The 230,686-nt window shown below is 68.4% G+C and carries 198 protein-coding genes, 2 tRNA genes and 1 riboswitch (2 of these 201 running past the window's edge); of the genes, 74 read left to right on the top strand and 126 right to left on the bottom strand.

Annotated elements, in window-relative coordinates:
- The 7 genes from LTV02_RS29295 to ftsH all read right to left on the bottom strand — a co-directional run.
- Positions 1-1,074, bottom strand: the 5' portion of a protein-coding gene (locus LTV02_RS29295) for a DUF6779 domain-containing protein (protein ID WP_233035046.1). The gene continues 126 nt to the left of window position 1, outside the view; the window shows 1,074 of its 1,200 coding nt (coding positions 1-1,074); it begins with the start codon at positions 1,072-1,074; its stop codon lies off the left edge, out of view.
- A gap of 69 nt (positions 1,075-1,143) precedes the next feature.
- Positions 1,144-1,614 carry a DUF3180 domain-containing protein gene (locus LTV02_RS29300; RefSeq protein WP_233035047.1) on the bottom strand — a complete coding sequence of 157 codons (471 nt, stop codon included), beginning with the start codon at positions 1,612-1,614 and terminating at the stop codon, positions 1,144-1,146.
- A gap of 7 nt (positions 1,615-1,621) precedes the next feature.
- Positions 1,622-2,152, bottom strand: coding sequence for a 2-amino-4-hydroxy-6-hydroxymethyldihydropteridine diphosphokinase (gene folK, locus LTV02_RS29305; RefSeq protein WP_233035048.1), 531 nt, complete (start codon positions 2,150-2,152; stop codon positions 1,622-1,624).
- Positions 2,149-2,532, bottom strand: a complete 384-nt coding sequence (gene folB / locus LTV02_RS29310) for a dihydroneopterin aldolase (protein ID WP_233035049.1) — start codon at positions 2,530-2,532, stop codon at positions 2,149-2,151. Before folB ends, folK begins: the two co-directional genes overlap by 4 nt.
- A complete protein-coding gene (folP, locus tag LTV02_RS29315) occupies positions 2,529-3,386 on the bottom strand; it encodes a dihydropteroate synthase (protein ID WP_233041741.1) in 858 nt (285 codons plus the stop codon). Before folP ends, folB begins: the two co-directional genes overlap by 4 nt.
- A gap of 209 nt (positions 3,387-3,595) precedes the next feature.
- Positions 3,596-4,219: a GTP cyclohydrolase I FolE gene (gene folE / locus LTV02_RS29320; protein WP_233035050.1), complete on the bottom strand. Its 624-nt coding sequence runs from the start codon at positions 4,217-4,219 to the stop codon at positions 3,596-3,598.
- A 150-nt stretch (positions 4,220-4,369) separates the two neighbouring features.
- Positions 4,370-6,721, bottom strand: coding sequence for an ATP-dependent zinc metalloprotease FtsH (ftsH, locus tag LTV02_RS29325; protein ID WP_067718714.1), 2,352 nt, complete (start codon positions 6,719-6,721; stop codon positions 4,370-4,372).
- 340 nt (positions 6,722-7,061) lie between these two features.
- On the opposite strand from ftsH, the gene LTV02_RS29330 reads away from it, so the two are divergent.
- Complete coding sequence (locus LTV02_RS29330) at positions 7,062-7,955, top strand: hypothetical protein (protein ID WP_233035051.1); 894 nt, start codon at positions 7,062-7,064, stop codon at positions 7,953-7,955.
- Between the two features lie 58 nt (positions 7,956-8,013).
- Here LTV02_RS29330 and LTV02_RS29335 read toward each other — a convergent pair whose 3' ends face one another.
- Positions 8,014-8,850 (bottom strand): DUF1266 domain-containing protein, encoded by an 837-nt coding sequence (locus tag LTV02_RS29335; RefSeq protein ID WP_233035052.1) that lies wholly within the window; start codon positions 8,848-8,850, stop codon positions 8,014-8,016.
- A gap of 128 nt (positions 8,851-8,978) precedes the next feature.
- Here LTV02_RS29335 and LTV02_RS29340 point away from each other — a divergent pair, with 128 nt between their 5' ends.
- The gene (locus tag LTV02_RS29340; RefSeq protein ID WP_067718706.1) at positions 8,979-9,251 is read left to right on the top strand and encodes a DUF2277 family protein; all 273 of its coding nucleotides are present in this window, start codon (positions 8,979-8,981) and stop codon (positions 9,249-9,251) included.
- A gap of 41 nt (positions 9,252-9,292) precedes the next feature.
- On the opposite strand, the gene LTV02_RS29345 is transcribed toward LTV02_RS29340, so the two are convergent.
- Positions 9,293-10,732, bottom strand: a complete 1,440-nt coding sequence (locus LTV02_RS29345; protein WP_233035053.1) for a helix-turn-helix domain-containing protein — start codon at positions 10,730-10,732, stop codon at positions 9,293-9,295.
- Between the two features lie 959 nt (positions 10,733-11,691).
- Between LTV02_RS29345 and LTV02_RS29350 the strand changes: the two genes are divergently transcribed.
- The 3 genes from LTV02_RS29350 to LTV02_RS29360 are packed head-to-tail and all read left to right on the top strand — an operon-like array spanning position 11,692 to position 15,036.
- Entirely contained in the window at positions 11,692-13,269 is a 1,578-nt protein-coding gene (locus tag LTV02_RS29350) for an aldehyde dehydrogenase family protein (protein ID WP_332909603.1), read from the top strand.
- Position 13,270: 1 nt separating this feature from the next.
- A complete protein-coding gene (locus LTV02_RS29355) occupies positions 13,271-14,104 on the top strand; it encodes an SDR family oxidoreductase (RefSeq protein WP_067718700.1) in 834 nt (277 codons plus the stop codon).
- Between the two features lie 41 nt (positions 14,105-14,145).
- Entirely contained in the window at positions 14,146-15,036 is an 891-nt protein-coding gene (locus LTV02_RS29360) for a PfkB family carbohydrate kinase (protein ID WP_233035054.1), read from the top strand.
- Here LTV02_RS29360 and LTV02_RS29365 read toward each other — a convergent pair.
- From LTV02_RS29365 to LTV02_RS29375, 3 genes are read right to left on the bottom strand one after another with little or no spacing between them, the layout of a single operon-like run.
- Positions 15,021-15,704 carry a nucleoside/nucleotide kinase family protein gene (locus LTV02_RS29365; protein ID WP_233035055.1) on the bottom strand — a complete coding sequence of 228 codons (684 nt, stop codon included), beginning with the start codon at positions 15,702-15,704 and terminating at the stop codon, positions 15,021-15,023. The genes LTV02_RS29360 and LTV02_RS29365 overlap by 16 nt on opposite strands.
- A gap of 55 nt (positions 15,705-15,759) precedes the next feature.
- Positions 15,760-18,321: a protein kinase domain-containing protein gene (locus LTV02_RS29370; protein ID WP_233035056.1), complete on the bottom strand. Its 2,562-nt coding sequence runs from the start codon at positions 18,319-18,321 to the stop codon at positions 15,760-15,762.
- Complete coding sequence (locus LTV02_RS29375) at positions 18,318-20,846, bottom strand: serine/threonine-protein kinase (protein WP_233035057.1); 2,529 nt, start codon at positions 20,844-20,846, stop codon at positions 18,318-18,320. Before LTV02_RS29375 ends, LTV02_RS29370 begins: the two co-directional genes overlap by 4 nt.
- Positions 20,847-21,027: 181 nt before the next feature.
- On the opposite strand from LTV02_RS29375, the gene LTV02_RS29380 reads away from it, so the two are divergent.
- Positions 21,028-22,683: an amidase gene (locus LTV02_RS29380; protein WP_233035058.1), complete on the top strand. Its 1,656-nt coding sequence runs from the start codon at positions 21,028-21,030 to the stop codon at positions 22,681-22,683.
- A gap of 185 nt (positions 22,684-22,868) precedes the next feature.
- Here LTV02_RS29380 and LTV02_RS29385 read toward each other — a convergent pair whose 3' ends face one another.
- From LTV02_RS29385 to dacB, 5 genes are all read right to left on the bottom strand, one after another.
- Positions 22,869-23,759, bottom strand: a complete 891-nt coding sequence (locus LTV02_RS29385; protein WP_233035059.1) for a LysR family transcriptional regulator — start codon at positions 23,757-23,759, stop codon at positions 22,869-22,871.
- A 447-nt stretch (positions 23,760-24,206) separates the two neighbouring features.
- Positions 24,207-24,764, bottom strand: a complete 558-nt coding sequence (gene hpt / locus LTV02_RS29390) for a hypoxanthine phosphoribosyltransferase (protein WP_067718685.1) — start codon at positions 24,762-24,764, stop codon at positions 24,207-24,209.
- Positions 24,765-24,780: 16 nt separating this feature from the next.
- Positions 24,781-25,944 carry a tRNA lysidine(34) synthetase gene (locus LTV02_RS29395; protein ID WP_408639271.1) on the bottom strand — a complete coding sequence of 388 codons (1,164 nt, stop codon included), beginning with the start codon at positions 25,942-25,944 and terminating at the stop codon, positions 24,781-24,783.
- Between the two features lie 219 nt (positions 25,945-26,163).
- Positions 26,164-27,234, bottom strand: coding sequence for a zinc-dependent metalloprotease (locus LTV02_RS29400; RefSeq protein WP_233035060.1), 1,071 nt, complete (start codon positions 27,232-27,234; stop codon positions 26,164-26,166).
- Positions 27,235-27,466: 232 nt separating this feature from the next.
- Entirely contained in the window at positions 27,467-28,927 is a 1,461-nt protein-coding gene (dacB, locus tag LTV02_RS29405; protein WP_233035061.1) for a D-alanyl-D-alanine carboxypeptidase/D-alanyl-D-alanine endopeptidase, read from the bottom strand.
- Positions 28,928-29,082: 155 nt separating this feature from the next.
- Here dacB and ppa point away from each other — a divergent pair, with 155 nt between their 5' ends.
- Positions 29,083-29,574: an inorganic diphosphatase gene (gene ppa, locus LTV02_RS29410; RefSeq protein WP_067718678.1), complete on the top strand. Its 492-nt coding sequence runs from the start codon at positions 29,083-29,085 to the stop codon at positions 29,572-29,574.
- A gap of 67 nt (positions 29,575-29,641) precedes the next feature.
- On the opposite strand, the gene LTV02_RS29415 is transcribed toward ppa, so the two are convergent.
- The 3 genes from LTV02_RS29415 to LTV02_RS29425 form a co-directional block, all read right to left on the bottom strand.
- Positions 29,642-29,860 carry a hypothetical protein gene (locus LTV02_RS29415; protein WP_067718674.1) on the bottom strand — a complete coding sequence of 73 codons (219 nt, stop codon included), beginning with the start codon at positions 29,858-29,860 and terminating at the stop codon, positions 29,642-29,644.
- Between the two features lie 144 nt (positions 29,861-30,004).
- On the bottom strand, positions 30,005-31,573 hold the full coding sequence (locus LTV02_RS29420) for an MDR family MFS transporter (RefSeq protein WP_233035062.1): 1,569 nt from the start codon (positions 31,571-31,573) through the stop codon (positions 30,005-30,007).
- A 102-nt stretch (positions 31,574-31,675) separates the two neighbouring features.
- Positions 31,676-32,497 carry a crotonase/enoyl-CoA hydratase family protein gene (locus LTV02_RS29425; RefSeq protein ID WP_233035063.1) on the bottom strand — a complete coding sequence of 274 codons (822 nt, stop codon included), beginning with the start codon at positions 32,495-32,497 and terminating at the stop codon, positions 31,676-31,678.
- Between the two features lie 201 nt (positions 32,498-32,698).
- On the opposite strand from LTV02_RS29425, the gene LTV02_RS29430 reads away from it, so the two are divergent.
- The 3 genes from LTV02_RS29430 to LTV02_RS29440 are packed head-to-tail and all read left to right on the top strand — an operon-like array spanning position 32,699 to position 34,138.
- Positions 32,699-33,019, top strand: a complete 321-nt coding sequence (locus LTV02_RS29430) for a 2-oxo-4-hydroxy-4-carboxy-5-ureidoimidazoline decarboxylase (protein ID WP_233035064.1) — start codon at positions 32,699-32,701, stop codon at positions 33,017-33,019.
- Between the two features lie 40 nt (positions 33,020-33,059).
- Positions 33,060-33,533 carry a YbaK/EbsC family protein gene (locus tag LTV02_RS29435; protein ID WP_233035065.1) on the top strand — a complete coding sequence of 158 codons (474 nt, stop codon included), beginning with the start codon at positions 33,060-33,062 and terminating at the stop codon, positions 33,531-33,533.
- A gap of 56 nt (positions 33,534-33,589) precedes the next feature.
- The gene (locus LTV02_RS29440) at positions 33,590-34,138 is read left to right on the top strand and encodes a flavin reductase family protein (RefSeq protein WP_233035066.1); all 549 of its coding nucleotides are present in this window, start codon (positions 33,590-33,592) and stop codon (positions 34,136-34,138) included.
- 1 nt (position 34,139) lies between these two features.
- Here LTV02_RS29440 and LTV02_RS29445 read toward each other — a convergent pair whose 3' ends face one another.
- Both LTV02_RS29445 and LTV02_RS29450 read right to left on the bottom strand, forming a co-directional pair.
- A complete protein-coding gene (locus tag LTV02_RS29445; protein WP_233035067.1) occupies positions 34,140-34,763 on the bottom strand; it encodes a LysE family translocator in 624 nt (207 codons plus the stop codon).
- A gap of 146 nt (positions 34,764-34,909) precedes the next feature.
- A complete protein-coding gene (locus LTV02_RS29450) occupies positions 34,910-35,578 on the bottom strand; it encodes a biliverdin-producing heme oxygenase (RefSeq protein ID WP_233035068.1) in 669 nt (222 codons plus the stop codon).
- 184 nt (positions 35,579-35,762) lie between these two features.
- A riboswitch (SAM riboswitch) is annotated at positions 35,763-35,876 on the top strand.
- Positions 35,877-35,928: 52 nt separating this feature from the next.
- On the opposite strand from LTV02_RS29450, the gene LTV02_RS29455 reads away from it, so the two are divergent.
- Positions 35,929-37,242 (top strand): aminotransferase class V-fold PLP-dependent enzyme, encoded by a 1,314-nt coding sequence (locus LTV02_RS29455; RefSeq protein ID WP_067718652.1) that lies wholly within the window; start codon positions 35,929-35,931, stop codon positions 37,240-37,242.
- A 46-nt stretch (positions 37,243-37,288) separates the two neighbouring features.
- Here LTV02_RS29455 and LTV02_RS29460 read toward each other — a convergent pair whose 3' ends face one another.
- The 3 genes from LTV02_RS29460 to LTV02_RS29470 are packed head-to-tail and all read right to left on the bottom strand — an operon-like array spanning position 37,289 to position 38,594.
- On the bottom strand, positions 37,289-37,477 hold the full coding sequence (locus LTV02_RS29460) for a hypothetical protein (protein WP_067718649.1): 189 nt from the start codon (positions 37,475-37,477) through the stop codon (positions 37,289-37,291).
- Positions 37,478-37,494: 17 nt separating this feature from the next.
- Complete coding sequence (locus tag LTV02_RS29465; RefSeq protein ID WP_233035069.1) at positions 37,495-37,941, bottom strand: DUF2752 domain-containing protein; 447 nt, start codon at positions 37,939-37,941, stop codon at positions 37,495-37,497.
- Between the two features lie 5 nt (positions 37,942-37,946).
- A complete protein-coding gene (locus LTV02_RS29470) occupies positions 37,947-38,594 on the bottom strand; it encodes a TetR/AcrR family transcriptional regulator (RefSeq protein ID WP_233035070.1) in 648 nt (215 codons plus the stop codon).
- A 121-nt stretch (positions 38,595-38,715) separates the two neighbouring features.
- On the opposite strand from LTV02_RS29470, the gene LTV02_RS29475 reads away from it, so the two are divergent.
- Both LTV02_RS29475 and LTV02_RS29480 read left to right on the top strand, forming a co-directional pair.
- Positions 38,716-39,504: an SDR family oxidoreductase gene (locus LTV02_RS29475; RefSeq protein ID WP_233035071.1), complete on the top strand. Its 789-nt coding sequence runs from the start codon at positions 38,716-38,718 to the stop codon at positions 39,502-39,504.
- 25 nt (positions 39,505-39,529) lie between these two features.
- The gene (locus LTV02_RS29480) at positions 39,530-40,609 is read left to right on the top strand and encodes an NAD(P)H-dependent amine dehydrogenase family protein (RefSeq protein WP_233035072.1); all 1,080 of its coding nucleotides are present in this window, start codon (positions 39,530-39,532) and stop codon (positions 40,607-40,609) included.
- Positions 40,610-40,695: 86 nt separating this feature from the next.
- Here the strand turns inward: LTV02_RS29480 and LTV02_RS29485 are convergent, their stop codons facing one another.
- The 6 genes from LTV02_RS29485 to LTV02_RS29510 form a co-directional block, all read right to left on the bottom strand.
- Positions 40,696-42,138: a PLP-dependent cysteine synthase family protein gene (locus LTV02_RS29485; RefSeq protein WP_233035073.1), complete on the bottom strand. Its 1,443-nt coding sequence runs from the start codon at positions 42,136-42,138 to the stop codon at positions 40,696-40,698.
- A 184-nt stretch (positions 42,139-42,322) separates the two neighbouring features.
- Positions 42,323-42,398 (bottom strand) — tRNA-Thr (locus LTV02_RS29490).
- Between the two features lie 108 nt (positions 42,399-42,506).
- Complete coding sequence (locus tag LTV02_RS29495) at positions 42,507-43,721, bottom strand: DNA polymerase III subunit delta' (RefSeq protein WP_233035074.1); 1,215 nt, start codon at positions 43,719-43,721, stop codon at positions 42,507-42,509.
- 74 nt (positions 43,722-43,795) lie between these two features.
- Entirely contained in the window at positions 43,796-44,299 is a 504-nt protein-coding gene (locus LTV02_RS29500; RefSeq protein WP_233035075.1) for a DinB family protein, read from the bottom strand.
- Positions 44,300-44,424: 125 nt separating this feature from the next.
- On the bottom strand, positions 44,425-47,355 hold the full coding sequence (gene topA, locus LTV02_RS29505; protein WP_408639272.1) for a type I DNA topoisomerase: 2,931 nt from the start codon (positions 47,353-47,355) through the stop codon (positions 44,425-44,427).
- A 243-nt stretch (positions 47,356-47,598) separates the two neighbouring features.
- Positions 47,599-47,802, bottom strand: coding sequence for a cold-shock protein (locus LTV02_RS29510; RefSeq protein ID WP_029925108.1), 204 nt, complete (start codon positions 47,800-47,802; stop codon positions 47,599-47,601).
- A 434-nt stretch (positions 47,803-48,236) separates the two neighbouring features.
- Here LTV02_RS29510 and LTV02_RS29515 point away from each other — a divergent pair, with 434 nt between their 5' ends.
- On the top strand, positions 48,237-50,633 hold the full coding sequence (locus LTV02_RS29515) for a DEAD/DEAH box helicase (protein ID WP_233035076.1): 2,397 nt from the start codon (positions 48,237-48,239) through the stop codon (positions 50,631-50,633).
- A 347-nt stretch (positions 50,634-50,980) separates the two neighbouring features.
- Here the strand turns inward: LTV02_RS29515 and LTV02_RS29520 are convergent, their stop codons facing one another.
- From LTV02_RS29520 to ssd, 7 genes are all read right to left on the bottom strand, one after another.
- Entirely contained in the window at positions 50,981-51,325 is a 345-nt protein-coding gene (locus tag LTV02_RS29520) for an Rv3654c family TadE-like protein (protein WP_233035077.1), read from the bottom strand.
- A gap of 103 nt (positions 51,326-51,428) precedes the next feature.
- On the bottom strand, positions 51,429-51,806 hold the full coding sequence (locus LTV02_RS29525; protein WP_233035078.1) for a TadE family type IV pilus minor pilin: 378 nt from the start codon (positions 51,804-51,806) through the stop codon (positions 51,429-51,431).
- The gene (locus LTV02_RS29530; protein ID WP_233035079.1) at positions 51,803-52,012 is read right to left on the bottom strand and encodes a DUF4244 domain-containing protein; all 210 of its coding nucleotides are present in this window, start codon (positions 52,010-52,012) and stop codon (positions 51,803-51,805) included. The genes LTV02_RS29525 and LTV02_RS29530 overlap by 4 nt, the downstream gene beginning before the upstream one ends.
- A 498-nt stretch (positions 52,013-52,510) precedes the next feature.
- Positions 52,511-53,116, bottom strand: a complete 606-nt coding sequence (locus LTV02_RS29535; RefSeq protein ID WP_233035080.1) for a type II secretion system F family protein — start codon at positions 53,114-53,116, stop codon at positions 52,511-52,513.
- 864 nt (positions 53,117-53,980) lie between these two features.
- The gene (locus tag LTV02_RS29540; protein WP_233035081.1) at positions 53,981-54,649 is read right to left on the bottom strand and encodes a type II secretion system F family protein; all 669 of its coding nucleotides are present in this window, start codon (positions 54,647-54,649) and stop codon (positions 53,981-53,983) included.
- Positions 54,650-55,025: 376 nt separating this feature from the next.
- A complete protein-coding gene (locus LTV02_RS29545) occupies positions 55,026-56,210 on the bottom strand; it encodes a TadA family conjugal transfer-associated ATPase (protein WP_233035082.1) in 1,185 nt (394 codons plus the stop codon).
- A 490-nt stretch (positions 56,211-56,700) separates the two neighbouring features.
- Positions 56,701-58,083 carry a septum site-determining protein Ssd gene (gene ssd / locus LTV02_RS29550; RefSeq protein WP_233035083.1) on the bottom strand — a complete coding sequence of 461 codons (1,383 nt, stop codon included), beginning with the start codon at positions 58,081-58,083 and terminating at the stop codon, positions 56,701-56,703.
- A gap of 353 nt (positions 58,084-58,436) precedes the next feature.
- Here ssd and LTV02_RS29555 point away from each other — a divergent pair, with 353 nt between their 5' ends.
- Complete coding sequence (locus tag LTV02_RS29555; protein ID WP_408639427.1) at positions 58,437-59,246, top strand: HAD family hydrolase; 810 nt, start codon at positions 58,437-58,439, stop codon at positions 59,244-59,246.
- Between the two features lie 592 nt (positions 59,247-59,838).
- On the opposite strand, the gene LTV02_RS29560 is transcribed toward LTV02_RS29555, so the two are convergent.
- The 5 genes from LTV02_RS29560 to LTV02_RS29580 all read right to left on the bottom strand — a co-directional run bounded on the left by LTV02_RS29560 (position 59,839) and on the right by LTV02_RS29580 (position 65,851).
- Positions 59,839-60,585, bottom strand: coding sequence for a Fic family protein (locus tag LTV02_RS29560; RefSeq protein ID WP_067718603.1), 747 nt, complete (start codon positions 60,583-60,585; stop codon positions 59,839-59,841).
- A 177-nt stretch (positions 60,586-60,762) separates the two neighbouring features.
- Positions 60,763-62,436, bottom strand: coding sequence for a dipeptide ABC transporter ATP-binding protein (locus LTV02_RS29565; protein ID WP_233035085.1), 1,674 nt, complete (start codon positions 62,434-62,436; stop codon positions 60,763-60,765).
- Positions 62,433-63,392, bottom strand: a complete 960-nt coding sequence (locus LTV02_RS29570; protein WP_408639428.1) for an ABC transporter permease — start codon at positions 63,390-63,392, stop codon at positions 62,433-62,435. The genes LTV02_RS29565 and LTV02_RS29570 overlap by 4 nt, the downstream gene beginning before the upstream one ends.
- 13 nt (positions 63,393-63,405) lie before the next feature.
- Positions 63,406-64,332 carry an ABC transporter permease gene (locus tag LTV02_RS29575; protein ID WP_067718595.1) on the bottom strand — a complete coding sequence of 309 codons (927 nt, stop codon included), beginning with the start codon at positions 64,330-64,332 and terminating at the stop codon, positions 63,406-63,408.
- A gap of 7 nt (positions 64,333-64,339) precedes the next feature.
- Entirely contained in the window at positions 64,340-65,851 is a 1,512-nt protein-coding gene (locus LTV02_RS29580; protein ID WP_233041745.1) for a peptide ABC transporter substrate-binding protein, read from the bottom strand.
- A gap of 382 nt (positions 65,852-66,233) precedes the next feature.
- On the opposite strand from LTV02_RS29580, the gene acs reads away from it, so the two are divergent.
- From acs to LTV02_RS29600, 4 genes are all read left to right on the top strand, one after another.
- On the top strand, positions 66,234-68,177 hold the full coding sequence (gene acs, locus LTV02_RS29585) for an acetate--CoA ligase (protein WP_233035087.1): 1,944 nt from the start codon (positions 66,234-66,236) through the stop codon (positions 68,175-68,177).
- 257 nt (positions 68,178-68,434) lie between these two features.
- Positions 68,435-69,661 (top strand): Na+/H+ antiporter NhaA, encoded by a 1,227-nt coding sequence (gene nhaA / locus LTV02_RS29590; RefSeq protein WP_233035088.1) that lies wholly within the window; start codon positions 68,435-68,437, stop codon positions 69,659-69,661.
- A 41-nt stretch (positions 69,662-69,702) separates the two neighbouring features.
- Complete coding sequence (locus LTV02_RS29595; protein ID WP_067718590.1) at positions 69,703-70,215, top strand: phage holin family protein; 513 nt, start codon at positions 69,703-69,705, stop codon at positions 70,213-70,215.
- Between the two features lie 23 nt (positions 70,216-70,238).
- Positions 70,239-71,192: an alpha/beta fold hydrolase gene (locus tag LTV02_RS29600; protein ID WP_233035089.1), complete on the top strand. Its 954-nt coding sequence runs from the start codon at positions 70,239-70,241 to the stop codon at positions 71,190-71,192.
- Positions 71,193-71,246: 54 nt separating this feature from the next.
- Here LTV02_RS29600 and LTV02_RS29605 read toward each other — a convergent pair whose 3' ends face one another.
- The 4 genes from LTV02_RS29605 to nth all read right to left on the bottom strand — a co-directional run bounded on the left by LTV02_RS29605 (position 71,247) and on the right by nth (position 74,635).
- A complete protein-coding gene (locus tag LTV02_RS29605) occupies positions 71,247-72,440 on the bottom strand; it encodes a MarP family serine protease (RefSeq protein WP_067718585.1) in 1,194 nt (397 codons plus the stop codon).
- On the bottom strand, positions 72,437-73,162 hold the full coding sequence (locus LTV02_RS29610) for an NUDIX hydrolase (RefSeq protein ID WP_067718582.1): 726 nt from the start codon (positions 73,160-73,162) through the stop codon (positions 72,437-72,439). The genes LTV02_RS29605 and LTV02_RS29610 overlap by 4 nt, the downstream gene beginning before the upstream one ends.
- Before the next feature lie 94 nt (positions 73,163-73,256).
- Positions 73,257-73,904, bottom strand: a complete 648-nt coding sequence (locus LTV02_RS29615) for a TlpA family protein disulfide reductase (protein ID WP_233041746.1) — start codon at positions 73,902-73,904, stop codon at positions 73,257-73,259.
- Between the two features lie 50 nt (positions 73,905-73,954).
- Entirely contained in the window at positions 73,955-74,635 is a 681-nt protein-coding gene (nth, locus tag LTV02_RS29620) for an endonuclease III (RefSeq protein ID WP_233041747.1), read from the bottom strand.
- Between the two features lie 286 nt (positions 74,636-74,921).
- On the opposite strand from nth, the gene LTV02_RS29625 reads away from it, so the two are divergent.
- A complete protein-coding gene (locus LTV02_RS29625; RefSeq protein ID WP_067718579.1) occupies positions 74,922-75,164 on the top strand; it encodes a hypothetical protein in 243 nt (80 codons plus the stop codon).
- A gap of 303 nt (positions 75,165-75,467) precedes the next feature.
- Positions 75,468-76,142: a Crp/Fnr family transcriptional regulator gene (locus LTV02_RS29630; protein WP_019044571.1), complete on the top strand. Its 675-nt coding sequence runs from the start codon at positions 75,468-75,470 to the stop codon at positions 76,140-76,142.
- 147 nt (positions 76,143-76,289) lie between these two features.
- On the opposite strand, the gene LTV02_RS29635 is transcribed toward LTV02_RS29630, so the two are convergent.
- From LTV02_RS29635 to LTV02_RS29645, 3 genes are all read right to left on the bottom strand, one after another.
- On the bottom strand, positions 76,290-77,096 hold the full coding sequence (locus LTV02_RS29635; RefSeq protein ID WP_233035090.1) for an MBL fold metallo-hydrolase: 807 nt from the start codon (positions 77,094-77,096) through the stop codon (positions 76,290-76,292).
- An 81-nt stretch (positions 77,097-77,177) separates the two neighbouring features.
- A complete protein-coding gene (locus LTV02_RS29640) occupies positions 77,178-77,645 on the bottom strand; it encodes a RidA family protein (protein ID WP_067718566.1) in 468 nt (155 codons plus the stop codon).
- Complete coding sequence (locus LTV02_RS29645; protein WP_157762479.1) at positions 77,645-77,809, bottom strand: DUF4177 domain-containing protein; 165 nt, start codon at positions 77,807-77,809, stop codon at positions 77,645-77,647. The genes LTV02_RS29640 and LTV02_RS29645 overlap by 1 nt, the downstream gene beginning before the upstream one ends.
- A gap of 170 nt (positions 77,810-77,979) precedes the next feature.
- On the opposite strand from LTV02_RS29645, the gene LTV02_RS29650 reads away from it, so the two are divergent.
- Positions 77,980-78,999: an ArsA-related P-loop ATPase gene (locus tag LTV02_RS29650; protein WP_233035091.1), complete on the top strand. Its 1,020-nt coding sequence runs from the start codon at positions 77,980-77,982 to the stop codon at positions 78,997-78,999.
- A gap of 2 nt (positions 79,000-79,001) precedes the next feature.
- Positions 79,002-80,183 (top strand): ArsA family ATPase, encoded by a 1,182-nt coding sequence (locus LTV02_RS29655; RefSeq protein ID WP_233035092.1) that lies wholly within the window; start codon positions 79,002-79,004, stop codon positions 80,181-80,183.
- Between the two features lie 201 nt (positions 80,184-80,384).
- Here LTV02_RS29655 and LTV02_RS29660 read toward each other — a convergent pair whose 3' ends face one another.
- Positions 80,385-80,708, bottom strand: coding sequence for a WhiB family transcriptional regulator (locus tag LTV02_RS29660; RefSeq protein WP_067718558.1), 324 nt, complete (start codon positions 80,706-80,708; stop codon positions 80,385-80,387).
- 298 nt (positions 80,709-81,006) lie between these two features.
- Here LTV02_RS29660 and LTV02_RS29665 point away from each other — a divergent pair, with 298 nt between their 5' ends.
- Positions 81,007-83,367 carry a penicillin-binding protein gene (locus tag LTV02_RS29665; protein WP_233035094.1) on the top strand — a complete coding sequence of 787 codons (2,361 nt, stop codon included), beginning with the start codon at positions 81,007-81,009 and terminating at the stop codon, positions 83,365-83,367.
- Between the two features lie 146 nt (positions 83,368-83,513).
- Here the strand turns inward: LTV02_RS29665 and LTV02_RS29670 are convergent, their stop codons facing one another.
- Positions 83,514-83,978: a GatB/YqeY domain-containing protein gene (locus LTV02_RS29670; RefSeq protein WP_233035095.1), complete on the bottom strand. Its 465-nt coding sequence runs from the start codon at positions 83,976-83,978 to the stop codon at positions 83,514-83,516.
- Positions 83,979-84,140: 162 nt separating this feature from the next.
- On the opposite strand from LTV02_RS29670, the gene LTV02_RS29675 reads away from it, so the two are divergent.
- The 4 genes from LTV02_RS29675 to LTV02_RS29690 all read left to right on the top strand — a co-directional run bounded on the left by LTV02_RS29675 (position 84,141) and on the right by LTV02_RS29690 (position 87,549).
- The gene (locus LTV02_RS29675; protein ID WP_067718550.1) at positions 84,141-85,106 is read left to right on the top strand and encodes a metallophosphoesterase; all 966 of its coding nucleotides are present in this window, start codon (positions 84,141-84,143) and stop codon (positions 85,104-85,106) included.
- A gap of 54 nt (positions 85,107-85,160) precedes the next feature.
- Positions 85,161-86,312: a hypothetical protein gene (locus LTV02_RS29680; RefSeq protein ID WP_233035096.1), complete on the top strand. Its 1,152-nt coding sequence runs from the start codon at positions 85,161-85,163 to the stop codon at positions 86,310-86,312.
- Between the two features lie 45 nt (positions 86,313-86,357).
- Entirely contained in the window at positions 86,358-87,410 is a 1,053-nt protein-coding gene (locus LTV02_RS29685) for a hypothetical protein (protein WP_233035097.1), read from the top strand.
- A gap of 65 nt (positions 87,411-87,475) precedes the next feature.
- Positions 87,476-87,549, top strand: a tRNA-Pro gene (locus LTV02_RS29690).
- A 135-nt stretch (positions 87,550-87,684) separates the two neighbouring features.
- On the opposite strand, the gene LTV02_RS29695 is transcribed toward LTV02_RS29690, so the two are convergent.
- From LTV02_RS29695 to LTV02_RS29705, 3 genes are all read right to left on the bottom strand, one after another.
- Complete coding sequence (locus LTV02_RS29695) at positions 87,685-88,107, bottom strand: hypothetical protein (protein WP_233035098.1); 423 nt, start codon at positions 88,105-88,107, stop codon at positions 87,685-87,687.
- 188 nt (positions 88,108-88,295) lie between these two features.
- Positions 88,296-89,825: a TerD family protein gene (locus LTV02_RS29700; protein WP_233035099.1), complete on the bottom strand. Its 1,530-nt coding sequence runs from the start codon at positions 89,823-89,825 to the stop codon at positions 88,296-88,298.
- Between the two features lie 394 nt (positions 89,826-90,219).
- Positions 90,220-90,564, bottom strand: a complete 345-nt coding sequence (locus LTV02_RS29705) for a hypothetical protein (RefSeq protein WP_233035100.1) — start codon at positions 90,562-90,564, stop codon at positions 90,220-90,222.
- A 325-nt stretch (positions 90,565-90,889) separates the two neighbouring features.
- Between LTV02_RS29705 and LTV02_RS29710 the strand changes: the two genes are divergently transcribed.
- The 3 genes from LTV02_RS29710 to LTV02_RS29720 are packed head-to-tail and all read left to right on the top strand — an operon-like array spanning position 90,890 to position 92,608.
- Positions 90,890-91,219 carry a hypothetical protein gene (locus LTV02_RS29710; RefSeq protein WP_233035101.1) on the top strand — a complete coding sequence of 110 codons (330 nt, stop codon included), beginning with the start codon at positions 90,890-90,892 and terminating at the stop codon, positions 91,217-91,219.
- Positions 91,200-91,736 (top strand): DUF6879 family protein, encoded by a 537-nt coding sequence (locus tag LTV02_RS29715; RefSeq protein WP_233035102.1) that lies wholly within the window; start codon positions 91,200-91,202, stop codon positions 91,734-91,736. The genes LTV02_RS29710 and LTV02_RS29715 overlap by 20 nt, the downstream gene beginning before the upstream one ends.
- Positions 91,736-92,608, top strand: coding sequence for a helix-turn-helix domain-containing protein (locus LTV02_RS29720; RefSeq protein WP_233035103.1), 873 nt, complete (start codon positions 91,736-91,738; stop codon positions 92,606-92,608). Before LTV02_RS29715 ends, LTV02_RS29720 begins: the two co-directional genes overlap by 1 nt.
- Here LTV02_RS29720 and LTV02_RS29725 read toward each other — a convergent pair.
- Positions 92,557-93,390 carry a hypothetical protein gene (locus LTV02_RS29725; RefSeq protein WP_233035104.1) on the bottom strand — a complete coding sequence of 278 codons (834 nt, stop codon included), beginning with the start codon at positions 93,388-93,390 and terminating at the stop codon, positions 92,557-92,559. The genes LTV02_RS29720 and LTV02_RS29725 overlap by 52 nt on opposite strands.
- A 69-nt stretch (positions 93,391-93,459) precedes the next feature.
- Positions 93,460-95,064, bottom strand: a complete 1,605-nt coding sequence (locus LTV02_RS29730) for a succinic semialdehyde dehydrogenase (RefSeq protein ID WP_067718533.1) — start codon at positions 95,062-95,064, stop codon at positions 93,460-93,462.
- 141 nt (positions 95,065-95,205) lie between these two features.
- On the opposite strand from LTV02_RS29730, the gene LTV02_RS29735 reads away from it, so the two are divergent.
- Positions 95,206-96,027: a crotonase/enoyl-CoA hydratase family protein gene (locus LTV02_RS29735; RefSeq protein ID WP_233035105.1), complete on the top strand. Its 822-nt coding sequence runs from the start codon at positions 95,206-95,208 to the stop codon at positions 96,025-96,027.
- 70 nt (positions 96,028-96,097) lie between these two features.
- On the opposite strand, the gene LTV02_RS29740 is transcribed toward LTV02_RS29735, so the two are convergent.
- Positions 96,098-97,261 carry an alpha-hydroxy-acid oxidizing protein gene (locus LTV02_RS29740; protein ID WP_233035106.1) on the bottom strand — a complete coding sequence of 388 codons (1,164 nt, stop codon included), beginning with the start codon at positions 97,259-97,261 and terminating at the stop codon, positions 96,098-96,100.
- Between the two features lie 87 nt (positions 97,262-97,348).
- Here LTV02_RS29740 and LTV02_RS29745 point away from each other — a divergent pair, with 87 nt between their 5' ends.
- Entirely contained in the window at positions 97,349-98,392 is a 1,044-nt protein-coding gene (locus LTV02_RS29745) for an Lrp/AsnC family transcriptional regulator (RefSeq protein WP_233035107.1), read from the top strand.
- A 5-nt stretch (positions 98,393-98,397) separates the two neighbouring features.
- Here LTV02_RS29745 and LTV02_RS29750 read toward each other — a convergent pair whose 3' ends face one another.
- The 9 genes from LTV02_RS29750 to LTV02_RS29790 all read right to left on the bottom strand — a co-directional run bounded on the left by LTV02_RS29750 (position 98,398) and on the right by LTV02_RS29790 (position 107,562).
- Positions 98,398-100,179 (bottom strand): ABC transporter ATP-binding protein, encoded by a 1,782-nt coding sequence (locus tag LTV02_RS29750; RefSeq protein WP_233035108.1) that lies wholly within the window; start codon positions 100,177-100,179, stop codon positions 98,398-98,400.
- Positions 100,180-100,367: 188 nt separating this feature from the next.
- Complete coding sequence (locus tag LTV02_RS29755) at positions 100,368-101,138, bottom strand: SDR family NAD(P)-dependent oxidoreductase (RefSeq protein ID WP_233035109.1); 771 nt, start codon at positions 101,136-101,138, stop codon at positions 100,368-100,370.
- On the bottom strand, positions 101,135-101,839 hold the full coding sequence (locus LTV02_RS29760; RefSeq protein ID WP_067718521.1) for an acetoacetate decarboxylase family protein: 705 nt from the start codon (positions 101,837-101,839) through the stop codon (positions 101,135-101,137). Before LTV02_RS29760 ends, LTV02_RS29755 begins: the two co-directional genes overlap by 4 nt.
- Before the next feature lie 99 nt (positions 101,840-101,938).
- Positions 101,939-103,534: an acyl-CoA synthetase gene (locus tag LTV02_RS29765; protein ID WP_233035110.1), complete on the bottom strand. Its 1,596-nt coding sequence runs from the start codon at positions 103,532-103,534 to the stop codon at positions 101,939-101,941.
- Positions 103,535-103,551: 17 nt separating this feature from the next.
- A complete protein-coding gene (locus LTV02_RS29770) occupies positions 103,552-104,802 on the bottom strand; it encodes a hypothetical protein (RefSeq protein ID WP_233035111.1) in 1,251 nt (416 codons plus the stop codon).
- A complete protein-coding gene (locus LTV02_RS29775; protein WP_233035112.1) occupies positions 104,796-105,344 on the bottom strand; it encodes a nuclear transport factor 2-like protein in 549 nt (182 codons plus the stop codon). Before LTV02_RS29775 ends, LTV02_RS29770 begins: the two co-directional genes overlap by 7 nt.
- Before the next feature lie 6 nt (positions 105,345-105,350).
- Positions 105,351-105,560, bottom strand: a complete 210-nt coding sequence (locus LTV02_RS29780) for a ferredoxin (RefSeq protein WP_233035113.1) — start codon at positions 105,558-105,560, stop codon at positions 105,351-105,353.
- Positions 105,557-106,357: an SDR family oxidoreductase gene (locus LTV02_RS29785; protein ID WP_233035114.1), complete on the bottom strand. Its 801-nt coding sequence runs from the start codon at positions 106,355-106,357 to the stop codon at positions 105,557-105,559. The genes LTV02_RS29780 and LTV02_RS29785 overlap by 4 nt, the downstream gene beginning before the upstream one ends.
- A complete protein-coding gene (locus LTV02_RS29790; RefSeq protein WP_233035115.1) occupies positions 106,357-107,562 on the bottom strand; it encodes a cytochrome P450 in 1,206 nt (401 codons plus the stop codon). The genes LTV02_RS29785 and LTV02_RS29790 overlap by 1 nt, the downstream gene beginning before the upstream one ends.
- A 243-nt stretch (positions 107,563-107,805) precedes the next feature.
- Here LTV02_RS29790 and LTV02_RS29795 point away from each other — a divergent pair, with 243 nt between their 5' ends.
- The 7 genes from LTV02_RS29795 (at position 107,806) to LTV02_RS29825 (ending at position 114,407) form a co-directional block, all read left to right on the top strand.
- A complete protein-coding gene (locus LTV02_RS29795) occupies positions 107,806-109,278 on the top strand; it encodes an aldehyde dehydrogenase (protein ID WP_233035116.1) in 1,473 nt (490 codons plus the stop codon).
- A 12-nt stretch (positions 109,279-109,290) separates the two neighbouring features.
- On the top strand, positions 109,291-110,043 hold the full coding sequence (locus LTV02_RS29800; RefSeq protein WP_233035117.1) for an SDR family oxidoreductase: 753 nt from the start codon (positions 109,291-109,293) through the stop codon (positions 110,041-110,043).
- A complete protein-coding gene (locus LTV02_RS29805) occupies positions 110,040-110,924 on the top strand; it encodes an NAD(P)-dependent oxidoreductase (RefSeq protein ID WP_233035118.1) in 885 nt (294 codons plus the stop codon). Before LTV02_RS29800 ends, LTV02_RS29805 begins: the two co-directional genes overlap by 4 nt.
- A complete protein-coding gene (locus LTV02_RS29810) occupies positions 110,921-111,280 on the top strand; it encodes a carboxymuconolactone decarboxylase family protein (RefSeq protein WP_233035119.1) in 360 nt (119 codons plus the stop codon). The genes LTV02_RS29805 and LTV02_RS29810 overlap by 4 nt, the downstream gene beginning before the upstream one ends.
- Positions 111,281-111,352: 72 nt before the next feature.
- Positions 111,353-112,825 (top strand): FAD-dependent oxidoreductase, encoded by a 1,473-nt coding sequence (locus tag LTV02_RS29815; RefSeq protein ID WP_233035120.1) that lies wholly within the window; start codon positions 111,353-111,355, stop codon positions 112,823-112,825.
- A 15-nt stretch (positions 112,826-112,840) separates the two neighbouring features.
- Positions 112,841-113,698 (top strand): LLM class F420-dependent oxidoreductase, encoded by an 858-nt coding sequence (locus LTV02_RS29820; RefSeq protein WP_233035121.1) that lies wholly within the window; start codon positions 112,841-112,843, stop codon positions 113,696-113,698.
- Positions 113,699-113,756: 58 nt separating this feature from the next.
- Positions 113,757-114,407 carry a hypothetical protein gene (locus LTV02_RS29825; RefSeq protein WP_233035122.1) on the top strand — a complete coding sequence of 217 codons (651 nt, stop codon included), beginning with the start codon at positions 113,757-113,759 and terminating at the stop codon, positions 114,405-114,407.
- Positions 114,408-114,468: 61 nt separating this feature from the next.
- Here LTV02_RS29825 and LTV02_RS29830 read toward each other — a convergent pair whose 3' ends face one another.
- Positions 114,469-114,879, bottom strand: a complete 411-nt coding sequence (locus LTV02_RS29830; protein WP_233035123.1) for a class I SAM-dependent methyltransferase — start codon at positions 114,877-114,879, stop codon at positions 114,469-114,471.
- Between the two features lie 118 nt (positions 114,880-114,997).
- On the opposite strand from LTV02_RS29830, the gene LTV02_RS29835 reads away from it, so the two are divergent.
- Together LTV02_RS29835 and LTV02_RS29840 are read left to right on the top strand one after the other, a co-directional pair.
- Positions 114,998-115,561: a TetR/AcrR family transcriptional regulator gene (locus tag LTV02_RS29835; RefSeq protein WP_067718992.1), complete on the top strand. Its 564-nt coding sequence runs from the start codon at positions 114,998-115,000 to the stop codon at positions 115,559-115,561.
- A gap of 121 nt (positions 115,562-115,682) precedes the next feature.
- Positions 115,683-117,035: a cytochrome P450 gene (locus LTV02_RS29840; RefSeq protein ID WP_233035124.1), complete on the top strand. Its 1,353-nt coding sequence runs from the start codon at positions 115,683-115,685 to the stop codon at positions 117,033-117,035.
- Between the two features lie 23 nt (positions 117,036-117,058).
- Here the strand turns inward: LTV02_RS29840 and LTV02_RS29845 are convergent, their stop codons facing one another.
- Both LTV02_RS29845 and LTV02_RS29850 read right to left on the bottom strand, forming a co-directional pair.
- A complete protein-coding gene (locus LTV02_RS29845) occupies positions 117,059-117,523 on the bottom strand; it encodes a glutathione peroxidase (protein WP_084535361.1) in 465 nt (154 codons plus the stop codon).
- A gap of 63 nt (positions 117,524-117,586) precedes the next feature.
- On the bottom strand, positions 117,587-118,819 hold the full coding sequence (locus tag LTV02_RS29850) for a cytochrome P450 (RefSeq protein WP_067718479.1): 1,233 nt from the start codon (positions 118,817-118,819) through the stop codon (positions 117,587-117,589).
- 307 nt (positions 118,820-119,126) lie between these two features.
- Here LTV02_RS29850 and LTV02_RS29855 point away from each other — a divergent pair, with 307 nt between their 5' ends.
- From LTV02_RS29855 to LTV02_RS29865, 3 genes are all read left to right on the top strand, one after another.
- Positions 119,127-120,755 (top strand): GMC family oxidoreductase, encoded by a 1,629-nt coding sequence (locus LTV02_RS29855; RefSeq protein ID WP_067718476.1) that lies wholly within the window; start codon positions 119,127-119,129, stop codon positions 120,753-120,755.
- 146 nt (positions 120,756-120,901) lie between these two features.
- Positions 120,902-122,023 carry an ecdysteroid 22-kinase family protein gene (locus tag LTV02_RS29860; RefSeq protein ID WP_233035125.1) on the top strand — a complete coding sequence of 374 codons (1,122 nt, stop codon included), beginning with the start codon at positions 120,902-120,904 and terminating at the stop codon, positions 122,021-122,023.
- 26 nt (positions 122,024-122,049) lie between these two features.
- Positions 122,050-123,051, top strand: a complete 1,002-nt coding sequence (locus LTV02_RS29865) for a TIGR03617 family F420-dependent LLM class oxidoreductase (RefSeq protein ID WP_233041748.1) — start codon at positions 122,050-122,052, stop codon at positions 123,049-123,051.
- Here the strand turns inward: LTV02_RS29865 and LTV02_RS29870 are convergent.
- Both LTV02_RS29870 and LTV02_RS29875 read right to left on the bottom strand, forming a co-directional pair.
- Entirely contained in the window at positions 123,038-124,588 is a 1,551-nt protein-coding gene (locus LTV02_RS29870) for a PKD domain-containing protein (protein ID WP_233035126.1), read from the bottom strand. The two genes, LTV02_RS29865 and LTV02_RS29870, sit on opposite strands and share 14 nt — an antisense overlap.
- Positions 124,589-125,454: 866 nt before the next feature.
- Positions 125,455-126,087, bottom strand: a complete 633-nt coding sequence (locus LTV02_RS29875; protein ID WP_233035127.1) for a TetR/AcrR family transcriptional regulator — start codon at positions 126,085-126,087, stop codon at positions 125,455-125,457.
- A 116-nt stretch (positions 126,088-126,203) separates the two neighbouring features.
- On the opposite strand from LTV02_RS29875, the gene LTV02_RS29880 reads away from it, so the two are divergent.
- Together LTV02_RS29880 and LTV02_RS29885 are read left to right on the top strand one after the other, a co-directional pair.
- Entirely contained in the window at positions 126,204-127,319 is a 1,116-nt protein-coding gene (locus LTV02_RS29880) for a hypothetical protein (protein WP_233035128.1), read from the top strand.
- The gene (locus LTV02_RS29885) at positions 127,320-128,348 is read left to right on the top strand and encodes a phosphotransferase family protein (protein WP_233035129.1); all 1,029 of its coding nucleotides are present in this window, start codon (positions 127,320-127,322) and stop codon (positions 128,346-128,348) included. It abuts the gene before it with no gap.
- Positions 128,349-128,455: 107 nt separating this feature from the next.
- Here the strand turns inward: LTV02_RS29885 and LTV02_RS29890 are convergent, their stop codons facing one another.
- Positions 128,456-129,991, bottom strand: a complete 1,536-nt coding sequence (locus LTV02_RS29890; RefSeq protein ID WP_233035130.1) for an MFS transporter — start codon at positions 129,989-129,991, stop codon at positions 128,456-128,458.
- Positions 129,992-130,144: 153 nt separating this feature from the next.
- Between LTV02_RS29890 and LTV02_RS29895 the strand changes: the two genes are divergently transcribed.
- Positions 130,145-130,873, top strand: coding sequence for a TetR/AcrR family transcriptional regulator (locus tag LTV02_RS29895; RefSeq protein WP_233035131.1), 729 nt, complete (start codon positions 130,145-130,147; stop codon positions 130,871-130,873).
- 19 nt (positions 130,874-130,892) lie between these two features.
- Here the strand turns inward: LTV02_RS29895 and LTV02_RS29900 are convergent, their stop codons facing one another.
- Both LTV02_RS29900 and LTV02_RS29905 read right to left on the bottom strand, forming a co-directional pair.
- Positions 130,893-132,056, bottom strand: coding sequence for a low temperature requirement protein A (locus tag LTV02_RS29900; protein ID WP_233035132.1), 1,164 nt, complete (start codon positions 132,054-132,056; stop codon positions 130,893-130,895).
- 28 nt (positions 132,057-132,084) lie between these two features.
- Positions 132,085-132,810 carry an SDR family oxidoreductase gene (locus tag LTV02_RS29905; protein WP_233035133.1) on the bottom strand — a complete coding sequence of 242 codons (726 nt, stop codon included), beginning with the start codon at positions 132,808-132,810 and terminating at the stop codon, positions 132,085-132,087.
- Between the two features lie 124 nt (positions 132,811-132,934).
- Between LTV02_RS29905 and LTV02_RS29910 the strand changes: the two genes are divergently transcribed.
- Positions 132,935-133,507 (top strand): TetR/AcrR family transcriptional regulator, encoded by a 573-nt coding sequence (locus LTV02_RS29910; RefSeq protein WP_067718454.1) that lies wholly within the window; start codon positions 132,935-132,937, stop codon positions 133,505-133,507.
- Between the two features lie 52 nt (positions 133,508-133,559).
- Here LTV02_RS29910 and LTV02_RS29915 read toward each other — a convergent pair whose 3' ends face one another.
- From LTV02_RS29915 to LTV02_RS29930, 4 genes are all read right to left on the bottom strand, one after another.
- The gene (locus LTV02_RS29915; RefSeq protein WP_233035134.1) at positions 133,560-135,035 is read right to left on the bottom strand and encodes a catalase; all 1,476 of its coding nucleotides are present in this window, start codon (positions 135,033-135,035) and stop codon (positions 133,560-133,562) included.
- Positions 135,036-135,047: 12 nt separating this feature from the next.
- Positions 135,048-135,470 carry a Fur family transcriptional regulator gene (locus LTV02_RS29920; RefSeq protein WP_233035135.1) on the bottom strand — a complete coding sequence of 141 codons (423 nt, stop codon included), beginning with the start codon at positions 135,468-135,470 and terminating at the stop codon, positions 135,048-135,050.
- Between the two features lie 144 nt (positions 135,471-135,614).
- The gene (locus tag LTV02_RS29925; RefSeq protein WP_233035136.1) at positions 135,615-136,652 is read right to left on the bottom strand and encodes a tetratricopeptide repeat protein; all 1,038 of its coding nucleotides are present in this window, start codon (positions 136,650-136,652) and stop codon (positions 135,615-135,617) included.
- An 18-nt stretch (positions 136,653-136,670) separates the two neighbouring features.
- On the bottom strand, positions 136,671-138,020 hold the full coding sequence (locus LTV02_RS29930) for an ATP-binding protein (protein ID WP_233035137.1): 1,350 nt from the start codon (positions 138,018-138,020) through the stop codon (positions 136,671-136,673).
- A 401-nt stretch (positions 138,021-138,421) separates the two neighbouring features.
- Between LTV02_RS29930 and LTV02_RS29935 the strand changes: the two genes are divergently transcribed.
- Positions 138,422-139,774: a serine hydrolase domain-containing protein gene (locus tag LTV02_RS29935; protein WP_233035138.1), complete on the top strand. Its 1,353-nt coding sequence runs from the start codon at positions 138,422-138,424 to the stop codon at positions 139,772-139,774.
- Positions 139,775-139,818: 44 nt separating this feature from the next.
- Here LTV02_RS29935 and LTV02_RS29940 read toward each other — a convergent pair whose 3' ends face one another.
- Positions 139,819-141,054 (bottom strand): helix-turn-helix domain-containing protein, encoded by a 1,236-nt coding sequence (locus tag LTV02_RS29940; protein WP_067718438.1) that lies wholly within the window; start codon positions 141,052-141,054, stop codon positions 139,819-139,821.
- 438 nt (positions 141,055-141,492) lie between these two features.
- On the opposite strand from LTV02_RS29940, the gene LTV02_RS29945 reads away from it, so the two are divergent.
- Positions 141,493-141,693: a hypothetical protein gene (locus LTV02_RS29945; protein ID WP_067718435.1), complete on the top strand. Its 201-nt coding sequence runs from the start codon at positions 141,493-141,495 to the stop codon at positions 141,691-141,693.
- Between the two features lie 113 nt (positions 141,694-141,806).
- Here LTV02_RS29945 and LTV02_RS29950 read toward each other — a convergent pair whose 3' ends face one another.
- The 3 genes from LTV02_RS29950 to LTV02_RS29960 all read right to left on the bottom strand — a co-directional run bounded on the left by LTV02_RS29950 (position 141,807) and on the right by LTV02_RS29960 (position 144,657).
- Complete coding sequence (locus LTV02_RS29950; protein WP_067718432.1) at positions 141,807-142,841, bottom strand: aspartate-semialdehyde dehydrogenase; 1,035 nt, start codon at positions 142,839-142,841, stop codon at positions 141,807-141,809.
- Positions 142,842-142,844: 3 nt separating this feature from the next.
- Positions 142,845-144,110 carry an aspartate kinase gene (locus tag LTV02_RS29955; protein ID WP_067825541.1) on the bottom strand — a complete coding sequence of 422 codons (1,266 nt, stop codon included), beginning with the start codon at positions 144,108-144,110 and terminating at the stop codon, positions 142,845-142,847.
- An 85-nt stretch (positions 144,111-144,195) separates the two neighbouring features.
- A complete protein-coding gene (locus LTV02_RS29960; protein WP_233035139.1) occupies positions 144,196-144,657 on the bottom strand; it encodes an SgcJ/EcaC family oxidoreductase in 462 nt (153 codons plus the stop codon).
- Between the two features lie 100 nt (positions 144,658-144,757).
- Here LTV02_RS29960 and LTV02_RS29965 point away from each other — a divergent pair, with 100 nt between their 5' ends.
- A complete protein-coding gene (locus LTV02_RS29965; protein ID WP_233035140.1) occupies positions 144,758-145,222 on the top strand; it encodes a MarR family winged helix-turn-helix transcriptional regulator in 465 nt (154 codons plus the stop codon).
- A gap of 78 nt (positions 145,223-145,300) precedes the next feature.
- Here the strand turns inward: LTV02_RS29965 and LTV02_RS29970 are convergent, their stop codons facing one another.
- Positions 145,301-145,885, bottom strand: coding sequence for a dihydrofolate reductase family protein (locus tag LTV02_RS29970; RefSeq protein ID WP_233035141.1), 585 nt, complete (start codon positions 145,883-145,885; stop codon positions 145,301-145,303).
- Positions 145,886-145,967: 82 nt separating this feature from the next.
- Here LTV02_RS29970 and LTV02_RS29975 point away from each other — a divergent pair, with 82 nt between their 5' ends.
- The 4 genes from LTV02_RS29975 (at position 145,968) to LTV02_RS29990 (ending at position 148,730) form a co-directional block, all read left to right on the top strand.
- The gene (locus LTV02_RS29975; RefSeq protein WP_233035142.1) at positions 145,968-146,558 is read left to right on the top strand and encodes a TetR/AcrR family transcriptional regulator; all 591 of its coding nucleotides are present in this window, start codon (positions 145,968-145,970) and stop codon (positions 146,556-146,558) included.
- A gap of 31 nt (positions 146,559-146,589) precedes the next feature.
- Positions 146,590-146,775 (top strand): DUF1918 domain-containing protein, encoded by a 186-nt coding sequence (locus LTV02_RS29980; protein WP_233035143.1) that lies wholly within the window; start codon positions 146,590-146,592, stop codon positions 146,773-146,775.
- 98 nt (positions 146,776-146,873) lie between these two features.
- Positions 146,874-147,434 (top strand): SRPBCC family protein, encoded by a 561-nt coding sequence (locus tag LTV02_RS29985; RefSeq protein ID WP_233035144.1) that lies wholly within the window; start codon positions 146,874-146,876, stop codon positions 147,432-147,434.
- Between the two features lie 87 nt (positions 147,435-147,521).
- Positions 147,522-148,730: a low temperature requirement protein A gene (locus tag LTV02_RS29990; protein ID WP_233035145.1), complete on the top strand. Its 1,209-nt coding sequence runs from the start codon at positions 147,522-147,524 to the stop codon at positions 148,728-148,730.
- 16 nt (positions 148,731-148,746) lie between these two features.
- On the opposite strand, the gene LTV02_RS29995 is transcribed toward LTV02_RS29990, so the two are convergent.
- Positions 148,747-149,538 (bottom strand): ion transporter, encoded by a 792-nt coding sequence (locus tag LTV02_RS29995; protein WP_233035146.1) that lies wholly within the window; start codon positions 149,536-149,538, stop codon positions 148,747-148,749.
- Positions 149,539-149,699: 161 nt separating this feature from the next.
- A complete protein-coding gene (locus tag LTV02_RS30000) occupies positions 149,700-151,325 on the bottom strand; it encodes a GMC oxidoreductase (RefSeq protein WP_233035147.1) in 1,626 nt (541 codons plus the stop codon).
- Between the two features lie 131 nt (positions 151,326-151,456).
- Between LTV02_RS30000 and LTV02_RS30005 the strand changes: the two genes are divergently transcribed.
- Together LTV02_RS30005 and LTV02_RS30010 are read left to right on the top strand one after the other, a co-directional pair.
- On the top strand, positions 151,457-151,930 hold the full coding sequence (locus LTV02_RS30005; RefSeq protein WP_233035148.1) for a hypothetical protein: 474 nt from the start codon (positions 151,457-151,459) through the stop codon (positions 151,928-151,930).
- The gene (locus LTV02_RS30010; RefSeq protein WP_233035149.1) at positions 151,927-152,361 is read left to right on the top strand and encodes a hypothetical protein; all 435 of its coding nucleotides are present in this window, start codon (positions 151,927-151,929) and stop codon (positions 152,359-152,361) included. Before LTV02_RS30005 ends, LTV02_RS30010 begins: the two co-directional genes overlap by 4 nt.
- Positions 152,362-152,364: 3 nt before the next feature.
- On the opposite strand, the gene LTV02_RS30015 is transcribed toward LTV02_RS30010, so the two are convergent.
- The 5 genes from LTV02_RS30015 to LTV02_RS30035 all read right to left on the bottom strand — a co-directional run bounded on the left by LTV02_RS30015 (position 152,365) and on the right by LTV02_RS30035 (position 157,952).
- Entirely contained in the window at positions 152,365-153,075 is a 711-nt protein-coding gene (locus tag LTV02_RS30015; RefSeq protein ID WP_233035150.1) for a type 1 glutamine amidotransferase, read from the bottom strand.
- A complete protein-coding gene (locus LTV02_RS30020; protein ID WP_233041749.1) occupies positions 153,072-154,298 on the bottom strand; it encodes a Mur ligase family protein in 1,227 nt (408 codons plus the stop codon). Before LTV02_RS30020 ends, LTV02_RS30015 begins: the two co-directional genes overlap by 4 nt.
- A gap of 52 nt (positions 154,299-154,350) precedes the next feature.
- Entirely contained in the window at positions 154,351-154,971 is a 621-nt protein-coding gene (locus LTV02_RS30025) for a pyridoxamine 5'-phosphate oxidase family protein (RefSeq protein ID WP_233035151.1), read from the bottom strand.
- Positions 154,972-155,073: 102 nt separating this feature from the next.
- Positions 155,074-156,849 (bottom strand): hydroxysqualene dehydroxylase, encoded by a 1,776-nt coding sequence (locus tag LTV02_RS30030; RefSeq protein WP_233035152.1) that lies wholly within the window; start codon positions 156,847-156,849, stop codon positions 155,074-155,076.
- A gap of 113 nt (positions 156,850-156,962) precedes the next feature.
- Positions 156,963-157,952 carry an EamA family transporter gene (locus tag LTV02_RS30035; RefSeq protein WP_233035153.1) on the bottom strand — a complete coding sequence of 330 codons (990 nt, stop codon included), beginning with the start codon at positions 157,950-157,952 and terminating at the stop codon, positions 156,963-156,965.
- Positions 157,953-159,104: 1,152 nt separating this feature from the next.
- On the opposite strand from LTV02_RS30035, the gene LTV02_RS30040 reads away from it, so the two are divergent.
- Together LTV02_RS30040 and LTV02_RS30045 are read left to right on the top strand one after the other, a co-directional pair.
- Positions 159,105-160,013 (top strand): LysR family transcriptional regulator, encoded by a 909-nt coding sequence (locus LTV02_RS30040; RefSeq protein WP_233041750.1) that lies wholly within the window; start codon positions 159,105-159,107, stop codon positions 160,011-160,013.
- A gap of 217 nt (positions 160,014-160,230) precedes the next feature.
- Complete coding sequence (locus LTV02_RS30045; protein WP_233035154.1) at positions 160,231-161,217, top strand: LLM class F420-dependent oxidoreductase; 987 nt, start codon at positions 160,231-160,233, stop codon at positions 161,215-161,217.
- Positions 161,218-161,275: 58 nt separating this feature from the next.
- Here the strand turns inward: LTV02_RS30045 and LTV02_RS30050 are convergent, their stop codons facing one another.
- The 6 genes from LTV02_RS30050 to LTV02_RS30075 all read right to left on the bottom strand — a co-directional run bounded on the left by LTV02_RS30050 (position 161,276) and on the right by LTV02_RS30075 (position 173,809).
- Complete coding sequence (locus LTV02_RS30050) at positions 161,276-163,186, bottom strand: MinD/ParA family ATP-binding protein (protein WP_233035155.1); 1,911 nt, start codon at positions 163,184-163,186, stop codon at positions 161,276-161,278.
- Positions 163,187-163,299: 113 nt separating this feature from the next.
- A complete protein-coding gene (gene leuA / locus LTV02_RS30055; protein WP_233035156.1) occupies positions 163,300-165,096 on the bottom strand; it encodes a 2-isopropylmalate synthase in 1,797 nt (598 codons plus the stop codon).
- Positions 165,097-165,295: 199 nt separating this feature from the next.
- Positions 165,296-166,282 (bottom strand): zinc-binding metallopeptidase family protein, encoded by a 987-nt coding sequence (locus LTV02_RS30060; RefSeq protein WP_233035157.1) that lies wholly within the window; start codon positions 166,280-166,282, stop codon positions 165,296-165,298.
- A 7-nt stretch (positions 166,283-166,289) separates the two neighbouring features.
- Positions 166,290-167,174: a transglutaminase family protein gene (locus LTV02_RS30065; RefSeq protein ID WP_233035158.1), complete on the bottom strand. Its 885-nt coding sequence runs from the start codon at positions 167,172-167,174 to the stop codon at positions 166,290-166,292.
- The gene (locus tag LTV02_RS30070; protein ID WP_408639430.1) at positions 167,171-170,134 is read right to left on the bottom strand and encodes a circularly permuted type 2 ATP-grasp protein; all 2,964 of its coding nucleotides are present in this window, start codon (positions 170,132-170,134) and stop codon (positions 167,171-167,173) included. The genes LTV02_RS30065 and LTV02_RS30070 overlap by 4 nt, the downstream gene beginning before the upstream one ends.
- A gap of 57 nt (positions 170,135-170,191) precedes the next feature.
- Complete coding sequence (locus tag LTV02_RS30075; RefSeq protein ID WP_233035160.1) at positions 170,192-173,809, bottom strand: transglutaminase family protein; 3,618 nt, start codon at positions 173,807-173,809, stop codon at positions 170,192-170,194.
- A gap of 168 nt (positions 173,810-173,977) precedes the next feature.
- On the opposite strand from LTV02_RS30075, the gene LTV02_RS30080 reads away from it, so the two are divergent.
- From LTV02_RS30080 to LTV02_RS30090, 3 genes are all read left to right on the top strand, one after another.
- Positions 173,978-174,202 (top strand): hypothetical protein, encoded by a 225-nt coding sequence (locus LTV02_RS30080; RefSeq protein ID WP_233035161.1) that lies wholly within the window; start codon positions 173,978-173,980, stop codon positions 174,200-174,202.
- Positions 174,203-174,218: 16 nt separating this feature from the next.
- Positions 174,219-174,860 carry a hypothetical protein gene (locus LTV02_RS30085; protein ID WP_233035162.1) on the top strand — a complete coding sequence of 214 codons (642 nt, stop codon included), beginning with the start codon at positions 174,219-174,221 and terminating at the stop codon, positions 174,858-174,860.
- A 142-nt stretch (positions 174,861-175,002) separates the two neighbouring features.
- Positions 175,003-175,194: a hypothetical protein gene (locus LTV02_RS30090; protein WP_067721047.1), complete on the top strand. Its 192-nt coding sequence runs from the start codon at positions 175,003-175,005 to the stop codon at positions 175,192-175,194.
- Positions 175,195-175,458: 264 nt separating this feature from the next.
- Here the strand turns inward: LTV02_RS30090 and recR are convergent, their stop codons facing one another.
- Positions 175,459-176,067: a recombination mediator RecR gene (recR, locus tag LTV02_RS30095; RefSeq protein ID WP_233035163.1), complete on the bottom strand. Its 609-nt coding sequence runs from the start codon at positions 176,065-176,067 to the stop codon at positions 175,459-175,461.
- 15 nt (positions 176,068-176,082) lie between these two features.
- Complete coding sequence (locus tag LTV02_RS30100) at positions 176,083-176,415, bottom strand: YbaB/EbfC family nucleoid-associated protein (protein ID WP_067721049.1); 333 nt, start codon at positions 176,413-176,415, stop codon at positions 176,083-176,085.
- A 160-nt stretch (positions 176,416-176,575) separates the two neighbouring features.
- On the opposite strand from LTV02_RS30100, the gene LTV02_RS30105 reads away from it, so the two are divergent.
- Positions 176,576-177,394, top strand: a complete 819-nt coding sequence (locus LTV02_RS30105; protein ID WP_067721100.1) for a MerR family transcriptional regulator — start codon at positions 176,576-176,578, stop codon at positions 177,392-177,394.
- 15 nt (positions 177,395-177,409) lie between these two features.
- A complete protein-coding gene (locus tag LTV02_RS30110; protein ID WP_233035164.1) occupies positions 177,410-177,760 on the top strand; it encodes a VOC family protein in 351 nt (116 codons plus the stop codon).
- Between the two features lie 9 nt (positions 177,761-177,769).
- Here LTV02_RS30110 and LTV02_RS30115 read toward each other — a convergent pair whose 3' ends face one another.
- Positions 177,770-178,204, bottom strand: a complete 435-nt coding sequence (locus LTV02_RS30115) for an SRPBCC family protein (protein WP_067721101.1) — start codon at positions 178,202-178,204, stop codon at positions 177,770-177,772.
- A 195-nt stretch (positions 178,205-178,399) separates the two neighbouring features.
- Here LTV02_RS30115 and LTV02_RS30120 point away from each other — a divergent pair, with 195 nt between their 5' ends.
- Positions 178,400-179,317, top strand: coding sequence for a hypothetical protein (locus LTV02_RS30120; RefSeq protein ID WP_233035165.1), 918 nt, complete (start codon positions 178,400-178,402; stop codon positions 179,315-179,317).
- Between the two features lie 4 nt (positions 179,318-179,321).
- Here the strand turns inward: LTV02_RS30120 and LTV02_RS30125 are convergent, their stop codons facing one another.
- The gene (locus LTV02_RS30125; RefSeq protein ID WP_233035166.1) at positions 179,322-180,671 is read right to left on the bottom strand and encodes an ArsB/NhaD family transporter; all 1,350 of its coding nucleotides are present in this window, start codon (positions 180,669-180,671) and stop codon (positions 179,322-179,324) included.
- A 120-nt stretch (positions 180,672-180,791) separates the two neighbouring features.
- On the opposite strand from LTV02_RS30125, the gene LTV02_RS30130 reads away from it, so the two are divergent.
- From LTV02_RS30130 to LTV02_RS30145, 4 genes are all read left to right on the top strand, one after another.
- Positions 180,792-186,833, top strand: coding sequence for a WD40 domain-containing protein (locus LTV02_RS30130; RefSeq protein ID WP_233035167.1), 6,042 nt, complete (start codon positions 180,792-180,794; stop codon positions 186,831-186,833).
- A gap of 87 nt (positions 186,834-186,920) precedes the next feature.
- The gene (locus LTV02_RS30135) at positions 186,921-187,244 is read left to right on the top strand and encodes a hypothetical protein (protein WP_233035168.1); all 324 of its coding nucleotides are present in this window, start codon (positions 186,921-186,923) and stop codon (positions 187,242-187,244) included.
- A 160-nt stretch (positions 187,245-187,404) separates the two neighbouring features.
- Positions 187,405-188,835 (top strand): FAD-binding oxidoreductase, encoded by a 1,431-nt coding sequence (locus tag LTV02_RS30140; RefSeq protein WP_233041751.1) that lies wholly within the window; start codon positions 187,405-187,407, stop codon positions 188,833-188,835.
- Entirely contained in the window at positions 188,832-190,148 is a 1,317-nt protein-coding gene (locus tag LTV02_RS30145) for a class I SAM-dependent methyltransferase (protein WP_233035169.1), read from the top strand. Before LTV02_RS30140 ends, LTV02_RS30145 begins: the two co-directional genes overlap by 4 nt.
- A gap of 294 nt (positions 190,149-190,442) precedes the next feature.
- Here the strand turns inward: LTV02_RS30145 and LTV02_RS30150 are convergent, their stop codons facing one another.
- From LTV02_RS30150 to LTV02_RS30170, 5 genes are all read right to left on the bottom strand, one after another.
- On the bottom strand, positions 190,443-191,849 hold the full coding sequence (locus LTV02_RS30150) for an alpha/beta hydrolase (protein ID WP_233035170.1): 1,407 nt from the start codon (positions 191,847-191,849) through the stop codon (positions 190,443-190,445).
- A gap of 62 nt (positions 191,850-191,911) precedes the next feature.
- Positions 191,912-195,517, bottom strand: a complete 3,606-nt coding sequence (locus LTV02_RS30155) for a serine/threonine-protein kinase (RefSeq protein WP_233035171.1) — start codon at positions 195,515-195,517, stop codon at positions 191,912-191,914.
- A 244-nt stretch (positions 195,518-195,761) separates the two neighbouring features.
- Complete coding sequence (locus LTV02_RS30160; RefSeq protein WP_233035172.1) at positions 195,762-197,915, bottom strand: 3-hydroxyacyl-CoA dehydrogenase NAD-binding domain-containing protein; 2,154 nt, start codon at positions 197,913-197,915, stop codon at positions 195,762-195,764.
- A gap of 35 nt (positions 197,916-197,950) precedes the next feature.
- On the bottom strand, positions 197,951-199,162 hold the full coding sequence (locus LTV02_RS30165; protein WP_233035173.1) for an acetyl-CoA C-acetyltransferase: 1,212 nt from the start codon (positions 199,160-199,162) through the stop codon (positions 197,951-197,953).
- Between the two features lie 257 nt (positions 199,163-199,419).
- A complete protein-coding gene (locus LTV02_RS30170) occupies positions 199,420-202,431 on the bottom strand; it encodes a DNA polymerase III subunit gamma and tau (RefSeq protein WP_233035174.1) in 3,012 nt (1,003 codons plus the stop codon).
- A 425-nt stretch (positions 202,432-202,856) separates the two neighbouring features.
- On the opposite strand from LTV02_RS30170, the gene LTV02_RS30175 reads away from it, so the two are divergent.
- Entirely contained in the window at positions 202,857-203,690 is an 834-nt protein-coding gene (locus LTV02_RS30175) for a hypothetical protein (RefSeq protein ID WP_067721058.1), read from the top strand.
- 163 nt (positions 203,691-203,853) lie between these two features.
- Positions 203,854-205,095: an ammonium transporter gene (locus LTV02_RS30180; RefSeq protein WP_233041752.1), complete on the top strand. Its 1,242-nt coding sequence runs from the start codon at positions 203,854-203,856 to the stop codon at positions 205,093-205,095.
- Positions 205,096-205,256: 161 nt separating this feature from the next.
- On the opposite strand, the gene LTV02_RS30185 is transcribed toward LTV02_RS30180, so the two are convergent.
- On the bottom strand, positions 205,257-206,183 hold the full coding sequence (locus LTV02_RS30185) for a neutral zinc metallopeptidase (protein ID WP_233041753.1): 927 nt from the start codon (positions 206,181-206,183) through the stop codon (positions 205,257-205,259).
- A 533-nt stretch (positions 206,184-206,716) separates the two neighbouring features.
- Between LTV02_RS30185 and LTV02_RS30190 the strand changes: the two genes are divergently transcribed.
- Positions 206,717-208,309 (top strand): DUF2207 family protein, encoded by a 1,593-nt coding sequence (locus LTV02_RS30190; RefSeq protein WP_233035175.1) that lies wholly within the window; start codon positions 206,717-206,719, stop codon positions 208,307-208,309.
- 66 nt (positions 208,310-208,375) lie between these two features.
- Here the strand turns inward: LTV02_RS30190 and LTV02_RS30195 are convergent, their stop codons facing one another.
- The 6 genes from LTV02_RS30195 to LTV02_RS30220 all read right to left on the bottom strand — a co-directional run bounded on the left by LTV02_RS30195 (position 208,376) and on the right by LTV02_RS30220 (position 215,348).
- On the bottom strand, positions 208,376-211,072 hold the full coding sequence (locus tag LTV02_RS30195) for a fumarate reductase/succinate dehydrogenase flavoprotein subunit (protein WP_233035176.1): 2,697 nt from the start codon (positions 211,070-211,072) through the stop codon (positions 208,376-208,378).
- Between the two features lie 76 nt (positions 211,073-211,148).
- Entirely contained in the window at positions 211,149-211,916 is a 768-nt protein-coding gene (locus tag LTV02_RS30200; protein WP_233035177.1) for an ABC transporter ATP-binding protein, read from the bottom strand.
- On the bottom strand, positions 211,913-212,779 hold the full coding sequence (locus tag LTV02_RS30205; protein ID WP_233035178.1) for an ABC transporter permease: 867 nt from the start codon (positions 212,777-212,779) through the stop codon (positions 211,913-211,915). Before LTV02_RS30205 ends, LTV02_RS30200 begins: the two co-directional genes overlap by 4 nt.
- Before the next feature lie 106 nt (positions 212,780-212,885).
- On the bottom strand, positions 212,886-214,325 hold the full coding sequence (locus tag LTV02_RS30210) for an ABC transporter substrate-binding protein (protein ID WP_233035179.1): 1,440 nt from the start codon (positions 214,323-214,325) through the stop codon (positions 212,886-212,888).
- Positions 214,326-214,347: 22 nt separating this feature from the next.
- Positions 214,348-214,575: a 4Fe-4S dicluster domain-containing protein gene (locus tag LTV02_RS30215; RefSeq protein WP_040744775.1), complete on the bottom strand. Its 228-nt coding sequence runs from the start codon at positions 214,573-214,575 to the stop codon at positions 214,348-214,350.
- Positions 214,575-215,348: a GntR family transcriptional regulator gene (locus tag LTV02_RS30220; RefSeq protein WP_408639431.1), complete on the bottom strand. Its 774-nt coding sequence runs from the start codon at positions 215,346-215,348 to the stop codon at positions 214,575-214,577. The genes LTV02_RS30215 and LTV02_RS30220 overlap by 1 nt, the downstream gene beginning before the upstream one ends.
- Before the next feature lie 678 nt (positions 215,349-216,026).
- Here LTV02_RS30220 and LTV02_RS30225 point away from each other — a divergent pair.
- The gene (locus LTV02_RS30225) at positions 216,027-217,298 is read left to right on the top strand and encodes an ROK family protein (protein ID WP_233035181.1); all 1,272 of its coding nucleotides are present in this window, start codon (positions 216,027-216,029) and stop codon (positions 217,296-217,298) included.
- A gap of 117 nt (positions 217,299-217,415) precedes the next feature.
- Here the strand turns inward: LTV02_RS30225 and LTV02_RS30230 are convergent, their stop codons facing one another.
- From LTV02_RS30230 to LTV02_RS30290, 13 genes are all read right to left on the bottom strand, one after another.
- Positions 217,416-217,919 (bottom strand): GNAT family N-acetyltransferase, encoded by a 504-nt coding sequence (locus LTV02_RS30230; RefSeq protein WP_233035182.1) that lies wholly within the window; start codon positions 217,917-217,919, stop codon positions 217,416-217,418.
- Positions 217,920-218,089: 170 nt separating this feature from the next.
- Complete coding sequence (locus LTV02_RS30235; protein ID WP_067721065.1) at positions 218,090-219,229, bottom strand: LLM class flavin-dependent oxidoreductase; 1,140 nt, start codon at positions 219,227-219,229, stop codon at positions 218,090-218,092.
- Positions 219,226-220,050 carry a DUF1684 domain-containing protein gene (locus LTV02_RS30240; protein ID WP_233035183.1) on the bottom strand — a complete coding sequence of 275 codons (825 nt, stop codon included), beginning with the start codon at positions 220,048-220,050 and terminating at the stop codon, positions 219,226-219,228. The genes LTV02_RS30235 and LTV02_RS30240 overlap by 4 nt, the downstream gene beginning before the upstream one ends.
- Positions 220,047-221,405, bottom strand: coding sequence for an NtaA/DmoA family FMN-dependent monooxygenase (locus LTV02_RS30245; protein WP_233035184.1), 1,359 nt, complete (start codon positions 221,403-221,405; stop codon positions 220,047-220,049). Before LTV02_RS30245 ends, LTV02_RS30240 begins: the two co-directional genes overlap by 4 nt.
- A 12-nt stretch (positions 221,406-221,417) precedes the next feature.
- Positions 221,418-222,515, bottom strand: a complete 1,098-nt coding sequence (locus LTV02_RS30250; protein ID WP_233035185.1) for an LLM class flavin-dependent oxidoreductase — start codon at positions 222,513-222,515, stop codon at positions 221,418-221,420.
- Positions 222,515-224,338 (bottom strand): dipeptide ABC transporter ATP-binding protein, encoded by a 1,824-nt coding sequence (locus tag LTV02_RS30255; protein WP_233035186.1) that lies wholly within the window; start codon positions 224,336-224,338, stop codon positions 222,515-222,517. The genes LTV02_RS30250 and LTV02_RS30255 overlap by 1 nt, the downstream gene beginning before the upstream one ends.
- A complete protein-coding gene (locus LTV02_RS30260) occupies positions 224,335-225,204 on the bottom strand; it encodes an ABC transporter permease (RefSeq protein ID WP_408639273.1) in 870 nt (289 codons plus the stop codon). Before LTV02_RS30260 ends, LTV02_RS30255 begins: the two co-directional genes overlap by 4 nt.
- On the bottom strand, positions 225,197-225,541 hold the full coding sequence (locus LTV02_RS30265) for a hypothetical protein (RefSeq protein ID WP_233035187.1): 345 nt from the start codon (positions 225,539-225,541) through the stop codon (positions 225,197-225,199). The genes LTV02_RS30260 and LTV02_RS30265 overlap by 8 nt, the downstream gene beginning before the upstream one ends.
- Positions 225,534-226,496 carry an ABC transporter permease gene (locus LTV02_RS30270; RefSeq protein ID WP_233035188.1) on the bottom strand — a complete coding sequence of 321 codons (963 nt, stop codon included), beginning with the start codon at positions 226,494-226,496 and terminating at the stop codon, positions 225,534-225,536. The genes LTV02_RS30265 and LTV02_RS30270 overlap by 8 nt, the downstream gene beginning before the upstream one ends.
- A gap of 4 nt (positions 226,497-226,500) precedes the next feature.
- Complete coding sequence (locus LTV02_RS30275) at positions 226,501-228,141, bottom strand: ABC transporter substrate-binding protein (RefSeq protein ID WP_233035189.1); 1,641 nt, start codon at positions 228,139-228,141, stop codon at positions 226,501-226,503.
- Entirely contained in the window at positions 228,138-229,208 is a 1,071-nt protein-coding gene (locus LTV02_RS30280; RefSeq protein WP_233035190.1) for an LLM class flavin-dependent oxidoreductase, read from the bottom strand. Before LTV02_RS30280 ends, LTV02_RS30275 begins: the two co-directional genes overlap by 4 nt.
- Positions 229,209-229,211: 3 nt before the next feature.
- On the bottom strand, positions 229,212-230,192 hold the full coding sequence (locus LTV02_RS30285) for an ABC transporter substrate-binding protein (protein WP_233035191.1): 981 nt from the start codon (positions 230,190-230,192) through the stop codon (positions 229,212-229,214).
- 33 nt (positions 230,193-230,225) lie between these two features.
- Positions 230,226-230,686 carry the 3' portion of an amino acid ABC transporter ATP-binding protein gene (locus LTV02_RS30290; RefSeq protein WP_233035192.1) on the bottom strand. The gene runs 304 nt beyond the window's last position, so the window shows 461 of its 765 coding nt (coding positions 305-765); its start codon lies beyond the right edge, outside the window — the gene reads right to left on this strand; the stop codon is at positions 230,226-230,228.

The following is a 230,686-nucleotide window of genomic DNA, read 5'->3' on the forward strand; positions in this document are numbered from 1 at the left end:
GCGAGACGGCGACGGGTGGGTGGGGTTCGGACCCGAGGCCGGGTGGTCGTGGCCGTTCGCCGCCGAGGCGGCGGGCTCGGCGGCGGCCGGGGTGGGCACCGGGTCGGTGGGGGTGTTGCCGGCGGGGATTTCGGTTTCGAACCAGGCGACCTGGGTGAGCTGTTCGCGCTCCAGGCCGGTGAGGGGTTCGGTGCGAGTGGGTTCCGGGGCCTCGGCGGTGCGGGCGCGGAAGTCGGCGGATTTGGGTGCGCCGGGGCGGGATTGGGTGGCGTCGGTCGCGGCCAGGTCGGGGGCGAAGGCGCGGTCGGGGGTGACGGGCGGCGCGGCGGGGGTGGGGTCGGCGGGTTCGTCGTCGTCGAAACCGCTCAGGCGCACGGCGGAGAAGCTGCCGGTGTCGAAGGTGACGATGGAGGTTTCGGCGGTCACCGGGTCGTCGAAGGGGGTGGCGAAGGCCGGGGGTTCGGGATGGTCGGCGTCGAAGACGGGGGCCATGCGGGCGTGCAGGTCCTGCTCGTCCTCGTCGGGCGTGGACCACGGATCCCAGGGCTCGGTTTCCGTCCAGTTATTGTTCGCGGAATTGCCATTGGTGGCGGGGTCGCGGGCGGGCAGTTCCGCCACGCGCACCGCTTCGGCGCGCAATGCGGGCCGCTCTTCGAGCAGATCGCCGTCGAACAGGCGGTGCAGGTTCTCCCGGAGAATGGCGAGTTCGGCACGCAGCGCGGCCATTTCCTCGGCATTGGCGCCCACCTCGCGGCGCACCCGGGTCTCGACGCCGAGCTCGTATTCCCGGCGGGCAGCAACCTCGCGCTCCAGCTGCAGTTGGTAGACCTTTTGCAGGTCACCCACTTTCGCCTTGTCGACCGCCGCCTCCCTGCGATAACGGGTGGCCGCGAGGGCTCCGATGGCGGCCGCCCAGAGGGCCGCGACCAGGCCGACCCGAATCATGTGCGGGTTGTCGCTGAAGACCAGGAAAATACTGGCTACCAGTCCGAGGAGAAGCAGTACGCCGGTGAAAAACTTTCCCGCGTCTTCTCGCCGTCGACGGGAAGTGCTGCTACGGGAGGGTGAAACCATGTCCGCCAGCGTAGCTTGATCTACCGACCAAGTCCGCCACCTTGGGAATGATCACTGCCAACCTGTTAGCTAAGAAGTAGCTGCCTCATCGGGCGGATCTATCGGCGCCCGGCAGCAATATTCCAGCCACAACGCCGCCGCCACCAATGCCAGCCCGGCCACCAGCCCGACCACCGCGCCCGGCGTATCCGAGGCCGCCGCGCTCATATCCGATCGATTCGGCAGCAGCCAGATCAGGAACCCCAGCCAGATACCGCCGACCAGCGACCCCACCTGCAACGACGCCTTGGCCAGCGCCACCGCCCGGGCCGCCGTGATCGGATGCAGCTGGCGCGGCCCGTCCCCGATCCCGCGGTTCTCCACCCGCGCCCGCACCACGAACGCCAGCACCGCTTCCAGCACCGCCACCGGCAGCAGCGAGGCCCCCGAGAACACGGTGATGGGCGGGAAACTCGAATACGCGATATTGGTCGCCACCCAGGCGATCACCGCCGCCAGCGCGACATTCGCGCACAGATCCAGCACCCGTGTCGGTTTCACGGCATCACTACTTCCAGCCCAGCGCGTGCCCGGTGCGGCGGACGCCGTCGACCTCGGCGGCATCCAAGGCGGACAACCACTCCCGCAGCGAGCGCACCCTGCCGGCGGCTTCCAGCGTCGCGTCCGGCTCCACTTCCAGCCACGGCACCAGCACGAAGGCGCGATGGTGCGCCTGCGGGTGCGGCAGCGTCAGCGTCGGATCCAGGCTGCGGACCACCACCTGCGCGTCCCGGCGGCGCTGCGCGGCCCAGACCACGTCCACATCGAGAGTGCGCGCGCCCCACCGGACTTCGCGCACCCGGTCGGCGGCCTGCTCCAGCTCCTGGCCCAGCTGCAGCCAGTCCGAGGGCTCCAGCGCCGGATCCTCGGCCACCAGTACGGCATTCAGGTAGTCCTGCTGCGGCACGCCGCCCCACGGCGGGGTGGAGTACACCGACGACACGGCCAGCAGCCGCGGCCGCAGCGCGTCCACCACGCTGCGCAGATGGGCGAGCCGATCGCCGAGATTGGATCCGATCGACAGGACTACCCGGGTCACCCCTGCTCCTCCGGTTCGCGACGGCGGGACGTGACTACTCGAACGTCTTCGAAAGCGTGCGGGATCGGTGCGGAAGGCTTGTGCAGCACCACTTCCACGGCCGCGATCCGGGTATCGGACACGATGATGGCGTCGGCCACCTCGGACACCACCGTCTCGATCAGATCGCGCGGCGGCCCGGAGACGATGGCCACCACCTGATCGGCCAGCTCCCCGTAGTGGATGGTGTCGCCGATATCGTCGGATTTGGCCGCCGCCGTGAAATCCGTCCACAGCGTCACATCGACCACGAACTCCTGGCCGTCGCGCTTCTCGAAGTCGAAGACGCCGTGATGGCCGTACACCTTCAGGCCGCGCAGTTCGATCCGGTCCGTGCTCAATTCGGTTCTCCTCGTCCCCGCCGATACCGGCCGCGCAGCCGGGAGGCGGCGCGAGTGCAGGCATCGGCGACGGCAATGGCGTCCAGCGAGGCGCGCACATCGTGCACGCGTACGCCCCAGGCCCCGTGTTCGGCGGCCAGCGCGGAAATGGTGGCGGTGGCGATCTCGCGGCCGTCGGGCGGGCGCGGGCCCGCCTCGTCGGCCAGCAGCGCGCCGAGGAAACGCTTGCGCGAGGCCCCGATCAGGATCGGCAGCCCCGCGTCCATCATCTCGGTGAGCCCGAAGTACAAGGCGCCCAGCAGTTCCCAGTTGTGGTCGGCGTTCTTGGCGAACCCCAATCCCGGGTCGATGACCAGCTGGTCGAAGTCCACGCCGCCCGCGACCGCGAGATCGACCTGGGCGTGCAGTTCCTCCCACACCCGCGCGACCACGTCGTCGTACTGTTCGGCCGGCCCGGTGTGCCGGTAGTCGGCGTCGGCCCGCCAGTGCATGAGGATCCACGGAATCCGCGCCTCGGCAACGACTTTCACCATGTTGGCGTCGGCCCGGCCGCCGGAGACGTCATTGACCATGGCCACCCCGGCCTCGATGGCCGCCTCGGCCACGCTCGCCCGCATGGTGTCCACGCTGGTCGGCACCCCGGCCGCGGCCAGCCCGCGAATCACCGGCGCGACCCGCGCGGCCTCGGTCGCGGGATCGATCCGGATAGCGCCGGGCCGCGTCGACTCGCCGCCGACATCGATGATGTCCGCGCCCATCTCGTACAGCTCGATCCCGTGCGCCACCGCCAACTCCGGGTCCAGAAACCGACCACCATCGGAGAAAGAATCGCTGGTGACATTCACAACGCCCATCACCACGCAGGAGCGTCCCCCGCGCGGTTCCAACAGGCGTGATGTCACAGCCCCCTCCGGCTGAGGGACCGCCCCCGAGGTTCGCGGCCCGTCTCGTTCTGGACCGAGTAGAGCGGGGGAGCGAAGCGGAGGAGCTGAGGGAGGGAAGAACGAGACATCAAGGGCCGCGAACACGCCCGGAGCGAAGCGGAGGGCAAATTAGACACGGCTCACTTCCGGAGAATGAGGTCGAGGGCCTCGGCGCGCGAGGCGGCGTTGGTTTGCAGCAGGCCGCGCACCGCCGACGTGGTGGTCGACGCGCCGGGCTTGCGAATTCCGCGCATGGCCATGCACAGGTGCTCGGCCTCGATCACCACGATGGCGCCGCGCGGGTCCAGCTTCTCCATCACCGCGTCCACGATCTGGCTGGTGAGGCGTTCCTGCACCTGCGGGCGCTTGGCGTACAGATCCACCACGCGCGCCAGTTTGGACAGCCCGGTGACGCGGCCGTGCGGGCCGGGGATGTAGCCGACGTGCGCGACGCCGTGGAAGGCCACCAGGTGGTGTTCACAGGTGGAGTACATGGTGATGTCGCGGACCAGCACCAGTTCCTGATGCCCCTCGTCGAAGGTGGTGTTGAGCACCTCGGACGGTTCGGTGTAGAGCCCGGCGAACATTTCCCGGTAGGCCCGCGCCACGCGCGCGGGGGTGTCGGCGAGGCCCGGGCGGTCCGGATTCTCACCGACCGCGATCAGCAATTCGCGCACGGCAGCCTCCGCGCGCTCCTGATCGAACGGCCGACCGGTGTCGAGCGCCAGCGGGCCCGAAACGACACGGTTGTTGGTGGCCGACAATCGACACCTCCTGTGTTGAATTGCCGCGTAGTGAAGTGCGGCCTGTCCGCGGTCGCCGACGGCCCGGCCGATGCGCGTGGCAGGCGTTTCACCTGCCCCGCGAACCGGACCGAGCCGGGCCACGAACCTCTCGAGCGTATCGGGACCCGGTCAGCGACGACCGTTCGGTCCGTCCCAACCGTTGTCGCCGTCCTCGTCATTCCCGGCGGGGCGACCCGATTCCGGCTGCGCCGGTTGCGGATACCCGGACTGGCCGGGCTGGTACCGCTGATTGCCGGCCGGAGCCCAGCCGCCGTAGGCGGGGCGGGCGGGCGGTTGCTGCGGTTCGTCCTCCTGCGGCGGCCAGCCCGGAGCGGACCAACCGGCCGGTGCGCCGTAGTCGGGGCGCGAACCGTGCGTACCGCTCCCGTGCCGCGGATAGGCCGGAGCCGGCTGCGGCGCGGGATAACCGGCCGGAGCGGGATAGCCGTACTGCGGCGGGGCCGGAGCGTACGGATCCGGCGCGTAACCACCATTGACAGGCTGGCCGGCGGGCACCGGGGTGCGGGCCGACTCGTCCGGCCACGGCTCGCCGCGCTCGGTCGCCAGCTCGCGCGGGGTCTTCACCGGCGGCCGATCCGAGGGGGTGCGCCCGCCGAAATCGTTGAAAGCGGTGATGCGCGGCCGCTTTTCGACGGTGCCGAGCACGGTCTCGAGATCCTTGCGGTGCAGGGTCTCGCGCTCCAGCAGCGCGGTGGCCAGGGCGTCCAGCTCGTCGCGGTACTCGTTGAGCACCGCCCACGCCTCGGTGTGCGCGGCCTCGATGAGGTTGCGCACCTCCTCGTCGATCTCGCGGGCGACCTCGTGCGAGTAGTCCGAGCCGGTGCCCATGGACCGGCCCAGGAACGGGTCGCCCTGCTCCTGGCCATAGCGCACCGCGCCCAGGCGAGCGCTCATGCCGTATTCGGTGACCATCGCGCGGGCGATCTTGGTGGCCTGGTCGATATCGGAGGAAGCGCCGGTGGTGGGCTCGTGGAAGACCAGTTCCTCGGCCGCGCGACCGCCCATGGCGAACACCAGGCGGGCGATCATCTCCGAGCGGGTCATCAGGCCCTTGTCGTCCTCGGGCACCGTCATGGCATGGCCGCCGGTGCGGCCGCGGGCCAGGATGGTGACCTTGTAGACGGGCTCGATGTCCGGCATGGCCCACGCGGCCAGGGTGTGCCCGGCCTCGTGGTACGCGGTGATCTTCTTCTCTTCCTCGCTGATCACGCGGGACTTGCGGCGGGGGCCGCCGATCACGCGATCGACCGATTCCTCCAGGGCCGCACCGGTGATCACATTGCCGTGCTCGCGCGCGGTCAGCAGCGCGGCCTCGTTGATCACGTTGGCCAGGTCCGCGCCGGACATGCCGACGGTGCGCTTGGCCAGACCGTCGAGGTCGGCGTCGGGCGCGATCGGCTTGCCCTGCGAGTGCACGCGCAGAATCGCGCGGCGGCCCGCCAGGTCCGGATTGCCGACCGGGATCTGCCGGTCGAAACGACCCGGGCGCAGCAGCGCGGGATCGAGGATGTCGGGCCGGTTGGTGGCCGCGATGATGATGACGCCGGTGCGCTCACCGAAGCCGTCCATCTCGACCAGCAGCTGGTTCAGCGTCTGCTCGCGCTCGTCGTGACCACCGCCGAGGCCCGCGCCGCGCTGGCGGCCGACCGCGTCGATCTCGTCGACGAAGATGATGCAGGGGCTGTTCTGCTTGGCCTGATCGAACAGATCGCGCACCCGGGAGGCGCCCACGCCGACGAACATCTCGACGAAGTCGGAACCGGAGATGGTGAAGAACGGGACGCCCGCCTCACCCGCGACGGCCCGGGCGAGCAGCGTCTTACCGGTGCCGGGCGGGCCGTAGAGCAGCACGCCCTTGGGGATCTTCGCGCCGAGCGCCTGGTAGCGCGCCGGGGCCTGCAGGAAGTCCTTGATCTCGTACAGCTCTTCGATGGCCTCGTCCGCGCCCGCGACGTCCTGGAACGTCGTCTTGGGCATGTCCTTGGACAGCAGCTTGGCCTTCGACTTGCCGAAGCCCATCATGCCGCCGCGGCCGCCGCCCTGCATGCGGGCCATCACGAAGATGAAAAGGCCCAGCAGAATGATCATGGGCAGCATGAACAGCAGAATCTGACTCAGCCAGGAATCCTGCTTGACGCTGGTGTCGACCTTGGCGCCGGTGGCATTGGCCGCCTGGAAGATCTGCGCGGAAATCTCGCCGCCGCCAGGGTATTTGGCGAGGATCTTGGTCTTGCTGTCGGTAGCATCATTGCCGTTCTTCAGCGTGATGCGGATCTGCTGCTCTTTGTCGTCGATCTGAACGTTGTCGACATTGTCTTTGTTCTGCAGCTGAGAAAGCGCCACCGACGTGTCGACCTTCTGCCAGCCGCGCGTGTCATCACTGAAGAAACTGACCAGATAGATCACGAGCAGGAAGCCCGCGACTATCGCCAGGTTGCGGAACACATTCTTGCGGGTCATAGAGCGTCGGCCGGCGGCCAGTCCTTTCCGGGGGGTGTATCCGGTTTGCCTGCGATGCTTGGTGGCGCGCCCGTTCCGGCGAACGGATGCGGACAAGCCACGTTACCCCGTAGGGTCGAGTCGTAACATCGCGCAGTTCGGCAGCTAGTGCAGTTCAACAGGTAAACGGCTGGAGAACGCGGGTGGTTCCCCGACCATCTGCGGCAACACGTCGGGTCGATCACCCCCTGGTGTCGGACCGAGTGGTCACAATGATGGCATGGTCGTCCTATCGTGAGTGACGACACAACAGAGCGCAGGGGGTATGGACATAGTCGAGCTACGGACACCCACAGCGATAGTGCGTCACGGCAACGGGCGGTTGACGGTGCTGCGGCCGGGTACGGACGGCGAGCGTGTGCTGGATGTGCCCGTAAGCGAACTTCTCAAGGTGCGTTTGAATCGGCGCGCCGACGACGCGGTCGTCATCGAGATCTACCTGCGCTACCCCACCCCCGTGCTGACCGGCGTGCCCGCCGACCGCACTCCCCTACCCGTGCTCATCGCCGAACACGATGTGCCCGCGGCGACGGTGATCGTCGAACGCATCAACAATCAGATTCTGGCGACCCAGCGCCTGGATGTCGCCGCCCCCGATCTCACCCCGCCCACCCCGTCCTGGGGCCGCAGCGGACCTGCCCGCGCCGATGTGGACCGTGCGGTCCGGCGGATGGCGCCCAAGCGCGATGGCAAACCGGCCGTCGCCGCCCTGCACCGCTATGTGACGCCCGACGAGTACGTGCTGGAGACGGCCGTCGTCACCGCACAGCCGCCCGCCGCCAAGGGGACCGGTCTGCTCGCCGTCACCACCACGCGGTTGATCTTCGTATCCATCGGCGCCAGTAGGCGATTCGCGCACGAACTGCCGATCGCCGCTTTGCTCTGGGCGCGCACCACCGACGATTCCGAGACCGGCGGCGCCGCGCCCGGCGAGTACGGGGTCGAAGTCAATGACGGTAATCAGACTTGGCATTTCACGGGTACCGATCGTGCCGATACCGACCGGGTCACCGGGGCCTTGAATTTCGCGATTCAGCGCGAGGTGGCCGATGGCGCCGCCGGGCCCGCGGATCCGGGTGTCTCCAAGCTGTATTCGGAGTGGGAGTTGCTGGTCGAGCGGCATTCGCTCGGCATGGTGGACGACGCGCAGTTCCAGCGCTACGGACGCGGGATTCTGCGTTCGCTGCCGGACTGAACGGATCGCACCGGAATTCGCCGCGGCCCGTCTCGAAAGAGGCGGGCCGCGGGCGTTTTCAGTCCTGGGCCTGCTCTTCGGGCTGCAGGGTGATGCGCCGCCACGGGCTGGACGGCCGCATCCACAGCCGCAGCAGTTCCATCCGGCGATCCACGCCACCGGATTTCAGTTCCGCCAGGTCCTCGCAGGCCTGCCAGTAGGTCCAGCCGGCCAGGTAGGCGTCGCCGAACTGCCGCCAGTTGCGGTACTTGCGCTGGGCCAGCGGCAGCGCGCGCATGAGGTAGTCCCACGCCACGTCCGCGTCGAGGTAGCCGGCGGTGTAGGCCATCCGCGCCACGGCCACCACGCGGGCCAGATCCCAGGCCTGGATATCGGTCGGCAGCGGACGGACCAAATGGTCGGTGAGCCCGAGTTTGATGGCCTGCGACCAGATGTCGTAGTCCCGGACCAGCGCTTCCGGATTCTCCATGCCCCGGAACGAACCCACCTGCCGCAGGAAGGCGCGATGGCGGTCCGCGCGTTCGCCGAAACGGTCGCGCTCGGCGGAATTGATGGCGGCCATGACGAGCGGGTGCACCAGCGCGTACAGCGGCGCGTGCATGCCCTCCAGCAGTTGCTCCATGGATGCCATGGCCTCGGTGCCGTCGGTGATGCCCCACGCGCCGGTCAGCGTGTCGATGGCCAGCTCGCGCCGGTCACCGAGCGGATGCTGGCGTTCGGGTCCGAGCAGCAGGGCGTCGTGGAAGGCGTCCCAGCGCGCCGAATAGAAGCCGCCGAGCGCCAGGGCGCGCAGTTCGTCGTCGTTGACCTGCGCACCGGACCAGTGGTCGTCCTCGCGCTGGTCGAGCTCCGGGTACGGAAAAGTCGTCAGCGTTGGCACGTCGCGGGCGGGCATACCGTCGATTGTTCCCCATCGATCTTGGAGTGGCCCACTATTCGCCGATAGCGTGTGGCGGCACTCTCCGGACAGTGTCGAATTCTTGCCCTGTCACACAAGGTAATCGGGCGCTAACCTCTGGGGGCATGAGCGGGAACATCACCCTCCTGCGTGGGCTGTCACCGGCAGCCACGGAGCAGGAAATCTACGCCGCCGCACAGGAATACGTGCGCAAGGTCGGCGGGGTGTCTGGATTGACAACGACCACCAAACCGGCCGTGGACAAGGCGGTGGCGGCCATCGCGGCGGCGACCACCGCGCTGCTGGCCGAATTACCGAGCCGGCCGGCCCCGGCGGAAAGCGAACCCCCCTTGCGGCGACGCGCCGCGCGGGAGGCATTGAACAAGGACGCGAGCTAGCCCAGGGAACCGGGCGTGCGGGGTGACCGTCCGCCCGGTTCTCACACGCCGTACACCGCGACACAGTCCAGCGCGAGGTCCAGGCGCGTCCCGTGCTGGTCGATGGGGTGGCCGAGCAGTTCCTCTATGCGCTGAATCCGATAGCGGACGGTGTTCTTGTGCACCCCGAGCGCTTTGGCCGCCGCCTCGGGACTGCGCCAGGCGCGCAGATACGCGTGCAAGGTTTCCCGCAGCCGGGCCGATTGCGCGTCCGGCGCGGCCAGCGGACCCAGTTCCCGCACGATGAGCGCCCGCATGGCCGCCTCGTCCACCCCGGCCAGGTACGCGAGTTCGACCTCCGCGTAATGCAATACCCGCGGCAATCCGGGCCGGGCCCGCTCCGCCACCTGTCGCGCCGCCACCGCCTCCCGATGCCCCTCCCGGAACCCGGCGATATGACCGCCCGGATTTCCCACCGCCACCCGCACCGGAGCCTCCACCGGCCACGCCGCCGCGAGCCGGCGCGGCTCGGTGCGAGCAGACCGAGCGGCGATCGCCCCCGGGGTCCGGCTGTGACCGGGGCGGTTCTCGAGGCCGCGGGCTGGGCTACCGCGGCCCGGGGGGTCCTCCGCGCGGGGCAGCTGCGCGGGGAGCAGCGCTTCGATCGCGCGGGTGGGGGCGGCCATCGTTCCGAGGTGGGTTTCCGGAGCGCCGGGCACGGTGTCGTCGTCCAGGCCGATCCAGGCCCAGAGCGCGGAGGCGCCGGCGGGGAGGGTGAGGGCGCTGCCGTTGCCGAGGGCGGTGGCGCAGCGGGCGACCACGCGTTCGAGGAGGCCGGTGACGACGTCGGCGCTTTCGGGACGGACGGCGCTGGGGACCTCGTCGATCCAGAGCAGGAGGGCGAGGTGGCGTTGGGCGAGCCGGTAGCCGAGGCGGGCGGAGGCGATCTCGATATCGAGTTCGGTGCCGTCGAGCAGGGCGCGGACGGTGTCGGTGCGCTGGCTCAGGGCGGCGCGCAGGCCCTGTTCGCGTTCGCGCATGTAGGTGTCGGTGAGGGTTTCGATGGAGGCGCTGACCCAGCGCGTGGTGCGGTCGAAAAGGCGCAGCAGGACGGCTTTTTCGAGATCGCGCGGCAGTTGGCGTTCGTCGAGGACGTCGGTCATGTAGTCCAGGACGGCTTCCTGGCCGAGGTGGTAGACGCGCAGCAGCAGGCGGACGTCGTGGCCGCGGCGGGCGATGGTGCGGGCGAAGTCGTGCGCCTGTTCGGGGACCGGATAGTCGGAGCGATCCTGGGTGAGCCCGGACAGTACTTCCAGGGCGTGGGCCCGGGTGCTGGCGGCGAGATCGCGCCGCATATCGCGATCCCGCAGCTCGGGGACGCGCGCGATGATGGCGGTGTCGAGCCGGGTCACCACGTTCTCGAGGGTTTCGGTGCGCAGCGTCTCCGCGACGAAGTCGGCGATCCAGCCGCGAATCACCTCACTACTCGCATCCGCCTGCACGCGCGACCCCTCCTTTGGTTCCAGAGCACAAATCCGGTGCGAAGAGTTGAGCCGAGAGGCCAAGCAGGCACCACCGAAATTGTGTCACGATCATAGTTCAGTGAGCTGTCGCACAGCTCGAGGACGGCCGTTCGCAACGCAGCGCACGTGGGGAGCAGACAAACGTGACCAATTCCGAACCCGCCGCGGGCTCCGCCCGCAAAACTCCCGCGCGAAAACCGGCCGCGAGCAAAGCGAAGGCCGAGACCGCCGACGCTCCGCGGGCCGCCAGCGCCAACGCCCCGGCCGCCCGATCCGCCGAACCCACACCGGTCAAGGCCACCGGCGCGGCGTCCGCGAAGAACGGCACCGCGGCGTCGGCGAAGAACGGCACCGCCCCATCCGCGAAGCCCGCGGGGGCGGCGCCCGCGAAAGCCAAGGCAGCGACCACCAAGTCCGCCAAGGCAGCGCCGGCGAAGGCCGCCCCGGCCAAGGCCACGAAGACCGCGAAGGCCGCCCCGGCCAAGACCGCGAAAGCCGCGCCCGCAAAGGCCACGCCCGCGAAAGCCGCCTCGCCCACCACCGCGAACGCGCCCACGCAGGTAACACCGCCCGATTCGGCCCGGATCCCGGCGACCGCACCCGTGAAGGCCGCCGCAACCGGACACGCACGGACCCCTGCGGCCGAATCCGCAGAAGCAACCGCAGCCGAAACCGCCCCGACCGAAACAACCGAACTGGCCCAGACCGACGTGGCCGAATCCGCGAAGACCGCCACAACCGAACTCGCGCAAACCCCGGCCGCCGAAACCGCGAAAACCGCCGAAACCGGACGCGCACGGACCCCCGCAGCCGAAACCGGGGATGCCGCGGAAACCGAACTCGCACAAACCCCTACGGCCGCATCCGCGCCGACCGAACCGACCGAACTCGCGCAGACCGCTGCGACCGAATCTGTGAAGGCGAACGTGACTGAACTCGTGCAATCTCCCGAGGCCGAATCCGCTTCCGCGGCAACGCCTGCGGTTCCTGCGGAGATCGAGGTGCGTAATCCCGCGACGGGCGAGGTGGTCGGGACGGTGCCGATCGATTCGGCCGAGACCGTGGCCGCGAAGGTGCGTGAGCTGCGGGTGCATCAGCGGGAGTGGGAGGCCATCGGGCCGGACGGGCGCAAGGAGTGGCTGCTCAAGTTGCAGGACTGGTTCGTGGACAACACGGATCGGCTCGCCGATGTCTTGCAGTCGGAGACGGGGAAGGCGCGGATCGACGCGCTCATCGATCCGGCGTTCTCCATCGACCTCACCGGGTACTACGCCCGGCGCGCGGCGAAATTCCTTGCCGACGAACATCCTTCGCCGCACAGCCCGCTGGCCCGGGTGAAGACGCTGACCACGGTGTTCCGCCCGTACCCGGTGGTCGGGGTGATCACACCGTGGAACTTCCCGCTGGCGATGCCGGTCATCGATGTGATTCCGGCGCTGGCCGCCGGCGCGGCCGTCATCCTGAAACCCTCCGAGGTGACCCCGCTTTCGGCGCTGGAGCTGGCGCGCGGCTGGCGGGAGATCGGCGCGCCGCCGGTGCTGGAAGTGGTCACGGGTGCGGGCGCGACCGGTGCGGCCGTGGTCGCCAATGCCGACTACGTGCAGTTCACCGGTTCCACGCCGACCGGTCGCAAGATCGCCGCCGCCTGCGTGGAGCGGATGATCCCGTACAGCCTGGAGCTCGGCGGCAAGGATCCGGCCATCGTCCTGGCCGACGCCGACCTGGACCGCGCCGCGCACGGCATCGCCTTCGGCGGGCTGTTCAACTCCGGCCAGGTGTGCATCTCGGTGGAGCGCGTGTACGTGGAAGCGCCTGTCTACGAAGAGTTCCTGCGCAAGCTGACCGCCGCGGTCAAGGAGGTCCGCCAGGGCGTGGACGGCCGCGTCCCCGAGTACGACATGGGCGCGCTGGCCAACGAGAACCAGGCCGATATCGTCACCCGGCACGTGGACGATGCGGTGAAGGCGGGCGCGCGGGTGCTCACCGGCGGTAAGCGCACCGGTGTCGGAACGCTGTTCGAGCCGACCGTGCTGGCCGACGTGGATCACTCCATGACCTGTATGACCGAGGAGACCTTCGGCCCGACGCTGCCGGTCATGAAGGTGGCCGACGAGTCCGAAGCCGTTCGTCTGGCCAATGATTCGATCTACGGCCTGTCCGCCTCGGTGTGGAGCGGCGACAAGGATCGCGCGGAACGCCTTGCGCGGCAATTGAACGCGGGCGCGGTGAACATCAACGACGTGTTCTCCAATATGTTCAGCTTCGCGCTGCCCATGGGCGGCTGGGGCCTGTCCGGCGTCGGTGCGCGCTGGGGCGGCCCGAACGGGGTGCGCAAGTACTGCAAGCAGCAGGCCATCACCAAACCGCTGCTGCCCACGCAGACCAAGGAACTGCTCTGGTTCCCGTACAACACCACCAAGCTGGGCTTCGCCCTGGCCGCCATGCGCGCGGCGGGTACGCGGGGCATGCGGCGGCTGTCGATTCAGGATGTCTTCAACACGGTTCGGGGGAAGTGACATGACCGACTTCGGTTCGATCGCCGGCAAGGTGGTCGTCATCACGGGTGGCGCGCGCGGTATCGGCCTGGCCACCGCGACGACGCTGCAGGCGCTGGGCGCGCGCATCGCCATCGGCGACATCGACGAGACCACGGTCAAAGAGTCCGGTGTGGCAAAGGGTTTCGAGGTCTACGGCAAGCTGGACGTCACCGACCAGCAGTCCTTCACGGCCTTCCTGGACGAGGTCGAGCAGCGGCTCGGCCCGATCGACGTATTGATCAACAATGCCGGGATCATGCCCACCGGCCGCCTGGTGGACGAGCCCGATCAGGTCACCCGCCGCATTCTCGACATCAATGTGTACGGCGTCATCCTGGGTTCCAAGCTGGCGCTGGCGCGCATGCTGCCGCGTGGGCGCGGGCACGTCATCAATATCGCGTCGCTGGCGGGCGAGACCCACATTCCGGGTCTGGCCACCTACAACGCCTCCAAGCACGCGGTGCTCGGCTTCACCGACACGCTGCGCGAGGAGTACCGCGGCACCGGTCTGCGGTTCTCCTCGGTGCTGCCCACGCTCACCAACACCGAACTGGGATCGGGTGTCACGGCCCCGAAGCTGCTGCGCCCGGCCGAGCCGGAAGAGATCGCGGACGCCATCGCCAAGCTGATCGTCGAGCCCAAGTCGAAGGTGCGGGTGACCGCGGTCGCGGGCATCATCGCCCAGGTGGTCGGACTGCTACCCGAGGCCGTCGGCGATGCCATCGGCCGGGCGCTGGGCGCGCAGAACGCCTTCCTCGACGATGTGGATTCCGATGCCCGTAAGGCGTACGAGAACCGGGTGCGCCGCGACTAGTCCCCGATAGGCGACCGGTCGGACCGGTATCGTCGTCCGCCATGGATACCGGTGCGGTCTTCGTCGGCCTGTCCACGCTGGATCTGGCCTACGCGGTGGGCCGGTATCCCCTGGAGGACAGCAAGACCCAGGCCGATGAGCTGTTTCTGGGCGCGGGCGGTCCGGCCGCCAATGCCGCGGTGACCTACGCCTTCCTGTCGAACCGGCAGGCGGCGCTGGTCACCGCGCTGGGCGGGCACGCGCTGGCCGAATTGATCCGGGGCGATCTGGAGCAGCACGGGGTGCGGGTCGCGGACCTCACGCCCGGCAGCTCGGCGCAGCCGCCGGTGTCCTCGATCGTCGTCGCCACCGAGGCGGCTACCCGGACCATCGTGTCGCTGGACGGTTCCCGCATCGATCCGCCGTTCGATCCGGGGACGGCCGAACTGCTCGCCGGGGCTGCGGTCGTGCTGATCGACGGTCATTACGCGGAGCCCGCGCTGCGGTTGGCCGAGGCCGCTCAGACAGCGGGTGTACCCGTGGTGCTGGATGCCGGGCGCTGGCGGCCCGTGCACGCCGAACTGCTGCCGCTGATCGATATCGCCATCTGCTCGACCGCCTTCGTTCCGCCCGGGCTGCAACGGCATTCGGCCGATGCGGTGATCGAGTTCCTGCACTCGGCGGGACCCGGCCTGGTGGCGATCACGGACGGTCCGCAACCCATCGCGTATTCGCTGTACGGCGAACGCGGCCAGGTCCCGGTCCCGGTCGCGGCGGCCGTCGACACCCTGGGCGCGGGCGATATCCTGCACGGCGCGTTCTGCCATTTCCACGCCCAAGGCGAACCCTTCCCCACCGCTCTGGCGCACGCCGCCGAAGTGGCCACCGAGTCCTGCCGTTTCACCGGCACCCGGGAATGGATGCGGCACCGGGCATTTCACCCGAATCGATAACCCCGTCCGTACTTCCGCAACACCAGATCCGCCGTGAACCGCGTCGTCTCCACCAGTCGCGCATTGACCAGATCACTGTGCGCCACTTTGTCCTTCGCCGATTCCGGCGTCCGCCCGCCCCGAATATGCCTGCGCACCAACCGCCTTTCGATGATCGGCCGCGGCACATCCAGATACCAGGACTCGTCCAGCAGTCGCCGCACCGCCGACCATCCGGGCGTCCCCTGATCATCCAGCAGCAGATAGTTTCCCTCGGTCACCACGACCCGCTGCCAATCGAAAACCACTCCCCCGGGCACGGGTTCGTGCAATTCCCGCGAATAGGTCGGCCACGCCACCGGCTCCCCCAGCGGGCTGTTCCGCAGCGTCCGCAGCAGCGCCACATACCCCGCCACGTCGAAGGTGTCCGGCTCGCCTTTGCGCGCCAGCTTCCCCTCCGCCGTCAATCGCGCATTGGTGAAGTGGAATCCGTCCATCGGCGCGACTTCCGCGAACCCGCTGCCCGCCGCGATATTCAATTCGTCCCGGACCCCGCGCGCCAGCGTGGATTTCCCCGCCCCGGGCGGTCCCGCGATCCCCAGCACGAACCGTCCGGCCCGTCCGTCGGCACGCGCGCGAATCCGCGCCGCCAACTCCGCCAAGGAGGTCTCGACACTGCCCCGGGTCACCCGTCCACCCTACGGAACCGCCGCGAAAAACCCTGTGGGCGCGCCCCGCGTCCCGTCACGCCTGCCGGACCGGTCGCGGAATCGCCCGCACCAAGGCATTCAGATCGGCTTCCAGTCGCTGGAAGAGCAGGAAACTGATCACGAAGGCGAGAATGCCGCCGACGCTGAGCCAGCGCACCGTCACGATCACCAATTCCAGGTCGGCCCGGGATACGAAGGTCGCACTCGCCACCCCGAGCAGCGGCACCGACGCCGCCACCGCCAGATAGAAATTCGCGCGCCGCGCCAGCCCCCACAGCTGCCGCCGATCCTCGGGCCCCACCGCGCCCCGGGCCAGCAGTTGCGGATACAGCGACCGCACCGAGAACACCGCGATCAAGAAGAACGGGTACGCCAGCGCGATGGCCGCGCACACCGCCTGGGCCGCGAAGAAGTGCGCGTAGGCCTGCGCCGACAGGTGCGCTCCCATCCGCGAAAGCCCCAGCGGCCAAGCCACTCCCGCGAAGATCCACATGGCGAACGGCACCCACACCGCCCGCTCCCCCATCAGCAAGGTGTCCCGTCGCGCCCGCGCCAGTTCGGCGGGCGTGTACCGGTGCCCCCGGGCCAGCCGATAGGTGACGGCGAGCGGCCGCCGGGCCAGCCACAACAGCACCAGGGCGGCCAGCGGGAACGCGATCCCGTTGTTCACCAGCGCGACCGTCCCGAATCGCTCCTGATCGGCCGCCGGCAACCGGTCCACGATCAAACTCTGATTCAGCCGGATGTTGTACACGCTGGCCAGCAGATTCGGCAGCCCCACGCACAGCGCCGCGATCGGCACCGGCCACCGCCGCAACCGCGCCCACACGCTCCGCGGCGGCGGATCCACCAGATCCCGCGCCCGCGCATCCAGACACAGATCCAACTGCCCCGCCAGCTCGGCCCCGTTCTGCCACCGCCGATCCGGATCCGGCTCCAGACACGTGGTCAGCACCCGCCGCAAGGTCGCGGGCGTATCGGCGGGCAGCGCCGCGATCGCCGCCGCCGACACCCCGATCCGCCGCTGCCGCAACAACCTCCGAACCTCGGAGTCCCCCCGCGCCCCCAGCGATGAACCATTCTTCGGCGCGATCGCGTGCGAGCCTGCTCCGTCGGCAGTCGGATCCGACCCGGTCGTCGCCGCACCGTCGATGCCGTCCTCGTACGGATCTCCACGGCCTGGCAGCCGGGAGGAATCCGCCGTCGGCATGTGCTCGCGGTCCGGTGGACCAACCGGACCAGTTGTCGCATGCTCGGTGGGGGGCGTCGCCTCGACTTCGGCAGGAGGGTCGAAAGGCATTGCGCCGGTGAGCATTTCCCACAGCAGAAGGCCCAGGGAGTAGATGTCGCTGCGGGCGTCGGGGGCGGCTACGACCGGCGTGCCCGGGCCGACGCCGACTACGCCGTAGCCGTCGTCCAGGGCGGCGCGGGGGTCCAGCGCGGCCAGGGCTTCCGGGGAGCGGTAGCGCTGTTGTTCCAGTTCGGCGAGGTCTTCGGGGGGATACAGCGGGCCGACGGTGAAGTCGGCCAGCTTCGGGACTCCTTCGGCCGTGAAGATGACGTTTCCCGGGCGGATGTCGTGGTGCAGCACGCCGTGGCGCTGGGCGTACTCCAGGGCTTCGGCGAGCCGACGTCCCACCCACGCAACGGTTTCCGGCCAGGTCAGTTCCGCGATCTCGGCACGGATCCGGGAGGAGGCGGCGGAGCGGATCTCGCCGCGCGCTTCCATGGCCGCGTCGACCGCTGCGAGCAGCACCGATCCGGTCAGCCGGGGCCCGTTGTGATTACGCCCCATGCGGGCGGCGAGCACCGTGCGCTCGGCCCGGGCGACAACCTGACCGGTATGCCCGGCGGGGCCGGAAACCGTTTCCGCCGTGACCGATTCGGCGACGCGGGCGCCGCGGAGCTGGGCGAGAACACCGGCCACCGTGCCGCCCGGGTGGTACTGCATGTAGAGCAGGCGCAGGGGTTTGCCGGTGCTGCCGTCGGCGATCAGGCGCTGATCGTAGACGCGGACGATGTGCTGATGCTCGAGCTGCGCGACGGTGGGGGTGTCGGTGTCGGCGCCGGCCTCCACCCGGACCGCGACCAGGCGTTGCATGGAACGCTGGCGGGCCAGGAACATGCGGCTGTGGTCGGTGCCGCCGAGTTCGGTGAGCAGATCGAAATCGTCGAGGCGGCGGCCGGTTCCGATGTCCGCGGGCAGGGCCGGGCGGACCGGCGGCTCGGGCAGGCCGGCCGAGCGGGCCCGGATCTCGCCCGCCACCTCCGGGTATTCGACGACGAAGGTGTCGATGTCGAGGGGGCGGCGCCGATTGCGCGCGAGGTACTCGTCGAACACCAGGTCCGCGTATTCGGGGCTGCCGGTGACCTCCGGGAATTCGCTGCGGTAGTCGATGATCCGCTTCTCCATACCGGCACGGCGACGGCGCTGCCGCACGTCGATCCGCACCAGTTCGGTGAGCACGGCCAAGCGCGCCAGCTGCCCGTCGGGCAGGAAGCGCCGCAGCCCGGGCGGCTCGTCACGTTCTCCGCGCAGCGTGGATTCCCATTCGGCGGTGAACCGGGAAACCGCCTGTGCCGGATACTCGTTCACGTCCGGTGACCCGTCGCGGCCCCGCCGTCGTGTACCGACCGCCCCGGTTCCACCACCCGCTCCAGCGCCCGCAGATCCGCCTCCAGCGCCCGGAACATGACGTACACGGCCACGAAGGCGGCGATCCCGCCCACGCTGAGCACCCGCACCGCCACGATCACCCGCGGAATGTCCTCGGGCGGCAGGAAGGTCACGCCCGCCACCGCCAGCAACGGCACCGAGGCGGCGACGGCCAGATAGGTGGTGCAGCGCCGCCCGAGCCGCCGCAGCCATGCCGCGTCGTCGGCGCTGATATCGCCGTGCCGCAGGAACATCGGATAGATGCACCGCACCAGATAGAAGGTGACCAGGAAGAACGGATACGCCACCGCGATGGCGCCGCACACCACCAGCGACACCAGGAAGTGCACCACCCCGCGCATCGGCAGCTCCCCGGTGGCCAGGCGCAAGGCGATCGGGAAGGTGATCCCCGCGATCACCCATAGCGAGAACACCACGAACGAAATGCGTTCCCCCGTCAGCAGTACGTCGGCGCGGGTGCGGCGCAAGGTATCCGGGTCGTACGCCTTGCCTTTGCGCAGCCCGCGCGGCACCACGATCACCGACCGGCACAGGTACGCGATGGTCAGCGCGCCCAGCGGGAAGAACACGAGATTGACCAGTGCGGTGGTGAGGGTGAAGGTCCGCATGGCCGCTTCCGACAACCGGCTGATGATCAGGCTGTCATTGTGCGCGATGTTGTACAGCGAGGCCAGCCCGTTCGGGATCGCGACCGCCAGCGTGACGATCGGAAGCAGATAGGGCCGCAGGCGTTTCCGCCAGCTGCCGGGCGGCGGATCGACCAGATCGCGGGCGCGTTCGTCCAGGCACATCTCGAGCTGCTGGGCGAGCACCCCGCCGCTGCTCCAGCGCTGCTCGCGATCCGGGGCCAGGCAGGTGAGCAGCACCCGGCGCAGCGCGGCCGGGCAGTCGGCGGGAAGGCGTTCCAGCGCCGCGGTTTCGACGCCGCCGCGCCGCCGGTCCAGCATCGCCTCCAGCGTGGTGCGGTCACCGTGTTCGCCCGGCCCGGCCGTGCTGTCGTCGAACGGCTTTGCGCCGGTGAGCAATTCCCACAGCACCACGCCGAGCGAGAAGATGTCGGCGCGAGTGTCCAGATCTGCGGCGGTGACCGCGCGCCCCGGATGACAGGCTTCCAGCTGCTCCGGCGACATGTAGGACAGCGACCCGCCGAAGTAGGCGACCGGGCTGGCGTCCTCCAGATTGCGGCTGAAGCTGATGTTGAAGTCGGCGAGTTTGGGCACGGCTTCGGCGGTGAGCAGCACATTGGCGGGCTTCACATCGCGATGCAGCACCCCGTGCCCGTCGGCGTATTCGAGCGCCTCGGCGAGCCGCCGCCCCAGCCACGCAACGGTTTCCGGCCAGCTCAGCCCCGCGATCTCGGCGCGCACACTGGAATCGGTGGGCCGGATCTCGCCCTTCTCCTCCATGGCGGCGTCCACGGCATCGAGCAGCAATTGCCCGGTGCGTTCGGCCGGCGGGGTGGCGCGCACCCAGCGCAGCACCCCGAGCAACGTCCCGCCGGGCAGGAACTGCATGTACAGCAGCCGCAGCCGGCGACCGGTCGAGGTGCGCATCCCGGACATCAGGCGCTGATCGAAGACCCGCACGATGTAGTCGTGGTCGAGCTGGGCCAGGGTCTGGGGCTCGGTGCCGTGATCGGCGGAGATCTTCACCGCGACCAGGCGCTGCAGCGAGCGCTGCCGGGCCAGGAACACCCGGGCGAAAGCGCCGCTGCCCAAACCGGTCAGCAGGTCGAAATCATCGATCCGCTGGCCGATTTCGATGCGGTCGAGCAGATCGTCACTGCCCGGGATGGACATGCCGCCCGTGGCCCGGGTCGATCCCTCGTGCACCCCGGTGAGTTCGGAGACGTCCAGGCGGGTGAGCTCACCGGAGGTCGGCACCCGGGTGCTCTCCTCCCCTGGTACCGAGCGGACCGAGGTATCGAGCCCGAACGAACCGGGCGCCGCGAAGGTGGTGTCGCCGGGCGCTTCGTGGAGCGTGGTGCCGCCCCGCGTCGATTCGTCGAGCGCGGCCCGGCGGGTGCTCTGATCCTCGTCGTCCGCGTTCAGCAGCTCCCGCAGCTCGGTGGCCTGATACGGGTATTCCAGCAGGTAATCGCGCGGATCGACGCGTTCGCCGCTGTGCCGGCGGATCACGAACTCCTCGTACACCAGCCCGGCCGGCAGATCCCGAGAGGCGAGTTCGGGAAACTCCGCGCAGTAGTCGCTGAGCCGTTTCGGCACCCGCGGCCGCTCCCCCGCGGGCCGCAGCCAGCGATGCCGCATATCGACGCGGATCAACTCCAGCAGCGCGCTGCGCCGCAAGGTGCGCGCATCGGGCAGGAAGTCGGCGATCCGGGGCGGGGCCGCGCCCGTATCCCAGGCGGCGGCGAACTCGGCGACCACCGTGAACTCCGTCCCGGCCGGGTAGCGGCCGGAACGGTGCTCGGAACCAGATGTCATGTCCGCACCCCGCTGGCTCGGCGCGGAAACCGTTTCGAATCCGCACTTTCGATCCGCGGATGCGACAGAGAAATTCCGCCACACCCGACACCATCATCCCCGAGCAATAGCCTGGATGATAACTTGCGGCTCAACAGCGGATCACCCGATTTCGAACACGAAGCGACGGGGGAACACCAGCATGTACGACGAGGGCACCACGCTGGCAGGCGGAATCGCGGCGGGGGGCGGTCCCGGATCTCCCGGACGGACATCTTCTGATATCGGTGAGAACGGCTCCGGCGCTACCGCTGACGCGACGGCCGGGCCGCCGGAAACCGGGGCTGCCGCAACCACCGATCCGGAGCGGGGCGACGCGGCGATCGGCGATCCAACACGAGGCGACGCGACGATCAGCGATCCGGCACGGGGCGACGCGGCGAACAGCGATCCAGCACGGGGCGATGCGGCAGTCACCGATTCGGGGCAGGGTGACGCGGCGGTCAGCGATCCGGAACCGGAGCGCGCGGACACGGCGGCGGAGATCGCGGCGGCGGTGCAGAACGGGGTGGTCACGCCCGAGGAAGTGGTGGCCGCGACGCTGGAGCGGATCCGGGGGCGGGATCGGAAGCTGAACGCGTTCAGCGTGGTTCGGGTGGACGCGGCGCGGGCCGAGGCGCGGGCGGTGGCCGAACGGCCCGATCTGGATGTGCTGCCGCTGGCCGGGGTGCCGATCGCGGTGAAGAACAATGTTGACGTGGCCGGGGAGGTCACGCGGGGCGGATCGCTGGCGGTCGCGGATCGGCGGGCCGAGGGCGATCACGCGGTGGTGCGGCGGCTGCGGGCGGCGGGCGCGGTGGTGGTGGGGTTGACGACCATGCCCGAGTTCGGGCTGTGGGGCGTCACCGATGGCCCGGATCGGATCACCCGGGGGCCGTGGAATCAGCGCTTCAGCGCGGGCGGCTCGTCGGGCGGCGCGGGTGCGGCGGTGGCGGCGGGCATGGTGCCGGTCGCGCACGGCAATGACGGACTGGGATCGATCCGGATTCCGGCGGCCTGCTGCGGACTGGTCGGCATCAAGCCGGGTCGGGGGCTGGTACCCGCCGGGGTGGGGGTGGATTCGTGGCACGGCATGACCGAAAACGGTGTGCTGGCAACGACTGTCGCGGATGCGGCGCTGGTGTTGTCGGTACTGGCCGACCGGCCGGATCTGGCGGATGTGGGTACCCCGCCGGCATTGCGGATCGGGCTGGCCACCGCGCCCCCGCTGCCGCTGATCCGAGTCGATCGAGCGTGGCTGGCCGCCGCTGAAAAGGCCGCGGCCACCGCCTCGGCCGACGGCCATACCCTCGGCGTCGCCGAACTTCCCTATCAGGGTGCGGCTTTCGCGGCGACGCTGCGCTGGCTGGCGGGCGCGGCCGCGGAAGCCGAGGCGGTCGCGTATCCCGAACGCCTGCAACGCCGTACCCGCACCCACGCGCGACTGGGCCGGTTGGCGCTGAAGTCGGGCCTGCTGCGGGCGTCCCAGGTGGATCGAGTGGAGGCCCGGCTGCAGGATTACTTCGAACGCTACGACGTGGTCATCACGCCGACGCTCGCCACACCGCCGCCCCGCGCGGGCCGCTGGCATGCGCGGCCCTGGTTCGCGAATGTCGTTGCGAACGTGCGCTTCTCGCCGTTCACGCCGCTGTGGAATCTGGTCGGCTGGCCCGCGATCACCGTTCCGATGGGATTCCACCCGCGCACCAACACCCCGGTGGCCGCGCAGCTCGCGGGTCCGCCCGGCAGCGAATCCACCCTGCTGAGCCTGGCCGCCCGCCTCGAATCCGCCCATCCCTGGCCGCGAACCACCGCGTAGCGACCGCGACCACGCCGCCACAGGCGCGACGAGCCGCCACCGCTCCGACGAACAGAGCCGCCCGCGAGCATCAGCTCGCGGGCGGCTCTGTCGAATCCGGACCCGTTCGGCGCGAATCTCACCCGGGGACGGCGGCAACCTCCGACTCCTGCCGCCGCCCGGCACGGGCGCGTACCGGTCACGCGCTATTGCGCGGCAACCGCTTCCTTGGTCTCGGCGAAGCCGCCTTCGAGCACGCGGGCCGCGAACTCCAGGATGGTCGGGCGGTCGTCGTCGGCGCGCCAGGCCACCGCGAGCTCGCACGGGGCGAGGCCGGTGAGCGGGCGGGCGGTCAGGCCGGGCCAGCGGTACATCGGGACATTGTTCTCGGCCAGCAGGCAGACGCCCAGGCCCAGCGAGACGGCCTCGAGCCGCTCCTCGGCGGTGGCGGCCTCGGCGCCGATCTTGATCTGGCGTCCGGCGCGGGCGTCGGCGCCCAGCCAGAAGTCGCGGGCCGCACCGGCTTCGGCGGGCATGGCGATGAAGGGCTCATCGGCCAGATCCGCGAAATCGATGGTCTCCTGGCCGGCCAGCGCGTGATTCTCCGGCAGCAGCACCCAGCGCGGCTCGGTGCGCAGCACCTGCCAGCGGTAGCGGCTGGTGTCGGGTACGGGCAGCCACATCAGCGCCAGGTCGGCCTGTCGCCCGGCCAGGCCGGAGGACGGGTCGGTCCAGGAGGCGGAGTGCAGGGCCAGGCGGTGACCGCTGGCGCTCTCCAGATCGGTGATCAGCCCGCGCCCGATGGAGGACTGGATGCCGACGCGCAGCACCTCACCGGCCTCCTGCAAGGCGACATTGGTGACTTCCCAGAGCTCCAGGATCTTCCGCGCCCCCTCGAGCAGTTCCTTGCCCGCGACGGTCAGGGCCACGCTGCGCTGATTGCGGTCGAACAGGACCACGTCGAGCTGACGCTCCAGCTGACGAATCTGCCGTGAGAGGGTGGGTTGAGCGATGTGCAGCCGCTGGGCGGCGTTGGTGAAGTGCAGTTCCTCAGCGACGGCGACGAAATACCGCAGGTCGCGCAAATGCGGGTCCATAGCCCCTTGCTATCAGAATCGGTCTTGAATTTCCAGCCGAATCCGACCCGAAAGTTTGCAATCGAGTCAGAAAACAGCCGTCAGGTTTGTTACAGACAGCATAGGGCTGACTCGAAACATTCCGGTAACCGGGACGGCGAATTCCTGGCCATTCGCTGCGACGGGTCCCCACGCCCATCATGTGAACATGTGACCAGCAGTAACATACGCCACGGTTTATCCGCGCGCTCACCTGGGGACCGCTCGCGCGGACTTTCAGCAACGGCGTCCGGCAACCCGCCTCACCGTCCGGGCGTACCAGAAGTGAAATTAGTCACATAAGACCGAAAGCCGCCCACCGGAACGGCGGACGGCTTGGGTTCGGACGTCCCACGAGAGACCTCCTAGGGCAATTTCCGGCGATCCCCCGAGGGGGTTCGGGGGCGAAGCCCCTGAGAGTCGTGCGAGTTACTTGCCCCCGTAGACCTTCGGGTCCAGGGTGCCGATGTACGGCAGGTCGCGGTAACGCTCGGCGTAGTCCAGGCCGTAGCCGACCACGAACTCGTTCGGGATGTCGAAACCGACCGCCATCACGTCCACCTGGGTGCGCAGCGCATCGGGCTTGCGCAGCAGGGTGACCACCTCCAGCGAGGCCGGATTGCGGCTGGACAGGTTGCGCAGCAGCCACGACAGCGTCAGGCCCGAGTCGATGATGTCCTCGACGATCAGCACATTGCGGCCCGCGATGTCCTTGTCGAGGTCCTTCATGATCCGCACGACGCCCGACGACGAGGTCGAGGAGCCGTACGAGGAGACCGCCATGAACTCCATCTGGGTCGGCACGGTCAGCTTCTTCGCCAGATCGGTCATGAAGAAGATGGCGCCCTTGAGCACGCCCACCAGCAGCAGATCGCCCTCGGGCGCACCGGCCGGATAACGCTTGGCAACCAGTTCCGCGAGCTCGTCGACCTTGGCCGCGATCTGGTCTTCGCTGATCAGCACCGACGCGATGTCATCCCCGTACACGTGCGCTGGTTTCCCTTCAGTGATGATGTCGACCCAGATCGGGTCCGATGTGGTGCAAGCCCAGTATGAGCCTGCCATGTTCACGCCCGGCAACCAACCTGGTCCCGGTCACCGAGCCGCCCACGGCCACCCCGCCCTGCCCGCGCCAGTCCGTGACCAGCGCTTCGACCATTCGTAAGTTGGTGTCCGTCAATGATTTTGCGCCACCTGAAAGCAACCAGGCGCGCAGGACCCGGCGGCGCAAGGCGGGAGCCGCAGTGGCGAGCGTCTCGATCACCAGCGTCTCGCCATCACGCGCCTCTGCCAGCAACTTCTCGGCGAGCGCGTCCAGTACCTCGCTGTCCTCCCGCAGCTGGGCCGCCGTCCGCGCCAGCGCCCCGGCCACCCCGCCGCCGAGCACCTCCTCCAGCAGTGGCAGCACCTCGGTACGCAATCGCACCCGGGTGAACTTCGGCGAACTGTTGTGCGGGTCCTCCCAAGGCTCCAGCCCGAGATCCGCGCACACCTGCCGAGTCGTCTTCCGCCGCACCCCGAGCAACGGCCGCCCCCACGGTGCGTCGAACTCCGCCATGCCCTGGATGGACCGCGCGCCGGACCCTCTCGCCAGCCCCAGCAGCACGGTTTCCGCCTGATCATCGAGCGTGTGTCCGAGCAACACCGGCGGGCCGCCCGGGCGTTCCGCCCCGGCAGCCGACTCCTCGGACTCCGGGCGATCGCGTGCGTCCGCCGCACCCTGGAAGGCGCGGCGCCCCGAGCCGCCCGCGCCACCGCTCAGCGCCCGTTCCGCACGCCCCGGCGAGACATCGGCGGTACCGGCCAACTCGCTCCGAGCTGCCCGCAATGCCGTGTATCGGGCCCGCCGGGCCGCGGCCTCGATGCCGCCGTCACCGGCGACCTCGACCCGAAGCACCCGCGCCGATCGGCATCCCAGCCGCAGCGCGGCGGCCGCAGCTGCGGCCGCGACCGCATCGGACGCGTCCTGCAAGCCGTGGTCGACCACGAAGACGTCCACCATGTCCGCCTCGGCCACTGCCGCCGCCGTCAAGGCCAGCGAATCGGCCCCACCCGACAAGGCAACGGCCACTACGCCTTCCGGCGCATACCGCCCCAGCCACGCCCGCACCGCATGCCGCACCGTCAGCACGGCGCGCGTCTCGGGCAGTCGCGGACGATCGTTCACACCCCTGATCGTCGCATGGGCGGACTTGCCGACCGCGGGCCCGGCGACGCGACGCGGGAACTGCCGCGTCATCTTCCGGCGCACCCCTCGATCCGCCTGATCTCGACGGCAGCGTGACACTGGTGATCGGCACGCCCTTCCCTTACCGGCCCACCGACCGGCTACGCGGCGATCATCTCGAGTGCGGCTGCCGTCGCACTCGCGCGAGCGGCTGCCCGCTCAGCCGAGAACGCGCCGCACCCACCGCTGCGGTTCGCCGATCTCGTCGGGGCGCGGCAGGGTTTCGGCGTCGGTCCAGATGGTGTTGAAGCGCTCCATGCCGACGGTGTCCACGACCTCGTCGACGAAGGCCTTGCCGCGAACGTATTGCGCCACTTTGGCATCCATGCCGAGCAGCGCGCGGAGTAGTCGTTGCAGGGGGTTGGTGGGGCGTTTGCGGCGTTGGTCGAAGGCGGCGCGGATGCGGGCGACCGAGGGGACCACGGCGGGGCCCACGGCGTCCATGACGTGATCGGCGTGGCCTTCCAGCAGGGTGCCGAGCATGAGCAGGCGGTCCAGGGCATCGCGCTGCGGTTCGGCCTGGGTGGCGCGCAGCAGGCCGACCACGCCGCTCGCGGCCGGATCCTCGGCCCCGCGGCGGCGATCGCGCACGGCTTCGGCGAGGCGGGCGAGCATATCGGCGAGCGGCTCCTCACCGGCTTCGCCGAGGATCTCCACGTTCCGCTGCATGTACCCGGCCAGCCAGGGCGCGGAGGAGAACTGCACGCGATGGGTGACCTCGTGCAGGCACACCCACAGCCGGAAGTCGCTGGGCGGCACGCCCAGTGCCCGTTCCACGGACATGATGTTCGGCGCGACCAGCAGCAGCGTGCCGTCCGCGCCGGTGAACGGGTCGTACTGGCCGAGGATGGCGGTGGACAGGAACGCCAGCATGGCCCCGGCCTGCAGACCCGCCGGTTTCCCGGCCAGCATGCCCTTGGCCGCGCCGTCCTCGATGCCGGAGCCGGTGAGCTGGGACATGGAATCGGCCGCGGCCCGGATCCAGCCCGGCCGGTCCACGATGAGCGCGGCGGGCACCGGCGCGTCGTCGACCAGCCGGCTGACCTCGCGCACCGGCCCTTCGGCCCGCACCGAGGCGGCGGCCAGCTCGGTCACCGCCTGTTCCGCGGCGAATCGGGTGGTGCGCGGCCCGGCGGGCACCAGGGCGGACCCGGTCCGCGCGGCCAGCGCCCAGTCGACCGACCCGGTCAGGGCGGTCCGCACCTTGCGGACGTCATCGGTTTGCGTCACCAGAACCTGCTCCCTCGCACCGGAGTCCTGGCTCCCGCGCGCGTTCTCGGCGGTCCCGGGCGCGATATCGCCCGGCAGCCCGCCCGATCCTCGCGAATCCGGCGCATCACCGACGCCGTCCGCTCTCGGTCGCCCACTCCCTCCATCGTGCCCGCCGTGCGGCGGTTCACCGGGTCCCGGCTGCTCGGCGGGGGCCGAATTCGGTTCGGGTCCGGTCATGTTCATCCACCCGTCAGGAGCAGCCACAATTGCGCAGTGCGGTGGCGACGGCGTCCAGTGCCGGACGGCTCGCCTCCGGCGGCCGTTCGTTGGACATCAGCGCGAAGGTGAGTACCCGCCCATCGCGATCCAGCACATACCCGACCAACGTGCTTGCCACGGAAAGAGTTCCGGTCTTGGCCCGCACCCAGCCCGCGCCGGCCCGATCGCGCAGTACATAACGGCTGGCCAGCGAGCCGGTGCCGCCCGCGACGGGCAGATAGTCGAGCATGGTGGCGAGCGGATCGTCGGCGGCGCCGGCGGAGGTGGTGACGCCGCTCGAATTGCCTTGGCCGCCAGCGGTGTCGGGCAGCGCGGCCACGGTCAGCACCCGGTTGAGCAGGCGCGCCGGAATGCGATCGTCGGTGGAAAGCCCGCTGTTGTCGAGCATGGTCATGCCGGTCAGATCGAAGCCGGCGGCGCGCAGCACCGTGCTCATGGCGGTGACCGCGCCGGTGAAGGACGGTTCCTGCCCGGTGGCGACGGCCAATTCCCGGCCCACCGCCTCGGCCAGCACATTGTCGGAGTGAATCATCAGATCGCGCAGCCGGTCCCGCAGCGGCGCGGATTCCACCGACGCGAGCTGCTTGGCCCCGGCGGGCTTCGTGCCCAGCTTCACCCGGGCCGGATCCACGCCCAGCTCGGCGGCCAGCTTGCGCCCGGCGTCCAGAGCGGGCGCGTCGGTGCGCGGCGAGTACTCGACCAGCGGATCCAGCCGCCCGCCGTCGATCATGACCGATTCCATCGGCGCGATGGATCCGCCCGCGATATCGGGCGCCTCCCAGCCCGGCGCCATGGTCGGCCCGGCATAGGCGGAAGTGTCGACCACGATCGAATCCACCCGCTGCCCAGCGGCTTTCACCTGCGCCACCAGATCCGACAGCTTGGCCGAGCCGGGGTAGTAGCCCTTGCCGTCCGGCTGCGCGGTGATGGTCGGGTCGCCGCCGCCCACCAGCACGATCTCGCCCGGCGTCGCACCGGACACCACGGTGGTGGTGAGGCGATGGTCACCCGGCAACGCCAGCAGCGCCGCGGCCACCGTAATGATCTTGGCGGTGGAGGACGGGATCATCGGCTTGTCCGCGTCCTGCGTCCAGAGCACCTGCCCACTGTCCCCGTCGGACACCGAAGCGGCGAAGATCCCCAGGTCCGGATTGCCCACCACGGGCGCGAGCGCGGCCGCCAGCCCGCTCGCACTGGGCGCGGGCGCGGTCACCGGCGCGGGCGCGACCTGCGGCAGGGCTTTCACCGGGGAGGGCGGCGCGGCGATCGTCAAACCCCCGTGCCGGAACTCCTCCGTCCACGGTTTCACCGTCAGCACCACCGCCGCGATCGCCACCACCACGACGACCAGGGCGGATGTCACCACGATCCAGGTTCGCTTGCGGCGCTTGGCCTCCAGACCACCGATGTTCTGCTTGTTCTTGACCGACACCTGCCCGCTGTCTCCCTGATACCTGTGGTGGGGAATGCCCCGGGCGTCCCTGCCGAACCCACACGCCCGCGCTCCACACTATCCTCGTTGCGCAGTCGTTCCCCCGAACGAGCTGGCGAGTCGGCAGCCATACCGCCCATGAAGAAGGAGATGACGTGGAGTTCGACGTCACCATCGAGATCCCCCGGGGTCAGCGCAACAAGTACGAGGTCGATCACGAAACCGGACGCGTGCGGCTGGACCGCTACCTGTACACGCCGATGATGTACCCGGCCGACTACGGCTACATCGAGAACACCCTCGGCGGCGACGGCGATCCGCTGGACTGCATGGTGCTGCTGCCCGAGCCCGTGTTCCCGGGTGTGCTGGTCGAGGCCCGTCCGGTCGGCGTGCTCATCATGAGCGACGAGGCCGGCACCGACGAGAAGCTGGTCGCGGTCCCGAACAAGGACAAGCGCTGGGATCACATCCAGGATGTCGAGGACATTCCGGAGTTCCAGCGCAAGGAGATCGCGCACTTCTTCGAGCGCTACAAGGACCTGGAGCCCGGCAAGTGGGTCAAGGTCGAGGGCTGGGAGAACCGCGCCAAGGCGGAGACCCTGGTGACCGAGGCCTACGCCCGGCTGAAGGAGCAGGGCGGCCACTGACAACGGCCGTGAGTCGCGTCGAGAGGGGCGTGGGTTCGTTCGCGAACCCACGCCCCTTTCCGCTGTCTCAGCCCAGCCAGAGGTCCCAGTTGCCCTGGTCGTCGCGCTGGCAGGTCCAGCGGGTGTAGGCGGTGGCCGGGCTGTCCACATAGTTCTGACCGGCGGCCTCGCACCCGCCGCGGCTGTAGTAGGTGCCCTCGTACACGTCGGCGTGGGCGATCGCGGTCCCGCCCGCGACTACGCCGACGGCGAGCAGTCCGGCCGCCGCAATGGTCTTGATACGCATGGTGTCTCGTTCTCCTCGGCTGGGAGCGGGCCCGCCCGACACCGCTCGATCGACGAGTTCGACGGTAGGAGAGCGGAACTCGCCGGACAGCCCACCCGAGGGTGCGCATCCGCCCACCCTGCCGGTGAATTCACCCGTACGCGGTTATTCGCCCGACCCGAGACCGGCGGTGGTGCGCAAGGGGACTTCCTTCCAGAACAGGACCAGGACCAGCGCCACCAGGGTGACCGCGGAGGTGGTGAGGAACACCGTGGACAGCGATTCCGCGAAACCGTCCTGGAAGGCCCGCGCGATCTGCGGCGGCAAATGTTTGATGATGGAACTGTCGCTCAATACCTTTTCGGTGGGCGCGCTCGAATTCGGTACGGTCACACCTAGTTTCGCCTGAATATTGGGCACCAGCCGGGTGAAGAGAATGGACAGGAACACCGCCGCGCCGAGCGTGCCGCCGATCTGCCGGAAGAAAGTCGCCGCGGCGGTGGAGACGCCCATATCCTTGGGCGGCAACGCATTCTGCAATGCCACGATGAGCGGCTGCATGAGATTCCCGAGCCCGAATCCGACGCACAGCATGTACAGCACCACCTGCCAGAACGGCGTATCGGTGCGCAGATAATGCAGCAGGAACAGGCCGAGCGTGATCATGGCCGCGCCCAGGATGGTGTACGGCCGGTAGCGCCCGGTCCGCGAGATCAATTGCCCGGACAGCACCGATCCGAGCATCATGCCGAGCACCATGGGCAGCATCTGCAAACCGCCGAGCATCGGGCTCGCACCGCGCACCACCTGCAAATACTGTGGCAGCAGCAGGATTCCGCCGAACATGCCCGCGCCCACCACGAACGAGATGATCACGCCGAGCGCGAAGGTGCGATTGGCGAAGATGCGCAGCGGAATCAGCGCGGCGTCGCCCATACCGGCTTCCACCGCCACGAATCCGAGGACGCCGAGCCCGCCGATGACGTAACAGAGAATCGATCTCCCACTGCCCCAACCCCATTCGCGGCCCTGTTCCGCGACTATCAGCAATGGGGTGAGCCCGATGACGAGCACCAGCGCACCCCAATAATCCACGCGGTCACGGGATTTCTCGCGCACCGGCAGCTGCAATACCCGCGTCACCACCGCGAGGGTGAACAATCCGATCGGCACATTGACCAGGAAGACCCAGCGCCAGCCCGCGATACCTAGAATGCTCTCCTGCCCGGCGAACAACCCGCCCAGCACCGGCCCGATCACGCTCGAGGTGCCGAATACCGCCAGGAAATAGCCTTGGTACCGGGATCTTTCGCGCGGGCTCACGATATCGCCGACGATGGTGAGCGCCAGCGACATCAATCCGCCCGCGCCCAAACCCTGAATCGCCCGGAAAATGGCCAGTTCGTACATGTTCTGCGCGAAAGTGCAGAGCAGCGAACCGGCCAGGAATATGGAAATGGCGGCGAGATAGAAAGGCTTGCGCCCGTACATATCCGAGAGTTTGCCGTACAGCGGCGTCGCCAGCGTGGCGGTGATCAGATAGGCGGTGGTGGCCCAGGCCTGCAGCGCGTACCCGTCGAGATCGTCGGCGATGGTGCGGATCGCCGTGGAGACGATGGTCTGATCGAGCGCCGCCAGCAGGATGCCGAGCAGCAGCCCGCTGAGAATCACCAGAATCTGCCGGTGGGTGAAGTCGCCTTCGCCGGTCGACTCGCGCACTTCGGATGTAGCCATGAACAACCTCCAGCCCCCGACCAACGATAGGCCGGGGAACCGGAGGTGCACAGTCCTTTTCGCACATCCCCGGGGGGCCGGGGGCGAAGCCCCTGGGAGTTGTTACTTCCCCTGGAAGCGCGGCGGGCGCTTCTCGAAGACCGCGGTAATGGCCTCGGTGAGGTCTTCCGACGGCAGGAACGCGGCGTTCCAGGCCGACACGTAGCGCAGGCCGTCGGCGACCTTGCCGCGGTTCGGCTGATCCAGCACGTCCTTGATGCCCTGCACCACCAGCGGCGGGTTGGCGGCGATCTCGCGGGCCATCTCGTGCGCCGCGTTCAGCACCGCTTCCTGATCCTCGAACACCTCGTTGACCAGGCCGATCTTCTCGCCCCGCACCGCGTCGATGTCCTTGCCGGTGAGGGCGAGCTCGCGCACATGCCCTTCGCCGATGATCCCCGGCAGCCGGTGCAGCGACCCGATATCCGCCACGATCGCCACCTTGGCCTCGCGCAGGCTGAACTTGGCGTCCGCGCTGGCCAGCCGCACGTCCACGGCCGCGATCAGATCCAGCCCGCCGCCGATGCACCAGCCGGAAATGGCCGCGATGACCGGCTTGCGGCAGTCCGCGACCGCCGTCACCGAGTCCTGCATCTCGCGCACGTGCTTGAGGAAGTCGGTGCGCGGCCCGGCGAGCGCCTTGTCCGCCAGCAGCGGCCCGAACAGCGGGCTCATGGCCGGCAGGTCCAGCCCGTACGAGAAATGCTTGCCCGAGCCGGTCAGCACGATGGCCCGGACCTCCGGGTCGGCATCGAGTTCGCGGAAGATGAGCGGCAGCTCGCGCCAGAAGTCCGGGCCCATGGCATTGCCTTTGCCGGGGCCGGTCAAGGTCACCTGGGCGACGTGGTCCTTGCTTTCTACCTCGAAAGCCTTCCAATCGGTCATCGGTCCAGCGTATCGGGCCTGCCGGAGCCCTCCCATCCCCCCGCGCCGCCCGGTCCACGCGGACCGGGCGGCTAGAGACCGAGAGGTTTGCTGGGCGGTGTTAAAGCTGTGCTAATTCTGCTGGGACGCACTGTTTTACGCATGGTTGCGGACGCACGATTATGAGGTCCCACGAGCTACACCCGAGTGTGTGAGGTCTCGATGTTGATGCATCATGGAGTCGGCCTCGACCGCTTCAACAATCTCTCCCGCCAGAAGGCCATCCACGCCCTGTACGAATGCTGCTGCAATGTCACCTGGGCAGCGAAACTGGCAGACGGCCGCCCCTATCCGGGCTACGACGCACTCCACACCGCCGCCGAAGCCGAACTGCACGCCCTCTCCCCGACCGATCTGGAAAGAGTCTTCGATTCCTGTGTCCACGAACAGGTTTCGGACCGCTCGGTCGCGGAGATGATTCGCATCACCAGAGCGCGAATCCTGCAAATGCTGGGCCCCGAGGACGGCTACCCCGATTACTGATCCCCCGCACATTCACCGCAATCGCTCTACCCTGGTTGCCATGCGCAGGTCCCTGCCACCCGTCGCGACAAGGGTTTCCGACACCTTGATCCAGCGCGGCCATCACGGGGTGATCGTCACTCAGCCCACGCCCACCCACACCGCGGCCGAGGCGGCGGAGGCGCTGGGCGTGGACGTCGGAGCCATCACCAAATCCCTGGTGTTCATGCTGGACGAGGATCCGGTGCTGCTGCTGGTCTCCGGCGCGCACCAGGTGCATCTGGAGAACACCGGAAAACGCCTGGAGGGCACCCTGACTCGCGCGCCCGCCGCCATGGTGCGCGAGGTGACCGGGCAGCCGATCGGCGGGGTGGCCCCGCTCGGGCATCCCACCAATCTGCCCACCTTCATCGACAACGCGCTCGCCCGGCACCCGGAGCTGTGGGCGGCCGGCGGTCATCCCACCACGCTGTTCCGCACCACGTTCGGGGAGCTGGTGCGGATCACGGCGGGCCTGGCCATCGACGTGGATTGAGCGAGATTTCTTACAGCCGGGGAATAAGCGGCCGGGGTTGCGCGTAGGTTCGAGGCGTGAGCGATTCTCCGGCGCCCGGGTCCGAGCTACAGGTGCCCGATGATCTGAGCGGCATCACCGCGCAGCAGTATCGGGCGGCCATGCGGCACTATCCGGCGGGTGTCACCATCGTGACGCTGAAGTCCGAGAACGGTCCGGTCGGTTTCACTGCCACCTCGTTCGCCTCGCTCTCGGCCGAACCACCCCTGATCTCCTTCAATATCGCCCACACCTCGTCGAGCATCGCCGCCCTGCGTGCCAGCGACTCCGTGGTGGTGCATTTCCTGGGCGAGCACCAGAAGCATCTGGCGCAGCGGTTCAGCCGCGCCGCCGAGGATCGTTTCACCGACCGGTCGCTCTGGAACACCCTGGAATCGGGCGAGCCGATCCTGCACGGCACGCCGATCTGGGTCCGCGCCACCGTCTACCAGCGCATCGAACTCGGCGATCACGACCTCATCATCGGACTGGTGACCCGGGTCTACGACCACACCCAGGACACCCCCGCCGCGGGTCCCCTCGTGTACTACAACGGGGCCTACCACCGCGCCGAGATCGCCGACTGACTCACGCCGCCGACGCGGCCGTCCCGATACCCAGCGCCGCCAGTACGGCCGCACTAGCCTGTTCCAGCCGCTGCCGCACCCGGGGCCGCCGCAACAGCGCCACCGCCCGCGAGGCCGCGACGGCCAGCAGCACCATTTCGATTGCGGCGACAGTGGATTCGATGGCACCCAGGGTGAGCGTGTTCGCGAAAGTCACGTGGGTGAGGAACTGCGGCAGCACCGCCAGGTAGAACAACCCGACCTTCGGATTGAGCACACACGACAGCAATCCCGCAGCGAATGCGGAGCGAACCCGGGAATCCGTTTCCGGCGCGGACGTCTCGCCCTCCTCGCCCGGCCCGCGCCGCCGCGATAGCAGGGCCCGAACGCCCAGGTACACCAGGTAGATTCCGCCGATCACCTTGAGCGTGCGATAGGCCGTCGCGGACTGCTCCAGCAGCGCCGCCACCCCGGCTGCGACCACCACCGCCCAGACGATCCCGCCCAGTGCCGATCCGAGCGCCGCCGCCACCGCCTGACGTCGCCCCGCCATCGAAAACCGCAGGACCAGAAAGGTATCCGGCCCCGGCGTCAGGGCGAGCAGGACGCACAGGCCGACGAAACTGAGCAGCAGCGGAAGACTCACTCCTCCATGGCAACTCGCCACCGCCCATGAGCGCAAGCCCATTCCCGGCTTCGCGCGACCCGCCCCGGCGTTTCACCGGCCCGGACCATGCGAAAGGCCGCCGACCCCCTGATGAAAAGGGTCGACGGCCCTCGGACGTCAGAGATTCAGTTCCGCGTGCTGAATTCCGCGCCGAGCTCTTGGAACAGGTTGGTGTTCATGGTGAAGGCCAGTCGCGCCTCGTCCAGCACCCGTTCCACCTCGGCGCCCGCGATCGGCATGGCATCGAGGGCCTCGCGGTATTCCCGCTTGAACGCGGCCGGATTCGAGATGCCCTCGAACACGTAGAACCGCACCCCATCGCCCTTCTTGGGCAGGTCCCACAGCTTCTCGGCGGTACCGCGAATAACCTGGCCACCCGACAGATCCCCCAGGTAGCGGGTGTAGTGGTGCACCACGTACCCGGCCGGCCATTCGCCCGCGCATTCCTCGATGCGGGCCGCATAGGCGGCGGTGGACGGCAGCGGCGCCAGCTCCTCACGCCAGTTCGCGCCGCCCAGGTAGTCCAGATCGGCTTCCAGCGCGGCCAGGCGATTCAGTTCGGGACGCACGAACGGCCCCGCGACGGGGTCGGAAGCCAGTGCGGCGGAATGCTTTTCGAGCGCCTCGTAGACGAACCAGAGCTGCCCGGTGTAGCGGTAGAAGGCCTGCACCCCGAGCTGTCCGGTGAGCAGATCGCGCATGAAGGTGGAGTGCTCGGCCTCGTTGTGCTGCTGCTCGGTCGCGGTGCGGATGAGCGTCGAGAACGGCGTGGCGGCGTCTACCGTGCTGGTCATGGTCGAGCTCCCTCGTGATCAACTACCGGGCCGCACTCTTTAGGCCACCCTAACTTCGCCTCCGACTGTACGCCTCAGCAACGATCTCGCGATTCGAACTTCGGCACCCTCCCACTCCAACTTTCGGATGATTTTCGCGGCGGGGTTGACAACCACCCGAGCCATCTGCCAGCCTCTCCAATCAGGTCATGAGTACCAGCGTCAAGCCCTGGCTAGCTGGTCGGCAACCCTCCTCCGCGGTGGGGTGCTCCAGGTGACGACCGGGCCGTAGCCCGACCGGGCACGGCAAGCGCGGACTCTCGATCGCCTGTTTTCCGATCGCGCGTCCCATTACCCGACGGGATTTCGTGATGACTGCTTTCGCCGACCAGGCCTGTGCCCCGCTCGCCACCGTTTCCGGTCGCGACCTCCAGGTCCCCCTCGTCCAGGGCGGAACCACCACCTACGCCAACTTCGACTACGCCGCCAGCGCCCCCGCCCTGCAGCAGGTCACCGACCGGATCGCGGAACTGCTGCCGTACTACGCCAGCGTGCACCGCGGCGCCGGCTACGCCTCCCGCGTCTCCACCGACTGCTACGAAGCCGCCCGCGGCGCGGTCGCCCGTTTCGTGCACGCCGCCGACGACCAGGTCGTGGTCTTCACCCGCAACACCACCGATTCGCTCAACCTGCTGGCTGGCTGCGTGCCCGGCGACACCGTGGTGCTGGACGTGGAGCACCACGCCAACTTCCTGCCCTGGGAGCGGCACGGCCGCCGGGTGGTGCCGGTCGCGGACACCATCGAGGAGACGGTGCAGCGGCTGGTCGCCGAACTGTGTTCGAAGCCGGCTGCGCTGCTTGCCATTACCGGCGCTTCCAATGTGACCGGCGAACTGCTGCCCATCGAGCGGCTGGCCTGGATCGCGCACCAGTGCGGCACCCGCATCCTGGTCGATGCCGCCCAGCTGGCCCCGCACCGCCGCATCGACCTGCAGACCTCCGGCGTCGACTACCTGGTCTTCTCCGGCCACAAGGCGTACGCGCCGTTCGGGGCCGGCGTGCTGGTCGGCCGCCGTGACTGGCTCGACGCGGCCGAGCCCTACCTGGCCGGCGGCGGCGCGGTCCGCTCCGTCACCACCGACAGCGTCGAATGGGCGCCCGCCCCGCAGCGCCACGAAGCCGGTTCGCCCAATGTGCTCGGCGTGGCCGCCCTCGCCGCCGCGTGCGACGCGCTGGCCGCCATCGACGAGACGACCGCCGTCGAGCACGAGCAGTACCTCACCCACCGCCTGCGCTACGGCCTGAAAACCGTTCCGGGCGTGAACTTCCTGCGTATCTGGCGGGACAGCAGCGATGCGGTCGGCATCGTCGCCTTCACCGTCGACGGCTACGAACCCGCCCAGGTCGCGGCCTATCTGTCCGCCGAGCACGGCATCGGCGTGCGCGACGGCCGCTTCTGCGCCCATCCGCTGCTCGCCCGCCTCGGCGTCGATGCCGCCCTGCGCGCCAGCATCGGCCTAGGCACCACCGCCGCCGATGTGGACCGGCTCGTCGATGCCGTGGCCACGCTGGTCGAATCCGGTCCGAAGTGGAATTACGCGCGCACCGAAGGACATTGGAACCCGGTCCCGGAAACCCGCCCCTTCGGCGGCGGCACCGACGGCGCCGCGCCCTGCGCGATCTGAACCGCCACGCCTTGGGGTTTCAGGGTTTCACCCCTGAAACCCACCTCTACGGCACGAGGTAGCGGGCGGCGAGTTCCTCGATCAGGGGGTCGCCGTCCGCCACGCTGTCCAGAGTTTCGAGGTCGTCCTGTACGGAGATCTGGCGCGGATCATCCTGATCGGGATCCGGCGCACCGTCCTCGTTCAACTGGCGCAGCAGCTTGGCACGTACACGTTCCTTGAGGGAATCGGTCATATCCAGAGCATTACCGATTACACGGGAGCTAGCCAGCTGCCCCACGGGGTATTTCGGAAAACCGTATAGATAAGGAGAAAGCCCGCCGCCGCCCAGACGGCGTTGCGCGGCAGAATCCGCGGCAGCGCCGGAACGCCCCCGCCGCGCCAGCCCACGACCAGCCAATTCACCCAGTAGGCCAGGAATCCGAGCAGCAGCGGCAACACGAAGATATTGCTCTGGACGGCGTCGAGGATCCGTCCGTCGGTGAGATTGTGCAGGCCACGCAGCCCCCCGCACCCCGGGCACCAGAAACCGGTCAGCGTGTAGAACGGGCACACCCCGTAGGACCCTTCCGAATGCGGATCCCGGAAATGCAGCAGTGCCAGCACCCCCGCCGCCCCCGCCCCGGCGACAACGGGCAGGCCCATGCTCACCCAGCGCGGGCGGGGCCGGGAATCGAGCTCGGTCGAGGCGGTGTCCACGAACATCAACGGTAGCCGCGCGCCCGATCCACGGCCAGGCCGATGACCGGCGCGGTCAGCGAGCCCGCGAGCATATCGATGATTTCTCCCCAGGCATCCACATCCCCGGCGCGGACCTTGCCCGCCTCCACGGCGCGTTCGTGATCGGCGAGCAGTGCGAAAAGCATTGTGGTGAGGGCACGCAACCGGCGCACCCGCAATCGCATCGGCAATGCGGCCAGCTCGCGGTCCAGGCCCTGCATGATCACCCGGACCGAAGTGCGGTCCGCGCCTTCCAGATTCCCGGCGTCGGTGACGATCGGGTGGGTGTGTATCTGCTCCAGGAAACGCGCGTAGTGATGCGCCCCGTGCCGCTCCCCGAGCTCGAACATGGGAATGACCAGCGCTTCCAGCAGTCCGTGCACGCCCGGCGGCCGCCCCGAACCCGCCTGTTCGGCAAGCAGTTCCAGCCGGCGCACTTCCAGGGTGGCGAGCCGGCGTTCGACCACGGCTTCGATGAGCCCGTCCCGGGAGCCGAAGTGATATTGGATCGCCGAATTGTTCCGCTGTTCCGCGGCCGCGGCGATATCCCGCAGCGGCACCCCCTGCCCGCGCTCGGCGATCAAGCGTTCCGCGGCGGCGATGATCCGCTCCCGCGCGTCTGTCCCTGCCACAGTCTGCAGGGTAGCGGTTCACCAGCGCATAAAGAACTCATCCTTGACAGTTAAGAGCTTGCTCTTAAAGACTGCATGTGACCGCCATCACGAGCGGGCAGCTCTCCGAAGGACTTTCGCCATGATCCTGGACACCTTCCGACTCGACGGCCGGGCCGCCGTCGTCACCGGCGCGGGCCGCGGCATCGGCGCCGCCACCGCGCTCGCCCTCGCCGAAGCCGGCGCCGACGTCGCCATCGCGGCCCGCACCACCGATCAGCTCGAAGAAGTCGCGGGCAAGATCCGCGCGCTGGGCCGGCGCGCGGCCACCGTCACCGCCGACCTGTCCGACCTGTCCGCGGTGAAAGCCTTCGCCGATACCGCCGCAGCGGAGCTCGGCCGCCTCGACATCGTGGTCAACAATGTCGGCGGGACCATGCCCAACACCTTCATGACCAGCACCCCGGAGTTCCTCGAGGACGCCTTCCGGTTCAACGTCTCCACCGCCCACGCGCTCACCCAGGCCGCCGTCCCGCACCTGTTGCAGGCCGGCGGCGGGTCGGTGGTCAGCATCAGCTCGATGATGGGGCGCACGTCCGGGCGCGGGTTCCTCGCCTACGGCACCGCCAAGGCCGCGCTCGCGCATTGGACCCGGATGGCGGCCACCGATCTGTCGCCGAAGATCCGGGTCAATGCCATCGCGGTCGGGTCGGTGCTCACCTCGGCGCTGGATGTCGTTGCGCAGCAACCGGAAATCAAAGCCGCCATGGAATCGGTGACGCCGTTGAAGCGGCTCGGTGAGCCCTGGGAGATCGCGGCGGCCATCGTGTACCTGAGTTCCCGTGCGGGTGGTTACATCACCGGCAAGGTCCTCGAAGTGGACGGCGGCATCGAGCGGCCCAATCTCGAACTTCCCATTCCCGATCTGTGATCTGTTGCGACACTGAGGATTTGCCATGACATATCGTGTAATCCAATGGAGCACAGGCAATGTCGGTGCCCGAGCGCTGCGCTCCATCATCGCCCGGCCCGAGCTCGAACTCGTCGGCGTCTGGGTGTCCAGCGACGCCAAAGCCGGTAAGGACGCGGGCGAACTCGCGGGCCTGGACCTCGAAACCGGCGTCAAGGCCAGTACCGATGCCGACGCGTTGATCGCCCTGCGGCCCGACTGCATCCTGCACACCGCCATGGCCGACGACCGGCTCATGGAATCGGTCGAGGACCTGAAGCGATTCCTGCGCGCGGGCATCAATGTGGTGTCCAGCAGCCCGGTCTTCCTGCAATTCCCCTACGGCGTGCTGCCCGACGAAGCCATCGCGCCGATCGTGGCGGCGGCCGAGGAGGGCGGGGCGTCGCTGTGGGTCAACGGCATCGACCCCGGCTGGGCCAACGACTGGCTGCCGCTCCTGCTGAGCAGCGGCTCCGAGCGGATCGACCGCATCATCTGCTCGGAGATCATGGACTACTCCACCTACGACAACCCCAAGGTCGTCTTCGACATCATGGGCTTCGGCAGCGAACTCGACGCCCTGCCCATGCTGCTGCAACCCGGCGTCCTCACCCTGGCCTGGGGCAGCGTCATCCGTCAGCTCGCCGCGGCGCTGGATGTCGAACTCGACACCGTCACACAGCATTTCGAACGACTGCCCGCGACCGACAAGATCGTCATCGGCGATCGCACCATCGCCCCCGGCACCGCCGCTGCCCTGCGCTTCCAAGTGCACGGTGTGCGCGACGGCCGCGAGGTCCTCACCCTCGAACACGTCACCCGCCTGCACCCCGATCTCGCGCCGGAATGGCCGCAGCCGACCGGAAAGGGTTGCTACCGAGTGGAAATCCAGGGCGACCCGGACTATCAGCTCGACCTGCAGCTCTACAGCAACGGCGACCATGCCCTGGCCGGCGTGGTCGGCACCGCCGCCCGGCTGGTCAGCGCCATTCCCGCCGTGGTCGAGGCCCGCCCGGGCCTGTTGACCGCGGTCGATCTGCCCCTCACTACCGGCCGAGGTCTGTTCTCGAAGCCACCGGTGGCCTGAACCGGGCTCCGCTCCGCCGTTCCGAAAGCCGGCGGAGCGGAGCTTCAAGCCGAGGGCCGCCGTGCCCGAATCCCTTGCGGCGCAGGCTATCCGGTCGAGACTTCCACTGCCCGAGCTGACTCCGAGTCGCCGCGCACCGCGGCTCGCAGGGCGGCGGCATCGACGATCGCGATGGCCCGGCCCTCGTGCACGATTACGATCGGCCCGTGGTGCTCGACCAGCCGCGCAACCGCTCCGCGTGCCGATTCGGTGAGGCCCGCCAAGGGCAGCGGCTCGTCCGCGTAAGCCGTCACCGGCGCCGTGTCAGTCGCACCGGCGAGATCGGAGGCGGCCACGGAACCGATGATCTCGGAGACCACCGCCGGGCCGGATGTGTTGCGCTGCAACATGATCGGCAAGATGCCGTCGTCGCCGAGCAGCTGCCGCGCCTCGGCGACCGTGGCCGCGGAGCCCACCGCCGCGGCTTCGGCGGACCGGTCCAGGTAGCTGAACACCTCGCCGACGGTGCGATCGGTGGCCGGGGTGGCGAGCGGGAAGCCGAGCGTGCCCAGCCATTCGTCGTTGTAGTACTTGGACAGATAGGCGCGTCCCGAATCCGGCGCGATCACCACCACCACATCGTCCGGCCCCAGTTCCCGCGCCACCCGCAGCGCCGCCGCGATCGCCGTCCCCGACGACCCGCCGAGCAGCAGCCCTTCCTCCCGGGCGAGCCGATGCAGCAACCCGATCGCCTCCACGTCGGGAATGCGCTCGATACGGTCAACCACCTCGGGGTGGTACGCCTCCGGCCACAGATCCTCGGCGGTCTCCGGATGCCGGAAGTGCCCGACCGCCTCCACGTACCAGATCCGCCCGTCACCCCCGCCGTACACGGACGTCTCCGGATCGGCCCCGATCACCCGCACCGCGCCGCCGGAAGCCTCCTTCAGGAATTCCCCCGCCCCGGTGATCGTCCCGCCGGTGCCCACGCCCGCCACGAAATGCGTTACCCGCCCGCCGGTTTGCGCCCAGATCTCCGGCCCGGTGGTCGCCCGATGCGCCGCGGTATTGGCCGGATTGTCGTACTGCCCCGCGAACCAGGCCCCCGGGATCTCCTCCACCAATCGCAAAGCGACACTGCGCAAATGCTCCGGATGCCCCACCGGCCGCAGCCCCGGCGTCTCCCGCACCTCCGCCCCGTACGCCCGCAGCACCGCCTTCTTCTCCTGGCTCACCCGATCCGGCACCACCACGATCGTGCGATATCCCCGAGCCGCCGCCAGCGCCGCCAACCCCAGCCCCGTATTCCCCGACGTGGCCTCGACCACCGTCCCACCCGGCCGCAATTCTCCCGCCGCCTCGGCCGCCCGCAACATCCCCAATGCGGCCCGATCCTTCACGCTCCCACCGGGATTCAGATACTCCAACTTCACGTACACGGCCGCCGACACCCCCGCGGTCACCCGATTCAACCGCACCACCGGCGTATGCCCGACCGCCTCGGCGAACGACTCGTACGCCCTCGCCCCGAATTCCACACCGACAGTCACGCCACACCCCTGTCCTCCACTGCACCCCGGCGAACCCCGGACCAGCTCAGATTCCCAGAAACCCACCCCACCCGAACATCTTTCGCCTCACCCCGAACACAACTCGCCGCCGACCGCTACCCGTGGACCGCGAAAACAGAACACCCCACCTGTCTGCGAATGCGCAGGCAGATGGGGTGTTCAGTGGAGCCGCCTGGGGGAATCGAACCCCCGACCTTTTCATTACGAGTGAAGCGCTCTACCGACTGAGCTAAGGCGGCGTGCCTTCCGGCGCTGCGAGTCTATCGTCTCGCGGCCGGATCACGAAAACGGGTGGTCGGGCTCACGCAGCCCCCGGTCGGTCGCGGGGCAGGCGATGAAGCACGACGTCAGGAAGAGCGGGCCGCGATGAGGGTGGCGGCCATGGCGGCGACGGCGAAGCGGGGCTTGACGTTCGTTTCCAGGGCGTCGCGGCAGTCGAGGACCGCTTGGATGGAGCGGAGCAGGCCTTCGGGGCGGACGTCGGTGGCGAGTTCGCGGATCTGGTCGGCCATATCGGGGTGGGTGAGGGTGACCCCGGATTTGGCGTCGGCGGTGGCGGCGCCGAAGCGGACGGCCAGGGCGTCGCGGTAGAGGCCCGCGACGTCGATGAGAGCGCGGTCGAGGGCGTCGCGTCCGGTGCGGGTGGCGCGTGACTTCTGGCGTTTCTCCAGGTCTTTGAGGGCTCCGGCCGAACCGCGGGTGGCCCCGGCGGTGCCTTTGCCGGTGCCGCCGGCGCCGAGGGCGGTCGCGAGTTCGTCGCGTTCCTTCTCATCGCGTTCGGCGCTCATCTGCTTGGCCTCGTCGTCGGCCGATTTCACCAGTGCGTCGGCCGCGGCGTAGGCGGCCGCGGGGCGGGCGGTGGCCGTGACCAGGGCCAGTGCACGTTTGCGCCGGGAGCGGGCCTCCTCGTCGGTGGCCAGGCGGCGCGCCCGACCGACGTGCCCGCCGCTGACCGCGGCCGCCCAGTTCGCGACCTGCTCGGAGAGGCCGTCGCGTTCCCGCAGCACCTGCGCGATGGACGCAACCGACGGCGTGGCCAGATGCACGTGGCGGCAGCGCGAGCGCAGGGTGATCGAAATGTCCTCGGGGTCGACCGAGGGCGCGCAGAGCAGGAAGACCGTGCGCTCGGGCGGTTCTTCGACCACCTTGAGCAGTACGTTTCCGGCGGCTTCGGTCAAGCGGTCGGCGTCCTCGACGACGACCACCTGCCAGCGCCCGGTGCTCGGCCGCCGCGAAGCGACCTGCACGATCTCGCGCATCTCCTTGGTGCCGATGCTCAAACCCTCCGGCACCACCCGGCGCACGTCACCGTGGGTGCCGGCCATGGTGGTGGTGCAGGCGTGGCATTTTCCGCACCCGGGCGTACCCGGGTCCGTGCACTGCAGAGCCGCCGCGAAGCACAGCGCCGCCACCGATCGCCCCGATCCGGGCGGCCCGGTGAACAACCACGAATGCGTCATTGCCGACGAGGACCCCGCGCCATCGCGCGCGGCCACCGCGGCAGCGGTCAGTTCGGACTCGACCGCACCTTGGCCGACCAGCCGATCGAAGACACCCGCCACGTCGTACACCCTAGCCGCCCGCACCGACAGCCCGGCTCAGCCCATCCGCATACCGCGTGGGCCGGACGACCGGTTCAGGCGCGCTGGTAGGTGGTGTTCGCGCCGTCGAGGGATTCGCGAATGATGTCGGCGTGCCCGGAGTGGTGCGAGATCTCACGCAGGATGTGCAGCAGGATGAAACGCGCTGTCCACCACATCCGTTCGGGCGACCAGGGCGCGGTCGGGATGGGAATGGATTCGTCGAGGCTGTCCAGCCCGCGGATGAGTTCGGTGGTCCGCGCGATCACCGTGTCCCATTCGGCCAGCAGCCCTTCCAGGGTCTCGTCCGGTCCCATCCGGTATTCGGTGTCCATTCCGGACACATCGAATTGGGCGTTCTCGTCTCGATCGACGATGACCTGCGTCCAATGCCGTTCGGTATTGATGACGTGGTGCAGCAGTCCGCCCAGGGTCAGCTCGCTGACGGTGCTGCGCTGCCGGGCCTGATCGTCATCCAGCCCACGCAGGGTGATGCGGAAGATCTCGCGCTGTTCGGCGAGCAGGTCGATCAGATCCTCACGGCTCCGGTCCACTGTCATCGAATTTCCTTCCGCTGATGCGTGTTCCGGAGTACACGCTACGGCAGCGGACCGACGGAGAAAAGCCACTTCAGACCGATTGGTACGGTCCGAAGTGACCCCAATTCTCCGGGCATCGCCCCAGTTCAGGACTTGGCGGCCGCCGTCTTGGCCGCGGTCTTCTTGGCGGCCACCTTCTTCGCGGCGGCCTTCTTGGTCGTGACCCCATCGGCGGTCTTGGCGGCGGCCTTCTTCGCGGCCGCCTTCTTGACCACCGTCTTGGCCACGGCCTTCTTGGCCGGCGCCTTCTTCGCGGTCTTCTTGGCCGCCTTCTTCACCGGCCCGCGCGCCCGCCGATCCGCCAGCAGCTCCGAGGCCCGCGCATCGGTGATCGACTCCACCTCGTCGCCCTTGCGCAGGCTGGCATTGGTCTCGCCGTCGGTGACGTACGGCCCGAACCGGCCATCCTTGATCACCATCGGCTTCTCCGACACCGGATCCACACCCAGCTCACGCAGCGGCGCGGCACTGGCCGCCTGCCCGCCGCGACGCTTGGGCTCGGCGTAGATCTTCAGCGCCTCCTCGAGGGTCACCGAGAAGATCTGATCCTCGCCGGCCAGCGACCGGGAATCCGTGCCCTTCTTCAGATACGGCCCGTACCGGCCGTTCTGCGCGGTGATTTCGTCACCCGAAGTCGGATCCACGCCCACCACACGCGGCAGCGACAGCAGCTTCAGCGCATCGTCGAGCGTGATCGAGGCCAGGTCCATCGACTTGAACAGCGAGCCGGTGCGCGGCTTGGGCGCGGTCGCCTTCTTGGCCGACTTCTTCGCCTCCGGCTCCTCGGCCGGCTCGGGCAGGATCTCGGTCACGTACGGACCGAAACGCCCTTCCTTGGCGACGATTTCGTGCCCCGACACCGGATCCACGCCCAGCGAGCGACCTTCCTGCGGCGTCGAGAACAGCTTCTCGGCCACCTCCGGGGTCAGCTCGTCCGGCGGCAGATCGTCGGGCAGGTTCGCCCGCTGCGAGACCGGATCCCCTTGCGGGTCATCGGGATTGGCGATCATGCGCTCCAGGTACGGCCCGAACTTGCCGACCCGGACCACCACATCGCGGCCCTCTTCATCGCTGAACAGCTTGATGGAGTTGACTTCTCGCGCATCGATCCCGTCGAGATTGTCACCCACCATGCGCTTCAGGCCGCCCGAGCGCGCCACCGAACCCTCGGCGCCGTGCTCGCCGCCGAAGTAGAAGCTGGACAACCAGTTTCCGCGCTGCTCGCGGCCACCGGCGATGGCGTCGAGATCGTCTTCCATGGCCGCGGTGAAGTCGAAGTCCACCAGCCGCCCGAAGTGCGCCTCCAGCAGCCCGACCACCGCGAACGCCACCCACGACGGCACCAGCGCGCTACCGCGCTTGTACACGTATCCGCGATCGAGAATGGTCTTGATGATCGAGGCGTAGGTGGACGGACGGCCGATGCCGAGCTCTTCCAGCGCTTTGATCAGCGAGGCTTCCGTGAACCGCGCGGGCGGATTGGTGGTGTGCCCGTCGGGCAGCAGCTCGATGGCCGTCACGCCCTGGCCCTCGCTCAGCGCGGGCAGGCGCGATTCGGCGTCGTCGGACTGGCCGCCCGCCTCCTCGTCCACGCTCTCCACATAGGCCTTCAGGAAGCCCGCGAAGGTGATGGTCCGGCCGGAGGTCGAAAAGACGCATTCCTCACCGGTATTCGCGACGCCGGTGACCCGCACGGTCATGGTGGTGCCGCGCGCATCGGCCATCTGCGAGGCCACGGTGCGCTGCCAGATCAGTTCGTACAGGCGGAATTCGTCATTGTCGACCCGCGAGTGCACCTGGCCGGGCGTCATGAAGGTGTCGCCCGAGGGACGAATCGCCTCGTGCGCTTCCTGCGCGTTCTTGACCTTGCGGGTGTACTGCCGCGGCGTCGGGCTCACGTACTCCGCGCCGTACAGCTGCGTTGCCTGCGCCCGCGCCGCCTGAATCGCGGTGTCCGACAAGGTGGTCGAGTCGGTACGCATATAGGTGATGTAGCCGTTTTCGTACAGCCGCTGCGCCACCCGCATGGTGCGCTCGGAGGTGAAGCGCAGTTTCCGCGCCGCCTCCTGCTGCAGGGTCGAGGTCATGAACGGCGCGTACGGTTTCCGGGTGTACGGCTTGGACTCGACCGAGGTGACCGCGAGGTCCACCCCGTGCAGCGATTCCGACAGCCGCTGCGCGTAGCCGGCGTCCAGCACCACGACACCCGAGGACTTCAGCTGACCATCGGCCCCGAAATCCCGGCCGCTCGCCACCCGCGCGCCGTCGACCGCCACCAGGCGCGCCCCGAAAACGCTCGGATTCCCGCCCTCCTGGGCGCCGGCGTCCAGCTTGGCCGCGATATCCCAGTACTCGGCGGACCGGAACGCCATGCGCTCGCGCTCGCGCTGCACGATGACGCGCGTCGCCACCGACTGCACGCGGCCCGCCGACAGCCGCGGCATGACCTTCTTCCACAGCACCGGCGAGACTTCGTAACCGTAGAGCCGGTCCAGGATGCGCCGCGTCTCCTGCGCGTCGACCAAATCCTTGTCGAGTTCGCGCGTGTCGGCCGCCGCGGCCTGGATGGCCGACTCGGTGATCTCGTGGAACACCATGCGCCGGACCGGCACCTTGGGCTTCAGCGTCTCCAGCAGATGCCACGCGATGGCCTCGCCCTCGCGGTCGGGGTCGGTGGCGAGGTAGAGCTCGTCGGCGTCGGCGAGCAAGCTCTTGAGCTCACTGACCTTGGCCTTCTTATCCGGGCTCACCACATAGATGGCTTCGAAATCGTTATCGACATCGACGCCCAGGCGCGCCCACTGCTGTCCTTTGTATTTGGCCGGCACGTCCGCCGCACCACGCGGCAGGTCCCGGATATGCCCCACCGAGGCCTCCACGGTGTACCCGCGGCCCAGGTAGGGCGCGATCTTGCGGGCCTTCGTCGGCGACTCGACGATGACGAGACGACGCAGGGGACGGCCCTGGTCGGGCGCTGCCTGGGAGTTCGGCGCTGCACCGCGGTCTCGTGTTGCCACCGGCGAACACACCTTTCGTCTCGATCCGCGGGGCGCGGCGGGCGCGCGATACGCGGCTTGGGGCAAGCGGCTGCGACTACATATATCGCTGCCAGCAACGTTTATACCGTGTTGAAGAGCTGCACTCGCTGTGCAGCGACGATGTCGCCCCGGGTCGTGATCGAGTGTAATGGGTCCGGATATGGGTCGTCCCCCACCGCCTGGGAGGCGATGGGGGACGGATACCTGTGGGTAGGCCCGCTATCAGAGCGCGCGAACACCAGTGGCCTGCGGGCCCTTGGTGCCCTGGCCGACCTCGAACTCGACCTTCTGGTTCTCCTCGAGAGTGCGGAAGCCCGAACCCTGGATCTCGGAGTAGTGGACGAAGACGTCAGCGGACCCGTCCTCGGGCGCGATGAAGCCGAACCCCTTCTCCGCGTTGAACCACTTCACAGTTCCCTGTGCCATTCTGTTCCTTCTCTTTCCATACCGGAACGGCGGACAAGTAGGTTCATCCACCGGGTCCGTTCCGACCGCTGTACTCTGTTCCCCCTGCAGGAAAGCACCCAGTACACCGTTCGCAACATCGATCCTGCTGATGGTTTGGACTTTGGATCCGTCCCTCGAACACAGAAGCTTGCGACCAGGACCCACTTAACCATGTCTCCGCTCAATTCAACAGCCGAGTTACCCACAATTTGCAAAAAAGTTGATCTTGCGAATGCGCAGGTGAGGGGCACAATGCCCAAATCCGTACTTGAAGTAGGTTTGCTTCCCGATAACAGAGCGAGCATCCGGCAAACTGGGTGTGAGGCGGGTCGCTACTCGGTAGTGAAATGGCAGGTAGAGCGTCGGACGTACACACCGTTCGCAGCGCGCGGGCGTGTCGCGGCAACGGTTCGATGAAAGGAACCGAGCCGACAAGCCCGGACGGCCACGGAAGCGAAACGAGCTACGGTCAATCGTTGCTGAATCGTGTCCTAAATGGCTTCGGAAACGGTGACCCCCGCCTCACCCATATAGCTGAGCTACCGGCGCGCGCCGCCCAGGTCACGAATTGGCCCGAATGGATATCGCCCGAGGTCATCAGCGCAGTTCAGAGCGTCGGCGTCGAGCGGCCGTGGAGCCATCAGAGCGCGGCGGCGGACCTGGCTTACCGCGGGCGACACGTCGTGGTGTCCACCGGAACGGCATCCGGCAAGTCGCTGGCCTATCAATTACCGGTACTCACCACACTGCAACAAGATCCCCGGGCAACCGCGCTGTACCTCTCGCCGACCAAGGCGCTGGGGGCCGATCAATTGCGCATGGCCTGCGAGCTGACCGGGGCGGATGCGCTGCGCGGTATTCAACCGGCGTCCTACGACGGCGATACCCCGGCCGAGATCCGGCAATGGGTACGCGCCAATGCCCGCTGGGTTTTCACCAATCCCGACATGCTGCATCTGGGCGTCCTGCAATCGCATCAGCGGTGGGCGCGGCTGTTCCGGCAATTGAAGTACGTGGTGGTCGACGAATGTCATACCTACCGGGGCGTATTCGGTTCGCACGTGGCGCTGGTGCTGCGCCGGTTGCGGCGGATCGCGCAGCGGTACGGGGCCGATCCGGTCTTCGTGCTGTGCTCGGCGACCACGGCGGAACCGGCCGACACCGCCTCGCGGCTGATCGGCGCGCCGTGTGCGGCGGTCACCGAGGACGGGTCGCCGCAGGGGTCACGGACGGTCGGACTATGGGAGCCACCACTCATCGGGGCGGGCGTGACCGGGGAAAACGGTGCGGCGCTCCGGCGTTCGGCCGGGGCCGAAGCCGCGCAGGTGATGGCGGAACTGGTGGCCGAAGGAGCGCGGACGCTGACCTTCGTACGGTCCCGGCGCGGGGCCGAACTCATCGCGATGGACACCCGGCGCCTGCTCGCCGATGTGGACGCCACGCTGCCGAAACGGGTCGCGGCGTATCGGGCCGGATATCTCGCGGAGGACCGGCGGGCGCTGGAAACGGCCCTGTCGGAAGGGTCTTTGTTGGGCGCGGCCACCACGAACGCACTGGAACTGGGCGTGGACATCGCCGGGCTGGATGCCGTGGTGGTGGCCGGATATCCGGGGACGGTGGCCTCGTTCTGGCAACAGGCCGGGCGGGCCGGGCGGCGCACGCAAGGGTCGTTGGTGCTGCTCATCGCCCGTGACGACCCGCTGGACACGTATTTGGTGCACCACCCCGAAGCGCTGCTCGGGCGGCCGCTGGAAGCCAGCATCACCGACCCGCACAACCCGTACGTGCTGGCGCCGCATCTGCTCTGCGCGGCCATGGAACAGCCGCTCACCGATGCCGAAGTGCACGGGTTCGAAGCCTGGGAACTGCTCACCGACCTGGCCGAACAGGGGTTGATCCGGCGGCGGGACGGGGTGGCGCGGGACGGCGGGGCACGCTGGTTCGTGACCGCCGAATCACATCCGCACGATGCCGTGGACGTGCGCGGCGGGATCGGCTCGGCGGTCGCCGTGGTGGACGGCGAGACCGGGCGGATGCTCGGCACTACCGATGCCGGGCGCGCGCCCGCCACCCTGCACGTGGGGGCCGTGCACCTGCATCAGGGCGAGAGTTTCGTGGTCGACGCACTGGACCTGGAGGAAGGCGTGGCGCTCGTGCACGCCGAGACGCCGGGCTGGACCACCAGCGCGCGGGCGGTCACCACCATCGAGCTCGGCGAAGTCACCGACCATCGCGTATACGGGCCGGTCACAACCGCATTCGCGCACGTGCTGGTGACCCGGCAGGTGATCGGCTACCTGCGCCGGCTGCCCAGCGGCGAGGTGCTGGACATGGTGTCGCTCGACCTGCCGCCGCAGACGCTGCCGACCCGGGCCGTGCTCTATACGGTCACGCCCGACCTGCTGGAACGCGCCGGGATCGACGCCAAGCGGGCGGCCGGGGCGCTGCATGCCGCCGAACACGCCGCCATCGGCATGTTGCCGCTGGTCGCGACCTGCGATCGGTGGGATATCGGCGGCGTGTCGACTGCGGCACATCCCGATACCGGGCTGCCCACGGTGTTCGTCTATGACGGGCATCCGGGCGGGGCCGGGTTCGCCGAGCGGGGCTTCGGGCGGCTGCGGCACTGGCTGGGGGCGACCCTGGCGGCCATCGAATCGTGCGTCTGCGCGGGTGGGTGCCCGTCCTGCGTACAGTCGCCGAAGTGCGGAAACGGCAATAATCCGCTGGACAAGGCGGGGGCGGTGCGGCTGCTGGCCGCGGTGCTGGCCGAACTCGGGCTCGATGACGAGGACGCCGTCGAACCGTGACCTGACCGGGGCTGAGCCGAGATCGGACCGCCATCAGGCCGTCCGGTCTGTGCGAGTCAACTGGGTGGTATCGGACACGGTCCGAGAGGCCCGGCCCGAGTCCCGCACGGCGTGGCCCATAGCCGAATAAAAAGGGATGTGATCCTGTTAACTGGGGGGTTGCTCCGTTCGATAATGTCGCTGGTGCATTTACCTGTGCATTCTTTCCTAACCGTCTTACGGAGCGAATGCGAAAGTGATCGATACCCAATCCATTCGACTCGCACTTTCATCGAATTTCGACATTGATCACCCCGGCGTGTGGGCCACGCCATCGCATTTCTAACCAACCGCTCGGTACGAGATTGTTACCTTTGTTCGCGCAACTCCCAATCCACCGGTCCCGCGCGAGCGACGCCGTACACCACTCGCACGCCGAGTGGTCCGAGTGACACTCGCGCTTCCGTAGTGACCGTCACATCCCAATCCGCGGGCACGCACTCGATCAATCGCCCGCCCATCCGCCGCACGATGTCCGAGGCCTTCGCGCATCCGGCGGACCCGCCGCCGGCCAATCCGCCCGCCGCGGCCAGCGCACCCAGATCCGCCGCGGCCTGCATCCGGTGCCGGGCGACGACGGCCACCCCGATCTGCGCCATCGACACCGTGACCGCGAGCACGGCCAGCAGTGCCAGACACGTGGTAATCGTCACGCCCCCGGTATCGGAACCGAACCTCGCACCGTGACGAGCCCGGAGTGTCGCCGCCCAGCGCGCGCCGCCGGCCTCGAGCCGCGCCGGCCCCACGCCAGCGCGCCTATCCACCCCGCTCCCTCGACTCGTCACCGCTCACCCCCGGCTCCCGAGCCGCCACAGCTTCCGCCCGCAAGGTGATCGGCAGCATCGGCGCGGAAACACTGACCGTGGCGACCACCAGTTCACCGTCCGCCCGCACCCCAACGGTCGCCCCGGGCGGCGCCACCCGCTTCGCGATCACCACCGCCCGCTCGGTTTCCCCGCGCGCCGTCAATCGCGCCGCCTCCCGAGCGGCATCGACACAACGCACCTGTGCCGATGCCGTCAACAACGCGCCGACACACAACACCAGCACCGTGACAAGAGCGGCAAGCGCGATCGCCCCCTCCACGGTCGCCAGCCCGGCCTCGTCCTCCAGCCCGCGCCCAGCCGCCCTCACCCCACCGAAGTCTTCAACGCCTTGTCGATGATCTTGGTCAAGGCATTGACGATGCTGTCCCCGGTCACCACCGCGTACAACACGGCCCCGAACGCCGCCGCCGCAATAGTCCCGATCGCATACTCCGCCGTACTCATCCCCTCCTCCCCCACCGCCGCCTCCACCAGCCGCACCCGCAGCCACCACCCCAACTCCCGCACAGTCATCCCCACACTCATCCTTTCTCTCGGTCCAACGCGGCAGTCCCGCGCCAGCACAGCCATTCCGCCGGCCGCCCCGCCTCGCAATCCGGCGCAGCAGTCCCCCACAAACACAGTCGTTCCGACACGCACCCCCTCTCGGAGAACGGCACAGCTCTTCCACACGGGCACAGTCGTTCCATCGAGCAACCGCTCTCGTGGTCCGGCGCAGCCGTCCCGCACATACACAGTCGCTCCGATGAAGGGCCCCTCCCGCAGTCCGACACAGCCGTCCCGCACATACACAGTCGCTCCGATGAACGGCCCCTCCCGCAGCCCGGCACAGCCGTCCCGCGCGGACACAGCCGTACCGACGGGCGACCCTTCTTGTGGACCGGCGCAGCCGTCCCGCGCCCGCACCGACGTTCACTCGAATTCGCCCACCACTGACCGGCAGTCGTTGCCTGGCAGCGTGTTCCGTCGTCGCGAGGCTGGCCGATCGCCGCCTTTCCGTTTCGTCGCCGGTCACAGCAGGCCTCCGCCCAATACACGGCCCGCGAGCCCGATCACCACCGGCACGATGCCCAGGCATACGAAGGCCGGTAGGAAGCACAGGCCCAGGGGACCGGCTACCAGTACCCCGGCTCGTTCCGCGCGCGCCGCTGCGGCGTCCTCGGCCTCGGCGCGCTTCCGTTCGGCCAATTCGGTTACCGCGGTGGCCAATCCGGCTCCGGAGCGAGCGGACCGTCGCGCCATTCGGGCCAGCGCGGCCGCTGTCTCATCCGCACGCCCGGCCGCCGCCTGCTCCCATGCCGCCACGGGATCGGCTCCCAGGGACAGCAGATCCGCCGCCCGCCGTAGTACCGACCGCAGTGGTTCCGGAGCCGCCGGGGCTACTGCGGCGGCAGCGGTCGCTGTCGGCAGACCGGCTCTCAGACAGGCCGCGAACAGATCGAGCGCACCGGCGCCGGCCAGCGGATCGTGGGCCGGTCGCGCGGATCGCCCACTCGCCCCGGGCTTCCGCCTCGGCGTTTGCCGCAGTCTCCGTAACCGCCGTACTGCCCCGTCCCGTCCGGGGAGGAGCAGCAGAGCGAGCGCGCAGCACAGTGCCGATATCGAAAGGGCGTTCATGGCAACGCCTTTGTGCGCTGATGAGCCACGCTCGACAGGTCCACGGCACCGACGACGCGGGTACACGCGGTCGGGGTCATCGCCGGCCGCCGTTCCAGAGGATGGCAGCAGCCCACACGAGCGATCCGAGCGGTGCCGCACTCGGCATCGGCAGTCCGATCAGTTCGTCGCTCCGCAACCAGAGGTCACGGCCGTCGGTCGCGCAGTACTGCCCACCGGCACCGGATGCGCCGGACACCGCTGCACTCCCAGACATTCGCCTCCGAACACGACCACCAGTCGGCGGGGCACCAGCAGCCCGACCGGAATGATGAGACGAGCCGTCTGGACACCTCAGGTGCGTCTTCACCGAATTGCCTTGCCCTGACACCGAACAGCGGCCTGCCATGCCTGCGGACCGCCGGCATCCGGCCCCGCAGCACCCGGAATCTCCGCCCCGCGACTTCGCCGCCGCCAGTTCGAGCACTGCACAACCTGCGGCCGAGCATGAGCGGCCAAGGTGTCGCCCTGTTTCCGGATCCAGCCGGGCCTTACGTACTTCATCTTCAATTCCTTTCCAGGAGGGAGGTCCACCATGCGGACGTTGTCGGCCAACGGCTTCGGCAGTGGGCTTAGCCGCAGTTCCAGCACGGCCACCACGCCGTTCCGGCCGACCGAGCCGATCGAGCGTGCAAGCAGGCCGAGCCGGTCGAGTGGGACGCGTCGGCCAAGCCGGTCGAGCGAGCCGACCGGGACGCGCGAGGCGAGCGGGATAAGCCGGTCGAGCTGACCGAGCGGGACAAGCCGGTCGAGCTGACCGAGCGGGACAGACCAGTCGACCGCGGCGAGTTGGTCGAGCGGGACGAGCGGGGCGAGCTGGTGGCGTTATCGCAGGACTCGTTCGGTGATCGCGTCGGTCCAGAGGAGGCCGACGCAGGTGAGGGCGGTGCCCAGGGGGAGCAGGAAGGCGCCCGCTGGGCTGGCGAACAGGATGTTCAGCGGTGCTGCTCCCATCAGCTGGCCCAGGGCGATTCCGATGAGCGGGAGCAGGGCCAGGACTGCTGCGGTTGCGCGGGCGCCGGCTAGCGCGGCGCGGGTGCGATCGCGAAAGCGGCGGCGGCCCAATAGGTCCAGGCGGGCTGCGGCTAGCAGTTCGGCGAGGGCCAGCCCGTGGTCCTCCGCGACTCGCCAGGCTTCGGCGATTCGCGACAGTTCCTGTGCCACCGCGGCTTCGGATTGGCGTAGGCCGTCCGCGCCGGAGCCACCCAGCCGGCTCCGCGCGGCGCTCACCGCGAAAGCGTGCGCCACTTCGCCTTCCGTTTCCCGCGCCGCGATCGCGGCGGCCGCACTCGGATGTGCGCCGATACGCAGCTCGCCGATCACCGCCTCCAGACCTTCGAGCAGCTGCGCGCAACCCTCGGTCCGGCCGCGCTCCCGGACGCCTCTTCGACGCCGCAGACCGAAGGTTCCTGCCAAGGAGATCGCCGCGAGCATCGGGCCGACGCCGAGAACGATCACCGCGACCGGTGCGAGGAACGCCGACAGCTGAATCACCCGGCCAATCCGGCGCTTTCGTGACCGCACCGGGGCACGGAACATCGCATCGAAACGTCGCCGCGCGGCGGGAGCAGGCAGTGCTACCAGCGCGACTGCGATGCAACCCAACGCCGCGGGGAATGGTGCGATCCCCACCATCACGTACCGCCTTTGCCACCCAAGTTGTCCTCGGGAGACCACCCGCGGTGACCGTCGGGCATCGAGCTCCGATGGCCGAACCGCCAACGTCGAGGTAGCCCCGGCGGCTGCGACGGGCGCCACCAATACGGCTTGCCCCGACGGAGATCCGGATGTTTCCGGCCACGCGCGGTGTCCGGCACAGCGAGATCCGGCAACCAGCGGGAGCGGTCGGAGCGGGAGGGGTTCTGGCTTGTCATCGGTCGGTCCTTTCGGCGATCAGGCGGTGCAGGGTGGGAGCGGCGGGGGCGGGCTGGCCGCGGGCGGACCAGGCGGGGGTGATGCGGACCTGGGTTTCGGTGGGGGTGACCAGGCCGATTTCGCGGAGGGTGCGGGTACCGTCGGGGTCGCGATGGACGTGAAGCACCACTTGGATGGCGGCGGCCAATTGGCTGTGGAGGGCGGCGCGGGACATGCCGCCCAGGGCTGCGAGGGCTTCGAGGCGGGCCGGGACCTCGCGTGGGGAGTTGGCGTGGACCGTGCCGGCGCCGCCGTCGTGACCGGTGTTGAGGGCGGTCAGCAGGTCGACGACCTCGGGGCCGCGAACCTCGCCTACTACGAGACGGTCGGGGCGCATTCGGAGGGCTTGGCGGACCAGGTCGCGGACCGTAACCTCGCCTGCGCCTTCGACATTGGCGGGCCGGGCGACCAGGCGGACCACGTGGGGGTGGGGTGGGGCGAGTTCGGCGGCGTCCTCTACACAGATGATGCGTTCAGCGGGATCAACCTTGGCGAGAAGTCCGGACAGCAGGGTAGTTTTTCCCGCGCCCGTTCCACCGATGACGAGGAACGCGAGACGGGCTCGGATGATGTTCTCCAGCAGCGCTTTCGCTTCGGGAAGCACCGCGCCTGCCGCAGCCAAAGCGTCCAAACCCTGTGCAGCTGGTCGTAATACGCGCAGGGACAGGCAGGTTCCGCCGTGGGCTATAGGTGAGAGCACCGCATGCAATCGCACGCCGAACGAATTACCCAGGGCCGCTTCGGTTCCTGACAAACGTCCGTCCACCCACGGTTGCGCGTCGTCGAGGCGCCTTCCCGCCGAGAGGGCGAGACGCTGTGCGAGCCTGCGCACGGCGGCTTCGTCTGGAAACCGCACCGTGGTGCGCCGGAGCCCGCGCCCGCGATCCACCCAGACCGCATCGGGCGCGGTGACCAGCACGTCCGCGACCTCCGGATCGTGCAGGAGGGGCTCCAGCACCCCCGCCCCGGTCATCTCGGTCTGCAAGAGCCGCAGGGCGCGCAGCAGATCCGTATCGCCGAGCATGCCGCCGGCCTCGGCGCGAAGCGCCGCCGCGACTCGCGCCGGATCCACCTCACCCGCGCCCTCCGCGAGCCGATCCCGTACGCGATCCAAGAGCTCGGCGTTCACCAGAGCACTCATCATGCGCGCCTAGGGCCGAAGCACCCTGCCGCCGAGCCGGTCCGGCACTCGCCCGGAGCACTCACCCGCGACTCCCACGTGGCCTCGGCACGCGACTCCCCCACCGCATCGCTGCGCGGGTCTGCCGCCGCAGCGTTGCACGACTCTCCAACCTCGCCGCTGCGCGGGTCTGCCACCGCATCACTGCGGGACTCTCCCACCGCAGCGTTGCGGGGCTCTCCCACCACACCGTTGCGTAATTCCGCGGCTGCGTCGGTTCGAGACTCAGCGGGCATATCAGACTGCGCCGGCGCCGCCGGGCAAGTCCGTGCAACAGCCGCTGTGGCGGTTCGTGCCATTGCCACCATGTCAGTTCGGGACTCACCTGTGAGATCGATGCGGGAGCCCATCCCGGTGCCGGATCGGGATGCGGGTTCCGCCGCGAGCGGCGGTACACCCGGCGTTTTTGCCGAATTGCGTTGCGGGTCGGACTTTTTAGTGAGTGAGACGGTCATCGGAGTGCCTCCGCGATGGGGGTGTTGGATGTAATGGGGCCGGTGTGGGCGGGGGTGCATGTGGACGTGGGCGGTCTGCGGCGCGGAGTCGAGCGGCGCATGGCGGGCGCTCGACGAGGTGTGGCGGGGAGTGGGAGGGCTTCGAGGATGGCGGCGGCAGCGGTTCGGAGGGGGCCGCGGCGGTTGACGGTGAGGCCGGTGCGTTCGAGGCGCTCGGGGAGACCGGGCTGGGGTGGGACGGCGGCCAGGAGAGGGAGGGCGAGGGTGGTCGCTATGTCGGAGCCGCGCAGGCCGCCGGGGGCGGGACCGCGAACTATGAGGGCTGCGTTGGGGTTTCGGGTGAGCAGGTAGTCGCGGACGGATTCGGCGGCGACTATCGCGCGAAGGCGGGCGGGGGTGATCAGGACGGTGAGGTCTGCGGCTTCCAGGATCACGTCGGCGTGTGGGGCGCGTTCGGTGGAGAGGTCGCAGACCACGAGATCGCCTGCCGAGCGGCCTGCTTCGATTACGGCGGCTACGCCGGCCGGAGAGAGTCCCGCGTTCACGGAGGGTTGCTCATTCGGGGACTGGGATGCGGATTGCCCAAGTGGGACTTCGTGTTTCCCGGTGGTTCCGCAGAAAGCCCGGGGTGTGGCGGCCTTGAGAGGATGGCTCGATGTGGAGGCGATCGAGGGCGGCTGGACGGTCTCAGCCATGAACGCTGACGCAGTTGCGTCGAATCCTGTTGGCGTCCCGCCTCTTCCGCAGGAAAGTACGGACACCCCCGAGATGGTGGGGAGGGCCTGGTGGAGGGCGACGGCGGAGATGCGGCCGTTTTCGATAGCGAGGTCGGGCCAGCGCAAGCCCGGGTTTTGTTCGATGCCGAGAAGTAGGTCGAGACCGCCGCCGTAAGGGGCGGCGTCGATGAGAAGAGTGCGGTCGCGGTAGTGGGTGGCGGCCGTGAGGGCGACGGCGGCGGCAAGGGTGGATGCGCCGGCTCCGCCGCAGGCCCCGGCTATGGCGACTACCGCGCCTCGGGTGTGAGAGCGCTGGTGGTGGGTGGTGAAGGCGGTGATGAGGGTGTCCGATTCGGCGGGCAGGCGCAGCACCTGTTCGGCGCCGACGGCGGTGGCGGTCTGCCAGTCGAGCAAACTCGGTTCCTCGGCGGTTACCAGGACGATTCCGGGTCGGCGGGGGTGTCCGGCGGCTACGCAGTTACGTGCGGAGGGGGCGTCGAGGATGATCACCGGCGCGGCCGTCCAGGGGTGGCGGCCCGGCAGAGCGGGACGTTCGTCGAGGGGCTGGTCGGCCGCGGCGGCGATGCGCCGGATCTCTTCGCGCAACGGAATCGCGGTGAGAAGGACCAGAGCCGGAGCGCCGGCGGCGGGGTGGTTGTCCATGCAGGTCAGCGTCGCGCCGAAAGGCGAGCGATAACAGCGGCCGATCGGCGAGTGTGGATAACACGCGAGGTGTGGACAAGTTGAAATTCGGCGATGGGAACAACCGAACTGTCCGGAAATAGAGGACGGCCCCAGCCGGGGGGGGAGGAGGCTGGGGCCGTCGGGTTCAGCCCCGGGGGGTCGGGCTGAACGCGCCTGGACCATGTCCAGGTAACGGCAATACTACACCCATGACCCGCCAGGTTTGCAAGTCCGCCCGGCGAGTCTTTTTCCCGCCGACACCCTTCGGCTTCCGCCTGGCTAACTCGGGCAAAAGCTACCGAGACGCACATCTGTCATCCGCGAAACATATTCTGGACCACGTGACAGCCGAGCGCGGACGAGTCGCCGCCTTCTTCGATCTCGACAAAACGGTGATCGCCAGGTCGAGCGCCTTCGTGTTCAGTAAGCCTTTCCTGGACCAAGGCCTGCTCAGCAGGCGTGCGGTCCTGGAAAGCAGCTACGCGCACTTCCTGTTTCTGCTCTCCGGCGCGGACCACGACCAGATGGAGCGCATGCGCGAGCACCTCACCAAGATGTGCGCGGGCTGGGACGTGGGGCAAGTGCGCTCGATCGTCGCCGAGACGCTGCACGACATCGTCGATCCGCTGATTTACGCCGAGGCGGCGGATCTCATTGCCGACCACCGGATTCGGGGCCACGACGTGATCATCGTGTCGGCTTCGGGCGAGGAAGTCGTGGCGCCGATCGCGGCGGCGCTGGGCGCCGATCATTTCGCCGCCACCCGCATGGTGATCGAAAACAACAGGTACGCGGGCGAAGTCGAGTTCTACTGCTACGGCGAGGGCAAAGTCGAAGCGATGAAAAGGCTTTCGGCGCAATACGGTTACGACCTGGCGCGCTGTTATGCGTACTCCGATTCCGTGACCGATCTGCCGATGTTGAACGCGGTCGGGCATGCCACCGCGGTGAATCCGGACCGCGGGCTGCGGCGCGAGGCGCAGGCGCACGGGTGGCCGATTCTCACCTTCTCCAATCCGGTATCGCTGTGGGCGCGGCTGCCCGCGCCGACCACCACGACCGTCGCGGCGAGCGTGGCGGTGGGGTTGGGGGCGGTGGCGGCGGGGGCGCTCAGCTACCGATTGCTCCGCCGGCGGCGTTAATGCGCCATTGCGCGAAACGCCATACGCAAAATTGCGAGACACGCCGGATATTTGAAAGTTTCCCCAGCTCTTGATGTGACGGCGGTCACGGGGTAACAATGGAGGCACGGAAGGACGGAAGGCCAAGACCGGACCGGAAGAGAAGGTCCGACCTCCCATCCCACCCTTCCCAGCACGGACACCAGGCACCCACGCGGAGCACGCCGCGACAAGGGCACGAGTGTTGTGGGCCTGCGTTATCCGGGATTTCGAGGGCGAGGGCCTCGCACGATGCGGGGATGAACCAGCGGATTCCGGAGAGCTCGCCGAGGCCGGAACACAACCCGATGAGCACGCTTGGTAACCAGGTAGTCCGTGCTAGCGGGCGGTGAGGTCGCAATTTCGCGACAACGCCGCCCGCTTTGATGTGTGTAAGCCCAACTCTCGGGACTCTCAGGGGCTTCGCCCCCCGAACCCCCTTACGATTCTCGGGGCTCCGCCCCGTGCCCCCTCACGATTCTCGGGCTCCGCCCCGTACCCCGAATCGCGTTCCGACGCGAATTGATGCCCGCCGGAATTCCGATGGGCCGTAAGGGTTCTTGACCGATTCGGATCAGTTGACGGCGGAGTCGGCGATGGAGCGGGCTTCTCGGGCGCCGTCTTCGAGGGCCCCGCAGGTGAACAGGACCCAGCCGCCTACGCCTTCGGGGGTGCCCATGCCGAAGGAGGCGGCGGCGTCGAGGTAGGGCTGGTGGCGGCGCAGGTAGAAGACTTCCGGAACGCCGAGGCTGTGGGGGTCGAGGCCGGTGGAGACGGCTACCAGGCGGGACGCGGCGCGGGCGACAATGCCGTCGGCGGTGCCGAAAGGCTTGAGGGAGAGCAGTTCTCCGTGCACGACGGCGGCGATTACCGGGGCGGGGGCCTTGGTGGTGGTGATGGTCTGGGTGAGGAGGTCCAGGCGTTCGGCCACGCCGGGGACATTGCGGGGGCGGCCCAGGAGGTCCTTGTCCTCGACGAGGTCGGCGGCGGCGAGCAGGTGGAGGCGGGCCAGGGCCTGCAGGGGGGCGCGCTGCCAAACGGCCACCAGGTTGGTGAGGGCTTCGCCGTCGAGGGCCTGGCCGACGCGCAGGGCGCCGGCGAGGATCGGGTCTTCGACATTGCCGTCGGCGGGGAGGTCGATGGTGCCGCCCTCGATGGCCGCCGAGGAGCGGGCCGCGCGGACCGCCGCTTCCGCCGCGGTGGTGGGCCAGCCGCGCCGGTTCGCCCGATGGCGATGCACTTCGGCGAGGGCGTCGCGGGCCTTGTCGGCGGCTTCGCGGACGCCGGGCAGATCGACGAGAGGCTGGAGCGGATCGGTCACCCCACAGAGGCTAGCTGTCCCGCCTCTCCGGGACTTCAGCGCGCGGCTCGGGGGACGTGAACAGTGGCGTATGCGAGCCTGCGGTCGGGTGCCGACACCATTTTGGGCGTACCCGGGGAGTTACCCCGAGCGGCGTGAGATCAGTTGTCACTTTTCGATACGAGTCCTATGGGGCTGTCAGCTCACCAACAGGTCGCGGCCGGGGATGGCGTCCAGGAGGCGGCGGGTGTAGTCGGATTGCGGGTTGTCGAAGACTTCGGTGGTGGTGGCGGCCTCGACGACGCGGCCCTGCTGCATGACGACCACGTTGTCGGCGATCTGTCGGACCACGGCGAGGTCGTGGGTGATGAACAGGTAGGAGAGGCCTAGTTCGGCTTGGAGCTCGTTGAGGAGTTGCAGGATCTGGGCTTGGACGAGGACGTCGAGGGCGGAGACGGCTTCGTCGCAGACAACGAGGTCGGGTTCCAGGGCGAGGGCGCGGGCGATGGCCACGCGCTGGCGCTGGCCGCCGGACAGTTCGCCGGGGTAGCGGTCTGCGACGGAGGTGGGGAGGGCGACGAGTTCCAGGAGTTCGCGGACACGGGCATCACGTTCGGCGCGGGTGCCGATGCCGTGCGTGCGCAACGGTTCCACGATGGTGCGATGGATCGAGTACGACGGATCCAGTGAGCCGTACGGGTTCTGGAAGATCGGCTGGACGCGGCGCCGGAAAGCCAGGGGCGCCCGTTCAGCCATATCGGCGACATCGCGGCCGTCGAAAGTGACCGCGCCCGAGGTGGGCGGCACCAGGCCGAGCACCATTTGGGCCACGGTGGTCTTGCCGGAACCCGATTCACCTACCAGCGCGGTGGTGGTCCCCCGGCGCAGGCGGAAGGAAACCTGATCGGCGGCAACGAGTTCGGTGTGCTTCCAGGGCACCGAGCCGCGAATGCGGTAGCGCTTGGTGAGCGCGTCGGCAACCAGGATGTCATCGGGTTGCGCGCCTTCGGTTTCCGCGGCGGCGACGTCTTCGGCGAGTTCCCGGATCTTGGCGCGGGTGCGGACGGCCGAGAGCCGCTGCGAGGCGATGGACGGGGCGGAGTCGACCAGCCGGCGGGTGTACTCGTGTTGCGGATCGCGCAGGATCGCCAGTGCCGGACCGGATTCCACCACCCGCCCGCGATACATGACGACCAGATGTTCGGCCCGTTCGGCCGCCAGCCCCAGATCGTGGGTGATGAGCAGGACCGCGGTGCCGAGTTCCTTCGTCAGCCCGTCGATATGGTCGAGGATCTGCCGCTGCACGGTGACATCGAGCGCGGAAGTGGGTTCGTCGGCGATCAGCAGTTTCGGCCGCGCCGACAAGCCGATGGCGATCAGCGCACGCTGCCGCATACCGCCCGAGTATTCGTGCGGGTACTGGTTCACCCGCTGTTCCGCGTCGGCGATCCCGGCTTCGGCCAGCAGTTCGACGGCACGCTGCCGGGCGGCCCGGCCGCGCGCAATGCCGTTGGCAGCCAGGGTTTCCGCGATCTGGAAGCCGACCTTCCACACCGGGTCCAGATTGGACATCGGATCCTGCGGCACGAACCCGATGCCGTTGCCGCGCACCGCCACCAGCTCGGCGGCCGACGCGGCGGCGAGATCCTTGCCGTCGAAGAGAATCTGCCCGGATTCCACCCGTCCGGTGCCGGGCAGCAGCCCGATCACCGCGTGCGCGGTGGTGGACTTCCCGGACCCCGACTCCCCCACGATGGCCACGGTCTGCCCCGGATACACCGTCAGATCGACGCCGCGCACGGCTTCGACCCGCCGGTCCCCGGAGCCGAAAGACACCCGCAGATCCCGGATTTCGAGCAGTGGCGCAGTCATCGCCGCTCCTTCGGATCGAGGGCGTCGCGCAGCGCATCGCCGAGCATGATGAAGCCGAGTACGGTCAGCGCCAGCGCGGTCGCCGGATAGAACAGGATGAGCGAGCCGGCCCGTAACTGCCGTTGGCCGGCCGCGATATCCGCGCCCCAGGACACTTCGGTGGGCGGCAGGCCGACGCCGAGGAACGACAGGGTGGCCTCGGTGACGATGAAGACGCCCAGCCAGATGGTGGTCACCACGATCACCGGACCGAGCGCATTGGGAAGGATGTGCCGCAGCAGAATGCGAAACCTGCTGACGCCCAAGGCTTGTGCGGCCAGCACATAGTCGCTGCCCTTGGCCGAGAGCACCGAGCCGCGGGCGATGCGCGCCACCTGCGGCCAGGTGAAGGCGGCCAGAATCGCGATCACCACCCAGATGGTGCGATGCCCGGCCAGCTGCATGAGCACGATGGCGGCCAGCATGAGCGGGATCGCGAACACGATCTCGGCGATTCGCGAGATCACCGAATCCAGCGGTCCCCCATAGAATCCCGCCAGCGCCCCGAGGGTCCCGCCGACCAGCAGGAACAGCAGTGTCGCCCCGATGCCGGTGAGCACCGACGCCCGCGCCCCGTAGATGGTGCGCGCGTAGATATCGCACCCTTGCAGGTCGTAGCCGAACCAGTGGTCCCGGCTGGGCCCGACCAGGCTGTAGTCGACCACGCAGTACCGCGGATCCTGTCCGGTGAACAGGCCCGGGAATGCCGCGACCAGCACCACCAGCGCGATGATCGCCACCGCCACCAGGAAGAGCGGTTTGCGCCGCAGCTGCCGCCACGCCGACCCCCAGAAGCCGGCGGGGGCGCCGTGCACCTCGACCTTGTCGGTGGTGACCACCTCCACCTCGTCGGGCGGCGCCACCCAGCGCTGCTGCCCGGGCCGCGGATCACCCTGTGGCGCATCCTTTTCCAGCATCGGCGGCTCCCGTTCAGGCATAGCGGATCCGTGGGTCGAGCACGGCGTACAGCAGGTCCACGATCAGGTTGGAGATGAGGAAGACGACGATCAGCGCGGTCACGAAGGACACCACCGTCGGCGCCTCACCGCGCACCACGGCCTGGTAGAGCGTGCCGCCGACGCCCGGGATATTGAAGATGCCCTCGGTGACGATGGCCCCGCCCATGAGCGCGCCCAGGTCCGCACCGACGAAAGTGATGACCGGGATGAGCGAGTTCCGGAGAATGTGCACGACCACCACGCGCCGCCGGGTGAGCCCCTTGGCGGTCGCGGTGCGCACGTAATCGGCGTCCTTGTTCTCCGCCACCGAGTTCCGGGTCAGCCGCAGCACGTAGGCGAAGGACAGCGAGGCGAGCACCAGCGCGGGCATGATGAGCCGCGGGATGCTCACGTCGGAACCGACCGTCACGGGCGCGATATGCCATTTCACGCCGAACAGGAACTGCGCCAGGAAGCCGATGACGAAGATCGGCATGGCGATCACGACCAGGCTGGCGACCAGCATGGTGGAGTCGAACCAGCCGCCCTTGCGCAGGCCCGCGATCACGCCGAAGAAGATGCCGAACACGGCCTCGAAGAACACCGCGAGCAGCGCCAGCCGGAAGGTGATCGGGAAGGCGTGCGCCAGTACGTCTTTCACCGGCCTACCGGAATAGGACGTGCCCAGATCGAAGGTGAAGATGCCCTTCAGATAGTGCAGATACTGTTGCCAGAACGGCTGATCCAGCCCGTACTGCGCCTTCAACTGCGCTTCCAGCGCCGGGGTGAGCGTGCGCTGGCCCGCCAGCGCGGTCACCGATCCGCCGCTCACCTTCCAGATCAGGAAGTAGATGAGCAGGGTCGCGCCGAAGAACACCGGGATCATCTGCAGCAGCCGCCGCACTATGTACCAGGTCATGCGCCGCTCATTTCAGCTCGAGGTTCTCGAAGTCGGCCAGCCCGTTCCAGGTGATGGCGACCGACCGCACCCGCTTGGAATATCCGGACGAGGCGATGTAGTCGAAGATCGGCACCGTCGGCAGGTCCCGCAGCAGCAGCGATTGCGCCCGTCCGACCACCCGCCAGGATTCCTCCAGGGTCGGCGCCGCCTCCGCCGCCGCGATCAGGCCGTCGTACTCGGGGCTGTTGTAGCCCACGTCATTGGTCTCCGAACCGGACAGGAACGCCGGTTCCAGGAACTGCAGCATGGTCGGATAGTCGCCCTGCCAGCCGTACCGGAACGCCTTGCCGATGGTCTTGTGCGTGATCTGATCGCGCAGCTGCTTGAAGGTCGGGTACGGCGCGCCCACCGCTTCGATGCCCAAGGTATTGCGAATGCTGTTGGCCACCGCGTCGATCCACGCCTGATGGCCGCCGTCGGCGTTGTAGGCGTACTCGAATCGCCCACTCCAGGGCGCGATCTCGTTCGCCTGCGCCCAGCGCCGCCGCGCCTCGTCGGGGTTGTAGTCGAGCACTTCCGAACCCGGCAGGTTCCCGTCGAACCCCGGCAGCACCCGGGAGGTGAAGTCGCGGGCGGGCAGGCGGGTGCCGTGGAAGATCTTCTGCCCGATCTGAGCGCGGTCGATGGCCATCGAAATGGCCTGCCGCCGCAGCAGTCCCTCGGCCCCGGTGAAGTGCGGCAGGTCCAGCGGAACGCCCATCCACTGGTTCTGCGCCGTCGGCGCTTCGACCGCACGTTCGCCGAGATCCTTCTTGAACACCGAGACCGCGCTGTCCGGGATGGTGTCGAGCACGTCCAGGTTGTCGGCCAGCAGATCCGAGTACGCGGCATCGAAGTTGGAGTAGAAGACGAAGGTCAGGCCCTTGTTGTGCGGCGGCCGCCCGCCTTTGTAGCGCTCGTTCGGCACCACGGTCAGCTGCACGTCGTGCTGCCAGGCGTCACCGTCGGCGAGCCGATAGGGGCCGTTGCCGATCGGATGTTGCCCGTAGGCCTGCATGTCCTTGAACGCCGACTCCGGCAGCGGATAGAACGGCGCGTACGCCAACCGGGTCAGGAAGTCGATGGTCGGCGCGATCAGATCCACCGTGAAGGTGCGGTCGTCGATCACCTTCAACCCCGACATGGTCTGTGCCCGTGGCGGATCCGCCTGCACATCGGCGAATCCGGCGATGGGCGCGTACGTGTAGCTCTGCAGCTGAGCGTTGGTGACCAGTGCGCCGTAGTTCCACGCGTCCACGAAAGACCTTGCGGTGACCGGTGATCCGTCGCTGAAGGTCCAGCCTTCCTTCAACCGGATCCGATAGTGCTGCCGGTCGCTGGTCTCGATGGATTCGGCGACCTCGTCGTGCAGCGCCCCCTTGGCGTCGATGTACCGCAACCCGGCCCACAGCCGGTCCACGATCCGCCCGCCGCCGTTCTCGTTGGTATTGGACGGAATCAGCGGATTCTGCGGCTCACTGCCGTTGACCGCGATCATGTCGCCGAACACGGGCTTGATGGTGCAGCCGGAGAGGACCGCGGAAAGCAGGGCCAGCACCACGGCCAGCGCGACCGCGCCTCGGCGTAAAGCCGGTTTCGCCAGTTCCACCTGCGCCCCCGATTCGGTTCACGGTTCGGTCATACAGAGCCTGGAAAGTTAGGAGCCGACGTTACGTGGGTTCCGCGCCGTTGTCCTGATAGTCCGGACTTCGCGCGCGACACGCCGGAGGCCGAGCCCCGCGCGCGGACGTGAAAACCCTCACGATCCGCCGAGTGAGACCGAACCGGACGGGCGAACCCGACGCAGGTCACAGTCGGTTAGGGTCGAACGTGGCCGCGGTCACCCCCGCCGGCCGAGACGCGAGAGAAGAAGAGACGAGATGACCGAAACCGCCGATCACCTGGATGCCTATCCGCCGAGCGCCGAGTTCGCGGCCGCCGCCAACGGCGACGCCTCTCTCTACGATCGGGCCGCCGCCGACCGCGAGGGCTTCTGGGCCGAGCAGGCGCAGCGGCTGCACTGGCACGAGCCGTGGACCCGGGTGCTGGACTGGGACGACGCGCCCTTCGCCAAGTGGTTCGTGGGCGGCAAACTGAACGTCGCCTACAACTGTGTCGACCGCCATGTGCTGGACGGGCACGGGGACCAGGTCGCCATCCACTGGGAGGGCGAGCCCGGGGATTCCCGTGACATCACCTATGCCGAACTGCTGGCCGAGGTGTCGCGAGCCGCGAACTACTTCACCGCGCTCGGCCTGGAGGCCGGGGACCGCATCGCCATCTACATGCCGATGGTGCCGGAAGCGATTGTGGCCATGCTGGCTTCGGCGCGATTGGGGCTGACGCACTCGGTGGTGTTCGCCGGGTTCTCCCCGAGCGCGCTGCGCCAGCGGGTCGACGACGCACAGGCCAAGCTGGTCGTCACCACCGACGGGCAGTGGCGCCGGGGTTCCGCCGCGCCGCTGAAAACCGCTGTGGACGACGCGCTTTCGGCCGAGGGCAGCAGCGTCGAGCATGTGCTGGTGGTGCGCCGGACCGGGCTGGACGTGCCGTGGACCGAGGGCCGGGATCTGTGGTGGGACGAAACCGTCTCTCTCGCTTCGCCCGAGCACGAGGCGCAGGCCTTCGACGCCGAGCACCCGCTGTTCATCCTCTACACCTCCGGCACCACCGGAAAACCCAAAGGCATCCTGCACACCTCCGGCGGCTACCTCACCCAAGCCTCCTACACCCACCACTACGTCTTCGACCACAAGGCCGGACAAGACGTCTACTGGTGCACCGCCGACATCGGCTGGGTCACCGGGCACTCCTACATCGTCTACGGACCCCTCTCCAACCGCGTCACCCAGGTCGTCTACGAGGGCACCCCGAACTTCCCGAACGAGCACCGGCATTGGGAAATCATCGAAAAGTACGGTGTCAGCATCTATTACACCGCTCCCACCCTGGTTCGCACGTTCATGAAATGGGGCCGGGAAATCCCCGAATCCCACAACCTGTCGAGCCTGCGCCTGCTCGGCTCCGTGGGCGAACCGATCAACCCCGAAGCCTGGCGCTGGTACCGCGAAGTCGTCGGCGGCAACAAGACCCCCATCGTGGACACCTGGTGGCAGACCGAAACCGGCGCCATCATGATCTCCCCACTGCCGGGCGTCACCGCCGCCAAACCGGGCGCGGCCATGACTCCCCTGCCGGGCATCTCCGCCAAGGTCGTCGACGAGGAAGGCCGTGAGGTCGAACTCGGCGAGACCGAGGCCAACGGCTACCTGGTCCTGGATCAGCCCTGGCCCTCCATGCTTCGCGGCATCTGGGGCGACAACGAGCGCTCCAAGGACACCTACTGGTCCAAGTACGCCGACCAGGGCTGGTACTTCGCCGGTGACGGCGCGAAGCTCGACACCGACGGCGACCTGTGGGTGCTGGGCCGCGTCGACGACGTCATGAACGTCTCCGGCCACCGCATCTCCACCGCCGAGGTCGAATCCGCGCTGGTCGGGCACTCCGGCGTAGCCGAAGCCGCGGTCGTCGGCGCCTCCGACGCCACCACCGGCCAGGGCATCGTGGCCTTCGTGATCCTGACCGCCGAGGCCAAGGACACCGGCGAGGATCTGGTCAAGGAGCTCAAGGACGAGGTCTCCCGCGAGATCTCCCCCATCGCCAAGCCGCGCGAGATCCACGTGGTCCCGGAGCTGCCCAAGACACGCTCGGGCAAGATCATGCGCCGCCTGCTGCGCGACGTGGCCGAGGGCCGCGAGCTGGGCGACACCTCAACCCTGGTGGACCCCAACGTTTTCGAGGCCATCCGGGCCGGTAAGGCGTAGCCCTCGGACGCGCGAGGGAATTGACGGCCCCCTGACCTGACGGTCAGGGGGCCGTGTCGCGCTGAGCGAAAGCAGCCCCCGTGACCTGCGGGTTCGGGCGGATTCGCGCACGGGGTGGTCAAGAAGTTCCCGGCAAACCGTTAGAATTGCGCAAAAGGTGTGCCGGGAAGTCTGGTCGGCATGCGGTTGTGCCTACCTTCGATGGATTGGTTACGCACGCCGCTTTTTCGTCGACCGACCGACCGAAAGGTGTGCACGTGATTGTCCAGGTCCGCTCGGAGCTAGCCAGATACCTACGGACCGAAACCTTCGGCGGCGCACTGCTTCTCATCGCCGCGGCCGCCGCCCTCATCTGGGTCAACTCCCCTTGGGGAGCGAGCTACACGACCATGGTCGACACCAAGCTGGCCATTCCCGCGCTGCATCTGGATCTGACCCTGGCGGATTGGACCAAGGACGGTCTGCTCGCGGTCTTCTTCTTCGTCGCCGGCCTGGAGCTCAAACGCGAACTGGTGGTGGGCGAGCTGGCCGATCGCAAGAGCGCCACCCTGCCCATCGTGGCCGCGTTCGGCGGCGTGCTCATGCCCGCGCTCATCGCCATGAGCGTCGGCTGGGGCGTGGACGGCATGGATCGCGGCTGGGCGATTCCGGTGGCCACCGATATCGCCTTCGCGCTGGCGGTGCTGGCCATGACCGGCTCGCGGATCCCGGCCGGCGCGCGGGTGTTCCTGCTCAGCCTGGCCGTGGTGGACGATCTGATCGCCATCATCCTGATCGCGGTGCTGTTCACCACCACCGTGAAGATGCTGTGGCTGCTGGTCGCGCTGCTCTGCTTCATCGCCTGGGCGGTCGGGCAGAAGTTCCGCGTCGGCACCCCCTTCCTCTACGTGCCGCTGGCCCTGCTGTCCTGGTACGCCCTGCACGAGGCCGGGATTCATCCGACGCTGGCGGGCGTGGCGTGCGGCTTGCTGACCCGGGTGCGGCCGGATCCGGACGAGGACGAGCACTGTGTGCCCGCGGCCAGGCTGGAGCACTTCTTCCAGCCCATCTCGGCGGCGGTGTGCGTGCCGCTGTTCGCGCTCTTCGCCTCCGGCGTGCCGCTGGATTCGCAGGTGTTCTCGAAGCTGTTCACCGACCGGCTCTCGCTGGCCGTCATCCTGGGCCTGCTGGTCGGCAAGACCGTCGGCATCTTCGGATTCAGCTGGCTCGCAGTGCGTGTCGGCATCGCGGTCAAGCCCAAGGATCTCGGCTATCGGGACATGTTCGCCCTCTCGGTATTAGGCGCGATCGGCTTCACCGTTAGCCTCTTGGTGGCAGAACTCGCACTGGAGGATGTCGGCGACGGGTCGGCGGCCGAACTCGCGAAAGCAGCGGTGTTGCTGACGTCATTGGCGGCTTCCCTGGCGGGTTCGGCGCTACTGTTGCGTCGTGGCCGTGCTCACCAGGCACGACGCGACGAGCGGGCGCTGCAAGATCAACAGTGACCACCGGAGCAGTACCGGGACGACGGAGAAGGGTCGGGCAATTGAGCTTCACACAGGGCGGTAACGGGCAGGACGGGCGTCGCCCCCGCACCATCACCTCGATTCCGTTGTCCGGTGTCGATTCTCGCCAGGAGAGCTTCGGCGACCTGGTGCGCGATGCCAGCGAGCAGATGTCCACGCTGGTGCGCGCCGAGGTCGAACTGGCCAAGGCCGAGGTGACCGGTGAGATCAAGAAGGGGCTGCAGGGCAGCGTCTACTTCATCGCCGCGCTGACCGTGCTGCTGTTCAGCTCGTTCTTTTTCTTCTTCTTCCTGGCCGAGCTGCTCGATGTGTGGGTGTACCGCTGGCTGGCGTTCCTCATCGTCTTCCTGCTGATGATCGTGGCGGTGGCGCTGTTCGGCCTGCTCGGCTATCTCAAGGTGCGCAAACTGCGCGCGCCGGAGAAGACCATCGAATCGCTGAAGGAAGCGAAGACCCTGGTGCCCAGCGGTTTCAGCGGTCACGGTAAGCACGAGGCCGACGCTCCGGCGCAGCTCGACACCTACCGGAACTAGTTCTTCGATTACGCTCCTTCGGCGTGTCGTCGAATTCGCTGCCGGATCCGTCCGCCGTCCGTTATGACGGACCGTGGATCCATCGGGACGTGCATGCCAACGGCATTCGCTTCCATGTCGCCGAGGCCGTGCCCGCCAGTGGCGCGGCCTACGCGGATCCCGACACGCCGCTGGTGGTGCTGCTGCACGGATTCGGCGATTTCTGGTGGTCGTGGCGGCATCAGCTGACCGGGCTGGCCGAACGCGGGTATCGCGCGGTGGCGGTGGATCTGCGCGGGTACGGCGACAGCGACAAACCGCCGCGCGGCTACGACGGCTGGACCCTCGCGGGTGATGTGGCGGGCCTGATCCGCGCCCTCGGCCACACCGATGCCACGCTCGTCGGACACGCCGAAGGCGGCCTGGTCTGCTGGGCCACCGCCGTACTGCATCCGCGCCTGGTGCGCTCCATCGCGCTGGTGAGTTCACCGCACCCGGTAGCCCTGAAACGCGCCGTACTGCGCGATCGCCGCCAGCGCGCGTCCTGGCTGCCGAACTTCCTGCGCTACCAGCTCCCCCGCTACGGCGAACGCCTCATCACCGCGCACGACGGCTACGAGATCGAACGCCTGCTGCGTGAACGCGCGGGCGAACGCTGGTCCGCCACGCCCGAATTCGCCGATACGGCCCGCCGCATGCGCACCGCCATCCGGGTGGCCGGAGCCGCCCACTGCGCGCTGGAATACCAGCGCTGGGCTTTCCGCTCGCAATGGCGTCCCGACGGCGCGCGCTTCATGGCGGCCATGAGCGAACCCATCCAGGTGCCGGTGCTGTCGCTCTACGGCGATCGCGACCGCTACATCCTGCCGGCCACCATCCGGCGCGGCGGCGAACTCGCGCCGAACCGCCGCATCGTGCCGATCCCGGACTCGGGCCACTACGCCCATCAGGAGAACCCGGACGCCGTCACCGCCGAGCTGGCGAAACTGCTCGACTGAGGACGCCGGAAAAGCAACGGGGCCCGCGCTGTTCGCGCGGGCCCCGTTCCCGATTCAGCTGAGCACACAGCTCCCGGTTCCGACCGGAGTCGAAACATTCGGCGCCGCCTGCACTTCCGGCCGCACCTCGTCGAGCGTGAGGACGTATCCGGTGTCGTCGTCGGTCACCGCCGCGCCGAAGACCACGCCGAGGATATTGCCGTCGGTGTCGACCAGCGGGCCGCCGGAGTTACCGGCGCGGACCTGGCCGCGAATGGTGTAAACCTCGCGCTGCACCTCGCCGTCGCGATAGATGTTGGGGCCCTTGAGGTCCAGGGTCTCGCGGACGCGGGACGCGGAGGCGGTGTAGCGGCCGCCGCCGGGATAGCCGAGCACGATGGACGATTCACCCGAGCTCGCGGGCTGCGGGGCCAGCGGAATGACCGGTGCGGTCAGCCCGGGCACCGCCAGGATCGCGATGTCCTTGGACGGATCGAACAGCACCACCGAGGCGTCCAGCTTGCCGCCGGCCACATCCACCGACACCGAATTGGTGCCCGCCACCACGTGCGCGTTGGTCATGATGCGCTCCGGGGCGACCACGAAGCCCGAACCCTCCAGCTGCCGTTGGCAACTCGGGGCGATGCCGCGGATGCGCAGCACGCTCGTCTGCAGATTCTGGGCCACCGGGAGCTGCAGGACGCTCGCGTCCGGCGGTTCCACGGCCGCGATCGGCACCCGGCCGAACGGCCCGATGACATCCGGCAGCCCGGAGGTATTGAGCAGGTTGGAGAACTCGTTGGGGATCTTGCGGAGCCAGTCGGGCGCGACCGTGTCCACCTTGATCAGCACCTGGGAGTTCTTGACCGCGGCCGCGATTCCCGGTTGCGAGGAGTTGGTCAGCGGCAGCGCCAGCAGCCAGGCGGTGGCGAGCACCGCGACCGCCTGCAGGCCCGCGCCGACCACGCTGTCCACACTGCGGGTGAACGGGTCGCGCATACCGCTGCGCGCGGCGCGGCCCAGCACCATGCCCGCGACCTCGCCGACGATCACCAGCGCCACGATGAGCAGCACGCCCACCAGCACGCGGCTGCGGCCTTCACTGAGGTGGATCAGGATGTGCGGGGCGATCAGAATGCCCGCGACCGCACCCAGCACCACGCCTAGGAACGCGAGCGCCGAAGCGACCGCGCCCTGCCGCCACCCGGAGGTGGCGGCCAGCAGCGCCAGAATGATGATCCCGATATCGAGCCAGCCAGAGGCACTCATAACGTCATCCCAACCGCGGCCAGCGAGGCCTGCAGATCACGCACATCATGGTGGTCCCACTCGTTTTCCCAGCCGGACACCGCGAAGAGTCCGGCAAGCACGCCCGCGGTGAAGCCCCACACCAGCATCCCGTCCACCGCGAAGGCGGGACCCATATATCCGAGCGGATGCCGGACGACGAACCGGTTGGCCGGGTCCAGCAGTTCCGAGAGCGGCACCCGCACCACGCGGGTGGCCTCGTTCTCGCTGACCACGCCCACCTCGCCCGGCGTCCGCCAGTAGGCCACGACCGGCGTCACGTCGAAACGCGACGGCGGCACGAAGATCTTGGGTAGCAGGGCGAGCGGTTCGATGCCGGCCGGATCGACCCCGGTCTCCTCCCACGCCTCCCGCAGCGCGGTGCTGACCGGCCCGTCGTCCTGAGGTTCGACGCCGCCGCCGGGAAAGGCTACCTGCCCGCTGTGCGTGCGCATGGTGGCGGCCCGCTGGGTGAGCAATACGTCCGCATCGCCCGGAAGCCCGCCCGGCCCTTGCGGATCCGCCTCCGGCGCGCCGCCGAACAGCACCAGCACCGCCGCCTCGCGGGTCTTGCCGACCGCGCCGAGCGCCCGCATGGCGGTCCGTCGCAGCACCGGATTCACGCCGCTGGGGTCGGCCGGATCGTGTTCGGTCACCCCGCGCAGCCAGCCCGGTACAGCCAGGCCGTTCGTCTCGATTCTCATCAACACACCTCAACCACATAAGCCACACCGCAGACATCACCGAGTATCGCTGGCGCGCTCGGTTCCGGGGCGGTCGGCCGCCGAGCCGGGTCGCTCACGCGCGCACCCCGAGTTCGGCCGCGACGGTGGCGGAGATGTCATCGACGCTGGTGAACGGGCGCACCACGACCTTGGCGACGGTCCCGTCGGCGCGCACCAGCACCGAGATGGGCAGCACGGCGGGCGCGCGAACAGCGGTGCGCACCTGCGAGTTCGGATCCTCGACCCCGGGCAGGTGGATATCGAGACCGGCGAGCCGCGCCAGTCCCTTCGCGATGCCCGGATCGCTGTGCACGGTCAGCACGGTGATCGTGCTGCCCGCCTGCTTCGAGAATTGCTGCAGCAACGGCAGTTCCTCGGCGCACGGCCCACACCAGTAGGCCCAGAGGTTCAACAGTGCGGGCTTGCCCGCGAGCGCGGCGGCCAGATCGACGGGCCGTCCGTCCGCCATGCAATTCAAGGTGATGCCACGCAGCGGACTGTCACCGACCTGCGCACCGCTGGGCTGCGGGCATCCGGCAAGTGCGGCAGCCGCGCGATCGGCGTCCGAAACCGCCGCGACCGCAGGCTTACCGGCCGAGGTCGAGACACCGGCAACGGAGTCGTCCTCGGATTTCCCGCCGACCACCGACCACGCCACGATGCCGACCGCCAATGCGATCACCACAGCCGCGACGGCCCATCGCCACCTGGCTCCGGGCATCGCTTCCGGGCCGGACGGCTCGGGCTCGCCGCCGGACGGGGACTCAGCGCTCACAGCCCCACCAGCTCGAGCAGATGCTCGGTTTCGGGGCCCTTCACCAGTTTGGCGGCGGTCACGGGGTCGGTCGGGCCTTCGCCGAAGGACGGGCAGTCCTTGGCCAGGATGCAGGCGCCGCAGGCGGGCTTGCGGGCGTGGCAGACGCGGCGGCCGTGGAAGATCACGCGGTGCGAGAGCATGGTCCAGTCTTTGCGGTCGATCAGTTCGCCGATGGCGTGTTCGACCTTGACCGGGTCTTCCTCGGTGGTCCAGCCCCAGCGGCGGACCAGCCGGCCGAAGTGGGTGTCGACGGTGATGCCGGGGACGCCGAAGGCATTGCCGAGGACCACGTTCGCGGTCTTGCGCCCGATGCCGGGCAGCGTGACCAGGTCTTCCAGGGTGCCGGGAAGTTCGCCGTCGAAGCGTTCCACCAGTGCCTGGCCGAGCCCGATGAGCGAGCTGGTCTTGTTGCGATAGAACCCGGTCGGGCGGATGTATTCCTCCAGCTCGGCCCGGTTCGCCTCGGCGTAATCGCGCGCGCTGCGGTACTTGGCAAACAACGCGGGTGTGGTCATGTTCACCCGCACGTCGGTGCATTGCGCGGAAAGGATTGTCGCCACCGCCAATTCGAGGGGGGTGGTGAAGTCGAGTTCGCAGTGCGCGTCGGGAAAGGCGACGGTGAGTTCGCGGTACATGCGCCGGGCGCGGCGCACCAATCCGATTCGAGTTTCCTTGTCGCGTTTGCGAGCCTTGGTGGGCCGCGCCACATTCCGGGCCGTCCCCGATGGCGCATCCGAGACACCGCCCGGCCCGTTGTCCGATGCCGCGGTCGCGCCGGAAACGCCCGGGCCGGCCCCGTCAACGGCCGCTTTGGATTCGGTGACACGCACGCGTCCACCTTACGGAACCACCCGGTCCCGACAACCGGGCTGCACACTCCCCGTGTTCCATCTGAGACCTTCGGCGTGTTTACTCACCCCTATGCAAGGACTCGCCGTGGTGCTGTTTCCGATAGCACTGATGCTGTTCGCGTTGGTGATGGAACGGGTCGAGAACCGGCTGCGCAAGCTGCTCGAGCCGGATCCGGAAGTTCAGCAGTACCTCGATCGAGCCACGAACGCCGAGGTCAGTGACCTGACCAAACTCGGCTTGCCGGCCGCGGCGGCCCGGCCGCGGCGCGCCCGCCCGGCCCCCAAGGGTTTGGACGTGGCGCAAGCCAGTTGATCTTGCCGAGCCACGCTCTCCGATCCGGGTGACCACCGGGATTTTCCCGGTCGGCACCCGGATTTCGATCTTCTGTACCGAATGAGCGCGGCGTGTCGCTAGATTGAAACTCGCGTGTCGCAAAACCGTTCTCGTGTGTCTCGTGATCAAGCGTCGCGTGTCGCGTAATCCGGCCCTGCGTGTCGGAGAATGAGCGTGCCGCGTGGTGTCTATCACTACCCGGCGGTATTGCAAAGTAGACTGCACTGTCGGCCGAGCTCGCTTCGGTCCAGGACAGAGCCATTTCCCATAAGGAGCACATTCGTGGACGAGGCCCTCGCCAGAGCAGGCATCTTCCAAGGCGTCGAGCCCACCGCGGTGGCGGCTCTCGCCAAACAACTTCAGCCTGTGGACTTTCCGCGCGGCCACGTCATCTTCAACGAAGGTGAACCGGGCGATCGGCTGTACATCATCACCTCGGGCAAGGTGAAGATCGGCCGCCGCTCGCCGGACGGCAGAGAGAACTTGCTGACGATCATGGGCCCGTCCGACATGTTCGGCGAGCTCTCGATTTTCGACCCGGGTCCGCGCACCTCGACGGCCACCACCGTCACCGAGGTCCGCGCCGTGACGATGGACCGCGACGCGCTCAAGGCGTGGATCGACCAGCGCCCGGAGATCGCCGAGCAGTTGCTGCGGGTGCTCGCCCGCCGCCTGCGCCGCACCAACAACAACCTGGCCGACCTGATCTTCACGGACGTGCCCGGTCGCGTGGCGAAGGCACTGCTGCAGCTGGCCCAGCGCTTCGGCACCCAGGAAGCGGGCGCGCTGCGCGTGACCCACGACCTGACCCAGGAAGAGATCGCCCAGCTGGTCGGGGCCTCCCGCGAAACCGTGAACAAGGCGCTCGCCGACTTCGCGCACCGCGGCTGGCTGCGGCTCGAGGGCAAGAGCGTGCTGATCTCGGACTCGGAGCGGCTCGCCCGCCGCGCCCGCTAGGGATCAGGAACAGAGACTCGTAGGGACCGGGTCGTCACCTTCGCGGTGACGCCCCGGTCCCTTCGTGTGTATGCCACACCGCGAAAGACGTTCACGGCCCCCGTTGCCGAGGCAACGGGGGCCGATGTTCGAAAGGGTGTACCCCGCCTAGCCGTGCGAACGGATATAGGCCAGTTGGGCATTGACCGAGCTCTGCGCGGCGGGCCAGAGGTTCTTGTCGACGTCGGCGTAGACCAGCGCGACGATGTCCATCGAGCCGGCGTCGGAGCCGAGCTGTTCCAAGGCCGCGCGCACCTGGTTCAAGCGCTCCTCGCGATGCGCGATGTAGTACCGGATCACCGGTTCCGCGTCGGCGTGCTCAGGCCCGTGCGCCGGGAGCAGGGTGCGGCCGGGAGCCACCGCGACCAGTCGGTTCATCGAATCGAGGTAGTCGGCGAGCGCGCCGTCACGGGATTCCAGGACCGTGGTGCCGCTGCCGAGCACGGTGTCGCCGGTGAGCAGCAGCTGTTCGCCGTCCGGTCCGTCCACCAGGAAACTCAGCGAATCCTGGGTGTGCCCCGGAGTAGCCAACACCGTGATGCGCAGCCCCGCCGCCTCGATGACCTCGCCGTCCGCGATCACCGTGCCGGTCCCGCGCAGGAAGCGCTCCGAGAAGGCGCGCACCGGAGCCCCGGTCGCCTTCACCAGCCCCTCGATGCCGCCGGTGTGGTCGAAATGCTCGTGGCTGATCAGCACGAGCGCGATGTTCCCGCCGGTCGCCGCGACCACGGCGTCGGTGTGGCGGCCGTCCTCGGGCCCCGGGTCGACGAGCACGTAATCCGTGCCGCCGGGAGCGCGCAACAGCCAGGTGTTGGTGCCCTCCAAGGTCATTCCGCTGGGGTTCTCGGCCAGCACCACGGCGGCGGACGGAGTCACTTGCCGCAGCTGCTCGTACGCGGGATGGGTGAGCGTCATCTTCCCGTCCTAATGCAGGAAGCGCGATGCGTCCAGAATCGAACGCACCGCGCTTTTATTTGGCGTGCCAGTAGCTTTCGCTCAGCGAACTTCCGCGATGAGTTCGACCTCGACGGGGGTGTTCAGCGGTAGCTCGGAGACGCCGACGGCGGAACGCGCGTGCACGCCCGCGTCGCCGAAGACCTCGCCGAGGAATTCGGAGGCGCCGTTGATCACCTTCGGCTGCCCGGTGAAACCCGGTGCGGAGGCGACGAATCCGACGACCTTCACGATGCGCACCACGTTGTCGAGCCCGACCAGCGCGTGCACGGCGGCCAGCGCGTTGAGCGCGCACCGCTGCGCGGCTTCCGCACCCTGTTCGAGGCTGACCTCGGCCCCGACCTTGCCTTCGATCGACAGCGCGCCGTTCACCATGGGCAGCTGGCCCGAGGTGTAGACGAGATTGCCGGTCTGCACGGCGGGCACGTACGCCGCGACGGGTGCGGCGACCCCGGGCAGTTCGAGCCCGAGCTTGGCGAGGTTCTCCGCCCAGTTGGTCGCGGCGGCCATCAGTTCTTGGGTCGCTTCAGGTAGGCGACATGCTGTTCGCCGGTCGGCCCGGCCAGCACGCTGACCAGCTCCCAGCCGTCGGCGCCCCACTGGTCCAGAATCGCCTTGGTCGCGTGCGTCAGCAGCGGCACCGTCGCGTATTCCCACACGGTCACATCACTCATGGGCTGAGAGTAGCCGCGCGGCGGGTCGCGCAGGATGCCGGGACCACTGGAGTACGGTGCGAGAACAGGAAATCGGAGTTTCCGGAGTGGTGTACCAGACAGTTACGCGTCACTCTGGGCAGGATTCAGGAACGAGTTATAGGCTCGCGAGCGTGGGAGTACCGATAGCAGTGCCCGTTTCGGTTGAGCCGGGGGTCGAAGCAGGTTGGCCGGAGCGGGCGAATAAGGCCCGCCTGCATTATGTTTCCGGCAAAGGGGGGACCGGTAAGTCGACGGTCGCAGCGGCGCTCGCACTCGCGCTGGCCGCCGGGGGACGCCGTGTGCTGCTGGTGGAGGTAGAGGGCCGTCAGTCGATTGCGCAGCTCTTCGACCTGCCGCCGCTGCCGCCCACCGAAACCAAGATCGCTACCGCGGACGGCGGCGGCGAGGTGATGGCCCTGGCGCTGGATGTCGAGCACGCCTTCCTGGAATACCTCGACATGTTCTACAACCTGGGTTTCGCGGGCCGCGCCATGCGCCGGGTGGGTGCGATCGAGTTCGTCACCACCATCGCGCCGGGCCTGCGGGACGTCATCCTGACCGGCAAAATCAAGGAATGCGCGGTGCGCGTCGACAAGGCGGGTAAACCGGCCTACGACGAAATCGTCATCGACGCCCCGCCGACCGGCCGCATCGCCAGCTTCCTGGACGTCACCCAGGCCATGGCCGAGATCGCCGGCGGCGGCCCGATCGCCTCGCAGGCCGAGGGCGTGTCCAAGCTGCTGCATTCCGAGCAGACCATGATCCACCTGGTCACGCTGCTGGAGGCGCTGCCGGTGCAGGAAACCGCCGACGCCGTCGCGGAACTCACCGCCAACGACCTGAACATCGGCACGGTCATCGTGAACCGGGCCAGCGAGGGCTACCTGCCGCGCGCCGTGCGCGAGCGGGCGGCCACTGGCGATTTCGACGCCGAGGCCCTGCGGCAGGGGCTGGCCGAGGCCGGAATCAGCTTGTCCGAGGCCGATTTCGACGGCCTGGTCGCCGAGGCGGTCGAGCATTCGGCGCGCCTGGCCGCGCAGGACGAGAGCGCCGCCGACCTGGCGCAGGTGAACATCTCACGGCTGTACCTGCCGTCGCTCACCGACGGCATGGATCTGGGCGGGCTCTACGAGCTGGCCGAAGTATTGAGCGCCCAGGGGGTCCGCTAGTCATGATCGTTCCGGCAAGCACTGTGCCCCTGGACATTACGAAGATCATCACCGATCCGACGGCGCGCATCGTGGTGTGCTGCGGTTCCGGCGGCGTCGGGAAGACCACCACCGCGGCGGCCATCGCGCTGCGAGCGGCGGAGGCCGGGCGCAAGGTCGTGGTGCTGACCATCGATCCGGCGCGGCGGCTGGCGCAGTCGCTCGGGGTCAGCGATCTCGGGAACACCCCGCAGAGAGTGGACCTGGGCCACGAGGCCAAGGGCGAGCTCTACGCCATGATGCTGAACATGCGCCGCACCTTCGACGAGATGGTGCTCGAGCACACCAGCCCCGACAAGGCCGAGCAGATCTTCGCCAACCCCATCTACCAGACCGTGGCCTCGCCTTTCGGCGGCACCCAGGAATACATGGCGATGGAGAAGCTGGGCCAGCTGGCGTCCAAGCGCGAGTGGGACCTGATCGTGGTCGACACGCCGCCGTCGCGGAACGCGCTGGACTTCCTGGACGCGCCCAAGCGGCTCGGCAACTTCCTGAACGGCAAGATGATCCGCGTCATCATGGCCCCCGGCCGCGGTGTCGGTAAGTTCGTCGCCGGCGCCATGAGCCTGGCGCTGCGCGGCGTCTCGACCATCGTCGGCGGCCAATTGCTCAAAGACGCCTCTGTCTTCTTGCAGTCACTGGAGTCCATGTTCGGCGGCTTCCAGGATCGCGCGGATCGCACCTACGCCATGCTCTCCCGCCCCGGCACCCACTTCATCGTGGTCGCCGCGGCCGAGCCGGACGCGCTGCGCGAAGCGTCCTTCTTCGTCGATCGCCTCTCGCACGACAAGATGCCGCTCGCGGGCCTGGTGCTCAACCGCACCCACCCGGTGCTGAGCTCGCTCTCGGCCGAACAGGCGCAGGTCGCGGCCGATCGTCTAGCCCCGCAGACGAACGGCAATGGCACGGCCGGCGATAGCGAGAACGAATCTCCGGCCGCCGTCACCGCGGCCGTGCTGCGCATCCACGCCCAGCGCGCCGCCACCGCCAAGCGTGAACAGCATCTGCTGCACCGCTTCACGGGCGCGCACCCCAGCGTGCCGATCGCCGCGGTCACCGCGCTGCCCTTCGAGGTCGCCGATCTCGAGGCGCTGCAGGCGGTCGGCGATCAACTCGCCGAAGCGGGAAACGCGAAATCGGCCTGATTCGCGGATCCATGCGACTGCGGCGCGCGCGACTGCGCAAGGGTTCGGGACACTCCCCCAACCCCTTTCACCTGGAACAATTCCGGATGAAACTGCCCGGTCTGGCCCGGATGCCCGATTCGACCCCGGAAACGGACCGAGCCCGCAAGATGCGGGCTCGGTCCGTTCTGCCTATGGGGGATCGGAGTTAGGGGATACTGATTACATCGCTACTTTCTGCGAACGCTGGGCGAAGAAGAAGTCGGCCCAAGACGTCACTTCGGGGTGTTGCTTGAGCAGCGCGCGGCGCTGCCGCTCGGTCATGCCGCCCCACACTCCGAACTCGACACGATTGTCCAGGGCGTCCGCCCCGCACTCCATCAGCACCGGGCAGTGCCGGCAGATGGTCGCCGCTTTACGCTGCGCGGCGCCGCGCACGAACAGCTGGTCGGGATCTACTTCCTTGCATCGGGCCTGGGAAACCCAGGCGATTCTCGCTTCGGCCTGCTCCACGTCCAATCGAGCGATCGGGGTAGTCATGTGCATTTGGTGTGCCCCTTTGCAGTCCGAACACCGGGTCACGGCGCTCCAGAATCGCGTACAGCGCGCAGTTACCCAACCCCACTGCGTTCTGCACCACATTCCACTTTGAGTGTTAGCTCTATCACACTGGGTTCTCAATCTAGATAAGAGTGTGAGGCTTGCGCAAGACCGTCCCGAGATTTTCTGGTACGTCCGTCCATGCATTCGTCACCAGAAACCGGGCAGTCGGCACCATTACGGACGAATGGACACCCCGACGCGAGGGCACCGAGTGTCGCGACGGCCAATTAGGCTGTGGCACGTGCCCATCACACGAACGCTCTGGAGACTGGCCGGCAGCTGCATTCTGGCCGCCGTGCTTCTCGCCGGGTTGCTGTTCCCGCTCGCGGGCGGATTCGGTTTCATCTCCAACCGCGCCGCCGACGCCGTCGACAATGTCTCCGCCGAACTGGTGGAGGGCACCGTGCCCGCGGTGTCCACCATGGTCGACGCGAACAATCAGCCCATCGCCTGGCTGTACGAGCAGCGCCGGTTCGAAGTGCCCAGCGACAAGATCTCCAACGACATGAAGCTCGCGCTGGTGTCCGTGGAGGACCGCCGCTTCGCCGAACACGGCGGTGTGGACTGGCAGGGCACCTTCCGCGCCTTCCTGACCAACACCTCCGGCGGCGAAGTGCAGCAGGGCGGTTCGACCATCGACCAGCAGTACGTGAAGAACTACCTGCTGCTGGTGGTGGCCAAGACCGACGCCGAGCGCCGCGCCGCGACCGAGACCACGCCCGCCCGCAAGATCCGCGAGATCCGGATGGCGCTGACGCTGGAGAAGGAGCTCACCAAGGACGAGATCCTGACCCGGTACCTGAACCTGGTGCCGTTCGGTAACTCCTCCTACGGCATCCAGGACGCGGCGCAGACCTACTTTGGCGTCGACGCCAAGGATCTGAGCGTGGTGCAGGCCGCCATGCTGGCCGGCATGGTGCAGTCCAGCTCCAAGCTGAACCCCTACACCAATCCGCAGGGCGTGCTGGAGCGGCGGAACACGGTGCTCGACACCATGATCCAGAACATCCCCAGCCGGGCCGACGAGTTCCGCAAGGCCAAGAGCGAGCCGCTGGGCGTGCTGACCGAGCCCAAGGGCCTGCCGCGCGGCTGCATCGCGGCCAATGATCGCGGCTTCTTCTGCGATTACGCGCTGCAGTACCTGGCCAATGCCGGCATCAGCCGCGACCAGATCGACAAGGGCGGCTACCTGATCAAGACCACCCTGGATCCGGATGTGCAGAACTCGGTGAAGGCCTCGGTGAACGCCAATGCCGACCCGAACCTGGACGACATCGCCTCGGTGATGAACATCGTGGCGCCGGGCCAGGATTCGCATCCGGTGCTGGCCATGGCGTCGAGCCGCACCTACGGGCTGGACGCGAACGCGCACCAGACCGTGCAGCCGCAGCCGTATTCGATGGTCGGCGACGGCGCGGGCTCGATCTTCAAGATCTTCACCACCGCCGCGGCCATGGAGAAGGGCCTGGGCATCAACGCGCAGCTGGACGTGCCGGGCCGCTTCGAGGCCAAGGGCATGGGTAACGGCGGCGCGCGGGGCTGTCCGGCGGCCACCTACTGCGTCGAGAACGCGGGCAAGTACAAGTCGCCGATGTCGGTGACCGAAGCGCTCGCCACCTCCCCGAACACGGCCTTCGTCAAGCTGATCCAGGCCGTGGGCGTGGCCCCGACCGTGGATATGGCGGTGCGCCTGGGCATGCGGTCCTACACCCAGGCCGGCACTTCCGGGCACGGCAATCAGAGCCTGGCGGACATGATCAAGGATCAGAACCTGGGCTCGTTCACGCTGGGCCCGGTGGCGATCAACCCGCTCGAATTGTCCAATGTGGCGGCCACCTTGGCGTCCGGCGGCAAGTGGTGCCCGCCCACCCCGATCCGCGAAGTGGTCGATCGCAGCGGCAAGACCGTGCCGCTCACCCAGCAGGCGTGCGAGCAGGTGGTCGAGCCCGGTCTCGCCAATACCCTCGCCAATGCCATGAGCAAGGACGACGTCAGCGGTACCGCGGCGGGCGCGGCGCAGTCGGTGGGCTGGAACGCTCCGCTGTCCGCCAAGACCGGTACCACCGAATCGCACCGCTCCTCGGCGTTCCTGGCGTTCACCAACGCGCTGGCCGGTTCGGCCTACATCTACGGTGACAGCCCGACGCCGGGCGAGATCTGCTCGTTCCCGCTGCGGAACTGCGGCAGCGGCAACCTGTTCGGCGGTAACGAGCCCGCCCGCAGCTGGCTGGGCGCGGTCAAGAACGTGCTGGGCAAGTTCCCGCCGCCGGGCCTGCCGCCGCTGGACGACAAGTACGTGCGCGGCTCGAACAATTCGCAGATCCCGGATGTGGTCGGCCAGACCCAGGCGGAGGCGACCGGCAATCTGATCGCCGCCGGTTTCCAGGTGTCGGTGGCCACGGCCGCGGGCGCGAACAAGGGCACGGTGCTGAGCATGTCGCCGGACGGTTCGGCCATCCCCGGGTCGGTGATCACGATCTACGTGAGCGACGGCACGGCGCGACCGGCTCCGGCCGCACCGGAGACGCCGGCGCCGGGCATACCCGGATTGCCCGGCATCACGCTCCCGCCGATCCCCATCCCCATTCCGATCCCACGCTGAGATCGGTGAACGGCCCCGCACTCTTCGGTGCGGGGCCGTTTTCCGTCCCGCCGCCACCGGCCTTTGGCTGTACGCAATACGAAACGCCCGGAGCGAGTCAGTCACTCCGGGCGTTTCGTATTAATAGGGCGTAGCTCTGACAGCCGTCAGAGGCGCGCTTTGACGGCGGCCGAAACTCGCGAACCGTCCGCGCGCCCGGCGGCCAGCGCGGTGGCGATCTTCATGACCTGACCCATCTGCTTCATGCCGGGCCGCTCGCCGATCTGCTCGGCCACATCCGCGATGGCGGTGTCGGCGATGTCCGCGACCTCGGCATCGGTCAGCGGCGTCGGCAGGTACTCGTCGATGATCTGCTCTTCGGCGCGCTCGTTGGCGGCGAGCTCACCGCGTCCGGCCTGCTCGTAGACGACGGCGGCTTCGTTGCGCTTCTTCGACTCCTTCGAGAGCACGGCGATCACCTCGGCGTCGCTGAGCTCCCGCGCGGTCGATCCGGCGACCTCAGCGGTCTGGACAGCGGCCAGCAGCATGCGCAGCGTATTGAGGCGCAGCGCGTCCTTGGCCTTCATCGCGGCGGTGAGGTCCGAACGCAGCTTCGATTTGAGTTCCGACATGCGCCACACGCTACCGCCCGACCCCGGCACGCTCGCACGTCTTTTTCGCGGTGTCGGTTCCGGCGGCCCCCGGGGCGAGTCCGCGCGGAACGCCCGGAGAGTCCGGCGTATCGCAGCTCATATGACTCGATGTTTCTCCCTTGGGTCGCCTATTCTGGGCAAATGCCCGTAATCTCGACCTCCGCCCTCACCCGCGCCGCACTCGGAGCCGCTGGGGCCGCGGTCGCCGGTATCGGATACGCCTCGCTGATCGAACGCAACATGTTCACGCTGCGCGAAGCGACCCTGCCGGTACTGGAACCCGGAAAACCGTCCCTGCGCGTCCTGCACATCTCCGACCTGCACATGATGCCCGGCCAGCAGTTGAAACAGGCCTGGTTGCGCGAACTGGATCGCCTGGAACCGGACCTCGTGGTGAACACCGGCGACAATCTCTCGCATCAGAAGGCGGTGCCTTCGGTGGTGCAGTCGCTGGGCGGATTGCTCGGCCGCCCCGGCATTTTCGTTTTCGGCAGCAATGACTATTTCGCGCCGGTGCCGAAGAACCCGCTCAAGTACTTCGACAAGAACCACAAGCGCGTCTTCGGCGATCCGCTGCCCTGGCAGGATCTGCGCGCGGCGTTCACCGAGCGCGGCTGGCTGGATCTGACCCATGTGCGCCGCGATATCGAGGTCTCCGGGGTGAAGATCTCGACCGCGGGCGTGGACGATCCGCACCTGCGGCGGGACCGCTACGACACCGTCGCCGGTTCGCCGAACCCGTTGGCGGACTTGAGCATCGGCCTCACCCACTCCCCCGAGCCGCGGGTGCTGGACCGGTTCGCGGCCGACGGCTACGACCTGGTGATGGCCGGGCACACGCACGGCGGCCAGCTGGTGCTGCCGGGCTTCGGCGCGCTGGTCACCAATTGCGGTATCGATCGCTCGCGGGTGAAGGGCGCCTCGCGCTGGGGAGCCCATACCCGCCTGCACGTCTCGGCCGGCATCGGCACCTCGCCGTGGGCGCCGTACCGCTTCTGCTGCCGTCCGGAGGCGACGCTGCTGACCTTGGTCGGCGCCCCGCCCAAGAAGCCGGCCACGGAATCGGGTCGCGGACGGACCGCGTCGTCGGAGGCTGTCGCGCGTTGAGCTCGTACCGCGATATACAACGCGGTATGTAGTCGTCAGTCAGGGGAGCTAGTCGTGGCCAGTGGGAACGAGCGGAACGAGGGTGCGGGCGCGGGGCCCGATCCGAACTGGTGGCAGGGTGCCCCGGCGCCGGATTCGGCGTGGTCGAATCCGGCGCAGCCGACCCAGGACGGTCCGCCGGCGGGTTACGGTGCGCCGCAACCGGATCCGGGGTGGCAGCAGGGTTATCAGCCGACCGCGCCGTTCCCCGGCGGGCCGTACGGGTCGGCGGATCCGACCCGGCAGTTCCAGCCGTCCGGGCCGAATCCGACGCAGCAGTTCCCCGGGCAGCCGGGTCCGGATCCGACCGTGCAATTCTCCGGGCAGCAGCCGTATCAGCCGGGGCCGGTGCCGTATGCGGGGCAACCGGGTTACGGGCAGCCGGGGTACGGCGGCGGGTATCAGCAGCCGCCGGGCGGGGGTAAGCGCAAGGTCTGGCTGTTCGCCGGGATCGGCGGGCTGGTGCTGGCCATCGTGGTCGCCATCGTCGCGGTGGCGCTGGTCAACAACTCGAATGATCCTTCCGCGCAATCGAATACGACGCCGTCGCTGGTGAGCGCGCTGACCACGGAGAAGTCGCCGGCCTCGGGCAAACCGTCCACCACGCCCAAGCCGTCGGCCACCAAGTCCGGCACGCCCGCGCCCGTGATCCCCGGGTACCAGACCGTGACGATCCCGGAATTCGAAGCGGCATACGACATTCCGAAGGATTGGCAGATCGACAAGTCCGGCACCGGGGCGTTCGGGACGGGCACCGATCAGATCGTCGCCTTCGGCCTGTCCGAGGAAGGCGTGGACTACTGCACGGGCTACACCCGCACCACCGCCTTCGTGACCGACTCGGACGAGTCCGATCTGTCGAAGGCCGCGGCGGATGTCGGCGCGCGCATGGCGAAGATCGGCTACGCGAATTCGACGGGCGCGAAACCCGGTGCATCGGAACAGTTCTCGACCTCCGACGGCAAGCTGTCCGGGATGTTCGTCGAGCTCACCGGCAGTGCGCCGGCGCCGGCGGCGGGGTGCGCGTCCACCTACTCGATCTACACCTTCGCGTTCTCCACTTCGCAGGGCTCTTACGTTTTCACGATCGTCGCGGATACTGGGGTCGACAAAGCGGTAGACAAAACGCTCGCGAAGAAGATTCTCGCCAGCCTCCGCCCCATGTAGCGGCGGGCGGGCGGGAGCTCGACTCGTCCGACAGGGGGTCCGACGATGACCAGTGGATTCGACGACCGGAAACCGGAACCCGGCAGTGAGGATCAGACCGCCAACTGGTGGCAGGGGGCGCCGGCGCCGGGATCGCAATGGGAATCGCGGCCGCATCCGGTGCAGCCGCCGGGCTTCGTGCCGCCGGTGCAGCCGTATCCGGGGAATCCGGCGACCGGGCCGAATCCGTATGCGGCGGGCGGCAATCCGCAGCAGGCCCCGAATTCCGCACCGTCGGGCGCGAATCCGTTCCCGACGGGCCCGAACCCCTATCAGACCGGTCCGTCCCCGTATCAGGGCGCACAGCCGCCCTACGGGGGTGGTTACGGGCCGCCGCCGAGCGACAAGAACCGGGTGTGGTTGTACGCCGGGATCGGGGCGCTCGTGGTGGCGCTCGTCGCCGTGGTCGCGGTGGTGCTGGTGACCCGGGATTCCGGGACCGGCGCGCTGCCCGCCACCTCGACCTCGGTCGCCGCCACCACCACTTCCAAGCCGCGCAGCAGTGCCGCGACCACCACGCCCTCGTCGAGTCAGTCGCCGCGCATCCCCGGCTATCAGGTGGTGGTGCCGACGGGCGTCCAGGCGGCCTGGGATGTGCCGTCCGACTGGACCATCGATCAGACGGCGGACGGCTGGGGCAGCGGCGCCGACCGGATCTCGGTCGCGGGCCTGGCGCAGGAGGGCGTGAACTACTGCCCGAACTTCGTGCGCAGCAATATGTTCCTGAGCACCAGCACACTGTCCGATCCGGCCGCCGCGGCCACCGATATCGGGAAGCGCATGGCCAAACTGGGCTGGGAAACCCACACCACGCTGAATTCGAGCGCTCCCGAATCCTTCAGCTCCTCCGACAACACCCTGCACGGCACGTTCGTCGAGACCTCGGGCGCCTTCACCCCGCCCGATCCCAGCTGCGCCAAGACCTACTCGATCTACACCTTCGCGGTGTCCGGCGGGACCGGCTCGCTGGTCCTGACCATCGCCGCCGACACCGGCGTGGACCGGGCCGTGGACCGGGATTTCGGACGCCGCCTACTGGCCACTTTTCGGCTGCTTTAGGGCATCTGACCAGCCGATTTAACTGTTCCGCCGACCGTGCGCTAAGCTACTTCACGTTCACTTCACGGGGTGTGGCGCAGCTTGGTAGCGCGCTTCGTTCGGGACGAAGAGGTCGCAGGTTCAAATCCTGTCACCCCGACGTGTTGGTTGAGACACAGCTGAAAGGCCCTGGCCATTGGTCGGGGCCTTTCCTCGTTTCCGGGCTCCGCTGAAACGAAAACCGGCGGCCGAATTCGATTCGACCGCCGGTATCGGATTCTTTATGCCCGAGGGATCAGGGCAGCACCTGCGGAATGACATTCGGGGCGACCGCGCCGACGATCAGGCCGACCAATGCGCCCTGGAACGCCGGGCCGATCATGCAGAGCGGGATGAGCGGAATGGTGACGATCGGCAGCGCGCAGATGACGGCGCCGAACGCGGCCCCGACAATCGCGCCGGCGGCCGCGCCATTGCCCAGCGGATCGTGGTTGGCCGCATCCGGATTGGTGGCGATCTCTTCCGCGGTGGCGATGGCGGCCGGCTGCACGGCCGCGGGGGCGACGGGCTGCGCGATATCCGCGACCACGACGGTCTGCGGGGCGACGGCGGGGGCCTCGGCGGCGGCCGTGCCCGCACCCGCGAAGGTCACCGCGACGGCCAGCGGCAGTGCCGCGATGAGAGCCTTACGACCGAAGTTGCCGATAGTGCGACGCATGATTTTTCCTATCCTCCCGACCCCCCTGCGCGCGGAATTGTCATCGCGCGCAGAACGATTAAGCATTGCGAATTACAACGAACCAATTTGTATCCGATCGGAGTCGGGGAATCAAGTCTCTGCAGCGTTATGCCCGCACATCTGAATTGTGTTGGACAACACCGGCAATGACCGATACGACGACCGATTCAGTCATCCACTTCTACGCCGTAATGTCGAGCCAGCGCGGCCAGGCCGGTGGGATATCCCTGACCGACGGCACGCAATCGCCAATCCTCGTCGCGTGGATACAGTTCGGCCAGCAGCAGCGTGCGTTCCTCGGTCGCGGCATCGAGTGTGGCGCGGGCGAAGACACCCGCTTGCGGCCGCGGTTCGACTTCGATTTCGATGGCGCCGACATCACCGAATCTGCGCTCCGGATCGGCGAGCGCGGCCGCGATCACAATGCGCCGGCAATGCCCCGGTAGGTCCTCCAGATCGACGCTGACGGCCTGCTCGCTGGGCCCGTCCACGGTCAGTCGCGCGCCCCGGGTTTCGGGCTGGTTGTAGAAGACGAAATCGGAATCCCCGGCCACCCGGTCCTGCCCGTCCACCAGGAACGCCACCAGATCGACCTCGGCGGTGCCGTGCTGCGGCCAGGTGGCCCGCACGGTCCAATCGGAGCCGTGGGTCGCGACCGGCAGGTCCACGACCTGCCCGCGCTCGAGAACGACCGTCTCGCGGGGACTTTCGCCGGAGGTGCTGTGCATTGCTGACGCCTGGTTCGTCGGAGGCTCGGGATCACCGGCGGAATCCAGCAATTCGAGCCCCCACACCGGAAGCCCGATATCGGCCGCTTTCTTCCACCGCGGATCATTCTCCGCACCCGGAAGCGCGAGCACATCGGTGACCCCGGCGGACATGTTCACCGCCGACGATCCCCCGAGTTCGGTTATCCGCCGCCGCGTTTGCGCCGCCTGCTCATGCGTACCGCCGAGCACCAGCACCCGCCGACCGCTCAACGGGCCGTCCGCCGCGCCGACCGCCGCTTTTCTCGGCTTCGAATCCCGCTGTCCGGCATCTCCTTTCCGCACCCCCGGTCCGACATCCGCGAGCAGTTCCAGAAATCGCGATTCACTCACGATCGGCGTCCCGTGCTGCCGCGCCTTCACCGCTTTACCGGAACCCGACCCGGGATCATTGGTCACCAGCAGACTCGTCAACCGGCTCACATTCCCGGTCACGTCGAGCCCCGCCGCCTCCGCCCGATCCACCAATTCGTTCCGGTCGATCCCCGTATCCCCCGTGAAAGCGACCTTCATCCCCCGCACCAGCATCCCGCCCGGCTCCAGCCGCCCCGGATAGGCAAACCCGCACGGCGCCTTCGTCTTCCCCCGCCACAAATGCCGATTGGCGTCCTTCGGCGGGCATTCCAGCAATGGCGGCATCACCCCCAACCGAGCCGCGTCCCCGATCAGCCCACGCAGCACCCCCGCCAGCACGCGTGTGTCATCGAGCGCATCATGCGCCCGCACCTGCCGAATCCCGTAATGCGCGGCCAAACTCCCCAATTTGTAGTCGGCCGTCGGCGGCGCGACCCGCCGCGCCAACGCCAACGTGCACAACCGCGACGAAACCGGCAGCACCGCCCCCACCCGCCCGAATTCCCGTGCCAGAAAGTCGTAATCGAACCGCGCATTGTGCGCGACCATCACCCGCCCCGCCAAAAACCCCGCCAACCGCCCCCGCACCTCCCCGAACTCCGGTGCCCCCCCGCAACCTTTCCCGCGTCAACCCGTGCACATGCACCGGCCCCGGATCACACCCCGGATCCACCAGCGAATAGAACTCCTCCGCCACACCCCCATCGGCGTCCAACACCAAAGCCGCCACCGACAGCACCCGATCCGTCCCCGAACTCAACCCGGACGTCTCGACATCCACCACCGTGACCGATTCCAGCCCGAACCCGCCGACCATCGAATTCCCCTGCACGAGCCACCCATCGCCATCCCGGGCCGACACGTTGCCCACCCACCGGCAACACGCCGGACAGCCGAGGTTATCGCACGTCCGATCTCCGGTTGTATCACCGAAAGCGCTTGGCAAGCAGAGGAATTGATCACTTCCGCCCTAGAGGCGCCGAATACCCGATACGGGCGGTTCAGCGCGCCGGGCATAGGTCTCTTCCGGGTTCACCGTGATCACATCCAACCGTTGCACCAGCGACCCGGGTATCCGCCCATCGACGAAGTGCCCCGGCCCCGGAACGATGACCGCCTCCGCCTCCAGACGGGTGGCCAGCGCCTTCAAACGCGCCAACGGCGCCCGGCCCGAATTGGGGTCGTAGACCACTATCTCTGCCAGGTCGTACCCGAAACGCCCTGCGAGCCCGCGTATCTGATGCTCATCCCAGAGTTGCCCGATCCCGGAAACATCCGTACGCAGATAGCCCAGGCAGGTCGGCTTGTAACGCATGCTCACTCCTGAATCCCGACCTTCGTCCGATGCAATGACCCCGCGGTCCTCCGGGTAGAACCCGGCCAGGTCGTCCCCGTTCCCAACGTCCCGCAACTCGAAGACACCGCCGGGGAATCTGAAATACCTTGCAGTCCCGTCCATCTCGGTCTCCAGTCTCGGGGCGATCACCTGACACAACGCTAGGAAGCCGACCGCCCGCACAGCCAGGAACTTGCGGAAACTTGCGGGCATGACTCGAACTTCGAGCCGGATCCACACAGGCAGAGGACCATGGAGTGGGTTAGTTCAAATACACGCAAGTAGTCAGCCGGAGGCTGGAACCATGCATTTGAATTTTCTCGGTAAGTGCGGCTCCGACAAGAAGGCCTGCCCCACCCTGTACGCCACTGACCAGCGAAGCTTCGTCGTCCAGGGTTGGCGGACCGACCGCCCCGAGACCATCGAGATTCCGCATGCGCTGCTCGGCTTCGCCGGCGAGGAGGGGTACATCGCAGCCGTTATGGCGGATACGGGCAGAGGATCCTTCACTCTGTCCGGCCGGCCGATCACGGATAGCGGAACGCTCGAACAGCTGACCATGGAAGACTTCGAGACGGCGATCGAGGTTCCGAGAGCGGAGAGGATCTACTTCGGTGGAATTTCGCGGCATTGACGACTGGGATCACCTCTTTCACGAGTGCCGACAATCGGCTTTCCACATGGAGGTTCGCGACACCTATGCTGTCGCGAGCGAATCCGAGCCGCTACGACGCTTCCTGGCCGGCGAGCCCCCACCGGACTACGACAAGTCCGATTGGACCGGCTTGATCCGGGAGATGACCGGGCGTGGTGTTGTCGTCAATCGGGTGCGTGTGATCACGGTGCCACACAGCGATTATCAACGGTGGCTGTTGTCGGTAACCGATGAGAACGTCGAGGCTGGCGAGGATATCCGTTATCTGCCAAGGCATCTCGTCGATGCGGCGGATGTTCCACGCGACGACTGGTGGCTGTTCGACGGAACTCGCGTCGCCTTCAACCTGGTCGACCAGGCCGGCCGTCCGGCCGGCGTCGCAGTCACGACCGATCCGAAGATCGCGGCCTACTGCGGTGATGTGAAGGACCGGCTGATGTCCATGGCGACGCCATACCGCGAGTACATCAACGATTCGCCGGTGAACTGTCGGTAGTGGTCGATTCGGTACAAGAGGCGAGTGAGGCTCTCGGCAAACGGCTCCGGGAGATCCGCCGTGACGCCGGGGTCACCGGCCGAGAGCTTGCCGCCCGCGCACATTGGCACGAATCCAAGGTGTCACGCATCGAGCATGGCAAAGTCAGGCCATCGACCGCGGACTTGCGCGCCTATTGCACCCACTGCGACGCGAACGAACAGTTGGCCGACTTGCTGGCCAGCCTGCACAATATCGACTCCGCCTGGCTCGAGTGGCGTCGTCTACTCGGCACGGGCGTGCGGCGCGGCCAGCAGCTGGCATTGAAGCTGGAAGCCGAAACGGCCATCATCCGGAACTACGAGCCGCAGATCATCCCCGGATTGCTGCAAACGGCGGAATATGCCGAAGCCAAGCTGAAACGAGTGATCGAGTTCTACCGCCTACCCGACGATCTGGACGCCGGCGTATCCAAACGCATGGAGCGGCAACAGATCCTCTACAAGCGAGGCCATCAATTCCACTTCCTCATCGCCGAGGCATCGCTCTATACAACGGTCGGCGATGACCAGGTGATGCGCGGCCAGCTCGACCGGCTTCAGACGATCATCGGCATGCCTCGCGTGACGCTGGGGATCATTCCGCTCATGGCCGAGGCCCTGGTGGTGGTCGAAGGATTCATGATGTTCGACAACCGCATGGTGAAGGTCGAAGCGCACACCGCCGAGCTGACGGTGACGCAGCCGAGGGAAGTCGCGTTGTACGGACGCGCATTCGATACGTTGGCGGGCCAATCGGCTACCGGTGAAGCGGCTCGGGCACTGATCCGCACCGCGCTACATCAGCGAACCCAAACCTGCGCTACGTCGGACAAGTTCCACCACGAAACATAGTGAGGATCCGCCGACTTCATCCGCCATCGAGAGTCGAGCTGATCGAAGAAGGCATCGTCGCCGGTCTTGCCACCCTTCGGCTCGCCGATGAAGAAGACTCGGTCACCACCGGCCTTCTCGTAGGCGGCGAGTGCCTCTGAGGCCATCGGATTTCCCCAGCCCGGTGGCCAGCAGAGGAGCATGGCGTGACTCTCGAGATGCTCCGTGCGCGTTGCGTATTCAGTGCGATCACCGACACTGTGCCAGGTATCAGGATGGCCCGCGGCACTCGGGAAGGACAGGTTCCCGGCCTTGGACGGCGGTTCGGAATCGTAGGCGTCGATAGTGCATCCGGCAGCGGCGAGCTGGGCTGCCCAATAGCCGCGCCCCGCACCGAGTTCCACGATCGGCATACCGTCGCAGCCGTCCGCGATCCAGGACAGGGTTTCCGGGGACGGGATGGCGTAAGCGTAGACCGATTGGAGAATCGTCTGGGCGTAGCCGAGTCGGGCGCTGCCGGATGGGCGGCCGCCGTCGACGGTGCGGCGGCCGTTCCGGGTGGTGAGCGATGGCTCGACTATGTCCCAGTACGGGTTTCCGGTGGGGGAAGGGGCGCCGGTCAGGTAGTTGACGAAGCGCAGGTCGAAGGCGGCGTCGGCGTGCGGGTCGCCGGTGCCGGGCAGGCGGGGTGCGGTATCGAGATAATCCGCGACCTTCGGGTACTGGGTGCGGAGGCGGGGTTCGTCGGCCAGTAGGGCGGCCAGTTCGTCTCGGCGTTCGGGGGTCAGGTCCGAGTCCGTCATGTGCACAATTGTCGTGAAACGCGACGACCCCGGCGGGGAAATGCCGGGGTCGTTGCGTCGGAACGGATTTCAGCCCAGGTGCAGGCGGCGCATGAGGCGCAGGGTCACCAGCGTCGACTTGAGCTGCTTCTCGTAAGGCATACCCGCACGAGCGGCCATGATCTGCTTCTTCTGCACGCCGACGTTGATGGTGTCGGTGTACTTGAGCAGGCCCGCCGCACCGTGGCGGGTGCCGACGCCGGACTGCTTGACGCCGCCCGAGGGGGTGCCCTTGGCGGCGTAGCTGGTCACGAAACCATCGTTGATATTGATGGCCCCGGCCTCGACCCGCTCCGCGAGTTTGGTTGCGCGGTCGATGTTTCCGGTCCAGATGCTGGCGTTGAGGCCGTAGGCGGTGTCGTTGGCGAGGGCGATCGCCTCGTCTTCGGTCTTGTACTTGTAGATGCTGACGACGGGGCCGAAGGTTTCCATGGTGGCGTGCGCCATGTCCTTGGTGACGCCGGTGAGCACGGTGGGCTCGAAGAAGGCGGGGCCGATGTCGGGGCGGGGGTTGCCGCCGGTGACTACGGTCGCGCCCTTCTCGCGGGCCTCGTCGACGTGGGAGGCGACGCGCTTCATGTGGTCGACCGAGACCAGGGAACCCATTTCGGGGTCGAAGTCGTAGGTGGCGCCCATCTTCGAACCGAGTTCCTCTGCGGCGGCGACGAATCGGCGCAGGTATTCGTCGTAGATGCGCTCCTGCACGTAGATGCGCTCGATGTGCATGCACGCCTGGCCGGTATTGCCGAACACGGCGAAGATGGCCGACGGGATGGCCTCGTCGAGGTTCACGTCGTCCAGCACGATCATCGGGTTCTTGCCGCCGAGCTCCAGGCTGCACCCGATGAGATTGCGCCCCGACTGCTCGCCGATGGTGCGCCCGGTCGCGGTGGAACCGGTGAACATGACGAAGTCGACATTGTCGATGAGGGTCGGGCCGACGTCCGGGCCCATGCCGGTGACGACCTGCACCAGACCGCGCGGCAGGCCCGCCTGATGCAGCAGCTCGATGCCGTACAGCGTGCAGAGCGCGGTCTTGTTGTCCGGCTTCATGACCACGCCGTTGCCCGCGATCAGCGCCGGCGTCGAATCGGACATGGAGATGGCGAACGGGAAGTTCCACGGCGCGATCACCGCGACGACGCCCTTGGGACGATGCTCCTCGGTGGAGCTGGTGATGATCGGCATCGGCCCGCTGCGCTTCTTGGGCTTGAGCGTCTTGGCCGCGGTCTTGAGGTAGTGGGCGATGACCATCGGGGTATCGCATGCCTCTTCGATGGCCATGCGGCGCGCCTTGCCGCAGCCGATCTGAATCAGGTCGGCAATGGTCTCGATCTCGGAGAGAATGAGTTCGTGGGCGCGTTCGAAGACGGCGAGCCGCTGCTCGAGTGGACGAGCGGCCCATTCCTTCTGCGCGGCGCGCGAGATCTCGACGGCCTTGGCGACATCTTCGGGCGAGGACTGCGGCAGGTAGCCGACCACGTCGCCGGTGTAGACCTCGATCATTTCGAACGGGTCGCGGGCCTCGCCCGCCTTGCCCGCGGTCACCATGGCGGTCAGCCGGTTGATGAGGGATTCCGTGACGCGGGGCGGCAGCTTCGCCCGGGAGCCGCTCTGCGTGCTCGTTGTGCTCATGGTCGTCGTCTCTCCATTACTTGCCGCCCGTGACGGCGGTCACCATGATCCAAACTAGAACACGTTATTGTTCAGGACAACGGTGCGGGGTAGTTTCGTCCCCGAATCCCAGGATTGGCCACGTGGAAGGACAGGTCGGCGATGACCGCTGCGACTGCTGAAACAAGTAGCAACACCGAGGCTCACGCTCTCGTCGAGAAGCGTGGCGCGACGCTGATCGTGACCATGAACCGCCCCGAGCGCAAGAACGCGCTCACCGGCGAGATGCTCGCGATCATGGCCGACGCCTGGGACCAGGTCGACGAAGACCCGGAGATCCGGTCCTGCATCCTCACCGGTGCGGGCGGGGCGTTCTGCGCGGGCGCGGACCTGAAGAACATGAACAATCGCGGCGCGGCCGAGGGCATGAAGGCGGGCAGCGCCTTCGATCCCACCCGCATGCCCGGCCTGCTCAAGGGCCGTCGCCTGACCAAGCCGCTGATCGCCGCGGTCGAGGGCGCGGCCATCGCCGGCGGCACCGAGATCCTGCAGGGCACCGATATCCGCATCGCGGGCGAGAGCGCCAAGTTCGGCATCTCCGAGGCCAAGTGGAGCCTGTTCCCGATGGGCGGATCGGCGGTGCGGCTGCCGCGCCAGATTCCGTACACCGTGGCGGCGGACCTGCTGCTGACCGGGCGGCACATCAAGGCGGCCGAGGCCAAGGAGTACGGGCTGATCGGGCACGTGGTGCCGGACGGGACCGCGCTGGACAAGGCCCTCGAAATCGCCGAGCTGATCAATAACAATGGGCCGCTCGCGGTTCAGGCGATCCTGAAGGTGATTCGCGATACCGAAGGGCTGCACGAGGAAGAGGCGTTCAAGATCGACGCTAAGGTCGGGCTGCCGGTGTTCCTGAGCGATGACGCCAAGGAAGGGCCGCGCGCCTTCGCCGAGAAGCGGAAGCCGAACTTCCAAGGGAAGTAAGGGAAGTGGGGGTTTCACCCCCACACCCCCGCGGGGGCCAGACGCCCCCGCAACCCGGCCCCGCTATCCGTCAGACCTTGACCGGCCGAAGGGCTTCGGGCGTCAGGTCTTTCAGGGTCGGATAGCCGTCGACCGCCATGATGAGATCGGCTTCGGCGAGCAGGCTGCGCAGGACGTGCACGATGCCGTCCTCGCCGCCGAGCGCGAGACCGTAGGCGTACGGGCGGCCGATGCCGACCGCGGACGCGCCGAGTGCCAGGGCTTTGATGATGTCCGCGCCGGAACGGACTCCGGAGTCGAAGAGCACCGGCAGTCCGTCGGCCGCTTCGACCACGCCGGGGAGCATATCGAGAGCGGGAAGACCGCCATTGGCTTGCCGCCCACCGTGATTCGAGCAGTAGATGCCGTCCACGCCCAGGTCGCGGGCGCGGCGGGCGTCATCGGGGTGGCCGATGCCCTTCACGATCAACGGCAGCGTGGTCAGCGAACGCAACCAGGGCAGGTCTTCCCAGGTGAGCGGGTTGCCGAAGAGCTGGATCCAGCGCAGGATCGCCGATTGCGGATCCTGTTCGGGGGATTGCGCGAGACCGGCGCGGAAGACCGGGTCGGTGAAGTAGTTGGCGAGGCAGTGGCCGCGCAGCTGGGGGAAGTTGCCGGTGGACAGATCGCGGGGGCGCCAGCCGGTGATCCAGGTGTCGAGGGTGACGACGATGCCCTTGTAGCCCGCCTTCTCCGCGCGCGAAACGAGGGAAGCGGCCAGGTCACGATCGGTGGGGGTGTAGAGCTGGAAAAAGCCTGGGGTGTCACCGAATTCGGCGGCGACGTCTTCCAGGGGGTCTTCCATGAGCGTCGAGGCCACCATCGGCACACCGGTGCGTGCCGCTGCGCGCGCGGTGGCGAGATCGCCGCGACCATCGCGGTCACAGAGCGCGATCACGCCGACGGGAGCCATGAAAACCGGTGCGGCCCACGTGCTTCCGAACAGCTCCACCGACAGGTCGCGCTCCTTCGCACCGACGAACATGCGCGGCATCAGCCCCCACTGATCGAAGGCCGCGACATTCGCGCGCTGCGTCCGCTCATCACCCGCGCCACCGGCGACATACGACCAGATCGACGGCGGCAGCGCCGTCTCGGCACGCGCGGCCAGCTCGGCGAAACTCACCGGCCATTTCGGGATCACGCCACGCAGGCCATTGAAGTAAATCTCGTTCTGATAGTCGCCGTACGCCATGACGCCGCTGTCTCCCTCTCGTGGATGGCTGCTCCGATAATCGTGAAATACTGGCCATCGAATGCATCTGAATCGCAGGATGTGATCGTGGAGGCGCTCAATATGCAGGATTCCGCCGAGCTGCTCAATGAGGACGATCTGGCGCTCATCAACGCCCTGCAATTGCGCCCGCGCGCTTCCTGGACCGAACTCGGCGGTGTCCTGGATGTCGATCCGGTGACCGTGGCCCGGCGCTGGCAGCGGCTCAGCGATCGCGGCGAGGCATGGGTCTGCGTCTCACCGGGCCCGGCGCTGTTCGACCTCTGCTGCGCCGCGTTCATCGAGATCGACTGCGCCGCAGGTGAAACCGATTCCGTCGTCCGCGCACTGGCTCGACACCCGCAAATGCTCACCCTCGAACGCTCCGGCGGCAGCGACCGCATCCTCGCCACCGTCGCCACCCGCGATTTCACCCAGCTCTCCCGCTACACCCTCGACGTACTGCCGACCCTGCCCCACCTCGCAGCCGTCCGGACGCGCATAGTCACGCACTGGTTCGCCGAGGGCGGCAGCTGGCGCATCGACGCCCTCGCCCCGGGTCAGCGCAGCCAACTCCGCACCCCCGTGCCGCCGGCCGCGCCCCGCCCCGAGCGCCGGACCTTCGACGATGTGGATCGCGCCATCGTCACGCATCTGGCCCACGATGGCCGCGCCACCCACAGCGCCATCGCCACGGCGGTGCGCACCAGCGGTTCGACCGTGAAACGCCGCATCGACGAACTCACCCGCCTGGGCCTGCTCGGCTTCCGCTGCGATTTCGCCCGCCCGCTCGGCGGCTGGCCGGTGGCGGTCACCTTCTGGGCGACCGCCCCCGCCGCCGCCCTGCCCGAGATCGGCTACGCCCTGATCCGCCTGCCGCAGACCAGGAACTGCGCCGCCGTGAGCGGCACCCACAACCTCGTGGTCCAAGCCAATCTGCATTCGGTGGCCGAGGTGGCGCGCTTCGAAAGCCAGCTGGCCGCAACCCATCCCGACCTGGTCGTGGCCGAGCGCACGATCACCCTCCGCCACGAGAAACTGCTCGGCCGCATCCTCGACGAATACGGCCGGGCCCGGGCCGTGGTCCCGCCCGATATCTGGGCGGAACTGTGAGCCGCTCAGCGCGCCCCGACCTCCTCGCCCAGGAACCCACCCGACTGATGCCGCCACAATTGCGCGTAAGCGCCTTCGGCATTGAGCAATTCGTCGTGGCTGCCCTGTTCCACGATGCGGCCGCGGTCCAGCACCACCAGCTGGTCCATGCCCGCTACGGTGCTCAGGCGGTGGGCCACCACAAGCGCCGTGCGACCCTCCATCAGCTCCCAAAGCGCCTGCTGGACAAGCAGTTCGCTTTCCGAGTCCAGTGCCGAGGTGGCCTCGTCCAATAGGAGGATGGGGGCGTCGCGGAGGATGGCCCGGGCCAGGGCTACGCGCTGACGTTGGCCGCCGGAGAGTTTGACGCCGCGTTCGCCGATGAGGGTGTCGAGGCCCTGGGGTAGGCCTTCGGCGAATTCGGTGACGTGGGCGGCTTTGGCGGCGCGGACTATTTCCTCGTCGGTGGCTTCGGGGCGGGCGAAGCGGATGTTGTCGCGGAGGGAGCGGTGGAACATGGCGGGGTCTTGGGGGACGTAGGAGAGCTGGCTGCGCAGGTCGGCTTGGCGGAGGCGGGCGATGTCCTGGCCGCCGATGCGGATGTGGCCTTCCTGGATGTCCATCATGCGCAGGAGTAGTTGGGTGATGGTGGTTTTGCCGCCGCCGGAGCGGCCGACCAGGCCGAATTTGGCGCCGCTGGGTACGTGCAGGTCGAGGCCGTCGAACAGGCGGGACGCGCCCGCGTGCGCGAAGGTGACGTGGTCGAAGTGGATGTCGGAGCCCTTGGGCTGCAACGGTTCCGGTTCGGCGACGTCCACTACCGTGGGCTTGTCGATGAGCAGGTCGGTGAACTGGGCGGCTTCGGTGAGGGTGGATTCCAGGCGGCGGTAGATCTGGTTGAAGCGGAACATGATGCCGGTGGCGTTCCAGTAGTAGGTGAAGGCCACGATGATCACTTCGACGCTGGCGTGGCCGCCGCGGATGCCGAGGGCGATGAGCAGGCCGACCATATTGGTGATGGCGACCAGCGGCGTCACCACGGTGTCGATGCGCAGGTTGGCGTAGTCCCAGGAGAGCAGGGATTTGCGCCGGGATTCCGCGACGCGCCGCCGATGTTCCTCCGCCTCTTGGGGTTCGGCGGCGAAGGCGCGCACCACCTGCATATTGGAGAGGCTGTCGGCGACGTGCCCGGAGACCAGCGCGATGGCGGCCTCGCGATCGTCGACGAGGCGTTGCCGCCGCTGGATGAGCGGCGCGATGACCAGCGCGGTCACCACCAGCATGCCGAGCAGCACCGCCACCAGCATGGGGTCGTAGCGCCAGAGCACCACCGACGCGAAGCCCAAAGGCACCAGCGCCGCGAGGATTTCGAAGGCGAAGGTGTCGACGAACTCCTCGAAACGGGAGGCGAAGCTCAGCGAGCGTTTGGTGAGCGAGCCCGCGAAATTGTCGTGGAAGAACGCCGCGTCCTTGGCCAGCAGTTCGTCCATGGCGGTGATGTAGAGGTTCTCGATGCCGTAGGCGTCGACCCGGTTCAAGCAGTGAATGCCGATGCGCCAGAACACCTCGGCGAGCAGCAGCAGGCCGCCGAACGCGAGTACGTACGGCGCGAGCGTGCCGAAGCTGGAGTCGCCGCTGCCGGCGACCTTGCCGACGACGACGGCGACCAGCAGCGGAGCTATGTAGAGCTGGCAGGTGGTGCCGAGCGCCGGTGACAGCAGAGCCGTGGCGGTGAGGCCCTTGCGCCTCGCCAATTCCCGGCCGTAAAAGCGCAGTACCAGCATGATCGCGGACGCGCGGGATTTCATCCGTCCCCTCTCGAATCGTGTTCGAGTAGTGCAGGACAGACATCGTGCCCGGTCAGGGGAGTTTCACGCCACTGATTTTCCGGCGGGCGGCCGGGTGTTCGGCGCTGGGCAACCGCAGAGCCTCGGTTGCCCAGCGCCGGGGTTTGGGCGTCGATCGGAGCACGTGCCGACGCCCAAGCTGGGGATCGTCAGTCGGTGGGGTGGATCGACTTCTTGACGATGAAACGGGCCACGCCGGGCAGGAAGCGGCGCATCAGATAGGCGGGACGGGCCTGGCCGGGGAAGACGAAGAGCGGCGTCTTCGGTTTGGCGAGCGCCTTTTCCAGCGCGTCGATGATGGATTCCGGGGACACCCCGCCGCTGCCGCCGAGCACGCTGGCGTTCTCCGCGCGGACCTTGTCGAGGAAGGCCGTCTCCACCATGGGCGGGCACAGGGTGAGGAGCCGGACGCCGGTGCCGTCGAGTTCGTAGGAGAGGCTGTCGGCGAACCCGATGACCGCGAACTTGGATGCCGAGTACCCGGCCAGTCCGGGCGAGGGCAGCCAGCCCGCGAGCGAGGCGAACAGCACCACGGTGCCGCGGCCCGCCGTTTTCATGGCGGGGATGACGGCCTGGCAGAGATTGACCGTGCCCAGGTAGTTGACGTCGATCATCTTCTTGATCTGGCGCGCATCGTGATCGAGCGCGCTGCCGTGCACGTGCGCCATGCCGGCCGCGTGCACCAGCTGTTCGATGGCCCCGAGCTCGGCGCGCACCTTGTCCACCACCGCCGCGACCTGTTCCGGATCGGATACGTCGCAGGTGTAGGTGTGCATGTTCGGCGAGCGGGCGGCGGTGGCCGCCAGCCCTTCGGCGTTCAGGTCGACGGCGGCCACCCGATGTCCCGCCGCGGCCATGCGCTGCGCGACGATGCGGCCCATGCCGCTGGCCGCGCCGGTGACGAGAACGGTCTGGGTCATCGGGCCTCCCGGGTCTGCAGGACGGTGGCGGCGTCCTCGAAAGTCATTGCGAGCGCGCCGATCCGGCTGGAGAACAGCGCGGCCTTGGGCAGGCCGAGCGCGCGCAGCTGATCGGCGACGGGGTGATCGCCGAGTTCCACCCGGGCGCCGCCGGGCCGCATGCGCACCTTGGCGGGGTTCATGATCCAGGGCGTGCGCCGCAGCAGGCCGTTGCGCGCGGTGTAGGCGTCGATGGACGCCCCGCCCGCACTGCCCGGAACGGGCAATCCGTCACCTATCCGCAGCCCGATGACGAATTGCCCGTCCACCCGCACCTCACAACGCCCGCCGGGCGTTATGTCGATGTCGGCCATGAGCTTGGGGAAACCCCAAATCGATTGTCCCGCTTCACAGGTGAAGCTCTGGTTCACCGGCAGCCAGTGAATGTAGGCCCCGGTGCTGTTACGCCGGCCGGGCTGGCGGGCCATCAGCGAGAAGGCGAACTCGTGGTAGGGCCCGAGGTCGCCGTCCACGTAGCGGACGAAGGCGAGCGAGAGCACGGCCTTGCCGGGCAGCACCTTCAGCGGTTCCAGCCCGGTGCCGTCGAGCAGTTCGGCCGCGGCCGCCGCGTCGACCAGGAAGAGCGCGGAGGCCGCGTCGGCATGCCGGATCTCGACCGGCATACGTACTTGTTCGCCGAGTACCGAATGTGCCGCTGCCATTTCCAAATTAGAACAGGTTCCCATAATTCTCGTAGTCGTTTCGGCCCAGGAATCCCGTTGAACGGGTGCCGGGCTGGAGGGAAATTCCAGAACGGGTTATTACGCCTCGCGATCGGGTTCGCGGGCCGCCGCGTACGCCTTGGCCCAGCGATAGTCGGGCTTGCCGCTGGGCGTGCGGGCGACTACGTCCGCGACCCAGATGCGGCGCGGCGCCTTGTATCCGGCGAGGTGGGCGCGCACATGGCGGTCCAGCGCGGGGAAGTCGATAATGTCGCCCGCCGCCGAGATCACCGCCGCCACCTGCTGGCCCCAGCGCTCGTGCGGCATCCCGATCACGATCGCGTCGTACACGTCGGCGTGCGCTTTGAGAACGGCCTCGACCTCTTCCGGGAACACCTTCTCGCCGCCGGTGTTGACGACCATGTTCCCGCGCCCGATGAGCGTCACCGAGCCGTCCGCCTCGACCCGGGCCCGATCGTCGGTGATGACCATGCGCACCCCGTCCACCGTGCGGAAAAGCTGCTCGGTCTTGACCGGATCCTTGTAGTACCCGATCGGCACATTGCCGGTCTTGGCCACCCACCCCTCCCCGCCGGGCCCGACCGGTTGCCCGGCATCGTCCACCACGAGCGCGCCGCGACCGGTGTTCACCCGCGGCCCACGCGCCGGATCGTCGTCCTTGGCCGCGAATCCGATACCGCCGAAGCCGGTTTCGGAGGATCCGATGGATTCGGTGAGCAGCACGTTCGGGAACAGTTCCAGCAGCGCGTTCTTCACCGGCTGCGTCAATTGCGCCGCCCCCGAACCGATGGAGAACAGCGAGGAGGCGTCCACCGGCGCGGCGCGGAAAGCGTCCACGAGCGGGCGAGCGATCGCGTCACCGGTGATGACGAGAATGTTCGCCCGCTCGCGCGCCACCGCCTGCCAGATGCGTGCGGGTTCGAAGCGCGGTTCGAACAGCACGGTGTTCCCCGACCAGAGCGCGGTGAAGGTCGGCATCATGGCGGCGGCGTGAATGAGCGGCGGCAGCACGAACCAGCGCAGCGGCTGGTTCTGCGCGCCGGCGCGGGATTGCTGGTATTCGTCGGCGACGGGTTCGCCGGTGTAGAAGTCGATGCCGCCGCCGAGTACCCGCCACATGTCCTCCTGCCGCCACATCACGCCCTTGGGCAGGCCGGTGGTGCCGCCGGTGTACATGATGAACAGGTCGTCGGCACTGCGCGGGCCGAAATCCCGCTCCGGGGAAGCGTTTTCGAGCGCCTTCTCGTAGGGCGTCGAAGCGCTGCCGGAGTCGTCGCCGTCCTCGACCACCAGGGCGTGCCGCAGTTTCGGCAGTTGCGGGCGCACCGCTTCGATGAGCGGGGCGTAGCAGCGGTGATGCACCACCATCTCGAGGTCGGCGTTGTCGTAGACGTAGCGCAGTTCCTCGGCCTGGTACCGGTAGTTGATATTGACCGGGACGGCGCGAATCTTGAAGCAGCCCAGCAGGGTTTCCAGGGTTTCGATGCCGTTGTGCATGTGGAAGCCGATGTGCGTGCCCGGCCCCGCGCCCGCACCGGCCAGGTGGTGCGCGAGCCGGTTCGCGCGGGCGTCGAGTTCGGCGAAGGTGAGCCGGCGCTCGCCCTCGATCACGGCGAGCCGATCGGGGACGGCATCGGCGGCGTGTTCGTAGAGGTCGGCGAAATTGCTGGCCATGGCTGCTCGCTTTCTGGCTACCGGACGGTGAGCGGCAGGGGGATGCCTCGATCGGTGAAGGTGAAGGCGGCCCCGGTGCTGAAGCGGGTGATGGCGACCTCGACGGCTTCCGGGAAAGCCCGCTCGGCCAGGCCGATCTCGACGGTCAGCGCGCACTCCGCCGCCTCCCGGACGCGACTGCGGAAGCGCGGGTTCACGCCGCGCACCAGGGCGTCGAGCGGTTCGAGATGGTCGGCGTCGAGCAGCATCGGCCAGGCGTTGTCGTCCCCGCCGGCGCAGGCGCGGCCGATGCGCAGTTCCACGATCTGCTCGCCGCCGCTGGTCTCGGTGGCCACCTCGATATCGAGGTAGGCGGCCGGATTGAGCGCCGGGTGCAGGCGCAGCACCTTCGCCAGCGCGGCCGCGTCATCGCCGAGACCCAATGCCTTGCAGAGTCTTTCGGAGGTCAGCCCGGCGATGCCGGTGAACTGTTTACGCACGATGTCCAGGGCCGTTTCGGTGCGCGCTTCGACCGCGCACCGGAACCCCAGCGCGAGCAGATGGTGTTGCAGGCACACCTCGTCCGCCATCCGGATCAGCGCCGAGCGGGAGAAGTCCGTGAAGCGCAGATCGTTCAACAGTGGGCCCGAATAGTCGTGCAGCCCTTCCCCTTCGGGCACGATCGGGTCCAGCGCCACCCCGGCCGCCTGGCTGCCGGCGACCAGGTGGGCGGTGGCGATCGGTTCGGGCGGTTCATGCGACGGGTCGATGACGACCGTCCACGCGCACACCGGTTTCCGGTCCGAAGGCACCCGCGGCGGCCGATGCACCGGCCGCACCCGCGCGTGCGGGTTCGTCGCCAGCGCGCTGCCGTCGAAGGTCGGGTCCTCGATGTGATGGCACATGGCCACCACGAACTCCTCCCCCATCGGCTCCACATCGGCGAGCGCGCCGCAGTGATCGAGATGGAATTCCCCGTGATCGTGATCGTGCACCCGGTACCGGAAGTCCATGAACTGCGGCGGCGCGCCGATATCCAGCTGGAAGCCCTTGAAGATGGCGTCCACGCCGTCCCCGGTGATGCCCAGGGCTTTTCGCATGCGCCGGGTGTAGACCGGACTGGCCAGCAGCCATTCGTCGATGGCCACCTCGGTCATGCCCTCCCGCCCGAGCGCACCGATCACATGCGCCATCCCGGACCGGTCGATGAGATGCCCGCACAGCAGCAGTTCGGGCACCAGCACCGCGAGTTCGGCGCGGCCCAGCGCCGCGTATCGGCTCGTCACCACTGCGGTACCGGCCCCTTCCCGGTCGGGTACCAGCCGGCCAGGGGCTGCCCGGACACCGAGCGCTCGATACGCTTCCGCATGCCCGGCGAGAGCGCGTTATCGGTCATCATCTCGACGAAAAGCGCTGTCACATTGCCGAAGTCGAAGAAGTCGCGCTGCCAGGACCATTGGAAGTCGCCCGCGTAACGGAACCAGCTGCCGCCGATGCCTTCCGGGCTGTACGGGCGGCCGTCGGGGCGGTGTTTCTCGTTGATCTGCTTCCAGAATCCGATGACGCTGCCGCTGCGTTCGTCAACCACGAACTCCTGGTAAGGGTAGGTCCAGCCTTCCAGGCCGAACATCTCCTGCCCGAGCGCGATATCACGGATCTCGTCACGTCCGACGGCCATGAACTCCTGCTGCGGGCCGTAGTTCCAGCCGTAGGTGGCGTCCTCGGTATAGAAGTGCGCCAGCGGTTTCCAGTCACCGAGCGCTTCACAGTCGCGGTTCTCCTCCACCCACCGGCGGATCATTTCGTCGAGTTCGTCACGGGACCAGGACATTTGACGTCACCTTCGCTCTTCGGGACTGTCGTCGACCAGCGACAGCGCCTGGGTGGGGCAGTAGCGGACGGCGAGGCGGGCGGCCTCGAGATCGGTCCCGGGGTCGGCGCGCAGGATTTCCACCTGCCCGGTCTTGGGGACCTGGAAGAGTGCGGGCGCTTCGTCCTGGCAGACGGCGTGCCCCTGGCAGAGATCGAGATCGACGACGAGCCTCACGGCTCCTCCCCCGGTTCGTCGCGCGGGCGCAGCGGGGCCTCCGGCTGCACTTCGACGAGCACCAGATGCGCTCCGCGCGGGGTGGATACGACGGCGGCCACCGCGGCGGCGATATCGGCGGCGCGCAGGAAGTAGGGGTGGCGGGCGAAACCCCATTTCACCCATTCCTCCAGCATGGGACCCACCACTTCGGGTTTCGCCTGCATGCCCATGCCGGTCAGGGTCTGGCCGGGGCGGACGATGGAGGAGCGCACCCCGGTGCCCTCGAGTTCCATGCGCAATTGCCGCGCATAGGCTTCCAGCCCGGTCTTGGCCGCGTTGTAGGCCCCGGCGAACGGGCGTACCCGGTCGGCGCAATCGGAGCCGATGAAGACGAAGTCGCCGCGCTGCCGCTCCACCATGCCGGGCAGCACCCGGTGCGCGAGCCGCTGCGCACCGGTCAGATGCACGTCGATCTGGCTCGCGAACAGCTCCGGGTCCATGGCCCAGCCTGACCCGAACTCGAGGTCGCCCGCACCGGAAACGACGATTTCGCATGCGCCCAGGGCGTTTTCGGCAGCGGTGACGAACTCGTCGACCGAGGCGTTGTCGGTGACGTCCAGCCGGTGCGCGAACGCCTCGCCGCCGTCGGCGCGGATCTTCTCGGCCATGGTTTCGCAGATCTCCACCCGCCGTGCGCCCAGCGCCACGGGATGCCCGAGTTCGGCCAGGGCGATGGCGGTGGCGGCGCCGATCCCGGAGGACGCGCCCGCGATGAGGACCGGCCGCCGGGCCGGATGTGGTTCGAAGCGCGGCATTACCGGACCTCCACCGAGACCGGGAGTTTCGCGAAGCCGCGCACGTTCACCGAGTGCACGCGCTCGCTGCCGGTTTCCCGCAGACCGTAATCCTTTACCCGATACGCGAATTCGCGCAGCACCACCGATGCCTCCAGCCGCGCCAGGTGCGCGCCGAGGCAGAAGTGCACGCCCCGCCCGAAGCTGATCAGCCCGCCCTTGTCGCCGCGTTCGATGTCGTAGCGGTCGGGTTCGTGGAAGACCGCGGCATCGCGATTGGCGGAGCCGACGAGCAGCAGCACCTTCGCGCCCTGCGGAATGGTGCGGCCGTAGTACTCCAGGTCCTCGGCGGCCGTGCGCGCCAGGATCTGACTGGAGGCGTCGAAGCGCAGCGTCTCCTCCACCCAGTCGTCCACCAGTTCCGGATGCGCCGCCACCTTGGCGTACTGCTCGGGATACCGTCCGGCCCAATACAGCGAATTGCCCAGCAGTTTGGTGGTGGTCTCGTTGCCCGCCACCACCATCAGGAACATGAAGCCGAGGATCTCCTCGTCGGCGAGGCGGTCCCCGTCGGCTTCGGCTTCCAGCAGCGCCGAGGTCAGATCGGCGGTCGGCTTGCGGCGGCGTTCGGCGATCATCTCGTGGTAGTAGCCCATCAGGTGGATCGCGGCTTCCATGGCCGCCACCGGCACGTCCAGCACGCCGTCCTCGCGGTGCACCAGCAGATCGGCCATGCGGCGCAGTTCGGCGCGATCGGCCTCGGGGACGCCGAGCAGTTCGGAGATGACGTCCATGGGGACCTTGCCCGCCACATCGTCGATCCAGTCGAAATCGCCACTGGCCAAAGCGGGTTCGAGATAGTGCAGGGTGATCTCACGAATGCGCTCGTGCATCTCGGTGACCCGGCGCGGGGTGAAACCCTGATAGACGAGCTTGCGCAGCCGCAGATGCGCAGGGTCGTCCATGGCCAGGAAGGACATGGTGCGATGCGCGTGCGGGCCCCAGGCGGCGGGGTCCAGCGACACCCCGTTGGCGCTGGAGAGCCGCACATTGTCGCGGAAGCCCGCGGCCACGTCGGCATGCCGCGAGAGCGCCCAGAAATCCAGGCCGGGATTGTGATACACCGGCTGCTCGGCGCGCAGGCGCTGATAGACCGGGTACGGGTCGTCGTGCACGCGGTAGTCGTAGGGGTCGAAGAGCAGCGGCTCGACGGAGGCTGCGGTCATCGTCTCGGCACCTCGTATTCGGTAACGCGTTCATCGGCTCTGACGAACGGCGGGCAGCCGCGAAGGACACGCGGCTGGACACGTGTCTGTACGGTACTAGCGGTGCGCTGAGCTGGCAATGGAATGCGGAATTTGGATTGCCGGCGGGCGGCGCAGCAGCGCCATTCTGAAACATGTTCTTGCGCGTCCGGAAGCTCCGAACTTATAGTCCGTACACGTGTCCGGACAGCATGGGAGCTACCGATGAGCCCGAACGATCTCATCCCTGACGGCGGGTCGGGACTGCTGATCGGAGGCAAACTCGTACCCGGCGGCGACGGTGTGTTCACCACGTCGAATCCGGCCACCGGAGCAGTGCTCGGGTATGCCGCCGACGCCGACGCCGCCGATATGGACGCGGCCATCGCCGCCGCCCGCACCGCCTTCGACGAGACGAGCTGGTCCCGTGATCCCGGATTCCGGGCCGCGTGCCTGCGGCAGCTGCGGGACGCGCTGCGCGGGCATATCGAGGAACTGCGCGAGATCACCATCGCCGAGGCCGGCGCGCCGCGCATGCTGACCGCCGGGCCGCAGCTGGAAGGGCCGGTCGGGGACCTCGGCTATTTCGCGGATCTGGCCGAAAACTATTCGTGGGAAACCGATCTCGGCATCGCCTCGCCCATGGGCATCAAGAGCAGCCGGCGGGTGCGGCGCGAGCCCATCGGGGTGGTGGGGGCGATCACGCCCTGGAACTTCCCGCACCAGATCAATTTCGCCAAGCTCGGGCCCGCGCTGGCGGCGGGCACCACGGTGGTACTCAAGCCCGCGCCCGATACCCCGTGGTGCGCGGCGGCGGTGGGGCGGATCATCGCCGAGGAGACCGATATTCCGGCCGGGGTGGTCAATATCGTCACCTCCGACGATCACGGCCTGGGCGCGCAGCTGGTCACCGATCCGCGGGTGGACATGGTGTCGTTCACCGGGTCCACGCAGACCGGACGGGCCGTGATGGCCGCTGCCGCAGCATCTTTGAAGAAGGTGTTCCTGGAACTGGGCGGCAAATCGGCGTTCATCGTGCTGGACGACGCGGATATCGCGGCGGCGGCGAGCTACGCGGCGTTCGGGGTGTGCGTGCACGCGGGACAGGGGTGTGCGATCAGCACCCGGCTGCTGGTGCCGCGGGCGCGCTACGACGAAGCCGTGCGGGCGGCGGCGCGGACCCTGTCCAATATCAGGCCGGGTGACCCGTCCGAGCCTGGAACCGTGTGCGGGCCTTTGATTTCCGAGCGGCAGCGGGCGCGCGTCGAACGCTATCTGGAGATCGCGCGCGCGGAGGGCGGCACCATCGTCACCGGCGGCGGGCGGCCGGACGGGCTCGACGGCTGGTTCGTCGAGCCGACGCTCATCGCGGGACTGGACAACAGCTCCACCGTGGCCCAGGAGGAGATCTTCGGGCCGGTGCTCGTGGTGGTGCCGCACGACGGCGACGCCGATGCCGTGCGCATCGCCAACGACTCCCCCTACGGCCTGTCCGGATCGGTGTGGGGCGCCGACGCCGAGCGGCTGCGCACCGTGGTGGAGGGCGTGCGGACCGGCACGCTCAGCGTGAACGGCGGCATCTGGTATTCGGCCGACGCGCCTTTCGGCGGCTACAAGCAGTCCGGCATCGGCCGGGAAATGGGCGTCCTCGGCTTCGAGGAATACACCGAGACCAAACTCATCGCGACCGGCTGCTGAAGGAATACGGACATGGCCCGCTTCACCGATAGATCAGTCATCGTCACCGGAGCCGCGCGCGGCATCGGGGCGGAATACGCCCGGGCGCTGGCGGCGGAGGGCGCGAAAGTCGTTGTCGCCGACCTCAACAGCGAACTCGGCGCGGAAGTCGCGAAGCAGATCACCGCGGACGGCGGGACTGCGGTGTTCCACGAAGTGGATGTGGCCTCGCCCGAATCCGCCGCTGCCGTAGCGGAATTCACGGTCTCCGAGTTCGGGGCGATCCATCATCTGGTCAACAATGCCGCCATCTACGGCGATATGAAGCTGGATGTGCTGCTCACGGTGCCGTGGGACTACTACAAGAAGTTCATGGGCGTGAACCTGGACGGGGCGCTGAACATGACGCGCGCCGTGTGGCAGCCGATGGTGAAAGCCGGCGGCGGGTCCATCGTGAACCAGTCCTCCACGGCGGCCTGGCTGTATTCCGGGTTCTACGGGCTGGCGAAGGCCGGAATCAACAGTCTCACCCAGCAATTGGCGCGCGAGCTGGGCGGTTCGAACATCCGGATCAATGCCATCGCGCCCGGTCCGATCGACACCGAGGCCACCCGCAGCATCGTGCCCGAATTCATCGTCGAGAAGATGATGGACCAGCTCGCCATCAAACGCCTGGGCACGCCGGAGGATCTGGTCGGGGCCTGCCTCTACCTGCTGTCCGACGAGGCGCGCTGGGTTACCGGACAAGTATTGAACGTCGACGGGGGGCAAGTTTTCCGGCCATGAGTGAAACAGGCGAATTCTCGGTAGGTTTCATCGGTTTGGGCAATATGGGCGCGCCCATGGCCAATCGATTGCTGGAGTGGCCGGGCGGGCTGGTGGTGTGCGATATGCGCCCCGAGGTCGTGCAGCCGTTCACCGACGGCGGGGCCACCGCGGCGGCCACGGCGGCCGAAGTGGCCGAGCGCTGCGCGGTGGTGTCCGTGGTGGTGCTCGACGATGCCCAGGTGCGGGCGGTGGTGAGCGGGGCGGACGGCATTCTGCAAACCGCGAAGCCCGGCACCGTGATCGCGGTGCACTCCACCATCTCCGATCACACGGCCGTCGAACTGGCGGCCGAATGCGCCGAGCGCGGCGTGGAATTCGTGGACGCGCCGATCAGTGGCGGCGCGCCCGCGGCGCAACGCGGGGCGCTGGCCGTCATGGTCGGCGGCAGCGACACCGCCTTCGCGGCGGTGCGCGCGCCGTTCTCGCGATTCGCGTCGATGATCGTGCACGCGGGCGAGGTCGGGGCCGGTACGCGGATGAAGCTGGCGCGCAACCTTTTGCATTTCATCGCCTTCACCGCGGCCTCGGAATCGCAGCGGCTGGCCGAGGCGGCCGGGCTGGACATCACCGAACTCGGCAAGGTCGTGCGGCATTCCGACTCGCATACCGGCGGGCCCGGGGCGATCATGTTGCGTGACACCACCGCGCCGGTCGAACCCGGCGACTTCTGGTTCCCGATCCTCGGCCACGTGCGGGATCTGGGCGAGAAGGATCTCAGCCTGGCGCTGGACCTCGGCCGGCGGCTGGGCATCGAATTGCCGTTGGCCGCACAGGCGCTCGACGGTCTCGGAAACGGGCTCGGCGTGGGGCCGGGTCATCTCGCCAAGGAGCAGCAGTGACCGATGAACGCAGGCAGCGCGGGCTGAAGAAGATGAGCGAGGTCTACGGGTTCGAACTGCCCGACCTCCAAGGGGATCCGTTCTACGAGGTCACCGTCGATCATCTCTTCGCCGACATCTGGAACCGGCCCGGGCTGTCGTTGCGCGATCGGCGGCTGCTGCTGCTCGGCGCGATCACGGCGCAGGGCAATGCGGAGATCGCCGAGATCCAGGTGGGTGCGGCGCTGCGCAACAACGAACTCGACGCCGAGCAATTGCGCGAGATCGCGGTGTTCCTCGCGCACTACGTGGGCTGGCCCTCGGCCACCAAGCTCGACGGCGCGGTCCGCAAAGTGCTGGCCAAGAAGAAGTCTTAGTCCAAGGGGTTCGGGGGCGAAGCCCCTGAGAGCCCGAGAGTTGTTTCCAACCGCAGTTAGGAATTCGGATCAATGGCTGAAACCGCTACCTTGCGACCGCTCCGGGTCGGTGAGGTCCAGACCTGGGACCTCGAGGCCGATGTGGTCGTCGTCGGATACGGCGTCGCCGGAGCGTGCGCCGCCATCGAAGCGGCCCGGGCGGGCGCCGACGTGCTCGTACTGGAACGCACCGGCGGCTGGGGCGGTGCGGCCGCCATGTCCGGCGGGTTCATCTACCTCGGTGGCGGTACCGCCCTGCAGAAGAAGCTCGGCTTCTCCGACACCCCGGAGAACATGGAGAAGTTCCTGACCGCGGCGCTGGGTCCCGGCGTGGACAAGGCCAAGATCCACGACTACTGCCAGGGCAGTGTGGAGCACTTCGATTGGCTTGTCGCCCAGGGTGTTCCGTTCAACGAAGTGTTCTGGGGCGAACCCGGTTACGAACCGCCCGCCGACGAGGGCCTGATGTTCTCCGGCGGCGAGAACGCCGCGCCCTTCAACACCATCGCCGATCCCGCCCCGCGCGGGCACCTGGCCTGGACCAAGGACAAGAAGCTGGGCGAGAAGGGCGGTGGCTACATGTTGATGGAGCCGCTCGCCCAGACCGCCGAATCCCTCGGCGTCCGGCACGAATACGACGTGCGCCTGCGCCGCCTGGTCGTCGACGACGACGGGCGCGTGGTCGGCGTCGCCGCCACCCGCTACGGTAAGCCGGTGCTGGTGCGGGCGCACCGCGGCGTCGTGCTGGCCACCGGCAGCTTCGCCTACAACCACGAAATGGTGGAGCGCTACGCGCCCAAGATTTCCGGCCGGCCCGCCGCCACCGTCGAGGAACACGACGGCATCGGCATCCGGGTGGCGCAGGCGCTCGGCGCGGACCTCGCGCACATGGACGCCACCGAGGTCGCGCTGGTCGCCGACCCGCAGGTGGTGGTGCGCGGGATCCTGGTGAACGGGCACGGTCAGCGGTTCATCACCGAGGACACCTATCCCGGGCGCATGGGGCAGGCCATCCTGCAGGAGCAGGGCAACAAGGCGTACCTGATCATCGACGAGGGAGCCCTGGAAGCGGCGTTCGAGACCAAGTCCTCCATGTCCTTCCTGCGCATCGCCCCCACCTGGGTCGCGGAGACGGTCGAGGAACTCGAGAGCGAGATGGGCCTGCCCGCGAAGACTCTCCAGACCACCCTGGACCTCTACAACCACCATGCCGCCAATGGCGAGGACCCCTTTCAGCACAAGAAGCCGGAATGGGTGAAGCCCATCGGCACCCCGCTCGGCGCCTACGATCTGCGCGGCTACACCGGCGGTTTCACCCTCGGCGGCCTGCGCACCGATCTGGACTCGCGGGTGCTGCACGTCTCCGGCGAACCCATCCCCGGCCTGTACGCCGCCGGCCGCGTCACCTCCGGAATCTGCGCGGGCGGCTACGCCTCGGGCTGCTCGCTCGGTGACGGATCCTTCTACGGACGCCGCGCCGGCGTCTCCGCTGCCAAACAGAACTGAAAGGGGCCACCGCACATGCGTTTCGGCATCGTCCAATTCACCAGCGACCGCGGCATCACCCCCGCCGCGGCCGCCAAAGCCGCCGAGGAGCGCGGCTTCGAATCCTTCTTCGTGCCCGAGCACACCCACATCCCGGTCAAGCGCGAAGCCAACCATCCGGGCACCGGTACCTCGGAACTGCCCGACGACCGCTACATGCGCACCCTGGACCCGTGGGTGGCGCTGGCCACCGCGGCCGCGGTCACCTCGCGCATCGAATTGTCCACGGCGGTGGCGCTGCCCACCGAGAGCGACCCGATCACCCTCGCCAAGACCATCGCGACCCTCGACCACCTCTCGGGCGGCCGAGTCACCCTGGGCGCCGGATTCGGCTGGAACACCGACGAACTCACCGACCACGGCGTACCCGGCAACAAGCGCCGCACCGTGCTGCGCGAATACGTCGAAGCCATGCAGGCCCTGTGGACCCAGGAAGAGGCTTCCTACACAGGCGATTTCGTCTCCTTCGGCCCCAGCTGGGCCTGGCCCAAGCCGGTCCAGTCCCACATCCCGATCCTCATCGGCGCCGGCGGCACCGAAACCACCTTCAAGTGGATCGCCCGCTCCGGCGACGGCTGGATCACCACCCCCCAGGAATCCGACGTCTCCGCCTCCACCGCCCTGCTCATGAAGCACTGGAACGACGCCGGCCGCGAAGGCACCCCCCGCGTGGTCGCCCTCGGCTTCAAACCCGATGCGGGACAACTCGAGAACTGGGCCGAAGCGGGCGTCACCGACGTCCTCTACGGCATGCCCGACAAGGACGAGCCCGAAGTCCTCGCCTACCTGGACCGCCTGGCAGCGAAACTCGTCCCACTGGGCCTGTCCGCCTGAATCGTCCACGGTCCCGCCGCTGTCGGCGGGACCGGATACGCTCACCCGGTGGGGTGGAGTGCTCGCCGAACGATTCCCGCCCGGCGAAACCCTGGCGGTGCGTTTCGGTTCCGACGCCTTCGACGTACAGACGGGTGACCGGGTGATCTCCCATATTCGTGCGGTCGTGCCCGGATTGGGCGATGCCGCGGACGCACCCGACGCCGGACTGCAGCCGCTGCCGCCGGTGGCCTCGCTCGAAGCTCCGGCCGCCGTCCTCACGGTCACACCGGAGGTCTGGGAGCGGCTGAATCGTTCGACAACCCAAAAATGGACGCGCGGTTCAGTACTCGTGGTCTCCATTCCCTCGGTGTTGTATCTCGCGCTGCTCTGGCTGATTCGAGGTACGCAGGCGGCGATGATCGGCACGGCGGTCGTTGCGCTCCTACTCGGAGCCGGACTGCTCGTCAGAGGCCGGAATCGCCGGCGACATCCGAGCACGTGGACCTACGATCTGCCGGTCGGCAGCACCATGGAGGCCGGGTTCGGGCCCGAAGAGGCAGAGATCGTCTTTGGCCTGCAACGCTTCCGGCGACGGTACGACCTCGGTTTCGCGGTCGGGGCCGAGGAGAACGATGGCCTGGTCCGCCTCGGGTCGGAGGTCTATCCGCGCGAACTGTTCCCGGACGAGGTCGTCGACTTCATCCTCGGCGTCGAATCCGCCGCCTGAGTGGGCCAGGCAAACTCACTCTGGGAGATCGACCGATAGCGCGGCCACTCCGCGCGGCCTGTCAGTTGCAGGCGGCGGTGCGTTGCAGGATGCGGAGGGATTCGACTGCGGTCAGTTCGCGGTATTTGCCGGAAACCGTTGCGCGATCGTAGATCTGGTCAGCGGGTGCGTTGCCGCCGGGAGTGACGCCGTGGATCGCTAGCAGACCGCCGCCCGCGATCCAGTGTGCCCAGTTGTCGTAGTCGCGCTGGACGGCTTCGCCGGGGAGCGCGCCGTCGATGAGGAGCAGGCGGAGGGGGGTGCGCCAGGAGGCGGGGTCGGCCGTCGCGGGGTCGGTGAGGAGGAGGCCGGTGGCGGCGTAGGTGCGGGCGGCTTCGAGGAGGGCTGCGGATTCGGCCGCGGACAGTGCGGGGAGTTGTCCGGCGAGTGCGGACAATTCGGGGGCATTGCCGGAAAGGGGGGCCGGGGGCATTCGAAAGCCTTTCTGGAGCATTCTCATTGATGCGGAAATAGCATTGGTGAGTTGCTCGGCGGGTTTGGTCATAGTAGCATCTGGACACGTGTCTGATTCCAATTCCGCCCGGTCAGTGGTGAGCATGGAGGCCACTCGGCGGCGGCTTACCGAGAAGCAGGCGGATACCGTCGAGAAGTTGACCCGCGCCGCCATGGAGGTGTTGTCGCGGGAAGGGTTCGCGGGGCTGACCGTGCGGATGGTGGCGGCTGCCGCCGGGGTGGGCACGGCCACCGCGTACACCTACTTCTCGAGTAAGGAACACCTGGTAGCGGAGATGTTCTGGCGGCGGCTGGCCGGGAATCCGCCGCCGGAGGCCGACGGGCTGGACAGTACTGCGCGGGTGGTGGCGGTGCTGCGGCAGGTCGCCATGCTGGTCGCCGATGATCCGGCGCTGGCGGGGGCGGTGACCAGCGCGCTGCTGGGGACCGATCCGGATGTGGCGCATCTGCGGTTGCGGATCGGCACCGAGATCCGGAGCCGGCTGGTGGACGCGCTCGGCGCGGACGCGGATCCGGCATTGGTGGATACGCTCGAAATGCTCTACGCGGGCGCCATGTTGCGGGCGGGGATCGGATACGGGTCGTACGCCGAAATTGCCGATCGGCTGGAGAAAGCCGCGCGGCAGGTCCTGCCGGAGTGAATTGCGCACCGGGTGAATCCGGTGCGCGCGAAGATTTCTCGTTTCGATGAAAAGCCTTGCCGGGCAATGACACCCGTAGTACCGTCCAGACAGGTGTCTACTCCAGTGCGGGAGGTTTCCGATGACCCTGGTCAAGCCGCGGCAGGTATCGGGTGGCGAACATGAACACGGCCATCTCGAGGAGTTCCGGACCGACCCCATCGCCCTGATGGCGCGGGTCCGGGCGGAATGCGGGGATGTCGGGTCGTTCCGGCTGGCACAGCGCGAAGTGGTGCTGCTGTCCGGGGCGCAGGCCAACGAGTTCTTCTTCCGCGCGGCCGACGAGGATCTGGACCAGGCGGCGGCCTACCCGTTCATGAAGCCGATCTTCGGGGAGGGCGTGGTCTTCGACGCGCCGCCCGAGCGCCGCAAGGAGATGCTGCACAATTCGGCGCTGCGGGCCGAGCAGATGCGTGGGCACGCGAGCACCATTGCGCGCGAAGTGGATCGGATGCTGGCGCGCTGGGGCGCCGCCGGGGAGATCGACCTGCTGGAGTTCTTCGCGGAGCTGACCATCTACACGTCCTCGGCGTGCCTGATCGGCAAGAAGTTCCGGGAGGAGCTGGACGAGCGCTTCGCGCACCTCTATCACGAGCTGGAACGCGGCACGGACGCCTACTGCTACGTGGACCCGAACGCCGATATCGAGAGCTTCCGGCGGCGCGACGAGGCCCGCCGGCAACTGGTGAAGCTGGTGCGGCACATCATGGCCGGACGGCTCGCGAATCCCCCGGGGGACAAGGACGATCGGGACATGCTCGACGTGCTGGTGTCGGTGCGCGACGAGCAGGGCCGCCCGCGTTTCTCGGCCAGCGAGGTCACCGGCATCTTCATCTCCATGATGTTCGCCGGGCACCACACCACCTCCGGCACGGCGGCCTGGACGATCATCGAGCTGCTGCGCAATCCCGAGGTGATGGCCGCCGTCACCGCCGAGCTGGACGCCCTCTACGCCGACGGCGCGGACGTGAGTTTCCATGCGCTGCGCCAGATTCCGCAGCTGGAGGCGGTGCTCAAGGAAGTGCTGCGGCTGCACCCGCCGCTCATCGTCCTGATGCGGGTGGCGCAGGACGAGTTCGACGTGTGCGGCTATCGCATCGCGCCGGGCGATCTGGTGGCCGCGACTCCCGCTGTCTCCAACCGGATTCCGGAGGATTTCCCGAACCCGGACGCCTTCGATCCGGGCCGCTACCTCGATCCGAACCAGGCCGATCTGGTGAACCGCTGGACCTGGATTCCGTTCGGCGCCGGGCGGCATCGCTGCGTCGGCGCGGCCTTCGCGCTGATGCAGCTCAAAGCGATTTTCTCGATCCTGTTGCGGGACTGGGAGTTCGAACTCGCACAGCCATCCGACAGCTACCGCAACGACCATTCCAAGATGGTGGTCCAGCTGGAACAGCCGTGTGCGGTGCGCTATCGGCGTCGCACGCGCTGACCAGAGCGCGCCCGCAGTGCTGACTAGAGCGCGCCCTCGATGGCCGCGATGACGCTCGCGTCCTTCGGCTCGGTGCGCGGCCGGATCCGGCTCAGCACCGTGCCGTCGCGGCCGATCAGGAACTTCTCGAAGTTCCACTGCACGTCCCCGGCCTCACCGGCGGCGTCCGCGACCTGGGTCAGCTCGGCGTACAGCGGATGCCGGTTCTCGCCGTTGACCTCGGTCTTCTCGGTCAGCGGAAAGTCCACACCGTAGGTGGTGGAGCAGAATTCGGCGATCTCCTCGGCGGTGCCGGGCTCCTGGCCGAGGAACTGATTGCTCGGCACGCCCACCACGGTGAAACCGCGCGGCCCATAGGTCTGCTGCAGTTCCACCAGGCCGCCGTACTGCGGGGTCAGACCGCACTTCGAGGCGACATTCACCAGCAGCACCACCTTGTCGCCGGCCAGTTCGGCCAGGGTGGTGGGCTTGTCGTCCAGCGTGCGCAGCGGAATTTCACGAAGGTTAGTCACAATCACGAATTCTAGAACGAGTTCGTGACCGGCACCGGTTCACCCGTAGCGCACCGGCCAATGCTTGATGCCGTTGATCCACCCGTGCCGCAGCCGCTGTGGCGGCGCCACCTCGGCGATATCGGGCATGGCGTCGGCAATGGCATTGAACATGAGCTCGATTTCCAGCCGGGCCAGATTCGCGCCCACACAGAAATGCGGTCCGGTGCCGCCGAATCCGAGCTGCGGATTGGGATCGCGGGTGACGTCGAAGCGGAACGGATCCTCGAAAACGGTGTCGTCGAAGTTGGCGGAACTGTAGAACAATCCCGCCCGCTCCCCTTCCCGGATTTTCTGCCCGCCGATTTCGGTGTCGCACAGCGCGGTTCGCTGGAACGAGGTGACCGGCGTGGCCCAGCGCACGATTTCGTCGGCCACGGTGCGCGGCCGTTCCCGCTTGAACAGCTCCCATTGCTCGGGATGATCCACGAACGCTTTCATGCCGTGCGTGATGGCATTGCGGGTGGTCTCGTTCCCGGCCACCGACAGCAGAATGACGAAGAAGCCGAATTCGTCACTGCCCAGGGCCTCCCCGTCGATATCGGCGTTCACCAGCTGGCTGACGATGTCCCCGGTCGGTTCGGCCCGGCGCTGCTCGGCCATGGTGTACGCGTAGCCCAGCAGCTCGGCATTGGCGGTCATATTGGCCCCGGCGAACTCCGGATCGTCATAGTTGAGCAGCTGATTCGACCACGAGAACAGCTTGTGCCGGTCCTGCTGCGGCACCCCGATCAGTTCCGCGATGGCCTGCAACGGCAATTCGCACGCCACCTGCTCCACGAAATCGCCGCCGCCGCTCGCCCGGGCCTCCGCCACGATCGCCGCCGCGCGTTCGGTGAGCGCCGCCCGCAGATTCTCGATGGCCCGCGGGGTGAATCCCTTGGAGACGATCCGCCGCACCTTGGTGTGTTTGGGCGGATCCATATTCACCAGCAGCGCGTCGAGGGTGAGTTCCATCTGCTCGGGCGCGGAATCGGCGGGCGGCCGGATGATGGATCCCTTGGTGTGTGAGGACCAGATTTCCGGCCTGCGGGATATCTCCTTGACATCCTCGTAGCGCGTTATCGCCCAGTAACCGGAATCGGTGAAGGGCAAAGCGGTTTCGGGGGTTTGCGCGATCCAGAACGCGGGGGCGTTGGCGCGCAGCGCGGCGAACTCCTCGATGGGCACGCGGTCGGCCCAGATCGCGGGATCGGTGAGATCGAATCCGGCCGGAAACGACGGAACAGACACTGTTCCTCCTCGGGCAGGTTGCCGCTATGATCACGAAATTGGAACGTGTTTCACAGTCGATTGAACCACGATGCAGCCCCGGTCGGGACAGGTTTCCGGACACCCATCCCCCGCCGCCGACCCCGGGCGCGCCAGCTAACCGATAGCAGTCTTCTAGAACTCGTTCATGCGCTTCACGGCTGCGCGATATTTGCGCCCGCAAAGGCCCTGAACTTTGATCTTGTGACTGGACATGCCGTCCAGTGTGTGCGCAGACTAGAACTTGTTCTACAGTGATCAGAGGCACACTCGAGGATGAGGTACTGAAATGAGCGCTTCTCCGCGCTACGCGGACGCCACCGAAGCTGATTACGTCGTGATCGGCGCGGGCAGCGCCGGCGCCGTCGTCGCAGGCCGGCTCGCCGAGCGCGGCGAGAGCGTGATCCTGCTGGAGGCCGGCCGCAAGGACGACACCCGGATGGTCACCATGCCGGGTGCAATCAGCATGGTGCACACCGTCCCGCAGCTGAAGAAGCGCGTGACCTGGAAGCAGTACTCCATCCCGCAGAAGCACGCCAACGATCGCAAGATCCCGATGACCCGCGGCAAGGTGCTCGGCGGTTCGAGCTCCGTCAACGGCATGCTCTACGTGCGCGGCAACCGCGCCAACTTCGATTCCTGGGCCGCCGAGGGCAATACGGGCTGGAGCTACGACGAGGTCCTGCCCGCCTACAAGCGGCTGGAGAACTGGCAGGACGGCGCCAACGACGTGCGCGGCGCCGGCGGCCCCATCGAGGTCACCCGCCAGCAGGAGCTGACCCCGATCGCCCAGGAGTTCATGGTCGCGGCGTCGGAGACGCTCGGCGCGCCGATCATCGAGGACTACAACGGCAAGTCGCAGGAAGGCATCTCGATCTTCCAGCAGAGCGTGAAGAACGGTCTGCGCTACAGCTCCTCGCGCGGCTTCATCACCGATATGCCGGACTCCGGCCTGAAGGTGCTCACCCACGTGCACGTCACCCGCGTGGTGATCGAGAACGGCCGCGCCACCGGCGTCGAGATCGCGGAGAAGAACGGCAGCCGCCGCATCGTGCGGGCCGGCAAAGAGGTCATCGTCTCCGGCGGCGTCATCGGCTCGCCGCAGATCCTCATGCTCTCGGGCATCGGCCCGGCCGCGCATCTGCGTGAGCACGGCATCGACGTGGTCGCGGATCTGCCGGTCGGCCAGAACCTGCACGACCACCTGTTCGTGCCGATGACCTACATCTCCAAGAAGGCCATCCACCGCGGCATTCCGACCCACTTCGCCAGCGGCATCCTGCAGGAGCTGCGCCGCCCGGGCAGTTCGTGGATGGGCCGGACGGTGTTCGAGGCGTGCGGCTTCGTCAAGACCAAGTTCGCCGAGGGCGACTACCCGGACATGCAGATCCACACCCTGCCGTGGAGCTACCCGATCCCGAACCAGGACGAGGACAAGCTGCACCTGGTGGACCGCCGGCCCGGCTTCACCATCTTCCCGAGCCTCATCTACCCGAAGAGCCGCGGTGAGCTGAAGCTGGCCTCGAACGACCCGTTCGCCGCGCCGCTCATCGACCCGGGCTACCTGAGCGATCCGCGCGATACCGAATTCCTGGTCGAGGGCATCCGGATGATCCGGGAGATCATGGCGCACAGCAGCATTCGCGCCGACTGGACCGAGGAACTGGCCCCCGGGCCCGCGCTGGAGGACGAGACAGCGCTGCGCCGCGAGCTGCCCAACCGCGTGCACTCGATCTACCACCCGGTAGGCACCTGCCGCATGGGCGTGGACGAGCGCGCCGTGGTGGATCCGACGCTCAAGGTCAACGGCATCGAGGGCCTGCGGGTCGCGGACGCGTCGATCATGCCGAGCATCACCGGCGGCAATACCAATGCGCCGAGCTACCTGATCGGCGAGAAGGCCGCGGAATTCATCTGATCCCGCCGCGCTGAGACTTCGGATGCCGGACCACGACCACCGGCGTCCGGGACCGCCCCGGACCGAAACCCGTTGATCGGTCCGGGGCGGAGCGCTATCCACCACCGGACTCGTTGCAGGACGGTGTGATTCGCCAGGAGACGCCGATGGGTGCGACGACAGCGCTGGGTGCGGCGCTGGTGAGCGAACTGCGTGATCGGTTCGACCGGCGTTCGCCGCTGCCCCGCCGGGCGGCGCAGATCGACGCCGGATATCTGAGCCGGCTGCTCGGGACCCGGATCGAGGCGGTCGAACGGCTGGACGTCACCGCCGGGACCACCGATCGAGCGCGCCTGCGGCTGCACGGCGCGGATTCGTCGCTGCCCGCAACGGCTTTCGTGAAGACCGCGCCGACCGCCGCCGGACCCCGGCTCTTCACACGGCTGGCCGGGCTCGGGCGCAACGAATGCGGGTTCTATCGCGCCGTGCGGCCGGGACTGCGGATCGAGACGCCCGAGGTGCTGGGCATCGACCACGATCCACGGCTGGAACGGTTCACCATCGTCATCGAGGATCTGACCGCCCGCGCGGCGCGTTTCACCGATGCGGCCGCGGACATGAGTCCGGCGGATGCGGCGCTCGTGGTGCGGACGCTGGCCGGATTGCATGCCACGCACTGGGATTCGCCCCGGCTGACCGATACCCGAGCGGGCGGGCTGGGCTGGATCACCACCGGTGCGCGGGACCCGATGCTGCCGCTCATCCGGCGGGCGATGGCGGGCAGCGCCCGGCTGCTGGCGCGCCGGCAGCCCGAACTGCTGCCCCGCGCGGGCGAGCGAATTCTGCGCCGATTCGGCGCCGTGACAGCGGAACTCGACGCCGGACCGCACACCGTGCTGCACGGCGATCCGCACCCGGGCAATGTGTACTTCACCGACGCCGCGGCGGGCCTGCTGGACTGGCAGGTGCTGCGGCGCGGGGACGGCATCCGGGATCTGACGTACTTCCTGGTGTTCGCGCTGTCCACCGAGGACCGGCTGGCGCACACCCCGGAACTGCTCGCGGTCTATCTCGAAGAACTGGCGCGCCGCGGTGGGCCGCGGCAGCATCCGGCCGACGTCCGGCGGCGGCTGCGCGCCCATGCCGCGTACGCCTACGCGAGCATCGCCTTCACCGCCGTGTTCGCCGGACTGCAATCGGACACCATCGCCCGCAGCGGGCTGCGGAAGGCCGCGCGGGCCGTCGAGGACCTCGACACCGCGGCCGCGCTCGCCTGCCTCGCCCCGTGAACCCGGAGGAATCACCCGTGACCACCCTGCCCCTGGACCTGTGGCTCGATGCCCCGCTCGCCGAATCCGCTTCCCGCACCGCCGAATTGCGGGCGCTCGGCGTGGACGGTGTGTTCACGTTCGAAGGCCCGCACGATGTGTTCCTGCCGCTGGGGCCGGCCGCCACGGTCCCCGGGACGGCCATCATGACCAATGTGGCGATGGCCCTGCCGCGCAGTCCGATGCATCTCGCGCACACCGCCTACGATCTGCATCGCCTGTCGGGCGGGCGATTCCGGCTGGGGCTGGGCAGCCAGATCCGGCCGCATATCGAACGGCGGTACGGGACTACATGGTCCGAGCCGGTGGAGCGGATGCGGGACTGCGTCGAGGCGACGCGGGCGATCCTGCGGGCGTGGCAGGACGGCACGCGGCTCGACTACCGCGGGCGGTTCTGGCAGCACACGCTCATGACGCCGCAGTTCGACCCGGGGCCGAATCCCTATGGGCTGCCGCCGATTCTGGTGGGCGCGCTCGGTCCGCGGATGACCGAGATGGCGGCGGCGACGGCGGACGGGCTGCTGGTGATGCCGTTCAATACCGAGCGTCATTTCCGGGAGCGGACGCTGCCGGCGGTGGCGCAGGGGCGGGTGGGCGTCGAGCGGCCGTTCGAGATCATCGTCGAAACCATTGTGGCCATGGGCGATACGGACGAGGAGCTGGCGACCGCCCGGCGCGCGGTGCGGAAGCTGCTGGCCTTCTACGGTTCCACCCCGTCGTATCGGCCGGTGCTGGACGTGGAGGGCTGGGGCGCGCTGCAACCCGAGCTCAACACCCTCTCCAAGCAGGGGCGCTGGCACGAGATGGCCGGGCTGATCGACGATTCGATGGTCGACGCACTGAGCGTGAGCGGCACTCCCGCCCAGTGCGCCGACCTCATCCGGAAACGGTTCGGCGACAGCGCTTCCCGAGTGTGCGCGTACTTCCCCGGCTACGCGCCCGGCGACGGGGCCATCGCGGAACTGTCCGCCGGTCTCAATCGATCATGATCGGCTCGTCCAGCTCGTAGAGGCTGCGGTGCCCGGTCATATCGGTGACCACCAGCCGCGGCAGATTCGGTCCGCTGCCGTGGTAGACGTGCGAAACCGTCGCGGCCTGGGTGGTGGCGTGCGCGCCGTCGCCGAAATACCACTCGTACTGGCGGATGGCCGCGCCGGCGGGGGCGGCGTCGAAACTCACGGTGGTGCCGGGCGGGCCCGCCTGCCGGGAGACGGTGAAGCCCGCGCCGGCAGGCCCACCGCCGCCGAACCATTCGCGCAGGCGGGGGTTCATCAGGAAGGCGTCGGCGTAGGGCCGGGCGTCGGCGAGGCTCAGGTGCGAGACGGCGGGCATCCGGCACTGCGGCGGCAGGTCGCCCAGCGGGGGGCAGGCGAGCAGGCGCAGGGCGAAGGATTCGTCGCCGAGCGGATTGAGCGCGGGCTTGCGTGCCGCGCCGGCCCCGCCGGTGTCCTCGGTGAACAGGCCGTCCGCCGCGACCGCGTAGGGTTCGGGCGCCGCGGCGTTGGCGTCGGTGGCGGCCCGGCGGAACACCTCCGCGGAGGCGCGCACGAATTCCGACCAGCGTTCGCGCAAGCCCGCCGGCGTATCGGTGTCCCCGTCGTGGAAGTAGTTGGCCACCACCACTTTCGGATTGCCCGGCAGGGCGTGCGCGAGTTCGATGGCCTCGCGCATGCCGCGCCCGCCGTAACCGCGGGTGGCGCCGCTGAAGTACGGCACATGGGCCGCCGGATTGGTGTCCTCGGCGCCGATGCCGCCGCATTCGCGCTCCACCGCCGCGGTCAGATCCTCGGTGCCCGGGGTGACGCCGACCGGAATGCCGAAGAAGGGGTCGAGATCGTTCATGCAGCCGTCGAGCAGCACCACATCGAGTCGATAGCCCTGTTCGCCGGCCTCGTCGGCGGCCTGGTGCAGCTGGCAGAACACGTCCGCGACGGCATCGGCGGCGGTCTCGGCGCACTGCGCGCCCTCGGTGCCCGGCGCGTCCAGCAACGCCCCGGATTGCGAATAGTCGTGGACCTGCACGGCCCGGCCGGTCTCCGCGCCCAGCGCCTCGGCGGTCAGGTGGGCGAATTTGCGTTCCAGATCCAGGCCCTGCCCCCAGAGCACCGAATCGCCGATCGAGGCCACGTGCAGCGGGCCGCATTCGCGGGTGACGCGGAAGTTCCAGGGCTTGCCGTAGGCCCCGGCCTGCCCGCCCTGCACTCTGGTGCGGGCGTCCACCCGTAGTCGGCCGTCCCGGGGTAGCTCGTCGCGGCGCAGATCGAACCCGATGGTCACCACGTCATTGGTCACCGCGGTGATGCCGGAGCGAATCGGCTGTTCCCCGGCCAGGATTCGCCATTCCACATCGGATTGCGCGGGCAGGCCCGGCGGTACGTACACGGCGGTGGTTCCGCGTAGCGCGCCGTTGCAGAGCCCGTCCGGCGGGGTGCTGACGTCGATGATCAACGGGTAGTCCGCGGGGAAATCGGCAGCCGCGGGCACCGGCCCGGCCACCGCGATCGCACCCGCGAGGGCCGGCAGCATCACCGCACGACAGCGGGATCGCCACACCTTCACATGCTCCTCCTAGGGAGTTCCGCAACTTGACAGCAGACATAGAAGAGGGCGGCGCGCGCAACAACCCGGCAGCCACGCCGAAATGGCCCAATTTAGTCCGTTCTACCTGCGGATCTGCTAGACAAATGGGATGAAAGCGAGAAATCGCACGCTCACTTTCGCCCACCTGCGCGCCTGGCCGACGGGTGTGCCGTCCGGTCGAATCGCTACCCGTCAGCTACGCCGCCGGTAAGGGGTCGTATGCGTAACGCCTCATTCGTCGACGGCGCGCGGTCGCACCGACCGCACGAGCCGGCGCCGCCCGAGACCGTCGCCGCGCTGCGCGAGAGCACGGCGCGCACAGGATGATCGAGCCCGCCGGACCGCCGGAACAGTGGGTTGCGTTGCGGGCGAAGGATTCCGGGGTTCAGGTTGCCGCCGATGATCCACAATCGGTCCCAGACGAGCTCGGCGTTGTGGCCGCCGGCCCGTCGTCATTGTCGAGTGAGATCACGAAAATGGGCCGCCACCAGCCGGTTTCACATTTGCAAGATCTTGTTAAGGCGGTGCCAAGCGCCGGCCCGCATTGTTGCTGTCAACACCGGAAGGTGTCAGGCCAGGGTCCGGCCCGTCCAACGAGGGGTGTCGGGTCGGACCCAGCAAAAAGCCGACCGGTTCTCGATAAGGGAGGATGCCCTGCCGCGAAGGGGGCGGCAGGACATTCGTTACCGATCTTGCGCCGTCATAACCTGGCCGAGGTCCCACTCGGCGGCGCATCATGGATGGTAAGTGCGCCACGGAGATTGGGAGTTCACGATGGAAACGGTGGTCGTCTTCGTGCTGGCTTGCCTGTTCTACTGGTGGGGCCTGCTCTGACCTCGCCGCTCCGGCGTACCGCGCTGCGCCACCGCCAGTAGCGCGTCGGCGATCCGGCGGCAGAACTCGTCTTCGGCCTCGGTGCCGTGCGTGAGCGCCCGGATCATGGTCGCGCCGCGCAGGAACTCGAAAACCGCCTCGGCATCGCAGTCCGGGGCCGCCTGACCGGCCGCCGCCGCGGCGTCCAGCAGTTCGCGCAGCGCCTCCACGGTGGGGCGTTCCCCGCGATCGAGCAGTCTGCGGTAGCTCTCCGCGTCGTCGTGGTACTCCGAGAGCAGCCCCGGAATGGCCGAGCGGGCCGCCGGATGGGCGGCCGCCGACAGGAACAGCCGGGTCCAGGCCAGCAGATCGGCCGCCAGATCACCGCTGGGGACCGGGTGGTTACCGGTGCCGAGGGCGAAGATCGCGTCCTCCACCAGGGCGCGTTTGCCCGGCCAGCGGCGGTAGATCGAAGTGGTGACGACCCCGGCCCGGCGCGCCACCGCGGCAATGGTGGTGGCCTGATATCCGTCGCTGACCAGCAGTTCCTGGGTCGCGGCCAGCACCTGGGCATCGAGCTGCGGGTCACGCGGGCGACCCGGGCCGGGCCGATTCCCCACGGATGCGGTCACGGATCTCTCCTTCGGGTCGCCGGAAGTTTTTTCCTGAAACAGGTTACAACTCCGCCATGTTTGAAATACGCTACGGCCCGTATTCTAATTCACTGCTCCACCGAGAGGCCCGGTCGATGTTGACGCCCCAGGACGAACTCCTCTGCCATCAGCTGCCCACCACGTTCGATCACGTTCAGCAGAGCGATCTGCGCTGGACCGAGCGCGTCGTGCTGTACGGCTTCGACACCACCGGCACGGTGAGCGTGATGACCGGCATGGCGCGGTACCCGAACCGGAATGTCAGCGACGCGTATGCGATGATCACCATCGGCGGCAAGACGGCGCACGTGGTGCGGCTGTCCCGCGAAATCGGCGGGCGCTACGACGGATTGAGCTCCTGGCAGGTCGGGCCTTACAAGTACGAGATCGTCGAACCGCTGCGCAAGGTGCGCGCCACCCTCGATGACAACGAGTCCGGTATCAAGCTGCAACTCGACTTCGAAGGCGAATTCCCCGCCTACGAGCAGGAACCCGCATTCTTCCGGACCCGCGGCCGGGTACGCGAGGACGCGCGGCGGTACTACCAGAACGGCCGGATCAGCGGCTGGGTCGAGGCCGACGGCGTGCGGTACGAGATCGATCCGGAGACCTGGTGGTTCGGGCGCGATCACTCCTGGGGCACCCGGCACGGCGGTGGCGGCGGCAGCCTCGGCGAGGGAGATCACCTGCAGCCCAGCGAGATTCCCGACGGCGTCCTCTACTACATGGGGATCTTCCAATTCGAGGACGAGCTGGTGCATTTCGCGCAGCGCGAGACCGCGGACGGGCAGCGCTGGCACTTCGAGGGCACGGTGCTGCCCAAGCTGGACTCCGGCCGGGCGGCGGTACCTGTCGTCGACGCCACGCACGACCTGACCTTCCGCGACGACTTCCGCATCGTGAGCGGCGGCAGTTTCACCGTGCGGGCCGCCGACGGCAGCGATCGGGAGTTCACCATCACGCCGGTGTCGGATTTCTGGCCGGGCATCGCGGGGTACGACACCTATCGCGGGTACGGCTCGGGCATGTGGCGCGGTGAGCAGTGGATGGATCACTTCACCGTCGACCTCACCGATGTCGCCGACCTGAAGCAGGCCAGCATGCTCAGCGAGACCTTCTGCCGCATCGAAACCGCGGGCAAGGTCGGGTACGGGCTGGTCGAAATGGTGTTCCTGGGCCGCAATGCCCGGTACGGCTACCAGGGGTACTGAATGAACGGCACCCGGCTGCCCGCCGAACACCTGCCCACCGCGCTCGAACCCGAACTGCGGCACCGGCTCCCCGGCTCCGGGAAGGCGCGCATCAGCGAATTCGCGCGCACGACAAGGGGGTTCGCGACCGAGACCTACCTGTTCGAGATCGAGGACGAATACGGCCGGCTGCCGATGGTCATGCGGCGGCCCCCGGAAATGTCACTGTTCCCGGATTACGACCTGCTCCGGCAGGTGCTGGTCATGCAGAGGCTGGCGCAGACCGCCATCCCGGTGCCGGTCGTGGCGTGGCTGGAGCGCGGCGAAAACGCTTTGGGCAGTCCGTATTTCGTGATGAATCGGCTCGAAGGCGAAGCGCCCAGCGACTATCCGTCGTATCACGCGGCAGGCAACTACTTCGAGGCCACACCGCAACAGCGGCAGCGCATGTGGTGGGGGTGTATCGACACCATCGCCGATATCCACGCGCTGGACTGGCGGGCACTCGAGCTGGACTTCCTCACTCTCGCCCGGCACGGCGGCGACGGCCCGGTCGCACACCTGGTCAACTACCTCGACGCGGCGCTGAGCTGGGCCACCGGCGGAGAGCAGCCCGAGACGTACCGGCGGGCCATCGCCCATCTGCGGGAGCACGTGTACCAGCCGCAGCACGTCGCCCTGTGCTGGGGCGACGCGCGGATGTCGAACATCCTGTACGACAAGGACTTCCGGGTCAGCGGCGTACTCGACTGGGAGATCGCCTATCTGGGCGATCACGAGGCGGATCTGGCCTGGATGCTGTTCCTGGACTGGGCCAGCAGCGAATTCGAGGGCCATGCCCCGTTGCCCGGCACGCCGTCGCGGGCCGAGACCATCGCGTACTACGAGCGGCGGACCGGAATGCCGGTGCGCAACCTGCGGTACAACGAGATCCTCGCCGCCGTACTGCTCTCGGTTCCCCTGCTGCGCATGGCCAATCGCGTCCAGCTGCCGCCGGAGATGAACATCACCGGCTTCTGTACCACCCGAATCGAGCAGCTCCTGGGCTAGCCCCGCCCATGCTGCTCCGGTCCGGCCGCGCGTCGCGTGCCCGGCCGGGCCACCAACGAAATGCCGCCCCCGGTCCCAGGCCGGGGGCGGCATTTCTCGTTTCGGGCTCAGTGCGCGTCGGCCATTTCCTCCTCCGCGGCCGGAATGCCCTCGCCGGTGGCGGCTTTCGCGCCCTTCATCAGGAAGAAGGCGAGCACGGTGGCGGCCAGGACGCTGATCCCGCCGGCGATGAAGGTGGCGGACATGGCGTCGGTGAAGGCTTCGCGGGCCGCGGTGATCAAGGTGCTGTCCCCGGTCAGCAGGGCCCCGCCGATGCTCTCCTTGACGGCTTCCGACGCATCGGCCGGCATGGCATCGCGGTAGGTGCCGGCCAGGATCGCGCCCAGCACCGCCACGCCCAGCGCGCCGCCGGTCTGCTGAATGGTGTCGTTCAGCGCCGAGCCGACGCCGGCCTCCTCCGGCGGCACCGCACCCATCAGGGCGCCGATGGCGGCGGGCATGGCCAGGCCCGCACCGGCGCCAACCAGCGCCATGGCCACGGCGGGGAGCCAGAAGCCGGAATCGGTGGTCAGGATGGCCAGCACCCCGGAACCCGCGGCCAGCACCAGCAGACCGGTCAGCACCATCGGACGGACGCCGAGCTTCTGCACCAGGCCGGCGCCGACGCCCTGGGCGAGCAGCGCGGCGAAGGCCATCGGGGTGAAGGCCAGGGCGGTCTTGACGGGCGAGTAGCCGAGCACGAACTGCAGGTACTGGGTGAGCACCAGCATCAGACCGGCATTGGCGAAGGTGACCAGCACCAGGGAGAAGCTGGAACCGGTGAAGACGCGATTGCGGAACAACTGCAGCGGGACCATCGGGTGTTCGGTCTTCAGTTCGCGAATCACGAAGGCGGTCAACGCGATCACGGTCAGCACCAGCGAAGGCCACACGCCCTCGAAGCCCTTGGCGGGGAATTCGATAATGGTCCACACCAGGGCGGTGGTGCCGATGATGGACAGCGTCATACCGGGCAGGTCGGTCTTCTTGGCCGGGCCCTTGGACTCCGGCATCAGCGCCAGGGCGGCGATGATGGCTACGATCGCGATCGGCACGTTCAGCACGAACACCGAACCCCACCAGAAGTGATTCAGCAGCAGGCCGCCCGCGATCGGGCCGCCGACCATGCCGATCATGGCCACCGCGCTCCAGGCCGCGATCGCCTTCGGTCGCTCCTGCTCGTCGAACACGGTGATCAGGATGGACAGCGTGCTCGGCATGATGAGCGCGCCGCCGATGCCCATGATCACGCGACCGGCGATCAGGGTTTCGGGGGTGGTGGCGTAGGCCGCGAGCAATGACGCCGCGCCGAAGAGCGCGAGGCCGATGACCATCACCAGCCGGCGGCCGAAGCGGTCGGAGAGGCTGCCCGAGGTGAGCAGCAGGCCGGCGAACACCAGGATGTAGGAGTCGATCACCCACTGGATGTCGCGGCCGGTGGCGCCGAGGTCGGTGGCGACCTGCGGGATGGCCACGTTCAGCACCATATTGTCGATCACCAGCACCAGTGAGCTCAGGCAGAGCACCACCAGGATCAGCCAGCGTTTCGGATTGCGTTCGGCGGTAGGCGAATCCGTCGCCCGCGCCATCTCGTTCTCGGTCATTCCCAGTCCCCTTCGGAAGCTTCGCCGTACACTGTGCGGCGTTGTCGAACACTGTACGGTCTCCGTACAGTGTTCGCAATAGGGAACGGTGTACGTGCTGTCGAACAGTGTTCTAGCAGCGGTTATGCTGATGCAGACGAAGGAGGAATGGCCATGGCAGCCAAGGCCGAGGAGTTCGCGACGGTATGGGCCCGGCCCCAGCGACAGCGGCGCGACTCCCCCACGCTGAGCCGGGCGCAGATCATCGCGGAGGCGATCGCGCTACTCGACAGTGAGGGATTCGAAGCGCTGAGCATGCGGCGGCTGGGGACGCGTCTCAATGCCGGAGCCACCTCGCTCTACACGCACGTGGCGAACAAGGAAGAGCTGCTCGAACTGGTGGTGGACCAGGTGTTCGGGGAGATCCGCCTGCCCACCGAGTACGTCGCCGACAACTGGCGCGAGGACCTCAAGGGCATCGCGAGCAGCGTTCGCGCCACCATGCTGGGCCATCCGTGGATCTCGGTCGTGCTGAGCACCGCCGGGCTCATCTACCTCGGCCCGAATGTCATGCGCATGTCCGAGGCCATGCTCGGGGTGCTGGAGACGGCCGGCTTCAGCGAAGACGCCACCGACCGCGCCTCGAACGCGATCTTCGCCTACCTCATCGGCTCCGGCACCACCGAAGCCGCCATGCTCACCACCGTGGCCCGCAGCGGACTCACCGAGCAACAGTGGATGGAACAGATCATGGCCACGTCCGTGGAGATGTCCAAACCCTATCCGCGCCTGCACAAGCGCTATCTGGCACACCTCGGCATCGACTCGGCCAAGGCCCGCGACGATGTCTTCGACCACGAGATCGGGCTCATCCTGGACGGTCTCGACGCCCAACGCCCCTGAGCGGACTCCGTCGGCCGGATCACTGTGCCGCGCTGCGCATTCGGCGTCGGTGCGCCGAGGTCTCGGCCACGACCGACACCGCCATCAGGGCGGCCAGTGCGGTCAGCAGCGCCGCGACCGGGATGTGCACCGCGACCGGCAGCAGGGCCAGTACCGTTGCGGCGGTGGCGAATCGGATGAGCACCACCCGCTCGCGGAGGCCGGTGAAGGCCGCGCGCACACCGGCGACCGCCAGCAGATAGAGGGCGACGCCGCCGATGATGCACGCGGCCGAGGTGGCGTTCAGATGGCTGCCGCCACCTACCACCGCGATGCTCATGGACGCACCGGTCAGCGCCAGGCCCAATTGCACCGGCAGATGGCCGAATACGTAGATGTTCAGCAGTCTCCCGCCGCGGGCCAGCTGGGTGTGCGCGCCCGCGCGGGTACTGCTGGCATTGAAGTACGACCACCACAGGCCGGCGGTGAGCGCGAACGCCGCCGCGCCCGTCACCACCGCCCAGCCCGCGGTGCGCGCCTCTACCAGGCCGTTGGTGAAGCCGAGTACCGCCTCGCCGAGCACGATGATCGTGAAGAGCCCGAAGCGTTCGCGCAGATGCTCCGGTTCCTGCTCGACCCGGGCCAGGCGGGGTCCGGCGAGCAGCGGCAGCACCAGTTCCACGACCATGGCGATGCCCCACACGACGTAGCGCCACGGCGCGTCCAGCAGCAGGCCGCCGAGCCAGCCGACGGCGGTCAGCGCGGAGACCGAGGCGAAGACGCCGAACACCGGGCGCAGCACGGGGTTTCGCCGGGTGTCCCAGCCGTACAGCGCGGCCACGCCGGCCCGGGCGATCAGGTAGGACAGTACGAATCCGGCGTCCATGGCGGTGTCGTGCCCGACCGCGCCCGCGAACACCGCCATGCCGACCACACCGGTCAATCCGGCGGTGGTGAGCAGGCGGTGCGCGGTGTTGTCACGGTCCGCGCGATTGGCGTGCACCGCGTACAGCACCCACGCCCACCACAGCGGGACGAACAGGCCCGCGGCCGCGGCAACCGCACCGGCGTCCGGGTGCGCGCCGACCCGGTGCATGATCTGCCCCACCGCCGCGACGAAGACCAGATCGCCGAAGAGTTCGAACCAGGTGGCGCGGCGCGGCGGCGCGGATTCGGCGGGCGTGGCGGTGAGCGGATCGAGCATGCCCATCAACCTACTGAGGGAACGGCTTTCAGCGGCCGGTGGCCAGGGTCGCGCCGCCGGTGACCTCCAGCACGTGGCCGGTGATGAAGGCGTTGTGGGCCAGCATGTGGATGGCGCGGGCGATTTCGTCCGGATGGCCCGGGCGGCCGGCGGGGGTGGCGGCGGAGATGCCGTCGAAGAGCTCGCGGCGCTGTGCCTCGGGAACCCGGTCCCACCACGGGGTGTCGACCAGGCCGGGTGAGACGGCGTTGACGCGCAGCGGGGCGAGTTCTACGGCCAGCGGCGGGACCATGGCCTCCAGGGCGCCGTTGATGGCGGCCAGACCGGCGCTGCCCGCGAAGGCGGCGCGGGCGGACGCGGCGGTCACCAGGGTGACCGAGCCCTGCGGATTCAGGTGCGGGAGTGCGGCTTTGAGGATTCGGACCTGCGGCCAGAACTTGCCGTCGAAGCCGGCGACGAGCTCGTCCAGGTCCAGGTCGGCGAAACCGCCCGCGCCGGACGAACCGCTGACCGAGATCACCAGGTGATCGAACTGCCCTGTCTCGGTGAAGAATTCGGCGATGGCGGCCGGGTCGGCGGCATCCACGCGGTGGGCGGTGACCTTGCCTTCGATGCGGGTGCGAGCGGCGTCCAGCTTGTCCTGGGAACGCCCGGTGATGATGACCTCCGCGCCCTCGGCGGCGAAGGCGGCGGCGGTCGCCTCGCCGATGCCGGAGCTGCCACCCATGACTACGACGCGCTGTGCTGTGGTCATTGCGAACTGCCTTCCTCTGCGATGTCCCGTCTATTATTACGAGACCGTCAGTCTCGACAACAGTGTTATCGAGACTTTTAGTCTCGACAAAGCGGTGAGTTGAGTCACAGGGAAGGACAGGCGCATGGGAGAGCGGGCGCACACCGGGCGCAAGCGCAATGAGGAAGCGCACCAGGCGATTCTGGATGCGGCGCGGCGATTGCTCGCCGAATCCGGGGGCGCTCCGATCACCATCGACACCATCGCGAAGACCGCGGGGGTCGGGAAGCAGACGGTCTACCGATGGTGGCCGTCCAAAGGCGCGGTACTGCTCGACGCGCTGACCGAGCTGGCGACCGAGGAGGTGCCGACTCCCGATACCGGCTCGCTGCGCGGTGATCTGCTGAGCATCATCGGCTCGACTTTCGCCGGGGCACAGCACGAAACGACCGCGTCGACCCTGCGCACGCTGGTCCGGGAAGCGGCCTCGGATCCCCAATTGGCGGAATTGGTGAAGACATTCACCGCACAACGGCGGGCGGCGGTGCGCGCCTTGCTGATCCGCGGGCAGGAGCGCGGCGAACTGAGCGCCGGTGCGGACCTCGCACTGATCATCGACCAGTTCTACGGCCTGTTCTGGTACCGCTTCCTGATCGGCAACGAACCGCTCGATCAGCCGGCCGCCGAACGGCTGACCGACGCCCTGCTCCGGGAATGAAGACGGCCCCCACCACGAAAGTGGTGGGGGCCATCCGGTTTCGCTCCGAGGCTCAGGCGGAAAGCCCGGCGCGAACACCCTCTTCGATGCGCTTGCCGAGTTCGGTGTCGACGCTCTTCCAGTACTCGAAGACGCGGCTCAGCACCGGCTCGCGGACGCCGCCGAGCACATGCCCGACCACATTGCCCACCAGGCGATCCCGCTCGCCGTCGTCCAGGACCTCGCGAACCAGGGTGCCCGCCTGGGTGAAGTCGCCGTCCTCGGCGTGCTGGATGTAGCCGGCGCGGACGATGGTGGGATCGAACTCCCACTTGCCCTCGTCACCGGCGCGCTCCGGATCGGCGTGCGGGCCGCCGAACGAATTCGGCGCGTAGACCGGCACATCCGCCGGGTTGTAGTCGTAGCGCATCGGGCCCTCCTTGGAGTAGGAGTTCACCTCGGCCGCCTTGGCACGGTTCGGCGGCAGCTGCGCGTAGTTGGTGCCGATGCGGTAGCGGTGCGCGTCGGCGTAGGCGAAGACGCGGCCCAGCAGCATCTTGTCGGGCGAGAAGCCGATGCCCGGAACCAGATTCGAGGGTTCGAAGGCGGCCTGCTCGATCTCGACGTGGAAGTTGCCCGGGTTGCGGTTCAGCGTCCAGCGGCCGACCTCGATGAGCGGGTAGTCCTGCTGCGACCACACCTTGGTCAGATCGAACGGGTTGAAGCGGTAGCCCTCCGCCTCGGCGACCGGCATGATCTGCACCTTGAGGGTCCAGCTCGGGAAGTCACCGCGCTCGATGGCCTCGTACAGGTCGCGCCGGTGGTAGTCGGCGTCCTTGCCCGCGATCTCGTCGGCCTCGGCCTGGGTCAGGAACTCGATGCCCTGATCGGTCTTGAAGTGGTACTTCACCCAGAAGCGCTCACCGGCGGCATTGACCCACTGGTAGGTGTGCGAGCCGAAGCCGTCCATGTGGCGGTAGGTCTTCGGGATGCCGCGGTCGCCCATCAGCCAGGTCACCTGGTGCGCGGTCTCCGGGCGCAGGGTCCAGAAGTCCCACTGCATATTGTGATCGCGAAGTCCGTTGCCGGGCAGGCGCTTCTGGGACCGGATGAAGTCGGGGAACTTGATCGGGTCCTTGATGAAGAAGACCGGGGTGTTGTTGCCGACGATGTCGTAGTTGCCCTCGGTGGTGTAGAACTTCACCGCGAAACCGCGCGGATCGCGCCAGGTGTCGGGGCTGCCCTGCTCACCGGCGACCGTGGAGAAACGCACCAGCGACTCGGTGCGCGCACCCGGCTGGAACAGCTTCGCCTTGGTGTAGGCGCTGACGTCACCGGTGACCACGAGCTCGCCGAAAGCACCGGCGCCCTTGGCGTGCACGATGCGCTCCGGTACCCGCTCGCGGTTGAACTGGGCCAGCTTCTCGATCAGATAGTGGTCGTGCAGCAGGATCGGCCCCTGCGCGCCCGCGGTCAGCGACTCGTCATCGCTGGAGACCGGGATACCGGTATTGGTGGTGGTCGGCTTGGTCTTACCGGCAGTCGTCATGCGAAGCCTCCTTTAGGTGAGTTGGCAACGTGGGCAGCGCCCCCAGAACACGACTTCGGCTTCGTCGATCACGAAGCCGTGGGACCGATCGGGTTCCAGGCAGGGCGCGGCGCCGACGGCACAGTCGATATCCACGACCGTCCCGCAGCTCCTGCACACCAGATGGTGGTGGTTGTCCCCGGTGCGGGCCTCGTACAGCGCCGGCGAGCCCGCCGGCTCGATCCGCCGCAGCAGCCCGGCTCCCACGCAAGCCTTCAACACGTCGTAAACGGCCTGCGTGGAAACCGACCCGAGCGATTCCCGCACCTTCACAGCCACCCCGTCGGCATCCGAATGCGGGGCCTCGGCCACCGCGTCCAGCACCGCGACCCGGGGAGCGGTAACCCGCAGGCCAACGGCCCGCAACTGCTCCCGTGCGTCGTATCCGGAGTGCATGCCAACCACCCTGCTCCCTTTTCTGGAATTAGTCAAGAAAACTTTCTGGAATAATTCCAGAAAGACTATTCTCGCACGTCAGACCGCATGTCCACGCTCCGACCCGGCCCGGATTCGCGTGTCGTCCTTCATCTCCGCTGTCGTTCACTGGAAAGGATTGACGCCGGCGGGCACGGTGACCCGGGGCGTGGCCGGGGCCGCGGGCGCTGTTTGGCGGGCCGGCGGGCGCGGCACATTCGAAGTGAAGTACTTCTCCAGGTCCGGGGGGATGGTGGGGATCGCCGGGAAGCTGGGGCGTTGATAGAAGGTGGGGGGTCGGTAGTAGTTCGAGAGGATGGCCGGGTTGGGGGTGTAGTGCTGGCGGTCGGCGGGTGAGTCGCTGTCAGTGGCGGCGATCACCAGGCGGATTACCAGGAATACCGCGGCTACCCCGGCCCAGCGGGCGAAACGCCTGCCGCCGGAAGTGGTTTCGGGTTTGCCGCCGCTGCGGGCGTCGGCGGCGAGTTTGGTGAGATGGCCGCGTACGGCTTCGGCATAGGCGACGGGGTCCAATTGGGCTACGCGGCGTAGTTCGCGTTCGGCCAGCGCGTAGTTGCGGCGGTCCCATTCGACCAGGGCCAGGTGGTAGAGGGCTTCGACGCGTTCGGGGTCGAGTTCCAGGACCTTGCGGAAGGCGGCTTCGGCGCGGTCCGGTTGCAGGAGGTTCTCACGCAGGATCATGCCGCGCAGGAGGTGGACCGAGATGTCGTCGGGGTCGAGTTCGAGGGCGCGGCCGGTGCAGGACAGGGCCGCTTTCGGATTCGTGTCGCGCTGGGTCGCGGCCAGTACGCGGTGGTTGTCGGCGTACTTCGGCTCCAGTTCGCACGCGCGGCGGGCGGCCGCGATCGCCGCGGTGCGGTGCTCGCGGGCGCGCGCGGAATTGCCTTCGGCACGGGCCAATTGCAATTCGGCCAGGGCGCGCACGCGCCAGGCGTAGGTGTCGTCGGGGGCGTGCCGGAGGGCGGACGTGCTCACGTCCAGGGCCTGCCGATAGTCGCTCAGGCGGAGATGGGTGTTGGCCAGTTCCGCCAGCAGATCGGCATTGTCGGGTTCGGTGGCCAGGGCTTCGGCCAGGACGCCGCGGGCGGACTCCAGCCGGCCCAGCTCGGCCAGCGCGCGGGCCTTGTCGAGCTGTGCGCTCATTCGTCGAGATCCTGCTGTCTAGCGCATGTTCCGCTGTCTCATATACGTGGCCAGCTCGTCGTAGGTGCCGTCGTTATTGGCGAATTCGACCACATTGCGGGCGGATTCGAACCAGGCGCCGGTGCTCGGGCGAATCTGGGACAGGGCCTGCTGCATATCGGCCATGGTGACCGGGCGGACGGTGCCGGAGCGGATCGAATCGGCCATGGCGAACTGGGTGGCGGACTTGCAGACGTGCGCCAGATCCGCGCCGGACAGGCCGTCGGTGCGGGCGGCCAGGGCATTCAGGTCGATGCCGGCGACGGGACGATCCCTCAGGTGATGCCGCAGGATCGAGGCGCGCGCCTCGGCATCGGGCAGGGTCACCAGAATCATGTGGTCGAAGCGGCCGGGGCGGCGCAGCGCCACATCCACATCCCACGGATGATTGGTGGCGCCGATGACGTACACGCCCTCGTTGTCGCTGGTCATCGAATCCATCTCGGTGAGCAGCTGATTCACGGTGGTGCGCATGCTGGAGGAGTTCGACAGCTGGCTGCGTTTGTGGCCGAGCGCGTCGATCTCGTCGAAGAACAGCACGCACGGGGCCTTGCGGCGGGCGGTCTGGAAGACCTGCTGCAGGTTCTTCTCGCTGCGGCCCACGTACAGATCGAGAATGTCGGCGATATCGATGGCGTAGAAGTTCGCGCCCAGCTCGCCCGCCACCGCCGAGGCCAGGAAGGTCTTGCCGCAGCCGGGCGGGCCGTACAGCAGCAGGCCGCCGCGCGCACTGGTGCCGAAAGCCTTGGCCAGCTCCGGATTCCGGATCGGGCCCAGCAGCGAGAGTTCCAGCTGCCGCTTCACCGCGTCCATGCCGCCGACATCGGCGAGGGTCAGCTTGGGACGTTCGAACAGCCCGACATCGCCTTCGGCGTAGAGCACCGGCTGCTCGTTCACGAACGACGGCGCGATGATGTCGCCGACCTGTTCCTCGGCCTTGTCCCAGTCGTAGCCGGCACCGCGCTGCGCCGGCGGATTCCGGTCCGCGCCCGGCGGCACGTCGGCTTCCTCCCCCGCGAATTCGGTTCCGGGCGGGGTGGTTCCGGGCGCGGCACCCCCGGCGACGGGTGGCGTGGTCACGGCCGCCGGGCTCGCGGATACCGGACTCGGGGTGGCCGCGCCGGTCAAAGCGGCGGTGCAGCGCGCGAGCAGTGCGGTGGCTTGAGCGTGGTGCGGATCCTGCGCGAGCGCGGTCGCGCAGTGCGACAGCGCTTCGGTGTGCCGGCCATTCGAGAGCAGCAGTTCGATGACGCTCACCCGCAGGGGCAGCAGTTCGGGATTGCGGTCCAGGACCGCCAGCAGTTCGGTGATCGCCGGATCGTCGCTCAAAGCTCCCCCATCGGTGTGCGCGCTCTCCCCATCGGCATGTGCGCCTTCGTTGCGAATGCTAAACGCTGCGGGTGACACGGCACACCCCGGTTTCCGATGCGCCCGGACGGCGTCACGCACATCACACCCGGGGGTCCGGAATACATCCGCGGGGGTCGCCGTTGAGACACATTGCCGGCGTCGGAACAGCCCCGGGCCGCACCCCATCTGTCGTTTCGAACGACCACTCGCCGAGAGGCGCTTGTTGGGCGTCGGCGCTCACTTCGCAGCCACGCTGCGAGCGAATGCCGCCAGGACTCCCCCCGCCTGGCGGCTTTTTGCTTATGCCGGACGGCATTTCGCCACGCGGCGATCACCTGATCGCCCGCTCACCGACGGACCGGCCGGTTAGCCTGAAACGCATGTTGCGCGAGCGCAGGGGGCTGGCCGGCGCATTGGCGGTGGCATTGACGATGGGCAGCGTGATCCTGGGCGGCGGTTCCGCGGGAGCGACCCCGCCGGACCTGCGGTGCTCCGAACCGACCGGCAGGCAATTCGAACGCGCCGCGCCCGAGGACGCCGGACTCGATTCCGCGCGGCTGGCCGGCGCTTTGAACTTCGCGGCGAGCCGGAATCGCTTGAACGTGCAAGTCTTCCGCCACAACTGCCTGATCGGCGCCGGGCCTGCCAATGCCGAGACCGGGAAAATCCCCTGGAACGTCTGGAGCGTCACCAAGAGCATCGTCTCGCTGATCGCCGGAATCGCTTGGGACCGCGGGCAACTCGATATCACCGCGCCCATCGACCGCTATCTGCCGCCCGGCCTCGGCGATCCGGAGCACCGCGCGATCACCGTCGAGAACCTGCTCACCGAGACCTCCGGGCTGCGCGTCGGCGTGGTGACCGAGGGCATCACCGCCATCGTGCCGGTCGATCCGTTCAGCGCGGTGCAGGCGCTGGGCGTGCCGTTCGAGGATCCGCCGGGCACCGCCTTCCAGTACAGCCAGCGCAATGTGGACCTGCTGTCGTATGTGATCGAGCTGGCGGTCGGCGAACCGCTGCAGGAGTTCGCGCAGCGAGAGCTGTTCGGGCGCATCGGCATTGCGCGTGAGGACTACTACTGGGCGCGGGACCGATCCGGCCACACCTACGGCTACGCGCATCTGCTGATCCCGCCCGACGATCTGGCGCGGCTCGGCATGCTGGTCGCGAACCAGGGCCGCTGGGGCGACGAGCAGGTGGTGTCGAGCGAGTATCTGCGCCGCGCCACCACCGAATCCGAGCACAACAGCTGCTACGGCTATCTGTTCTGGCTCGGCCCCGACTGCGCGGAGAACCCGGACTTCATGCCCGCCGGCACCTATGCCATGTCGGGCTTCGGGCTGCAGCACGTCTTCGTCGTGCCCAGCCTGGACCTGATGGTGGTGTGGACCGGCGTGTTCGGCGTGCACACCACGCAGGGCCCGACCGGGATCCTGACCTACAGCGTGGAACCGGCCTACGAGTTCTTCCGGCAGCTCTTCGCCGCCTTCGACGACCCCCCGATCCCCGATCCGGGCGGTTACGTCGAGCCGGCCTCCACCTTCGACAGCAGCAAGTACTACAACACCGATATCGCGCTGGCGATCTTCGGCATCGGCCCGGCCGCGTATCCGGGCTGCACCTTGCTGTCCTGCCTGGACCTGCCGTTGCGCGCGCCCTTCACCGACGCGCCGCCGGGTTGCGTGCTGGTGGCATGCGTCGGTCAGGATCCACGCACGCCGGGCATCCGCTGACCGCCGGGTCCGCCCGCCGCACGTGACCGCGGGCGGACCCGGGGTCAGGGTGTCACGGCCGCGCGACCCGCCAGGTCCCGCAGCTCGTCCGCGGGTCTGCGGCCCGCGAACTGCAACAGATCGCGCACCACCTCCCGCGCTCGATGATCGTTGTGCACGAGTTCGGGGGTCAGCCGTTCGGCGGTGAGCAAGGCATCCAAGGCTTCCCCGGCCTGCCGTCGCTGCGCGTGCGCGCGAGCCACGTCGACCAGGAATCGAGCCTGCCGCTCCGGCGAGAGCACCGACGCGTCCACCGTGCGGGCGGTGTCGAGCGCCTCTCCGGCATCACCCAATTCGACCGCCACCGCCACCGCGTGCACGGCGACACTGGTCGGACCGAATTCGGTGTCGAAATCGTTGCGGCCCTCGCCTAGTCGCTCGGCGGCATGCCGCGCCGCGGACAAACCCGCGCGCGCCGCCGTGCGATTGCCGTCCGTCGCCGCGATCACCGCCAGCATGAGCTGGAGGGAACCGTAGAGCGACAGCACTTCCGGACGGCAGCGCGCCTCGTCGCGAACCTGCGGCGCGAGTGCCGTGGCCGACACCCGGGCCGCCTGCCCGGCCTGTTCCAATCGCTGCAAGCGCAGGAAAGCCTGTGCCATGCGGTAGGTCCCGGCCACCACGCTGAGCGGGTCACCGGATTCCTCGGCCGCCGACAGGGCCCGATCCGCCGCGACCCAGGCCGCGTCGACTTCCTCCTGCCGCGTGAACGCGGTCGCCGCGACCTGGTAGGCGCGCGACAGCAAGGCCAGCGCCTCCGGCCGTTTGGACGACGTGCGCGCCGCGTGCTCCAGATCCGGAATCAGTTCCAGCAGACTGCTGCCCACTTCGACGAGCCTGGATTCGTGTGCCAATTGCCAGGCGAGATCCACTCGCTCGCGCAGCTCCGGCAGGACGTCGGCCGACTCGCGATCGACCTCGTCGCCGAAGAGTTGCTCGAGCGCCGGATGTCCGGTGAGCAGCAAGCGCAGCTGCTCGAAGACGGCCGAGCCCGGTCGATGCCCGTCACCGCGGTGATCGGCCATCGGTTCGGCCGCTTCCGGCCGCAGATCTCGTACCGCCACACCGAGCACGTCCGCCAGCCGCTGCAACACCGAAAGGCGCTCCACCGGAAGCACGTCCCGCTCGACCTGTGACACCCAGCTTTCCGAGCGCCTGATCGCCGCGCCCAACTCTTTCTGCGATAGTCCCCGTCTCCGGCGTAACTCCGCTACCCGTGCCCCAAGGGTACTTTCGGCCACCGGGTCAAACTCCTTCTGCCTGATCGGCTTTCCCGGCCGTCACCGCCCGCTTGTTTCGCCGATGTCTCCCATGCCCTTCTCCTTCCCGATGGGATCTGCCGACAAGGATTCCAGACCAGGCGAGCTTACGGCGCACAGTATGGAACATGGATTTTTCTTATTGCACCGCAATTTTTCTGTGTTTAACGTTTGTAGAGGACCCGTCGAACCAATCCGACGACAAGAGGTGGCCATGCCCGGCGAACTCTTCTTCTTCCTTCTAGGCGCCGGAATCGGCGGTGCGGCAATGTGGTTCGCGGCTACGGCCGTCACGGCCACCAAGTATTCCAGTTCCGCCGGCGGGCCGACGGTGCAAAGCATCAAGGCTCGCCTGGAACGTGAAGGTACCCGCTACTCACGGTTGCCGAAAGGACAATCCGCCCATCGGGCAGCACCACGATGACGACCACCCCCGAAACCACGGAAGTTCATGTGCGCCTGCGTTTTCCAGGCGGCATGATCCTGGACTACCGCGCCGACCGCGCAATTGCGGAGCGGCTGGCGGCGCATTTGCGCCCGCACTCCATCGAAGTGACCATCAATGGACAACTCGGGGCAAATCTCCGCCCCCTACCCTGTGCCGAACTATGGGTCGATTGACCAATTACAACTCTCGTAGCTCTCAGCGCTTCGCTCCCGAACCCCCTCGGTCGAATATGAAAATCGGGCCGTTCAATCCATTGGATTGAACGGCCCGATTCTTGCTTCGAAGATCAGCGGTTCTGGAGCAGAACTTCCGCGATCTGAATGGTGTTGAGCGCCGCGCCCTTCCGGAGGTTGTCACCGGAGATGAACAGCGCGAGGCCGCGCCCGTCCGGCACGCCCGGATCCTGGCGGATGCGGCCGACCAGGGATTCGTCGATGCCGGCGGCCGCGAGCGGGGTGGGGACGTCCACCAACTTGACGCCGGGGGCCTTGGCGAGGAGTTCCTCGGCGCGCTCCACCGAAATCGGTTCGGCGAATTCGGCATTGATGGACAGCGAGTGGCCGGTGAAGACCGGGACGCGCACGCAGGTGCCGGAGACCAGCAGGTCGGGCAGGCCCAGGATCTTGCGGGACTCGTTGCGCAGCTTCTGGTCTTCGTCGGTCTCGCCGGAGCCGTCGTCGACCAGTGCGCCCGCGAGCGGGATCACGTCGAAGGCGATCGGCGCGACGTACTTGTTCGGGGCCGGGAAGTCCACGGCGGAACCGTCGTGCACCAGCTTCTCGGCATCGCCGATCACCGCGCGCACCTGGGTCGCCAGCTCTTCCACACCGGCCAGGCCGGAGCCCGAAACCGCCTGGTAGCTGGACACGATGAGCCGCTGCAGGCCCGCCGCGTCGTGCAGCACCTTGAGCACCGGCATGGCGGCCATGGTGGTGCAGTTCGGGTTGGCGATGATGCCCTTGGCCAAGTTCCGGGTGGCCTCGGGGTTCACCTCGGAGACGACCAGCGGGACGTCGGGATCCTTGCGCCAGGCCGAGGAATTGTCGATGACGGTGACGCCGGCCGCGGCGAAGCGCGGGGCCTGCACCCGGGACATGGTGGCGCCGGCGGAGAACAGCGCGATGTCGAGCCCGGTGGGATCGGCGGTCTCGGTGTCCTCCACGACGATGTCCTTGCCACGGAACGGCAGGGTCTTGCCGGCCGAGCGCGCGGACGCGAAGAACCGCACCTCGTCGGCCGGGAAGTCGCGCTCCTCCAGCAGCTTCCGCATGACGGCGCCGACCTGACCGGTCGCGCCGACGACGCCTACGCGTACGCCCATGACTTATCGCCCCGTTCCGCCGTGCACCACGGCCACTTCGTCGCCGCCGAGATCGAACGCCGCGTGCAGGACCTTGACCGCCTCGTCGAGGTCGGTGTCGCGGACCAGCACCGAGATGCGGATCTCGGAGGTGGAGATGAGATCGATATTGATGCCGGCCTCGGCGAGGGATTCGCAGAAGGTGGCGGTCACGCCCGGGTGCGACTTCATCCCCGCGCCCACGAGGGACACCTTACCGACGTGATCGTCGAAGACGACCTGGGAGAAGCCGATATCGCCCTGGCGCTTGGTGAGCAGTTCGACCGCGCGGGCGGCATCGAGCTTGGGCAGGGTGAAGGTGATGTCGGTCTTGCCGGTCTCCACCTTCGAGATGTTCTGCAGCACCATATCGATATTGATCTCGGCGTCGGCTACCGCGCGGAACACCTTGGCGGCGTAGCCCGGTTCGTCCGGAATGCCGACCACGGTCACCTTGGCCTCGCTGCGGTCGTGCGCGACGCCCGTGAGGATTGCTTGCTCCAAGGGGATGTCCTCCATCGATCCGGTAATCAGGGTGCCGGTCTTGTCCGTATAGGAGGAACGGACGTGAACGGGCACGTTGTAGCGGCGCGCGTACTCGACGCAGCGCAGCATGAGAACTTTCGAGCCGCAGGCGGCCATCTCCAGCATTTCCTCGTAGGAGACGGTGTCCAGCTTCTGGGCATCGGAGACCACGCGCGGGTCGGCGGAGAAGACGCCGTCCACATCGGTGTAGATCTCGCAGACGTCGGCATTGAGGGCGGCGGCCAGCGCGACGGCGGTGGTGTCGGAGCCGCCGCGGCCCAGCGTGGTCACGTCCTTGCTGTCCTGGGACACGCCCTGGAAGCCGGCGACCAGCACGATGGTGCCGTCGGCGAGCGCGTTCTGCACCCGGCCCGGGGCCACGTCGATGATCTTGGCGTTGCCGTGCGCGCCGGTGGTGATGACGCCGGCCTGGGAGCCGGTGAAGGAGCGGGCCTCCGCGCCGAGCGAGTGAATGGCCATGGCCACCAAGGCGTTGGAGATGCGCTCGCCGGAGGTGAGCAGCATGTCCATCTCGCGGGCGGGCGGCGCGGGGGCCACCTGCTGGGCCAGGTCCAGGAGTTCGTCGGTGGTGTCGCCCATGGCCGAGCACACGACGACGACGTCGTGGCCCTGCTTCTTGGTCTCGACGATCCGCTCAGCGACCCTGCGGATGCGCTCGGCGGTGGCGACCGAGGATCCTCCGTACTTCTGAACGACGAGAGCCACGGCGGGAATCCTCCAAGATCGACAAACTGCTGCTACCGACCCCCAAGGTTACCGGTGCAGGTCCACCGGATTTGCGCCTACCTCCTCAGTGACCGGTCACAGACCCGCCGCTACCCGAATCGAACTTGGCGGTAAGGGTTTCCAGTAGGTAGTGGTGCTTGGTGTTGTGGAAGACGTCGAACAGCCACTCGCCGTCCCGGCGCACCGCCACGAAGACGGTCACCTTCGTATTGAAGCGGCCCCGGCGTTTCCGGCCCTTCACCACCGCGCCGCGGCCGTGCACCACCGCCACGTCCGGGGCGAGGAAGCGCACCGAGGTGATCTCGCCGTCGAGATGGGTGCCCTTCAGATATTTGGCGAAAAGCGGCGCGTGCGTGGCCTCGATGGCTTCCCGACCGCGCGTGTGGGTGCCCATCCAGGTGACGTAGTCGGCGTCGGCGGTGAAGGCCTGGGCATAGGCGTGCGCGTCGCCATCGGCCCACGCCTGGTTGACGTGCTCGAAAAGCGCACGCACGGCGGCTTCGTCGGTGATCTGCGGTGTGGTCATGACATCCCTCCCCTGGGATTTGCCTGATCCGTTCATCTACTGAATCAGTAAATAGTTGACTCAGTAAGAGATTGCGCGGCGCAGACTAAACTGTCAAGCGATGACGAAGAAACACGACCAGCTGGGCCGGGCACTGACGCTCGCCGCCCAGCGCAGCGCCACCGACTCGGTGATGGTGCACCAGGCCGTCGCCGACCGGCTCGGCCTGCACGTCACCGACCTGCGCTGCCTGAACCTGCTGCGCCTGGACGGCCCCGCCACCGCCGGCGAACTCGCCCAGCGCACCGGCCTCACCACCGGCGCCGTCACCCGCATGATCGATCGCCTGCTGAAAGCCGGCTACGTGCGCCGCGAGCACGACGCCGGCGACCGCCGCCGCGTCATCGTCAGCGTCATCGAGGAGCGGATCGACGACGTCGCCCCGCACTACGAGATCCTGGCCCGCGAATTCGGCAAGGTGATGGGCGATTACACCGTCGAACAGATGGAAGTCCTGCTGGACGTCTTCCACCGCCTGCACGAAACCTCCGTCCGCGTCACCGCCCTGCTCCGCGAAACCCCTTGACACCCAACGATCGCCCGTCGTCGGCTAGCGGTTACCGCGCCCCGCGGCGCACGTGCTGCCGGGTCCACGCACCCTTGTTCATCGCCGCGCGCGGGTGAACCAGCTGACCTGGGTGCCGTTGGCGAAGTTCTTGCGGTCGGTGAGGGTGAATTGCTTCGGGTCGTAGGTGCCGGAGAGGGCTTTGGTGCCGGCGCCGAGGACGACGGGGTAGCTCTTGATGATCAGTTCGTCGATCTCACCGAGCAGGGCTGCCGCCAGCTGGCCGCCGCCCGCGAGCCAGATGTCCTTGCCCTCTTCCTTTTTCAGGCGCTGGACCAGGGCCACCGGATCGCCGTCGACGAGTTCGACGCCCGGAGCGTCGATGGAGCCCAGCGTGGTCGAGACGATGTATTGGGTCGTCATGTGCGGGTAAGGGCTGTCGATGCCGATCAGCTGTCCCGGTTCGTAGGTGTTGCGGCCCATGACCAGGGTGTCGAAATGGACGGGCGCGGTGCCGGGCGCGATGCCGAAGTGCGGCCAGACGTGGGCCGGCAGGGTCTCGGGGTATTCGGCGGCGAGCCAGGCCAGGAACTCGGGGGACAGATCGAAGGCGCTGATGTCGTGGTTCGGGCCGGCGATGTAGCCGTCGAGGGACATTCCGACGAAGTAGGTGAGCTTTCGCATTCTCGTACCGCCTCAGCTGTTGTACTCTGCCTGTAGTGATTTGAACAAGGACGAATGTAGTACTACGGATGGAGTGGTGTCAATGGCCAGAACGAACCCCGAGCGCCGGCAGGCGCTGCTGGACGCATCGATCGAGGTCCTGGCGCAGGAAGGGGCTCGCGGCTTGACCTTTCGCGCGGTAGATAAGGAGGCGGCGGTGCCCGCGGGGACGGCCTCCAACTACTTCGCGAACCGGGACGAGCTGCTCGTGCAGACGGGACACCGGTATTACGAGCGGCTGATCCCGAGCGACGAGACCATGGACAAACTGAACGGTCCGCGCACCCGGGAAACCATCGTCGAACTGATGACGGAGATCGTCGAGCGCATCACCAGCTTCCGCACCGGCTATCTCGCGGTTCTCGAACTGCGACTGGAGGCCACCCGGCGGCCGGAATTGCAAGCCTTGTTGACCGAACGCGTGCAAGCCGATCTCGACTTCAATATCCGCAATCACCTGGACTCCGGCCTGCCCGGCGACGCCGACACCGTCGTGCTGCTCTACCTGGCCCTGAACTGGCTGATCCTCGAACGGCTCACGCTGCCAGGGATTTTCACGGCGGAGCGGACCGCAGAGCTGGTGCGGGTGGCGGTGGATCGGGCGGTCGGAAGCGGGGTCGACGCACCCTTGTGACACACATCACGATCGGCGAATAATTCGAATCATGCGAGCGAATGTCGGTGACCGGCTTGTCGTGCACGGCCGGAATGTCGGGCTGCCCGATCACACCGCGGAGATCGTGGAAGTCCGTGGCGCGCACGGTGAACCGCCGTATGTGGTGCGGTTCGCCGACGGGCGCGAGAGTCTGGTCTTCCCGGGGCCCGACGCGGTCGTCCTACCCCCTCGCTGAGGTTTCCAAACCTACTGGTCCGGAAGCTGCGAACCAGACGTAGTTGACTCTCAGAGCGACGCTGGTCACAATCGGCAGCCAAGGCTGGAGGGTTGGTAATGCGTACTAAAACAGACCACAGGTTCGTCATCGACGTCGAACCCGATCAGGTGATGGACGCTTTGCTCATGGTCGAGCAGCTGCCGGACTGGTCCCCCTCCCATCAGGATGCGCGCGTCGCGACCAGGGACAATCGTGGTCGCCCCAAGCGGGTGTACGTCACCGCGACCCCCATGGGCCGCCCCGACCGCCAGGTCGTCGAATACCAGTGCACCGAGGAACGCGTCTCCTGGACCGTCACCGAATCCTCCGCCGGCGCCGGCGGCAAGGGCTTCTTCGAGATCAGCGAGCACCCCGACGGCGGTACCGAGGTCTGGTACCACTCCGAGATCTACCTGCCGATTCCCGCGCCCGGCATGCTGCTCAAGCGCACCGCCAAGCGCGAGGGCGAAGCCGTGGTGGAGAACTTCATCGCCTTCGTCGAGGACCTCACCGGCATCGAACGCCTGCCCGAGGCGGACGAGCTGGCCTATCCCGAAGCGGTCGCCTACGAGCAGCCCGGCTTCTCGCGGCAGCGCCCGTACACCGGCAATTTCGAACCCGGGTTCGGCACCGCCTAACCCTGCCGACCGCTCGGTCTGATGCCGAGCGCGAACACGGCACGCGGGCACTGCCTTTCGCCGCCCGAACCGGGCAGTATGTCCAGCATGCCCGGAGCTAAGCGACGATCCCGAGTCGTCTCGGTCACCGAGGACGCCTCGGTGACCCAATTGGAGCTGTTCTTCGACCTGGTGGTGGTCTTCGCCTTCACCATGGTCACCGACCTCGCCGCACACGAGACCACCGCGGTGAACATGCTGCGCGCGCTGCTCATCCTGATGCTGCTGTGGTGGGGCTGGATCGCCTACTCGTGGCTCGGCAATGTCATCAAGGCCGACGAGGGGATAGCGCGACTGGCCATATTCGTGGCCATGGGGGCGACCTTCATCATCGCGCTCACCATTCCCGAGGCCTTCCACGACCTGCCGGGCGGCTGGTACGCGCCGCTGGTCTTCGTCATCGCCTACCTGGTGCTGCGGTTCATCCACCTGGCCACGTTCTGGCTGGCCAGCGCCGATGACGCGCAGCTGCGCGGGCAGGTGATCCGCTGGGCGGCAGGCTCGCTCACCATCTGCGGCACGCTGCTGCTCGCCGGCGCCTTCGCCCACGACGGCTGGCAGATCGGGCTGTGGGCGGCCGCGCTGGGCGGCGACATGCTGTGGACCATGTTCGCGGGCAACGAATGGCGGCTGAACTCGGCCAAGCACTTCGCCGAACGGTACGGGCTGATCGTCATCATCGCGCTGGGCGAATCCATCGTCTCCATCGGCATCGGGGTGTCGGGGCTGCCCATCGACTGGCCCATCGCGGTGGGATCGATGCTGGGGCTGGCCATCTCGGGCCTGCTGTGGTGGGCGTACTTCGACGTCGCGGCCCTCACCGTCGAACACCAGCTCCAGCACGCACACGGCGAGCGGCGCATCCAGATCGCGCGGAATTGCTATACGTACTGGCACTTTCCGATGATCGCCGGTGTCATCGCGCTGTCGCTGGGGCTGAAGAAGGTGCTCAACTACGTGGGCGACGAATCCCATCACACCCTGTCCGACCCGCTCTACGGCATTCCGCTCTACGCGCTCTTCGGCGGCGTGGTGGCCTATCTGCTCGCGCTGGTCGGGTTCAAGAAGTACGCGACCGGGACGCTCAGCGTGCAGCGGCTGATCGCCGCCATCGTGCTGCTGGCGCTCATCCCGCTCGCCACCGCGCTGCCCGCGCTGGCCTCGCTGGCCATCCTGTGCGCCGTGCTGGCCGCGCTGATCATCTGGGAGACCCGCTCGCTGGCCGAGCCCCGGGAAACCATCCGGCACGGGCACTGAGCCGCCCGGAGGGCTTTCAGACCGCGCGCGGGGGCCGGTGATCGATGGATTCCGGCACCCGCGTCCCCGACTGCACCGCCTCGCGCATCTGATTCACGTTCTCGCGCAGCACATCCGCCACCAGTTCATCGGTGCGCGGATCCGCGAGGACCTGGAACACCATGCGGAAACTGGCATCGGCGATGCCGCGGATGATGTCCTCGTGGAAGGGCAGGTAGCGGACCCGGCCCAGGGCGGGGTCCTGGCGGATCAGCTCCAGCATCATCTGATCGAGTTCGGAGCGATTCTCCTCCAGGGCATTCGCGATATTCCGGGTGTAATGGCCGGTGCGCAACACCTCGGCGACCTCGTCCAGCACCGCCATGGTTACCGGCCGCCGGACCGCGTCGACGATCACCCCGACCGAGCGATTCACCACCGCCGCCGTCACCCGGTCACCGAACGCGCGATCGGCCACCCGGCCCACCCGCACCGCGATCACCACGATCCGCAGCAGCCGGAACCCGCGGAAGAACGGGCTGGTCACCGGGATCATGCCCAGTACCTCGTACCAATAGACGAACGGGAAGGTCCAGCTCCAGCCGGCCCGCCGCCAGCGCAGTCCGAACTCCACCGCGAAGATCGCGCAGATGCTGTAGTCGATCACCCGGATAGTCCGGTAGGTGTGCCCGGACACCGGGAAGAAGGTCACCCAGACCACCAGCACCACCGAGACGACCGCCAGCCCGAGCATGGCGAAATCCGTCCACAGCGCGGGCGGCTTGCGCGGGAACTCGTCGTCGGCGTCCGGCTCGCTGGTCACGGTCATCCTCGACCCCTTCCACAGTCACAGATTCGCCAGAGTAGTAGCCCAGGCTTAACCGCGGATGTGGCATTTTCGAGGTATTCCGCGTCGCGGTTTCACCCGATGCGCAGTATCACCCCTGCGGAAATTCCACAGGGGTAATACCCGGTGTGCTGGGGATGAACTCAGCGACCTGCGCGAACAATGGCTTCGATATTGCGTTCCGCGATGGCCGTGATGGTCAGCGACGGGTTCACGGTGGCCGTGCTGCCCGGAATTCCGGCGCCGTCCATGACGTACAGGCCGGGGTGGCCGTGCACGCGGCCGTAGCCGTCGGTGGCCCGGCCCAGCACCGCGCCGCCGAGCGGGTGCGCGGTGAAGAAGCCCTGCGCGTCATAGCCGATGGGCGTGTAGTCCACCGAAGACCCGCCGCGCGAGGCGATCCGCTGATCCACCGAGCGCGCGGCCGCCAGCACCTGGTCCTGGGCGGCCCGGTTCCAGGACAGGCCGACCGAATTCGTGGCGCGGTTGTAGCCGAAGCGGGCGCGGGTCGGATCCAGCACCATGCCGAGCGAGGCGATGGCCGCCATATCCACGGGAATGCCCGGGACGTACCAGCTTTCGAGGGTGAGCGGTACGCCGGAATCGTCGAAGATGCGGCTGGCGCTGGGCACGCCGCCGCCGGTGCTGGTCAAGCCGGTCGCGCCGCGGGCCAGCACCACATCGCCATTGGTGCCCCAGCCGTCGCCGACGTGCTCGTTGAGATTGCGCAGCGCGCCGGTGGCCTGGGCGCGCACCAGCAGCTCCGAGGTGCCGACCGAGCCCGCGCCGAGGAAGAGCTTGTCGCAGGTGAGGGTGCGGGTGGCGAGGATCTGCCCGGCGGGCGTCAGCTTGCTCACCGTGACGACGTATTTCGCGCCGTCCTGGGCGATGCTGTCCACCCGGTGGCCCGGATAGATGACGGTATTGCCGGTGGCTTCGGCGTAGCGCAGATAGTTCTGGTTGAGGTCGAACTTGGCGCCGTTGGAATTTCCGAGATTACTGCGCGAGGCGGTGGCCGAGGCGCGCGAGGTGCCGGCCAGTTCGGCGCGGATCACATCCCAGTTGAAGATCGAATCGTTGGCCTGCGGTTCGTATCCCGCGGCGCGCACCTGCTGATCCCAGATCCGCGAATGCGCGAACGGGGCCGAGTTGTAGATGTCGCCGGGCATCGGGCTCAGCCGCAGCATGTCCCGGACCCGCGGGTAGTAGACGGCGTCCAGTTCGCCGTAGCCGACGACGCCGCCGAACACCGCGTCGAACAGGTGCTTGGGCGGGGCCACCATCGCCCCCGTGAAGATGACCGACCCGCCGCCGACCGCGGCCGCCCGCCACACATCGATGCCCGGGAACTCCGTAACGTCCAGTACGCCACCGAAACTCGCGAACGGCATGGTCACCTTGGTGACGCCGGTGAAGTTGGTGCGATGCCAGAACCCGCGCCCGTCGGGCAGATCGTCCCCGGTGAAGATCTCCCGGTTGGGATCGTTCGGCCAGCGCGACCCGCGCTCCAGCACGGTCGTCCGCACTCCGGCCTCACCGAGCCGCAGCGCCGTCACCGCGGCCCCGAACCCGGAGCCGATCACGATCGCCTCGGTGTGCTCCGGCGGATCCGCCAGCGGCGCAAAGATTTCCGGCACCCACGACTGGAACAGCGCGTTCCACAACACGTCCGCCGACGCCGTCCCGGCCCCGCGCAGCGCGGTACCCGATCCGGCGCCCGCCAACAGAGCCGCAATACCGGCAGCCTTCAACACGGCGCGCCTGCGCAACCGGCCACCTCCCTCATCACGTATGGCCGCGCGCGAGCTTAGCGGTCCGCAGCGCCCCCAACAACACCTACGTCGCGCCCCGGTTCCGCTTGGTGAATGATCACAGGACCGATCTATCGAAGGGGGAGGAAATGGACGAAAGCGGCACGACGCCGAAAGCACCGGAGCGCTATTCCAAGGAGTGGTGGGACGGACCGAAACCGGCGGCGAGCGAGCCCAGATATTGGACCGGCAGCCGCACCGCCGTCATCGCGGCCATCATCGCGATTCTGCTCGGCCTCGTCACTCTCACCGCGTGGATCCGATTGCTCACGCGGCCGGATCTCACCTCGAATGCCTATGCCCCACTGCTCCACACACTCGCCGGGGCCACCGCACTACTGCCGCTGATCGGTGGATTGCTGCTGCTGTTCCGCCGCACGGCCGGGCGGGTGATGGTGATCGCGTCGGCGGTCGTGATGGAGATCGTGATCCTCGTCGCCTACATCCGTGTCGGATCGCAGGACGATTCGGTGGGCGGTGCCGTCGGCGCGCACCTGTTCCTCATCGGCATGGCCGTACTCGCGGCGGTCCCCGCCACCGGCCGCTGGATCGCGGGCAAATGAGCGACGACGGAACGACAGCGGTCAGCGTCCGCCGGGCTCGTGGCTTCACCGCCATACCGGCCGGACTGATCGCGTTCTTCGGAGCGCTCATCCCGCTGCTGATGATCTTCGCGACCAGCGTCGATGCGAACACCCGCGGGTTGCCGTGGGCGACAGAGTATTCCGGCATCGTCATCGGCGGCGTGATCTACCTGGCGGTGCTGCTGGTGGGCGGAGTGATGCTGCTCCTGCATCTGCGAGCGGGACGCTATCTGCTGCTGGGCATCACCGGTGCGAGCCTGCTGTTCATTCTGCTGGCGTTGCTTCGCGGCTTCGAGATGGACCGCATCACGACGATGTTCATCGTGTTCCATGCGGTGATCGCGACGCTGACCGCGCTGCCGTCCACCGGCCGCTGGGTGGCGACCGGTGAGGCGGCGGAGCGGGGCTGAGGGTCAGGCGCGGAGGCGTTCGCGGCGGAGTTGGTCTACCTCCGGGAGGTTCAGGGGGGCGAGGGAATCCACGCCGAGGGCGCGGGACAGCAGGAGGTCGGCGAGTTCGGGGTTGCGGGCCAGGGCGGGGCCGTGCATGTAGGTGCCGATCACGGAGCCTTGGACGACGCCTTCGAGGTTGTCGCCTACGCCGTTGCCGACGCCCTTGGTGACGCGGGCCAGGCCGGTGGCCTCGCCGCCGAGTTTGGTTCCGCCGCGGTGGTTTTCGAAGCCGGTGAGGGGCTGGGTGAGACCGGGGACCATGGGCTGGGTGGCGACCTCGCCGATGGCCCGCTTGTCCTGGGGGGAGGTGGTGACGTCGATGAGGCCGACGCCGTCCACGCGCTCGCCGGAGGAGGTTTCGTACCAGTGGCCGAGGACCTGGATGGCGGCGCAGATGGCCAGGACGGGGGCGCCGCGGCCGGCGGCCTCCTGCATGCCCGGATAGCGCTGCAGGTGGCGGGTGGCCAGGCGCTGGGCCGAGTCCTCGGCGCCGCCGAGGGTGTAGATGTCGAGGGAGGCGGGGACCTCGTCCTGCAGGGTGATCTCGACGATTTCGGCGTCGTAGCCGCGCATGCGGGCGCGCTGGCGCAGCACCAGGGCATTGCCGCCGTCGCCGTAGGTGCCCATCACGTCGGGCAGCACCAGACCGATGCGGAGGGTGGATTCGCTCATGGGCGGGCCTTCTCTTCCAGGTCGCGGTTCAGGTCGCGGAAGGCGGTGTAGTTGGCGAGCACCTCGACCTGCCCGGGCGGGCAGGAAGCGATGGCGCGCAACGGATCCGCGACCGTGGTGTGCTCGACACCGGCGTAGGTGAGGCGCACGGCGAGATCGGTGGCGCGTTCCCCGGCGGCCACCACCTGGGTGCCTTCGAAATGCTCGAAGCGCACATCCCACAGCCAGGACAGATCCTCGCCGTCGGGCACCTGGCCGTTGACCGCGATCACCAAACCCTTTGCGGCGGGGTCGATCATGGACAGCGCTTCCTGCCAGCCGGCCGGGTTCTTGGCCAGCAGCAGGCGCGCGGTGTGACCGTTCACCTCGACGGTGCGGTAGCGGCCCGCGATCTCGCGCACCGTGGCCGCGGCCCGGGTCGCGGCTTCGGGCTTCGCACCCAGAGCGACCGCGGCGGCGACCGCCTGCGCGGCGTTACCGCGATTGGCGCGCCCCGGAAGGGCAAGGGCCAGTGGCAGTTCCAGGCCGTCCGGACCGTAGAGCGTGTGCTCGTCCACCCGCCACTGCGGTTCGGGCCGCTTGAAATCCGCCCCGGTGCTGTACCAGTGCTCGCCCTCCCACAGGATCGGCTCGCCACTGCGCGGGCAGCTGGCGGAGTCCACCGCCCAGCCGCTGCCCGCCGCCACCCACACCACATTCGGATGGTCGTAGGCGATCGAGGTGATCAGCACGTCATCGCAATTGGCGATCAGCACCGCGTCCGGATGCCGCGCCATCCCCGCCCGCAGCCGGCGCTCGATCATATTGATCTCGCCCACCCGGTCCAGCTGATCGCGAGACAGATTGAGCAGCACCACCGCGGCCGGATTCAGCGCATCCGCCACATGCGGCAGATGCAGCTCGTCCACCTCGATGGCCGCCAGCCGCGCGGTTCGGTTCGCGGTCAGCGCGGACACGATGCCAGCATCCATGTTCGCGCCATCGGCCTGCGTCGCCACATCGCCCAGCGTCTGCAGCGCGGCGGTGGTCATCCGCGTGGTGGTCGACTTCCCATTGGTGCCGGTGATCAGCACCGTGCGCCGCCCGCGTCCCAGCTGGGTCATCAGCGTCGGGTCGATCTTCAGGGCGATCAGCCCGCCGATCATCGATCCGTTACCGCGCCCGGCTTTCCGCGACGCCCACGAAGCGGCCTTCGCCGCCCCCAACGCCAGCTTTCCGCGCATCGAAGTCTCTGCCACGCCGCGAGTTTATTGGGATGCGCCGCGTGACGTGCATCTAGGTGTTGTACAGCTTGTTCTGGTAGATCTCGCCGTAGTACTCCTCGAGCTGCTCGACGGTTTCCGGGGTGTTCGGCTGTAGCTCCTTCACCAACCGGGCCTGGGTGGGCAGATCCGGCTCCTGCCACTTCTCCGGCTTCCAGAGGTTGCTGCGCAGGAAGGCCTTCGCGCAGTGGAAGAAGATCTGCTCGATCTCCACCTCGATGGCCAGGATGGGGCGATGGCCCTTGACGACCATGTCGTCGAAATACGGTGCGTCGCGGACCAGTTTGGCGCGGCCGTTGACGCGGAGGGTTTCGCCGCGGGTGGGAATGAGGAAGAGCACGCCGACGCGCGGATTGCTCAGGATATTGAGATACCCGTCGGCGCGGCGGTTGCCGGGACGCTCCGGGATCGCGATGGTCTTGTCGTCCAGGACCCGGACGAAGCCGGCGGGGTCACCCTTGGGCGAGGCGTCGCAGTTGCCTTCGGCGTCGCTGGTGGCGAGAACGATGAACGGGGAGTTGGCGATCCAGTCGCGGTCGCGCGGATGCAGCGCGATCCGTTCCTTGGCCACGGCACGCGGCATGGGCGTGCCGAGGAGTTCACGTAATTCCGCCGGATCGGTGATCTCGCTCATGCCTTCGATTCAACGCGCGCACCCGGCGGGGACGCCAGTGAATTGTGCGGAATCCCGCACCTTCGCGCACCCCGCCCCGGCGCGCCGCGACACACCGCCGAATTACAGCGGCACGTCGAACATGTTCGGCTGCCCCGCCGCCTGCCGCCCGATGTCCAGCTGCCGGAACGGTTCCAGCTCGGCCGCCCGGTACAGCGTGAACGTCTTGCACCGCGCCGCATTGGATCCCGCCACCTCGAGCAGCGCGTTCACCGCGGTCCGCGCCGCCTCCGACGCGCCCTCCATGGTGGCCAGGTCCACATTGGTGCGCACGTAATCGCCGGACAGGAAAAGGTTTTCGATGCCGGCGGTATGCGATTCCGGTCGCAGCGCCCACGAACCCGCGGTATTGATCAGCAGCGGATCGGCATTGGTATTGCGCTTGTTCGCCGCGTCCCAGCCGATTCCGGTGTCCAGGAACCAGGAATGCAGATCCTCGTCGCGCAACAGGTCGGCCTTGTCGTTGAGGTGCGCGCGCAACTGCGCCCAGACTTCGCGCGCGATCTCCTCGTGCGTGCATTCCTTGGCGGTCTTGCCGTACAGGATGCCGGGGGTGTTCCAGTCCGAGATGTCCACCGACAGGCAGTCCTTGACGGTGCCGTCGCCGAAACCGCTGAGCGGGGTGCGATTCCAGAACTGGTTCTGCGAGATGGAGGTCAGCGACCACGGCGAATCCACGTACGCCGCGTGGCCGCGCGCGATATTGCTGGAATCCTTCAGGAAGAACTGGATGCCGGTCATCCAATCCACCACCAGCTGGCTCATGCCCGCCAATTCCGGTCGCAATTCCAGGATTTCGGGCGTCCACCAGCGACGTGCGACCTCGACCGGGACCGCGGTCACGAAGTAGTCGGCCTCCACGGTGCGCGCCGCGCCGGACGCGTCGGTGATGCGGGCGGCGGAGATGCGGCGCTCGACCAGCTCCAGCCCCTGCACTTCGGCGCTCACGAATTTCACGCCGAGGTCGCGTAGTCGCGCGGTCCACGGATTGATCCACGCCTCGTTGGTGGAGCCGTTCAGCAAGCGGTCCAGGGCGCCGTCGTTCCCGATTTCCAGCGGATTGCCCAGGAACTGCTCGCCCATATTGCCGATGGTGCGGGTGCTGGCCAGATCGTCCTTGGCGGCCACCAGCAGCGTGGTCAGCGTGCGCGAGAGCAGCATGCGGAATTCGGTGGAGCGGCGGCCCGCGCCGACATAGTCGCGCCAGGACATATTGTCCCACTGGCCGTATCGGCGGGCATCGCAGCTGGTGTTGAAGACCAGCAGGCGATTGGCGAAGTACAGGGCGTCGTCCTGCGGCATCTTGGCCGAGGTGGAAATGGCGGAGCTGACGGTTTCCCGGAAATCGTCGGGGGTCGACCAGGGGCGGCCGGCGCGGCCCATCGGAATGATGGTGTCGTCGGAATCGCGGCGGGAGAAACGCGCTTCCGACGCGGCGACCAGGTTGTCCCATACGCCATTGGCATTGCCCGCGAACGGGATTCGCCGCATGGTGTCGGGAATGTGGCGGTAGAAGCCGGGGAAGAAACGGAAGCCGTGCTCGCCCCACAGGTCCGGGCGGCCGTCCTTGCCGGTGCCCGGGACCGGAATGCTGCGGGCCTTGCCGCCGAGGGCCCGGCGTTCGTAGACGGTCACGTCGAAGCCGCGTTCGGCCAGTTCGTGAGCGGCGGTGAGGCCCGCGACGCCGCCGCCGAGCACCGCGACCCGGCGGCCGGGTTCGGCGTGGGCGGGCGTAGGTCGCAAGGTCCCGGCCGCCAGAGTCCCCGCTGCCACCGCTCCGGCCGCGACCGTGCCACGCAGCATTGCCCGCCGCGTGACGGACATACGCTGTCCTGCCATTTCCCTACCTCCCACGCCGGTTGGAATCCTAGGCAGCGATAACCAGGCGCGGGTCTATTGGGGGTGCGAATTTGTGAACCGGCCGACGGATTCGGCGGCCGATTCACGACCATTCAGTTGGCGGTTGCGAGGCGGGTGCCGGTGCGCGCGGCGATCTCCGCCGGTTCCGGCTCGGCTGCCAGGGCCGGTGCGTCCGGGTCGATGGGCACCGGCGCGATAGCGGGACGCCGCCCCGCCGAGGTGGCCGTGAATGCGCCCGCGATGACAATTACCGCGCCTACCAGCGACAACGGCGACGGGTTCTCGTGCAGGAAGGCCCACGAGGCGGCGATGCCGACCACCGGCACCAGCAGCGACAGCGGGGCGACCGTGCCCGCCGGGTAGCGGCTCATCAGGTAGGTCCACAGTCCCGAACCGGCGATGGTGCCCAATAGCGCGATGTATGCCAACGCTGCGAAGGCGGGCCAGCCCGATGCGGTGAAGGAATCGGCGAGGTCGTGCCAGCCGGTGGTGGGCCCCTCGGTCAGCGCGGACAGCGCGAACATCGGCAGCGGCGGGATCACCGCCATCCACAGGGTCAGGTGCAGCGGGTTCACCCCCTCGGAATCGGCTGCGGCCAACCGCGATCCGATATTGCCGAACGCCCAGCCCAGCCCGCCTGCGAGGGTCAGCACCAGCGGCAGCAGCGAAGCGTGCTGCGCCCGATCCCACCCGATGGTCACCATCCCCGCCAAAGCGACCGCCAGCCCTAGCAATTGCACCGCCCGCAGCTTCTCCCGCAGGAATACCGCCCCCAGCAGCACGGTGAACGGCGCCGACGACTGCAACACCAGCGACGACAGCCCCGTCGGCATCCCCGCCCGCATGGCCGAGAACAGGAAGGCGAACTGGAGAATCCCGAACCCGGTCCCGTACAGCAGCAACCACCGCCACGGCACCTGCGGACGCGGCACGAACAGCAGCACCGGCACCGCGATCACCGCGAATCGCAACCCCGCGAAGAAGAACGGCGGAAAGTGGTCGAGCCCCACCCGAATGGCCAGAAAGTTGAGCCCCCACAACAGCACCACGGCCAGCCCGAGCACCCGATCACGATTGGTCATGCAAATGATGGTGCGTATTCCGATAGGTAAGAACAATCGAATAATTCTGCACCAACGATGTAGTAAAACTTAACCATGCCCCACCCGGACTCCCCGCACGATACCGATCCCGACCGGTCCCCCGCTCCCGATCCCACCCCCGTGCACCCCGAGTCCACACCCCCCACCACAGACACCCCCCTCCCCCGCACCCCCCGCCCACCCCGCCGCGTCGGCACCACCCAACTCCCGCTCAACCAGTCCCCGACACCGCGACGTGGTGCCGCCCCCACCGGGAACACCGACGCCACAGCAAAGCCGGTTACGCCCGCCGCACCCGGACCAGACCCGGCGTGCGAATCCGAGCCGCCGAACTTCGCGGCCCCGCCGCCCGGCCGCACGCCTTCGGCCATACCGGCCCCCGCATCCTCAACGCCGCCATCCGCCGCTTCGCCGCCCGGCCCGACCGGTTTTCCGCCGACGCCGGCCCCGGCATCGGCGCCGCCGCTCGAGAGCCACGCCGAACCCCTGAGAACTGCGACAGTCGGCGAACACGAGCAATCGGTGAACGCCGCACTCACCCCGCTGGCAGCGCTCTCTCATCCTGCGTCAGCCGAATCCTGGGACCCTGCGCGCATGTCCGACGAACAGGAACTCGCAGCGGCGACACCCGGCCGTGCGTCGGTCGCCCCGCCCACCCCAGCGACGCCGACGTCCTCCGACAGCACAGCCGACCTGCTGCGGCGTGCTGCCGTCCGCACACCGGAACGGTCCGAACTCGCCACACCTGATCACGCAGCCTCCGACCAGACGCCGACAGCCCACGCCAATGCCGCGGCGGTCACCCGGGAGACCGCGGCACCCCCGCCGCCGCGTCGAATCTCGGCATCCGAGGCAGTGCGGCCGGAGTCCGATCAGACTCGCGCGGCCAAGACCACACCACCGCGCGCACGCCGGGTGAGCTCGCCGACCGCACAACGGTCCGGAACCGAAACACCAAGCGGCGCAAGCGAACCACGACAGTCGCTAGGTGGCACTATGCGCTCTAACGCACCGCGCACCGCGCACGCCACCACCGGTCAAGCCGACAACGGCAGCGGCAGCGGCAGCGGCAGCGGCAGCGGCAGCGGCAGCGGCAGCGGCAGCGGGGAGATTCGGGTCAATGTGCCCGCCATGTCGATCGAAAGGCTGCGCGTTCTAAGGGAATTGGCTGATCGGGGGACGGTTGCCGCGGTGGCGGAGGCGCTGTCGATGACGCCGTCGGCGGTGTCGCAGCAGTTGAAGGTGCTGGCGCGGGAGGCCGGGGTGGCGTTGCTGGAGCCGGATGGGCGGCGGGTGCGGCTTACCGATGCGGGGCGGGCGTTGGTGGTGCGGGCCGATGAAGTGCTGGCTGCGATGGATCGGGCGGCGGCGGAGATGGCGTCGTATCGGGGGTCGCCGCGGGGGCAGGTTCGGGTGGCGTTGTTTCCGTCGGGAGCGACGTTGCTGCTGCCGTATGTGCTGGCCGAACTATCCGGCAGCGGTGTGGAAGTCGTCGCCGCGGACGAGGATGTGCCGCCGTCCGAGGTGCCGCGGCTGCTCGCGGATTACGACGTGGTGCTGACGCATCGGGACGAGCGGGCGGCGTCCATCGGCGGGGCTCGCGTCGCGTCGCGGGTGCTGATGCGCGAGCCGATCGATGTTGTTGTCGCACCGGATCATCGGCTGGCGCGCAATGGCGCGGTGGTGCCCGCCGAACTCGCGGACGAGACCTGGGTCAGTGTGCGCAGCGGCTTTCCGGTCGACGACGTGCTGCGCTCCATCGCCACCGTCACCGGTGTGCAACCGCGAATCGTGCAGCGGCTCAACGAGTTCAGCGTGATCGAAGCCCTGGTCGCCTCCGGCTACGGCGTCGCCCTCATGCCCCGCTACGCCGTTCGCCACCCCGAGCTGGTCGTGCTCCGCCTGGCGGGCGTCCGCGCCGCCCGCCTCTACGACCTCGCCACCCGCCCGCACGCCGAGAACCGCCCCGCCGTCGCCACCGTCATCGCGGCCTTCCAAGCCGCCGCCCGCCGCGTGACGGGCCGCGCGCCGGGAAAATAGGGCTCCGCCGCCCGCCGCGTGACGGGCCGTGCGCCGGGAAAATAGGGCTCCGCTGCCTGGCGCGTGAGCGGCCGAGCGCCCGGGAAGTAATCCTGCGGCTTCGCGGCCGGAGGTGATCCGAGGTCCGCTGGCCAGGTCGTTTGTGCACGATGCCGGATTTTCGGCAGCGCGGCGCGGCTCTTGACTTGGAGTGCACTCCAGGTCATACCGTGGCGCTATGAGCATTCGCCTCGGATATCAGATGCCCAATTTCTCCTACGGAGTGGCGCCGGCCGACCTGTTTCCCGCGGTGGTCGCGCAGGCGCGGGAGGCCGAAGCGGCGGGGTTCGATGCCGCGTTCGTGATGGATCACTTCTATCAGCTGCCGCTGCTCGGCGCGCCGGGGGAGCCGATGCTGGAGGCGTACACCGCGCTGGCCGGATTGGCTGCCTCGACCGAGCGAATTCAGTTGTCCGCCTTGGTCACCGGGAACACGTACCGGAATCCGGCGCTCACCGCGAAAACCGTGACCACGCTGGATGTGGTGAGCCGGGGCCGGGCGGTGCTGGGGATCGGCGCGGGGTGGTTCGAGCTGGAGCATCAGGCTTACGGGTTCGAATTCGGCACGTTCACCGAACGGTTCGAACGGCTGGAAGAAGCGTTGCAGATCATTCAGCCGATGCTGCGCGGCGAGCAGCCGACGTTCGAGGGACGCTGGTATCGGACCGAGAACGCGCTCAACGAGCCGCGCGTGCGCGATGATCTGCCGATTCTGCTGGGCGGCGGCGGAGAGAAGAAGACGTTCGCGCTGGCGGCGCGGTTCGCCGACCATCTGAACATCATCTGCAACGCTTCCGAATTGCCGCGCAAGGTCGAGGCGCTGCAGGCCCGGCTGGACGAGGCGGGCCGAGCTCCGGAGACCCTGGAGACCAGCTTCCTGGCGTTCGTCATCGTGGACGAGGACGGCGACCGGGCGCGCAAGACGCAGGCGGAACTGCTGGCGCGCATGGGCGTCGACCTGTCGGGGCTGTCGGCGGAGGAACTGCGGCAGACTCCGGCGGATCGCCAATTCGTCGGCGCCCCGGACGAAGTCGCCGAGCAATTGCAGACCCGGGTGCTGGACCAGGGCATCGACGGCCTCATCGTCAATCTGGTCACCAACGGTCACGAGCCGGGCGTCGTAGACCTGGCCGGACGTGCCCTCGCGCCGCTGGTCCGCGGCTGACTCCGCGCAAGAGAAACGCCCCGCGGCCGAAACAGCCGCGGGGCGTTCGCTTTTCGTATCAGCGCGGCTGCTGTGGGAATCCGCCCTGCTGCGCCGCGTGGTACCCGAAATCGTCGGCCACCATGGCCGCCAGCTCCAGCAGCGCCCGGCGGGTCGGCTTGGACACCAGCTCCAGGTCGATCTCCGCGCCCTCGGCCAGATGGTCGTCGAACGGCACCACCTGCACGGCCCGGGTGCGATCCAGGAACAGCTTGCGCAGCTGATCCAGATCCACCGTGGACGAACCCTTGCGAGAAGCGTTGACCACCACCACGGTTCGCTCCACCAGCTTGTGGTACCCGTGATGATCCAGCCAGTCCAAGGTGGCGGACGCACTGCGCGCGCCGTCGATGGCCGGGGAGGTCACCAGCACCAGCGAACTGGCCATATCGAGCACACCGGCCATGGCCGAGTGCATGAGTCCGGTGCCGCAGTCGGTCAGGATGATGTTGTAGAACTGCTGCAGGATGCCGATGGCCTTGCGGTAGTCGGCCTCGCTGAACGCCTCCGACACCGCCGGATCCTGTTCGCTGGCAAGCACTTCCAGTCGACTGGGCGCCTGCGAGGTGTGGGCGCGCACATCCGAGTACCGGCTGATGTGGTTGTCCTCCAGCAGGTTCCGCACCGTGGAGCGCGTCTGCCGGGGCACGCGATGCGCGAGCGTCCCGAGGTCCGGGTTGGCGTCGATGGCGATGACGCGGTCACCGCGCAGCGAGGAGAACGTCGAGCCCAGGCCCACCGTGGTGGTGGTCTTGCCGACGCCGCCCTTCAGCGACAGGATGGCGATCCGATAGTCGCCGCGCACCGGCTGATTCACCCGGTCGACCAGCTGCGAATACACCACATCGGCCGGCGATTCGCCCGGATTGATGGACCCGCCGGACATCTTGTGCACGGCCCGCCGCCAGCCGCTGCGCGGCGCCCGGCGCGCCCGCTTCAGCAGGTTCAGGTCATTGACCGAATGCCCCGGCGGCGGATTCTGCCCGTACCCCGGCTGCTGCCCGAATCCCGGCTGCCCCTGGTTGTTCCAGCCCGGCGGGAAGCCCGGCTGCTGCATCGGCGGCTGCGGTTGCGCGGGCGGCGGCGACCAGCTGTAGATCGGCCCGCCCGGCTGTTCCCCGGACGGCGCGAACTGACCCTGCTGTCCCGGCGCGCCGAACTGTCCTTGCGGCCCGGTGCTTTCCGGCCCACCGGGGAACTGTCCCGGCTGCCCGCCGGCGGCGTCGGCGGGCTGCTCGGGAAACACCCGCCGCACCATGCCGTCACTGCCGATCTCCTGCCGGACCTCACCGTAGGGCGTATCGGTCCGGATTTCCCCGTACGACCCGCCCGGCCCCGGAAACGCGCCCGGCGCACCGGAATTCGGCGGCGGCGCGAACTGCCCCGCATCCGGCGGCGGATACGCCCCGGTCGGCGGGAACCCCGGCTGCGGCGCTCCCGGGAACGGCCCATTGGGCCCACCCGCGAACGGCCCGTCCGCCGGCCCGCCATTGAACGGCCCCGGCCCGCCGTACGGCCCGGCCTGCGGGAACGGCCCACCGGTCGGCGCGAACGGATTCGGCCCGTCCGGCCCGCCGTTCCCGTTCGGCCCTTGCGGCGCAAACGGATTCGGCCCATCGCCCGGCCCGCCCGGTCCGGCGGAGAAGGGATTCGGCATATCGCCCGGCCCGTACCCCGGCCCGGCGAACGGCCCCGGCTGCCCGGGCCCGGCGCCGAACGGCGGCACGCCTTCACCCGGCACCTGCTCGATCGAATCCGGCACCGCGGGGAAGAACCCCGCCGGCTCCTCGGATTCCCCGGCGGCGTCCGCGGGTTCCGGTTTCACACCGCTCTCGGCCTCGTCCTGCGCCTTTGCAGCCGAAACAACATCTTCGACGTCCTCGGGCCCATCCACAGGCTTCGAGTCCGATTTCTGATCTTTCGTGGTCACGTGTCCCCCATCTGCTCGACAGCTCGAACAGAGAGCTCGGCGCTAATGCGACCCAACGCTAGCATCACCGGCTGTTCCGCCTCTCCGTAACTTCAGCGCGCAGCCGGGTGCGGTTACCGCGCCGCCCGGTTCACAGCGGAAACCACGGCACGCAGCGAAGCGGTGGTGATGGAGGTGGCAATGCCGACGCCCCAGGTCACCTTGTCGCCGATGGCTACCTCGACGTACGAGGCGGCCTGCGCGTCGTCGCCCGCCGACATGGCGTGCTCGGAGTAGTCCAGGATGCGCACGTCGTAGCCGATGGTCGACAGCGCGTCGACGAACGCGGCCAGCGGCCCGTTGCCCTCACCGGAGATGGCCTGCTCGACGCCGTCCACCTTCACGACCGCTTCGATGTGGTCCACGCCGCCATCGGTTTCCGAGGCGGTGACCTTCTGGCGGATGCGCTCCAGCGGCCGGATCGGGGTCAGGTATTCGTCGGCGAAGACGTCCCACATCTCCTTCGGGGTGACCTCGCCGCCTTCCCCGTCGGTGATGCGCTGGATGGCCTGCGAGAACTCGATCTGCAGGCGGCGCGGCAGCACCAGGCCGTGGTCGGTCTTCATGATGTAGGCGACGCCGCCCTTGCCGGACTGCGAGTTCACCCGGATGACGGCCTCGTAGGTGCGGCCGACGTCCTTCGGGTCGATGGGCAGGTACGGGACCTCCCAGGTGATGTCGTCGACATCGGCGCCCGCCGCGTCGGCGGCGGCCTTCATGGCGTCCAGGCCCTTGTTGATGGCGTCCTGGTGCGACCCGGAGAACGCGGTGTAGACCAGATCGCCGCCGTAGGGGTGACGCTCGGCCACGGGCAGCTGGTTGCAGTATTCGACCGTGCGGCGGATCTCGTCGATATTGGAGAAGTCGATCTGCGGATCCACGCCCCGGGAGAACATGTTCATGCCCAGGGTCACCAGGCAGACATTGCCGGTGCGCTCGCCGTTGCCGAACAGGCAGCCCTCGATGCGGTCCGCCCCGGCCTGGTAGCCCAGTTCCGCGGCGGCCACCGCGGTGCCGCGGTCATTGTGCGGGTGCAGCGACAGCACGATGGAGTCGCGGCGCTCCAGGTTCCGGTGCATCCACTCGATCGAGTCGGCGTACACGTTCGGCGTGGCCATCTCGACGGTGGCGGGCAGGTTGATGATCAGCGGCTTCTGCGGGGTCGGCGCGATGATCTCCGAGACCGCGTCGCACACCTCCTTGGCGTACTCCAGCTCGGTGCCCGTGTAGGACTCCGGCGAGTACTCGTAGCGCCAGTTGGTGTCCGGGTGCTGCTTCTCGATCTCCAGGCACAGCTTGGCGGCGTCGGTGGCGATCTGCTTCACCGCGTCACGCTCGGCGCGGAAGACCACGCGGCGCTGCAGGATCGAGGTCGAGTTGTAGAAGTGCACGATCACGTTCGGCGCACCGGCGCACGCCTCGAAGGTGCGCTCGATCAGTTCGGGCCGGCACTGCACCAGCACCTGAATGGTGACGTCGTCCGGAATAGCGCCGTCTTCGATGATCTCGCGCACGAAGTCGAAGTCGGTCTGCGAGGCGGACGGGAAGCCGACCTCGATCTCCTTGTAGCCCATGCGCACCAGCAGGTCGAACATGCGGCGCTTGCGGGCCGGGCTCATCGGGTCGATGAGCGCCTGATTGCCGTCGCGCAAATCCACGGCACACCAGGACGGCGCGCGGTCGATGATCTTGTCCGGCCAGGTGCGGTCCGGCAGCTCGATGGCCTGGACCTCTTCGGCGAAGGGCCGGTACCGGAACACCGGCATCGAGGAGTTCTTCTGCTTGTTCCAGGCCGGCTGGTCGGCGGGCGCGGGCTTGCTCGGCGCGGTGATGGTGCGCGAGCCGGAAACGAAGGCATCAGCAGGTGACATGGCGATTCTCTCCGAGGGTGTGACTGGATCCCAGTAAGTGGGGTAGACCGGCACCGCAAAGCCCCGCGACGGGAGCCGGTCCGTATCAGACCCCGTCGCGGCGGCCGAGGAGAAGTGCCCGCTGCATGATGATCACGAGTTTACAGGGGCGCAATAGAAGCCCGGAAGGCAGGGAGGCGGGAGCCACAGTCCGAGTGTGTCACCCATGGGCCGCGGTCGCGCAAAGTTCGTGGATGAACCGCATTTTGTCCAGCACGGGGTCGGCCAGGACGAAAGGATATAGGTCCGGATGGCCCATCGAGCGATTCATCATATTGAGCGCCCAGGCCAGCGGCAGCCAGAGTTCGATGATGCGATCGAATCCCGCCCGGCCGGTTTGCGGGCGATCCAGGGTGGCGCCGGCGGGCGCGAAGCCGAATGCGGCAGCGGTGTCGAGGGTGTCGCGAATGTGCAGGTAGTGGGCGAAGGTCTCGGCCCAGTCCTCGGCGGAGTGCATGGTGGCGTAGGACGAGACGTAATGGTCTCCCCACCCCGCCGGCGCGCCTTCGGAGTAGTGCCGGTCCAAGGCCTCCTGATAGTCGGCGAAAGGGTCGCCGAACAGTTCGCGATAACGCGCCAATGCCTCGTCGCCGGTGACCAGGACCGGGAAGTAGTAGTGGCCGATCTCGTGCCGGAAGTGCCCGAGCAGGGTGCGATACGGCTCGGCCATCTCGACGCGCAGTTGTTCGCGGTGCACATCGTCGCCCTCGGCCAGGTCCAGGGTGATGACGCCGTTGTGATGGCCGGTGGTGACCGGCTCGTCGCCGCTGGCCAGCAGATCGAAGGCGAGGCCGTGTTCCGGGTCGGCGTCGCGGCCGGTGAGCGGCAGGCCGAGCTCGGTGAGTTCCAGCACCAGGCGGCGTTTGGCGGCTTCGGCTTCGGCGAAGGCGGGCAGCCATTTGTCGTCCTGATCGGCCGGCCGGGTGCGGGTGAGCGCGCAGGATTCGCAGAGCGCCGCCGCGGAGTCGATGGGAATGAGCCAGTTGCATTGCGCCACGAACTGATTGGCGCAATGCCGGAATTCGCCGTCCAGCACCACGATCGCGCGTTCGGCGAGCTGGAAGCCGAGCGGGCTGCCGCAGTTGAGGCAGAGGGTGTTCTCGAAATCCAATTGCTGGCCGCAGTTGGGGCAGTTGAAATCGCGCATGCTCGGGCTATACCTCGATCGGGGCGACATCCACCGAAACCGTGATGGTGGATTCCTTGGCATCGGTGTAGATGATTCCGCGCAGTGGCGGGACGTCGGCGTAGTCGCGACCCCAGGCGACGGTGACATAGCGTTCGTCGGCGAATTGGTCGTTGGTGGGATCGAATCCGAGCCAGCGGCCGTCCGTGTCGCCGTCGCCGGGGAGCCAGACCGCGGCCCAGGCGTGGGTGGCGTCCACACCGACCAGTCGCTCCTTTCCGGGTGGTGGATCGGTGGCGAGATAGCCCGAGACGTAGCGGGCGGCCAGCCCCTGCGAGCGCAGGCAGGCGATGCCGAGACGGGCGAAGTCCTGACAGACCCCGGTGCGGGCGGCGAAGACGTCGGCGACGCGGGTGCTGACATTCGTGGAACCGGACTCGTAGGTGAAGTCGGTATTGATGCGTGTGGTGAGTTCGGCGACGGCATCCGGCAGCGGGCGGCCGGGCGGGAAGGATTCGGCGGCGTAGGCGGCGACCTCGGGAATGATCTCGGGGGGATTCAGATCGAGGGTGAATTCGACTGCGAGCGGGCCGTTTCCGATCCCCGGGCGCGCCTGCTCCCACGGCAGGGCAGGCGGCGGCGGGGGCGGCGGCTCGACGTCGATGACGGAGACGCCGGTGACTTCCAGGCGTTCGTGTTCGGCGGTGACGTGGAAGTAGAGGGTGGTGTTGCCGTAGACATCCGAGCCCACCGACCGGTCGGATGGCACCGGGTCGACCTGCACCTCGTGGGAGAGCAGCCGCTGGCCGGGGAATTCGCGCGGGGTCAGGTAGGCGCGGCCGTAGGAGCTGGTGACGGCATCGGAGTACACGTAGACGGTGCGATGCAGCACCCGGTAGCGCCGCCCGCTCATCCGACCACCCGGGTCGTACCCCACAGCGGCTGGATCTCGCGCGGCACCGAAAGCCGGGTGGCTTCGAAGGATTCGGAGATCTTGCGCAGGCGCAGGTGCACGCCGTCGAGCAGTTCGGCCAGATCGGTGCGATGGCCGGCCGCGTCGGCGCTCTCCAGATCGGCCGGGTCGATACGGCGCAGCATGCGCTGAGCATCGGTCAACAGGCGTTGCGGGCGCGAGGATCCGGTGGCGGCGGGCAGCGCCAGGAAATCGGCCTCCAGGCGTTCGAGTTGATAGGCCAGCGAGCGCGGATTGCTCGCGTCGAACAGCAGCAGGCTCGCCAGCGCCGAGACGCGCAGCGAATCCCGATGGCGGCGGCGGTAGCTCACCGACGACACCGTCGCCCGCAGCACCGCCTCGATGACCACCCGGTCCACTTCGGGCGGATAGTTCCGGGTGAGCGTGACCGACAACAGGGAGGTGAGCGCCAGCGCCCGCTCCACCCGCCGCCCGATATCCATGACATACCAACCGGTATCGCGCACCATGGTCTCGGCGTCGATGCCCTGCAACGAAAGCAGCGCCGACAGCACCCGCGAATGCACGGCCGCCAGCGCCGCCCCCCGATCTCCGCGCGCCGCCCGATACTCCGCCAGCGCCCGGTCCGCCGCGCCCAGAATCACCCAGGTGTCCGGCGGCAGCTGATCCCGCACGGCCCGAGCGGATTTCGCGTACCCCTCCACGGCGAACGCCAGCGAGCCGGGCAACTCCCGGTCCACCGACAACGCCACCAGGAAGTCGTGCTCCCGCCGTGACGCCCCCGGCAAGGCGATCGGCACCGTCGGCTCGTCCGAATACTCGCGCCGCCGACCCGGCTTGCGCCCCGCCGGGTCATCGCGCGCGACCTCGGTCCGGGGCGGGCGCGCGTCGGACAGCTCCGGATTCGGATCGAAGCCGCCCTGCTGCCATTGGAACTGACCGAGCCCGGATTGCCGTTGCCCGGCAAAGGCATTCATCACCTCCCCGGCGGTGCCGACGCCCTCGGACCTGGGGCTGGGCGCCCCCTCCGGCGCGGCCGGAACCGCCGGCCGGTCAGGTTCCGGGGCCGCCCGATCGGCGGCCGCACTCGCTGCCGCCGCACCCCCGGCCGCTGCCCGGTGCGGGGCGCGGGGCTTCGGGGCGGGCGGGGACGATCCGGTGGCGCGAGCCAAGGCCGCGATGAGGATCGGCATGGCTTCCGCGCCTTCCAGCCACGGGCGGTAGCGATAGTCCTGGTAGCGATCATGGGTGGCGGCGAGCAGTCGCACGGTGGCCTCCGCGCGCTCGCAGTAGCGTCCCAGCCAGAACAGATCGTTGAGCACGCGGGGCGAGCTGACCACTTCGAGGGCGGGCACGCGGGCGGGGCGGAGGCGCTCCTCCTGGATCTCGACGGCGGGGACGGGCGTGGGGGTGGCGCTCACCCAGATGTCCTTCGCGGCGACGTCACCGATCATGCCGTCGGGACCGCCGCGCTGGTGCAGCTGACCGAGTCCGCCCGCCATCACGCGATATCCGACGCGGCCCGCGAGCGAGAACAGCCGGGTGGCGACGGGGGCGGCGGCGAGTTCCCCGGAGGCGGCGACGGCGGGGGCGACGGAGAAGCGGGCGGGTTCCTGGCCGACCCATTTCCAGCCCTCGGTCGCGATGCGGGCCTGCCATTCGGTGCGCTGGGCGCGGGTGAGCAGGTGCCCGAAGACGGTGGTGGCGTCGACGGCCGAGCGCAGCACGAGGCGGTGCAGATTGGCGGTCAGGTGCGCGCGCTCGGTGTCGTCGCCGCCCCAATACGACTGCACGCCGGGCAGTTTCAGTTCCTCGTCGAGCAGGACGCGGGACAATCGCGGCAGGAAGGCGGCCAGTGCCGGGCTCTCCAGCAGCCCGCTGCCCAGGGTGTTGACCACGGTGACCGCCCCGCGCCGCAGCACTTCGACCAGACCGACCACGCCCAGGCGGGAATCGGGCCGCAGATCGAGCGGGTCGGAGAATTCGGCGTCCACCCGGCGCAGCACCACGTCGACCTGTTTCAGGGTGCCGAGCGAGCGCATCCACAGACGGCCGTCGCGCACCACCAGGTCGGCGCTCTCCACCAGCGGGAAACCCAGTACGGACGCCAAATACGCTTGATCGAAAGCGGTTTCGGAATGCACGCCGGGGCTCAGCACCACCACGACGGGTTCCTCGTCGGCCGCGCGCGGGGCGGCTTCGATGAGCATGAGCCGCATGGCGCGCACGAACGGGGTGAGCGGGCGCGGGCTGGCGAGTTCGAAGGCTTCGGGGATGGCGGCGGAGACCACCCGGCGATCGGCCAGCGCGTAGCCGATACCGGAGGGCGCCTGCGCCCAGTCGGCCAGCACCCGGAACCCGCCGTCGCTCCAGCGGCTGATATCGCAGGCGTGCAGGAACAACTGCTGCCGCCCGGGCAATGGAATCCCGTGCGCCGCACGCACATACCCGCGATGCGCGAACACGATCTGCGGCGGCAGCAGTCCGCGCGCGAGGGTGTGCCGGGGCCCGTACACATCGGCGAGGATGGCGTCCAGCAGCCGGGAGCGTTGCACCACACCGGCTTCCAGCCCGGTCCAGTCGGTATCGGAGACGAGCAGCGGAATCGGGTCCAGCCGCCAGGGCGCGGGCGCGGCGGTCTCCTCGGTCTCCTTGAGTTCGGTGTAGGTGATGCCGTCGTCCTCGATGAGCCGCCGCACCCGCCCGTCCAGGCGATGCAGCCCCTCGCGCCCCTGATCCAGCAGGTCGGCGGACAGATCGGCCCACAGCGGCCGCAGCCGGCCCGCACCGTCGGCGAGTTCGTCCCAGTAGCCGCCGGTGGGCAGCCCGCAGGCATCGATGCCGCCCGTATCGGCGGCCGCCGCACGGTATTTCGCGAATTCCGCGCGCACTTCGCCGGGCTGCGCCGGGGTGCTCCAGCGGTCCGGTTCGCCGGCCATGGCGTCACCCGGTGGCGTCGTGTCGAGCACTGTCACCGCCTACCACTCCCCGGATGCCTATCGGTCGCGGGCCGCGTTCCACACGGTGCGGGCCCGGCGGAGGTCGAGTATTCCGGGTGCGCCGATGTCGGTGGCCTGTATGGCCATTTTGGCACGCAGATCGGCGATGTCGACCGGACCCGGGGTATGTCCGAAAGGTTCGAACAGCCGGTTGCGCCGCGATTGCGCCTCGACCGAGTTCACCGGCGGTCCCGCGTAGTACAGCCCGCCCGGATGCGAGACGTGGTACGTGCACCCGCCGCGCGACAGCCCGGATTCCAGATCCACCACGTCGAAGGTCAGCGGCGCGTCCACGGTCAGCGACGGATGCAGCGCGTTCGGCGGCTGCCAGGCCCGGTACCGGACGCCCGCGACCTGCACGTCCGCCTTGTCGGTGGCGAGCAGCGGGACCGGGTAGCCATTGCAGGTCACCGCGTAGCGCCCGCGATCCGCGCCCACCACCCGCACCTGTAGCCGTTCCACCGACGAATCCACGTAGCGGGCCGTGCCGGTGGCGACGGTCTGCTCACCGAGGGTGTTCCACGGTTCGATGGCCCCGCGTAGTTCCACTTCCATATCCCCGAGTACCACCGTGCCCAGGCGCGGAAAACGGAACTCGGCAAAAGGTTCCAGCCAGCTGGTATCGAATTCGATACCGTGCGAACGCAGATCGGCCGCGACCTCCGCGATATCGGTCAGCACATAGTGCGGCAGCAGGTATCGGCCGTGCAGGTTCGCCCCGTGCCGGAGCAGCGGCGCCGTGTACGGGTGCTCCCAGAATCGCAGTACCAGCGCCCGCACCAGCAGTGATTGCACCATGGCCATCCGGAAGTGCGGCGGCATCTCGAAGCCGCGCAATTCCACCAGGCCGAGCCGCCCGCGCGCCGAATCCGGGCTGTACAGCTTGTCGATGCAGAACTCGGCCCGATGCGTATTGCCAGTGAGGTCGACCAGCAGATGCCGCAGTGCGCGGTCCACGTCCCAGGGCGCGGAGGTCCGCTCTCCCTCCCCCGACAATCTGGCGATCTCCGCGAACGCGATCTCCAACTCGTACAACGCCTCCGGCCGGCCTTCGTCTACGCGCGGCGCCTGCGAGGTCGGCCCGATGAACCGCCCCGAGAACAGATACGACAGCGCCGGATGCCGCTGCCAATAGGTCAGCATCGAAACCAGCAGATCCGGTCGGCGTAGCATGGGCGACCGCGCGGGCGTGGCCCCGCCCAGCGTGATGTGATTCCCACCGCCGGTCCCGCTGTTGCTGCCGTCCACATCGAACGATTCGGTGCCCAGCCGGGCTTCGCGCGCCTGCTCGTACAGCGTCTCCAGCAATCGCGCCTGCTCGGCGAAACTGCTCGTCGGCTGAATGTTCACCTCGATCACCCCGGGGTCCGGCGTGATCGACAGCGACTGCAAGCGCGCATCCACCGGCGGCGCATAGCCTTCCAGCACGACCGGCTGCCCGATGGCCGCGGCCGCCGCTTCCACCCGCCGCACCAGATCGCAGAACGCGCCGAACTCCTCCACCGGCGGCAGGAATACGAACAGTCGCTCGTCGCGTATCTCGGCGACCAGCGCACTGATCGGCGCACGCTCCGCCGACTCCACCACGGCGGGCGGCTCCGCCGCGCTCCAGGGCACCCGCTCCGCGAAGGGATCCGCATCCGGCCGCGCGGGCGGGGACTGCCACGACACCGACCCGAGCGGCAATCGCAGCCCGGCCGGAGAATCGCCCTCGGTCAAGACGATTCGCCCACGCCGCAACCGCCAATCGGCGCTCGCCCACCCCGCCTCGTCCGCACGCCGATACAGCGACAACACATAGGCGGCGGGCTCGGCCACCGCGGCATCCAGCTCGGCGAGCAATGCCTTCCGCGCTTGCACCGAGTCCGCACCCGGCACCAGGTCATCACCGTGTACGACTGGTTCACCCTGTGGCGCACGCGATTTCGCGGCCAGCCGCAGCAGCGCGTCTTCGTAGGCCGGCCGCACCTGCCCTTCCGGCAAGCCGAGCCCGGCCGCCACCGCTTGAATAAGCCGGCGCGCCGGATCATGCTGCGCGGTAATGCCTTCCGTGGGTTCCCGTTGTCCGGCATCGGGAGGCGCGGGTCGCGCACCGGAACCGTTGGCGTGCGCCGGATTCGCGCTCGGCCCGCGGCGGTCGGCGAGATCGCCCGGCACCGGTGCGGTGACCACACGCTCCGGGGACTGCGGCACGGGCGGTCGAACCGCCGCGTTCGGTCGTTCGGCGGAAACGCTGTGCGCCGCCGGCGGGATCAACGCGCGTGCCGGAGATGGCTTCGGATCCGCGGCGCCGAACTCGAGCGTCGTGTCCGCCCGCTCGGACGAGCCGACGGACGCCGGGAGCCAGGGGTCGACCAGCAGGGATTGATCGGTCCAGAGGGGGTGGGCGTCGGTGCGCCAGAGCAGGGCGATATCCCAGCGGGGCAGGGGTTCGCCGGGGTACCACTTGCCTTGGCGGTATTGGACTATGCCCGTCGGGGCGTAGATGGCGCGGAGGCGATCGGCCAGGTCGGCGGCGCGTTCGCGTTTGTGCGGGCCGTCGGCGGCGGTGGTCCATTCCGGGCTGGTCTGGTCATCGATGGAGACGAAAGTGGGTTCGCCGCCCAGGGTGAGGCCGATATCGGCGGCGGCGGTGCGGGCGTCGACGGTGGCCGCGGCGGCGGTGATGCGCTGCCATTGGATATCGCGGTAGGGCAGGGTGATTCGCGGGTCTTCGTGAATGCGGCTGACGGTGTTGGAGAAGTCGAGGGTGGCGGTGACCGGGTCGGTGGCGCCGGTGATGGGGGCCGAGGAGACCGGGTGCGGGGTGGCGGCGAGCGGAATGTGACCTTCGCCCGCGAAGAGACCGGAGGTGGGATCGAGACCGACCCAGCCCGCACCGGGCAGATAGACCTCGGTCCAGGCGTGCAGGTCGGTGAAGTCGGCGGGCGGGCCGGAGGGGCCGTCCAGCGAGGGCACGTCCTGGGCCAGCTGGATCAGGTAGCCGGAGACGAACCTTGCGGCCAAACCGAATTGGCGCAGGATCGAGACCAGCAGCCAGGCCGAGTCGCGACAGGAACCGAGGGCGGTGCGCAGGGTGTGGTCGGGGGTCTGCACCCCGGGCTCCATGCGGATGGTGTAGCCGACGGCCTCCCGCAGCGCCTGGTTCACGGCGACCAGGAATTCGATACTGCGCGGAAAATCCTTCGGGGCGTGGGCGCGCACGAATTCGAGCACGGCTTCGCCTGGGCCGGAACCGGATTCATGCTCGTCCACCGGGCGCAGATAGACCTCGAGATCGGCGGCCAGCTGTGGGCTGTAGGCGAAGGGGAAATGCTCGGCGTAGTCCTCGACGAAGAAGTCGAACGGATTGATCACGTCCAGGTCGGCGATCAGGCCGATATCGATGGAGAGTTCGCGCGCGGGCTCCTGGAACACCAGGCGCGCAAGGAAATTGCCGAACGCGTCCTGCTGCCAGTTCACGAAGTGGTCCGCGGGCGTCACCCGCATGGAATAGGCCTCGATGGTGGTGCGGGTGTGCGGCGCGGGCCGCAACCGCACCACGTGCGGATGGATGCGCACGGGCCGGTCGAAGGAGTAGGTGGTGCGATGTTCCAGGGACACTTTGATGCCCATGACCAAGTTCACCACGGCGTCGTGCTCGCGGCGTGCGATTCCTGTTAAGCCACCGTGAACCCGGGGGCGCGACACGCGGGCGATTTCCGGACAGTTCGGACGACACGCGGTGACCTCCCACAGTTGTCGGACCCGAGTGATAGGACTCGTAGGGACAAGGAGGTTGGAATGAGCGACCCCGAATGCTCGCTCTGCGCAGCGGTGCTCGACCACTGTCACGGGACCCTGCTGGCGCACGCCGACGGCTCTCTCGAATGCACCGACCAGGACTGCCACGACACCGACCGGGTCCGGCACCTCTTCATCGCCGACTGCTCGGACGTGGCGGGCGGCTGCCACTGCCTGGTCACCACCGAGTACATCCGGACCGGGCCGCAGACCCTCGCGGGCTGACAACTAGCCTGGCCGGGTGAGCTACGACCACGTACTGCTGCCCTCCGGCGCCGCCGCGACACCCGCCGAGGTGGACGCGTACCTGACCACGCAGGACGGGAAACCGGCGGTCGAGGCCATCGCCGGGTTCGCGGCCGAGCTGGACCGGCGCAATGGGGAGCTGGACGAGATCGACGCGTTCCTGGGCGCGCCCGCCGTCGACGGAGCCATGGGCGAGGTGCTGTTCGTCTCCAGCCCGTACGACGCGATCGGGCATCTGCGCGGGGTGCTGTTCGAGCTGGCGACGCCGCGCGGGTACGCGGTCTACGATCCGCAGCTGGCCTGGCTGATCGATCCGGCGGGGGCGGTGCCGCTCACCGTGAATCACGGCGGGGCGGGTGAGTTCCCCTATCTGACAAAGGAACTCGTCGAGTTGTGGGTGCCGGAGCTGGGGGCGCCGGGGCCGTATCTGATCGCCGAGCGAGCGGATCAGGATTACATCCAGACCTATCGGCACGAGGACGGGCGATACGACCTGGAGTATCGGGCGGGGGCGCCGGACAAGCATTTCGCCATCGCGCTGGGGGATGCGAAATCGGTGTCGGAGCTCATCTGGGAGTGGGCGACGGGTGAACGGGAGCGGTTCGATTCGCTCGACTGGCAGCGGCTGACCTTCTGACGATTTTCCGGTCTCCGGCATAACGGACATATTTCTTTTCGAAAAGGTGGTGTCCGCTTACAAGATTCATGGGCGCAGGAACGCTAGCATTTCGCTTCGTTCCGGCTAGTTCTCGTAATCACTTCCGGCGAGGAGAGAACCCATGAAGCTAGTCCCGAAGCTCAGCGGCCCGAGGCTACGCAAGAGCCTGGCCGTGGTAGCCGGTGTGGCGGCGACGTTCGCCGTGGCGGTGGCCTTGCACGCCACCGGCGCGGGCGCGGACATCCCCCGGAACCTCCAGCACATCCCCTGCCCCCAGCCGGCGGCGCTGCCCGCGCCGCCGACCTGGACTTAGACAACTCTCGTAGGCTCTCAGGGGCTTCGCCCCTGAAACCCCTCGCCCAGGATCTCGGGGCTGCGCCCGAGAAACCCCTCGTCCAGGATCTCGGGGCTGCGCTCGAGAAACCGCTGGCCCAGGATCTCGGGGCTGCGCTCGAGAAACCGCTGGCCCAGGATCTCGGGGCTGCGCTCGAGAAACCGCTGGCCCAGGATCTCGGGGCTGCGCTCGAGAAACCGCTGGCCGAGGATCCCGGGCTGCGCCGCGAAACCGGCTGTACGACTAGAGAGCCCGGCGGCCCGAGAGGGCTCGGCCGAGGGTCAGTTCGTCGGCGAACTCGAGGTCGCCGCCCATCGGGAGGCCGGAGGCCAGGCGGGTGACCGACAGGCCGGGGAAATCGCGGAGCATGCGGACCAGGTAGGTGGCCGTGGCTTCGCCTTCGGTGTTGGGGTCGGTGGCGATGATGACCTCGGTGACGTCGACGCCGTCGTCCTGATTGCCGATGCGGGTGAGCAGTTCGCGGATGCGGAGCTGGTCGGGGCCGATGCCGGACAACGGGTCGAGGGCGCCGCCGAGCACGTGGTAGCGGCCGCGGAATTCGCGGGTGCGCTCGATGGCCTGCACGTCCTTGGGCTCCTCGACCACGCAGATCATGGTGCGGTCGCGGCGCGGATCGGCGCAGATGCGGCAGAGTTCGCCGTCGGAGACGGTGCCGCAGACCGAGCAGAACCGCACGCCGTCGCGCACCTTCTGCAACGCCGCCTGCAGGCGGTCGATCTCCGGCGGTTCCACCGAGAGGAAATGAAAAGCGATGCGCTGCGCGCTCTTCGGACCGATGCCGGGCAGCTTGCCCAGTTCGTCGATCAGATCCTGAACGGGACCCTCGTACACCTGCGCCTTCCCCGACTAGAAACCGGGCAGGGCGCCGCCGCCGAGGCCGCCCGCGAGCGGTCCCAGGCGTTCGGCCGCCACCTGCTGGGCATTCTCCATGGCATTGTTGATCGCCCCGATGACCAGGTCCTGGAGCGTGTCGACATCCTCCGGATCGACGATCTTGGGGTCGATGGTGAGCGCCAGCACCTCACCGGTGGCCTTGATCCGGGCCCGCACCAGGCCGCCGCCCGCTTCGCCCTCGACCTCGGCCTCGGCGATCTCCTGCTGCGCGGCCATGACGGCCTGCTGCATCTGAGCGGCCTGGGCCATCAACTGCTGGATGTCGAACTCTCCACCGGGCTGCACGGCGTTTCCTCTCTGCGGGGAAGTGATTGCCGCCCAGCCTAGTCGCGGAACGCGGCGACCGGCCCCGACCCCCGCGCCCACGGCGGGGGTTCGCGGGCCGGAAATGCGAAAACTCCCCGCTCCTTGACTCTCCCCCGGTGGGAGGGTGTTCGCTGAAGGCATGACGGCAACGGTCCCGATCGGGGAGTTCTCCAAGCTCAGCCATCTGAGCGTGAAGGCGCTGCGGTACTACCACGAGATCGAACTACTGGAACCGGTGCGGATCGATCCCGGCTCCGGGTACCGCTTCTATTCGACGGATCAGGTGGACCAGGCGCATCTGATCCGGCGGTTACGCGAGCTGAACATGCCGGTGCCGGAGATCCGCGAGGTGCTCTCGGCGCCGGATCGCGCGAGCCGGGACGCGGCGCTGCGGGCGCATCTGGAGCGGATGGAAGCCGAGCTGCAGCGCACCCGCGATGTGGTGGCCTCGCTGCGCACGCTGCTGCTGCCGCCCGCGGAGATCACCGTGCAGGTCGAATATCGTTCCGTCCCAAGCTTTCCCGCCCTGTCGGTCGCCGAAGTGGTACTGCGGGAGGTGATCGGCGACTGGTGCGACGAGCAGTTCCCGCCGCTCTACATCTCCCTGGAGGGCCTCGGCATCCAGCCCGCGGGCCCCGGCGGCGCGACCTACTCCCCCGAGTTCTTCGAGGAGGACAAGGGCGAGGTGATGGCCTTCGTGCCGATCGACCCGGCGGATCGGGAACGCGCGGCGACGCTCGGCACGGTCGTCGATCTACCGGCCCGCCGATTCGCGGTGGCCACCCACGTCGGGCCGTTCACCGACTTCGACATCACCTACGGCGCGCTGGGCACCTTCGTCGCCGAACACGACACCGCACTCGCGGAACCCATTCGCGAGCTCTACCTAGCCGGTCCGGGGGACGTCGTGCCCTCGGACTACATCACCGAAATCTGCTGGCCCATCGGCCGGCTCTGAACAGGAGACATCGATATGTCCGTGAAACTCGCCAATATCACCTTCGACTGCGCGAACGCCGCCGAGCTGGCCGGGTTCTACGCCCAGCTGCTCGACCTCGCCGTCGACCCGGACGGCAACGAGCATTTCGCCACCGTCGGCCAGACCTCGGGTCACGCGCCGACGCTCATGTTCATCCACGTCCCGGACAAGACACCCGGCAAGAATGTGGTGCACCTGGATCTGGCGTCGGACGATCAGCCCGCCGGAATCGAGCGCGCGATCGCGCTGGGCGCCAAGCACATCGCCGATTTCGACGAGTACGGCATCAAATGGGCGACGCTGGCCGATCCCGAAGGGAATCTGTTCGATATCGCCGCCCACTGACGACCGGGATTACGCGAGTTCGCGCTTCAGGTTCTCCAGCACCTCGGCCTGGATCTTCTTCAGGCCGAGCGGGGCGAAGATGCCCTCGAAAATGCCGCCGATACCGCCGGCGCCCTTCCAGCTGGTGCGCACGGTGACCAGCGAGCCGCTGCCGGAGGGGGTCACGGTCCAGGTGGTGACCATGGAGGAGTTCGAATCCCGTTCCGTCACCATGGAATCGGAGACCGAGATGGTGGCGTGCACATTGCGGGACCGCTTCTCGGTGGCCTGCAGCGTCCAGTCGGCGACGGTGCCGGCGCCCTTGCCGCCCTCGACCACCTTGTAGTCGCGGTAGTGCGAGGACAGGATGCGCGGCCGCACCGTCTCGTAGTCCGCGAGAGCGTCCAGTGTCCGCTTCGGATCGGCCGTCACGACGATCGAACTGGAGGCGCTGACCTGTCCCACCATGTGCTCCTTACTGATTGCACGGATTGCCCGGCTGTACCCTGCTGCCGCCCGGTTATGCTACGCCCGATTCCGCCCCGGCCGGGTTCCCGCGGGTACCCACGGCGAACCTTCAAGCCGGGCAATCCCTTCGGAATCGGACGTCGGCCGAGGTAGCGGGCCTATCCTGGGGGTGGCACCGAGGGGGAGGCGCGGATGATGAAACGCATCGCGAAGTGGTTGCGCGCCAATCTGGACGGGGCCGTGGTGCTGGGCATCGCGTTCACGGCGGTGGCGATCCAGGCGATCGATATCTTCGGGGACGCCATCTCCCAGGAGCTGGCCGCAGGCTTCGTGGGCGCGGCGACCCTGGCCGTGCTGGGCCTGCTGGCCATGATGCTGCTCCGCGACCGGCAGGACATGGCGCGGGCCGTTCGCGATACGACGGCCGTGCGATTGCTGTACGGATCGGAGATCGGGCAGCAGCACACCCTGTCCCGGCGCGATACCGACCAATGGGTTTGCAAGGGCGGCACGGGTTCCTACCTGCGGGCGGTCACACTGCCCATGCTGCTGGAGAAGGCCCGCCGGGAACAGCGCACGCTGCGGATGCAGATCGAGATTCTGGATCCCGGCAATGTGCCGCTGTGCCAGGCCGACGCGCAATACCGGACCTCGCTGCAACCACAAGGCGATGCGGCCGGACGCCCGTGGACCGCCGAGCGGATTCGCAAGCAGTGCTATGCGACCGTGCTCGCGGCGTACTGGCACGGGCAGCAGTCGGAATTCCTGACCATCGACCTGGCGGTGTCGGCGGGCACCACCACGTTTCGCTGGGACCTGTCGGCCAGCGGGGTCATCATGACGCAGCGCAATCCGACCACGCCGGCGCTGTTCTTCGAGCGCGGCAAGCCGCACTACCAGGACTTCACACGCGAGCTGGCGGTGAGTTTCCGGCAGGCGCGCCAGATTCCGCTCGGCTATCGCGGGGATCTGACGCCGCCGGCCGAGCCGAGCCTGGAGCAGGTGCGACGGTTGTTCACCCACCTGAGCCTGCCGCTGCCGCCCACCTATACCGACCGGGATGTGAGCGAGATCGTGCGGTACGCGCTGCGACCGGAGAATCCGTTCTGAGCGGTTAACCGGTGAGCAGCAGCCCGCCGACCGCCGCCACGGTCGCCGTGACCGCCAGCACCGCTCCGGTCAGCACGAAGCGCCGCATGGGAATCCGGACCGCGTGGGTGCGGCAGAACTCCAGGCACAGCAGCGTGGCCAGGGACGCCCAGGGCGTGATCACCGGCCCGACATTGGTGCCGATCAGCAAGGCCAGCAATTGGTTTCGCTCGCCCGCCGGGATCACCGCCTCGCCCGCCGTGTACGCGGGCAGGTTGTTCACCAGATTCGACAGCCCCGCCCCCGCCGCCGCGGCCCGGAACGCGCCGCCCACACCGGAGTCGTCGCCGATGAGCCCGTGCATCAGATCTGAGAGCCCGTACCGGCTCAGCGTGGGGACCACCAGGAACAGCCCCGCCACGAAAACCAGCAGCTGCCAAGGGATCAGCGACCAGCGCAGCGCGGAACGGTCGAGGACCGCGAACGCCGCCAGCGCGATCACCGCCGCGCCGGTCGCCGCCAGCCCGATACTGTCGCCCACGAACGGGATCGCCAGCACGAACAGCACGCACGCCCCCGCCGTCGTGTACATGAGGATCCGCTCCCGCGCGTCCGCCGGACGCACCGGCTCCGGTACCACGTACCGCTCCGCCCCGCGCTCGGTCCGCCGCCAGTACCACCACCACAGGCACACCATGGTGACCAGCACCGAAAACGCCTGCGGCAGCCACATTCTGGCCGCGAACCCGGTGGCATCCAGTGCGACCCGGTCCGCCGCCAGCAGATTGGTCAGGTTCGACACCGGCAGCAGCAGGCTCGCGGTATTGGCCAGCCACAGCGTCGTCATGGCCAGCGGCACCGGCGCGATCCGCGCCGGAATCGCCAGCGCCAGCATGACCGGCGTCAGCAGCACCGCGGTCGTATCCAGATTCAGCACCGTCGTCGTAGTGGCCGCGAACAGGACGCACAACAGGAACAGCGCCGCGTAGTTCCCGCCCGCGATGATGGCCAGCCGATGCGCGATCACATCGAACACCTTGGCCCGCCTGGTCAGCTCGGCGAGCACGATCACGCTCGTCAGGAACAACAGCAACGGCGCGATCCGCCGCATATTGTCGGCCGCTTCCGCGCGCGGCAGCAGTCCGGTCGCGACACAGAGCAATCCGATCGCGAGCAGGCCCAGCCGGATGCCGTCGAGCAAGCTCAGCCGCGCGCGCAGGTCGCCGAGCCGGGCGCGGACGGCGCGGCCCGGGCGGGCGCCGACGGGTCGGGCCGGCCGGTCATGACGGATACCGGACGGGCGGGAGCGAGCCGGGCGATCATGGGCAGGCGAAGGCGCGCCTTCGGGCCCGGGGCCCGGTGGATCCGATTCCATCCGTCCTCGCACAGTCGGTCAATTCAGTGGGGATCTAGCGCGCGACCCGGACCACATCGTGTCCGGTCCGATCCTATTCAGTTGCCCCCGATAAGTATTCCGCAGAGTAATACTGGTGCGGTGAGTTCGACGGGAGGGCGGCCCGGAGAGTTCTTCATCAGCTACTCGCCGGCCGACGAACGGTGGGCGACCTGGCTGGCGTGGGAGCTGGAGACGGCCGGGGCGGGATATCGGACACTGCTGCAGTCCTGGGACTTCGCGCCGGGGGCGGATTTCGACGATTTCGCCTATCGCGGGGTGCGGGAAGCGGCGGCGGTGCTGGTGGTGTGGTCGCCGAACTATGTGGCGGCTCGGCACACCAATCCGGAATGGCGGGCGGCGCTGGACGCGGACCCGGGCAAGCTGCTGGCGGTGCGGGTGACGGGGTGCTCGCTGGAGGCGCTGCCGGCGGGGGTCGACTGCCTGGATCTGGTGCAGGTGAGCGATGGCGCGGCCGCGCGCGAGCAGGTGCTGGAGTGGGTGGCGCGCTTGCCGGGCGGTCGGAGCGGGCCGGGATTCCCGGTGCGGCGCAGCGGCTTCGGGCATTTCGAAGAGCCGCCCGGGGCGGGGCGGAAGCGTCCGCCGACCGCGCCGGCGTTCCCGGGCGGGGGCGCACCGGACCAGCGGCGCACCGGGGTTTCGATACTGCACGTGGCGGGCCCGCGCTTCGGGCGGGCCGGGACGCTCGATGCCGCCGCGCACGATCCGGAGACGCTGCAATCGCAGATCCGGGGCGCGGTCGGCGAACTCGCGGACCGGCAGGTGCCCGCCCCGGATCTGCTGGTGGTCAGCGGCGATCTCACCGAATCGGCGAACCTCACCGAATTCCAGAGCGCGGCAACATTTCTGCGCGGACTGCGCGTGCTGCTCAAGCTGGAGCCGGGGCGGGTCGTGGTGGTGCCGGGCAATCACGACGTGTCGAAACCGCTGTGCCATTCGTACATGCTGGAATGCGAGGCCAACAATCGCCGCCCGCAACCGCCGTACTATCGCAAGCTCGAACTGTACGAGCGCATGTTCACCGAGGTCTTCCGGGGCATGGACGATCTGGTGTTCGGCAGCACCCAGCCGTGGACGCTGTTCCCGATTCCCGAGCTGCGCATGGTCGTGGCCGGACTGAATTCGACGCTGGCCGCGACGCATCTGGCGGACGACGATTACGGCTTCCTCGGCGATCCACAGGCCTTGTGGTTCGCCGAGCAGCTGCGGGAGTTCGAGCGGCAGGGGTGGTTCCGGCTCGGCGTGCTGCGCCACGACCCGCTGCCGGATACCGGCACCTCGCCGTGGCATCCGGAACTGCTGCGCGATACCGCCGCCGCGTTCCGGCATCTCGCGCCCCGGCTGAATCTGCTGCTGCACGGGCCCGGTCCGGGCGGCGTGCACGCGGGCACGCTGGGCGATGCGCTGCCGGTGCTGCCCGCCGCCGGACCCGGACGGGCCGAGATCATTCATGTGACCGCGACCGGATTGACCCGGTATCCGTGTGAGAACGGCACGGGCGGAACGGTTTCCCTCGAGCGCACCTGGCGGCATGCCGCGGAGACGCTGCCGAGCAGCCGGCCGGTCGTCGAGCTCCGGAAAGCGCCCACCCCCGAACCGCCCGCGGCTCCGGCCTTGCGGCCCATCGATCTGCTGCTGGACCGGATCGAGGAGGTGTGCCGGGTGCGGTATCCGGGGGCCAAGCTCCGGCGCATTCCGGCCGGGCTGCCGTGCCTGCTGATCACGGCCAAGCGCGGAGAAGTGGTGGACCAGTGGCGGATCGGGGTGCACGACGGCGAGGTGACCTGGCCGATCGTCGAGGAATTCCTGAACCAGGATCCGGAGCCGGGTTCCGAACTCGTCTACAGCGGCCGCGCGCCCGACCGGCGCTTGCGGGAACGCGCGGGGCTGCGGGGCGTGCTGGTGCGCAGTTTCATCGATTTCCAGGGACTGGTCGATCTCGGCGAATACCTGCGCAATCAGACCGTGCGGCTGCGGGAGGAGCCGCGGTACGCCTCCACCCTGTATGTGCCGCAACGCTTCCGGATCCTGGAGCGCGGCAGCCGCGAGATCCGCTCAGACCTGATCGACGAACTGCTGAATCAGGTGACCGCCGACGACGGCCGGTTCGTGCTGCTGCTCGGCGATTTCGGGCGCGGCAAATCGTTCGCGTTGCGCGAGCTGGCGTTACGGATCAGCGCCCGCGAACCCACCCTGGTTCCGCTGTTCATCGAACTGCGCACCCTCGACCGCACCCGTACGGTGGAAACCCTGATCGCCGCGCACCTGGCCAATCACGGCGAGGACCGCATCGATCTGGCGGCCCTGAACTACATGCTCGAACAGGGTCGCGTGGTGCTGCTGTTCGACGGCTTCGACGAACTGGTGTCCCGGCTCAGCTACGAGAGCGCCGCCGACCACATGGACACCCTGCTGCAAGCCGCCGTCGGCAAGGCCAAAGTGGTGGTGGCCGCCCGCACCCAGCACTTCCGCTCCCGCGACCAGGTCTCCATCGCCCTCGGCGAACGCCTGCGCACCCGCTCGGACCGCACCCTGATCAGCATCGAGGATTTCACCGACGACCAGGTCCGCGACTTCCTCGGCAATCGCTACCCCGATGCCGAATCGGCCGCCGCGAACCGCATGCGCCTGCTGCACCGCATCCCCGCCCTGCTCGCCCTGGCCCGCAACCCGCGCATGCTCAGCTTCATCGCCGAACTCGACGAGCACCGCCTGCGCGGTGTGGCCGACGCGGGCGAACTCATCGGGCCGACCATGCTCTACGAAGCCCTGCTGGACACCTGGCTGCGCTACGAGATCAGCCGAGCGCCCGCCGGGCCCGACGGCCGCAGCGAACTACGCCTCGACGAACTACGCACGGCCGTAACCCTTTTCGCCCTCCGCGTCTGGAACTCGGGCGAACCCGATCTCGGCTTGACGGACCTCGGGCCGGGTGACCTGAACGAGGTCGCGCAACTCGTCGCCGAACGGTTCGGCAGCACCCATCACCTCGGCGTCGCCCAACTCGCCCACTATCTCGGAGCCCGCAGCCTCGTCGTCCGCACCGAAGACAACCGCTTCGCCCTGATCCACCCCTCGGTCACCGAATGGCTGGTGATGCGGCAGGTCAGCGACGAATTCGACAGCGGCACGGCAACTCCCGGCCCGCTGACCGAACGCCACCTCAGCGATATGGCGGTCGGTTTCCTCTGCGACCTCGCCGACATCACCGCCCTGCGCTCCTGGATAACCCGCATCGACCCGGACGTCACCGCCGAACCCGCGAGGCGCCCCGGGAATACGAATCGACTGGATTCCACCGGCACAGAGACGAGCAAGGCCGATGATCGCGATCCCGACGGCGAGAGCGCCCGCGACGGCAAGCTTTCCACTGCTGACAGCGACCGTCGCACCGGTAGTTCAGCGACGGCGGGCGCGACAGCTCGTGACGGTGCGGCGGCCATCGGGCGGGCCAATGCGGTGCGCATCGCGACTCGATTGCGGATCCGGCCCGATGCTGATTTGAGTGGGGCCATGCTGGCCGGGGCGGAGTTATCGGATCGGGATCTGCGGCGGATCAATCTCTCGGGCGCCGATCTGAGCGGGGCGCGGCTGAGTGATACCGCTTTGGACGGGGCGGACTTGAATGGGGCACGGCTGGCCGGGGCCGATTTGGCGCGGACGACGCTGACCGGGGCGGATCTGCGGGGCGCGGATCTGACCGAGGCGAATCTGGGTGGCGCCGACCTGAGCGGAGCCGATCTGAGCGGGGCGCGGCTGCATCGCACCCGGCTGGATCATGCCGCGCTGACCGGCGCCGATCTGGCGCGCGCCGATCTGACCGCGGCGCGATTGGTGCGGACCGATCTGTCCGGCAGTCGCGGGGCGGGCAGCCGGTGGACCCGGGCGGTACTGATCGAGGCCACCGGGCGTCCGGCGAATACCGCGCTGGCCGGGGCCATTCAGGTGCCGGGTACGGGGTCCGGAACCGAATTCGCCCCGGCGACAATCGGAGTCCGGCACGGGATCGATACGCAGCACGGACGGCTGCCCCGGCCGCTGGCCTACAGTCCGGACGGGCGGGCCATCGCATTGGGATGCGATTACGGCGGGGTGGTCATCTACGGGGCCGATACCGGGCGGACGTTGCGGACCTTGCAGGGGCATCAGGCGCGGGCCGTTGCGGTGGCGTTCACCGAGCACGTGCTGGTCTCGGGGTCGGCGGACGGGACGGCACGGATTTGGGACGCGGCGACCGGGGAACTGCGGAAACTGCTGAGCGACTTCGCGAAATGGCCGTGGCCGCTGGAGGTGAACGCGGGCGGCGGCCTGCTCGCGACCGGGGACGCGGCGGGAGTGCTGCGGGTTTTCGAATTGCCGGGCGGCGAGCTGCGGCATCGATTCGGGCCGCCGCGCGGGTTCGCGCAGCGGATCTTCAGCCTGGCCTTCCACGATGATCGGCTGGCCGCGGCGTATCAGGACGGAACGATCCGGGTGTGGAACGCCCGGACCGGCTCCGAGACAGCGGCCTTCCCGGGCGATCCGGAGTCGGTGCGGCGGTTGGCGTGGGACCCGTCCGGTACGCGGCTGGCGGCGGGCGGGGCGGACGGGAGTCTGGTGATCCTGGATCTCGAAACGGGACAGCGTCATCGGCTGGACGGGCATCGAGGCAGCGTCTACACCTTGGCATTTCATCCCAGCGACCCGGCGCTGCTGGCCACCGGCGACAATGCCGGGGCGGTGATCCTGTGGAATGCCCTGGCCGGCACGGTATTCCAGCATCGCGCCGAACACCGCAGCGTCCCGGTGCACTGGCTGAGTTTCGATCCGGGCGGGGAACTGCTCGCCACCGGCGACGCGGCGGGGCTGGTGTTCGTGCGCGACGCGCGCGACGGTGCGCCGCGGCATCGGCTGGCCGGGCACACCAGCTCCATCTGGCCGTTCTCCTTCCGGCCGGACGGCAGCCAATTGGCCGTCGCCGACGGGCAATCCGCGCTGCGGATCTGGGATCCGGGCACCGGGGCGTGCCGCCATGTGCTGACCGGGCACGGCCGGCACGTGCGGGGCGTTTCGGTGAACGCGGACAGCACGCTGATCGCGGGCTGCGGCAACGACGGCAGTGTCCGGCTGTGGGACCTCCGGACCGGGCGGCTGGTGGACCGGATTCACGGCGATACGGATTCGCTGGTCCCGCTGGACTGGGCCGTCTTCGCACCGCACGATCCGAAACAGCTGGCCACCGTCGCCCGGGACGGCACACTGCGGGTGTTCGCGGTGGACGGCAGCGCGCACGAGACGCGGATCAGCATCGATTCCGCGCCCGTCTGGGCCGTCGCCTACGACCCGGCGGGACGGCTGTTCGCCACCGCCAACGACGACGACACCGTCACGCTGTGGACGCTCAATACCGGCGGCGAGCACGCGGTGTGCGGGGAACATCGGGGCCGGGTGCGGTCGATCGCCTTCACCGCGGACGGCGGGCGCATGGCCACCGGCTGCGACGACGGCAAGATCCGGGTGTGGGAGGTGGCCACCGGCACCCTGCTGGATACGCTCTCGGACCGGCAGCAGGGCGAATCCGGTTGGGACACTCGCGAATCCGAGCCGCTCAAACGCGTCTACGGGGTGGGGGTGCACGCCGATCGGCTGGCCGGGGTGTCCTGGGATGCCACCGTGCGCATCTGGAATCCGCGCGCCGAGCAACCGCTGTACCGGCTCGGCGAGCATCACGGCAAGCTCTGGTGCGCGGCGGTGGACCGCACTGCCGGACTGCTCGCCACCGCGGGCGACGACCTGGTCATCCAGCTGTGGGATCTGGCGTCGGGGCAACTGCTGCACAGCCTGTCGGGGCATCGAAACCGGGTGCGGTCCTTGGCTTTCGATCCGGCCGGCGGCCTGCTGGTGAGCGGCGGCAACGATGGCTGCGTCATGGTCTGGTCGCTGGGCGACGCACCCGCCTTGCGCGCGACCCTGCTCGGCCTGCCCGAGGGCTGGGTGGCATTCACCCCGGACGGCCGCTACAAGGCGGAGGGGCTGACGGCGGGCCAGTTCTGGCAGGTGATCGGCATGTACCGGTTCGAGGTGGGCGAGCTGGAGCCGTATCAGCCGCAGATCCGGCAACTCCGGCTCGACGAGCCGCTGTGAGCGCGGCCGGGCCCGGCTATGCTACGCCGCAGCCGGATCCGGCCGGATTCCGCTGCTGTACCGGGTTTTTCGAGGAGATCGCTCGCCATGCACACCGTGCGTCGCGTCAAGGACGCGGTGCCCTATCTGCTCTGCGCGGTTTTCGGGGCCGGTCTCATCATCGGTGGTTGCGCTTCGCTGGCGGACAGTTCCGGCAAGGTGATGTGCGGGTGGCGGCAGATGCATCCGGGTGACACCTGCGCGATCACCCGCAACGGCCGGACCGTCAGCCGGACCTTCGACGAGCAGCGGGACGACAGCGGGTGGGCGCCGTGGATCCTGCTGGGTATCGGGGGTTTGCTGGTGGCGGGCGGGACGGTCGGGCTGACGGCGGAATTCCGGCGCGAATCGGACTATTTGGTTACCAGATAGTTAGCAAGCGTAAGAATATTCACCTTCGCAGCGGGAATAGACTCGAACACGAGCAGGTGGGGACCGTCGACACGTATGCAAACCCTGCGTGAAAAACCGCCCCGCCGGTGTCATCTTGCTGGCCGGACCGTCCGGTGCACGATAGGTTCCGAGGGTGGCAGTGAGTCTGTTGGGGAAGGCCGGCCGCGCACCGGCCGCACAGGAATCAGGTTTCGCCGCGCATCGAGCAGGCGTCGATCGACTGCTGGCCTCGTATCGGGCGATACCGCCGGACGCCGATGTGCGCCTGGCCAAGAAGACGTCCAATCTCTTCCGCGCCCGCGCCAAGAACCCCGCACCCGGCCTCGACGTCTCCGGATTGAACCAGGTCATCGCGGTCGACCGGGAGGCCCGGACCGCCGACGTGGCGGGCATGACCACCTACGAGGACCTGGTCGCGACCACGCTGCGCTACGGGCTGGCGCCGCTGGTGGTGCCGCAGCTCAAGACCATCACCCTGGGCGGGGCGGTCACCGGGCTGGGCATCGAATCGACGTCCTTCCGCAATGGCCTGCCACACGAATCGGTGCTGGAGATCGACGTGCTGACCGGAGCCGGCGAGATCGTCACCGCCACCCGCGACGGCGCGCACGCCGATCTGTTCCGGGGCTTCCCGAACTCCTATGGCACGCTGGGCTATTCGACTCGGTTACGAATCGAGCTGGAAGCGGTGGAACCGTATGTGGCGCTGCGGCACATCAGGTTTCATGATCTGCGGGAGCTGGAGGCGACCATGGCGCAGATCATCGCGGACCGCTCGTACGCCGGGGAGCGGGTCGACTATCTCGACGGTGTGGTGTTCAGCGCGGACGAGAGCTATCTGACCGTCGGGCGGCAAACCGACGAACCGGGGCCGACCAGCGATTACACCGGGATGAACATCTACTACCGGTCCATCCAGCACGATTCGAAGACGCCCAAGCGGGACCGGCTCACCATCTCCGACTACCTGTGGCGCTGGGACACCGACTGGTTCTGGTGCTCACGGGCTTTCGGCACCCAGAACCCGAAGATCCGGCGCTTCTGGCCGAAGAAGTACCTGCGCTCCAGCTTCTACTGGAAGCTGATCGCGCTCGATCACAAGTACCACATCGGGGACAAGCTGGAGGCCCGGCAGGGGAACCTGCCGCGCGAGCGGGTGGTGCAGGACATCGAGGTGCCCATCGAGCGCACCGCCGACTTCCTGGACTGGTTCCTGCGCGAGATCCCGATCGAGCCGATCTGGTTGTGCCCCTTGCGATTGCGCGATACCGAGGGTGAACAGCCGTGGCCGCTGTACCCGCTGGAACCGGGCCGGACCTACGTGAACGTCGGCTTCTGGTCCGCGGTGCCGACCGTGGCGGGGCAGATCGAAGGCGCGGCCAATCGCGCCATCGAGGACGAAGTATCCCGGCTGGACGGGCACAAATCGCTCTACTCGGATGCTTACTACTCCGAGGAGGACTTCGCCGCGCTGTATTACGGCGGCGACACCTATCGGCAACTCAAGCGAACCTACGACCCGGATCATCGTTTACTGGATCTGTATTCGAAGGCGGTGCAACGCAAATGACCACGTTCAAGGATCGTTCCGACGTTTTCACGGAGCTCGGAACCAAGCTCACCATTGCCGAGATCTTCGAGACGCTGATCGACGGACCCGTGCCCATCCGGCTGACCGCCTACGACGGCAGCAGCACCGGCCCGGAGGATTCGGAATTCGGCCTGGAGATCACCAGCCCGCGCGGGGTCAACTACATCGCCACCGCGCCCGGCGACCTGGGCATGGCGCGCGCCTACATCTCCGGTGACATGATCGCGCACGGCGTGCACCCGGGCGACCCGTACGAGCTGCTGAAGGCCATGGGGAGCATGAAGTTCCGCCGGCCCACCGCCATGCAGCTGGTGGTCATCGCGCGCTCGCTGGGCTGGGAACTGCTCAAGCCCATCGCGCCGCCGCCGCAGGAGACGCTGCCGCGCTGGCGGCGCATCGCGCTGGAAGGGCTGCGGCACTCCAAGACTCGCGACGCGGAAGCCATCCACCATCATTACGACGTTTCGAATACGTTCTACGAGTACGTGCTCGGGCCGTCCATGACCTACACCTGTGCGGCCTACGAGGATCCGGCCTGGACGCTGGAACAGGCGCAGGAGAACAAGTACCGGCTGGTCTTCGAGAAACTGAACCTGAAGGCCGGGGACCGGCTGCTCGATATCGGCTGCGGCTGGGGCGGCATGGTGCGGTACGCGGCCAAGCGCGGGGTCCGGGTGATCGGGGCGACGCTGTCGGCCGAACAGGCCGAATGGGCGCAGGCCAAGATCGTCGAGGACGGGCTGGCGGAACTGGCCGAGGTGCGGCATTCGGACTACCGCGATATTCGCGAATCCGGGTTCGACGCGGTGTCCTCCATCGGGCTCACCGAGCACATCGGGGTGCACAACTACCCGGCGTACTTCGAGTTCATGAAGTCGAAGCTGCGCGACGGCGGGCTGTTCCTCAACCACTCCATCACCCGGCCGGAGAACAAGCACACCACCAAGGCGGGCGATTTCATCGATCGGTACGTGTTCCCGGACGGGGAGCTGGCCGGGTCCGGGCGGATCATCTCCGAGGCGCAGAACGTGGGCCTGGAGGTGCTGCACGAGGAGAACCTGCGGTACCACTACGCGCTCACCCTCGCCGAATGGTGCGACAACCTGGTCGAGAACTGGGATGCCGCGGTGAAGGAAGTCGGCGAGGGCACCGCCAAGGTGTGGGGCCTGTACATGGCCGGCTGCCAGCTCGGGTTCGAACGGAACGTGGTGCAGCTACACCAGGTCCTCGGCGTCAAGCTGGGGGCCGACCAGGCGTGGACGGTGCCGCTGCGGCCGTGGTGGAAGGCTTGAGACAACTCTCGTAACTCTCAGGGGCAAGCCCCTGAAACCCCACGAGCCAAGACGACCGGCGGCCGGGCAGACCCCCGAAACCTCACGGGCCAAGACAACCGGCGGCCGGGCAGACCCCTGAAACCTCACGGGCCAAGGCGACCGGCGGCCGGGCAGACCCCGAAACCTCACGGGCCAAGACAACCGGCGGCCGGGCAGACCCTGAAACCTCACGGGCCAAGACGACCGGCGGCCGGGAAGCCCCTGAGCCCTCACCGGCCGGGGTAAGTCGTGGGCGAGCGAAGGCGTGATGCCTCACAGGCCGAGGCGGGAAGTCAGCCAGGGTAGTGAGGATGTGAAGGCGGAGGCGGCGAATTGCCAGGTGTGGCTGCCTTCGGTGGTGTACACCGTGCAGTCGATGCCGACTCGGCGGCCCTGATCGCACAGGGCCGCCGCGGCGCCGATCTCGCCGCTGTCGTAGACGGCGTCGCGGCCGCCGTAGCCGGCCGAATCGTCTTCCAGCGCAGGGTGAGTGGGGTGGGGGCGGCCGTTGCCGCCTTGGCGCTTGGGCGGGGTCAGATCGTCGAAGAGGCCGACCATGTCGGTGTACGGGCCGTGCTTCTCCATCACGGTCTCGGGATCGAAGGTCGCCCAGGCGGTCGGGTCGCCACCGAACAATCGGCGTATCGACTGGTCCTTGGTGCCCGAGTTCGGTCCGGCGTCACCGGCTATGTCCACGAAGGTGTGCAGAAGTTCGGGATGCATGACAGCCAGGTCGACCGCGCAGGTGCCGCCCATGGACCAGCCGACGGCCGCCCATTGCGCCGGATCCCGTGCGACGCCGAATTCCGACTTCAGGTAGTCGGGGACGTCGCGGGTCAGGTGGTCGGCGGCGTCGCCGCGCGGGCCGTTCACGCATTCGGTGTCATTGTTGAAACTGCCTCCGGCATCGACGAATACGAGGATGGGGGCTGTTCCGCCGTGGCACGCCACGAAATCGTCGACGGCGGGCATGATCTGGCCGCTGCGCACCCAATCGGCGGGGGTGTTGAATTCGCCGCCGATCATCAGCACCACGGGTAACGCGGGCGGGGCATCGCCCTTGAACCAGGCGGGCGGCAGGTACACGTACTCGGTGCGATGACGGAAATCGCTGCCCGACTCCGGAATATCCACCGGCACGATCCGGCCGGCCCCCACATCTGTGTTCCGCAGCGCCGCAAGCTCGTCCAGTTCCGTTTGATGCGGCAGCGGCTCGGCGGTCGCCGCCGCCCAGGCCGCCTGCACCGTCGGGTAGTAACCCACCCATCGATTCAGCACCACAGTGGCGTTCAGCAGGGCGACCGGCACCGCCAGCACCGCCACCACACGCTGCCACACCGCGCCGGAACGCACACCCACCACCGCGGCAGACAGCGCCGCCGCCGTCGCGCCGATGCACACCCACAACAGCATCGGGGCCGGATTCGACGCCAGCCCTTCGTCGTTCATGTAAGCCCAAGCGCCCCACGCGGCTACGAGCCCGACGCCGAGACTGACCGGCACGCCCACCAGCCACCAGCGGCGCGACGCCCGCGCGAACGCCACCACCAGCACCAGCACCGCCACGAACACCAGCACCTGCGGCACCCAACCGTGCAGCAGCGACAGCCCATGATGAAAGGTCCGGTTGACCGATTGCACGGGGTTCGGCGGCGGCGGCGGAGGCACGACGGCGATCATGGTCGGCGTTCCTCGAGAAACGCTGTGAACAAGCTCCGGGGATGCTGGCGGCCGCCGGCAGCTCAGATCAGGTCGTCGAGGAACTGCCGGGGTAGTTCCGCGGAATCGACCGCGCCCAACGGCATCTCATTGCGCAGCGTGCGCAGGATGCCGAGCACGCCCGGGCCCGCGTCCAGCAGCGGCCGGGTCCAGCCGAGTTCGGCGCAGCGGATGACGGCCGGAGTCAGCGTGGCGATGGACTCCCCCATCCAGCCCGCGGCGGACAGGCACTCCGCCAGCAGAATGGCGGTGTCGAGTTCGGCACGGGGACGGTGCTGTTCGCGAATGCGGCCGTGCAGGGCGCGGGCGCGTTTGACGGCCGTGTCGTCGGTGCCGAGCGGCGCGAAATCGTCGGGGGCGCGGTCGTCGCCGTGGTAATGCCGGTAGAGCAGCGCCCGGACGGTCGCGATCTCCTCGGCCTCGGCGGCCAGCGCGGCGGCGCCGCTGGCATGGCGCATGGCCCGCACCATGGGATCGGTGACCAGCCCCGCGGTCAGCGGATCGGCGGGCAGCCCGAGGCGCAGGCGTTCCGCGCGAATATGGGCGGCCAGCCGGGTGAGCTTGCGGTCCACCGCGATACGCGCACCCTCGTCGAGGCGGGCCGTGGCGGTCTCCAGGTCGCCACGCACCGCCTTCACCCGGGCGCCGATCACGAAGATGGGAATGAGGAAATCGACCGGGCCCACCTTGGGCAGCAGTTCGTGACTCTGATCCAGCAGGCGTTCGGCGCTGTCCAGCTCACCGCGGCGATAGGTCACCTCGCCGAGCAGCGCCGCGGCCACCCGGACCGCGTGCGAGCGCGGACCGGAGCGGTCGCGAGCGGTCTGCCAGGCCTGATCGAAACAGCGATCGGCGGCGACGATATCGAGTTGTTCGTAGGCGGCGGCGCCCTGCCCGCACAGCCCGAACACTTCGCCGAGCGGATCGGCGGAACGGGCGTGATACGGCGCGGCCCAGTCCTGCGTCTCCCGCGCTCCCACGAAGTCGAATTCGCACAGCCGGACGTAAGACGCGAGATTCGCCGCCGTGGACACCGTCCAGGCGGGCAGTTCGTCGGCCAGGCGCAGGCAGTCGGCGAGGCGTTCCAGCACCCCTTCGGTGCGATCGCGCGCGATCTGGTCGGCCGCCCCGAGCACCGCGGCCTGGCAGCGCTGCTGCACCGCCTCGGCATCGGTCGGTGAACTGCGGGCCAGCATGTTCGACAACCGGCCCAGCGCGGTGCGGGCCGCGCCGGACTGCTGCAGGTTCACATTGGCGCGGGCCAGCGCCATCAGCAGCTTGGAGCGCGAAGTCACCTGCTGCACAGGCAGTTTCGACACCGTCCCGAACAGCGTGGCCAGCCGGGAACGGTCGATGAGATCCATGCCGCCGTTCTCGACCAGGTCGAGCGCGAACTTGAAATCGGTGGCGGCCAGCGCGTGATCCACCGACTGCCGCAGCAGCTGATGCTCGGCGAACCAGCGGGAAGCCCTGCGGTGCAGTGCTTTACCGGCGCCCGGCTGAGCCCGCTCCAGACGGGCCCGCAGATGCTCGGCCACCATCGGCTGCATCTTGTACCAGCTCGAATCGTCGGAGAGCCGGTGCACGAACAACTCTCGCTGTTCGGCCTGCTCCAGCAGTTGCGCCGCGTCGGTCATTCCGGTCAGCGCCTCCGCCAGCGAGGCGTTCACCCGCTCCGGAATCGCGATGGCGGTGAGGAATTCGAGCATTCGCGGGTCGAGCGCGTCCAGCACGTTCTCGGCCAGATAGTCGCGAATCGACTTGTTGTCCCCGGACAGCCGCGCCACCAGGGCGTCCGCGTCCTGCCCGGCATTGCGCAGCGACAGGCTCGCCAATTGGATGGCGGCGGGCCAGCCGTCGGTGGCGGTGTGGATCTGTTCCAGCTGCCGGTCGGACAGTTCCAGCCCGGTGCGCTCCACCAGGATCTGCCGGGTCTCCTCCGGCGTCAGCCGCAATTGCCCGGAGCCGATCTCGACCAGTTCGTCGGCCACCTTCATCCGGCTCAGCGGCAGCCCGGCGTGCTCCCGGCTGGTGATGACGAAACGCAAATGGTGGCAACCGTTGTCGAGCAGCGATTCCATCACCCGGTGCGCACCGTGATCGGTGATCCGATGCCAGTCGTCCACGACCACCACCACGGTGCCGCCGCCGGCGTGCACCTCGTCGATGAGCGCGGAGACGGCGTACGGCACCGCTTCGGCGGTCCGCTCCTCCAGCACCTGCTCCAGGCCCGCGCCGATCTCCGGGCGCACCCGGTGGATGGCGGCGATGATGTGCGCGAGCAGCCACACCTCGTTGTCGTCGTCCCGGTCGATGGCGATCCAGGCCACCGCCACCCCGCGATCGGTGAGTTCGGCGCACCATTGCGCGGCCAGGGTGCTCTTGCCGAACCCCGCCGGACCGTGGATCACCGCCAGCCGCCGCCGGCCGCCCGCGCGCAGCGGATCCAGCAGCCGCGGCCGCGTCACCGGTTCCCGGACCGAGGTCGGCGGCCGGAATTTCGTTGCGGCCGTGGGCGGCAGCGTATTGCCCACCGCCGTGCCGCCGCCCGGGAAGGATTCGGTGGCCGGTCCGGGCGGCCGGAAAGACAGCGACCGGCCGCGCGGCGCGGTCACCACGGTGCCGGTGCGCTGTCGCGAATAGGTCTGGGAGCCGGTGGGATCCGGCCCGTCGGCGGTGCCGGTGAGGTCGCCGTCGAGCAGCGCCATCTCGTCGGGCACCTGCCCGTGCTCGCGCTGCACCGCGCGCAGCAGATCGCCGAATTCGACCGCGCTGGCGGGCCGGTCGCGCGGATCGGTCGACATGGCCGCTTCGATGGCCGCCGCTACGTCGGAAGGGATTTCGTGTTCGCGCAGGTTCGGCAGCGGCTGGCTGGTGATGCGCAGGAACTGCGCGACCACCTTCTCCCCCGCCTGCCGTTCGTAGGCGGCGTGGCCGGTCAGCAGGGCGAACAGGGTGGAGCCGAGCCCGTACACGTCCGAGCGCACGGTCGGCTCGTCGCCCTTGAGCACCTCGGGCGCGGTGAACGCGGGCGAACCGGTGATCAGACTGGTCGACGTGCGGAATCCGCCTGGGATGCGGGCGATTCCGAAATCGGTGAGCTGCGGTTCGCCGTAGCGGCTGAGCAGCACATTGGCCGGTTTCACATCCCGGTGCAGCACCTGGGCGCGATGCGCGGTCTCGATGGCCCCCGCCAGCTTCACCCCGACCCGCAGGGAATCTTCCCAGGTCAGCGGCCCGTTCTCGTGCACCAGCCGCTCCAGCGAGCCGTGCACCGCGTACGGCATGACGATGAACGGCTTACCGGCCGGCGTCACATCGACCTGGAGGATGTCGACGATGTTCGGATGGCCCGACAGCCGGCCCATCGCTTGTTCTTCCCGTAAAAACCGCTCCCGGCTCTCCTCGTCTATCTCCGAGGAGAGCACCTTCACGGCTACAATCCGATCCAGCGTCTTTTGCGCACAACGGAATACGACACCGAACCCGCCGCGACCGATCTCCTCGGCGTCGAACAGGCCCATGGCCTCGAGCTCGTCGGTGATGGTCATGGGGATATACGCCGCGGTGGCGGATTCGGCTCCGGTGGATTCACTCCGGGAGCCTCCCGGGCGCGCCTGTGGATTCATCTCTGGCCACCTCGAACTGGAAAGAGCGCGTACCGAATCGCGTACGGGCTGTTCCGGTGTTCACCCGCGCATAATCCAACGTAGCGCGGTCCCGGCGCAGACGTACACGATTCGACACAGCTACGAGTAACCCGGGCGGACAAGACCAAGCATCCCCAGAATGCACAACGGCCCGGACCGCGACAAACGCGGCCCGGGCCGGGTGAAACATCAGGTCAGTGGCGCATTTGCGCCCGCAACCCGATTACTTACGCAGCGAGGCGGGAACCTGGAAGCGGTCGCCGAACTTGGCGGCCAGCTCGTCGGCGCGGGCCACGAAGGCCTCCTGGCCGCCCGGGTAGCCGACGATGAACTGGTGGGTGCCACCGGTCCAGGCCGGGAACCCGATGCCGAAGATGGAACCGATGTTCGCATCCGCGGTCGAGGTCAGCACGTTCTCGTCGAAGCACTTCTGGGTCTCGATGGCCTCGGCGAAGAGCATGCGGTCCTTCAGGTCCTGCAGGGTGACGCCTTCCGGCAGCTCCCGCGAGGTCTTGAACAGGGTGCGCAGCTCGGGCCACAGGTTGGTGGCCTTGCCGTCGGCGTAGTCGTAGAAGCCCGCGCCGCCGGCCTTGCCCTTGCGGTCGAACTCGTCCACCAGCTTGTCGAGGATCTGCGCGGTCGCGCCGGAAGCGGCGTCGATCTCGCCACCGGCGGCGATGATCGCCTCGGCGGTCTCCTTGTAGATCTTCTGCATGGTGGTGAAGTTCAGCTCGTCCGACAGCTTCAGCGGCGCCGCCGGGTAGCCCGCCTGCAGACCGGCCTGCTCGATGGTCTGCGGGTCGACGCCCTCGCCGAGCATCATGATGGCTTCGTTGATGAACTTGCCGATGACGCGCGAGGTGTAGAAGCCACGCGAGTCGTTGACCACGATCGGGGTCTTGCGGATCGCGAGGGTGTAGTCGTACACCCGGGCCAGCGCCTCGTCGGAGGTCTTCTCGCCCTTGATGATCTCGACCAGCGGCATCTTGTCGACCGGCGAGAAGAAGTGGATGCCGATGAAGTCCTCGGCCCGCTTCACGCCATTGGCCAGCAGGGTGATCGGCAGGGTCGAGGTGTTCGAGCCGAGCAGCGCGTCGGCGTCGACGATGTCCTCGATCTCCTGGAAGACCGCGTTCTTGAGTTCCGGCTTCTCGAAGACGGCCTCGATCACGAAGTCCACGCCCGCGAAATCCTTGGGATCGGCGGTGGGGGTGATGCGAGCCAGCAGCGCGGCCGACTTCTCCGGGGTGGTCTTGCCGCGGGAGAGAGCCTTCTCCTCGAGCTTCTCGGAGTAGTTCTTGCCCTTGTTGGCGGCCTCGATGGTGACGTCCTTGAGGACGACGTCGATGCCGGCCTTGGCGGTGACGTACGCGATGCCCGCGCCCATCATGCCCGCGCCGATGACGCCGACCTTCTTGATCTCGCGCTTCGGGATGTCCTTGGGACGCGAGCCGCCGTTGTTGATCGACTGCAGGTCGAAGAAGAACGCCTGGATCATGTTCTTCGCGACCGGGCCGGTCAGCAGGGAGACGAAGTAGCGGGACTCGATGAGCGAGGCGGAGTCGAAGTCGACCTGCGCGCCCTCGACCGCGGCGGCCATGATGGCCTGCGGCGCCGGCATGTTCTGGCCCTTGAGCTGCTTGCGCAGGTTGGCCGGGAACGCCGGGAGGTTGGCGGCGAGCGCCGGGGTGGACGGGGTGCCGCCGGGGATCTTGTAGCCCTTGACGTCCCAGGGCTGCACGCCCTTGTCCGGGTTGGCCTTGATCCACGCCTTGGCGGCCGGGACGAGCTCCTCGACCGAGCCGACGACCTCGTTGATCAGGCCGGTGGCCTTGGCCTTCTGCGCGGTGAACTTCTGGCCCTGCAGCAGCACGCCCATCAGGCCGTTGGCGATGCCCAGCATGCGGGTCACGCGGGTGACGCCGCCGCCGGCCGGGAGCAGGCCGAGGGAGACCTCGGGCAGGCCCAGCTGCACGCCCTTGATGTCGGCCGCGATGCGGTAGTGGGTGGCGAGGGTGATCTCCAGGCCGCCGCCGAGGGCAGCGCCGTTGATGGCGGAGACGACCGGCTTGCCGAGCTGCTCCAGACGACGCAGGTCGTCCTTGATGAAGGTCAGCTCTTCCATGATGGCAGCGGCGTCGGCCTTGGTGGTCTGCATCATGTTCTTGAGGTCACCGCCGGCGAAGAAGGTCTTCTTCGCGGAGGTGATGACGACACCGGTGATGTCGTCCTTCTCGGCGACCAGGCGGTCCACGGTGGCCCGCATGGAGTCCTTGTAGAGCTGGTTCATGGTGTTGGCGCCCTGGTTGGGGTCGTCCATGGTCAGCACGACGATGCCGTCGGCGTCCTTTTCCCAGCCGATCATGTTCTCAGTCATTGTGTTTCGTTCTCCTGAAAAGTCTCGGGTGGGCGTCAGACGCGCTCGATGATGGTGGCGACACCCATGCCGCCGCCGATGCAGAGGGTGACCAGCGCGTAGCGCGCGTTGCGACGGTGCAGCTCGTCGACCATGGTGCCGGTGATCATCGCGCCGGTGGCGCCCAGCGGGTGGCCCATGGCGATCGCGCCGCCGTTGACGTTGAGCTTCTCGTCCGGGATGTTCAGGTCCTTCTGGAACTTCAGCACCACGGAGGCGAAGGCCTCGTTGATCTCGAACAGGTCGATGTCGTCCACGGTCAGGCCCGCCTTGGCGAGGGCCTTGTGCGCGGCCGGGGTCGGACCGGTCAGCATGATGGTGGCGTCGGCGCCGGAGATGCCGGTGGCGACGATGCGGGCGCGCGGGGTCAGACCCGAAGCGGCGCCGGCCTCTTCGGAGCCGACCAGCACCAGCGCGGCGCCGTCGACGATGCCGGAGGAGTTACCGCCGGTGTGCACGTGGTCGATCTTCTCGACATAGGTGTAGCGCTGCATGGCCACGGCGTCGAAGCCGCCCATCTCGCCGATGCCGGCGAAGGCCGGGTTCAGCTTGCCCAGGTCGGCGGCGGTGGTGCCGCGACGCATGTGCTCGTCGTCGGCCAGCACGGTCAGGCCGTTGATGTCCTTGACCGGCACGACGGACTTGCTGAAGTAGCCGTTGTCCCAGGCCTTGGCGGCCAGTTCCTGCGAGCGCACGGCGTAGGCGTCGACGTCATCGCGGGTGAAGCCCTCGATGGTGGCGATCAGGTCGGCCGAAATGCCCTGCGGGACAATGTAAGCCTCGTAGGAGGTCTTCGGGTCCATGAACATGGCGCCGCCGTCGGAGCCCATCGGCACGCGGGACATGGACTCCACGCCACCGGCGATGACCAGGTCCTCGAAGCCGGAGCGGACCTTCTGGGCGGCCAGGTTGACGGCTTCCAGGCCGGAGGCGCAGAAGCGGTTGATCTGGACGCCACCGACGGTGTCGGGCAGACCCGCGGCGAGAACGGTGGTGCGGGCGATGTCGGCACCCTGATCACCCACGGGCGAGACGACGCCCAGGATGATGTCCGAGATGCGGTCCTCGTCCAGGTTCGGGAACCGGTTCCGCAGCTCCGCGACCAGACCGGTGGTCAGGTCGATCGGCTTGACCGAGTGCAGCGAGCCCTTACGGTTCTTGCCGCGCGGAGTGCGGATGGCCTCGTAAATGTAGGCCTCAGTGGTCATATCCGAGTTGTCCTCTCTTAGGTGCGCCGACACCGCGATGTGCGGGTTGGCCGCGGGTTACCCTCGCCGATCGGTCCTCGCGAACCGACCGTCCTGACGCTGTACAAACTGCGACAGGAACCAGTTAGTTGACTCGCCAGTAGCCCGTACGCCTGGGCATACCTTAGAACCTCACCGAACCGGAACTCACGGCCACCCGATCATAGTACGCCGCGATGCGAACTCCGGTTAACTTAAGGCCCTCCACAGGCGAACTGTCAACCCTCCAGGGGAGTGGCGCCCAACTCAGCTCGCAAAAGCTCCAGCGCCACATCATCCGGGTCGCGCCGCTCCCCCGCCGGCACCGGCTTCGCCGATTCCTCCAGCATCTCGCGCTCTTCCTCCTCCGTAGTGGCAGGTGGAACGCCGTCATAACCTACTGGCGGGTAGTCAACAGCCCCCGGGTCGTCCGGGAGGTCCGGGCCGTCGGGCAGCGGAATATCGTCGTCGTACGGCGTCACCTGCGGTGCGGGCGCGCCCGCACCCGAACCACCGGAACCCCGCTCGACAGGAGCCTGGACCGGCGCCGCGGGCGCGGCCTTCACCTCGGGCGCACTCCCCCATCCGGCCGGCGCCTCGGCCGCCGGAGCCGCCGGGGCCGCCCCCTTGGCCTGACTCGGCCGCGAGAACTTCGGGGCCGCCTTCTTCTCCGCTTCCTTGGTCGCCGGTCCCCGCCCGCCCGAACCGCTCGCCCCGCCCCGAGCCGACGGAGCCGACCCCGACCCGCCGACTTCCCACTTCACGTCATGATCGCGCCCCAGCACGGCCTTGACCGCCGACCGCACCGCCTCCAGGTTCTTCGGCTGCGACAACCGCTGCGCCAACGGCGCGTGCTGATGCGCGAACACGATCGTCATCCCCTCGACCCGGGCCACGCTCGCCCCGGACAGCAATGCCTGCACCGCCGCCCCGAACTCCCGCACCTTGGCCCGGATATCCGACCAGGCCGCCTCGATCTCCTGCAGCACGTCGTCGGAAGCGTGCGCGAGCGCACCACCGGCCGCGACCGCCGGCTCGGCGGCCTCGGCCGCACCGGACTCCGCGTCGGCCCCGACCGCACCCGGAGCGGCGCCGACCGGCGCACCCCACGCGACACCGGAGCTTCCGGCAGTCGAATCGGGCTGAGCGCCAACGGCTTCCGCCGCCGGTGCAATCTCCGGAAGAGACGGCGCTTCGGCGCCGGGAACCGCTACGTCCGGCGCGATACCGGCGGCGACATCCGGCCCCGCCGCGTCGGCCGGATCCGGCAGCGATTCGGAGATGCGCTGTGGTGCAGCCTGTTCGGCCGCTCGATCGGTCTCACGCGCGACGGCCGAAAGCGCTTCCGCCTCGGCTGCCACCGCACCCGACGGCGCTTCCACAACGGCATCCCCGGCGGGCTGCGATGTGTCGACGGCGTCCACGGCCGGGGATTCCATCGCAGCCGAGTGGGCCGTGACGGCCGGTTCCCCCGCGTCAGGCTCGTACGGCGTGACGGGCGCGGCGCCGACGGCTTCGGACGGCATGGCGGTGGCACGCTCCGCCGGATGCGCCGGTTGCCCCTGTGCTGCAACGACATTCGCGGGGGCCGGGGCACCCGCATCGGAATCCGATTGCCCCCCGGTGGTTGCCGCGACTTGGACCGCCGCAGCCGAAACGGGGCTCAGTTCCGGTGGACGAACAGCCGTCGCGGCGGGCTGTGCAGCCGCTTCCGGCTCGGCAGCCTGTTGAACCGGCGTCGGAGTTGATTCCGGCTCTCCGGAAACCCCGTGCGCCGTCGGCTGCTGCACCGCAGGGGCTTGCTGCGCGGGCGCGGAGTCCGGCGCGGAAGTCGGTCGCGTGACTTCGGCAGCCTGCGGCGGGGTAGAAGAAGTGGCCGCGGCCGTCCCAGCCTGCGCGCCGGGAGGGGTTGGGTCGCCACCCTTTTCGGCACGGAGGGCGGCGAGCGCCTCAGCGCCTCGGCGGCGGTTGCCGCCAGCGGGGGGTGCGATCGGGGCGGCCGGGACGCTGTTGCCTTGGACGGCTTGGTTCGAGGCGGGACCGGCGGAGGGGGCGGATTGCGGCTGCGGTGCACCGGCCGGGGCGGCGGGGAGGCCGTTGGCTATGCGGCGTTCGAGGGATTCGAGGCGTTGCAGGGCCGCGGATTCGGTGTCGGAGGCCGCGGGGAGCAGCATGCGGGCGGCGATGACCTCGAGGAGGAGGCGGGGGTTTGTCGCGCCTCGCATGTCGCCGAGGCCCTCGTGGAGGAGTTCGGCGTGGCGGGCCAGGGTGGCGGGGCCGATGTTGTTCGCCTGGGCGCGCATACGGTCGAGGACGTCGCCGGGGCCGGTCACCAGGTTGCGTTCGGTGGCGTCGGGGACGGCGCGCAGCAGGATGAGGTCGCGGAGGCGTTCGAGCAGGTCGGTGGCGAAGCGACGGGGATCGTGGCCGGCTTCCACGACGCTGTCGATGGTGCCGAACAGGGCCGCGCCGTCGGAGTTGGCGAGGGCGTCGACCGCATTGTCGATGAGGGCGATATCGGTGACGCCGAGCAGGGAGACGGCGCGGGGGTAGGTGACGCCCTCCGGGCCGGCGCCCGCGAGCAGCTGGTCCAGGACGCTGAGGCTGTCTCGGGGGGAACCGCCGCCGGCGCGAATCACCAAGGGGTACACCGACTCTTCGACCTGCACGTTCTCCTGGTCGCAGATCTTGCCGAGCAGGCCGCGCATGGTGGCGGGCGGGAGCAGCCGGAACGGGTAGTGGTGGGTGCGGGAGCGGATGGTCGGCAGGACCTTGTCCGGTTCCGTGGTGGCGAACACGAAGATCAGGTGAGCGGGCGGCTCTTCGACGATCTTGAGCAGCGCGTTGAAACCCGCGGTGGTGACCATGTGCGCCTCGTCCACGATGAAGACGCGGTACCGGGATTCGGCGGGCGCGTAGAACGCCTTGTCGCGGAGCTCACGGGTGTCGTCCACACCACCGTGGCTGGCCGCGTCGAGCTCGATGACGTCCAGGTTGCCCGGCCCGCCGGGACCGAGCGCCACGCAGGAGGCGCAGACGCCGCAGGGTTTGGAGGTCGGGCCCTGCACGCAGTTGAGCGAGCGCGCGAGGATGCGCGCGGAGGAGGTCTTGCCGCATCCGCGCGGACCCGAGAACAGGTAGGCATGACTGATCCGCCCGGTGTCGAGCGCGGTACTCAGGGGATCGGTGACGTGCTCCTGACCCACCACTTCAGCGAACGTTGCCGGTCGGTACTTCCGGTACAGAGCCACGCAGGAAGGTTACCGGGACGGTCCGACATCGAGTTATTCGCTGTGGGGCCGGTCGCCGAGTCGTCCGTTTCGCGCCCCGTCACAGCCGAGAATGTGGCGTACATCACATGCATTCCGCGGGACCGATCTAAACCGACCGGACCGGACGCAAATCCTGTGAGCTGGCTCAGCAAATTCTCAGCGCGTTTTTAAGAACAAATAGCCGGACGCGTCTGGTCTGCAAGATCGCCAGATACAGTCGCGCGTTCGGTTTCAACTCCGCAGAGCGGACATAACGATCCCATCAACCGATGCGGCAAGATCGCAATCGTTTGGCTACCGTGGACATCGGCAACTTCGGTAGCCAAACCTTCATCAGGTTGGTGGCCCCGGCCGGTCCCTCATCCCGACCGGGGCACAACCAAATCTCCCGGAGGAACGCCCAAGTGCCGTCGCACGACGACATCGCCCAAGCCTGGCTCTCCAGCACCGAATTCGCAGGTGACATCGCCGCGGTCGGTTTGCTCAGCCGAGCCATCGCCCCCCAGGACTACGACATCAAGCGCGCCTCGCTCCCGGTGTCGGCCGCCGCCGATCCGGCCACCGCGGGCGCCATTCTGGAACTGCTGCAGCGCGGTCAGGTGCCGACCCTCGCGGCCATCGAGACCCTTATCGTGCAGAACGATATGCGCGCCGAAGCCGATCGCATCGAACGATTGGGTCGCCGCGCACAACGCAGCATCGACGATTTCGGGCGCGTCATCGCGAAACTCACCGACGAATATTGGACAGTGCACGGCACCGGTCCCACGCGTCGCGACATTCTGCTTTCCGAACCGGTGGTGAGTTTGATTCGCGACCGGGTCGGCGATATCCCCCCGACCGCCGTCAAACATTTGTGGTTGATCGAACGCGCGCAGCGCGCGGGCTGGATCGCCTACAACGCCACCCCCCGATCCCTGTGCGCCGGCCGCCGCTTCCATGCCGCCCGCTACGGCAACCGCGTCTCCCTGCGCCCGGTGAACGCCCTCGGCACCCTGGTCGCCACCTATCTGCGCGATCAGGTCGCCGAACACGGCCGCCCGCCCCGCTGGTCCGTCCTGGCCTACGAACTCCGCGACGATCGCGGCCGCCGCGTGTTCAACGACACAGCCGACGCCCGCGCCCAGCAGCAGTGGCTGGTGACCGCCGAGTGGATGTCCCTCGACGACGGCCAGCCCGTGCCCGGACCGCGCGGATTGCGCGCTTTGGCGCGCAAGACTCGGGATCGCCGCAGCTAGGCCTGTTACGGACACGTATCCAAGTCCTCATTTTCGTAACAGCGCCGAAACGTGAGTATTCGGTAACTTCCACGCAACGCGATTACGCGCGGAAGGAGTTACCCCCTTGACGACCCTGACCCTCGATCCGGCCGCCACGGCCTGGCTGCTCGCGGCCACCGCCATGGTGCTGCTCATGACGCCCGGGCTGGCGATCTTCTACGGCGGCATGGTGCGCTCCACCGGCGTGCTCAACATGCTGATGATGAGCTTCATCGCGATTCCGCTGGTGGCGGTGGTGTGGCTGCTGTTCGGCTACAGCCTGGCCTTCGGCGACGACGCGGGCGGCGGACTGATCGGAAACCTCGGGCATATCGGGCTTTCCGGGATCGATCCGGGCACCCTGCACGAGATTCCGGGCACCGACGGCCGGGCCGTGCCGGAACTGCTGTTCGTCACCTTCCAGCTGACCTTCGCGATTCTCACCGTGGCGCTGGTGTCGGGCGCGATCGCCGACCGCGCCAAGTTCTCCGCCTGGATGATCTTCGTGCCGGTGTGGGCGCTCGTCGTGTACGCGCCGATCGCGCACTGGGTGTGGACCCCGGACGGCTGGCTGGCCAAGCTGGGCGCGCTGGACTACGCGGGCGGCCTGGTGGTCGAGATCGCCTCGGGCGCTTCGGCACTGGCGATGGCGATCGTGCTGGGGCCGCGCATCGGTTTCAAGGTCGACGCCATGCGCCCGCACAATCTGCCGTTCGTGCTGCTCGGCGCGGGCCTGCTGTGGTTCGGCTGGTTCGGTTTCAATGCCGGTTCGGCGTTGCAGGCCAATGGCATCGCGGCCGCGGTGTTCCTGAACACCCTCGTCGCGGGCTGCCTGGGCATGCTGGGCTGGCTGGTGGTGGAGCAGGTGCGCGACGGCCGGCCGACCACCTTCGGCGCGGCGTCGGGCGCGGTGGCGGGGCTGGTGGCCATCACGCCGTCGTGCGGGACGGTGAACACGGTGGGCGCGCTGATCGTGGGCCTGGTGGCCGGCGTGGTGTGTTCGTTCGCGGTGGGCTGGAAGTTCAAGGGCAACTACGACGATTCGCTCGATGTGGTGGGCGTGCACTTCGTCGGCGGCGTGGTGGGCACGCTGCTGATCGGGCTGCTGGCCACGCACGTGATGACCGACGGGGCCGATGGCCTGCTGTACGGCGGCGGGCTGGGCCAGCTGGGCAAGCAGCTGGTGGGCGTGCTCGCGGTGGCGGCGTTCGCGTTCGGCGCGACGTTCCTGCTCGGCAAGGTCATCGACAAGTTCCTCGGCTTCCGGGTCAGCCGCGAGGACGAGGTCGGCGGCATCGACTTCGCACTGCACGCGGAGACCGCATACGCCGAAGGGGTGCACGGGCATTCGCCGCAGCGACACGGAAAGCCCTTCGGGCACTGACGTTTCGGACAGGAAGGGGTCCGGGGACCACGTCCCCGGACCCCTTTCGTATGCCGGTGTCGCCGCACGGAGCAGCCCCGTCCCCGTGTCGGCGTCGCCACTATCGGGGGTCCGGGGGCATGCCCACGGGTTTCCCCTCCCGCCCGCCGAAAGGCGAAGCGCTAGTTCACCTTGCCCGCCGCGGCGGAGAAGGTGTTGCACTGGGCGGTGCGGTTCTTGTCGTAGCCGACCTCGAACCAGGCTCCGCTGTTCTGCGAGGTGCCGTGGTCGCGCATGTCACCGGGTGCGTCGCCGCGGTGGTAGGTGTCGGTGCGCGCCACGCCGATCTGGGCATTGGTGAGCGACCCGCCGCCGTGCGACGCGGACAGGTACATCCCGTCGAAGCAGTTGGCCTGCAATTCGGTCCGGCGGGACAGCTCCAGCCCGGTGTCGCTGCGCACGCCCGCGTCCCGGCGCTGCTGGTGCACCTTGCCGAGAATCCCGGACTGCGCCTGCACGTGATGGCCGTACTCGTGCGCGAAGACCGACAGGTAGACCACCCAGTTGTTCTTGAAGATATCGGTCTGCAACTGGCTGATCGGCAGGTAGATGGTCTTGTCCGCGGAGCAGTAGAAGGCCGCGAAGTTCGAGCTGCTGCCGGTGCAGAGCGTGGTGATGCCCTCGGTGTCGGCGGAGACCATGAGCTTCGGCGGTTCGAAGTTCATCTTGATATCCGTGAACAGGGGCTTCCAGGCGTTCTCCAGGCAGCCGGCCGCGGTTTCGAAGAAGGTGCGCGCGGTGTCGACGTCGGTGCTCCACGCGGTGTAGTCGCATTTGGCCGGGATCAGGGTCAGATCCGCGCCGGTGACCAGTGGATTGTCGGCGGTGGCGGCGACGCCGGTGGCGCTGCTACCCCCGGAATCGGGTGCGTAAGTGGTCTTTACGGCGTCGCCGGAGCCGATGCTGTCGAAGCCGCTGCGCACGGCGACGCGCAGCAGCACGCCGGTGACCAGCACGATGAGGATCACCAGCAGGGTGCCCAAACGGCGGCGGCGCGGCGGGGCCGGGCGTTGCGCACCGGTGGGAGCCTGCGCGGTGGGCGCGGGCATGGGCGGCCGGTATCCGGGCTGCACGGCCGAACTGCTCGGCGGGGGCGGCTGCTGCCGACCGGGGCCCCGCGAGAACATCTCGGTCGCAGCGTAATTGGGCTGTGGTGCGTATCCGGGCGGCGGCGCTACCGGACGATAACCAGGACGCGGCTGCCCGCCGTGCTGCGGCGGACCCGGCTGCGGATATCCGGGTTGCTGCCGGGCCGGCCCCCGCTGACCCGGATACGGCTGACCCGGAAATTGCTGTCCCGGCGGCGGATTGCCGTACGGCGGGCGACCGGGTGCGGGCTGCGGCGGATACGACGGACGCTGCGGCTGTCCCTGCGGCCGCCCGGACTGCCCCGGATCGGGCTGCTGCCGACCCGGATTCGGATTACCACCCTGACCCGGATGTGGCTGCTGGGGCGGGTTCCCGCCGGGAGGAGTCGGACCGTAGCCGGACGGTGGGCGAGTCATCCCCCACACCCCCTCGTTCGTAAGCGATAACCGACAGCCGCTGAGGAAGGATAGCAAGCTGTCTATAGTCGCCTGTCATGCAGATTTTTCGGGGGGGCGCTCTCGTCGCGCTGCTGCTCGCGCTAGCGGGCCTCGCCGCACCGGCCGCCCACGCACAGTCCGAGGGTGTGCGCATCACCGCGGACGTGAGTCTGGGCGACGACGGTCTGCTGCGGGTGGTGGAAACCGTGGAAGTGCCCGAGGGCGGCGACTTCCGGCAGGTGCTGCCGCTGCGAGTGCAGGTCAGCGACACCGTGGAACGCAACTTCGAGGTGACCGAGGTGCAGGCCACCGGCGACGGCACCGCGAAGGTGGACGACAACCTGTTCACCATCGAGGCGCGCCCGGGCTCGGCGACGTTCAAGTACGCCGTGCACAACACCGTGAGCAATGCCGATGGCGCGCAGGTGTTCCACTGGACCGGCGTGCTGAACACCGATGTGGCGTCGATCAGCGCCAGCGTGATCAGCCCGGACTTCCGGATGGGCGTGACCAAGTGCACCATCGGCCCGCCCGGGGCTCCGGAGAACTGCGCGGACATCCGGGTGGAGCCGGACGGCGTCGCGCATCTGACGAAGACCGATCTGCGCAAGGGCGATGTCATCGACGTGACCCTGCAGTTGCCGCCGGGCACGGTGAAGGCCAATGCCGATATCCACGACGACAACGCGCCCGGCCCGTTCTCACTGACCGGTCCGGTGCTGGCGGCGTTCGCGGTGCTGCTGGCCGGGCTGGCCGCCGCTGCCGGTTATGTGGTGTGGACCCGCCGCGCGGACGCCGACGCCCCGCAGGTGATCGATCCGATTGCGCGCGAGGGCAATCGGGCTCGCTTCACCTCCCCCGACGGCGTGCTGCCCGGTACCGCCGGCCTGCTGCTCGACGGCTATGTGGATCCCGCCGATATGGCCGCAACCATCGTGGATCTCGCGGTGCGCAGCTATCTCTGGGTCGCGGTCGCGGACGAACAGGATTGGCGGATCGAGCGTCTGAACCCGGCCGATGACCAGCTCACCGGGTACGAGCGCACGGTCTACTCCGCCCTGCTCCCCGACGGCGTGGATGCCGTGCTGCTGTCGGAGCTGAAGGGCAAGGTGCCGGTGCGCGCGGTCCGGCGGGCCCTCATCGACGATGCGGTGGCGCGCGGCGCGTTCGTGGATCGCACCCGCCGCGGCTTCGAATTCTGGCTCGGCGCGGCGCTGATCCTCACCGGCGCGATCGCCACCGCCGCCCTCGCGCTCGGCCCCGGTCACGCGCTGATCGGCATCGCCATCGCGCTGGCGGGCGTGGCGGCCCTGCTGCTCCCCCGCTATCTCCCGGCCCGCACCGCGCTGGGCCGCGAGCTGACCGGTCGCATCCAGGCCATGCTGCGTGGTCTGGATGCCATTGCCCCGCAACAGCTCCCGCCGCCGGATCAGGAGCTGGTCTTCTCCCGTGCGCTGCCGTTCATGGTGGCCGGCCGCCGCACCGACCAGTGGGTCCGCACCTTCCGCAATCTCGATCCCACCGCCGACGGCGAAACCGGCATCTACTGGTTCGGCGGTTTCGAAGGCGACCGCGAGCTGCTCCGCTTCGGCGCGCACTTCCCGTATTTCATTACGGCCGTCGAGGGGTTGTTCCGCCCGGCCCGTTGACGCCGCCTCCCCCTTGTCATTCCGACGAGGGGGCGCGGGCGGTGACGAAGCCGCGGGCCCCAGCCGCTAGGAATCCGCGTGCACAGCGAGGGCGCGGCGGGCGTAGGCGCGGACGTCGGCGTCGGTGTCGTCGAGCGCCGATCGCAGTGCGAGGCGGGCGCTTTCGGATTCGGGCCAGCTGCTCAGCGTGAGCACCGCCGCTTTGCGGATGTCGGGGTGGACGTCGGTCAGGGCCGTGGTGAGGGGTTCGGTGGCCAGTTCGACGCCGACGGCGGGCAGGCCGCGGGCCGCGCCTTCGCGGATCTGCCAGGCCGAATCCCGCAGGGCCGCGGTGAGTACCGGGGCGTCGGTGGAGTCGCCGAGCCGGGCCAGCGCGGTGAGCGCGGCGGCGCGGACCAGGGGGTCACGGTCGGCGACGAGGGTGCGGACGGTGTCGGCGCCGCCCTGGCCGATGGTGGCCAGACCTTTGGCGGCGGCGATGCGGACTTCGCGGTTCTCGTCGTGCGCCGCGCCGGCGAGCGCGTTCCAGTCGTCGAGGGAGACCAGGCCGGACACCGCCTCGATGCGAACCCGATGGTCGGCATCGACGGCGGCCTTGGCGAACAGTTCCGCCGAACCGGCGTGCAGGGCGCGCAGCAGATCGATCACGGCCGCGCGGACCAGCGGATCCGGCGAGTCGGCGTGGTCGGCGAGCAGGCCCGGGGCGGGGAGGATTTCGACGAGTTCGCGCAGACCCGCCACCGCCGCGGCACGGACGGCGGCGTCGGCGTCACCGAGGGCCGCGATCAAGTGGTCGTCGAAACCGTCCGGGGTGCCTTCGGTGAGCACCGACAGGGCCGTGGCGCGCACGCGCGGATCCGGATCGCTCAGGAAGGATTCGAGTTCGGCCGTGCTCGGGGCATCGAGGGTGAGCAGCAGCGCGATGCGGGGCGCGACGATCTGCTGCGCGGGCGCGGGCGGGGTCACGTGGTTGTGCACATCCGTCCCCAGGTTGGGTGGACTGCCGATGAGCTCCGGCTGCGCGACGGGAATGACGGCCGGATCGTCCGAGGTCAGCTCGTCGAAGCCGGCAACCGGGACGAAATACGGTGCGACGGGCCGCTTGTGGAATTCCATCTCGCCGTCCGCGCCCTTGCGCAGATTGAGGTGGTACCGCCATTCCACATCGTCGCGCTCGGGCAGGTCGGCCCGCTCGTGATAGAGCCCCCACCGGGATTCGGTGCGGGTCAGCGAGGAACGCGCCGCCATTTCGGCGCAGTCGCGGATGAAAGTGACTTCGGCGCAGCGCATGAGCTCGTGCGGGGTCTGCGCGCCCATGGCCTCCAGGTCGCCGAGCATGCGGTCGAAGGTTTCGATGGCGAGCGAGAGCTTGGTGGCGGTCTTGGGCGGGGCCACATAGTCGTTGACGAAGCGGCGCAGCTTGTATTCGACCTGCTGCTGCGGCGGCCCGTCGGGATTGCGCAGCGGGCGGTAGACGAGTTCGTGGGCGGCCGCCAGCTGATCGTCCGGAAGCGCCTGCGGGGCTTCGACTTCGGCCAGCGTCGATGCGGCGTGCGAGCCCGCCAGGTCGCCGTAGACGAACGCGCCGATCATGTAGTTGTGCGGGACGCAGGCCAGGTCGCCGGCAGCGTAGAGGCCGGGCACCGTGGTGCGGGCATGCTCGTCCACCCATACTCCGGACGCGGAATGCCCACTGCACAAGCCGATTTCGGAGATGTGCATCTCGATATCGTGGGTGCGGTAGTCGTGCCCACGATTGGCGTGGAAGGTGCCGCGCGTGGGCCGTTCGGTGGTGTGCAGGATGCCTTCGAGCGCGTCCAGGGTCTCGGTCGGCAGGTGCGAGACCTTCAGATAGATGGGCCCGCGCGCGGATTCGATCTCCCGCTTCACCTCCGACATCATCTGCCCGGACCAGTAATCGGAATCCACGAACCGCTCACCGAGCGCGTTGACCTGATACCCGCCGAACGGATTCGCGACATACGCGCAGGCCGGACCGTTGTAATCCTTGATCAGCGGATTGATCTGGAAGCATTCGATACCCGACAGCTCCGCGCCCGCGTGATAGGCCATGGCGTAGCCGTCACCGGCATTGGTCGGATTCTCGTAGGTGCCGTACAGGTACCCCGAGGCCGGCAGTCCGAGCCGCCCGGCGGGACCGGTGGCAAGAATGACCGCCTTCGCGCCGACCGCCACGAATTCGCCGGTGCGCGTGTTCAATGCGGCCGCACCGACCGCACGCCCGCCCTCGGTGAGCACCCGCACCGGCATCAGCCGATTCTCGATGCGGATCCGCTCCCGCATCTTGCGCTGCCGCAGCACCCGGTACAGCGCCTTCTTGACGTCCTTGCCCTCCGGCATGGGCAGCACGTACGACCCGGACCGGTGCACCCGCCGCACCGCGTATTCGCCGTACGCGTCCTTCTCGAACTTCACCCCGTACCGTTCGAGCCGCTGCACCATCGCGAACCCGCGCGTCGCCGTCTGATAGATGGTGCGCTGGTTGACGATTCCGTCGTTGGCCCGCGTGATCTCGGCGACGTAGTCCTCCGGTTCGGCCTTGCCCGGAATGACCGCGTTGTTCACCCCGTCCATGCCCATGGCCAGCGCCCCCGAATGCCGGACGTGCGCCTTCTCCAGCAGCAGCACGTTCGCGCCCTGTTCGGCGGCGGTGAGCGCGGCCATGGTGCCCGCGGTGCCGCCGCCGATCACCAGGACGTCGCAGTCCAGGCGCAGGGTTTCGGATAGATCGGGAATCTCCATGGGATACACCAGCATTCGCGAGTCGGGGACGGATATCGGGTCGCGCGGGCCGCCGGGGGCGCCGGCGGCGCGGCGCTCAGAGGGCGGCCAGGTCGCCCGAATGATCCAGTGCGGTAATGATTTCGGCGCGCAGCGCGGAGCGGTCGACGCCGAGGACGCGCGGCTGGGGGACCTCCAGCAGGGCGCGCAACGGTTCGCCGGCACGACCGAGGACGGCGACGCGGTCGCCGAGCAACAGCGCCTCGTCGACGTCGTGGGTGACGAACAGGACGGTGGTGGGATGGCCGCGCCAGGTGTCGATCAGCAAGCGCTGCATGGTGCTGCGGGTCTGCGCGTCGAGCGCGCCGAACGGTTCGTCCATCATGACCGAGCGGGGTGCGCCGGCCAGGCCGCGCGCCAGCTGCACGCGCTGCCGCATGCCGCCGGACAGGCTCTTGGGCAGGAAGTCCGCGAAACCGGTCAGCCCGATCTCCTCGATCCACCGTTCCGCCAGCGCGCGCCGGCCCGCCCGGGGTGCGCCGCGCAGCTTCAGCGCCAGTTCGATATTGGCGCGCACGGTCTTCCAGGGCAGCAGGGCATTGTCCTGGAAGACGACGGCGCGATCCCGGTCGGTGCCGGTGACCTCGACGCCGTCGGCCAGCACCCGGCCCGCATCGGGCTTCAGCAGGCCCGCCAGTGCACGCAGCACCGTGGACTTGCCGCACCCGGAGGGGCCGGTGAGCACCAGGATCTCGCCCGGCCGCACCTGCAGGTTCAGGCCCGTGATGACGGGCGCGCCGGTGTAGGAGAGGTCTATCCCCTCGAGGGTCAATCCGATTCCGGCGACGGTCTGCTCGACGCTCATTTCGCCACCTCCGGGACGCGCGGCAGCCAATGAGTGACCCGGCGACCGAGGAATTCCACCGCGGCCGAGGTGCCGTACCCGAGCACGCCGATGGTGATGATGCCGACGAACACGCCCGGATAGTCGACGATGGTGTACGCCTGCCAGGTGCGGTAGCCGACGCCCAGCCGCCCGGAGATCATCTCGGCCGAGACCACGCAGATCCAGGCCACGCCGATGCCCACCGACAGTCCGGAGAACACGCCCGGCAGGCTGCCCGGCAGCACCACCCGCAGCAGCACGTCCCAGCGACCGCCGCCGAGCGTGCGCACCGAGTCCTCCCAGATGGTCGGCAGCGCCCGCACCGCGTGCCGGGTGGAGACCAGTACCGGGAAGAACGCGGCGAGGAAGGTGATGAACACGATCCCCGCCTCGTCGTCCGGGAACAGCAGGATGGCGACCGGCACGATGGCGATGGCCGGAATGGGCCGCGCCAGTTCGGTGAGCGGGCCGACGGTATCGGCCAGCCACCGCGAACGGCCCAGTGCCACACCGAGTGTCACGCCGAACAACGCGGCCAGCCCGAATCCGGTGAGAATCCGGATCAGCGACTGCCCGAGATCCAGGTAGAACACGTCGGTGCCGAGCTGATGCCGGAAGGCGCGCACGATCTCGGTGACGGTGGGCAGGGTGTCGAACCGCACCCACGCGCGAATATCGTTGGCGGTCAACACCTGCCATGCACCGATCGCCGCCAGCACGGAGATGAGCCGCACCGCCCGCGAGGTCCACACCCTGCGGCCGGATCGGGCGCGGCGGGGTACGGCTGCCGGTTGCTCCGCAGCGGCTCGCGCCTCGATCGGAACGGCGGTGACGGCACTCATCTCGTCACCCCGTCGCCCCGGCGCGCGTGCGACCGGGATCTCGCTGCCGGAGACGAGGTTCCGGCCGAAGGCCCGCCGGAATGACGGCTGGAACGGCTCAGGATGCTCATTGCCGGACCTCGTTGACGGCTTGCTCGTAGTTCACGGCCACGCCGGACGGGTGCGCGCCCAGGTAGCGCTGCTGTGCGGCGGCCGTGGTGAAGGGCAGGTAGGTGTCACCGTCGCGGACCCACAGGGCCTTGTCGGCGAACCAGCGGGTGCCGAGTTCGGCATCGGGCACATAGGCGGCGCGGATCGACTTGCCCTGGGCGCGAGCGGCTTTCACGGCGCGCAGCAGGCTGGTCGGGTCCGAGGCGGGCTGGGTCTTGTCGGCCCCGGTGAACCAGATCTCGCCCGCCAGCGCCGGATTGTCGGCGGCCTTGCCGCTCACCGGGTCGGTGCCCTTGACCGGTGCGGGGTTGGCATTGACGGCCAGTTCCGCGTCGTAGTTCGCGCCGCGTTCCTTGAACGCCGCCTGCAACGCGGTCGAATCGACGAACTTGTCGATATCCAGATCCGCGAAGTCGCCGATCGACTTCAGGTACGCCACATCGGCTTTGAAGGCATCGATGAGCTTGGGCTTCAGCGTGGTGTCGAAGGAGGTTCCGCCCGGCCCGTTGTAGAGGTACACCACCTCTTGAGCGAGACCGGCGTTCTCGGCGACGACCCGCGCCGCTTCCAGGGGCTGCTGGTGGATGAAGTCGGTGGCGTCCAGCTGGGCTTGCAGGAACGCATTCAGCACCTCCGGATGCTGTTTCGCGTAGTCGCGGCGGGTCACCACGCCGTGGAAGGTGGGGACGTTCAGTTCGGCCCCGTCGTAGAGCAGCTTGGCCTTGTTCTGGAAGACCAGCAGCCCGGGCCAGGCCACGAACTGCGAAAGCGCCGCCACCTGACCGGATTCCAGCGCGGACGCGCCGATCTGCGGCTGCTGGTTGAGCACTTCGACGCCGGTCTTGGGGTCGAGGCCGGCGCGGGTCAGCGCCTGCACCAGGGTGCCGTGCCCGGCGGAGCCGACCGAGGCCGAAACCTTCTGCCCGGCCAGATCGTTCAGCGATTGCGCCTTGGAATCCGGCGACACCACCACCATGTTCAGCGCGCCCTTGGGGTTGTACCCGGTGACCGAGACGAACTCGGTCTTGGCGCGCTCGTTGGCCTGGGTGCGGGAGCCGTTGATGAGCAGCGGATAATCGCCCATCGAGCCGATGTCGATCTTCTCGGCCACCATCTGCGCGGTGATGGGCGCGCCGGTGTCGTAGTCCTGCCACTCCACCTGGTACTTGGCCCCGCCGCCGTCGGTCAGCTTGTTCAGCCGGGTTTCCAGGAATCCCTTGGCCTTCAACAGGGTTCCCGCGGTGACGGTATTGATCGTCTTGGACTGGTAGCCGATGACGACCTTGACGGTGTCACCGTTGCCGCCCGACTGCTGCTCCAGGGAGCAGCCTGCGGCGGAGAGGGCGAGGGTGGCGGCCAGGGCCACCGTGGCGAGGCGGGCGGGGCGGTACTTCATGGGGATTCCTAGCGAAGGGTGTTCAGCGGAGCAGATAGGGCATGTTGACGGTGACCGCGCCGGTGGGACAGCGCGCCGCGCACGGCCCGCAGTACCAGCACTCGTCGACGTGCATGTATGCCTTGCCGTTGTCGGGGTTGATCGCCAGCGAATCGAGCGGGCAGATCTCCACGCACAGGGTGCAGCCCTGAATACACAGGGATTCGTCGATGGTCACCGGGACATCGGCCCGCTGGTTGACCAGAGCCATCAGGTCAGCCTCCAATCGGTACGTTCCGGCGGCCGGGTCAGGCTGCCGCGCATGGTGATCCGGTCGCCGCGCATCCGGATGTATTCGAGATCGACCGGGCGGCCGTCCTCGAGCTTGGTGAGCCGTTCGAGCAGCAGCAGCGCGCCGCCCTCGGGCATGTGCAGGGTGGAGGCCGAGTGGGCGTCGGCGGTGATGGCCTCCAGGGCCAGGTCCGCGGAGCCGAGCGGGCCGCCGCTGATCTCCTCGATGAGCGCGAAGACGTCATTGGATTCGAGATCGCGGGTGATGACCTCGGCGCCGATGTCCGGGACCAGATAGGTGAGGTCCAGGCTCAGCGGCAGGTCGCCGAACCAGCGCAGGCGCTCGATGTAGACGGCCTGCGCGCCGGGGTCGAGGCGCAGTTTGCGGGCGACGGCGAGCGGCGGGACGACGAGCTGCACGGTGCGCACCTCGTTGTGGACCTCGCCGTGGCCGCGCAGGGTTTCCTTGAGTCCGAGCAGGGCGTCGAGGCCGTGGTCGTATTTGCGCCGGGCGACGTGGGTGCCGATCTTGGGGGCGCGTTCGATGAGGCCCTCGTCCTTCAACAGGGCCAGCGCATCGCGGACCGTATTGCGGGACACCGCGAATTCGGCGGTGAGTTCCGCCTCGGACGGCAGCGCGTCCTCGAACGCGCCGGCATGGATCTGCTGGCGCAGCACGTCCGCCACCTGACGGGCGCGGTCGGCGCGGCGCACGGGGCCGCGCAGTGGGATCGGTTCCGGCGACACCCTCAGCTCCTTTCGCCTTTGACCTGCGAGTTCAGAACTGTAAGGGCACCGTTGGGGGCCAGCCGGGCCCTCACTTGCGGTACATCATGGGGTGTGAAGTTATGCGCCGCTCGGCGAGCGTCCCGGCCTGGCGAAACGGCGCGGATTCCAGGTATTGCGCCACCTGCCCGACCAGGGCCCGGCTTGGAATCACACTGATCGGAATGCGTGTGCCGGACCGGGCGCCGGAGTGAGCTGGTGCGGTACGGCGCTGTCTCGAGATGTGAGAACGCGGAGTGTCGTCGGTCACGTTCCGGCGCGTCGCGGACCGCGGTTCGATGCGTCATCAAAAGTTAACTGGCGCAAAGATTTCGGCAGGAGGCGCAGCACCCCGGAGGGTTTCCCGTCACACCCCCTCGAAATGCCCGGGCGGCCGGGAGGTTCGCGTTCGCCTTCCGTTCCCCCTGAGCGGAATGCTAATTTGATCCCATGTCTTCCAGTCGCCCCACCGCCGCACGGGTCACCTATGTGACCGTCGCGCTGGGTGTGCGGCTGCCGCGGCAACGGGAACTGTGTTGTCCCTGCCGTCGCGCAGCCGAGTACTGACCCCGATTCGCTCGAATCCGGGCTCTTCGCTGCATCGCTGATTTCTTCATGTAGGCATTCGTCCCGTTAGCCGACGGGACCGCAGCAAGGACTCCGAATATGTCCAGTCCCACGATCGAACGATCGCAGAATTCGACCGTCGCCACCGCGCGCCTGGCTCCCGCCCGGCCCGCCGTGCCGCCGGAATTGCGCATTACCGACAACCCCGCGGCCGCCGTGCTGCGCGCCGCGGCGCGCGGGCCGATCTTCCGCGATGTGGCCGCGCAGACCACCGGCCTGAGTATCGCCACCGTGAATCGTCAAGTGTCCGCGCTGCTTTCGGCCGGGCTGCTGCGCGAGCGGGCCGATCTGACCGCGTCCGGCGCGGTCGGCCGGCCGCGCGTGCCGTTCGAGGTCGATACCGATTCCTATGTCACGCTCGGCGTGCACATCGGGTCCACCGTGACCCGCATCGTGGCCGCCGATCTGTCCGGCCGGATTCTCGGCGGACTCGAAATCGCCACTCCGCAAACGGGTCAGGACGCGGCGCTGACCATAGTGGCGCGGAGCGCGAAGGCGTTCCTGGATCGGTTGCCGCGCCGCAAGCCGCTGTGGACCGGGGTCGCGATCGCCGGACGCGTAGATCCGTCCGCCGGTGTGGTCGATCATCCGCGCCTGGGCTGGACGGCCGCGCCGGTGGCCGCCGTGTTCAGCAGCGTGCTCGATCAGCCGGTTTCGGTGTCGGCGCACGTGGAGGCGATGGCGGCCTCGGAACTGCTGCTCGGTCGCGAGCCCGGTGAGGAGACCCGTCCGGGCAGCAGCCTCTACATCTACGCTCGCGAAACCGCCGGTGTGGCAGTGACTTTGCACGATCGCGTGCACACTCCCGCCAACGGCCCCGGCTCGATCGCCCACCTGCCCACCGGCTCGGACGTCGATTGCACCTGCGGCCGGCGCGGCTGCTTGGAAGCCACCATCGGTGAGCGTTTCCTGCTGGAGCGCGCCGTCCGCAAGGGCGTGCTCCCCAAGCCGGAGGCCCCCCGCCGCCCGGTCGTCACGGATCTCTACCGCGCCGCCGACACCGGCAACGCCGCGGCCCGCGACCTGCTCATCGAACGCGCCGAAATCCTCGGCCGCACCGCCGCTCTCGTCCGGGACATGTTCAACCCCGACCGAGTAGTCCTCGGCGGCCAGGCTTTCACCGGCTGGCGCCCCGGAATGGAGCGCGTCGCCAAGGCTTTCAACGAGTCGACCACCCTCCCGGCAGCCGACCTCCGCATCAGCCGCTTCGGTGGGCGGGTGCAGGAATTCGCCGCCGCGGTCACCTCGCTGAGCGTCTTCTACGCCGACCCGCTCTCGGCCATGCGCCGGGCCACTCGTACCGCGAGGTAAGAGGATTGTGGGGGCAAGCCCCCACACCCCCGAAGGAATTGAAGGTTTGGGGACTGAGCCCCCGAACCCCCGAAGTAGGAATAGTCCCCCGCCGGACCTGTCCGGCGGGGGATTTCGCTATTCCGGGCGGTGGCGGACGTTGACGATCACCGGGTTGCCGAACAGGGTGTCGTGGCGGAAGTGGGTGAAGCCGAGGCGGTCCGCTACCCGCTGGGAGCGGACGTTGTGGGGGCGGATCATCGCGGTGATGTAGGGGACGTTCAGGGCTTCGAAGCCCCAGGGCAGGAAGGTCTTCGCGGCTTCGGTGGCGTAGCCGTTGCCCCAGGCGGAGGCGCGGAAGGTCCAGGCGGCTTCCACCTCGTCGAACTGTTCCCAGTAGTTGAGGCCGGCGCGGCCGAGGAAGGTTCCGTCGGTGCGGGATTCGACCACGAATTGGCCGTGGCCGCGGTCCTGCCACTGTTTTTCCATGCCGGTCAGGCGCTCGGTGGCCGATTCGCGGGTGTAGGTGCCGATGAATTCGGTGATGGCGGAGTCGGCGTGCAGGTCCAGCCAGAGTTGGATATCGGATTCGGCGGCGGTCCAGGGGCGCAGGCGGAGACGCTCGGTTTCCAGAACGGTCACCGTATCGACGGTACGCGCGCCGGCGGTCCGGCGGTGGGTGGTTGGGGGCCGGGTCCGGATGGTCCACTATCCGGGCCCGGCCCTCCCGCATGTGCGCGAGGCCCTGCGCGACATGCGGGGTTCCCGTCGCCGCCGGTGGAGTCCCCTTCCCCGGCGGGCGGCGGGAAGTATCAGGCGGCGCGGGTTTGCTGGTGCAGGCCCCATTCGCGGGCCAGGAGGCGGTGCGAGGTCAGGCGGTCGGCGTGGTCGAAAGTGACGCTGGTGACCACGATTTCGTCGGCGCCGGTCAGTTGTTGCAGGGCGCGGAGGCGTTCGGCGACCGTCGCGGGAGAGCCGACGAACTGGGTGGTTACGCGGTCGTCTACCAGGCGGCGCTGGGTGTCGGAGAGCGGTGGGGCGGTGGCGGGGTCGAGGTATTCGGCGGCGCCGGCGCCGCTGCGGATGCTGTAGACCCAGTGGCCGTAGCTGGAGGCCAGGTGCTGGGCGGTGGCATCGTCCTCGGCGACCACCACGTCGGCGGAGACCACCAGGTAGGGGCGGGGGCGCGCGGCGGTGGGGCGGAAGGCGGCGCGGTACGCCTCGACCGTTTCCACGATGGTGCCCGGGGAGACGTGGTAGTTGGCGGCGAACGGGAGACCGAGTTCGCCTGCCAGCTGGGCGCTTTCGCCGCCGCTGCTGCCGAACAACCACAATTGCAGGTCGGCGCCCTCACCGGGGACGGCGCGCAATTCCACGCCCTCCTCGGTGATGTAATTGCCTTCCAGCAGGGCTTTGATCTGATGGACCTGCTCGGTGTAGTCGTGCGGCTGCGCGCCCGGCAGGTGCAGCGCTTCCAAACCCGCCGCGATCCGCGTGTAATCGAGCAACTGGCCCGGATTGAACGGCGGCGGAATGACCACGCCGTCCCGCACCTCGGTGGTGGCGCGCGGCGGGGCGGGCACCGGCGGCACACCGGCGGAACGCAATTGGTTACCGCGATGACCGGAACGCCCCAGCCCCAGATCCAGCCGCCCCGGGTACAGCGCGTCGATGGTGCCGAACGCTTCCACCACCGAAATGGAGGTGTGATGGCCGAGCTGCACCGCGGCGGAACCGACGCGAATGGATTCGGTGGCCGCCGCGATCAAGCCGATCAGCGTGGTCGGCGTCGAGCTCGCCACCCGCACGAAATGATGCTCGGCGACCCAATACCGCTGGTAACCCCAGCGTTCGGCGTGCTGCGCCAGGTCGATGGTGTTCCGCAGCGCCTGCGCCGCGGTGGATCCGGCGCTGATCGGAGACAGATCCAGTACCGACAGTGGGATGGTCATGCGCTGTGCTCCTTCCGCGGATCCTTCTCGCCCGCCGTGACCGAGAACGGCAGCCGGTTGTCACTCGGCGCGACCGGGCAGGTGGCGTAATCGGTGAAGGCGCAGGGCAGATTGAGCGCACGGTTGAAATCGAGCGTCACCACGCCGTCGGCATCGGGCGTCGGCAGGTCCAGACGGCGCGCGCCACCATAGGTGGTGCTGCCGCTGGTGCCGTCGGTGAACAGAACGTGCAGTCCGAAGCTGGGGCTGCCGAACACGATCAGCTGCCGCTGCACGCCGTTGATCTCGAAGGTGACGGTGCCGGCCGCGCTGTGATGGTGTTCCAGCCCTTCGACCACCGCGCCGGTGGTGACGGTGCGCGCCTCCTCGAAAGCCTCGTACCGACCGCTCACCACCCATTGCGGATTGGCCTGGTACACCGGGATTTCGGTGAAGGCGGCCAGCGTCGGCGCGGCGGGATCGTGAATGCGCAGCGCGAACTGCCCGGTGCGCCGGATCACCTCGATGGCGCGCTCACCCGTCCGGATCTCCAGGCCGGGCTTGCCCTCGCCGGGCGTGAGCACGACCGAGCCGATCAGCTCCGCGCCCTCCAGCCGCAGCGCCGCACCGGCATCGCCGACGGCATCCGGATCGACGGTGAGATAGACGTTCTCGCCGTCGGCCCGCCAGCGCCCGGGCACGCCGTCGAACGTCTCGTCGGTCTCGCTCAACCAGTGCAATCCGGTCAAGCTCAGCCAGCCCAGCGGTTGCCGCGCCCAGTTCTCGCGCTCGGTGCGCCAGGTCGCCCACTGCTGATCGAATTCGGTGACGGTAGCGGTCATGATGCGCGTACTCCTTCGGTGCCGTGGTGGGGGTGGCGCAGACCGAGATGGTCGCGCAGGGTGCTGCCGGTGTACTCGGTGCGGAAGCTGCCGAGTTCCTGGAGTTCGGGGATCACCTTGTCGACGAATTCGTCGAAGCCGGTGGGGGTGAGGTGCGGGACGAGCACGAAACCGTCGGCGGCGTCGCTCTGCACGTAATGGTCGATCTCGGCCGCGACCTGGCGCGGGGTGCCCACGAACTGCTGGCGGGCGGTGGTGGCGATGATGAGGTCGCGGATCGAGAGGTTTTCGGCTGCGGCCTTGGCCCGCCAGGCGTCGGCGATGGCGCGCGGATCCTTGGCGTGCCGGACCCGGCCGCGCGTGATGTTCACGTTCTCGACCGGATCGATATCGGGCAGCGGTCCGTCCGGGTCGTATCCGGAAAGGTCACGGCCCCAGACCTGTTCGAGGAACGCGATCGCGGTCTGCGGGGAAACCTGCTGGCGGCGAATGATTCTCGCGTTCTCCGCGGCTTCCTCGGCGGTATCGCCCAGCACGAACCCGGCGGCGGGCAGGATCTTCAGGTCGTCGCGATTTCGCCCGTACTTGGCGAGCCGGTCCTTCACATCGGTGTAGAACCGCTTCCCGTCCTCCAGCTCACCGTGCGCGCTGAAGATGACATCGGCCTTGGCGGCGGCGAACTCCCGGCCCTCGTCGGAGTCCCCGGCCTGGATCTGCACCGGATACCCCTGCGGGCTGCGCGGCACCCCGAACTCGCCCTCGATGGTGAACTGCTCGCTCTCGAACCGCACGGTCGGCGCGGGCCGGCCGAACACGCCCCGTTCCCGATCCACCACCAGCTCGCCCCGGCTGTCCCACAGCGCCCGGGTGGCCTCGACCACCTCGTTGGCGCGGGTGTACCGCTTGGCGTGCTCCAGATAGCCGCCGCGCCGGAAGTTCTCGCCGGTGAACGCGTCCGAGGAGGTGACGGCGTTCCAGGCCGCCCGGCCGCCGGACAGGTGATCCAGCGAGGCGAACTGCTTGGCCAGCTCGTACGGTTCGTTGAAGGTGGTGTTGATGGTGCCCGCCAAGCCGAGCCGCGTGGTGACGGCGGCGAGCGCGTTCAGCACCGTGAAGGTGTCCGGGCGGCCGACCACGTCCAGATCGTGGATCCGGCCCAGATGCTCGCGCAGCCGCAGGCCTTCGGCGAGGAAGAAGAAGTCGAACAGTCCGCGTTCGGCGGTGCGCGCCAAGTGCACGAACGAGTCGAAGTCGATCTGGCTGCCCGACTCCGGAACCGTCCACACCGTGTGGTGGTTGACGCCCGGGAAGTGCGCCGCGAGGTGTACCTGCTTGCGTATGCGATGGTCCGGCATGGTTTTCCCTCCTCAGGAACGGGCGTAGCGATTGACGGGACGGGGCAGGCCGAGGCGTTCGCGCAGGGTGGGGTGGTCGGCCGGGAGCGCGGACAGCGGGGCGATATCGGGCAGCTGCGGCAGCAGCGCGGGCAGGGCCAGCGGGCGCAGCACCACGCCGTCGGCGGCATAGCCGTCGCTCACCTCGGTCAGCAGTGCGCGCAGTTCACCGGCGGTGCCGATGTGGAACACGCTGTCCGGGGCATTGTTCGGCGTCCATTCCTCCAGCTGCGCCACCTCGGCGGCGGCCTGCTCCGCGGTGGCGGCCAGGTGGATGTCGATATCCAGCAGGATGCGCACCCGGTCGGGATCGCGTCCGGCGTCGGCCACCGCCTTGCGGATTTCGCGGCGGTAGGCCGCGGCGGTGTCGAGGCCGCGGGAGTTGATCCGGATCAGGTCGGCGTATTGGGCCGCCACCGCGGCACTGTGCGAATCGGCGGCGCGCACCGCCACCAGCGGCTGTCCCTGCGGCGACCGCGGCGTGATCGAGGGGCCCTTGACCGAGAAGTTGTCGCCCGCGAAATCGATGTAGTGCAGCTTGTCCCGATCGATGAACCGCCCGGTGGGGATATCGCGGATCTCGGCGTCGTCCTCCCAGCTGTCCCACAGCCGCGCCACCACCTCGGCGGCTTCCGCGGCCTCGTGCCAGCGCGACGCCGCGTCCTGTTCGTCCTTGCGCCCGAAGAGTTTCGACTCGCCGGTCGAGACGGTGACTTCCCAGCCCGCGCGGCCGAAGCTGGCGAAGTCCACGCTCGCGATCGCCTTCGACAGGTGGAAGGGCTCGGTGTGAGTGACCGACGCCTGCGGGATCAGTCCGATGCGGCGGGTGACGGCGGCGACGCGCGCCGCGATGGCGACCGCGTCCAGGCGGCCCGGCGTGCCCGCCTGCACCACGAAAGAGTCCGGCAGGAAAGCGAAGTCGACGCCCGCGTCGTCGGCGGCGTGCACGGCATCGGCCCAATATCCCGCGGTGAACAGCTCCTCGGCCCGCGAATCGGCGCGCCGCCAGGAGGCGGGATGCGTTCCGGTGCCGGACAATTCCAGCCCAAGCAGCAGGGTGCGGTCGGACATCACGCGGTCCTTTCCAGAGCGACGGGAGCTTCCGGGCGATCGGCCGTACGGTGTCCGACCGGGACCGCCGCCAGCAGCTCGCGGGTGTATTCGTGCTTCGGATCCTCGAAAAGCCGAGCGGTGGGCGCGGTTTCGACAATCCGCCCCTGCCGCATCACCGCCACCCGGTCGGCCAGGCGGCGCACCACGGCGAGGTCATGAGAAATGAACAGGTAGGCCAGATTCCGCTCCGCCCGCAGCCGTTCCAGCAGCTCCAGAATCTGCGCCTGCACCGAGACATCCAGTGCCGACACCGGTTCGTCCAGCACCAGCAGATCCGGATGCAGTGCCAGCGCCCGCGCGATCGCCACCCGCTGCCGCTGCCCGCCCGACAATTCGGCGGGCCGCCGGTCGGCGTACTCCTTCGGCAGCGCCACCTGCTCCAGCAGTTCGGCCACGGTGTCGCGGCGGCTCGCGCGACTACCGATCCCGAACGCCTGCAACGGTTCCGCCACGATCCGCCCGATCGTCAGCTTCGGATTCAGCGACACGTACGGGTTCTGATAAACCACCTGAATCCGCCGCCGCAACTCCCGCAGCTTCGACCCGCGCAGCGCGGTGATATCCACCCCGTCGAAGGTGATGGTCCCCGCATCGGCCTCCGCCAGCCGCGCGAGGATCCGCGCGGTGGTCGACTTCCCGGACCCGGATTCGCCCACCACGGCCAAGGTTTCGCCCCGCCCGACCTCCAGCGCGACATCGTCCACCGCCGTGAGCGTGAAGTCCCGGCTGATCCGGAACGACTTCCGCAGGCCGGTAGCGACCAGCAGCGGCGAGCGCGCGGCATCTCCCACGGCCGGCGGCGCAGCGTCCCCGGCTGTCGCGGCGACGAGCTCCCCCGCGTTACCGGGGATCGCCGAGCCGTCGCCCACACGACGGCGGCCCGCCACCGAATCCCCGGGGAGAGCGGGCACCGCGCGCTCACCGTCATGGGCGGCCGCCACGCGCCCGCTCCTCGCCGTCTCGGCGGAATTCCCGGCAGCAGCGGAGTTCAGCGCTCCCAGCCCGGGAGCGGCCTCGATCAGCCGGCGGGTGTATTCGTGCTGGGGATCGGTGAGCAGGGTTGCGGCCGGGCCGGATTCGACGATGCGGCCCTGTTTCATCACCACGATGCGGTCGGCGCGTTCGGCGGCCACCGCGAGGTCGTGGGTGATGAGCAGGACCGCGGTGCCGGATTCGGCGGTGCGGCGGGCCAGGTGGTCGAGGATGCGGCGCTGGACGGTGACGTCGAGGGCGCTGGTGGGTTCGTCGGCGATGACGAGTTCGGGGGTGCAGGCCAGGGCGATGCCGATGAGGACGCGCTGGCGCTGGCCGCCGGAGAGGTCCTGGGGGTATTGGCGGGCGCGCAGTTCGGGGCGGTCGAGGCCCGCCTCCTCCAGGATGCGGACGGCTTCGGCAGCGGCGGTGCGCTTGTCGGCGCGGCCGTGGATGCGCAGCACCTCCGCGACCTGATCGCCGATGCGCAGCACCGGATTCAAGGAGGTGCCCGGGTCCTGCGGGACCAGGCCGATGCGCGCACCGCGCAGGGTTTGCAGCGTCCGCCGCGCGGCGCGGTCGATGCGATCGCCCGCGAAGGTGATCTCGCCCGCGGTGATCACGCCGCCATTGAGCAGGCCGATCACCGCGTGCGCGAGCGTGGACTTGCCGGAACCGGATTCGCCCACCAGCGCGACGGTCTCGCCGCGTTCGACGTGCAGGCCGACGCCGTCGACCGCGGCGGTGACCCCGGTGCTGCCCCGGTATTCGACGTGCAGCCCTTCGACTTTCAGCAGCGGTTCGGTCATCGCGCGTTGTCCTTGTGCAGAGCGCGAGCGATGCGCTGGGTGGACAGCACCAGGGCGACGATCACGAGGCCCGGCAGGGTGGTCAGCCACCACGCGGTGGCGAGATAGTTGCGGCCCTCGGAGATCAGCGTCCCCCACTCCGGGGTGGGCGGGACCGCGCCGTAGCCGAGGAAGCTCAGCGACGCGACGGCCAGCACCGAGACGCCGAAGTCGACGGTGGCGAGCGCGGCGACCGGTCCGTAGGCATTGCGCAGCACGTGCCGGAACAGCACGGTGTGCCAGCGCACGCCCGCGGCGAAAGCGGCCTCCACATAGGGCGCGCTCCGCACCCGCAACACCTCGGACCGCATCACCCGCGCGAACCGCGCGATCAGCGAAACACCCACGGCGATGGCCACATTGCGCGTCCCGAGCCCCAGCACCGTGATCAGCGCCAGCGAGGTCAGCAGTTCCGGAATCGACAGCAGCACATCGATCACCCGGCTGATGGCGGTGTCGACGATCCCGCCCGCCATCCCGGCGACCAGCCCGATCAGACTGCCCACCACGAGCCCGAGCAGCACCGCGAACACCGTCGCGGTCAGCGACAGCGCCGCTCCGTGCACGATGCGCGTGTACAGATCCCGGCCGAGATTGTCGGTCCCGAACCAGTGTTCGCCGCTCGGCCCCCGCAGTTTCTGCGCGGGCACCCCGGCCAGCGGATCCCGTCCCGCGAACACCGACGGCACCAGCGCCCACCCGAGCACCAGCAGCACGACCAGCCCGGCCGCCGCCAACCCCAGATTCGCGCGCACCCACCGCACCGCCTGCCGCAGCGGAACCACCGGCAGCGCAGGCGATTCGCGCAGCGCGACCGCGTCAGCCACGGCTCGCCCCGGCGACCGCGTCCGCGGCGCCCTCGTCGCTCCAGCAGGTTTTCAGCTGGATGCCCCGCGGTGCGCCGGGCTGTGGTTCCCGGTCCGCGGCACCCGCGTCCTTCCACCGCGCATCCGACTGGATTCCATCCGGTGCGCCGGGAATCTCCGACGGCGGCGGCGTGGCGGGAGCCGCCGCCACCCGCGCGGTTTCGTCCGGCTCGGCATTCCACAGCGCCAGGCCCGGGTCGACCAGCGCGTGCGACAGCAGCAGGGTGCGCGAGCGCGGGCCCGAGGTGCGCAGGGTGGCGCGCAGGCCGCGCAGGAAGCGGTGGGTGAGGTCAGGCATGGGCGCGCTCCTTGGTCGAGACACTGTGGGCGACACGGGGATCGAGCAGGGGAAGGACCAGATCGACGAAGAGGGTGACGGTCACGAAGGCGAGGGCGGCGAAGGTGACGACGCCTTGGACGATCGGAATGTCCTGGTGCAGCACGGCTTCCTGGGTGAGGCGGCCGATGCCGTTGCGGGAGAACACCGTCTCCACCACCACGGAACCGGCCAGCACGGTGCCGACCCAGAGCCCGGAAACCGTCAGCGCCGCACCGGAAGCCGGGCGCAGCACGTGCCGCAGCTGCACCCACCAGCGGGACGCGCCCTTGGCGAAGGCGACCTCCACGAACGGCTGCCGCCAGGTGGTGATCAGGCTGGAGTACAGCACCTGGGCGATGACCGCGCCGACCGGAATGGCCAGGGTGATGGCGGGCAGCAGGGTGGCGGTGAAGCCGCTGCCGCCGAACGCCGGCACCAGGCGCAGCCGGAACGAGAAGACTTGCAGCAGTAGCAATCCCACCCAGAAAGTGGGTGCGGACGCGCCCAGCGGCGGCAGCGCGGTGAGCAGTCCGCGCAGCCAGCCGCGTTCGGTGTAGGCGGCGGCCACCGCCAGCGCCGTGCCGCCGGCCACCGCGAAGAGCATGGCCAGCGAGGCCAGCGCCAGGGTGGTGGGCAGCGCGTCGCCGAGCGCCCCGGTGACCGATTGCCCGGTGCCGATGGAATGCCCGAGGTCGCCGCGCACCGCGTGCGTGAGCGCCGTCCAATACTGCTGCACCAGTGGCTGATCCAGCCCGTACCGCGCCCGCATCTCGGCGATGGCGGCGGCATCGACGCGGGTGCCGGTGGTGGCGTCACCGGCCGCGATCTCCACCGGATCGGCGGGCAGCAGGTAGAGCACCACGAAGGACAGCGTGAACGCCGCCCACAGCACGCCGACCGCTTGCGCCACCCGTCCGATCACATACCGCCGCATGGGTTTACCGCTTCAGCCAGGTGTCGTGGAAGACCAGGCGGGCGGAGGCGTCGAACTTCACGCCCGCCGCGGCCGGCGCGACGCCGATCGCCTGCGACAGTTCCAGGGTGGGGATCAACAGGCCCTGGTCGATGACGGCGCGCTGGACCTCGCCGAGGATCTTGCTGCGGGCCGCGGCGTCCGTGGTCGAAAGCTGCTGCGCCAGTAGCACATCGATCTGGTCGGCCGCGGCACGGACATTCAGGTTGCGCTGCTCGAACGAGAAGGAGTTCCGCAGGATATCGCCATCGGCCCGGCTCAGATTGCCGTAGTTGGAGTCGAAGTCCTTGTTGTTCTGCCGCGTCGTCCACTCCGCCACCGACACCGGCTCCAGCTTCAATTCCACGCCGACGGCGCGCAGCTGCTGCTGGGCGAGTTCCAGAATGGCCTGGTTGGCGGCGAACACCGGCGCGAACACCACGCCGAAGGACAGCCGCTGCCCGTCCTTGACCCGGATGCCGTCGCCGCCCGGCACCCAGCCCGCCTGGTCCAGGAGCTGCTTGGAAGCGGCCGCGTCGTACTTCACCCGCGCGGACAGATCCAGGTAGCCCGGGGTCCGCGAGGCCAGCGCGCTGGTGGCGGTCTTGAACTGCGGACCCAGCACGGTGTCCACCAGTTCCTTGCGGTTCAGGGCGGTGATCAGCGCCGACCGCACCGCCGGATCACGCAGCGGCCCGCGAGTCACATTGGGCTGAAAGCCGAACGGAATGCCGGGGTTGGAGGTGAACTGCACTCGCCCGCCGGATGCCTCGATCTGCGCGACATCCTGCGGCAGCGCGTCACTGATGGCGTCCAGCTGCCCGGAGGACAGCGAACCGGTGCGCACGCCCGCCTCCGGCACCACCGTGAACACGATCTTGTCGAGGTAGGCGTCACCCCGGTGATCCTGCAATGCGGATCCCCAGTTGTACCCGGCGCGCTTCACCAGCGTGGCCGAGGCGTTCTGCTTGTACTCCGCGTAGGTGAACGGGCCGGTGCCGATATTGCTCCCCAAGCACCGTTCGTCGGCCGACTTGGCCACCGTCGCCTCGGACTGGATACCCAGCTGCGGCGTCGAAGTGGCCTGCAGGAACTGCGCGTTCGGCTCCGAGAAGTCCACCTTCAAGGTGCGGGCGTCGAGCACCGTCCCGCCGGTGTACCCGGCCAGGTAGCCGGAGGCGAGCGGCGCCTTCACCCCGCCGATGGCCACCACGGAGTCGAAGTTCTTCTTCACCACTTCGGGCGTCAGCGGCGTGCCGTCGCTGAAGGTGACGCCTTCCTTCAACCGGAAGGTGAAGGTCCTGGCGTCCTGGCTGACCGTCCACTGATCGGCCAGCCACGGCCGCAGCTCCCCGGAGTCGGGGTCCTGGTCCAGCAGCGAGTCCACGATCTGCCGGGTCACGTAGATGGTCTGATTGGTCTGCCCCTGCACCGGATCCGAGCAGGTCGGGGCGACCGACAGGCCGTAGCGCAAGGTTCCGCCCGACTGCGGCGGACCGTCGGCGGCGGTGCTGCCGCCGTCCCCGCCACCGCAGGCGGCGACGGACAGGGTGGCGGCCAGGACGCCGGCGAGTGCGAGCGGACGCTTGCCGGCCGTCGCGGGGGACTTCGCCGTGGGGAACTTCATCGAATGACTCCGGAGGGGTAACGATCGGCTCCGAGCGGACGGCTCGGAATGCGCTGCCGCAGTTCGGCGGCGACTTCTGACTGGAAGAGTTCGAGGCTTTCGCGATGCTGTTTCTCGGTGCGGCCGTCACCGTCGGCGCCCAGATGCACGACTTCGTGACCGAAGCGCTCGTGGTAGCGGGACAGCTTGTCCAGCACCTGCTGGGGACTGCCGATGAGCGCGGAGGAGCGCTCGGCGAAATCCTCGACGCTGTCGAACACGAGGGGCACGTTGAACTTCCGCGCCACCGCCTGCCGCGCCTCGAAGATCGGGCGGTAGGCGTCCAGCGCCTCCTGCGAGTCCCGGGTCACCAGGAACCCGGCGGTGCCCGCGCCCACCAGCGCCTCCGCCGGATCGTGCCCGTACTCGGCCCAGCGCTCGCGATAGTGGTCGATCAGCTCCGCGTACGGCTCGATCGGATTGGTGACATTGGCCGAGAACAGCGGATCACCGTGCTGCGCCGCGTAATCCGCCGATTCCCGGCTGGTGGCGCTGCCGTGCCAGATGCGCAGCCGCGGCTGCAACGGCCGGGGCAGCGCCTTGGCCTCGGTGAGCGACGGCCGGAACCGGCCCTCCCAGGTGACGCTGTCGCTGTCCCACAGCTTCCGGAACAGTTCGTAGCCTTCGCGATTGCGGTCCCACTGATCGTCGGTGGTGACATGGAACAGCTGGGCCTGCGCCGCGCCGTTGCCCTTGCCGATAATGATCTCCAGCCGCCCGTCGGACAGATTGTCCAGCGTCGAGTAGTCCTCGAAGGCGCGCACCGGATCCAGCAGGCTCAAGGTGGTGACGCCGGTGAACAGCGCGATGCGCGAGGTGACGGCGGCGATATGGCTGAGCACCACCGGCGGCGCGGCCGAGATGAACGGATCCTCGTGCCGCTCGCCCACCGCGAAGCCGTCGTAACCGAGTTCTTCGGCGGTCCTGGCGCTCTCCACCACCCGGCGCAGGCGCTGCCGGGGCGATTCGGTGGCGCCGGTGATCGGGTCCGGTACGTGCGTGATCAGGGTCAGCAGTAGGAATTTCACGGCTCAGCCCTTCTTCTTCGGGAGACCGGGCGGGTTGATGCGCGATTCCTTCACGGTCTCGCTGCCCAGCCCCCAGCGGTCGATGACCTTCTGGTAAATGCCGTTGTCGATGGCGTACTGCACGGCCTGCTGAACCGCCTTGATCAGGCCGTTGTCCTTGCGGGTCAGCACCCCGATCTCGGCTTGCAGGGCGTCGCCCGCGCCGGAGAAGGTGGCGACCACCTTGGTCTGGCCCGCCGTGGCGGAGTGATAGCGCGCCGACGGGTTCGGGCCCAGGTAACCGTCCAGCCGGCCCGAGGACAGGGCCAGGTAGTAGTCGGTCACCTGCTGGTAGTAGGCGATGTCGATCTTGGGCAGGCCCTCGGCCACATTGGCGTCGTTCCAGGCCACCAGCAGCTGTTCCTGATTGGTGCCGGAGCCGACCCCGATCTTCTTGCCCGCCAGCGACTTCCGGTCGCTGTAGTTCCAGGACGCGTCCTTGGGCACTTCCAGCGCCACGGTGTCCTGGCGGTAGGTGGCGAAGTCGTACTTCTCCTTGCGCTCCTCGGTGACGGTCACATTGGAGATGAAGGCGTCCACCTCGCCGGAATCGACCTTCACGAAGTTCTGCGCCCAGTCCGCCACGCGCGCATCCAGTTTCAAGCCCAGGATGTCGGCGATGACGGTGGCGAAATCGATCTCGGAACCGACCACGGTGCGATCGTCGGTGGCGTAGAAGCGCAGCGGCGGCGCGGCGCCGGCGGGGCCGGTCACGAGCAGCGAGCCGCGATCGCGAATGGCCTGCGGCACCTGCGCGGCAATGGCATCGACCTTGGCGGCGTGCACCCGGCCGGTCTGCTCCGGCGACAGGTCGTAGGCGATGCCGTTCGCGGTCCGGGTCCGCTCGTCACCGCCGGAGCCATTGCCGCAGGCGCCGGTGAGCAGGCTCAGCGCGGTGAGCGCGGCCAGTGCGGTGACCCGCCTGCGACGACTGGTCAGGGACATGAAACGGTTCCTCACTTGTTCGGGCGGACGGGCTCAGAGCGCGTGCGCGAGAAAGGCTTTGGTGCGCTCGTGCGCCGGGGCGTCGAAGACCTGCGCGGGCGGGCCCGCCTCGACGACGCGGCCCGCGTCCAGCAGCACCACGGTGTCGGCGACCTCGCGGGCGAAACCCAGTTCGTGGGTGACGATCACCAGGGTGGAACCGGCCCGGGCCAGATCACGGATGACGTCGAGGACCTCGCCGACCAGTTCGGGGTCGAGGGCGGAGGTGGGTTCGTCGAACAACACCACCTCCGGCCTCAGGGCGAGCGCCCGCGCGATGGCGACGCGCTGCTGCTGACCGCCGGACAGGCGTCTCGGATACTCGTCGGCCTTGTCCGCCAACCCGACTCGCGCCAGCAGTTCCCGGGCCTCGGCCCGCGCTTCGGCCTTGGGCCGGCCCTGCGACGCCACCGGCGCGAGCGCCACGTTCTCCAGCACGGTGAGATGCGGGAAGA

Source organism: Nocardia yamanashiensis (assembly GCF_021183565.1).
Taxonomy (GTDB): Bacteria; Actinomycetota; Actinomycetes; order Mycobacteriales; family Mycobacteriaceae; genus Nocardia; species Nocardia yamanashiensis.

What these genes read in the sequence shown, in the direction of transcription:
- LTV02_RS29435 (WP_233035065.1), top strand. Translation starts at nt 33,060, where the DNA reads ATGCGCAGGTCCCTGCCACCCGTCGCGACAAGGGTTTCCGACACCTTG.
- LTV02_RS29420 (WP_233035062.1), bottom strand. Translation starts at nt 31,573, where the DNA reads ATGGCTACATCCGAAGTGCGCGAGTCGACCGGCGAAGGCGACTTCACC.
- LTV02_RS29935 (WP_233035138.1), top strand. Translation starts at nt 138,422, where the DNA reads ATGTTGCGCGAGCGCAGGGGGCTGGCCGGCGCATTGGCGGTGGCATTG.
- LTV02_RS29910 (WP_067718454.1), top strand. Translation starts at nt 132,935, where the DNA reads ATGGGAGAGCGGGCGCACACCGGGCGCAAGCGCAATGAGGAAGCGCAC.
- LTV02_RS30155 (WP_233035171.1), bottom strand. Translation starts at nt 195,517, where the DNA reads ATGAATCCACAGGCGCGCCCGGGAGGCTCCCGGAGTGAATCCACCGGA.
- LTV02_RS29950 (WP_067718432.1), bottom strand. Translation starts at nt 142,841, where the DNA reads ATGGGCGTACGCGTAGGCGTCGTCGGCGCGACCGGTCAGGTCGGCGCC.
- acs (WP_233035087.1), top strand. Translation starts at nt 66,234, where the DNA reads ATGACCGAAACCGCCGATCACCTGGATGCCTATCCGCCGAGCGCCGAG.
- LTV02_RS29730 (WP_067718533.1), bottom strand. Translation starts at nt 95,064, where the DNA reads ATGAGCACAACGAGCACGCAGAGCGGCTCCCGGGCGAAGCTGCCGCCC.
- LTV02_RS29880 (WP_233035128.1), top strand. Translation starts at nt 126,204, where the DNA reads ATGTTGACGCCCCAGGACGAACTCCTCTGCCATCAGCTGCCCACCACG.
- LTV02_RS30215 (WP_040744775.1), bottom strand. Translation starts at nt 214,575, where the DNA reads ATGGCTCTGGTCAACCAGCGGGCCGATGTCCCGGTGACCATCGACGAA.
- LTV02_RS29455 (WP_067718652.1), top strand. Translation starts at nt 35,929, where the DNA reads ATGACTGCTTTCGCCGACCAGGCCTGTGCCCCGCTCGCCACCGTTTCC.
- LTV02_RS30030 (WP_233035152.1), bottom strand. Translation starts at nt 156,849, where the DNA reads ATGGCAGGACAGCGTATGTCCGTCACGCGGCGGGCAATGCTGCGTGGC.
- LTV02_RS29855 (WP_067718476.1), top strand. Translation starts at nt 119,127, where the DNA reads ATGAGCGCTTCTCCGCGCTACGCGGACGCCACCGAAGCTGATTACGTC.
- LTV02_RS29890 (WP_233035130.1), bottom strand. Translation starts at nt 129,991, where the DNA reads ATGACCGAGAACGAGATGGCGCGGGCGACGGATTCGCCTACCGCCGAA.
- LTV02_RS30235 (WP_067721065.1), bottom strand. Translation starts at nt 219,229, where the DNA reads ATGACCATCCCACTGTCGGTACTGGATCTGTCTCCGATCAGCGCCGGA.
- LTV02_RS29615 (WP_233041746.1), bottom strand. Translation starts at nt 73,904, where the DNA reads ATGCCCGGAGCCAGGTGGCGATGGGCCGTCGCGGCTGTGGTGATCGCA.
- LTV02_RS30275 (WP_233035189.1), bottom strand. Translation starts at nt 228,141, where the DNA reads ATGAAGTTCCCCACGGCGAAGTCCCCCGCGACGGCCGGCAAGCGTCCG.
- LTV02_RS30110 (WP_233035164.1), top strand. Translation starts at nt 177,410, where the DNA reads ATGTCCGTGAAACTCGCCAATATCACCTTCGACTGCGCGAACGCCGCC.
- LTV02_RS29965 (WP_233035140.1), top strand. Translation starts at nt 144,758, where the DNA reads ATGACGAAGAAACACGACCAGCTGGGCCGGGCACTGACGCTCGCCGCC.
- LTV02_RS30015 (WP_233035150.1), bottom strand. Translation starts at nt 153,075, where the DNA reads ATGAGCGAATCCACCCTCCGCATCGGTCTGGTGCTGCCCGACGTGATG.
- LTV02_RS29675 (WP_067718550.1), top strand. Translation starts at nt 84,141, where the DNA reads ATGCCCGTAATCTCGACCTCCGCCCTCACCCGCGCCGCACTCGGAGCC.
- LTV02_RS29900 (WP_233035132.1), bottom strand. Translation starts at nt 132,056, where the DNA reads ATGCTCGATCCGCTCACCGCCACGCCCGCCGAATCCGCGCCGCCGCGC.
- LTV02_RS30270 (WP_233035188.1), bottom strand. Translation starts at nt 226,496, where the DNA reads ATGCGGCGGTATGTGATCGGACGGGTGGCGCAAGCGGTCGGCGTGCTG.
- LTV02_RS29335 (WP_233035052.1), bottom strand. Translation starts at nt 8,850, where the DNA reads ATGCCCGCCCGCGACGTGCCAACGCTGACGACTTTTCCGTACCCGGAG.
- LTV02_RS29450 (WP_233035068.1), bottom strand. Translation starts at nt 35,578, where the DNA reads ATGACCAGCACGGTAGACGCCGCCACGCCGTTCTCGACGCTCATCCGC.
- LTV02_RS29375 (WP_233035057.1), bottom strand. Translation starts at nt 20,846, where the DNA reads ATGACATCTGGTTCCGAGCACCGTTCCGGCCGCTACCCGGCCGGGACG.
- LTV02_RS29795 (WP_233035116.1), top strand. Translation starts at nt 107,806, where the DNA reads ATGAGCCCGAACGATCTCATCCCTGACGGCGGGTCGGGACTGCTGATC.
- LTV02_RS29920 (WP_233035135.1), bottom strand. Translation starts at nt 135,470, where the DNA reads ATGCACTCCGGATACGACGCACGGGAGCAGTTGCGGGCCGTTGGCCTG.
- LTV02_RS29915 (WP_233035134.1), bottom strand. Translation starts at nt 135,035, where the DNA reads ATGACGACTGCCGGTAAGACCAAGCCGACCACCACCAATACCGGTATC.
- LTV02_RS29985 (WP_233035144.1), top strand. Translation starts at nt 146,874, where the DNA reads ATGCGTACTAAAACAGACCACAGGTTCGTCATCGACGTCGAACCCGAT.
- LTV02_RS29945 (WP_067718435.1), top strand. Translation starts at nt 141,493, where the DNA reads ATGACGACCACCCCCGAAACCACGGAAGTTCATGTGCGCCTGCGTTTT.
- LTV02_RS29425 (WP_233035063.1), bottom strand. Translation starts at nt 32,497, where the DNA reads ATGACCGATTGGAAGGCTTTCGAGGTAGAAAGCAAGGACCACGTCGCC.
- LTV02_RS29460 (WP_067718649.1), bottom strand. Translation starts at nt 37,477, where the DNA reads ATGACCGATTCCCTCAAGGAACGTGTACGTGCCAAGCTGCTGCGCCAG.
- LTV02_RS30070 (WP_408639430.1), bottom strand. Translation starts at nt 170,134, where the DNA reads ATGGCCGGCGAACCGGACCGCTGGAGCACCCCGGCGCAGCCCGGCGAA.
- LTV02_RS30025 (WP_233035151.1), bottom strand. Translation starts at nt 154,971, where the DNA reads ATGAGCGAGATCACCGATCCGGCGGAATTACGTGAACTCCTCGGCACG.
- LTV02_RS29480 (WP_233035072.1), top strand. Translation starts at nt 39,530, where the DNA reads ATGACATATCGTGTAATCCAATGGAGCACAGGCAATGTCGGTGCCCGA.
- LTV02_RS30200 (WP_233035177.1), bottom strand. Translation starts at nt 211,916, where the DNA reads ATGAGCGTCGAGCAGACCGTCGCCGGAATCGGATTGACCCTCGAGGGG.
- LTV02_RS30205 (WP_233035178.1), bottom strand. Translation starts at nt 212,779, where the DNA reads ATGAGTGCCGTCACCGCCGTTCCGATCGAGGCGCGAGCCGCTGCGGAG.
- LTV02_RS30185 (WP_233041753.1), bottom strand. Translation starts at nt 206,183, where the DNA reads ATGCCCGCGCCCACCGCGCAGGCTCCCACCGGTGCGCAACGCCCGGCC.
- LTV02_RS30245 (WP_233035184.1), bottom strand. Translation starts at nt 221,405, where the DNA reads ATGCCGGACCATCGCATACGCAAGCAGGTACACCTCGCGGCGCACTTC.
- LTV02_RS30285 (WP_233035191.1), bottom strand. Translation starts at nt 230,192, where the DNA reads ATGTCCCTGACCAGTCGTCGCAGGCGGGTCACCGCACTGGCCGCGCTC.
- LTV02_RS29830 (WP_233035123.1), bottom strand. Translation starts at nt 114,879, where the DNA reads ATGCCCCCGGCCCCCCTTTCCGGCAATGCCCCCGAATTGTCCGCACTC.
- LTV02_RS29960 (WP_233035139.1), bottom strand. Translation starts at nt 144,657, where the DNA reads ATGACCACACCGCAGATCACCGACGAAGCCGCCGTGCGTGCGCTTTTC.
- LTV02_RS29775 (WP_233035112.1), bottom strand. Translation starts at nt 105,344, where the DNA reads ATGTCCTGGTCCCGTGACGAACTCGACGAAATGATCCGCCGGTGGGTG.
- LTV02_RS30265 (WP_233035187.1), bottom strand. Translation starts at nt 225,541, where the DNA reads ATGCCTGACCTCACCCACCGCTTCCTGCGCGGCCTGCGCGCCACCCTG.
- LTV02_RS29610 (WP_067718582.1), bottom strand. Translation starts at nt 73,162, where the DNA reads ATGAGAATCGAGACGAACGGCCTGGCTGTACCGGGCTGGCTGCGCGGG.
- LTV02_RS29530 (WP_233035079.1), bottom strand. Translation starts at nt 52,012, where the DNA reads ATGACTGTGCGGGAGTTGGGGTGGTGGCTGCGGGTGCGGCTGGTGGAG.
- LTV02_RS29760 (WP_067718521.1), bottom strand. Translation starts at nt 101,839, where the DNA reads ATGGCAGCGGCACATTCGGTACTCGGCGAACAAGTACGTATGCCGGTC.
- LTV02_RS29655 (WP_233035092.1), top strand. Translation starts at nt 79,002, where the DNA reads ATGATCGTTCCGGCAAGCACTGTGCCCCTGGACATTACGAAGATCATC.
- LTV02_RS30045 (WP_233035154.1), top strand. Translation starts at nt 160,231, where the DNA reads ATGAGCATTCGCCTCGGATATCAGATGCCCAATTTCTCCTACGGAGTG.
- LTV02_RS30180 (WP_233041752.1), top strand. Translation starts at nt 203,854, where the DNA reads ATGGTGCTGCTCATGACGCCCGGGCTGGCGATCTTCTACGGCGGCATG.
- LTV02_RS29970 (WP_233035141.1), bottom strand. Translation starts at nt 145,885, where the DNA reads ATGCGAAAGCTCACCTACTTCGTCGGAATGTCCCTCGACGGCTACATC.
- leuA (WP_233035156.1), bottom strand. Translation starts at nt 165,096, where the DNA reads ATGTCACCTGCTGATGCCTTCGTTTCCGGCTCGCGCACCATCACCGCG.
- LTV02_RS29905 (WP_233035133.1), bottom strand. Translation starts at nt 132,810, where the DNA reads ATGACCACAGCACAGCGCGTCGTAGTCATGGGTGGCAGCTCCGGCATC.
- LTV02_RS30125 (WP_233035166.1), bottom strand. Translation starts at nt 180,671, where the DNA reads ATGGAATCGGATCCACCGGGCCCCGGGCCCGAAGGCGCGCCTTCGCCT.
- nth (WP_233041747.1), bottom strand. Translation starts at nt 74,635, where the DNA reads ATGTACCGCGAACTCACCGTCGCCTTTCCCGACGCGCACTGCGAACTC.
- LTV02_RS29645 (WP_157762479.1), bottom strand. Translation starts at nt 77,809, where the DNA reads ATGAGTGATGTGACCGTGTGGGAATACGCGACGGTGCCGCTGCTGACG.
- LTV02_RS29995 (WP_233035146.1), bottom strand. Translation starts at nt 149,538, where the DNA reads ATGACCGTGACCAGCGAGCCGGACGCCGACGACGAGTTCCCGCGCAAG.
- LTV02_RS29515 (WP_233035076.1), top strand. Translation starts at nt 48,237, where the DNA reads ATGAAAGGAACCGAGCCGACAAGCCCGGACGGCCACGGAAGCGAAACG.
- LTV02_RS29430 (WP_233035064.1), top strand. Translation starts at nt 32,699, where the DNA reads ATGTTGATGCATCATGGAGTCGGCCTCGACCGCTTCAACAATCTCTCC.
- LTV02_RS29565 (WP_233035085.1), bottom strand. Translation starts at nt 62,436, where the DNA reads ATGACTGCGCCACTGCTCGAAATCCGGGATCTGCGGGTGTCTTTCGGC.
- LTV02_RS29640 (WP_067718566.1), bottom strand. Translation starts at nt 77,645, where the DNA reads ATGGCCGCCGCGACCAACTGGGCGGAGAACCTCGCCAAGCTCGGGCTC.
- LTV02_RS29340 (WP_067718706.1), top strand. Translation starts at nt 8,979, where the DNA reads ATGAGCGGGAACATCACCCTCCTGCGTGGGCTGTCACCGGCAGCCACG.
- LTV02_RS29740 (WP_233035106.1), bottom strand. Translation starts at nt 97,261, where the DNA reads ATGGCGTACGGCGACTATCAGAACGAGATTTACTTCAATGGCCTGCGT.
- LTV02_RS29790 (WP_233035115.1), bottom strand. Translation starts at nt 107,562, where the DNA reads ATGACCGCAGCCTCCGTCGAGCCGCTGCTCTTCGACCCCTACGACTAC.
- LTV02_RS30060 (WP_233035157.1), bottom strand. Translation starts at nt 166,282, where the DNA reads ATGCGCGATTTCAACTGCCCCAACTGCGGCCAGCAATTGGATTTCGAG.
- LTV02_RS30040 (WP_233041750.1), top strand. Translation starts at nt 159,105, where the DNA reads ATGTCGATCGAAAGGCTGCGCGTTCTAAGGGAATTGGCTGATCGGGGG.
- LTV02_RS30075 (WP_233035160.1), bottom strand. Translation starts at nt 173,809, where the DNA reads ATGGGCATCAAAGTGTCCCTGGAACATCGCACCACCTACTCCTTCGAC.
- LTV02_RS30150 (WP_233035170.1), bottom strand. Translation starts at nt 191,849, where the DNA reads ATGATCGCCGTCGTGCCTCCGCCGCCGCCGCCGAACCCCGTGCAATCG.
- folP (WP_233041741.1), bottom strand. Translation starts at nt 3,386, where the DNA reads ATGGGCGTTGTGAATGTCACCAGCGATTCTTTCTCCGATGGTGGTCGG.
- LTV02_RS29535 (WP_233035080.1), bottom strand. Translation starts at nt 53,116, where the DNA reads ATGAACGCCCTTTCGATATCGGCACTGTGCTGCGCGCTCGCTCTGCTG.
- LTV02_RS30225 (WP_233035181.1), top strand. Translation starts at nt 216,027, where the DNA reads ATGTCCAGTCCCACGATCGAACGATCGCAGAATTCGACCGTCGCCACC.
- LTV02_RS29750 (WP_233035108.1), bottom strand. Translation starts at nt 100,179, where the DNA reads ATGAAATCCCGCGCGTCCGCGATCATGCTGGTACTGCGCTTTTACGGC.
- LTV02_RS29805 (WP_233035118.1), top strand. Translation starts at nt 110,040, where the DNA reads ATGAGTGAAACAGGCGAATTCTCGGTAGGTTTCATCGGTTTGGGCAAT.
- LTV02_RS29625 (WP_067718579.1), top strand. Translation starts at nt 74,922, where the DNA reads ATGCAAGGACTCGCCGTGGTGCTGTTTCCGATAGCACTGATGCTGTTC.
- LTV02_RS29980 (WP_233035143.1), top strand. Translation starts at nt 146,590, where the DNA reads ATGCGAGCGAATGTCGGTGACCGGCTTGTCGTGCACGGCCGGAATGTC.
- LTV02_RS30010 (WP_233035149.1), top strand. Translation starts at nt 151,927, where the DNA reads ATGAGCGACGACGGAACGACAGCGGTCAGCGTCCGCCGGGCTCGTGGC.
- LTV02_RS29355 (WP_067718700.1), top strand. Translation starts at nt 13,271, where the DNA reads ATGACCGACTTCGGTTCGATCGCCGGCAAGGTGGTCGTCATCACGGGT.
- LTV02_RS29735 (WP_233035105.1), top strand. Translation starts at nt 95,206, where the DNA reads ATGACCGCTGCGACTGCTGAAACAAGTAGCAACACCGAGGCTCACGCT.
- LTV02_RS29895 (WP_233035131.1), top strand. Translation starts at nt 130,145, where the DNA reads ATGGCAGCCAAGGCCGAGGAGTTCGCGACGGTATGGGCCCGGCCCCAG.
- LTV02_RS29925 (WP_233035136.1), bottom strand. Translation starts at nt 136,652, where the DNA reads ATGAGCGCACAGCTCGACAAGGCCCGCGCGCTGGCCGAGCTGGGCCGG.
- LTV02_RS29575 (WP_067718595.1), bottom strand. Translation starts at nt 64,332, where the DNA reads ATGACCTGGTACATAGTGCGGCGGCTGCTGCAGATGATCCCGGTGTTC.
- LTV02_RS29605 (WP_067718585.1), bottom strand. Translation starts at nt 72,440, where the DNA reads ATGAGTGCCTCTGGCTGGCTCGATATCGGGATCATCATTCTGGCGCTG.
- LTV02_RS29580 (WP_233041745.1), bottom strand. Translation starts at nt 65,851, where the DNA reads ATGATCGCGGTCAACGGCAGTGAGCCGCAGAATCCGCTGATTCCGTCC.
- LTV02_RS30020 (WP_233041749.1), bottom strand. Translation starts at nt 154,298, where the DNA reads ATGCGCGGAAAGCTGGCGTTGGGGGCGGCGAAGGCCGCTTCGTGGGCG.
- LTV02_RS29840 (WP_233035124.1), top strand. Translation starts at nt 115,683, where the DNA reads ATGACCCTGGTCAAGCCGCGGCAGGTATCGGGTGGCGAACATGAACAC.
- LTV02_RS30105 (WP_067721100.1), top strand. Translation starts at nt 176,576, where the DNA reads ATGACGGCAACGGTCCCGATCGGGGAGTTCTCCAAGCTCAGCCATCTG.
- ftsH (WP_067718714.1), bottom strand. Translation starts at nt 6,721, where the DNA reads ATGACCCGCAAGAATGTGTTCCGCAACCTGGCGATAGTCGCGGGCTTC.
- LTV02_RS29885 (WP_233035129.1), top strand. Translation starts at nt 127,320, where the DNA reads ATGAACGGCACCCGGCTGCCCGCCGAACACCTGCCCACCGCGCTCGAA.
- LTV02_RS29785 (WP_233035114.1), bottom strand. Translation starts at nt 106,357, where the DNA reads ATGCCGCGCTTCGAACCACATCCGGCCCGGCGGCCGGTCCTCATCGCG.
- LTV02_RS30190 (WP_233035175.1), top strand. Translation starts at nt 206,717, where the DNA reads ATGCAGATTTTTCGGGGGGGCGCTCTCGTCGCGCTGCTGCTCGCGCTA.
- LTV02_RS30035 (WP_233035153.1), bottom strand. Translation starts at nt 157,952, where the DNA reads ATGACCAATCGTGATCGGGTGCTCGGGCTGGCCGTGGTGCTGTTGTGG.
- LTV02_RS29670 (WP_233035095.1), bottom strand. Translation starts at nt 83,978, where the DNA reads ATGTCGGAACTCAAATCGAAGCTGCGTTCGGACCTCACCGCCGCGATG.
- LTV02_RS30250 (WP_233035185.1), bottom strand. Translation starts at nt 222,515, where the DNA reads ATGTCCGACCGCACCCTGCTGCTTGGGCTGGAATTGTCCGGCACCGGA.
- LTV02_RS29500 (WP_233035075.1), bottom strand. Translation starts at nt 44,299, where the DNA reads ATGACAGTGGACCGGAGCCGTGAGGATCTGATCGACCTGCTCGCCGAA.
- LTV02_RS29860 (WP_233035125.1), top strand. Translation starts at nt 120,902, where the DNA reads ATGGGTGCGACGACAGCGCTGGGTGCGGCGCTGGTGAGCGAACTGCGT.
- LTV02_RS29685 (WP_233035097.1), top strand. Translation starts at nt 86,358, where the DNA reads ATGACCAGTGGATTCGACGACCGGAAACCGGAACCCGGCAGTGAGGAT.
- LTV02_RS29475 (WP_233035071.1), top strand. Translation starts at nt 38,716, where the DNA reads ATGATCCTGGACACCTTCCGACTCGACGGCCGGGCCGCCGTCGTCACC.
- LTV02_RS29755 (WP_233035109.1), bottom strand. Translation starts at nt 101,138, where the DNA reads ATGACCCAGACCGTTCTCGTCACCGGCGCGGCCAGCGGCATGGGCCGC.
- LTV02_RS29725 (WP_233035104.1), bottom strand. Translation starts at nt 93,390, where the DNA reads ATGACGGACTCGGACCTGACCCCCGAACGCCGAGACGAACTGGCCGCC.
- LTV02_RS30165 (WP_233035173.1), bottom strand. Translation starts at nt 199,162, where the DNA reads ATGACCACTGAGGCCTACATTTACGAGGCCATCCGCACTCCGCGCGGC.
- LTV02_RS29360 (WP_233035054.1), top strand. Translation starts at nt 14,146, where the DNA reads ATGGATACCGGTGCGGTCTTCGTCGGCCTGTCCACGCTGGATCTGGCC.
- LTV02_RS30255 (WP_233035186.1), bottom strand. Translation starts at nt 224,338, where the DNA reads ATGACCGAACCGCTGCTGAAAGTCGAAGGGCTGCACGTCGAATACCGG.
- LTV02_RS29990 (WP_233035145.1), top strand. Translation starts at nt 147,522, where the DNA reads ATGCCCGGAGCTAAGCGACGATCCCGAGTCGTCTCGGTCACCGAGGAC.
- LTV02_RS30065 (WP_233035158.1), bottom strand. Translation starts at nt 167,174, where the DNA reads ATGAGCGGGCGGCGCTACCGGGTGCTGCATCGCACCGTCTACGTGTAC.
- LTV02_RS29815 (WP_233035120.1), top strand. Translation starts at nt 111,353, where the DNA reads ATGGCTGAAACCGCTACCTTGCGACCGCTCCGGGTCGGTGAGGTCCAG.
- LTV02_RS29660 (WP_067718558.1), bottom strand. Translation starts at nt 80,708, where the DNA reads ATGCACATGACTACCCCGATCGCTCGATTGGACGTGGAGCAGGCCGAA.
- LTV02_RS29765 (WP_233035110.1), bottom strand. Translation starts at nt 103,534, where the DNA reads ATGGCCAGCAATTTCGCCGACCTCTACGAACACGCCGCCGATGCCGTC.
- ssd (WP_233035083.1), bottom strand. Translation starts at nt 58,083, where the DNA reads ATGGACAACCACCCCGCCGCCGGCGCTCCGGCTCTGGTCCTTCTCACC.
- LTV02_RS30160 (WP_233035172.1), bottom strand. Translation starts at nt 197,915, where the DNA reads ATGACTGAGAACATGATCGGCTGGGAAAAGGACGCCGACGGCATCGTC.
- LTV02_RS30210 (WP_233035179.1), bottom strand. Translation starts at nt 214,325, where the DNA reads ATGAAGTACCGCCCCGCCCGCCTCGCCACGGTGGCCCTGGCCGCCACC.
- LTV02_RS29570 (WP_408639428.1), bottom strand. Translation starts at nt 63,392, where the DNA reads ATGCTGGAAAAGGATGCGCCACAGGGTGATCCGCGGCCCGGGCAGCAG.
- LTV02_RS30240 (WP_233035183.1), bottom strand. Translation starts at nt 220,050, where the DNA reads ATGACCGCTACCGTCACCGAATTCGATCAGCAGTGGGCGACCTGGCGC.
- LTV02_RS30135 (WP_233035168.1), top strand. Translation starts at nt 186,921, where the DNA reads ATGCACACCGTGCGTCGCGTCAAGGACGCGGTGCCCTATCTGCTCTGC.
- LTV02_RS29975 (WP_233035142.1), top strand. Translation starts at nt 145,968, where the DNA reads ATGGCCAGAACGAACCCCGAGCGCCGGCAGGCGCTGCTGGACGCATCG.
- LTV02_RS29870 (WP_233035126.1), bottom strand. Translation starts at nt 124,588, where the DNA reads ATGCTGCCGGCCCTCGCGGGTGCGATCGCGGTGGCCGGGCCGGTGCCC.
- LTV02_RS29820 (WP_233035121.1), top strand. Translation starts at nt 112,841, where the DNA reads ATGCGTTTCGGCATCGTCCAATTCACCAGCGACCGCGGCATCACCCCC.
- LTV02_RS29635 (WP_233035090.1), bottom strand. Translation starts at nt 77,096, where the DNA reads ATGACGCTCACCCATCCCGCGTACGAGCAGCTGCGGCAAGTGACTCCG.
- LTV02_RS29710 (WP_233035101.1), top strand. Translation starts at nt 90,890, where the DNA reads ATGCATTTGAATTTTCTCGGTAAGTGCGGCTCCGACAAGAAGGCCTGC.
- LTV02_RS29385 (WP_233035059.1), bottom strand. Translation starts at nt 23,759, where the DNA reads ATGGACCCGCATTTGCGCGACCTGCGGTATTTCGTCGCCGTCGCTGAG.
- LTV02_RS30120 (WP_233035165.1), top strand. Translation starts at nt 178,400, where the DNA reads ATGATGAAACGCATCGCGAAGTGGTTGCGCGCCAATCTGGACGGGGCC.
- LTV02_RS29510 (WP_029925108.1), bottom strand. Translation starts at nt 47,802, where the DNA reads ATGGCACAGGGAACTGTGAAGTGGTTCAACGCGGAGAAGGGGTTCGGC.
- LTV02_RS29415 (WP_067718674.1), bottom strand. Translation starts at nt 29,860, where the DNA reads ATGCGTATCAAGACCATTGCGGCGGCCGGACTGCTCGCCGTCGGCGTA.
- LTV02_RS30005 (WP_233035148.1), top strand. Translation starts at nt 151,457, where the DNA reads ATGGACGAAAGCGGCACGACGCCGAAAGCACCGGAGCGCTATTCCAAG.
- LTV02_RS30090 (WP_067721047.1), top strand. Translation starts at nt 175,003, where the DNA reads ATGAAGCTAGTCCCGAAGCTCAGCGGCCCGAGGCTACGCAAGAGCCTG.
- LTV02_RS29545 (WP_233035082.1), bottom strand. Translation starts at nt 56,210, where the DNA reads ATGAGTGCTCTGGTGAACGCCGAGCTCTTGGATCGCGTACGGGATCGG.
- LTV02_RS30080 (WP_233035161.1), top strand. Translation starts at nt 173,978, where the DNA reads ATGAGCGACCCCGAATGCTCGCTCTGCGCAGCGGTGCTCGACCACTGT.
- LTV02_RS29800 (WP_233035117.1), top strand. Translation starts at nt 109,291, where the DNA reads ATGGCCCGCTTCACCGATAGATCAGTCATCGTCACCGGAGCCGCGCGC.
- LTV02_RS30195 (WP_233035176.1), bottom strand. Translation starts at nt 211,072, where the DNA reads ATGGAGATTCCCGATCTATCCGAAACCCTGCGCCTGGACTGCGACGTC.
- LTV02_RS29380 (WP_233035058.1), top strand. Translation starts at nt 21,028, where the DNA reads ATGTACGACGAGGGCACCACGCTGGCAGGCGGAATCGCGGCGGGGGGC.
- LTV02_RS29695 (WP_233035098.1), bottom strand. Translation starts at nt 88,107, where the DNA reads ATGCGTCGCACTATCGGCAACTTCGGTCGTAAGGCTCTCATCGCGGCA.
- LTV02_RS29705 (WP_233035100.1), bottom strand. Translation starts at nt 90,564, where the DNA reads ATGCGTTACAAGCCGACCTGCCTGGGCTATCTGCGTACGGATGTTTCC.
- LTV02_RS30145 (WP_233035169.1), top strand. Translation starts at nt 188,832, where the DNA reads ATGACCACGTTCAAGGATCGTTCCGACGTTTTCACGGAGCTCGGAACC.